The sequence below is a fragment of the Rhizobium sp. SYY.PMSO genome (assembly GCF_046840415.1).
Taxonomy (GTDB): domain Bacteria; phylum Pseudomonadota; class Alphaproteobacteria; order Rhizobiales; family Rhizobiaceae; genus Rhizobium.
In genome coordinates, this window is the sequence record NZ_CP177349.1 from 1865567 (window position 1) to 2088672 (window position 223106).

The window sequence follows — 223106 nt, forward strand, 5'->3', positions numbered from 1 at the left end:
CCTCAAGGTCGGTGTTGTAGCGCCCGGGAGCATCCTTGGTTGCCCACTTTTCCGCCGGCTCGGGATAAGTGGCCTCGATGGCGTTGTAGGTTGCAGACAGCGAAGGAAACGGCTGGAAATCCTGCTCCTCGGTGACGATGATATCGTCATCCGAGAAGGAGTAGACCGCAGCGCCCGGCGTGCCTATGAGCATCTTGAAGATGCCGCCGACCTCGGCCATGCGGCCGTTGCAGCCCTTCAGCAGTTCGGAAACGGCATCGAGCGGCTCCTGATCGCACTGAACGTCATAGCCGGCGCGGAAGGCCGGCTCGCTGCTGCCGTCGTCGAGCTTGACGGATGCATCGCAGGCATTGGCCGCAGCGATCCAGTTCGTTGCCGGCAGGCAGAAAGCGCCGATGTTCTGGCCGCCATAGACCCATTCCGCCCCGTAATAGACGCCGCGGGCGAGATTGTAGATCATGACCGCCGGGTTGGTGCTGGGCTGCCAGGTGGACGGATCGCTCCAGCGCTGCACCCCATTGCCGCCGACCGAAGAATCCTTGCGGATGTCGTACAGCGGCAGCGGATGCGGCTCGAAGAGGCCGGAGGGCACGCCGGAGAAGAGATCGGTATTGTAGCGCGAGGTGAGGATGACGACCTGGCAGCCGCGGCCGATCATGGTCGGCTTCCACGGCCGTTCGGCGTGGCTGCCGAATTTGGCGGTCAGGAACGGATCGGGGCTCGTTTGCGTGCCGTCGAGAAACTTGATCCAGAGGTAGTCCTTGCCATTGGCGCGATATTGCAGCACCGGGAAGCCGCGGCCGTCGGGATGCGGCTCTTCCCATAGCACGCCGACCTTCTGGTCGTCGATCCAGACGCTGGTCAGGCCGCGTTCACCGGCACGATTTGGCAGGCTGCCGATCTCGATGACGTCAGTGAAATAGGCATTCGGCGTCTTGCCGTCGTCTCCCCAGGTGCCGGCATATTTGCGCTTGCCGGCGGTCGCGTAGCTGCCGATGATGAAGGACATGGGGTGATCGTCCCCCATACTGATCTCGAGCTTGGTTCCGGCCGGCTGCGGCTGATCCTTCTTCGCCAGTGCCTTCTCCACCAGCGACAGGCCGATATTGATGGCAACGGTCAGCACCAGTTTGCCGATGGCGCCGATCGAGCTGAAGAAGCCCGCAATCGAGGTGATCGCCAGGCTGATCGGTTCGGCATGCGCCGCATCCGCCATCAGCCAGAAGCCAAGGACGTTCAGAAGCAGAATGAGATATTTCATGGATCGGACGACCTCGATTGGCGCATGGGAAAGGGCCGTCGCAGGCAAAGCCGCGCCGACTTATCACCGGTCAGAGATAAATTTGATGTCGAGAGACTGGCTAGCCGACCTTGAAGGCCCGCTTGGCGTCGAGAAGGTCGACGGTGCCGAGCCCGGTCTCGCGCAGCACGAAGATGCGTTCGCCGTTGACGACGCCGAGCGCGTAGCCGAAGGGACCTTCATGCGGGACGGCGGCGATATCGCCGATGCCGGCTTCGCTCGGATGGATCTCGGGCAACATGCTGGCGACGAGATCGGCGAGATTGTCGAATCCCGCCGCCTTCATCGTCTTCAGCGCGCCGGCGGCGGTCGAATATTCGCCGCGAAACTGGGCGGCGCAATCGACGCCGGTGATCGCCAGCACCAGATTGCCGGCAAGGCCCGGGCCGCAATCATGGCTGCCCCAGGCAAAGGGCGTGCGCTTCAGCCGATCGATTTCGGCGACGAAGCGGGCGCGCCAGTTCTTGACCCTGACGAGATCGCTGTTCATTTCTGCCCCCAGGGGATCTGCCAATTGGCGACGGTGCTGGAATAGAGGCCGAATTCATCGCCGCTGCGGCGCTTCTGGCCTTCATAGGAGGACTTGGCCGGGTTGGTGCGCTCCAGCATGGCGATGGCGGCGGAGATGGCGGATATTTCGATATCCCCATCCTGCCCAACCGCCGGCGTCTTCACCGGCGCGCCATCGGCAATGCCGAGAAAGGCGATTTCCGGCGCCGCGCTCGGCAGGCGCGTGCCGGTATCGAACGACATGTCGTGGATCTCGATCGGCGCCAGCCGCAGGTCGTAGCCGCGCACGAGCTGCTGCACGGCGGCCGCGATCTGGCCGATGGTGATGGTCACGGTCTGGATCGTCAGATCCGCCGTGCGCGGGATCTGGCTTACCTGCAGATTGAGGCCGCCATAATAGGTCCGCGCCTCCGGCAGACCGGTGACGCCGGAGGTGACGGTGATGTTGATGTCGTCATCGCCGGTCCACAGACCGATCGAGGCCGGCGCGCCGCTGGCGAGATCCTTGCCGGTGATCCAGACGAAACGACGGGGCACGAGCCCCTTGTCGCGCGCGCCGGTCAGCGCCGCGAAGAAGGCGGAGGTGATGTTCTTCATCGTCTATTTCTTCTGGATGATCTTGAAGGTGGCGCCCGTGGTGATCGGGCCGCTCGCGGTGCCGGGATTGTGGCTACCCGGCATGACCAGGCATTTGCAGGCCGGCAGCAGCAGGGTCACACTAAGACCGGCGGCAAAGCCCGCCGGCAGATGCGGGAAGACGCCGAAGACAGGCGTGATCCCCTGCCCGCTGGCATCAACCGTTTCCGAGATTTCGAGAAAGGCGTAGCGGCCGCCATAGCCGACCTGCATCTTGTCGCCGACGGTCAGCCGATAACCAGCCGGCAGGCCCTTGAGGCTGAGCGAGGCATTGTCGGCCCCGAGCGCTGCGACACTGACCGCAGCACTTCCGAGCTTCGTCCCGTCGGGATCGGCCTGCGGATATTTCGACAGCGGATCATAAAGAAAAAGCGCCTCCTGGGCGCCGTGTAGCTTGCGGATGCGGGCGGCGATCTGTTTCGCCTCCGCATTGTACATGTCGGCCAGCGTCACCGTGCCGGTCCAGAGCGGCGGCGCCAGCTCCGCCTGCCAGACCCGGCCATCGCCGGAGCCGGAAAGCTCGTCATTGCGCTGAATATCCCAGACGATGCTGGAGATCTTCAGAAGGTCGGCAAAGGCCGGCAGGCTGTAGGGATAGGAAACGGCCATCAGCGCCTCCGGGGATTGCGGTTGATCTGCGCGACGCGGTCGGGAAGCTGCTGATTGAAATCATTCAGCCCCTGCCGCGTCGAACTCTGCGCTTCCGATTGCGCGACATTCTTCACATAGGCCTTGAGATTGCCGTCCTCATCGACGGAAACGCCGACCGTGACATGCACGCCCGGAGCGGAGCCGGAGGCATCGTTCTGATTGTCGGCCCGGAGGCGACGGACGGGAACGGCAGCTTCCGGCTGCGCCCGCAGCAATTGCGGGCCGCCCTCGCCGACCACGCCGCCATCGGCATAGCCGCGCCGCCCAAGCCGCATCGCCTCGACGACACCGACGCCGCCCGCCCGGGCGATATCCCTCTGGCTCCAGACGACCTCGCCGGCATGAACGATGCCGGCAGGTTCATGCTTGCCGCCGGGGCCGGTATAGCCGCCATCGGCCCAGAGGCCAGGAATGCCACTCGCAACGGCTGCCGCCGCCTGCGGCGATCGCGCGAGAATGCCGAGATCCAGCCCGCCGCCGCCGCCGAAGAGGCCGCCAAAGATTCCGCCTCCAGCACTGTTGACCTTGAACAGGCTGTTGAGCACATCGTTCAGCAACCTGTCGGAAATCTTGGTGAGCACGGAAATCGCCGCCTTCCCCAGGGATTTCCAAAGGCCCTCGCCATTGCGCAAGCCGCTGACCAGCGTCGAGGCGAAATCGTCGGCAAGCTCGCGGGCATATTTCAGCTGTTCATTGTAGCGAATGATATTGGCCGAGGCCGAATTCATATCGACCGGAAGGCCATATTGCTTCTGTGTCGAGGCGACCGTCTGATCGATGGTCGAGCGGCCCATTTGATCCTGCTGGAACTGGATATCGCCCGCAAGTTTCTGCAGCGCCTGCGCGTCAGCAACGCGCCGATAGGCATCAGCCTGCTCGTTGGCCGCCTTGGTCAATTGCGGCATTTGCGCCAATTGCACGGCACCGCTTTTCTGAAGCTCGTCCTGGCTTTGCTTCAACGTGACAACCTTCGAGTTCACATTGTCCGTCGCGGCAGCGGATTGAGTGGAAGCCTGTGTTCCGAGTTTGGTTTGTTCGCTGTTGTCCTTGGAGGATTTCGTAAGAGCGTCCGTGGCTTGTTGAACGCCCTGAAGCTCATTTTTTTGACTATTTCGAACACCAGTATTGTTGGCGATTGGCTGCTTCGATGTCATTTCAATCGCAAGTGGGCTGACACGAGAGAAAGCAGAGATATTTGGAAGGAGCATATTCGCGCTGGTGCCACCTTGGGCGAAAACGGCTTGTTTTGCTGGATCGACGGCGACGCTTTGAGGTCTATTAGACAGTTCATGTTGCGCTTTTAAACCATTCGCGACAGTCAAGTCCTGCGTAATAGATCCGAGAACGCCTTTGAAATTCTTGGAAAACTCAGCAAGTTCAGGATAGTCAGGCATTTGTGCCGCCGTCTTTGACAAAACTTTATCAAAGTTCAGCGCATCTGCTATTTGGGCAGTCCCCGCTTTAAGCTTATCTTTGAAGTCCACATAGCTGTTTCCCAGCTCAAAAAGCTGACTGTCAGCCCTGCCTGCAGAAACAGAAAGTGATGCATCGAACCCACTCGCAACACTTTCGAACTTGCCGAGAGTTTGACTAAATGTGCGTTCCGCGCCCTCGCGAAATCGAATAGTTTCTTTGAGGGAGTCCTCTCTTGCGATCCTCTCAGCCGCAAAATCCGCGACTGCCGGATTGCTTTTTTGCCCCGGCAAAGATTGCATATCCTTGGCAAGTTGAGCGTCAGCTCTGATCTGCGCCGCAGACTTGTCACGCATTACCGCCGGGCTGAAGGACTCTATCCAATTCCCTACCCACTCGCCAAGTTCACCTACATAAGGGATTTTCTCATTAGCTATACCTTTCACTGCGAAGCTCGTAGCGCTCAAAAGGATATCCGCTATGCCTTTACCTGTATCGTTGGCGAAATCAGCCCGATGTGCGAGAAAATAATCATAATCCTTGTCCCCCGTAGATTGTACGTTTGCCGAAGCGGCGACTGCGCCGTGGGTATCCGCCATAGAAGCATGCGACGAGAGCGCGCCATTATTGGGCTGCGCTTCAAGGACCACCAGCCCTCCCCTCAACTTATCCGCAGCGAGACCGTAACTGGTTCCAAACTTTAGTACATTTGCGGCCGCCTTATCGACGATTCCACCAGTCGTCTTCGCCTCGCCATTCATGGTCTTGAACGCGCGTGACGTTGCGCCAGAGCTATTTGTCACACGCCCCATCGCTGCAGCAAAACCATCTAAGTCACCAGTCGCCTTCCGCACATTCGAGCTATCAACAGAAATACCAAGAGTTGCAACATCAGCCACTAGCGTACCTTTCGAATAGATGGCAGAAATCACCCAGCGCATTCGGGGGATTTCATGAAGTTGTTTTCAAATGTTGTGATCACGTCGTTTCTGTTGGCGCTGCTGAGCAGTTGCGGCGCCTTCGACCCGCCGATCGTGACGGCTTGTGAGGAAAATCTGAAGCCGGCACTCGTGGTACCGTCAAGCTATGAGCGTAACAGGTTCATCCCCGGTGAGAGGCCCGCCACGAGAGCCGAACTCGACGAGAAATTACGGCATCCCGATCTGAAAAAATTCTACCTGAAGGAGTTTGATACGGGAGCGCTGAAGCCAGTAATTTATACCGGAATCCTGAACTTCAGCGCATTGAACAGGAATGCTGATCGCGTCACGACAACGGTTACTTGCCGATACTTCTCCACCGACGGCAGCACGTCCCAAATGGCGATTTGGTCGGTCGTCCCGTCGCCAGTGGATGAGTCCGCATTTTCCCAGATAATACGAGACATCGGCAACGATCCGCCGCCGACACCGGAAGAAGAGTTGAGAAACTCAACTCCGATCGCGCCTTATGCTGGTTGGATTCGCGATACGCTTAGACGGCTCTTAGGATGAACATCAATATCAGAGCCTGTTTTGATCAACCTATGGAGGCAATATGCATCGACTATTTTCGCAACTTTTGTATGTGTAGTGACATGACTATGGGGCTAAAACTACTTCTGACTGCATTCTTCGCGTGCACAATCATCACCCAAGCCTTGGCTAACGACGAGCACAAGCGTCTTCAGCTGGCCGGTAAAGTCATCGATGGTGTGAACGTGAGTTTCATGATTGCTTATCAATGCCGCGATGCGCTTGGCACGACATACTACAACGCAATTCGGACGTATGCCGAGAAGGCGCTCCAGCAGATCGGCGCGTCACCGGAAAAGGCGGCACAACAAGTAGACAGACTTGAAAAGTTTATCGAGAGTGAAAAGAAGCTCGGTCGGAAGGAGGATATCGAGACATGCGTGTGGAATATCTCAACCGTAAACCACGACCTGCAGACCGCACAAAAGAACTATATCGATTTTACGCACCCTGAAAATCCATAGATCTGCGGCTGAGCACATGAATTAAGGTGACAGAATTAAGGTGACAGTGCACTCTATAGATTCCAGATCTGATCAACACAACCAATGGCCCGTCTCGCTCGTATCGTCATCCCCGATACCCCACATCATGTTACCCAACGCGGCAACGGGCGGGCGCAAACCTTCTTTTGCGATGATGACTATGCGCTCTATCGCGATCTCCTAGCCCATCATTGTCGTGCCGCTGGCGTAGAGGTCTGGGGCGGGGTGTTGATGCCCAACCATGTTCACCTCATCCTCGTTCCGGCGGATGCTGACGGTATTCGCCGCGCACTATCTCGCGTTCATCGCACCTATGCCGGCCATATCCATGCAAGGCTGCGCCGGACCGGCCATTTCTGGCAAGGCCGCTTCGGTTGTGTCGCCATGGATGAAGAACATCTGGCGGCAGCGCTCCGCTAAGTCGCCCTTAATCCGGTTCGCGCTCGCCTTGTCGAACGGGCTGCCGATTGGCGATGGTCGAGTGTCGCGGCCCAACTTCGACTGATTGAGGATGACGGCGTCACGACCACAACACCGGTGCGCGCTCGCTTTCCCGATTTCGCCGCCCTCCTCACTGCCACAGAAGAAGAGACGGCGTTTGCCACGCTTCGCCGCGCCGAAAGCATCGGCCGCCCCATCGGCAATACCGACTTTTTCGACCGGCTCGAAGACCTCACCGACGCCACCCTTAAACCGGCTCGTCGCGGCCGCAAAGCCAAGGCCGTCATCGGGGAAAATTAGTGCACTGTCACCGTAATTCGAGAGAGCCCGCCGCGCCTCTCGCTTCGTTGCCCATCGCCCTTAGTGCGCGACCCGTCACGCCGGACACTTTTTCCGCCTGACCCACGGCAACAACATAATCTCTCACATCGTTACTTGCCGTTTTGATTTCGCTGCTATCAACTTTAATGCTTAGAGTTGCGATATCTGCCACTGGACCACCTTTTGATTTCATGCGAGAGAATGCCGCGAAGCTACTCGTGGGAGTTTTAATGAAGCTGATTTCCAGCGTGATTGCAGTGCTTGCCGCGTTGCTGTTGCTCTACAGCTTTGGCATCTTTGATCCGCCGATCGTGACCGCTTGCGAGGCCCGTCTCAAAGGGTATCTCGCGGCACCTTCCACCTATGAGCGCAACAGATTCTTTCTTAGTGAGAGGCCAGCCACCACAGCTGACTTGGAAGACAGGTTCAAAGGCTTCCCTGACGTACAGCGCGCTTATCAGAAGGAGTTTGACAAAGGCTCGGTGAAGCCCGTTCTCTATACCGCAACTATAAATTTTAATGTGCTAGACACACAAGCTGAGAAGGTTACTAGAGCTATTACCTGTCAATATTTTTCCACCGATGGCAGCATTTCTAAAATATCAGTGGGAAGAGTTTTCATCTTTGCAACCGATGCCGCAACGGATTCTCAGATTTTCCGGGATTTCAGCGATGACCCGCCTCTAACTACGGAAGAGTTGCGAAAAAAATTTAAGCCAATTGCTCCCTATACTGGATGGGTTCGCGACACATTCAGGCGGCTTTTGAATTGAGTACGGATTTTTCGAAGAAAAGATCAGAGGTTGCGTGGCGGTGCGAACGAAACGAGACAAAGGTAATTTCCGACCGTCGTTGTAAGCTGGGGCTCAAAATGAGAAAGATTCTCAGTTTCGGAAGCGCGGTGTTGCTATCGTTGACAGTTGCAGGTCCCGCATTCGCGGAACCAACGCCCGTTGCTGTATGCGAAACGACCGTGAAAGATCGGTTGGGTGTAAATTCAGGTTATGTCCGGGTCGGTTTTAGTCAGTTAATCCAACAGCTTGGACGACCGGAATTTGAGAAGTATGTTGACAAGGCTACGTCATTTTCAAACAAGGACTTATCAAACAAGTACCATGCCATGCTGATCGAAGCTTTTGACACCGGAAGAATAATTCCACGGCGGTATATTGTATTCCTCAACTACACGGTTCCAGACGTAAACGGGGTAGCTGCGGCTGCAACGGCAAAATGCGAATACGTCATAAACAAAGGCCGCGAGGACGAGCTAAAAGCCTCCTTCCTAGACGAACTTTCAATAGCGAAATTCCAGCCAATCGATTGATAGTAACCAACGCGGCAACGGGCGGGCGCAAACCTTCTTTTGCGATGATGACTATGCGCTCTATCGCGATCTCCTAGCCCATCATTGTCGTGCCGCTGGCGTAGAGGTCTGGGGCTGGGTGTTGATGCCCAACCATGTTCACCTCATCCTCGTTCCGGCGGATGCTGACGGTATTCGCCGCGCACTATCTCGCGTTCATCGCACCTATGCCGGCTATATCCATGCAAGGCTGCGCCGGACCGGCCATTTCTGGCAAGGCCGCTTCGGTTGTGTCGCCATGGATGAAGAACATCTGGCGGCGGCGCTCCGCTACGTCGCCCTCAATCCAGTGCGCGCGCGGCTTGTCGAGCGGGCTGTCGATTGGCGATGGTCGAGTGTCGCGGCCCAACTTGGACTGATTGAGGATGACGGCGTCACGACCACAACACAGGTTCGCGCTCGCTTTCCCGATTTCGCCGCCCTCCTCACTGCCACAGAAGAAGAGAGGGCGTTTGCCACGCTTCGCCGCGCCGAAAGCATCGGCCGCCCCATCGGCAATACCGACTTTTTCGACCGGTTCGAAGACCTCACCGACGCCACCCTCAAACCGGCTCGTCGCGGCCGCAAAGCCAAGGCCGTCATCGGCGAGAATTAGTGCACTGTCACCGTAATTCCAGAGAGATTGTCAACCTCAACAATCGCTTGGGAAACGCTAGAAATAGCAACCACAAGACTTAACGTAGCAACGTCCGTCATAGGCTTTCCTTTTGTTTGAATTGTACGCTATCGTCTTATGGTTGATTCAACCGTGGGTATTTTATGCGCGTGTTTTTATTTATAGCGGCATTCATGGTCGCGAGTAGTGTCTATGCGGAGGACGCTGACCGAACAGCAGCAAGCAAAGCAGCTGAGGAGGTTGGTACGCAGGGCATAATTTACTTGGGTGTTGCGTATATTTGCCAAGACGCCATCGGCGCCTCTTTTTATGATCTTGCGCGGGAAAGAACAGTACAAGCATTTTCCTCTCTAGGCCCGATGGATAGTCCTCAAGCTATTCGCAATTCACGAGATAGAGCGGCGAATATTGTCGACGAACAAATGAAGACTTTTCGTCGTGAGCAGAAGAAGCTTCCCGCAAAAGCGGCAGAGCGTTGCCTCCAAGAGTTGCAAGCGGCCCAAAGACAGTTAGATCTGTCAATATCAAAATTCCGAATAGCCGCTCGTCGTTAAGTGACAGTTTGCGACCGGTTCGGTAATCAATATCGCAACATCTGCCACTGGTATCCCTTTCAAAACCATGCGAAATACAACCCTGCGCTTTGAATGGGGGATTTCGTGGAAAGATTGTGGAGATTGGCTGGCGCGGCTTTTTTGCTATCGTTGTTGAGTAGCTGTGATCTTTTCGACGCGAAGATCGTCACAGTGTGTGAAAGTGTTCTCAAGGATAGGCTTCGGTCACCGTCCGAATACAAGCGGATCGAAATCACGCGGTCAGAGGAAGCCATTGGCCGCGCAGAATACAAAGACCTCTTCGGCAGCACAGGTTCTCCTACGCTTCAGGCAGTAACGATGGACGATTTTGACAGCGGCTTGGTAAAGCCCATGCGGTATATTCTTCGGATAAGTTACGACGCGCCAAACGCCTACGGCACAGCAATTCGTGGCGTGTCCAGATGCGAATACGCAAGCCCATTTGGGAGTGATTCGACGGCTAATGAGTTCAGCGTTCGCATCGATGGCGATACCGACATGGAATGGCGGAGAAAGCTGCGGTAATGGCGACCTGCCCCTCAGAAAACCGCACCAAAAGTTGCAGCCATGGAAGCTGATGTATCTTTCGACCCGACGCATTGAATATCTGTAGATGGGCGGTGGGCCGAAGGATAACGATCGCCTGACTACCCCGCCTCCCGCGCCCTGATCGCCTCCGTCTCCTCCTCCACCGCCTGGCAATAGCGCCCGTCCATCGCCTTCAGCACGGCGATGTCCTCGCGGCGCAGGAGATTGCCGGTCAGGTGCACCCAGGCCAGCACTTCCTGATGAGAGAGCGGCGCCGGGCCGGAAAAGCCGGGGGCCTGCGCCGAGCGCAGGTCCCAGAACCAGTCCCAGAGCGCATGGCCGGCCTCCGGCACCTCGGCCTCCGGACTTAAAAGCTCGAAGGCCTCGTTGCGTTCGCGCCGGGTCTCGCCGTTTGTATCGCGCACGCAATCATAGCGTGCGACGACCCCTACGGCTTCTGAAAGCCCTTCGGCAAGCTCTTCATAAAATTTGCGCGGTCCTCCGAGGCGCCGGCCACCTGATCGTAGATCCAGCCAGCGTCCTCGACGACTTCGCGGGCCTTCTCGAAAGAGAGCACCGGCTGCTCGCCCTTCCACTGCTGCTCGCCCCAGCTCCAGGAGGCGATGGCGGCGGCCGCCTTGTCGAGATATTCGGCTTCGACCTTGCTGGTCGTCAGCTTCTTCTTGCGGCTGGCGAGGAAGCGGTCGCTATGCTGGCGAACGATCTTCTTCACCTCGTTGCTCTCGGCCGAGCGGATCATGAAGGAGATGCCGAGCGGCTCCTCGGTGGCCGGATGCAGGAGCTGCAGCTCGAAGAGATCTTCGGAATTGACGAGACTGGAGATATCCAAGGAAACACCTTATCGGTTGGGACATGTGAAAGCGGCCGCGCGCCGCAGGAGAGCGACGCGCGCAAGATCGGTAAGATAGCGCTTACGGCGTGGTGACGGGATCGACACGGACCGGCAGCTGGTTGAGGCCGATCTTGAATTTCTCCAGATCGAAATCGTCGGAGCCGCCGCCGGGGTAGAGCGGGCCGGAAACGACGCCGCGCGAATAGAACACCGTGTTGGTCTTGCCCTGCGGCGCGTCGTTGCGCTCGACCTTGATCGCCATGTTGTTGATATTCAGCGGATCGCCGAAAGTGCGCAGGATGTCCTGGCCGGGATCGTCGGCGATGGAGGCGACTTCGAGCTCCGGATCGCCGGCGTTGGAAACGCCCTTCTGCTTCTGCTGCACCGGCTCATCCAGCGTATTGTAGTTGTTGATGGTGGATTCCGAGCCGAAATCGCCGACCTTGCCGACTTTGCCGACCTGCACCCAGGTCAGCGCGGCATAGGCGGTCGCCGTCAGGTCGGTATTCTGGGGCGTCTCGCATACGTAGACTTTCGAGCCCTTCTTCGTGCTTTTGTTCGCCATGGATCATGTCTCCGGTTCAAAGGCGGTGTAGGGAATGGTGACCGGTATCTGCACCCGGTCATCCTCTTGGATCGGGCCTGCGGCCCACGGCTCGCCACTGATCGTGATCTTCACGCCAGAGGCGAACAGCGTCTTGTTGTTGAAATGGTCGATGATCTGGCCGGCGGCATCGAGCGGCTTGATCAGCCCGCCGCCGGCCTTCCAATAGACGGAAACCTGCAGAAGCCCGAGCTTCTGCTGCGGATCGTCGCCGAGTGTCACCTGCCGGGGGCGGTTGGGCAGGTAGCTGACGGCCAGATAGTTATCCGGTTTATCTTGCCCCGCCGGCGGAAAGGCAATGCCCGGCTGCGCCACCGGCAGCGGCGGCTGGAATTGGAGTGCTGCCAGATGGTCCAGCAGCGCGGCCAGAATGAGAGCGTCCGTCGCCGTCGCCATGCGTCACCTTGTCTAGATTGTTGGGATTTCGGGAGATCAGTCCGCCGTGTCGCGCGCGGCGCGCTCGACGATTTCAGGCCATTGGCGCGCCGCGAGCCGCACCATGCCCTGCCCCGCCTGCCCATCCTTGCCATACTCGACTGCGGCGGCGTGCGGCGCGGTGAACCCCATATGGAGCAGACCGCCCAGCGGCGCGCCGAGCCCGGCCAGATTGACCGGCTGGCCCTCATCTGCGTCCTCCGTATCCCCGCTTTGCAGCGGCGAAGCGGAAACCTGGAAGGAATTGACAAGTTCGCCCGATACCGCTGGCGTTGCCTCGACGATCGCCTCAGCCAGCCGTTGCGCCGAGAGGTTCACCACCTCTTCCATCCGCTTCTTGGTCCGCTCGGCCCAAGCCGCGATATCGGCGGAGAAATTCGAGGAAGCCATTTGATTGCCCCTTTGATTAGCTTATGCGTCCTCGGCAGCGTCGCCCGGTGAGGAGCCACGCCGCTCGAAATTCAAAAGTGTGAGATGGCCGTAACGGGCACGAACCGCAGGTCTGGCGGTTCGCGATTCGGCCTTCGTCCCGCCGCTCCTCTCAATGCCCGGCAATGGTGAAAGCCGATTGAGCAGCAGGATGACACGCGACAGTAGCCAAAGCGTCAGGATCGTCTTGAACCGTACCAGCGCCGTCATCGCCGCACCAGCAGCTGCCAGAAGACGACAGTCCCACCCGGCGACAACGGCTGGATATCCACAATCGCGTGTTCGACACCGCCGATCAGCATCTTGTCGGCGAGCGTCGGCGTGATCGAAAGCCCCTCGGTCGAAAGATAGACCATGCGATCGCCGCGCTGCATCAGCGTCTCGACGACATGCGCCTGGCTCTGATCGAGGTCGACGAGGAAACAAGCAAAGTCCTCGCTCGTCTGCACCGGATCATAGGCCGGCCCCGTATTCGTGATGCGCCGCAGACTGGCCTTTTGCCCGAATTTGGCGATCAGCCGCTCGGCGGTCGCGCGCGTCCCGTCATAATCGAAGGCAGCCATCACACCACCAGAATGCCCGGAAGCGCCGGGCGTAGAAGAGGATAGAGAAGCCCATCGAGCATGGTCAGCACCGGCCTTGCGGCGGCGATCATGTCGTGGCTGGTGTCGGCAACGGCATATTCCGTCTCCAGCGGTCCCACCTTCTCCCGTTTCACCGTGCGGGCTGCAACGATCACCGGCATCAGGCTGCCCGGCTCGGAAAGCTCGAGCGCCGCCGCCTCATAGGCCGCGTAGATCACAACCAGCGGCAGGGCATCGTCGGCGATCGTCTCGCCGTCGACCGTCATCGCCTCGCTGCGGGGCCATGACAGGGACTGATCGTAACCGCCGGTGCGCCGCCCGGTGAATCTGGGCTCGTAGAGGCTGTCGACAGCCTGCGACCCGCGCACCAGCGCCGCCTGACGGTCATCGTCGCCGCCGTCCAGCCATGAGATATTGGCGCGATCGGCAAAATAGGCATCGGCGGCAGCAAGCGTGCCGTAGAAGGATGCGGACATGAAAGCTCCGTGTCGATCATTGGAAGAACAAACGCCCTCTCTCCGCGCAAACGGAGAGAGGGAAATTACGCTCAGGACGCCGGAGCGATCTCATCGCCGTAGGCCATCGCCGCCGGCAGACGCACCTCGGTGCCGCCGGTACGGGCGATGATGCCGGTCTCGAAGCTCATGATCGATTTCTGGCGCGGCTGCAGCACGCGGCGCGGCATCGGCAGATGGAAGCGCAGCACTTCCGGGTCGCGACGATAGACGACCATGCGGCCGCCGCCTTCCTGCGATGCCGTCGCAAGCTCGCGCAGCGGCTGGATATCGAGCGGCTGGCCGGTTTCGGCCGTGTAGACGTTGCCGCGCCGCAGGAATTCCAGCACGGTGATGTAACCATCGCCATCGGCGAGCCGCTTGGTGGCGATCAGACGGAAGGCTTCCGGCGGCAGGCGCAGGCTGTCGATCCATTCGACTTCGCCGGTCCGCTGCCGCACGCCGCCGATAAGATCGTTGACGTCGCGCAGGATCTGATCGGCCGTCTTGGCGGACCAGTGAGTCGTGCCGCCCGTACCATCGGCGGCGACATCGGCGCGCGACACCTTCGGATCGTTGACGAAACCGGTCCAGCCCTTCTCCGTCGAGCCGGTCATGGCGACGGAATTGAGCAGGCGCTCGATCTTATCGGCGGCGAAAATGGCGTTGGAGGCGTTGAGATCGAGATTGTAGAGCGCCGCCTGGTTGACCTCCTCGAGGTTCCACTCCCAGCCGGAGCCGATCATCGCGAAGTCATGACTGGCGCTGTCCCGGGTCGACTGGTTGAACGGCATATCCGTGCCGGCGGCCGAGAGGAACTTCGCCTCGCCTGCGCTGTCGACAGTGAAGAAGGTCGTTCCAGAGGCCCATTCATTGCCTTCGGTGACGACTGGAACATGCAGGCCGTAGTTGAAGGTCGGGTAGCGGCGCTGGTAGATGCGGGTCTCGATATTGCGACCCTGGGCAATGACGAAGGAATAGGCCGCCTGGGCGTCGGTAAACTGCTGTCGAACGAACTGGTTCATAAATTAAGCGCTCCTGTGCTTGAGCGAGATTTCGACGATGTCGCCGTTGCCGCCGCTCGTATCGAAGAAACAATCGGGAATGGGACCGACGATGCCGGCACCGGCCGCGTTGACGTAGGCATCCGCCGTCGGATTGTAGTAGACGGCATCGCCATCCGAGACGGCGCCGCCGGCCCGCACGTAGATCTGACCCGAGGTCAGGAATGCACCCGCGACAAACTGCGCATAGCCACCGGCCGGCGCGACATCGGGAAGTACGTTCGGCGTCAGCACGGCAATGCCGATGAACTTGCCGCCGGCGGCAAAGGGCGCCACGCCATGATCGGCAAGGCCGCGCTGGGCAGGCTGTCCGAACTTGATGCCGGCGGCGTTTTCAACCGTGCGGCTGATCTTGTTGACCTTTTCCTCAGAAGCGATCTGCCCGTGCAGGCCCTTCCGAGGAGCGTTTCCATAGGTGGTCTGATAAGTCGCCATTGAAGCGTCTCCTTTTCGTTGACCTGATTTAAGTGGGATTGGCGGCCAGATGCGCGCTCTCGAGGTCGCGGACCATGGCGGCGTAGGCGGCAAAAGCGGACGATGCGGATGGCTGCGTCGAACTGATGCCGTCTCTAACGGCATCAGCGAAAAGATCCGGCTTCTTGCGCAGCCCTTCGGCCAGCATGTCGAAACGCGCATCGACATAAGCGTCCGATCGGCCCTGCACGGCCCCCTCACCCGCCTTGGCGATGACGACGGCCTTGCGGATCGCCGCGTCGGAAAGGCCGGATGTCTTGATGTCTCCGGCAATCGCCCTGGCAAGGTCGATCAGTTCGGCACGCGCCTCGGCGCGGCGTTCGATCTCCGCCTCGTCGAGAAGAGCCGCCTTTAGCGCATCGAGTTCGGCATCCCGGATGGCAATGGCCTTCTCATGAGCCGCCTCCGCGTCGGCAAGGCGCTGCCGCAATGTCGTGATGATCTCTCCAGTCTGATCGGAAACTTCGATCTCCATGCCATCGATCATGATCGTCTTCGTGGGCATCATTCCTTCCTTGTTTTGGTGATGATCGGAAAGAGGGCGTGGGGCTGCGAGAGGAGAGCAGCCCCACGGTGCGGCTGCATCGCCGATGCGGACTTTCGAGCCCGCCCGGCCACGGCGCACAATGGCGATATGGTTGATGCGAATGTTTCGCTGAATGGCGTCATAAGCCTCGCCGGCGGGGGTCATGCCTGCCGTGAAGTCGACATCGCAGACGTAGCCGGCCGACAGCTCCTGCTTGCCGCTTTCGATATCCTGAATGGCGGCCTCGTCACTGACCATCAGGGGCACGCGGATAAAGATGCCTTCCCCGGTGATCTCGTCACCGGTCTGGCCGACCGAATATTTCTTCCAGTTCTCCGACGTGACCATTTCCGGCGGGTGCTCATTTGTCACCGGCCGGTGCGAGGCGCTTTTGAGCGTGTCCTCGGAAAAGACCTCGCCCCCGGGCCGATAGATCCGTACTGTCGGCATCTCGGGCCGGCCGATCTCGGCGCCGGCATAGGTTTGAATGCCCGTACGGGCGATGCGGGCATCGGCAACAAGATAGCCGTCGCCGGTCCGGCGCGTTCCCGCGACGGTTACAATGTCTGTGAAGTTCATCTTGAGATTTCTCCTGTCGGAGCCACTTGGTTCGTCTTGAAAGACGCCGCGCAGAAAGAAGCGGCCTTGTCAGCGGCTACACGGGCATAGCATCGGGTCGTTCGGCGGCGTCGGGATCTGCTTGGCCGGATGTCTTTGTCGCCGCCTCCAATCCCGGCAGCGATCCATCTTCGATAAAGGCATTGACCAACGCCTCCGAAAGCGCCGGCCGTGAGATGATCTCCTCTCCGGAGCCGGAGCCGAACAGGGCCCGCGCCGCCTCCGCCTTCATCTTGAAGATATCGGCCTTCTCTTTCTCGCTCATCTGCTCCAGCGGCGCCCAGGCCGAGTAGATCGCCGGATCGCGGGCACCCGTGGCAGACCGGATAAGGCATTCGTCGAGCCGCGACATCGCCGGCGTATAGTCGAGCTCCTGGATAGCCTGGATGCGGTCGTGATAGTTCTTCATGTCGGCAGCACCGGTCGCATTCAAACCGGCTGGCGATTGGCCAAGCAAACGGGTAACGGGAATGTCGGCAGCACCGGCAACGATTTGCATGAAAGCCATCAGAATATCCGTCAGGCCGGAAAGTGGCGCGCTCTTGCTGTCGTATTCCTCCTCGGCATCGAGGATCAGCGTCCCGTTGACCCCCTTGATGGTGTTGGCGAGCGCATAACGGCGCAGCACGGCATCCTCATAAGACTGGTTGCCGATATTGGCGGAAAACTGGGGGACCTTGATGATATCGATCTTCGCCTCGAAGACGAGGCTGGCGATATTGGCGGCCGTGCTGTCGGCACTCTTGATCGCGTCGAATGCAGCCGTAAGCACGCTTTCGCCCCAGCATTGATTGCCCGCCCCGGCGAACTCTTCATTGGGTGTCATCGCACCCCTCAAGATGACAAGCCGCGACGGATGGATCGTCACCTGCGCGCCATTGGCGCCCGTCAACGTGTAGAACTTCGCCTTGCCATACCATTCCGAAGCTGGATCGCTGTCGATGTCGCCGGCCGCCAGCTGGCGGCGCGTCAGCACCGTGAGATGCTTGAGCCCGCCCTTTCCGACCAGCTCTGCCTCGAGCGGCAATGCCGGATCAGCATCCGCAGTCCCGATGAACAGGGCAGCACCACCGAAAAGGCGAGCCTTGGTGGATGCTTCCAACACTTTGCTGCGCAGATTGAGACGGCGCTCCTCGGCCTCGATCAAGCCGATCTGATCGCTCGCAGCCTGCCAGCTCCGCCATTTGCGGCAACTATCCAGCGCCGGAATATCGACGATCTTGCGCGGCAGCCAGGAGCCGCGATAGGCGGCGACGATCTGCTCGTCCGTCAGGATCGGCTGCGTGTAGAAGACGGATGCCGCCTTGTCGCGTTCGGTGCCCATGCGGGATGCAAGGCTCATCAATCCGTCGCGAACCATCGAGAATACCTGCCCCATGGATTGTCCCTTACTGTCGATGTGATGAAAGCGCCCGCGCCAGGCGGGCCTAGAAGTTCCTGAAGCTGAAAGAGGAGCTCAACGCGAGCTCGTTCAAAGCATCGGCGAAAGCATCGACCTGATCGTCGAACTGCCCATTCGGAAAAGCGCAGATCTCATCGAGAAACGCCTCGTTCCAGTCCCCGCGCAAAAGCTTGACGTTTCCGGCTTCCGCCTGAGCCGATGCCGGCTTGGCGCGTGTCGCCTTGTCACCGGTCGGCGATATGGCTTTCACCGGAAAGCCCGCGAGCAGCTTGATCTTCGTTTCGGCATCTGCCTTACCGGCGGCCCCCGGGTCTTGCGGCATCCGGATCGTCACGGTCGGACCGTCCTGCGATGCCATGTTCTTCAAGTTGCGTTCCACGTCGGCGGGCGACCAGCGTCCGCGGGCGATGGTCTCGACATAGAAAACATCATCGGCCCAGGCCATTCGCAAGCCGACAGTCCAGTCCGGCTTGCGGCCGGGGCGAGCCTTCGAAGCGGCGAAATCCCAGGCTCGGCACCGTTTTGCGCCCGAAGGCACCGCCTCGGCGATTTCGAAGTCGCCGCGTTGAAACAGGCCGCCAGAACGCGGTGCGGGCCGCTGCTGAAACTGACCGGCCACCGCGTAGGAACCGAGCGGTATCTTGTCCCGCTCGACCACCGCGCGCGGAAACCGCTGCGGGAAGAGCAGTTCGCCCTCCTCGGTTCGCGGATCGACAAATCCGATCGAAGTTTCACACCGGCGCTCCGGCTCGAATTCCATCGGCAGCATCAGATGCTCGTATCCGAGCCCGAGCGCCAGAATCGTGCCGGACACATCCGCCTCGTGAAGTCGTTGCATCACGACGACGATTGCCGAGCGCTGGGGATCATTGAGGCGTGTCGGTACGGATTCGCGAAATGTGCGAACCGTCGAAAGGCGCTCCGCCTCCGATTCAGCCCCATCGACCGAATGCGGGTCGTCGATGATGACGCGATCGCCGCGGCCGCCGGTCAATCTTGAAAACGGCACCCCCTGACGCGAGCCCGTGCGGGTATTGGCGAAAGCCATCTCGCCGGTTCTCGTCAGCTTGACCCGATCGCCCCAAAGCGCCTGATACCATTCGGACGCAACGAGATCGCGCATGCGCCTGTTGTCGCGCTTGGCATAATGTTCCGAATAGGATGCGCCGAGATAGCGCATCTGCGGCTTGTCCTTCGGCCCCCACTCCCATGCCGGCCAGAAGACCCCGCAAAGGAGCGACTTCATCGTCCCCGGCGGCACATTGATGAGCAGACGCGTGATATCACCCGAGGTCACTGCCTCCAGATGCCGGCAGATGGCATCGATATGCCAGCCATGGACATAGTCGACGGCAGGCTCGATGACATGCCAGGCCTCTCGCACGAATCCGGTCAGCGACTGGCAGGCGGCACGAATTCGCTCTGCATCCGCAGCGATCCGACCGGCGCGCTCAGCCTGCTCGCGCTCAGCTATCCGCCTCGCCTTCTCCTCCCGGATCGCCGCCATTATTATCGCCGGATCCGGCAAGCGGACCGAAGAGGGATTCGAGTATGGCAAGCTGCTCATCCGTGGCGTTCGTTAAGTCGATGGTGAGGCCCCGGCCTCCCTTGGTGCCGCCCCCCGGGCGCTCGCTCGGCTTCTGGTGAACATAGGAAGCTGCGATCTTCGCCATTTCATCGCGACGCTTTTGATCCGCCTCGTCGTCACGCATCACTTTCAACATGTAATCGAGCGGCGTATCGTCGGCGGGAACGGCCTTGCGTCGCCGCGCACGCGGCTTGCGTTGCGCGACTGGCTTGTCGGCATTGGACATGCTTGAGATTTCCGATGGATTTTTTGAAGAAAAACAAGCGCTTCAAAACATCGCTTGCGGTCGGCAGCGCGTCGCTGCAACTGTTCTCATCATGCCAAAATGAATACCCCATTTCGGCGTGGTTGGCGACACCCTTGATGAGCCAGCCTCCCGCAAGAAATGACGGCTTTGACGCAAGGCGAAAATAACATTTTGAAATTACTTGGGAATATCGCAACGTTCAGTCCGACGAACTGAAGGAGAATACCTGCAGTTCACCCCAATCTGCATTCAGGAAATGCCCGCGATGCACGATCGAAATCAGCCGAAGGACGAACTCCAGCAAGTTCGTACCATACTTTTGCAGGACTGGGACCCAATCGGTATTGAGAGCGTGCTTGAAGCGCACGAAGATTCTGACAGCTATGCGCGGGACATCCTGGCCGCTCTCTCGCAGGCGGAAACAACCGTGAATAAGATCGCCGCTCATCTCCTGCGGATCGCCACGGATGACATGAAACTACCGGTCTCACCGGCCCTTGTTGATCGCAGCGCGCACGCAGCCGAGCGGCTTATGAAGATTCCTGAGAGACGAAAGCACGGCAAGCTATCGAGTCGAGACCCGGGCCACGAGGAGAGTCGCGATTGGATAGGCCGATTCATCGCCGCGAATCTTCCACTTTTGCCCGTTCCCGACATTCCTGAAATCCGCTTGCACAAAGCAGGTCCGCAAAGCGGCTTGCGGCGTCTCGCCGCGCGCGATCCGCAATTCGGCTCGCCCTATTGGGCGCATTATTGGGGTGGCGGGCTGGTGCTGGCGCGCTATCTTCTCGACAGGCCGGAAAGTGTCGCCGGGCGTCGCGTGCTCGATCTGGGCGCCGGATCCGGGATAGTAAGCATCGCGGCGGCAAAGTCGGCTGCCGCGGAAGTGTGGGCCGCAGATGTCGATCCCTATGCCATGGTGGCTATCGAGCTGAATGGCGCCGCCAATCACGTATCGATTCAGCCTGTCGCCGCCGACTTGACGAAAGGCGAGCCGCCCGACGTCGATGTCGTTTGCGTCGGGGATCTTTTCTACGAAGCCGCACTTGCCGAAAGCGTTACCGCATTTCTCGATCGCTGCCTGGAGCAGGCTATGACGGTGCTGATCGGCGATCCATGGCGTGCCCATCTGCCGACATCACGGCTGCGGCTTCTGGCGGAATATACCGTGACGGACTTCGGGGAGGACGTTGGAAGCACCCGGCGAAGCGGCGTTTTCGCGCTTGAGACCAAAAGTCCCCGATAGGTGATAATTGTCGAAATGAATGCAACGGCAATGCGGGCTCAGACCGCGATTGCCGCTTTTGTTTAGGCCTTCATCTTGGCGCGTCGGCGATTTCCGCGCTCCAGCCGCTTGGCCAGTTCGGCAAGCTCGGGACTTGCCGCATCGAAGACGGGCCTTGCGTCGTCCGGCAGCCAGTGCGTTTCGTGCCTGGGTGCCGGCGGCTTCACCCGCTCGACACCGCTCGGCGCATTCGGCATCATCGTCGAAATGCGCGACCAGTCAGGTTCCTGCAGGATCGGCGAGGACGCGAGCAACACTCCGGCAAGGGCCTGAAATTCGTTCTGGATTCGGCGTTCCGCCGTGCGGCGCACCCGCCCCGTTCGGGAGCAGAAATCCCGGAAGGACCCCGCTACATAGGGCGCGGCGAGGCAGACGGACCATCGCGAAAGCAGAATGCGCCGTTCCTCATCCTTGACATGAACACGCAACCATTCCTGCAGAACCTCCTCCGCCCGACTGATCGCCGCAGCACTCGGACGATAGCGTACGCGGATTTCAGCGCGATCCAGCGGCTCGGGCAAAACCTCTGGCCAAAGGGTGCGCATTCTGTCGGGGTGAACGCCGCGCACATCAAGATGCACCATCGTATCGGCAGCCTCGATGAAGCGCGCACGCACGATGAGGTTGAGGTCTGCGACTTCCGCAGCACGATGGGACAGATCGTCAAACTGCGAGGCGGATCGGTGCATCAAGACGTTTCTCCAATTCATGATAGATCAGCGTGCGCAATGTCGCCCGCACAGGCCAAGGCCGTCTCGCCACCGCATCGGTGCGCAGCGCGGCCAGCGCGATATCGTCGAAGGCGCCGAGCAGATCGCCCGGTCGGTGCAGCGCCCAATCCTGACGCTGCAGCAAGACATCGGACACCGCACCGATCGTATCCGACCAGAGCTCGTCACGATTGCCTCCGGTCTGCCGGATGCAACGCAACACGAAGATCAGGTGCCCGTCGCCATAGCGCCCACGGATTTCCTGCATCGTTCCACGCGCATGGCTTTGCGCGGGCGCGCGCCGACGATGAACCGGAACCAGCTTGATGCCGAGACCATCGAGAAGAAGATCCAGCCTACCTTTGGTCATAGCCACGCAACTCCTTTCGCCATTGAGTTTTGCAATTGTCGGGTTGCCTTATGCCAGGCTCTCCCGGGTTGCGGTCACGCTCGCCTGTTTCGGCTTGAAGAAGGCCTCCGCTTTGCTGATCGCCTCAACCCTTGCTCCATCGCGCAGCATCGGCGTGTTGAGATAGGCGACCATCGCCTCGCCCGCAGCGGCCTTTGCCGCATCTTGCGTGGCGAAGATGATCGGTTCGCCACGGCTATCCCTGAGGATTTCGTTGGTTGCTCGATGCACCTTGCGAATCCAGCCGTGATGACCGCCGGCTACGGCGTCGGTTCCGATTTGAAATTTGTTCATGGCAGCCTCCTCCGGCCGAAAGCCGGATCTGTTCCTTGAGTTTCCATTGGTGTTTCAACGAGGACGCCGACAATCGTCAGCGCATTCCCATGCGGCGCTTCCGCTTCGCTGCATCAGCGATATCGTCTTCGGATATCCGGAAGTGGAGTTGATCTCCCTCCGGCGCGCCGTAGCTCTCATCATCGTGTCGGGACTGCGATTCGTAGAAGATCGCCCGTACCGCGATCAGCATGGTGCCGAGAAAGAGTGCCGAACCTGCACAAGCCAGAAAGCCCTGAAGCAATTCACTCATGGCCGTTTCTCCTGCGGGCGGGGGTTTCATCCCGCAGGCCGCTATCAGCCATCGCCACAGGCTGGACGAACGCATTGCAGTCCTCGCAATGCCGTTCGATAATTTCGGCAATCGACAGGATACGCCGGCAACCGGGACAGCCCCAGAAGCGGTCGAAATACCCCACGCGAAACGACCCCTTCCCGCCTCTTCCAACTATTGTCATGCCGTCTTCTCCCAAATACATCCGTTCAAACCGCCTGTACGAGCCTGCCGAATTGCAGCGCAGGCATCTTGATAAACACAAATTATGTTGATAATAATGCCAATGTCAACATTATTTATGTCATAAATTTTGCAAGGGTCGGACGATGCAGAAATCCATGGGCGAACGACTGAAGGCGGCGCGCGAAGCCGCAAATTATCCATCGGCCACGAAGGCCGCAGAGGCGCTTGGCGTAAGCCTGTCCACCTATCGCGCGCACGAAAACGGACAGAATGAGTTCAGCGCCGAGATCGCCAATCGCTACGCCAAGAAATTCGGCACGACGGCTGGCTATCTCCTGACAGGAGAAGGGCCGCGCGCTACGACGCGCGTGGCACCGACCATTGTCACATCCTTCGATCCCGACGAACAGGACCAGGATGGATTTGCCGAAAGCGGCGAGGAACACAGCTATAGCCGCGAGCACTGGACGCCGCAGGTGGCGGGCGCGACGCCGGAGGTGGACGTCAAGCTGGGAGCCGGAAGCGGTATCATAGGCGAAGTCATCAACCTTCCCGTCGGCTCCGGCAATGTTGCTGGCCATAAAATCGTCGCGGAATGGCTGATTCCCGCAGGCTATTTGCGGAACGAGGCAAAGGCCTCGCCAAACCACACCATCATCATGGAAGTGGTCGGCGATTCCATGCAGCCGACCTACATGCCGGGCGACCGTGTCATCGTCGACCTCTCCCAAAACCAGATGACGACGGATACCGTCTACGCCATCAGTGACGGCTATTCCGAACCGCAGATCAAGCGGCTTCAGCGCGTGCCTTTCACGCAGCCAAGCCAGGTCAAGATCATTTCGGACAATCCCGCGCTGGAAACATTTACCGTTGAACTCGAGCGGCTGACGATCATCGGCCGCATCTGCGGGCATATTGCCCGCAAGTAAACGGAGCTTTATCGCCTTCGAACATCATTGGTGTTAAAAGAACATAAATGATGTTGACACGCCTCATGTCGACTGGCAATGTCCTTTTCAGGAGCCGTCGGCACTGAAAGGAATGAGCCCGCGCAAGGCATGAAAACTTGCACGAAGTCAGCGAAACCGGACAGACCGCCGATATGCATATTCAACCTGGAAGGGCGCCGAAGGGAAATGCTGTTCATGCCTGGAACGTCGAATATGATTATGCCGGCTTCCGCGGACATATCCAAAATCCCGAGTCTGGAGGCTGCGAAAACATCCTCCGCATCGATCGCCGGCGCGAGAGGATAAGGATGCAGGTCAATAATGCCTTCTCCTGCGAATACTTGTTCGACGAGCTCAGCATTCGTCTCTGCGACCGCTGGGAAACCGGGCTGCTGCTATATGGACGTGCTGAATTGACATCGGCGGGAGACGACTATGCCGATGAGTTCTACGTCTCGGCAATCCGCCTGGATGGGGGAGCAAGATTGGCAAGGCCCAGCCTTTTGAACGGCATCGGCAATTTCGAGACTGAACTATTTCGGCGGATAGCAGCCGTCATCGAGGACGACAAGACGCACATCGGCCGTCACGCCGCCGAACTCTTCGCCAGCGAACTGGAAGAGTGCAGGCAGGTCGATCACGATCAAGCTCGCAAGATCAGGCAGGAACGGACTCTGTAGCGGCTGATGTGATACATTCTCAATCCGGGGATGCATGACCATCGCACTCCCACCGGGGATGGAGGCCGTAGTTTGCATGAACGTCTCACAAAGCGAGTTTGAAGAGATTCGCCGGCTCGAGGAGAAACTGCATCTTCCTGAAATCCGGCGATCCTCAGAAGCCACGGAAAACCTCCTCGCGGAAGGATTTGTCGAATTCGGCAGTTCCGGGACGATCTACGCCGACAGGAATGAGCTCATCATACGTCTGGCAGCGGAAAGGACGGAAGCGCCCTCGCCGCCGATTGCAGCCCGCGATTATGCCTTTCGGCCAATTTCACCTGACGCTGTCCTCGTTACATATCGAAGCATTCGCCCGGCAACAGGGGATAGGGCCGCACGGCATGTCCTGCGAAGCTCGATCTGGCAGCGCATCGATGGCCGATGGCAGATGATATTTCATCAAGGCACGCCGACAGCGGCCGATAGCTGACGAACAGAATGGGCCACCGCGGCACGCTCCTTCCATCAGGAGGGCTGGGCCGGTGAAATCGACACTCATCTCAAGCAGGTCCCGCACGCGGGACAAAGCTCACGCACGATAGATTTCACGCAACAATAAATTTCAAAGCAGAGGCATGACAATAGTTGAATTGCAAATATTCATGTCTTGCAGCAGATATATAGGAGCAATTCGACCGTCATTTCGACGTCTATCCACCCCGTAATCGTTGAAATGCTAAAAGACCACAAGCGTTACATGTCTAGAACAATATAGAAGGCGCGATGAAATTTTCCCTTAGAACTTTTGGAGAAATCGCTCTTCTGGATAGTGCCGAACGCCAAATAGCATTCCCGAAGAAGGCATTGCTGATACTTGCTTATCTGCTTGCCAGCGATAACAAATCCATCAGCAGGGCAAGCATGGCACGCTTTCTTTGGGGTGAAGGCGACATAGCAAACTCATTGGCAAACCTGCGCAAACTCGTTTCACGCATCAAGGGCAGACAGTCGGACCTGAAAGCCGAATTCCTGACCTTTGACGATACGGATATTCATCTCGCCTGCGGATCGGTCAGCAGCGATATCATTCCGATGCGAACTGATACGCCCGGAACTCCGGCAGAGAACCTTGCGGTCTTCGCCCGGAGCCTGCACTCGAAATTTCTGAAGAAAGCCAACTGCCGAAGCAGAGCCTTCCTCGACTGGCGGGAGAGCGAAAGGCGGCGGCATCTGGAAGCGCTGAAGGCAGCGCTCGATGCCTTGGTGAATTCGCCCGCAGCCGAAGGCGCTGCCGCGAACATCAAGGAGGCCGCACTCCTTCTTTTCGAAGCCGAACCGCAGGACGAGAAAACGCATCGCATATTGCTGAAGGCATTTGACATCGAAGGCAACCTCGAACAGCTCAAAGCCATGTTCGCACGACGCAGAGACCTTGCGCCGTCGTGGCCGGCAACTTTGCCGGCGGCACCGAACTCGCAAAAGCCTCTCAGCTCGGCACGATCCCCGTATGGCATCGGCGCTGCGGCGCAGAGCGATACCGCCATGCGGCCCGTAATACGCATACCGCGCCTTGCCCTGCTGCCCCCCGGCAACGACAGCGAGGACATCACCGCGATCATGGTTGCATCCGCACTGATCGAAGACATCACCCTCGGCTTTTGCGCCTTGCACAGCCTGCGGGTCATCGCCCCCTATTCCGCCATTCAGATCAGCCGCCAAGGCGAAAATCAGCTCGCACTTTTCGAGCGCTACGACATCAACTACGTGCTGGAAACCCAATTGAGCGGGTCGAATAACGATCTCTCGCTCTTTACGCAGCTCATCTCGCTGCCGGGCAACGAGGTTGTCTGGGCAGAGCGCTTCAATTTCGGCAAGCTGGATATGGTTCGCAACAAGCGCGATATTTCGCGCCAGATCGTGCTTGCCGCCGCGGCCGAGGTCGAACGTCATGAGATGACGCGCGCATATTTCGAACATAACCCCGCCGCCTACCATCGATATCTGGTTGGGCAGCAATATCTCCATCGCCTGACCTTGCCGAACATGCGTCGCGCCCGCACGGAGTTGAAAGCCGCCCTGCGCCAAAGCGCCGATTTCGCCCCTGCACTCAGCTCTGTCGCCCGCACCTATTCCAAGGAATGGCTGCTGACGGCCCGCGGTGACGACGAACTGCTGAAATCCGCGGAGGATTTTGCCATGCGTGCCATCACGATTCGCAACGACTTGTCGGACGGTTATCGTGAACTCGGCGTCGTCAGGCTCTTTCGGGGATCGATCGACGAAAGCGTGGAGGCGCTGGAAATGGCAGAATCCCTCAGCCCGCATCATGCGGATGTCATTGCCGACCACGCGGATACGCTGGTACATTTCTCCCAGCCGCGCCTGGCCCTTGAAAAAATCCAGCATGCCATGGAGCTCAATCCCATAAACCCGGATTCATATTTGTGGACGGCAGCCGGCGCAAACTACGCTCTCGGCCAATTCCAGACCGCGCTGGACCATATCGGCCAGATGGCCGATCCCAGTCTCGCAGACAGGCTCGCGGCCGCCAGTTGGGCCATGCTCGGCCATCGGAACGAGGCACGCCTCCTGGTGCGCCGTGTTCGCGAAACCAATCCCGATTTCGATGTCGACAGATGGTTGTCGCTCATTCCGAGCAAGGAGGAATGGCACAGGGATCTCTATCGGGAAGGATTGAAAAAGGCGGGGTTCTGAAGATCGCGGCAACCGCCATACAGTCCGGAAGGCTTATAGCTGTACCTGTGCTGAAAGCAGAACGCCCCGAAATCACCGACAAGGAAGGCCGCATTCATCCATCATATAGGCGGCGATACCGGCACTATCAGCAAGCTCACAACAGCCGCCTTCGAAAACGCTAACCACAGTTCGGGCATGGAGGCAGCGATCATTGATGCCCTGCCTACCGCTGCCTTGGAAAATGAAGAGATCGCCGACTATAAGCTTAAGCCCGATCGGCGAGGGTCGTGGCATCGGGAAGATGCTGATCGAGAAAGAAATGGTGGGCCCGGAGGAACAGGAAATTCCGCCTTATCGCATTGTTATCGCTCGTCTTTCTCGCTTTCCCAAGTGCGTCGTACCAACAGTGATACCAACACTTTTTTTGGGACGCAATGGGATTTCTGTGGACTATTTGTCCTCAAGCATCCGCAAGGCGTTGTTAAGCGCCACCGCGTTTCCCGGGCGCGGATTGGTGAACATTACGATGATAGCCCCTCCCGATCAGGATCGCTTCCGCGGTGTGAACGCACGGAGGATTTTGGCGTCCTTGTAGCTGTCGCCAACTAGGCGGGCGGAAATATGGACCATTACGGCGGCACGTTTCCACTCTGCCTGCTGGATGGCCTTATGGTGCTTAGCACTTAGAAGGGGGTCGTCCAAAGTAGCGACAATAACCTCCCCAGTGGTCACGCGTTCTAAGCGGACGACGAAGCTGTAATCGTCTTCGGATACCACTCCTACTACCAGGAACTGATCCTTGATGATCACATCCTTCGAGCTTGAGCGTTGTGACCGCGTGATCTCGCGGATGAGATTCTGCTGAAGAGTCACGCCCTGGATTGTCACCTCGTCAGCCTTGGAACTGTTCCGCAGGATCTCGTCCACGGCTTCTCGGTTCAGTTCCCCAACGCGTTTCGCGGCCTCAGATTCTTTATAGGCCTGCTCAAGCAGGTCGGTCTTGCGCTTGTTATCCTGCACCAAGTCCTTAATTACCTGAAGCGTATCGCGGCGCTCAGTGCTTGCGATTTCCTGACGCTTTGTTTCCGCCTCGATGCGGGCGGTTTCCTCTTTGAACGCAGTCTCGATACGTGTTTTCTCTACGTCGTTGTTCAGGTAGTTCGCGACTTGCGGACTGCCGAAAAATAGCAGCGCCACGACGATGACCGCCGTCAAAACTTGTTTGCCGCTCATTTTGTCAACACACTTCCCTAGAACGCCCTTCAGTTGTTCCGCTGCTTCGGCGTTGAGTTCGGAACTTCCTTCTTCAACCTTGAAGACAAGTTCGAGGTCATCTTTCTCCTGATCGGTAAGCCTATTGGTGCGAGCATCGTCTTTGATGAGCAGTGCGGCGGTTCGATAGAAGGCGGCTTGATATTCGACCATTCCGCGCATCATTGAGGCGGTGACGGTCTGATGGAAAATCTCACCTTTGTAGTTTAGGTGGACTTTCGCCCACTTGGCGTCGCCGAAATCCAACTCCACTTCATCGGCGTCAATTTTGTCATTTAGGATATCGCTCAGCACGCGCCATGCATCATCTTCACTCGTAATGCTTACAACTGTTGCCATTGACCCCACCCAAAGAACTGAGTCGAGGAATAACATGGAACAACAAACCGTTAAACAGCGCCGATGTTGTGGCGCTGTCCAATAGGAGTCAAATTAGATCATCGAAAAAGGTATCTTCAACCAAAGACGGCGCTGTTTGTATGTCGCAAGAGTTCCCATACAGAACGGCCTGAAAGAGTGCGACTCGGTCAGCCTTGTCTAGCAAGTTCAATCTTCGAGCTACGCTTGTCGCGGCCATGAATTTTTTGAAGAAGGCAGCATCTGCAGTTACGATAAAGTTCAAGTCGCCTTTTTTGAAAGACTTGAATGTGTCAGACGCCTCAAGGCTACTCTCCGCGTTAGTTACCCGACTCCCATCAACTTCGAAATCCGCGCATTCGCAGGTGGCAAAGAGGGCAGCGAGATTGCCTCGTGGCGCGAGGATAAGAACAGTGTCGGTAGGCGCCGGGCTGCATGTCACTCTGCTTCCCACCATTTCCAGATGGGTAATCATCGGAGACAGGTCTTCTAGTTTCACTTCCCTTTCCTGGGCGGGCGCTGCCCGCATCTGTTGGTGTGATCTGATTCTACCTCACCGTGAGAGGCATATTCAACTATTCGTGGACTATCGTTCATCCAACTGATGGTTGGATTCTAGGTCGTCAGTCGATGTGGTTCCGGTCATAGGACTCGAACCCGGCGCAGAGCCAGGACTCGAACGCAGAGGAAAAGACGAATCAGATCAAGCACTTGATTCAATTCAGGGAATCGCCAGTTTGTTGGTACGACGGCGAACGGTCGAATCTGGTGCCAACAACCGTACCAACAAATCGAAGCGTTGGACCGTCCAAGGGCGTCCCAGCAAATCCAAAAAGCCCAGAAACGTTGGGGTGTGTGAGACACCGTGGGACGGTATGAGACGTGTATGGACGGAAATGGTGGGCCCGGAGGGACTCGAACCCACAACCAAGCGGTTATGAGCCGTTTCTCCCATCGATTGATTGCGAACGGTAATGATCGGCGATGGAGAAATATCCCATATTTTTCAGCAATATATTCATATCGCTTGATTGATAACGACCGATATGGAATGGTAATAGCCGCGAAAAATGTTGCCCAGCTGTTGCCCAGAGGACGAATATGGCAAAGAAGCCGAAGATGCTCACAGATACATGGTTACGATCAGTTCCCAAGGCCTCGCCAGGTCAAAGAATGGATATTTCCGACCCGGCTACGAAAGGTCTGTCGCTGCGTATCAATGACAAGGGCGACGTTACATTCGTCTACGTCGGCCGGTTCCCGGGCAATAATTCGACGGCTCGTCGCACACTTGGTACCTACGACGAAAATGCTCATGAAATTGAGAGCAGGCTCAAACACGAGGGCAAGGAGCTTCCGCGCGTCGGCGCTGTCATGTCTCTCGCTCGCGCCCGTGAACTGGCGACCGAATGGTCGGCCATGCTGGCTATGGGAATCGATCCCAAAGACCGCGAAGAAGAGATTGCCACCGAACGGAAGCGCCGTCGGCAGAACACCTTTGCCGCAGTGGTCGAGGACTATCTTAAAGATATCCCAACCCGCAAACGCAATCGGCACGTCGAGCAGGACGAGCGCGAAATCCGCCGGGAACTGCTTGAGCGCAAGAACAAGGATGGAGACGTCTGGAAAAACCCATGGGCATCGAAGCCCATTGCCGAGGTGATCGACGCCGATATAGGGGAATTGGTCGCAGCCATTCGTGACGGAAAGAACCGCGACAAGGCTGCACCGGGTCAGGCTTACAATGTGCTCGGACACATCAAGGCGATCTTCTCCTGGGCGATGTGGCCGGAGCGTCGGCAAGGTTACGGTCTGACGGTCAATCCCATCGCACACCTGCAGCCGAAGTTTTTCAAACTCAGTAAGACCGCCAGCACTCGGACACTCACCGATGACCAGATCCGCGCCTATTGGGCTGCGGCAGAGGAGACACCCTACCCGCTCGGGCCATTCTATAAACTGCTGCTGCTGACGGGCCAGCGAAAGAACGAAGTTGCTGGCGCCCGCCGACCAGAGATTTCCGACAACCGCCAGCTCTGGACCGTGCCGCCGGAACGCTTCAAATCCGGGCAAGGGCACATCGTTCCCCTCTCCAACGACGCCATGTCACTGATCAGGGACATTCCCAAATTTGTGGGAGAGAATTCGGGAGATTGCCTTTTCAGCACAACCAATGGAAAAAAACCGATCAATGGCTTCAGCCGCGCCAAGAGTGCGCTCGACGAGTCCATGTTGAAGAAGCTTCGGGAAGCGAATCCTAATGCCGTCCTCCCCGATTGGGTTTTTCACGACATCCGCCGCACCGTCCGAACTCGGCTGTCGGGCTTGCGCATAAATTCCGAGATAGCGGAAATGGTGATCGGCCATGGCAAAACCGGAATCGAGCGGGTCTACAACCATCATGAATACGAGTCGGAGATGCGCGAGGCGCTGGAAAGATGGGCGGCCGCTCTCCGCCGGATCGTCGCTCCCGAACCTCCTGAAAATATCCTCACCCTCGAGCGAAAAAGCGCTTGATGAATCACGAATCACAGGGCTTATGGAGCTTAACGCTCGATAAGCGTTTATTTTGAATCTTTAGCAACGGAGATGCCTAGCGAAGTTTTCCTCAGCATAACCAAGCAACGCCGTACGTCCCCGAAAAAGAAAAGTAGGTTTCCGCGCGATGCAATGGTCTGAACCTTCACGACGATAGTTCGTGATTTGGACGATTGTATTCTGCTGAACTTCAACGGGCGTTGCGAAACAAGATGAGGCAAAACTATGCGTCTACTGTCGCCGCAAGATCTTGAGTCGAAAGGCATCGACTTTTCCAGCTCCCAGCTCAGGGAACTCATTTCCCTTGGCAAATTCCCTAAGCCGGTGAAGATCGGTCTCAGGCGCAATGCTTGGGTAGAATCCGAGGTCGATGCCTGGATCCAGCAGCTCATCGCTGAACGTGACGGAGTTGCCGCATGACCGGCGCCGATCACGAGCACAACGAATCCGTCACCCTCGCCGCTCAGTGGCTTGCCGATCAGCGCGAGGCGCCGGCTCGTGCTGTGCCTGAGCTGCGGCAGCGGTTCGGCCTTTCCGCGGTTGAGGCCTGTGAGGCGATCGCCACGGCAAACAGGTTCCGGATTTACCGGAGGGCGCACGGATGAGCGAGGACAGTTTCCCCGCGGCAACCGTGCACGATCTGGCCAAGGAGCGTGACCGCCGCCGCGAGAAGCGGGCATTTGGCGAGCTCGCAGCAGCCATTCAAAACGTCCGACACACTTTCCGGTGCAATCCTGATTGCCCGCTCTTCCTTGTGGACAAACCAATCAACGCGCCTCCATGCCCAAATTGCAGGAGGCCAGCATGAGCCGGCGCGATTTTTCCAAGCTCCAGCGTGACCGGAATATGGCGCGACGTGGCTCTGAACCCGCGGACGGCGGTCTGCCGATCCTGGGCAGTCCGCCTCGGAAACGCCTATCGAAAGAAGAGCTTCGCCGGCAGACGAAGGACATGTTTGCGACGGTCACCCAAATTACGAGGGTTTTCGAGTGCAAGCCTTGCCGATTTCAGTTCCGCGCCCGGCAAGCCGTCGATCCGGTTGAGCCAATGCTCTGCAGACGATGCGGGAGGGAAGTGTGAGCCGATCAAGCTATTTCGCCATCGACCGCCGGACCTGGAAAGCCGCGTGCAGCCTCGGAATGAACGAAGCTGTCTGCTATCTCGTTATCGCCGCCGGCACCGGCGCGGATCAAAGAACCTCGAGCTGGTCAGCAACCGCCGTCGAGAAGTATACCGGCATCCATCACCGGCGGGCGGCAGCGGCAATCACCTCGCTTCTAAAAGCGGAGCTTCTCACCGTGGAGAAGCGCGGAAAGTTGCGCAAGTATTTCCTTCGCCCGGCCGGCGAAGTGCCGTCGATCATCACCAAAGTGATTGCATCGACGAAGCGGCCGAAGGCGGCTTGCGAGGAGCTCCTCGACAAGTTGGCCAACCCTGAATGGATTTGGTTGCCAAATTCGATCGTGGAAGGCGCTGGGGACGAGACACCGCCGGTAAAACTCCTAAGGCAGGCACAGGATATGGATGCTCTGTGGTTGTTCATCGAGCTTTATTTCCACCATGATCTCGCCGGCTCGGGTGGCATCGAATGGCGAAATGGAATTGGAATACGGCAGCCCTTCACAAGGAAGGAGATCGGCCAATACGGCATCTACAAGATCCTGACCTTCCATCCTGATCCTGATGCATCTGCTCAAACCTTCAAATCTGTCCCATATTGGTTCGAAGGCTTTTGGGATTCCTGGCGCCTCCTCGTGAACGCCGGACTGGTAGAATTCGTTGCTCATCTCGTCGAGAGCGACGATCCAACCGCCGAGATAATTCATCCCCTGCCCCTGGACTCCGGAGAGCCCGGGGAGATGGAAATCACGATCGCCGCCATTGAGGCCGGCAGGCGGATGGCGCCGTTTTTCGATGATGTGGCCACCATGCTTGTACCTGTCTCGAAACTGCGCCCAAAAGCTCAAGTCGTCGGCATCGCGCGCATGAAATATCGGCCGCGTACCGCCCGCACTGCTGAATGGCTGTCGAATGCCGACGAGTGGAAGAAAACCGCGATGGCGTTCGAAGAACTCGCCCGCACCGCCGCCGGAGATTCCGGTATCAAAGTAGTATCAAGGTAGGATCAAGGGGGATTCAATGAGGGATCAACGATACCTATTCCCCCGTACTATCATGCGCTCAGTCGCCGCGCCGGCTTGCTCGCCTTCGGCGGCGAAACACCCTTTTTTGAAACCCGGTCTCTTAGCGATGGAGGTGGCATGAAAGAGGCCGCGCCCGGAGAGAGAACGGATCACTGAGATGCAGGTGATGATCGAGGGACAGTCACGCTTCCAGCCTTTCGGCTTATCCTGTTGGGGTTTTGGAGATCTCAACACGGGAGTTGGAAGCATGACTGCGTCCTATGAATACCATATCGGCGTCGACTACCACAAATCCTACAGCCACCTCGTGGTGCAGGATTCGGGCGGCAAGACGCTGCGCTCTGGCCGGGTGAAGAACGATCGTCAGTCGCTGGGTGGCTTTCTGGAACGCTACCGCGAGAACTCGCATGCGGTTGTCGAGGCGACGCGTAACTGGATGGTGATATACGACTGGCTCGACGACATTTGTGATGATGTCGTTCTCGCCCACCCGCTGAAGGTCAAGGCCATTGCCGACGCCAAGATCAAGACGGACAAGATCGACGCGACGGTGCTGGCGCATTTGCTGCGGGCCGACCTCGTGCCGGAAGCCTGGGCACCGAGCGAGAAATCGCGCGAGCTTCGCGTCGCCCTTCGCGAGCGGATGTTTTACGTGCGGCTGCGCACGATGGTGAAGAACCGCATCGTCACGGTGTTCGATCGCTATCCCGAACAGACGGCACAGCTGAAGATGCTTGGTGATCTGTTCGGCAAGGCCGGCCGCGCCCAACTGGCGCAGGTGAACGTCTCAGAAATCGATCGCATCCAGATTGATCGTGGTCTCGCCTTCATCGACGACATCGATGGGCGGATCAAACAGTCGGAAGCAACGATCCGGGCGATGACCAAAGCCAATGTCAATGTGAAGTTGTTGAAGACGATCCCCGGCATCGGCGAGTTCTTCGCCCGACTGATTGATGCCGAGATCGACGACATTAAGCGGTTCCGCAACCCGAAGAAACTTGCTGCCTATGCTGGTCTGGTGCCGTCGACCTATTCCTCCGGCGGTAAGACTTTCCACGGCAAGATCATCAAACAGGGCAACAAGTGGCTGCGCTGGGCCTTCGTCGAGGCGGTCGCCCCTGCCATCGCTACCGATCCACAGCTGCGCGGCCAATACGAACACCTGAAGATTAGAGGTACCAACAAAGCGCGGGTTGCCGTCGCGCGCAAGCTTTTGACGATCGCCTTCCAGGTCCTGCGTGACCAGCGCGCTTACGAGCCACGCGGCACCAGCACCGCGGAAGGCGCGTCGACGATATCCCGGTTGTCCTGATGGGTGTTTAGCGAGCCCGGTAGGACTGGGCTGCGCTCCTAATGGAGAATGGGAAACCGGGAGCCGAACGCCACTCTGTGACCGAAGCCACGAATGGGCATCAGGTTACGAATTGGAGAATGGTTCAAGACCGAAGGACAAATCCGTCCTGCGGAGGGAAGAGATTTAGCCGATCGGCGAAAATGTCGATCAAACCGCAACCGAACCCAAGGAAAAGCCGCCAACTGAAGGTGTTTTGCCCCTTGCGTTCTTTCATTGGAGAAGACCCATGACCCGATTTGAAGAATGCTTCCCGCCCGACATAGTTCGAGCCGTTTATGCCAGGTTGAAGCGAGAGGAAGACGCTCACCAGCAGACGCCAGAGAGCCAGTCACAGCCCAATGTCATCTCTCTGGCCGCATATCGATTGATGCGTGAAAGAGAGCAGAAGGTCATGTTGTGACCACGCGCGAGAGGCGCCCAACATTTCCGCGGCGCCTCTGCCTGGCCCTTGAGGGCCGGTCTCATGACCAAGCGGTTACCAACCGCATACCTGTGCTTTTCCCATCAGCTTGACTTTGCTGCATATTGTGATCCGACCGGCAGTTTTCGATGCGGCTATAACGCCATGCGGGCAACGGCTGGGCAACAATTGACCCCGTTTCAGTTCCGTTATTCGCATGTTGATCGAAACGGAACCTTCGAAAACCGACACAGGAGCACGAGCAATGCCGGATAAAGTGACGATCCACCGCGTGAATGGCGAAAGCGCAACGATGTACGCAATCGATGCCCGCCAGGCCGTGCGAGACCATCCGAAGGAGTGGAGCTACACGCCCTTCAGCGACGAGCAGCAGAAGGCCGCTCAGCAGGACTCGAGCATCGTACCGCGTCCGATAGTGCCATCGGAACACCGTGGTCCGTTCAACTGAGCGACCACCTGCCCCGCCCCCTTCATTTCCATCGCAACGAGATCGGAGGGGGTGGGGGAAAAATCCGGGCGCCAAGTTTCCGTTCCTCCCTCACACACGCCTCGCCCTTCTGAAACACCAGGCGGAAATTTTTCATCACAGGAGACATTTTATGCCCAATCCCCGACTTCCAATCACCGGCCCAGGCACGCGCCAGTTCGGCGGCCGGCATCAGGTCGTTATGCAGCGCACCGCCGATAATTCGACGGTATGGATGGATCTTGTCGACGCGGAACGCGCGGTTGATGACCATCCCAGCGAATGGGGGTTTCATGGCGCGGACGCAGACGCTTCGACCGTCGATGCTTATACGCCGAAGGTGCGGGTAAGCTGACCATGGCGGCACGTCACGATGCAGATCCGAAAGCCCTGTTGGCAGCCCGGCGGCGCGAGGCGGCGAAGCCAGGTCGGCAGAAGACGAGCGGTCGCGGATCTGGCGTCACCCCGAAAGTGAGGCGTGCAATTGAAGCGATCGTCTATGGGGTCGATGGCGCCGACATCAGCACGATGAAGGAGGCGGCGGCTGCGGCCGGTCTGTCTGACAAGGCGCTTCGCGATGCGTTCAAAAAGCCGTCGGTACTGGCGTATTATCGGGATTCGGTTGGGACGCGACAGGAGATGTTGAAGGCGCGATCCGTTGACACAATCGAAGGCATCATGGTCGACAAGAAGCTGATGGACACGCCTGCAGGTGCAAAGGTGCGGCTCGACGCCGCAAAGAGCGTCCTGCACGAGCCAGCTTCATCGCAGACGAATATTCAGGTGAACGTCGATGGCCGGCATGTCACGCCCGGCTATGTGATCGATTTAAGCCACCGCGAAGAATGGCTCGAAGAGCGGAGACGGCTGGCCCAGGCTGATGGCACCATTCCCGTTGAAGAGGTTCTTCATGATCCCCCGCAGCCGATGCGCGAAATTCCTGAGGAGTATTGATTATGCCCCGCCTTCCTTCCGTGAGCGATAATCACACGATCCTGCAGGCTGACTTGCGCGGCGCACCGCCCGATGTGATCGCGAATCCGTTCATGCAGCTTGGCAGCTTGCTCGGCGACATTGGCCAACGCGTCCATCGCACCGAGTTGGACGATGCAGAAAGACAGGGGCAGAACGCTGTCTACTATGATCAGGACGGCAACCTTCAGGCAACCTTCCGCGACGGCACCACAGATACTGTTCGCGCCTACAATCACGCTGTTCAGGTAGGCTATACCGCGAAACTGATGGGCGACATCCGGTTGCAGGGACAGCAACAAGCCGACGCGGCTAACGGCAATCCCGCGGTCTTTAACCCCGGCTGGCAGACCTACAGTAAGATGCTCCTGAAAAACGTGCCGGAGCGTCTGCAAGGCTCGATCGCAGCTTTGCTCCAACAGGAGGGCGCTCGCTATAGCTTGGGCGTCTCAGAGGTCAAGCGGCGCCGGGATATCGCTGTATCGGAGAATGACGCAAAGGCGGGGGTCGAGAGCCTGAGCAACGATACCGCTGTTCTCGCTCGTGGCGGCGGCACGAACACGCCGGATTACCAGGCGAAGATTGGACAACTCCGGTCGCTCTACCAGAACATGGTGGCGAACCCCGACTTCACCATGTCGCAAAAGCAGGCCGATATCGAGTTGGGTCATATCGAATCCCGAAACATGGCAGAGGCCATGGCCGGGACGGTAATGCAAACCTTCAAGAACAAGGGCGCGGCGGCGGCGCAGCAGCAGGCCAACAGCATCTTGACGGATACGAGCCTCAATCTCTCGCCGGCCGAACGCCGTCAATATAATGGCATCATGAACGAGACGATCAATGGTATGCGCGCCCAGCAGAAGGTGGATCTGATCCCCTTCCAACAGCGGGCGAAGACGATGAAGGACTCGCTTGCCATCGGCAATGGTATCGACGATCCGGCTATCGATGATGTCGTGAACAGCCTTTCCCGCGGCGGCGACCCGTACGGCGCCCTGGAATTGCGAGACGCCCGTCGTCGAGCCATCGGGGCACGCGATGAGCGCAGTTCCACTCCAGCGCAACGTCTGCAGATGGCTGAAGCGCTGACTACCCACCGAAATATCCTTTCCGCCATGCGCAATGTCGAGAGTGGCGGCGATGGAACTCAGGTCTCAAGAGCCGGCGCGCTTGGCTCGATGCAGGTCATGCCGGAAACTGGTGCTGAGATCGCCCGATCGCTCGGCGACAAGAACTTTCCCTTCAGCGGTTCGGACGCTGAGAAGAAGGCATATTTGCAGCGGGACGATGTGAGCGAGCGGTATGGCGAGGCTTACTATACGCAGATGCTGCAGCGCTATGGCGGCGATCAGCAGGCGGCGCTCATCGCCTATAATGGCGGCCCGGCCCGCGCCGATTCCTGGCTTTCCAATGGTCGCGACGATTCGGTGATCCCGAAGGAAACAGCCGACTATTACAAGAAGGTGCTGGGGCAGGCTGGGGCGTCGACCGGACGCACCATGGGACAGGCCGGCCCGTCAGCCGCGCGCGCATTCCTCTTGAGCGTCACGAACAAGAGCGAGGAATCGATCGACAATATGCAGGAGGGGTTTGGCAATAAAATTGCTGCCCTCTTGCAGGCTGCACCCGCAGGAATGCGTGAAAAGCTAGGCATATTTTCTGGTGCTCGAACGCCAGAGCGGCAGGCGGAAATCATTGCCGAAAATGCTGCGAGGTATGGCCTTGATCCGGTCGCATGGCAGCGTGACGTGAACTCCATAGGGCCAATCGCTGCAGGTCAAAAGTGGGCTGCACAGTTCAAACAGTCAGGCATGTCGGCAAGCATCGCCAAGCCTGGTGCTTCGAACCATCAGAAGGGCACTGCTGCTGACCTATCCTATAATGGCCAGAGCCTGAAGAATGCGCCGCCCGAAGTGGTGAACTGGCTGCATCAGAACGCCAGTCGCTTTGGCCTCAAGTTCCCGCTGGCGAATGAAAACTGGCATATCGAGGACTCGTCCACGCGCGGCGGCGGCCCGGTGTCCGCAGCAAGCAATCCGGCGTATGGCAGCAGCTTCCTCGTCGATCCGGCTATCGTGAAATATTACCAAGATGGAGTGACGGCCGATACGAAGGCGGCATGGCCGGACATCAAGCACCATCTTGAGCAAGGCTATTCTCCGGACCCGCAGGAATTCTCGATCTTCACACGTCAGCTCGCCATTGTGAACGATCCGGTGTTCAAACAGGAAGTTTCTGATTTCATGCAGGGAGAAATCGGCGGTCGAGCTGTTGCTGATCTTCCACCACAGCAGCGCGCGGCTGCGATATCGGCTCTCCAGGCGGATGCTGTCGCCGGTTCGTCGATCGCACAACAGAACATTCTCGATACCGCCACGCGGTATAATCAGCAGATCGCCGAAGGACTTAAGAACGATCCGATCGGCTTGGCAGCACAACGCGGCTGGGCACCCGCAGTCCCGGCCCTCGATTTCAGCGCCGGAACCGATGCAATTGGTGCGGCAATGGCTGCCCGTCAGAAAGCCGTCGATCTTCTCCGCGCCCGCGGCGAGGTCGGCAATATATCGGCACTCCGGCCGGATGATACCACGATGCTTTCGAACTTCATCCAGACTGCGAAGCCTTCCGATCAGGCGGCATTGCTCGGGACGCTATCGCGCTCGTTGTCGCCCGACACATACAAGGCGACAATGGCCGATCTGGCGACGAAAGCGGACACGAACGCTTTGGCGACGGCCGGCGCGCTCTATGCCGAAAATCCAGAGGTGGCGCAAAGCGTCATTCGCGGCCGGGCGCTCCTGCAGGCGAATCCGAACTTTGGGCCAAAAAAGTCGGATGCCAATAACGAGAGCATCGATCAGATCCTGCCGCCGACTTCCTTCGGTGCCGGGCTTGAGGGCGGCCGGCAGCAACTGCTTGAAGCGGCCAAGGCTCGATATGCAGACCTGTCGAACTTCGCGGGCGACACTTCCGGCGAATTGAACAGCACGCGCATGACGCAGGCTATCAACGATGTGACCGGCGGCACGCTGACGATGAATGGTGATACTGTGATCGCGCCCCGACGCGGCATGACGCAAGACCAGTTTGACTTCATGATGAAGAACCTTCCAGCCGACAAGGTTGCGGACGCCATGACCGCCGATGGCACAGCGATTACCGCCAATAATATCTGGCGAGAGGGACGCTTGAAGTCGATCGCTGACGGTCAGTATTTGGTGGCATTCGGGATTCGCGGCAGCGTCCCATTGTATGCTCAGTCCGCGCCGGTACAGGGCGACTCCCGCTTGAGCCGCGTATCCGCCGGCCCGTTCATCCTCGATCTCAGGAAGGATAGTCCGCCAGTCAGGCCAGCAGATAATGGTTCAATCAATGGTGGCGGTGGATGGTGAGCTGCGATGGCCGATGACGTTGTTCTTTCCCCGAAACGTTACCCGCACCTTGCCGGCATTCGTTGGAATGGCGATCGGTGGATCGATGATCGTCCAGCGCCCACCTACGAGCTGACGCAGCCGCCATTCGAACGTGCGGCTTATCGCCTGCCAGATCCTGGCGGCTTCACAGGGTGGCGAACGCCGCCACGGAAGCCGGCGCCGAAGAAAAAGACACGTCGGCGGTATCCGCGCGACTGATATTTCGTCAAAAATCCCGCACATCTCAGATTGTTTTCGACCCTGCATACCCTGTGCTTTGCGAGCCGATTTTCGCCCTGCTACGTCCTGACACATGTCAATTTGAACAGGAGAAAGCGACATGTCCACAAAGAAGGCGCCGGTTTCATCCGCACAGTTGATCGAACAGAAGCAGGAGGCCGAGGCGCAGCTTGATACCCTTCGACAACAGCAGGTCGATGCACTTGAAGAAGGTCGCGATTTCCCGCACAGCAGCGAATTCGTTACGCTGAATGAACGGATGGCCGCTCTCGACAAGGCGATTGCCAGGGCGGAGGCACGCGAGGATCAGGAGCGTCAGCGGCAGGCGCTTATCGACGTGCGGGAAAGGGCCGAGACACTCGCATCGCAGATCAAGGAAGCCGAGACGAAACGGCTGGACACGCTTGCAGCCATGCAGGCCACTTTTAACAAAACCCTCGATCTCAGGCGGCAGCTCATCGCGCAGGGCGACCAGATCTACGCTCTTCTTTGCGAAATCGTTCCGTTCATTGCAGCCCAACCGGCGGCTATCCGGCGGCTGGGAAATTACCCCTATCCGAAGACGGTCGGTTCTTCGCTTCACACCTCCGGTCCATATCTCGACCGCTTGGATAAATATCTGGACGCCGCCATCGTTATCGAGCGCCGGGGCGACCTGCCGCGAGAGAACTGGCGTGAGATGGAAGATAATACCGCTTCTCGCGGCATCTGGCTCGGCACGCTGCCGGAGCTGCAGCACATCGTCGATGCGATTCCAGAAGATGGCATCATCGAGGGTGCCGGCGATGCCGAGTAGCCCTCTGTCCATCAAGAAGCCGCGCGACCGCCGTTTGTCGACGCAGCAAGTCTGCGAACGCTTCGGGGTTACACGTTTTACCTTGCGGCGCTGGCACGAAAACGAGGAGGTCGGTTTCCCCAAGCCGATCTTCATCAACCGCCGGCACTATTACAGCGAGGCCGAAATCTTCCGGTGGGAGCTGCGGCAGCAAGGCATAGATCTCGATATGCCGCAGTCGGCCGCTGGCTATGAAGTCGTGTCGGGTCCCATCAGCGATTACGGCGATCTCGTTCAGGCGCTCCGCAAGCAGCGTGAGCGGCTGAAACTAAGCGTCATGGAAGTGGATGCCATCACTGGCATGCAAGAAGGCTATACGAACAAGCTTGAAAACTGGGGCCGTCCCTATGGCCGTGGCGCCGGCCCCGAGATCTTGCCACTTTGGATCGGTGGATTGCGTGTCGCACTGGTGTTGGTCGAACTCCCGCGCCGCCACCGAAATTTACGAGCGTGAGCTTGCGGAGCTGAACCCAATTATTGCATGTGCATCGCGAAAGGTATTTAATCCGCTTGAGAGTGGACCATTGCAGTGGCCCACTCCCCCGCGCGGTTGCAGGTATCCTGCATACCCGTACCAAGGCCGAGGTGCGACGATGAAGTGTTCGTGAGACACAGTCGTTGCCTCGGCCTTTTGCTATCAGAACTGAAAACTGAGCAAAATCAACGAGGAATTTTACACAAAATTAAGGGTTGGCAATTGACTTCGAATCGCATTTTTGACTGTCACCAGCCCTTCAAAAAAGAATCGCTGTTAGATCAAAGCTCTGCGGTGACAAAGCGGTTTTCACTACGTTCACAAGAAAATAAATAAAAATTACCTTGCTCATGTCAGCGCTTCCGAAAACAATGATTCGTGGTGGAGGAAAGCCCGAAGGCACTGAGAAAGCTGTGCTTGCAGCAACTTCACGGCCCGCTGATTATCCCGGCCATGGCACCGATCACATCATCTTCTCGCAAGACGAGCTATGCGCCGGCAACGCCCACAACGGCGTTTCCTATCAATTTCCCATTGGCTGACAACACCGATCTGAAGGTTGTCGTCAACGGCGTGACTCGGACGGATTTCACCGTAGCAGCGACTTATCTCGATGGCCTATCCTATGATGCCATCGTGAACATGAACACGGCGGTCACCGGGTCCGTTGTCATCTATGGCCAGCGCATTCCTCGTCGTACGAACCAGTTTCAGGATGGGCGCCCGCTCAACTTGACAGGCGAGCCGATTGCCAACGCCGATCTGGTCAATCGCCTGGGGCAAGATCGGAATATCCTCGACGCGGCTATTGAGCGGCTGAAGCAGTCCAGGGTCGTCTAAGAAAACTCTAATCGTCTCGCATGGAAAAGCCGGAGATTTCTCTCCGGCTTCGCAATCAACTCAAGGAGACGGCATTTTCGTAGCTCGGTCGAGGTGACAAATCCTCGTAAGGTAGCCGCACGGCTTCGTCGCGGATTGGGACGTCAACTATTTCATCGATATATTCCAAATCGAGGATATCTGCGTCTTTACGGAGATCCGCAAACTTCTTCTGCCATCTCTCGATTAACTTCATGTCTTCTTCGACACTGCTGATCTTGGTCATTATATCCTCCTCATGCCGTTTTTCGTGTGCAAGAAACCACGTAACTGGAGCTGACGCGCGTAGTCGATAGCCATACCGTGATAGTTCCGAATGGTCGTGCTCAGGGCCTCATCGGCACCAAAATCATCGATTAGCAGCTTGATGTCATCGTGCATGAGCTCGTCCATCGAAATACCTCGACCATGGCTATGCCATTTAGTGGCATCGCCCAAGGTCTTTGCAATTGACTTAGCGCGCTGCTTTTTCAATGCAAGTGTGACCGGTTTGCCCGCGGATTGAGTCGTTGTCCAGTTCTTAAATTTGTATTTCGGGAGCCATTCTTCAATAAGCGCCTGACCATGCTCAATCGCTTGCTCGATGTGAAAAAGCTTCGCTGGATCGAACCTCTTGATTAGATAGGCTAATTCCGCGCGATTTGCATTTGGTCCCTTTGCCTTAGATCTGTTGATACGGTCTACCAGCTCTTCGAATTTTGCAAGGTATCCAGCCCCCGGCAGCATGCTTTCGCCGTTGTCGTCGGCATACTGAGGATCGATTGGACCAAGAATTGAATAATAATCCATGAAGATTTTATCGCCCGACAAAGCGAGCACCGTCCCCGCTGAATAGGCGAAATTTGGGATGATGAAAAAGACTTCTTGGTAATGACGCCGCATCACATCGACCATTCGCTTCACGGTCTCGATGAAGCCGCCGCCCGTTTCCAAGACCACGACCAAGGTGGCTTTCTCATCCGCAGGGCTCACCCCAGCTTTGAGGTTTTCGACCGCGATCCGGAACTGCTCATCAAGCGGCGCATGCATACCCGATTTGATAAAAACTACGTCAGCGTTGAAATGCTTTGCAATTTCGTCATTCATCCCTCGGAGAACAACGTCTCCGAGCTGCGACATGTTGACAGCTTCCATATTCCCCTCACACTAGCATCGCACTTTCGGCGATTTATCTTGCGCGGGCCTGTTATTCCTCCAGCCCGTGTACAACCTTGCCACACGTCCGTCATGTGTCAAGTTACAACTTTTGGGCGCCTGTATGGCCTTGAAATGTATCGACCTTCTCGACCAATCAGCATGTTATACGTTTATCTTTGGATCATCATCGAGCGCATATTCCATGTCAAAATCAGACGCCTTATTCGTTACCGATGCCCAATGCGCCGAGCGCATCGGGATCAGCACAGAAGAATTCAAGGCCATCGTGCCCGAGTTGACACGCCAGGGCTTTCCTGTCCCAGATCCTCTATTCGGCAAGCGCCGCTACTGGCCTGCCGTCAGGGTCTTCCTCGATCGGCGCTACGGTATGGGGAAAGACGACAGCATGCTGCGCGCCCCGCCTGGCCTTGATGAGGAAGAGCCGTGGAAGAAGAAAAAGAAATAGCTGGTCACTGCACCTGCTGCGGCCAAAGTGTCTTCGTGCTGCCGGAGAGGAACTTCATCATTCGGTGCGCCATATCTTCGTAGATCGGAAAGCGCCTGGTTGTTTCCTCGTCGAAGCCGGCGGGATCGTCCTGATGGTTCGCAATGTAAAATTCCCGGCCCTCACCCTCTGACAGGCCGTTCAAGGCTCCGCACGCCTTGACGATCAGCTCAAGTTCGCTGGGCGGGTCGTCAACTGGTAGGCGCTTGGCTTCCGCCATCACATGCCGAAGTGCAAGAGCGAGAAAGTATTCCGCCGCATCGGCTCGATATGTGGCGCGTTCAAGTTCCGTGAGATCTTGCATTACTCACCTCTGTCTTCGTCGGCGTAGCTCAAACGCTGGCGATTGCGATCTTGGAACCACTCGCGCGGCGTTCGAACGCGCTTCTGATCCATCTTCATGTAGGGTTCGGCAGCAGTATTCAGCTCTGAGAGGATCTTTTGCGAAGCTTCGATCGCTAGCGTTCTTCTCTGGGCGGAAGATTGCCCGGGGTGTTTCAGCCCTTCGAACATATCGCCTTCGCTCGTCGCACGATAAACATCACCTTGGAATTCCCAGAGCATAGCCACAACATCTTTTCCAAAAAGAAACCTGCTCCGGATCGCCGCATCAACGGCATGTGGTCGAGCTTCATCAAACTTCTTGGTCTTCAACACTGTGATCGCCGCAGATCGGGCTGTAGTTAAAATGGCAAGCCGTTTGTCAAAAAGCTCCAGCACAACCTTTTGATGAGCTGTGCGCCATTGAAGGAAACCAATGATGCCCACTGCAACGGCGATCGCTGGGGTCAAAAGCGCCTGCAAAATCTGAATCCAAACGGGAACAGCGGTCATTTCGGCCATACCAGAAAGACGTTCAGAACAGTCAGGACAAGGACCAGGGCCGTCATTCCGGTGATCCACCTCGTCATATCTCGAACTTGTTTGGTGAAGGCGAGCATGATCTGGTTTTGGGCATCCGCTTCTCGTCGTGCAATCTCTTCGCGATAGAAGGAGAGGCCCTCTTGCGTTGACTTTGCGATCCTGTCGTATCGTTGCTTTAAGACGTCTGCAGAGAGCTTCGACAGCTCCTCGTAACTATCTGCCATTATGGCTCTCCCCTTTCATCGCTCTCCTCTCACCATACCTCGTGACCTTTCTTTTGCAGCGTTGGGAATGGCTTCCGGACAAAGGACGAGTTCAAACCCGCCCGCCGATCGAGGAACGCCACTATCGCCGGCCCATATCGGCGGTTGTTGAACAGCGGATCTTTCAAGGGGAAGCTGGATCGTTCAAGCGTTGGAATGGAATCCTCGAAGTCCGCGGCCGACATCCCAACCCGCGGCGCGATCTCCGCGTCCGTGAGAAACAGGCAGTCCTTTCTTGCCGTCATTGTTGCGCTTTCCTGTTGAACGCCGCGACAAGGTCGTTGTACTCCGCGATCGCGTCTGCGGACTCACTTCGCAGGCACGACAGATAGCTGTTGAGCTTCGATCTGTAGTCTTCGACTTGGCGTTTGCAGTTATCGAATTCGTAGCTGTCCGAAAACGGATAACTTGTTGAAGCGCAATCTGGCATCGTAGGCCGCTCAAGCTGACGATCTTGGAGCATGGGCCTGAATTCGGAACACATCAAATCTAACGCGTGACATTCTGTCCACGCCAAAAGGAAGATACTTGTTGCTGTCGCTAATCTGATCATGGGTGAGCCTCGACGCGTGAGACACACTGTCAGATTGCGTGGAGTTCAGTCAATATCCCGCTTCGATTGCTTTAATCGCGCGGCTTTGCGGCAGCAAGCAATACCTCTCGAACCCAATCGCTTAGGGAAGCCGTTCCGGCTTTCCCAGCGGCCCTGGCAAGCTGCGCTGTCTCTTCCTCGGTCAGCATCACCACAAGGCGCTTGTCGCGTTTCAGGTGCGTTGGGACTGGCGGCCTACCCATAAAGATAATCTCCTTCGATGTTCGGAAAATATACCGATCTCATTTATGGTGCAATAACTATTACAATATCTATTGACAAAAGATTAAGCGTGGCAATAATTATGCACATAGAAACAGAGGAGAAATGCCATGCCGAACAAACCCGTTCCGGCCGCCGCCGAAGGCGTGCCTTCACTCATCGATGTTGTCGATCAACTCGGCCATACCAGAGGGATGCTCGATGTAATCAATTTCGCTCTGGACTCAATGGCAAGCGAGCCCGATGGCGAGATCAATGCGCTTCAAGAGGGCGTGTCGGAAGCGCGCGCGAGGCTGACACACGCTTGCGCGATGCTCGACGCCCATCGGGAGGCCGCACGATGAGCGCTGATCCCCTTCTCGACCTGATCAACGCCTACCACGCTGGTGTGAAGGCATACGACGATCACCCTACGACCGGTGACGATGCCCTGTGGCAGGAGATGGTCGGCTGCACGCTCGACAAGCTGGACGCGTGGACGGAGCCGACAACGACGTGGGAAAGCGCGATGGCCGCTCTTCGGCTCGCTGATACGGAGCTGATGATGTTCCAGACATCGCCTCTCGCCAAGACGATGCTCACGGTCGCTCTGGCCTATCTGGAAAAGCTTCCGGCTCCCGTGCAGGAGCTTGAGAACCTGAACGACTGCATCGAGGCACATCGTGCAGCGCTGGCAGCATTCGCAGCTGTCGCCGATCCTGCCGATGCTCCGGAGGAAGAGACGCAGGCGGCGGATGATGCCGAGACGGCTGCATTCAATGAGTTGCTCAAGTTTCCATGTCAGACCAAAGAGGCAAAAGCTCGCAAGACGGAATACGTCGTCGAGCGCCTTGGCCGGAACCGCTTCAGCCTGGAATTGGACATTGACCAGTTCGAAACGCGGCTTCAATCGCCTATCTAATGCTGCCCAAAATGTTGCCCAAAAATGCACAAGGGCTTAGCCAGATAAGGAAGAATCCGCGCTAAGCCCTTGATTTAACTGGTGGGCCCGGAGGGACTCGAACCCCCAACCAAGCGGTTATGAGCCGCCGGCTCTAACCATTGAGCTACAGGCCCGGCACGAGAAAAGACGTCGCGCTTGCGACTCCGGAGCAATGGTTCTCCGAAGTCGATTTGGCTCTAACCCAATTTCTCTTTTCCGACAAGGGACTGCCGTAATACCTTCACAATCAATCCGCAAAAGCGAATCCCGAGGGAATATCAACCAAGGAACGAACCATGCTACTGACGAAAACCAGAGATTTTACTCTTGCCGCTCTTGTCAGCGCCAATTTCTTCGTGCCCGCGGCTGCGGCATTTGCCGAAGATGCCAAGCCCCGCGAGGCTGTCATCACCGTCACCGGCGAAGGACATGCCGCCGTTGCGCCGGATATGGCTGTGGTGAAGCTGTCGGTCGTGCAGCAGGCGAAAGCCGCGCAGGATGCGCTCGATCAGAACAACAAGGCCATGGGTGCGGTGCTGGCGACGCTGAAAGAAAGCGGGATTGCCGAGCGCGACCTGCAGACCTCGGGCTTCTCGATCCAGCCGCAATATACCTATCCGAACGACAAGGACGGCCACGCCCAGCCGCCGGTCCTGAACGGCTATCAGGTGACGAACGGCCTCACCGTTCGCGTGCGGGATCTCTCCAAGCTTGGCGGGCTGCTCGACCAGGCAGTCAAGCTCGGCATCAACCAGGGTGGCGATATTCAGTTCACCAATGACAAGCCGGATGCGGTTCTCGAAGAAGCCCGCAAGAATGCGGTCGCCGATGCCGCCGCAAAGGCCAAGACCTTGACGGACGCGGCCGGCGTCAAGCTCGGCCGCCTCATTGCGATCCATGAGGGTCGCGTCGCAGCCCCGCCGCAGCCCTACATGCGTGCCATGGCCGCTGCGGCGCCAATGGACAAGGCCGTCCCCGTCGCCACCGGCGAGAACGAGTACAACGCATCGGTCAGCATCACCTACGCAATCCAGCAGTAGCCAAAACAAAACCGCCCTTCGCTCAGAGCCATCAAGGTCGAGCAAAGGGCGGTTTCGCGGCCCCCGCCAAAAAAGGCGAAAAGGTCGGAGAATGAAAGCGGACGCTACATGCGCCCGCAATGCTTGTCAGCGGCCAAGCAGCGGGCAACCGCGAACATTGGCAAACATCATCGTATCCGGACCGCGACGGCCGAAACCATCGACGATGACACGCCGCGGCGTCACATCCACGACACGGGCACGGCGCAAGCCATAGCTGCGAGCGACATCGACGGCCTGACGCGGATCGCAGCCACGGCGATCAAAGCGCGGCGGCGGCCGATCGTAATCCGGCGGTGGCGGCCGATGCCGGCCCGGACCGACATAAATATCCATACCCTGCGCAAAGGCAAAATCCGCGGCACCCGACAACGCGGTCACGGCAACGCAAGCGGCGACCCCCAACCTTGCCAGCATTTGTTTCATCGTGTTCTCCATGAAGCGAAGAGGCTTCCCCATATCCGCAAATTTACCGAGCGAACGCCCAAGCAATAGCGCCGCGATACTGAACGAGCTCAGAATCAGCCATTCATTCACTATTCAGCTACAATGAACGCGAAAATCACACCAGATGGCCGATAATAGCACAGATAAAAAATAAAGCCGCCTCGCTTTCGGAGGCGGCTTCGAATCCATCGAATAAATGTGGAAAACCCGATCGGTGCGATTAGCGGCGAATCAGCGGGCAACCCGGCACATTGGCGAAGAATACCCGATCCGGACCGCGGCGGCCGAAGCCTTCGACCACGACGCGGCGCGGCGTGATGTTGTCGACGCGAGCGCGGCGCAAGCCCATGCCGCGTGCCTTCTGAACGGCGAGGCCCGGCGAGCAAGTGCGACCGCGCGCGTGGTCGTAGCGAACCTGGTGAATGCCCGGATGGAAATCATTGGCCGATGCAGTAACGGCCGTTGCAGAAATGGCACCGAGCGCGATGATAGCTGCAATGCCTGCCTTGGCGAAAAGATTGGTCATGGTGTTTCTCCTTCAAATCCTTGCTGTGGATCGTTGCAATCCCGTTATCGGGCGATGCCTTGCCTTTGGGATTGGGGCCACGTTAGGTCAGCCAAGCTGAACCGAACGCGAATTGTCCGTTCAGATTGTATTCATGAGGGTTAACAACCAGTTGACGCAGGACTAACTCTTCGTTCAGGCGGAAAAATGCAGCACGATTTCGCGCCGATGCGGCCGGTCGCGATGCTCGAAAAGATAGATTCCCTGCCAGGTGCCCAGCGCCAGCCGGCCACGCATCACGGGAATACCGATCGAAACCTGCGTCAGCGCGGACTTTATATGCGCCGGCATATCGTCCGGCCCCTCCATCGTGTGTACGATCCACCCCATCGACGGGTCGGAAGATGGCGGCACAAGACGGCTGAAGAAAGCTTTGAGATCGGTCTTCACATCGGGATCGGCATTTTCCTGAATCAGGAGGGAACAGGAGGTATGGCGGACAAATACCGTCAGGAGGCCGTCATCGCCGCCCGCCACCTTCCGGACGAATTCCGCAGCCTCATCGGTGAACTCATAAAGCCCCTGGCCGTGAGTGGACAAAGTGACAACGGTTTGCGGCATGGCATCCCCCGATATGGCGACAGCGATCCGCATCAGGTCGGGCGCAGCGGCCGGAATGTCAAGCCCGACCGCCGCCGCAGCCTATACCTCGACGGCAATGTTGAAACCGCCGTAGATCATGCGCTTGCCATCGAAGGGCATATTTTCCATCTGGTCCTTCAAGCGCGGATCGGCCATGACCTTCGCCAGGATCGCATCGCGGCTCTGCTTCGATTCATAGGTGATCCACGAAAATATCACGACCTCGTTTTCCGTCGCCTGTACTGCGCGCGGGAAGGATGTGCGTTCGCCGTAAGGCACATCGTCGCCGATGGCTTCTACATAGGTCAGCGCACCATGCTCCCGCCAGACCGCTCCGGCCATGCGCGCCAAATCCTTGTAAGCTTCGATCTTGTCTTTCGGCACGGCGACAATGAAACCGTCGACATAGGACATTTTTTCCTCCTTTGTTCTATGCTCGCCTTCAAAGGACGGCCGACGACGGCGCGATCCGACATGGGCCGCGTATATTTTTCCGCTTTCCGGCCGCCGGGCTGCAAGTATGAAGGGTTCGTCAAGCGGTCCATCCAGAGGAATGCGCAATGGACATAGAATACAGGCACGATCCGGACCTTGAAAACGAGGCCCTCAATGCCCTCTGGACGACGGCATGGGGTCGCTCCAGGCCGCGTGATTTCCAGCCGATCCTCTCCAGAAATCTCGCCCATGTCGGCGCATTTGCGGGCTCTGCGTTGATTGGCTTCGTCAATGTCGCCTGGGATGGCGGCATTCACGCCTTCATTCTCGATACATGCGTCGATCCGGCCTTTCGTGGCAGAGGCATCGCGAGCAACCTGATCGAACGGGCGAAAATGCTGGCGCGCGACCGCGGCGCGGAATGGCTGCATGTCGATTTCGAGCCGCACCTGACCGGTTTCTATCGAAAGCTCGGCTTCGCACCGACCGAGGCCGGCCTGATCCGGCTGCGCGATTGATACGCGGCTACGCCCGGGCCGCCGACCGGATTTGCGAGAGCAGCCAGTTGCGAAACAGGGCTGCGGCCGGATTTTGCAAAGCATTTGGCGGATAGAGAAGATTGTAGCCGACGGCAGCCGGCTGCACCTCTACAAAGCATCGCACCAACGTTTTCTCGGCAAGGTCGCGTGCAACCAGCGAACTGCGAACGAGAGCGAACCCGCGCCCTTGCCGGCAGGCGTCAAGCATGTCGGTGAAGGACTCGAATAAAGGAGCCTCCTCCACCGCTCGCGCGATATCGAAGACTGCATCTGCCGCTGCGTCGTTACTGCCGACAATCTGCTCGTACCAGCGTTGCCAATCCAATATGGTGTGCCGCATGCCGGCATATCGCAGGAGCGGAGCGGCTCTTATCGCCTCGCGGGGCGGCAATTGCCTGGATAGTGCCGGCGAACTGACGACAAACTCCTCGTCCGTCAGCAACTCCTCATGGGTAAGCCCTGCAGCGGCACGGCCGAGCCAGATGGCGAGATCGACGCCACCGGGCTGGAAATCCGGGCGCTGATAGCCAACGGCCACCTTCACCTCGATCTCCGGATGCCGCCTGCAGAAATCCGGCAGCTGCGCCGCCAGCCATTGGCTGGAAAACTCCGGCGACATGGAAACCGTCACGCTGCGGATCGAAACATTTGCACGCGCCTGATAGAGCGCCGCCTCCAGATCGGAGATCGTGCCGGCGATTGCGGAATGCAGGCGGGCACCCAACGGCGTCAGTCTGGCGCCATTTCGGCCCCGATCGAACAATCGTCCCCCGATCCATCCTTCCAGTTGCGCAAGCTGATGACTGACAGCCGTCTGCGTCTGCCCGATCTGCTCCGCAGCGCGCCCGAAACCGCCAGTCTGCGCAATGGCGCAGAATGTCTGCAGCACAGACAACGGTGGAAGAGGCCTTTTTCCCATGAAAATACTGCATGTTTCCGCGTAAGAGGCTTCATTATACATGGCATCGATTAAAGCGCATTCCTTCATTTGTCGAAAAATTTTGAAAGCCGCGACAGATGAAGATCTTTCATGGTCTCCGCGTAAAGCGCTGGATCGCGCGCCTGGTTCCGAAAAACGATGCAGAACGGCAGGCGCAAAATAGCCGTAAACGGGATATCTTGCCTGTGGCAAACAAACATTTGCTGCGGGACGTTGGCCTAAGCGTGATCGAGGAAACGCGTCGGCAGGATGGAAGGCGCTAGCCTTTGAGCGTCTTGACCTTGGTCAGGTCCGGAAAGAGCCGCATCCAGAGCAGCACCACGACGATGGTGCCGACGCCGCCGACGATGCCGGTCAGGACCGGCCCAAGCGCACTGGCAAGCATGCCCGACTCGAACTCGCCAAGCTGATTGGATGTGCCGATGAACAGCGAATTCACCGCATTGACGCGACCGCGCATGGCATCCGGCGTCAGGAGTTGCACGAGCGAGCTACGCACGACGACGCTCACCGTATCGGAAGCACCGACGACGAAGAGCGCGGCAACCGAAAGAATTATGTTGCTCGACACTGCAAACACGATCGTGGCAACGCCGAAAACAAGCACTGCAAACAGCATCTTCTTGCCGACATCGGTCTGCAGCGGCCGTCGCGCCAGCCAGATCGACATGATCAGCGCCCCGACCGCCGGCGCACCGCGCAACAGGCCGAGCCCCCAGGGACCCGCATGCAGGATATCGCGCGCAAACATCGGCAGCAGCGCCGTCGCGCCGCCAAGCAAAACGGCAAAGAGATCGAGAGAGATCGTACCCAGCATGACAGGCCGGCTCCGGATGAAGGAAACCCCGGCGAAGACGGAGCTCAGGGTCATCGGCTCGCGCGATGGCGACTGCAGCCGCTCGAGCCGGATCGAAATGACGTTGAAGCTCGCGATGACGTAAAGCACGGCGGAAGCCGCAAACGGCACGACCGGGCTGACGCCATAAAGCAGGCCGCCGAGCGATGGACCGATGATGAAGGCGGTCTGCATCATGGAAGTCGAGGTGGCGATGGCAACCTGCAGCAGTGACGACGGCACGATATTGGGCAGCAGCGCCGCCATCGTCGGACGCTCGAAGGCCGTCGCGGCCCCCATGACGGCAACAGCGGCCAGAATGCCCGCCGGCCCTATCCAATGCTGCCAGACGGCCACAGCCAACACCACGGCGGTCAGCGCCTCGATCAATTGGCAGGCAAGGCCGATGCGGCGCCGATCGAACCGATCGGCGACATGACCGACGACGAAAGTCAGGATGACCATGGGAAGAAACTGGCAGAAGCCGACGAGGCCGAGGTAGAAGGCGCTGTGGGTCTGGTCGTAGATCATCCAGCCCATGGCGACCGTCACCGCCTGAAAACCTATCGAGGAAAAGACACGCGACGCAACGAACGAACGATAGCCGGGGTGACCGAGCACGCCGGGCCGGTCAAGGTTTTGCAGGGTATCCATGAGCCTTCTTCGTCCGCCGGCATGGACGCTGGCAGACCTGTTTTCTCAACCGTCGGAAATTCTACTGCCCCCCTGCTCTGCCTGAACGCACGTCTTGTCAATCTCGTTTCTGCTGCGGTTGCAAATTCATCGCAGGTGACAGATCAAATCGCGGTGAAGAAACATCGAGGAGACCTCGTCTGGCCTCGATCGACCAGATGGCCGCCAGATCGGCGGCAATCGCACCGATCAGCCGCGGAACGTCGTCGCCTGCCGAGTCATGCATCGCTTCCGCGACGATCAGTACCGAGCGCGTATCGTCGCGCACGGCGGAAAGGCCGCTCTGCCGGTTGGTCCAGCGCCGGGCATGTGCTTGCCCGGCCGTATCGGCGAAGATCACTTCTCCCGCCTCAGGGTGCTCCATCTCCCCGGCGAAGGTCAGGTAGGATTCGCTGCCATCGGCATGCCGCACCTCGAGATCGCCCGACACTTTCGATAGATCGAAAACGGCGACAGGAATGGCGAAGGCGATCGAGGCCGCATTGCAGAGGTCGACGAGCGGATGCAGCCGCGGCAGCGTCCCTTCCTGACGAAAGCGGCGAAGCAGCGCTTCGGACGCACAGCGATATTGCGTCGGCTTCAATCCCATCCTAGAGAAGCCGCGCCGCCATGCCTGGATTTCCGGCATCTCGCTTTCCGGACCCTGCGCCAGCCGTTCCGCAGCGGCCGCATGATATCTGGCGATGGGATTGATGGCATCGGCGGTCGCGGTGATCCCTTCGGCCAACAGCGTGCCGGCGACCAGTTCGGGGAACCCGGCCCACATCTCGTTCGAATGGCGGAAAAACATGATGCCTCCTTCTGCTGCTCCTGCTTCCCCAGCAGAAAACCGCATCCTCACCTCCCGGTCTTGAACAAAATTGCAGACGCCTCACCCCATGGCCGCTGCATAGGCACCGGGCGAGATGCCGAAATTGCGCACGAAGAGGCGAGTCATGTGGCTTTGATCGGCAAAGCCGCTGGCAAAGGCAGCCTCGGCCAAGGATGTACCAGCCGCGATCAGCCGCCGAGCCTCGTGAATACGGCGCTGCATGAGGTAAGCATGGGGCGTTAGTCCCGTCGCCTTGGCGAAAGCCCGCAGAAAGCGGTAGTGGCTCAACCCGCAGAGCTCGGCAAGGTCGGCAAGCGTCAAGGGAGCGGCGGGATCGTCATCGATGCGATCCCGCGCCCGGCTGACGACCGCGGGACTGGCATTGTCACTCGATCTGCCTCCGCCCTGGCGCATCACGCCGGCAACGAGCGACAAGAGCAGCCCGTCCCGCAAAAGAACATTCTGGGCAGCCGCCTCGATCAGAAGCGGGAACAGGGTTTTGAAACGCGTGGCCATCTCGCTGTTGCGGATGACGGGCGATGGAAACTCCATCGCGCCAAACCTGCCCTCGCCGATGTCGCGCAACAACTCGCCGATGAGCCGGGGTTCGAAATAAAGCATGGACCATGCCCGGCTCTCGCCGACAGGCGTGCCGTCATGCACCTCGTTCGGGTTGACGCTGATGATATCGCCCGCTTCGGCCCGCACCATCCCGCGCCCGCTAAGCGATGCCTGTGCGCCGGCTTCGATGATGCCGATGCCGAATTGATCATGCGTATGCTTGGAAAAACTGTGGCCCGTTTCGGCTCTCACAACCTCGATGCCGGCCGTGTTGGATCGGAATATCGTGAACTGGCCGGACCTCATCCGCCCCCCTTTGGCAGCCAACTCTGCCGTCCCAAACGACGCGATGACAACCGATCATCGCCTGTGACAGGCAGTTTTGCGCATCTCCGATCGGGACACAAGCTCAGACGTCGGCCGGGGTCTTTATGTCCGCCGCCGTCGCCAGCGGCGCCTGCGCATTGCCGGCGACAGCAGCCGGCAGCGGCGTGCCGCGCCTGCGCTCCCGCGCCAGCGTCAACAGGCCGGAAAAGATGATAAGCACGATGCCGAATGCCATCGGCATGTCGATACTGTCGTTGAACAGCAGGTAGCCGAAGGCGATGGCCCAGAGCATCTGGCTATATTGCGGCGGCGCGACCAGATTGGCCGGCGCCATATGCGCGGCATTCAACAGCAGGACGTTGCCGAAAGCGCCAAGCAGGCCATAGCTCGCCAGGAAAATCCATTGCGTCGGCGTGGGCATCGTGACTTCGGAGAGCATGAGGAAGCCGCTGACGATCATCGTCCCGAAGAGGCCGGCCCCGTAGAGCGAGATGCGTTTTTCCTTCGAGCCGAGCGCACGATTGATGACGATGGAGATCGCGCCCGCAAGACCGCCGATAGCTGCGCAGAGATGCCCGATAGACAGCTCGCGAAAGCCGGGGCGCAGGACGATCAATACGCCGACGAAACCGAGGATGACGGCGGTCCAGCGCTGCCAGCGCACGTCCTCTTTGAGAAAAATGACGGAAAGAATCGTCACGAAGGACGGCAGCAGGAAGAGCAGCGCGAAAGCCTCCGCCATCGGCAGCTTGGTAAAGGCGATGACCGAGCAGATGGCGCCCGTCGCGCCGCAGATGAAGCGCAACAGCCAGAAGGGACGGCTCGACGTCCTCACCATATCGAGCCAGCCGTCCTCCCGCCGCTTCAGGAAAGGCACGGCGGCAAAACCGAACAGCGCGCCGATAAAGGCCACCTGATAGGATGGAACGACGCCATGCAGGATCTTGATCGAGGCATCGCTGAAGGCGAAAACGACATAGGCCGCGAATGCCACAAGGACACCGCGCAAGGTGGAGCGGCTCGCGGCCACGGAGCTGGAATCGGCTGTAATCGAAGACATCGGAAACGTCACGAAACGATGGGAGGACACTGAATCAGGTAGATACAGCCAATTGTATGATGAAATGAGCCGGATTTCGATTGGGGTCTGTAATAAACTATTGTTTCAGGTGGATGCGCCAAAGGAGCCGCATCAATTTCCAACAAAACCTAGCTTATCGAGCTGATCTGGCGAAAGGAGCCCCCTGTCCGTGTAAGAAAAAGCTATAACCTTGAGGGCATCGCTATCCACTTCGCAAGTGAATGCCACCCTCCGCCAACCATTGGGAGTTTGCACTATAGCACCGTCACCGAATAGGCTGATATCAGAAAGCATCGCCTGCGACAGAGCTGAATTGGCGTAAACGTATCCAACTGCGCGAAAATCGCGACCAAACTGCATTTTCTCTTCAGAATTGCAGAGGTATTTTACTCGCTGGCGCCGTGGCAGCTTCTTCCAGGCGTCGTAGTCACTCTTCGAGAGACGAGTCATCTCAGCACCCGAATAAAGCTTCTTGGCCTGAACGGCCCGTTTAGGCACAATTGATTTAAGCGACTGCGGTTCAGTGACCAATGCCGTGCCACTTGCCGGATCTCCTTGACTACTCGAAGCGGACTGGCTCTGAGAGCTTTGCTGCGCCGGAGATGGCTTTACCGCCGGAACGACGATCTGCGGCGGATCCTTTGCCTTCTGGGCAGGAGATTGCTGCTGCGGATCGGTTGAGGGCGCCTGTGCGGCCTGTTGCGCCTGCGGATCGTTCGGATCGGTCGATGGGGCCTGTGGCTGCTGCACCTGCGAGTCCGAAGGCTCGTTGGTCGCCAGCACATCGGGGGCCGTGGAAGAAGCTTTCTCGGCCGAATCGCTAGCCGGCGGCTGAACCGCATTGGCTTGCTGGTCCTTGGCGTCAGCTTGCTGTTGGGCTTCCTGCGCCTGTTGCGCCGCCTCCGCTTGGGCCTGAGCTTGGGCTTGCGCAGCAGCCTCCGCTGCAGCCTGAGCCTCCTGCTCCTGCTCGGCCTTCGCATCGCCCGGCGTCGGCGGCGTATCGTCTTTCGGCTGCTCCGAAGTTTCGGGCTGCTGCGTGGTGTTCGGGTCCTTCTGATCGCCCTTCATATCCGGAAGGGGCGTCTCCGTCGCAGAAGGTTGCTGTTCGGCCTTCTCGACAGGCTTATCGGCGCCGGGATCGTCAGGTTTTTCGGGCTTGTCGGCCTTTGCCTCATCAGGTTTGGCCGGGGGCTTTTCCGAGGGTTGCTTGCCCTGAGGGTCGGATTGCTTCGGCGGCTGCTCGTCCGATTTCTTTCCCTGAGGCTGCTGCGGTCGCTCCTGTTTGGCGTCGGCCGTCTGCTGTTGCGGCTTCTCATCAGGCTTTGGCGTCGGCTTCGGAGGCTGATCGGGCTTCTCGTTCGCCTTGGTCGCAAGCTCCTGTTTTTCCTCCTGCTGCGGCACCAGCTCGACGTTGACGCTCTGCTCCGGCTTTGCCTGCGGCGGCGCTGGCAGCAGCGGCAGCAGGAAAATGGCGACAAACAGGACGTGCAGGAGGATCGACAGGACAAAGCCCGGCCGCATCTCCTTATCCCGTTTTGCCTCGGCCTGTTCCATCGTTCAGCGGATGGCTCGTGCGGAGAAAGCGATCAAGAGGAAATTGCGCATCGATTCATTCGATCCTTACCGGCAAATAGACAAGAAGACTCTCAGGTCCGCAGACATATGGTATCCGACAACACTCCCCGAAAGAGGTATTTGTCGAAATCGAACTTGTCAGGCATCCATGCGATCCGCAATGGCGCAAAAACAAACCTGCGTGATCGCACGGCGCGGGAACCTGCAAATCCACCGCTAGAAGAACTCGTCCAGCAACCGATAATAAGCCATTTTTTCCGCCTGTGGCTCAAAATCGCCATAGGCCTCCAGAAATAGGCCAACGAAGCCGTCCCCAAAGTTGCGTTCGATGCTGCCGCAGGCAAGCGCGATATCCTGATGGCGATCGGCGACGCCGAGGCGGCCGCAATCGATGCAGCCGCTGAAACTTGCACCGTCGGCCATGAAATTGGGAAGGCAGGCATCGCCATGAGTGACGACAAGATCTTCCGTCTTTGGTCTTGTCTCCTCTAGCTCCCGGAAAATATCCTGCGCCGACCGTCCCAACCGGGTTTCATCGAAATCATCCTCATCGACGCGGCCGCCAAGCATCCGCGCCTTGGCCTCGCCAATTCTGGCCTCCAACCGATGATCGAAGGGGCATGTCGCAATGTCGATGGTGTGCAAGCACCGCAAGGCATGGGCCAGCAGGCGCACCCGCTCGATCGGCGGCACTTGGTCTGCGCTAACGAAATCAGCACCGGCAAGCGCACTCATCAGCAGCCATTCCCGCTCGCCATCCGTCTCGTGAGCGATGACTTGCGGGCAGGCAAACCCTTGTGACGCCAGCCAACGCAGCCGGGCGACCTCGCCGGCCAGTTCACCCAAGGGATCGGCAGGCTCGGTCTTGAGATAGACCGGAGCCCGTCCCTCCGCTTCCAGCCGGAAGACATGCGCCGAGGAACGGCCGAGCGCATCCTGCCGCCACGCGTATCCCGCGAGGAGGTCGCGCAGTCGTTCCGGCAGGGATATTTCCAAAAACTCCGCCTTGCTTGCCATGACGCGAACCTTGAGCCGATACTCTCAATGAAAAGCCCGGCTCGCTTTCGCGAACCGGGCTCGATGTCGTAACAGCGCCAATAGCGGCTTAGCTGTCGAGGAAGCTGCGGAGCTTGCGGCTGCGGCTCGGGTGCTTGAGCTTGCGCAGCGCCTTGGCTTCGATCTGGCGGATACGTTCGCGCGTAACCGAGAACTGCTGGCCCACTTCTTCGAGCGTGTGGTCGGTGTTCATGCCGATACCGAAGCGCATGCGCAGCACGCGTTCTTCGCGCGGCGTCAGCGAGGCCAGAACGCGGGTCGTCGTTTCGCGCAGGTTCGCCTGGATGGCGGCGTCGATAGGCAGAAGCGCGTTCTTGTCCTCGATGAAATCGCCGAGGTGCGAATCCTCTTCGTCGCCGACAGGCGTTTCGAGCGAGATCGGCTCCTTGGCGATCTTCAGCACCTTGCGCACCTTCTCGAGCGGCATGGCGAGCTTTTCGGCCAGTTCTTCCGGCGTCGGCTCGCGGCCGATTTCGTGCAGCATCTGGCGCGAGGTACGAACAATCTTGTTGATCGTTTCGATCATGTGCACCGGGATACGGATCGTGCGCGCCTGGTCGGCGATCGAGCGGGTGATCGCCTGGCGAATCCACCAGGTAGCATAGGTCGAGAACTTGTAGCCACGGCGATATTCGAACTTGTCGACCGCCTTCATCAGGCCGATATTGCCTTCCTGAATGAGGTCGAGGAACTGCAGGCCGCGGTTGGTGTACTTCTTGGCGATGGAGATGACGAGGCGCAGGTTGGCTTCGACCATTTCCTTCTTGGCGATGCGCGCTTCGCGCTCGCCCTTCTGCACCATATGAACGATGCGACGGAATTCCGAGATGGAAATGCCGGTTTCGGTCGCAAGGTTCTGGATTTCCTGGCGGATGTCGCGGATCGTCGTGTTTTCGCTCTTGGCGAATTCCTTCCAGCCGCGAGCGGCCAGATTGCCGATCGACTTCATCCAGTTCGGATCGAGCTCAGCGCCCTGATACTGTTCGAGGAAGCTGTCGCGCTTGACGCCATAGGATTCGGCAAGACGCAGCAGGCGGCCTTCGTTCTGAACGAGGCGCTTGTTGATGTCGTAGAGCTGCTCGACCAGAGCGTCGATGCGGTTCTGGTTCAGCGACAGAGACTTGACCGACTTGACCAGTTCATCCTTGAGTTCCTTGTAGCGGCGCTCCTGCGCCGAAGACAGCGTGCCGGAAGCAGACAGGCGCTGCTCGACCTGCTGGTCCTGCAGCTTGCGCAGCTTCTTGTAGGTTTCGGCAATGTTGTCGAGCGTCAGCATGACCTGCGGACGAAGCTCGGCTTCCATCGCGGCGAGAGAGAGGTTGGATTCGTCCTCGTCCTCTTCCTCCTCCTCGATCGGCAAGCCCTCGCCCCCGACATTGGTGATGTCGTCGTCGCCGGAAGGAGCGCGGCCACGGCGGGCCTTTTCCTTCTCTTCGGCAGCCTTGCGGTCGGCCTCGATCTTCTCGGGGCTCTGGAACTGCGGCGCAGCCTTGGCCTCGGGGCCGGAATAGGTGGTTTCGAGATCGATGATCTCGCGCAGCAGCGTGGTGCCCTCGTTGAGTTCGTCGCGCCAGATAATGAGCGCCTGGAACGTCAACGGGCTCTCACAGAGGCCGCCGATCATGGTTTCGCGGCCAGCCTCGATGCGCTTGGCAATCGCGATTTCGCCTTCGCGCGACAGGAGTTCGACGGAACCCATCTCGCGCAGATACATGCGTACCGGGTCGTCCGTGCGGTCTGTCGGCTCTTTCTTCTTCGCGGTGGCAAGCGCGGAGCCGCTGGTCGGGGCCAGTTCGCCGCCTTCGCTCTCTTCGTCGCCGCCGGCATCGTCGTCGTCGCTGGCCGCAGCGCCGGCCTCTTCGACATCCTCGTCCTCGATGACGTTGATGCCCATGTCCGAAAGCATGGCCATCGTGTCTTCGATCTGCTCGGAGGTCACTTCTTCGGACGGAAGCACAGCGTTAAGCTCGTCCATCGTCACATAGCCGCGCTTCTTCGCGGCCTTGATCATCTTCTTGACCGCGTCATCGGAAAGATCGAGAAGCGGGCCATCCGAGGTGCCGTCGCGTTCGACTTCAGCTTCTTCGTTCTCTTTGACCTTGGTTGCCATCTCTATATCGTCGCTTTCCCTGACGCTGCAAACTTATACGCGGTGAAACATTCACTCTGGCTGGCGCGCCCTGCACCAGCCGCGACTCACCGACGAACACCTAACGGAATGACCTTTAATGCCCGATTAACCACGATCACCGCTACCGGATTGCAAAGCTGGATTGCGTTTGGATTTCCGGCCATGGTATTAGGTGATCCGCTCGATCCAGTTTACCGTTCTTTCCGAAGTCAAACGGTGATTCCCAGAATTTTGGTTCTCGTCAAGCTTTTCCAGCAAAAAAGCCCGTTAAATACGCGAAAAAGCCTTATCCACAGGCTCCGCGCGCCGCAATCAATTGCTTCCCGTATTTAGGAAGTCCCCGCGCGATGACAAGAGCATCCTAAATAAAGCCTCACATTTCCGGCACCGGCAGGTATTGCCGGCACCGCAAGTGTGTCCAAACGGCATCAATTCCAGTCCATTACGACCTTGCCGGAATTGCCGGAACGCATGGCTTCGAAGCCATCGCGAAAATCATCTATGCCGATGCGATGGGTAATGACGGACGATACATCGAGACCGCCCTGCACAAAGGCAATCATCTTGTACCAGGTCTCGAACATCTCGCGGCCATAGATGCCTTTCAGGTTCAGCATCTTGAAGATGACCTTGTTCCAGTCGATCTCGAAACCGGCCGGCGCAATGCCGAGAATGGCGATCTTGCCGCCATTGTTCATCTTGTCGATCATGTCGCGGAAGGCCGGTGCCGCACCCGACATTTCCAGCCCGACGTCGAAACCCTCGGTCATGCCGATGGATTTCATCACGTCGGCGAGGTTCTCCTTGGAAGCGTCGACGACATGATCGATGCCGACCTTACGGGCAAGCGCCAGCCGGGTCGGATTGATATCGGTGATGACGACCTTGCGCGCGCCGGAGCGCTTGGCGACCATCGCCCCCATGATGCCGATCGGCCCTGCGCCGGTAACGAGCACATCCTCGCCGACCAGATCGAAAGAGAGCGCGGTATGGACCGCATTGCCGAACGGGTCGAAGATCGCGGCGACCTCATCGGGAATATCGTCGGGAATCGGCACCACGTTGGATTCGGGAATGCAGACGAATTCACCGAAGGAGCCGGGGCGGTTGACGCCCACGCCGAGCGTGTTGCGGCAGAGATGGCCCCTGCCCGCCCGGCAGTTGCGACATTTGCCGCAAACGATATGCCCCTCGCCGGAGACGCGCTCGCCGACGTGATACTTCGTTACCGCCGAGCCGATTTCGGCGATCTCGCCGCAGAATTCATGACCGACGACCATCGGCACGGGAATTGTCTTCTGCGCCCATTGGTCCCAGTTCCATATATGGACATCGGTGCCGCAGATTGCCGACTTCCTGACCCGTATCAGAACATCGTTCGGCCCGATCTCGGGAACCGGGACATGCTCCATCCACAACCCGACTTCGGGCTTGGATTTGACTAGCGCTTTCATCATGTTCGACATGATCGGCTCTCTCCAACCAATTCAAATGATTCCGAGTTCTCTTCCGGCTTCCGCGAAGGCTGCGATCGCTTTTTCGACGTCGGCCTTCGAATGGGCGGCCGACATCTGCGTGCGGATGCGTGCCTGCCCCTTGGGAACGACCGGGAAGGAAAAGCCGATGACGTAGACGCCCTTCTTCAGCATCAGCGCCGCCATGTCCTGCGCCAGATTCGCATCGCCGAGCATGACCGGAATGATCGGGTGATCGGCGCCGGCGAGCGTGAAGCCGAGCTTCGTCATCTCGCTGCGGAAAAGCTCGGCATTGCCCTTGAGCCTGGCCCGCAGGTCTGCACCGTTCTCGATCAGATCGAAGACCTTCAGCGATGCGGCGGCGATGACGGGCGCCAGCGTATTGGAAAAGAGATAGGGGCGCGAACGCTGCCGCAGCCACTCGACGATCTCGCCTTTGGCTGACGTATAGCCCCCCGAAGCACCGCCGAGCGCCTTGCCGAGCGTACCGGTGATGATGTCGATCCGGCCTTCGACGCCGCAATGCTCCGGCGAGCCCCGGCCATGCTTGCCGACGAAACCGACCGCATGGCTGTCGTCGACCATGACCATGGCACCGTATTTTTCCGCCAGATCGCAGACCCCGCCGAGATTGGCGATAATGCCGTCCATGGAGAACACGCCGTCGGTCGCGATCAGCTTGAAGCGGCTGCCCTCGGCCTTTTTCAGCTCTTCTTCAAGTGCTGCCATGTCGTTGTTGGCATAGCGGAAGCGCTTCGCCTTGGAGAGCCGCACGCCATCGATGATCGAGGCATGATTGAGCGCGTCCGAGATGATGGCGTCCTCTTCCGACAGCAGCGTCTCGAACAGACCGCCATTGGCATCGAAGCAAGAGGAATAGAGGATCGTATCCTGCATGCCGAGAAAGGCGGAAATCCGCGCCTCCAGCTGCTTGTGCTCCTCCTGCGTGCCGCAAATGAAGCGAACCGAAGCCATGCCGTAGCCATAGCGATCGAGCGCTCTCTTTCCCGCCTCGGCAAGCTCCTCGTTGTCGGCGAGCCCCAGATAATTGTTGGCGCAGAAGTTGAGGACGCGCGCACCGCCGGCAACGGCGATTTCGCCGGCCTGCTTCGAGGTGATGATGCGCTCGGACTTGTAAAGGCCGGCTTCTTTCAGGCCGGCGAGCTCGTTGCGCAGGTGCGATAGGAATTCAGAGGTCATTGTCGCATTCCGTTACTGGTCATGGCGGAAACAGGCCGAGTGATAACATAGCATTAGCACAGCTGCCGCATTCGCCAGCGGCAAAAATACATGGGGCTATGACGCGGGCGCGATATGCCCTCCCATAACGAAAAATCCGTCCTCGTGATGGGGATGAAGAGCCCGCCATAATGATCCGCACCCGTCCCTATTGCAAAAATTACTTGACTGAGTCCATTATTTCTCCGAAGAGGCAACCGCGACCCTGAGTGAAGGAAGGGGATATCATGAGCATATTCGATAGATTTTCGCTGAAAGGACGCGTGGCTCTCGTGACCGGCGGCGGACGCGGACTTGGGTTCGAGATAGCCCAAGCCCTTGCCGATGCCGGCGCTCATGTCATCGTCAACGGACGAACGGCCGCCACTTTGGAAGCGGCCGTCGAGGCGATCCAAAAGCGAAACGGCTTGGCCGAAGCCGCCGCCTTCGACGTTACCGACCGCGAGGCGCAGCGCGTGACGATGGCTGATATCGAAGCGAAACACGGTCGGCTCGACATATTGATCAACAATGTCGGCGCACGCGACAGGCGCGCCCTCGCCGACTTTGACGACGAAGCGATTCTCGCTTTGCTGAACACGGATCTGGCCGCCTCGATCATGCTCTCCCGCGATGCCGCCCGATTGATGAAGCGACACAATCACGGGCGGCTGATCTCCATTACGTCGATCAGCGGCCATGTCGTCATGCCCGGAGACTGTGTCTATCCCGCCGCCAAGCAGGGGTTGACGGGCCTGATGCGCGGCATGGCGGTGGAGTTCGGCCCTTACGGCATTACCAGCAACGCAATCGCTCCCGGCTGGTTCGCAACGGAAACGAATGCCGCCATGGCCGCGAATGAAGAGCTTCTCCCCTTCGTACGCCAGCGCATTCCGGTCCAGCGCTGGGGACGGCCGGACGAGATCGCCGGTGCCGCGCTGTTTCTCGCCAGCGACGCGGCCTCCTTCGTCAACGGTCATGTGCTGACCGTCGACGGCGGCATGACCGTACGCATGTAGGATTGCGGTCGCCGCGCGCGGCAGCGATCGCAGCCTGTCACCGCCCGGAGAATTCCGCGATGACGGCCAGGAACGCCTCGCCGTAGCGCTCGAGCTTCGATTGCCCAACGCCGGATATCCCAAGAAGATCCTTGCGGCTCTTCGGCCGTTCCGTCGCGAAGGCGATAAGCGTCGTATCCGGAAAGACGACATAGGGCGGCACGCCCAACTCCCGGGCAATCCGCGTCCGCTCGGCCCGCAGTGCATCGAACAGAGCCTGCGCATCGCCGGCAAGGCCATGGGCCTGCTTCTCCGGTCGCCCCGCCTTTTTGCCGCGGCGACCCGTCTCGGGCCGATCCTTGCGGAAGAAGACCTGCCGCTCGCGCTTGAAGACCGGCCGCGCCTGCTCCTCAAGCTTCATGGCGCCGAAAGCGGTATGATCGACGCTCAAGAAGCCGTTCGCCAGCAATTGCCGGAAGATCGATTGCCATGTGCGGGCGGGAATATCCTTGCCCGCGCCGAAGACGGGCATGTCGACATGTCCGAAGCGCTCGGTCTTCTCGTTGACTGTCCCCATCAGCACATCGATGACATGGCCGGTGCCGAAGCGTTCGCCGGTGCGATAGACCGCGGCGAGCGCCTTGATCGCCGCTTCCGTGCCGTCCCACGTCTCGACAGGCTTGAGGCAGGTGTCGCAGTTGCCGCAGGCGCCGCCATGGGCCTCGCCGAAGTGCGCCAGAATGGACTGGCGCCGGCATCCCGCCGTTTCGCAGATCGCGAGCAACGAATTGAGTTTCGCCCGTTCGACGCGCTTGATTTCCTCGGACGCACCGCCTTCGTCAATCATTCGCCGCCGCTGGATGACGTCGGCCATGCCGTAGGCCATCCAGACGTTCGACGGCAGGCCATCGCGCCCGGCGCGGCCCGTTTCTTGATAATAGGCCTCCACCGATCCCGGCAGGTCGAGATGGGCGACATAGCGCACATTCGGCTTGTCGATCCCCATGCCGAAAGCGACGGTCGCGACGAGACACAGGTCCTCTTCCTTGAGGAACGCATCCTGATTGGCGTCGCGAAGCGATCGATCCATGCCGGCATGATAGGGAAGCGCACGAATGCCCTGCCCGTTCAGCCACTCGGCCGTGTCTTCGACCTTGGCGCGGGAAAGGCAGTAGACGATGCCGCTGTCGCCGCGATGGCCATCGAGAAAGCGCAGCAATTGCTGGCGCGGCTGGTCGCGCTCGACGATCTCGTAGGCGATGTTCGGCCGGTCGAAGCTGGTGGTGAAGACCGCCGCATCGTCCAGAGCCAGCCGCTCGATGATGTCGTCGCGAGTATGCGGGTCGGCCGTCGCCGTCAGCGCGATGCGCGGCACGCCGGGAAAAAGCCCGGCAAGCTTGCCCAGATCGCGATATTCCGGCCGGAAGTCATGACCCCATTGAGAAACGCAATGCGCCTCATCGATCGCGAAAAGCGCGATCCTTGCCCGACCGAGCATCTGGCAGAAGCCCTCCGTCGCGATGCGTTCGGGCGTGACGTAGAGCAGATCGAGCGTGCCTGCGGAAATGGCGCGATAGACATCGCTCGCCTCCTCGCGCGACAAGGACGAATTCAACGCAGCCGCCCGAATGCCGAGCTGCTTCATCGCCTCCACCTGATCCCGCATCAAGGCGATGAGCGGCGAGACGACGATGCCGACACCGTCTCGGCAAAGGGCGGGGATCTGGAAGCACAACGATTTTCCGGCACCCGTCGGAAACAGCACCACGGCATCGCCGCCGGCGACGACATGCTCGACCACCTGCTGCTGCTTGCCGCGAAAGGCGGAATAGCCATAGACACGCTTCAGGACATCCAGCGGCGCCGGCGCACTGCTACGCTCGCCGAACAATGCGTCGTCTGCGGAAAACCGCGGCTCTTGTCTTTCAGGCTGAGGCATTTATTCCCTATTTTCCAGCGGCACCTTTGACGCGACCCGACAGGACGCCGAAGCCATCGATGATCGCCTCCTGATTTTCCAGTCGCAACGCCTCGAGCTGCACTTCCTGCAAAGCCCGAATCAACGGCTCGATCGCTTCACCGTCACCCTCTTCGGTCGCTTCGGCAATAGCGCCTTCCAGTTCGATCTTGTGCCAGCGCAGCGCTTTCGAGCGCTTATGAAGCGCAAGTGCCTGACGATAGCCCTCGCGCGCATCCTCCATGGCGGCAGCCTCGGTCGCCGTCCAAAGGCGGGCATTGCGAACCTGCTGCTCGAGATTCTTCAGCAGGCTGCCGAAACCTTGCTCTTCCAATTCCTCCATCAAACGTTCGCGAACGAGCTGGGGACCGACCAGAGTCGCGGCAATCCCGAGAACGGCCGACCAAAGACGCTGCAGTTCGCGGCTATCATAGTCGATCGCGGCGATCTCGTCATATTCGTCCTGCAGCAGCGCCGGATGGTTGACGATGGTCAACGCGAGCACGCTTTCGCGCAGGCTCGGAATATCCTGATGCCCGACGATCATGGCCGAACGCGCAAGACGTTCGGATGCCGTCGTCGGCATGGGAGGAGCGCCCCGCGCTTGTCCGCCGCGACCGGGAAAGGAACGGCCGTTGCCGTCACGGGAAAAGCCGCGTGACTTCTGACCGCCGCCCCGCTGGAATTGCGGCTGGAAGAGCCCGTTCAGCCGCTCGCGCATGTTCTGCTGATAGTGACGACGCACGTCCTCGTCACCGATGACGGAGACGATCCGCCTGAGGCGCGCCTCCAGCTCCGCCCGCGCCTCCGGTGTTTCGAACGTGCCGCTGCCGGCCTCCCTTGCCCAGATCAGGTCGGCGAGAGGCTTTGCCTGCGCCAGCACCTTGTCAAATGGCGCGCGTCCGTCCTGCCGCACAAGATCGTCCGGGTCCTTGCCATCGGGCAACAGGGCAAAGCGCACGGTACGGTTCGGCTTTATATGCGGCAGGGCGAGGTCGGCGGCACGATTGGCGGCGCGGATGCCGGCTCCATCGCCGTCGAAGCACAGGACAGGCTCCGGCGTCATCTTCCAGAGAAGATCGAGCTGGTTCTCGGTCAGGGCCGTTCCCAACGGTGCAACCGCATTCTCGACGCCGGCCTGATGCAGGGCGATGACATCCATATAGCCTTCGACCGCAATGATGGTGCCGGCGCCATCGGCTCCCTGGGCAGCACGCCGCGCGCGGGTGAAATTGTAGAGCACGTTGCCCTTGTGGAAGAGCTCGGTCTCATTGGAGTTCAGATATTTCGCCGGCGCATCGGGCGACATGGCACGTCCGCCGAAGGCGATCACCTTTTCCCGGGAAGACAGGATCGGAAACATGATGCGGTCGCGAAAGCGGTCGTAGGAGACCGGCACGTTCTCATGCACCACGAGGCCGCACGCCTCCATCTGCTCCTTCAGTACGCCCTTGCCGGCGAGATGCTCTTTCAGGGCATTGCGGCTGTCGGGTGAATATCCCAGGCGGAAGGTCTCGATGGTGCGACCGCTGAGACCGCGATCGCGCAGGTAAGCCCGCGCCCTCGCACCGTTGGCGGTCTGCAACTGATCCTGAAAGAACTGTGTCGCCATTTCCATGACATCGAGCAGCGACGTGCGCTCCTTCTCGCGTCTGGCCTCCATCGGGTCGGCAACGGGCATCGGAACGCCGGCCATATCGGCGATCTGCTGCACCGCCTCCGGAAAGCTCAGCCCCTCCAGCTCGGTGAGGAAGCGGAAATGGTCGCCAGTGACGCCGCAGCCGAAGCAGTGGTAGCGGCCCTTGCGATCCTCGCAGTGAAAGCTCGGCGACTTCTCCCCATGGAACGGGCAGCAGGCCCAGTAATCCCCGCGCGGCACATTGGTCTTGCGCCTGTCCCAGGTCACACGGCGGCCGATCACGTCCGAAATCAAAACGCGGTCGCGAATCTCGTCGAGAAACGTATTGGAAAATCGCATGGCTACCTCTGGCTCATCCCATATAAACAGGAATGTAAGGCTTTGCCACGACGCGCTGCCCACGTCCCCCGGTATTCACAGCCCTCTGCAGGAGGCGGCTTCCGCACCCCTTCGATCACAACTCCGTGAACTTTTATCCGGATTCGCTCCCGTCCACGCCCCGCTCAAAAGCTGCATTCAACTTGCCAGGGATCGCCCGAATGCTCTTCCCGCTTAAGGAAAACAAGACCGGCGGTATCCATGGAGTAACTGTTTGGTGTAAGAAAATCCGCGAGAAAGCAATGACTTGCACAGCCTGCGGTCGATGGCGGCAACTCAAAACCGCGCCTCCCGCAATCAAAAGCTGCAAAGCGGTTGTTCCGTGGCGACACTCTCCGGCGGCGTATTTGCGGCATGGTTCGTAAGCCAAACATTATTTTTTTGTAATTTGATTGTTGATGTGCGCCGCAATAGCGTTCTTCTCACAGGGCGAGACAAGCCGGCGAAGAAACTGCTTCGCGACGCGACATGCCGAGACGCCCCGGACGAACGGGAAGCCATCAGGTACAGGGCTTTCAGTTTAGGAGAGGAAATGCGTATTCTTATCGTACCGCTAGCCGCCGCGGCCATATTTGCTACAGCTACTTACAGCTCGGCCACGACGAACAGCAGTGTTGACGACAAGAATGTGCTCTATGCCGGCGCCGGATATCAGCTGCCGGTAAATATGAAAATCCCTGCTCTCACGGCAGGCGTAAAGGTTCAAATGTCGAGACTGCCGTTGCAGGCATTGGCGCTGCCGCGGGAAGTCAAGGTTTTTAGATAGGTTCACCAGATACTCAGGTGGGGCACCATCCCTACCCCCGGCGCCGCCCCACCTGAGTGCCTTTGCAATAGACGTTTGATTTTTGGGCCCCACCCTGCGTCATCAAACGCCTGCAAAGCGCAAGAAGGCAGGAGCTCCCCCAGCTCCTGCCTTCTCTAATTTCAGCGACATCTTCCGTTTCATGGCAGCACGGCAACGCATATGGGCTGCGGATCATTCTGGGCCGGCATCGCGAGTATCTTGACGCCGCGACCGCGATGGATATCCTTTATTATCTACCTATATGCGGTCCTGATAATTATTCTCTTCAGACAATTTGACACTTTGCTCGGTTCATCGGAGACGGCTGCATGTCTTTATCCGCGAAGGAACTTGCTCAAGACCCGGAATTTTTCAAAGAAATCCTAAGCTATACTAGAGAAATAATATCCACTTATGATGAAAATCAGGGTGTGTGTTCCATTTTTGCTTCGCATCAGCGCTGGCTGATGGCGCTCGCCGGTTTCGCCTTGTATTGCGGCGGCATCGATGGAGAGCCGCCCGGCATTCATGCCAATCGCTTTGCCAACTATATCGTCGACCGGGGCATTGCCAGCCACAACACCGCCCTCAGCTTCCTTCAGGACATGCAGACGCTTGGCTTGCTGCGCTACGTGCCGGTTGGCGCAGATCGACGGGCGCGGCCGATGGAGCCGACCGAAGAAGCCGTCAAGCAGCTGGCGAAATGGCTGAGCATCCATCTCTGCATGCTCGACCGCCTCGACGGCGGAAAACGCAACGCTCTTTTTGCCAGACGGCCGGAGCTCATCAGCGTCCTGCAGCCGGCGATTTCCGTCGGCATCATCCAGAGCGACGCCCTGCGCCATCCGGGGGAGACATTCGATCTCTTCACCTGGGCAAATTCCGGCGGCGTCATTATGGACTATCTGATCTCCCGCGCCGGCAAGATCGACCCGGCAACGCAACAGGCAATCGTCGGGCGCATCGCGTTCACCGATATCTGCCGCCGCTTCCTCATTTCCAGAACGCACGCAAAACGGCTCATGAACCGGGCAGTAAAAATGGAAAGCGTCGGATGGACCGGCTCTTCGGGACGAAGTCAGCTCTGGCTTTCCAGCGGCTTCATCCAGGAGTATCGCAACTATCAGGCGGAAAAATTCGCCATCATCGACGCCGCCTGGGAAAACACCCGCGGCCTACGGCACACCCGCAGGCCGCGGGCAAAGCAAGCCTTTACTTCAGCAGTTCCTTCAAGATAGCCGAAGCCTTGGCGAAATCCATCTGACCGGCATAGCGCTCACGCAGGGCAGCCACGCATTTGCCCATGTCCTTCAGCCCCTGCGCGCCGAGCTCGGCAACGACCGCAACGCAGATCTCGCGCACCTTTTCTTCGGAAAGCTGCTCGGGCATGAAACCCTGGATGACGGCGATTTCCTCGCGCTCCTTGTCCGCCAGCTCGGGACGACCGCCGTCGATATAGATCTTCACCGATTCCTCGCGCTGCTTGATCATCTTGGCGAGCAGTTGCAGGATTTCATCCTCACTCGCCTGCTCCTTGCCGAGACCGCGATTGGCGATGTCCTTGTCCTTGATGCCGGCAAGGATGAGACGGACGGTCGAAAGCCTCGCCGTATCCTTGGCCTTCATGGCGTCCTTCTGGGCGTTGGAAAGGGTTTCGCGGATCATGTCTTAAACTCCTTGAAGCAGGCCGGAGGCGATCGCCCGGCCACCTATGTCATGTTGCTGTCTCTTAGACCAACTGTGACGATCAATGCAATTGCACCCGGAAGCCCGAATTCCTTGGCTGGAAAGCAAAAGCGCGCATTGACCGGCTCGCCTTGTTTAGCTATGTCCATCACCTGCACATAAGATCGATAGGAAGATCTCAAGCCGCGACAAGCGTCGCTGGCTGTACCTTGCTACAAACATGGCGAAAGCCGACGGTCTCTTCAAGGCCGCGCTCGACGCCGGAAACGGGATGACTATGACCGCCACAGCCCCATGGACCACTGAAAAGCCGACCGCCCTCCTCGTTCTCGCCGATGGCACCGTGATCGAAGGCAAGGGCATCGGCGCAACCGGCAAGGTCCAGGCCGAAGTCTGCTTCAACACGGCGCTGACGGGTTATGAGGAGATCCTGACCGACCCCTCCTATCTCGGCCAGATCGTCACCTTCACCTTCCCCCACATCGGCAACGTCGGCACCAACGACGAAGATATCGAAGACCTGACGCCCGCCGCCCGCCACGGCGCCGTCGGCATCATCTTCAAGGCCGACATCACCGATCCGTCGAACTACCGCGCCGCCCGGCATCTCGACCAGTGGCTGAAGGCGCGCGGCATCATCGGCCTCTGCGGCATCGACACCCGCGCCCTGACTGCCTGGATCCGCGAGAACGGCATGCCCAACGGCGTGATCGCACACGATCCGAGCGGCGTCTTCGACGTCGCGCAGCTGAAGGCCGACGCCAAGGCCTGGAGCGGCCTCGAAGGTCTCGACCTCGCCAAGGTCGCCTCCTCCGGCCAGTCCTCGCAATGGTCGCAGACGCCGTGGGTCTGGAATGAAGGCTATGGCGAACTGAGCACCGCGGACGCCAAATATCACATCGTCTGCCTGGACTACGGCGTCAAGCGCAACATCCTGCGCCTGTTTGCCGGCCTCGATTGCAAGGTTACGGTTCTTCCGGCAACGGCTTCGACGGACGAAGTCCTCGGCCTCAACCCGGACGGCATTTTCCTCTCCAACGGCCCCGGCGATCCCGCCGCGACGGGTGAATATGCCGTTCCCGTCATCAAGGACCTGCTGAAGACGGAAATCCCGCTCTTCGGCATCTGCCTTGGTCACCAGATGCTCGGCCTGGCCGTAGGCGCCAGGACCGCGAAGATGCATCAGGGCCATCACGGCGCCAACCATCCGGTCAAGGACCACACGACGGGCAAGGTCGAGATCGTCTCGATGAACCATGGCTTCGCGGTCGACTCGAGCTCGCTGCCGGAAGGCATTGAGGAGACTCACGTTTCGCTGTTCGACGGCAGCAATTGCGGCCTGCGCGTCGCCGGCAAGCCCGTCTTTTCGGTGCAGCATCATCCGGAAGCCTCGCCCGGCCCGCAGGACAGCCACTACCTGTTCCGCCGCTTCATCAATCTGGTGCGGGAAAAGAAAGGCGAGCCGGCTCTTGCGGAGCGCGCCTGATCGCACCGGCTGCCGAATGACATGAAAAAGGCCACGGATTGACGAGCAATCCGTGGCCTTTCTCTTGCGCTTCGACTTGGGAGGTCTCTTTCGTCACATCGGCTTGCGCTTGCGCGGTCTCACGCTTGCAAGCGGCGCTGCTTCACCACGTCCAGCTCGCTCGTCATGATCTCCTGCAGGAACTCGAAATCGGACTGCCCGAAGGCGACGAGTCCGAATCTCAGCCTGTAGCCCCAATTCTTGTCCTGGGTGAAATCCAGCCAGCCCAGCAGCGGGCGCAGCGGTTGCTCGGGCGTATCCAGCCAATCGACATCGCGGCGATAGGCGTTCCCGCACTCCATCCGCGCCCGATAAAGTTCACCCTCGCGCACATGGCCGATCGCCGTGAAGCTCTGGAAACCGTCCTTGCCGCCCATCGTTACGGATGGGGAATAATAGACGATGCCATCACCCGGCTTGATACGCTTCAGCGGCCCCGGCTTGCCGTGGCAAACCTGCATGAAACCATGCTTGCGCCCGAGGCGAACATGTTCCGCGGAAGCAACTGCGAGCCAGTAGGATTTCTCAACGCGACCTGATTGCCTGCGAGACGCGTTGGCATGCGGCAGGAGGCGCACCGCCGCACCCTGGCTGCCCTGTTCTTCCCGCGGGAAAAGCGGGGCATCGTTCGGATTGCTTGCCTTGAATATCATGGTCGTCTCCCGTCTTTGGTATGCCACCAAATATAGACGACCATACTGTCAATTTTTGTCAGCAGTCTCGCGCCGCGCAGCTGATGGCCGCCATCAGGCCGCCGCTATTTCAGAGCGCACCAGAATATAGAACCGCGCGCAAAGCATCGCCGCCGCGGAAGCAAGGCCGAGCAGGAAGCCGAACCATATTCCGATCCCGCCGAAGCCGAGCGGGAATGCCAGCAGCCACGCCAGAAAGAAACCGATAGGCCAATAGGCGACGAGCGCCAGGATCATCGGCACGCGCGCATCCTTTAGCCCGCGCAGCAGGCCGCTGGCAATCGACTGCAGCCCGTCGACCAGCTGGAACAGACCGGCGACGACGATCAGCGGCGCCGCATAGGCAAGTACCTTCGACGCATCGGCGGACGTGACGTCGAGGAACCAGCTTCCCAGCCAGGTCGGCATGGTCGCGAACAGGATGCTGCCGAAAAGCGAGATGCAGCTCGAAACCACGAGCACCACGATCGACGCCCGCCTCAGGCCGAGGTGGTCGCCCTGCCCATGCGCGACGCCCACCCGAACGGTCGCCGCCTGGCTGAGGCCGAGCGGGATCATGAAGGCGATCGATGCCCACTGCAGGGCGATACCATGAGCTGCGAGCTCGATCGTGCCGATCTGCCCCATCAGCAGCGACGCCGCCGTGAACAGGCTGACTTCGGCAAGAACCGTGACGCTGATCGGCAGGCCAAGCCGGATGACGTCCCACAGGGCATGCCAGTCGGGTCGCCAGAACCGGACGAAAATCTCGTAGCGGCGCGTTTCCTCATGAGCGTGGACATAACCGACGATGAAAAGGAATCCGGCCGTCTGCACGGCAACCGAAACGATAGCCGCACCGTGCAAGCCCATGGCCGGCATGCCCAGATGGCCGAGCACCAGGATGTAGGCAAGCACGGCATTCATCGCCAGCATGGCGATCGTCACCTTGAGGATGATGCCGGCACGGCCGATGGCACTCACCAGTGCGCGGATGACATTATAGAGCAACCCCGGCAGCACGGCGAAGTGGCCGATGTCGATATAGCCGCTGGCAAGCCTGGCAACCTCGGGCTTTTGCCCGGCCGCAAGCAGGATCTGCTCGGAATAGAAGAAGGCCGGTTGCGCCACCAGCCAATAGGCGGTGACGACCCAAAGCCCCATGCGCAAGGCGCGGCGCACGGAGGTCACGTCGCCTTTGCCGTAGGCCTGCGCCACCAGCGGCACGACGGCAATGGAGAAGCCCGAACCGAAAATCAGGATCGTGAACAGAAACTGCGCGGAAAGAACCATCGCCGCCAGCTGCTCTGCGCCAAGCCGGCCGACGATCATCACGTCCGTGGTGTTGATCCCGAGCTGCGCCAATTGCGCGCCGATCAGCGGGATGCCCAGCGCAAGAGTCGCGCGGACATGAGCAGACCACGAATTATCATTGTCGTGCGCGGACGGGCGCGCAGTTACCGGCATATCCATGACGAAGACTCGATCTTTAGAAACGCGCGAACCACTCTACCCAAGGGAGCGCGAGCCTGCCGCATTAACGCAACTTAGCTCAAAAAGCCAGCAGACAAGCCCATAGTGCTAAAGAATTCATCAGAACTTCAAAATATCTGATGAATTTTTAGGCCGCTTCGCCGGCTTGCGACCCGCCGACCACGTTCGGCTCGCTCTTGCGGACCTTTGTCAGAAGCACCACAAGCCCGACCGCCACCAGGATTGCGCCCATGATGAACGGTGCGCCGGCAAAAACCACGGGCGCGGTCGGCGCGGTATAATATTGGAACAGATACGGGAACAGCACCGGCCCGATGATGGCGGTAATGCTCGTCAGGCTGCCGAGCGCCCCCTGCAGCTCGCCCTGCGCTGAAGGCGGCACCTTGCTCGCGGCGATCGAACGCAAGGGCGCATCGGCGACGTTTTCGATGACAGTCAGAACGACGACGACATAGACCATCCATCCCTGCCATGCGAATGCATAGCCCATGAGGCCGAGGCAGGAAAACAACATTCCGAGCAGCGCGGTTTTCCATTCGCCGAGCACCGGCACCAGCCGCGGCAGGACCAGCCCCATGACGATGGCGGCTCCGATGCCGTAAGCGCCAAGGGAGAAACCGATCTGCCCTTCGCTCCAGTCGTAACGATAGGAGGTTACGAAGGACCAGACGGCCGGATAGACGCCATGCGCCAGCCAGTTCAGGAACATGACCACACAGACCCAGCCGATACCCTGATAGCGCCGCATCTGCCTCAAAGCTCCGAACGGATTGGCACGCGCGATCTCGAAGGGACGGCGATGCTTCGCATCCAGCGTTTCCGGCAACAGGAAATAGGCGCCGACGAAATTCAGGAATGCCAGGGCTGCCGCGCCATAGAAGGGCACGCGCGGCCCGAATTCGCCGAGAAAACCGCCGATGACGGGGCCAAGCACGAAGCCGACGCCGAAGGCCATGCCGATCAGGCCGAAATTCTTCGCGCGGTTCTCGTCGTTGCTGATGTCGGCAATATAGGCCGAACAGGTCGAGAAACTCGCACCGCTGATACCGGCGAGGATACGCCCGACGAACAGCATCCAATAGGAACCGGCAATCGCACAGATGAAATTGTCGATCGCAAATGTCAGCACCGAAGCGAGCAGGAGCGGACGACGGCCGAAACGGTCGCTCAGATTGCCGATAAATGGCGAAAACAGGAACTGCATGGCGGCATAGGCAAGCAGCAGCCAGCCGCCTTCCGTCGCCGCCGCGCTGACCGAGGCGCCCGTCAGCTCTTCCAGATATTTCGGCATCACCGGCATGATGATCGCGATGCCGATGACGTCGAGAAAGAGGATGAGGAAGACGAGGAGCAGGCCTCGACGGGCGAATTTCTGATCGATCATGGAGATGCCTTCTGGCGGCCCCGCCTCCATGAAAGAGACAGAACGTGAACGAAAAACCGGAGCGTTCCCCATACATAAAGATTTTGGCGGAAACAATCCGTGAACGCTTCAATCTTATTGATTCATTGAGCGGTTTCTTTGATCCTCGACGCGAAAGCGACTATCTGCCGCGACCGCGTCTCTGCTCGCGATTGAGAAAGTCCACGAAGGCCCGAAGCGGCGTCGGCATGTGCCTGCGGCTGGCATAATAGAGAAAGGGGCCTGAAAAGGCCGTGTCCCATTCCTCGAGGATCGGCACCAATTCTCCGCTGGCAAGGTGAGGTGCGAGAAACTCCCGAAAAGTTCGGATAATACCGAAGCCGGCGACCGCGGCGGCACGCTCGATCTCGATCGAATTCGTGGCGATGACCATCGGCGGTGCGATGACGACGGTCTCCCCCTCCCGTTCGAACTCCCAGGGCATCACCGAGCCGCCGAGGAAGCGATGGCGGATGCAGCGATGATCGAGGATGTCGCGGGGGTGGCGCGGCACCCCGCTTGCCGCCAGATAGCCGGGCGCGGCAGCCGTCACGTAACATTGTTGCCGCGGCCCGATCGGTATGGCGATCATGTCCTTTTCCAGCCGCTCGTCATAGCGGATACCGGCATCGTAGCCGGCCGCCACCACATCGATGAAACTGTCTTCGGCGACGATTTCGACTGAAATTGCCGGATGCTCCTTCAAGAATCGATTGATGATATCGGGCATGACGACCATGGCAGCGATGATCGGCACGTTCAGACGCAAGGTCCCGCTGACACTGTCGCGAAAGCTGTTGATATCGTCGAGCGCCAGCGTAATCTCGCTCATTGCCGGTGCCAGGCGCTCCATCAGTCGCTCGCCCGCTTCGGTCGGCGTCACGCTGCGGGTCGTGCGGTTGAGAAGCCGCACGCCAAGCCGCTCCTCCAGCCGCCGCACCGCTTCGCTCAATGACGAGGCGGAAACTCTGCGCTTGCGCGCCGCCTCGCGAAAACTGCGCTCACGGGCAACGGCGGTGAAGGCAACGAGATCTGCCAGCGGCAAGTCATCCATTGTACGAAATTCCAAACAACCCGTTTCGATTTATGTCGATTATCGCACAGAGCTTCGTGGAGTAAAACATCATTCGAAGAAGCGTCCGGAGGCCCGCCTCCGGCCAGGGAGAACGACGATGGAAAAACATCAATTGGGAAAGACGGGGCCGCAGGTGTCGGCTCTCGGCCTCGGCTGCATGGGAATGTCGGGCATGTATGGCCCATCGGATCGCGCCGAGAGCATCGCCACCATCCATGCCGCGTTCGATGCCGGCATCAGCCTGCTCGATACGGGCGATTTTTACGGCATGGGCCACAACGAGATGCTGATCGGCGAGGCCCTCAAAGGCTTGAAGCGGGACGACTTCCTGCTCAGCGTCAAGTTCGGCGCACTGCGCGATCCCGCCGGCGCGTGGCTCGGCTACGATGCCCGGCCCGCGGCAATCAGGAATTTCGTCGCTTATTCGCTGCAGCGTCTCGGCGTCGATCATATCGATATCTACCGCCCTGCCCGGCTCGACCCGAATGTGCCGATCGAAGACCAGATCGGCGCGATGTCGGATCTCGTCAAGGCAGGCTACATCGGGCACATCGGCCTGTCCGAGGTCGGCGCGGACACCATCCGCCGCGCGGCCGCCGTTCATCCGATCGTCGACTTGCAGATCGAATACTCGCTGATCTCGCGCGGTATCGAGGAGAAGATCCTGCCGACCTGCCGCGAACTCGGCATCGGCATCACGGCCTATGGCGTTCTCTCGCGCGGCCTCATCAGCGGCCATTGGCAGAAGGATAGCGGCCAGAAAGGCGATTTCCGCACCGTCAGCCCGCGCTTTCAGGCAGGAAACGTCGAAAAAAATCTGGAGCTGGTGGAAGCCTTGCGCCAGATCGCCGAGGCAAAGGGCGCAAGCATCGCCCAGATCGCCATCGCCTGGGTCGCCGCCCAGGGCAAGGAGATCGTCCCGGTGATCGGCGCCCGCCGCCGCGACCGCCTCGCGGAAGCCTTGGGCGCGCTCTCCGTCGACCTGTCGCAAGCCGATATGACCGCGATCGAACGTGCGATCCCGAAGGACGCCGCTGCCGGCGGTCGCTATCCGGAATCGCAGCTGGCGCATCTGGACAGCGAAAAGTAACGAAGCAGAAAGTTTGCCCGCCCGACGGTACACCGAGGGCGGGCAAACGGAATCAAACCGGATTGTTCAGCGTATCGCAATCGCTGAGCTTGCCGGAATCGAAGCCCTGCTTGAACCACTTCACGCGCTGTGCCGAGGTGCCGTGGTTGAAGCTGTCGGGAACGACATAGCCCTGGGTGCGCTTCTGTAGCGTATCGTCCCCGATCTGCTGAGCGGCATTCAGCGCTTCCTCCAGATCGCCGGACTGCAATATGCCCTTCTGCTGCGTGAACTTGCCCCAGATGCCGGCAAAGCAATCGGCCTGCAGCTCTATGCGCACCGACATCTTGTTGGCATCCACTTCGCTCATGTTGCGACGGGCCTGATTGAACTTCGGCAGGATGCCGAGGAGATCCTGAACATGGTGGCCGACTTCATGCGCGATGACATAGGCCTGCGCAAAATCGCCGGCCGCGCCGAACTGATCCTTCATCTGCTGGAAGAAGGCCATGTCGAGATAGATCTTCTGGTCGCTCGGGCAATAGAAGGGTCCGGTAGCCGCAGAAGCCTGGCCGCAAGCAGATGGGAAGCTGCCCGAGAACAGCACCAGCTTCGGATCCGTATAGGTTTGCCCCATCGACTTGAAGATGCCCGTCCAGGTGTCTTCCGTATCGGCAAGAACGGTCGCGACGAACTGCTTCATCTCGTCATTGGCCGGCTGACCGCCGCCACTGCCGGCAGACGTGCTCTGCTGATATCCGGAACCGCCGTCGCCCAGCATGCCGGTCTGCTGCAAGAGGCCGATGACGTCGACGCCCATGGCTCTCAGGATCAGAAAGATCACGATGAGCACGATAATCGTGCGGAAGCTCAAACCGCCGCCGCCGATCCCGCCGCCGGGGAATCGGAAGCCGCCGCCGCCCCCGCCGCCCATGGGCGATGAGCCGCGTTCGTCCTCGATATTGTCGGATTGCCGACGCCCCTTCCAATCCATGGCGCACCTCCTGACGATGCCTAAAAATCAAAGTCCCTTGAGGCATTTATATATCCAGGAAGAAGCACAAAGCCAGTTCGCTATCGACAGAAGATCAAGTTAAACGGCGACGGCGCCATATTTTTTTGGACATCGGCCATAACAGCGCGATGGCTAAGCCTGCCGCAACCAGAAGCGGAGCGATCTCATCGCCATCGAAAGCCACCTCGTTCATGATGCGGCCCGGAAGGAACGTAAATACTCCAGCGCCGACGATACCGCCGAAGTAGAGGCTCCTGACGATACGCTTGTGCGCTTCGATGTTATGTCTGCGGGCATTCACCACCGCTCCCCAGCAGCCGGAAAGAACGAATATCGAAAGCAGGTGGATCGGGCTGAAACCGTAGAACATTTTGATCTGGTGAATGAAGAAGCTCGACAGCGCCGTGATCGCCATCAGCACCAGCCACACCTTGCCCAGCAGGCGGTGCCTGGGTGTGCCCTTGGGATTTACGAGAAGGCAGGCCCCGAGCACGGCGGCGGGAATGACCGCCGCGACGTGAATCTGGATCGCGATCGGGGCGTGAAGAAGCGGCTCGAAAGTCATGACCTGTATCCGGTTGAGTTTATCGAGCCTTTCCGTGATACTATTGTTCTCTCAATCGAAATTGCACGAAAGAGCGGGAATTTTCGTGGATCACACATTTCTGCAATCCACGCTTCGCGAGTTGCAAGTCTTTCGGCGATCGCCGCGCTTTTGGGCGACCTTTGCTACGGTTGTGCTGATCTTTGCCGTAACCGGTCCCTATGGCACCCTTACACGATTGATGCCCGGTGAGCGGCTCGGCTACTGGCTCGTCCTTCATGCCGTGGCATGGTCCATAGCGATCGTCTTTTCCGTGGCCGCCGAAATCCTTCTGCGGCATGCGCTGCCGAACATGTTTGCCAGGATGATGACGGGCTCGATCGTCGCCGCGCTGCCCATGGGCTTCGGCATAGCGCTCGTCGACCTCATCTTCTTCGGCACGATCCCCACCCTGACGGGCAGCCTGCTGCAATCGCTTTCCTCGGTGCCGCTCTGCATTCTCTTTTGCATCCTGACCTATCTGACCATGCACCGGCAGATCGCAACGGCGGCCGAAGGCCCTGGCAGCGCGAACATGGCACCGCCCACCCCAGGCATGGCCGAAATCAGCGCCGCGCCTCGGCAAGCGCCGATCTTGTCGCGCCTGAAGCCGGAGAACCGCGGAAAGCTGATGAGACTGACTGTCCGCGACCACTATACCGAGGTCGTGACCAGCCGCGGGCGCGAGCTCATTCTGCTGCGCTTCGGCGATGCGCTGACGGAAATCGGCAATACCGAAGGCATCCGCCTGCATCGATCCCATTGGGTCGCGGCGGACCACGTCGCCGGCCTGAAACGCGACAATGGCAAGCTTTTCGTCATCGCGCGTGACGGCGCGCAAATGCCCGTGAGCCGCTCCTATGCCGAGGCTGTCCGGCGTCGTTTCGGCTAATGGCGGCAAAGCCTGCAGAATTCATGTCGATTCCACCATTTATGGGGTTCCGTTTGCAAATACATTTGCCTATAAGCCGCTTCTAGCCTGAAAATATTGCCCACAGCGCCCCGGCCGGTGACCTCCCACCCTGGCCGGTTTTTCGCGCAACGAAAAAAACGGATGAGAGCCCATGCCGAAGCGCCAAGATATCAAATCGATCCTCATTATCGGTGCAGGACCGATTGTTATCGGACAGGCTTGCGAATTCGACTATTCGGGCACGCAGGCCTGCAAGGCACTGAAGGAGGAAGGCTACCGCGTCATCCTCGTCAACTCCAATCCGGCAACGATCATGACCGATCCGGGTCTGGCGGATGCGACCTATGTCGAGCCGATCACGCCTGAGGTGGTCGCCAAGATCATCGCCAAGGAGCGCCCGGATGCGCTGCTGCCGACCATGGGCGGCCAGACCGCGCTCAACACCGCCCTCTCGCTGAAACGCATGGGCGTGCTCGACCGCTACAATGTCGAAATGATCGGCGCGAAGCCCGCCGCCATCGACATGGCCGAAGACCGCGCCCTCTTCCGCGAAGCCATGGCACGCATCGGCCTCGAAACGCCGCGCTCCATGCTGGCAAACGCCACCGACATCAAGGATGCCGACCGCAAGACGCATGAGGCCGAGCGCAGCAAGCTCAAGGCGCAGCTGACCGGCGCGGAGCTCGACAAGGCGCTCGACGAGCTTGAAAACCAGTGGAACCTCGGCGAGAGCGACCGCAAGCAGCGTTACATGAGCCATGCGATGGCGATTGCCGCCCAGGCGATCGATCATGTCGGCCTGCCCGCCATCATTCGCCCGTCCTTTACCCTCGGCGGCACCGGCGGCGGCATCGCCTACAACCGCTCGGAATTCTTCGAAATCGTCGGCGGCGGCCTCGATGCCTCGCCGACGACCGAAGTGCTGGTCGAAGAATCGGTGCTCGGCTGGAAGGAATTCGAGATGGAGGTCGTCCGCGACAAGGCGGACAACTGCATCATCATCTGCTCCATCGAAAACATCGATCCGATGGGCGTTCATACGGGTGACTCGATCACCGTCGCTCCGGCACTGACGCTGACGGACAAAGAATACCAGATCATGCGCAACGCCTCGATCGCCGTCCTGCGCGAGATCGGCGTCGAAACCGGCGGCTCGAACGTACAGTTCGCGGTCAACCCGAAGGATGGCCGTCTGGTCGTCATCGAGATGAATCCGCGCGTGTCGCGGTCCTCGGCGCTGGCCTCGAAGGCCACCGGCTTCCCGATCGCCAAGATCGCGGCCAAGCTGGCCGTCGGCTATACGCTGGACGAGCTCGAAAACGACATCACCGGCGGCGCGACGCCTGCCTCCTTCGAACCGTCGATCGACTATGTCGTCACCAAGATCCCGCGCTTCGCCTTCGAGAAATTCCCCGGTGCCTCCCCGGTTCTGACCACGGCCATGAAGTCGGTCGGCGAGGTCATGGCGATCGGCCGCACCTTTGCCGAGTCGCTGCAGAAGGCACTGCGCGGTCTTGAAACCGGCCTGACGGGCCTCGACGAGATCGAGATTCCCGGCACGGAGGAAGGCGAAGGCAGCCGCAACGCCATTCGCGCCGCCATCGGCACGCCGACGCCGGACCGTCTGCGCATGGTCGCCCAGGCTTTGCGCTCGGGGCTCAGCATAGAAGAGGTGCATGAAGGCTGCAAGATCGATCCCTGGTTCCTCGAGCAGCTCAAGAACATCGTCGATATGGAAGCCCGCATCCGCGAGCACGGCCTGCCCGGCGACGCCGCCAATCTGCGCATGCTCAAGGCCATGGGCTTCTCCGACGCACGCCTTGCAACCCTCGCCGGCAAGCGCCCGAAGGAAGTGGCCGAGCTCCGCAATTCGCTGAATGTCCGCCCGGTCTTCAAGCGCATCGATACCTGCGCGGCCGAATTCGCCTCGCCGACCGCCTATATGTATTCGACCTACGAGATGCCGTTCGTGGGTGCCGCCCGGTCCGAAGCCCAGGTCTCCGACCGCAAGAAGGTCGTCATTCTCGGTGGCGGCCCGAACCGCATCGGCCAGGGCATCGAATTCGATTATTGCTGCTGCCATGCCGCCTTCGCCCTGAAGGACGCGGGCTACGAAGCGATCATGATCAACTGCAACCCGGAGACGGTTTCGACTGACTACGACACCTCCGACCGCCTCTATTTCGAGCCGCTGACGGCGGAAGATGTCATCGAAATCCTGCGCGCAGAGCAGGAAAAGGGCGAGGTCGTCGGCGTCATCGTGCAGTTCGGCGGCCAGACCCCGCTGAAGCTCGCGGAAGCCCTCGAAAAGAACGGCATCCCGATCCTCGGCACGGCCCCGGATGCCATCGACCTTGCCGAAGACCGCGATCGTTTCCAGAAGCTTTTGATGAAGCTCGACCTCAACCAGCCGAACAACGGCATCGCCTACTCGGTCGAGCAGGCGCGTCTCGTTGCCGGCGAGATCGGCTTCCCGCTGGTTGTGCGCCCGTCCTACGTTCTCGGCGGCCGCGCCATGCAGATCATCCATTCGGAAGGCCAGCTTCAGGGCTACCTGCTCGATACCGTGCCCGAACTGGTGCCGGAAGACATCAAGCAGCGCTATCCGAACGACAAGACCGGCCAGATCAACACGCTGCTCGGCAAGAACCCGCTTCTGTTCGACAGCTATCTCACCAATGCCATCGAAGTCGACGTGGATTGCCTGTCCGACGGCACCGACGTCTATGTCGCCGGCATCATGGAGCATATCGAGGAAGCCGGCATCCATTCCGGCGACTCGGCCTGCTCGCTGCCGCCGCGCACCCTCTCCCCGGCCATGATCGATGAGCTGGAGCGTCAGGCAAAGGCGATGGCCAAGGCGTTGAACGTCGGCGGCCTGATGAACGTTCAGTTCGCCATCCAGGACGGCAATGTCTACGTGCTCGAAGTCAATCCGCGCGCCTCGCGCACGGTGCCTTTCGTCGCCAAGACCATCGGCGCGCCGATCGCCAAGATCGCTGCCCGCGTCATGGCCGGCGAGAAGCTGGATGCCACCTTCGCCGCCTATGGCGAAAAGCCCGATCCGCGCAGATTGAAGCACATCGCGGTCAAGGAAGCCGTCTTCCCCTTCGCGCGCTTCCCCGGCGTCGACATCCTGCTCGGGCCGGAAATGCGTTCGACCGGCGAAGTCATCGGCCTCGATACGGATTTCGCGCTGGCCTTCGCCAAGTCGCAGCTCGGCGCCGGCGTCGAATTGCCGCGCGACGGAACGGTCTTCGTTTCGGTCCGCGACGACGACAAGCCGCGCGTCCTGCCGGCCATCCGCATGCTGACGGAACAGGGCTTCAAGGTGCTCGCAACCGGCGGAACCCAGCGCTTCCTCGCCGAAAACGGCATCGAGGCGACGAAGATCAACAAGGTACTGGAAGGCCGTCCGCATATCGAGGACGCCATCCGCAACCGTCAGGTCCAGCTCGTCATCAACACGACCGACAGCAACAAGGCGATCTCGGATTCGAAGTCGCTGCGCCGCGCGACGCTGATGCAGAAGGTGCCCTATTACACCACCATGGCTGGCGCCGAAGCCGCCGCCATGGCGATCAAGGCGCTGAAGGCCGGCAACCTCGAGGTCCAGCCGTTGCAGAGCTATTTCTGACGAACGGAACGAGCCGGGACGAATGTGAGAAACGGTAGTCGCCTCACATTTATCCCGGCGCCGCAAGAGCGATGCAACGCTTCCGAAAGATGCCTCTTCGCTTGTCACGGCGAACAGTGGCGGGCATGCGCGAACTGGCAGCGGCATTCCTTAAAGCATCGAATTTTCTGGAAATCGGCTGTCGCAATCTGCTATAGATGAAAAAGTTACGGCTCTACTGGTTCCGAAGCACCGCTTCGGAACCTGTTTTCTTTTGTGTGTGCGGAAGAGCAGCGCAGGGAGTGAAGGACAAGGCAAATGGTTGAAAAGGTACCGATGACACAGAACGGGTTCGTCAAGCTGCAGGAAGAACTGCGCTGGCGTCAGCAGGAAGAGCGCCCGCGAATCATCGAGGCAATTGCGGAAGCACGCGCCCATGGCGATCTTTCCGAAAATGCCGAGTACCACGCCGCCAAGGAAGCACAGAGCCACAATGAAGGCCGCATCAGCGAGCTTGAAGATCTGACAGCGCGTGCGGAAGTCATCGACCTCACCAAGATGTCCGGTTCGAAGATCAAGTTCGGCGCGAAGGTGAAGCTCGTCGATGAAGACACCGAGGAAGAGAAGGTCTATCAGATCGTCGGCGATCAGGAAGCCGATGTGAAGGCAGGCCGCATCTCCATCTCCTCCCCGATCGCGCGTGCGCTGATCGGCAAGGAAGTCGGCGATTCCATCGAGGTCAATGCTCCCGGCGGCGCCAAGGCCTACGAAATCCTCTCCGTCTCCTGGGGCTGATCGCCCGTGCGCGATCGTGATTCAGCGCATGCAAGCGATCTCAGCGAGATCGAAATCATAGCAACGAATTTCAAACGCCGGCTTTCCGGCGTCACATCGACGATCGTGCAATTGATCCCCAAGCAGGTCGAGCTCGGCTATCATATCGCCACGCTCGGCCCCGGCCTGCCGGAAGACCTTCCCAAACTCGGCTGGCTGAGACTGTTCGGCCTCTGGGCAAGGCCGCGCCGCTGCCGCGTACGCGTCTGGCATGCCCGCCGCAACAACGAAATGCTTGCGGGCCTGCTGCTGCGTTCGGTTCTGCGCATGCCCCTCAAGCTGGTCTTCACCTCGGCGGCCCAGCGCCGCCACACCGGCTACACGCGCTGGCTCATCCGCCGGATGGACGCCGTGATTGCCACGAGCACTCGCTCCGGCAGCTTTCTCGAGGTGCCGCACACCGTCATCCAGCATGGCGTCGATCTCAACCGCTTTCATCCGCCGGAAAGGCCCGACGACCGCATGGCCGCGACCGGCCTGCCCGGCTCCTATCTGGTCGGCTGCTTCGGCCGCGTCCGGCATCAGAAGGGCACCGATCTATTCGTCAAGGCGATGATCGAGCTTCTGCCGCAATACCCGGACTGGACGGCCGTGGTCTGCGGCCGTGTCACCGCCGAGCATCGCAGCTTCGGCGATGAGCTGGAGAAGATGGTGGCCGCCGCCGGCCTTGCCGACCGCATCCGGTTCATGGGCGAGGTCGAAGACATCAAGCCCTGGTATCGCCGCGCCACCCTTTACGTCGCCCCTTCCCGCAACGAAGGCTTCGGCCTGACGCCGCTGGAGGCCATGGCCTCCCGCACGGCAGTCGTCGCCTCGGATGCCGGCGCCTATGCCGAGATGATCGTTCCGGGCGAAACCGGCGCCGTGGTGCCCGCCGGCGACGGCGAAGCCCTGACCAAGGCGATCGCCCGCTATCTGGCCGATCCCGAGGAAACGCTGCGCCAGGGTGAGAATGCCGTGCGTCATGTTCGCAGCGAATTCGCCCTGGAAAAGGAGGCGACCGCCATCGGCGACGTTTACAAGCGCTTGCTCGTCGCCAATAAATAAGCGACCGATCAGCCGCCGAGATCGATGCGGTTACGCTCGATGAAGTCGATCATCGAGCGGTCGTCCACCATGTCTTCCTCGATGCTTTTGACGACCGACAGAACCTTGTCCCGATATTTCGTCGCGCTGCTATCGTAGGCCCATCCCCGCGCGAGCTTTTCCATCAGCTCCTGCCGGGATTTCGTATAGTAGTGGTTGAGCTGCAGGAAGCGGTTCGAATAGAAGTCGGGGGATTTCCGCGCACGCCGCGTAAACCGCTTGCCGGCATCGTTCGCCGTCAGATCGCCGTGAGCCCGCGTCTGGAACTGATGCACGCTGACCTCGGTGACTTCGCAAGGATCGACGATACATTTGAAATTGCTGACATTTTCCTTTGTCGTCATCGGATCGGCGCCACGCATCGTATAGTTCAGCGTCAAAGGCCCATCCGGCGGCGTCTCATGGCCGCTGGTCGCAAACATATGCCAGGGCAGTGAGACATTCGGGAAATCCCCGACGGCTTCAAGCGCCTGCTCGACGGTCGCCGCCTCCTTCGGCAGCAGGAATTCGTCGACGTCGATGAACGCCATCCAGCGGTAATCGCCGCCGAAATTCAGGATGGCATGCGCGAAAGTGATGACCTGCCCGTTCAGCATCGCCGATGTCGCCGCATCGCGCATGCGCCCGGCCCAGGGAATGATCGTCAGCGCTTCCTCGTTGAGCAGGCTTCGAAGAAATGAGCATGTCTCGTCCGTGGAACCGTTATCATAGATATAGAAGTGGCGAATGCCGACCGCGCGGTGGAAACGCACCCACTCCTCGATGTAGCGAGCCTCGTTTTTGACGCAGGCGGCAATGGCGATGCCATGGCGCCCTGGCCGCGGCTCGGGCGGATCGATGGCCAGTTTCTTGGCGTCGGACGCTTTCGGCTTCAGCCAGCGCATGAGCTTCATTCCTGCAACCTTATTTCCAATCTGTGCGCGAGCCCTGCTGCCGTCCGGCGGCCGTCACGCCTTCGCCTTCACCGCGAACCTGTCGTCATAACCGAAATCATATTTCAATAGTGCCGAGACCGGGGAGTAATTGACGAAGGAGATGCCGCGCTCGGCGGCGATCTCACGCGCGAGCACAAGATGTTCGATGATGCGGCCTTCGGCCCGCGCAATGCCGGAAAAAGCGGTGTCGCTGCCTGTCTCGTAGAAACGCGGCTCGTCCGCATTGGAAATATCGATTCCCAGGAAGCCGACTTCATGCCGCGCGCAATAGAAGGCAAATTGCAGGGCCGATACGGCAACCGACCCCCCCAGGAAAACGCCGCGATCCGGCGAGAGCGAAAAACCGGCCGATCCCTCGGCATCCAGCCGCACATATTGCAGCTTCCTGAGATCGTCGGGAGAACGGCGGCGGGCGCCGTAGGGCTTGCGGATGTCGTCGATCAGAATGATCGTCTTGTCGGCCAGCCAGTTCTTGTCGATCTCGCAAAGCGCACGCAGCACCGAGACGGAAAACAGGCAGAGCGAGCCGGGCATGATCTTGCTGCGTATCATGTCGATATGCCGCCAGACGAAGCGCTCGTCCTCAATGGCGATGGCCAGCGGCTCGTCGATCTGGCTGCCGATCAGTCCGATGGCGCCGTTCAGGAGAATGGCGCTTCCAGGTTCCAGGCCACTCAGGTCGCAATCGCGAATCGATGGCCCCGAGCCGACGATGTAGATCCGGTCGCCGGTGCGCTCCCGCAGCCGGTCCATCCCCGCCAGGGTTGAGACCTTGGCCCCGCGATAATGCACCTCACTGATATTCTGGCTGCGAACGATGCTGAGCCCGGGAAACCAGTCCTGTACATGAGCCAGCGAACCGCCGAGGAAAAGGCGCACGCCGGATTTGATCAGCGACCTGTGCCAGGGGCGATCCGCCATCCGCCTAGAGCTCCACCAGCCCGAGCTTCTTGACCTGACGGATGGTCAACATCGTGCGCACGGTATCGACATGCTCGTTCGCGGTTAGAACTTCGATGACGAAATCCTGGAAGCGGGTGAGATTTTCCGCAACGCAATGCAGCAGGAAATCGCTGTCGCCCGAGACCATCCAGGCCTGCCGCACCAAGGGCCACGCCGAGGTCGCGCTGGCGAAAGCCTTGAGATTGGCCTCCGACTGATGCTTGAGGCCGACCATGCAGAACGCCACGAGATCGAAGCCCAGCTTGGGGCTGTTCAGCATGGCGTGATAGCCTTCGATGACGCCGGCCTCCTCCAGCTTGCGCACGCGGCGCAGACATGGCGGCGCCGAGATGCCCACCCGGTCCGCAAGTTCGACGTTGGTCATGCGTCCGTCTCGCTGGAGTTCCCGCAGAATCTTGATATCGATGGCATCGAGCTCAGCGCGAAGCACTTTTATTGCCTTTCTTTAATTCCCCCTCGCCAGCTTCTATATAAGGCACGAAAATACGCAAGAAAGTTTCTCGAGCGTAATCGATTCTTACACAAAGCAGATTTGCTCTGTTGGTAATGCAAGGCTGCCCTTGAATAAATGCATAAGGCAATCATAAATGAAGCGGCAGATCGCGAAATCGCCTGCTTTGCGCGTTTGAAGCCGCGGTTTCCCAATCGCCGAAATTGAAAGGACTGACTATGCCTGCCCGCCACACGAAGGTGCTCATCATCGGCTCTGGCCCAGCCGGCTATACCGCCGCGGTCTATGCTGCCCGCGCGATGCTGCAGCCGGTTCTGATCGCCGGTCTGGAACAGGGCGGCCAGCTGATGATCACGACGGATGTCGAGAACTATCCGGGCTTTGCCGATCCGATCCAGGGCCCTTGGCTGATGGAGCAGATGCTGCTGCAGGCCCAGCATGTCGGTGCCGAAATCGTCAACGATCTCGTAACCGAGGTCGACACCAGCCAGCGCCCCTTCGTTGCCCGCACGGATAGCGGCCAGGTCTGGACCGCCGATACCCTCATCATCGCCACCGGCGCCAAGGCGAAGTGGCTCGGCATCGAGAGCGAGCAGCATTTCCAGGGCTTCGGCGTCTCCGCCTGCGCCACCTGCGACGGCTTCTTCTATCGCAACAAGGACGTGATCGTGGTCGGCGGCGGCAACAGCGCCGTCGAGGAAGCGCTCTATCTTTCCAACATCGCCAAGTCGGTGACGGTCGTGCATCGCCGTGATTCCTTCCGCGCCGAAAAGATCCTGCAGGAACGCCTGTTCGCCAAGGCAAACGTCAAGGTGCTCTGGAATTCCGAAGTCGCCGAGATCACCGGCACGCCGGCCAAGCCGCCGATGCCGCCGTCCGTGACGGGGGCTCGCCTGCGCGACGTGCGCACCGGCGCAGTCACCGAAACGGCAATCGACGGCGTATTCGTCGCGATCGGCCATGCGCCGGCGACCGAACTCTTCAAGGGCAAGCTGAAACTCAAGGACAATGGTTATCTCTGGACCGCTCCCGATTCGACCGCGACCAGCGTCGATGGCATCTATGCCGCCGGCGACGTGACCGACGATACGTTCCGGCAGGCGATCACGGCAGCGGGGATGGGCTGCATGGCGGCGCTTGAGGCGGAACGCTACTTGACCGGGCACATGCCCGTCGCCGTGGCTGCGGAGTGATGCAGCCGATGAGGGGAAACGGCATGCCATTGGATTGGGACAAGCTGCGTATTTTTCACGCAGCTGCCGAAGCGGGTTCGTTTACGCATGCGGCCGACAAGCTGCATCTGTCCCAATCCGCCATCAGCCGACAGGTCAGCGCACTTGAGCAGGATGTCGGCATCAAACTTTTTCACCGCCATGCGCGCGGTCTTATCCTGACGGAACAGGGAGAGTTGCTCTACCGCACCGCCCATGACGTTCTGCTGAAGCTCGAAACGGTCAAGATGCAATTGACCGAGACGACCGACAAGCCGAGCGGCAAGCTGCGGGTGACGACGACGGTCGGCCTCGGCCAGGGCTGGCTGACCGACAAGATCCAGGAATTCCTGCAGCTTTATCCCGATATGCAGATTCAGCTCATCCTCGACAACGAGGAGCTGGACGTGAACATGCGTCATGCGGACTGCGCCATCCGTCTGCGCCAGCCGCAGCAGTCGGATCTCATTCAGCGCAAGCTCTTCACGGTGCATATGCACGTCTATGCGGCCCCCTCCTACATCAACCGCTACGGCGAGCCGCAGTCGGTGGAGGATCTGGACAATCACCGCATCATCAGCTTCGGCGAACCGGCACCGAACTACCTGCTCGATGTGAACTGGCTGGAAATCGCCGGCCGGTCATCCGACAACAAGCGCATCCCGCACCTGCAGATCAACAGCCAGACATCGATCAAGCGCGCCTGCCTGCTCGGCATCGGCATAGCCGTGCTGCCGGACTATATCGTCGGGCGCGACCCCGGCCTCATTCAGCTCGCGATCAATGCCGACGTTCCATCCTTCGACACTTATTTCTGCTATCCAGACGAGATGAAAAACGCAGCCAAGCTGAAAGTTTTTCGCGATTTTATCGTGACGAAGGCTCGCAACTGGAATTTCTAGCAAAGGTAAGTCACTGATAACGAACATTTTTTCGGACTAATATATCAGCTGCGCGTATGATGCATAGCTGATATGCGCAAAACAGAGTTGAAGCCTGCACATTTAACTACCATATCGCACATAGCTGATGCACACGGTGGCTTTTCCTCCCAGTTCCACCGCATTGGCTGTTCCCCTCTGGAGGTTTTTGACCTTCATACCTATAGGGCCCTGGTTTACTCCGGAGGCCCTTTTTTTTGCCTTTTCGATCCCGGCGTCGCGAACGCATAACTGCCATGCACAAAAAAGCATTGCGCACTGCACAAATTAGCAGCATAACGCACACAGCTGATGCACATGGTGGCTTTTCCTCCCAGTTCCACCGCATTGGCTGTTCCCCTCTGGAGGTTTTGACCTTCACACCTATAAGGGCCCTGGTTTATTCCGGTGGCCCTCTTTTTTTGCCCAATTTCTAAGCACTCACCTTGGCCGTCTTGCGAAAATAATCTTTTGCCTCGCTCTTGATATATCGAAATCCGTCGATACATGAATCGGGATTATTCGATATTGATGTGAACGCCATGGACAAGAACGAGATACTGAAGGCTCTGGCCCATCCGGCCAGGCTGGAAATCCTCAACCACCTGAAGGATCCCCAGGCCCATTTTCCGACACAGGAGCACCCGCTCGAACTCGGCGTCTGCGCCAGCCAGTTCGAACGCTGCGGCCTGTCGCAATCGACCGTCTCGGCCCATCTCGGCACGCTGCACCGCGCCGGCCTGGTGACGACGCGGCGGCTCGGCCAATGGATTTTCTACAAGCGCAACGAGGAAACGATCGCCGAATTCCTCGCGGCCATGCAAAAGGAACTCTGAACATGCCGCTCGCGCTTCTCGTCCTCGCACTCAGCTCCTTCGCCATCGGCACGACCGAATTCGTCATCATGGGGCTGCTGCCTGAAGTCGCCGCCGATCTCGGCGTCACCATTCCCCAAGCGGGCTGGCTGGTGACGGGCTATGCGCTGGCCGTTGCGATCGGCGCACCGATCATGGCTGTCTCGACCGCCCATTTGCGCCGCCGCTCGGCATTGATCATGCTGATGGGCTTCTTCATTCTCGGCAATCTTCTCTGTGCCGTCGCTCCAAACTATTGGGTGTTGATGATCGCCCGCATCGTTACCGCGCTCTGCCATGGCGCCTTCTTCGGCATCGGCTCTGTCGTCGCGGCAAGCCTGGTGCCGGAGGATCGCAAGGCGCGCGCCGTCGCCCTGATGTTCACCGGCCTGACGCTCGCCAATGTGCTCGGCGTTCCCCTGGGCACGGCATTCGGACAGGCTTTCGGCTGGCGCGCGCCATTCTGGATCGTCACGCTTCTCGGCGCCGCCTCTATCGCCGGTCTCGCCGCGGTACTGCCCAAGAGCGAAGAGACGCGCCAGGGCAGTCTTGGCCGCGAGATTGCGGCCCTGCGTGGCCTCAGCCTGTGGCTGGCCCTGCTGACGACCGTCTTCTTCTCCGCCGCCATGTTTGCGCTTTTCACCTATATCGCCCCCATGCTGCGCGACGTAACCGGTGTCTCGCCTGCAACCGTGACCTGGACGCTGCTGTCGATCGGAGTCGGCCTGACGATCGGCAATCTGATCGGCGGCAAGCTGGCGGACTGGCGCCTCGGCACGACGCTTGCCGGTGTCTTCCTGGCGATCGCGGCAACATCGGCGATCTTCAGCGTCACCATTCACTCCTTTATCGGTGCGGAAATCACGCTCTTCCTCTGGGCGACCGCGGCTTTCGCGGCCGTGCCTGCTCTGCAAATCAACGTCGTTGCCTTCGGCAAGGACGCCCCCAACCTCGTCTCGACCATCAACATCGGCGCCTTCAACACCGGCAATGCGCTCGGCGCCTGGGTCGGCGGCGTGGTCATCGACGAGGGCTTCTCCCTGGCTCAGGTGCCGCTCGCCGGCGCGGCCATGGCGATCCTGGGCTTCCTGACCGTCTTGCTGACCTTCTCCACCATGCGCCCGAAGGGCGAGGCACTCGCCTCTTCCTGACCCTCCCCCTTTTCTCCACCTTCTCCCCAACGAAAGGACGATCCATGACCAAATTGTTCGAACCGACGAAGCTTGGCGACATCTCGATTGCCAACCGCATCGTCATGGCCCCGCTGACGCGTAACCGCTCGCCCAATGCCGTGCCGAACGATCTGAACGTCAAATATTACGCCCAGCGCGCAACCGCCGGCCTGATCATCACCGAAGCCACCGCCATCACCCACCAGGGTCAGGGCTATGCCGACGTGCCCGGTCTTTACACCAGGGAAGCGCTCGACGGCTGGAAGAAGGTAACGGATGCCGTCCACGCCAATGGCGGCAAGATCGTCGTCCAGATGTGGCATGTGGGCCGTATCTCGCACACAAGCCTGCAGCCGAACGGTGGCAAGCCGGTGTCCTCGACCTCCCGCCGCGCTGAAAATTCCAAGACCTATCTCGTCAACAGCGATGGCAGCGGCAGCTTTGCCGACGTCTCCGAACCGCGTGCGCTCGAAACCTCGGAAATCCCGGGCATCATCGAGGACTATCGCAAGGCTGCCCGCGCCGCGATCGATGCCGGTTTCGATGGCGTCGAGATCCATGCCGCCAACGGCTATCTGATCGACCAGTTCCTGCGCGGCAACGTCAACGACCGCACCGACCAGTACGGCGGCTCGATCGAAAATCGCGCCCGCTTCCTGTTCGAAGTGGTCGATGCAGTCACCAGCGAAGTCGGCGCCGGCCGCACGGCAATCCGCATTTCGCCGGTAACGCCATCGGGCGATGCCAGCGACCCGGCTCCGCAGCCGCTCTTCACCTATGTCGTCGAAGGTCTGGCGAAATACGGCCTCGCCTATATCCACGTCATCGAAGGCCAGACCGGCGGCAAGCGCGATTTCCTGCCCTTCGATTATGACGCCCTGCACGCAGCCTATAAGGCCGCGGGCGGCAAGGCCGGCTGGATGGTCAACAACGCCTATACCCGCGAGATGGCGATCGAAGCCGTCGAGAGCGGCAAGGCGGACGTCGTTGCCTTCGGCAAGCCCTTCATCTCCAACCCGGATCTGGTCCGCCGCCTGAAGGAGAACGCACCGCTTGCTCCGTTCGATCAGGCAACGCTCTATGGCGGCGGCCCCAAGGGTTACGCCGACTATCCGACGCTCGACGAAGCCGCCTGAGCCGGCCTTCCCCACCCGATTTTGATATCGGCAAGACACCCTCGCAACCTGAGTTGCGAGGGTTTTCCATATCGGCGCTCGATTGGCAACGTCGCGTAGCAAAGGCGGCTTCAAGCGGCCTGCATGCAGCCGATCGACATGAGGCTTGCCCGAATGGCCTCATCGATCGGCGTATGCGGCTCTTCGCCGAGCACGGCCAGCAGCCTGTCGTTTCGCATCTGCAGCGGCACGTCCCAGAGATAGCTCATTTCGCGCAGCTCACGCATGAAGGGAACGAAGGGAGCCGCCAGCGGCACGATCCACCAGGGAAAAGCCTTCACCTTCACCTTATGTCCGAGCACGCGCTGTACGGCATCGACCATCTGCCTGCCATCGCCATCCCAATAGCCGCGCATATGATAGACGGCGAAGGTGGGCAGCTCGTCGCCTTTCTCTATCAGCCGGATCATCGTCTCTGCAACGTCGGGCAGGTAAGCCCATTGATGACCGATGCCGCGCTTGCCCGGATAGGTCATCGTGCCGATCGGCTTGCCCGGCGTCACCATGGCCTGCGAGAACCAGCTGTTGGCGCGGGCTCCGCCGAAGAAGTCGCCGGCGCGAACGATGATGACGGGCGCATCCCCCTGCTCTGCGGCCGCCCTCAGGCGCCGCTCCATCTGCACGCGGATCGCCCCCTTGCGGGTTTTCGGCCGCTGCGCACTGTCCTCCGTGACATTCGGGAAGACATCGGGGCCGAAATTGTAGACCGTACCCGGCAGCACGATCCTTGCGCCGACCGCCTTGGCAGCGGCAATGGTATTGTCCAGCATCGGCAGCACGACCTGCCCCCAATTGCGGTAGCCGGGCGGATTGACGGCGTGCACGATGACATCGGCCTCCTCCGCGGCCTTGAGGACATCCGCCGCCTGCATGGCATCGCCCTGAATCCAGTCGAACTCCGGCCGGCGGCGGGCAGCCTCCGCCGCATTGCGATTCAGCGCGCGAATGCGCCAGCCACGAAGCGCAAGCCCGTCGGCGACGGCACCGCCAATACCGCCGGTCGCGCCGAGTATCAGGGCGGTCTTCACATGATCTGTCTCGTTGCTCATGGTCATCTCCATCGGTTTCGATGGGGGTGACTATGCTCCGCGCATATAATAGACGAAATTGCGGAAAAATCTGCAGATGGTATACATAAATGTATGGCATCAACCGAACCGAGCTGGGATTTCTATCGTACCTTTCTTACCGTGCTAGAGCACGGCTCGCTCTCGGCCGCCGCCCGGGAGCTGGGCCTGACGCAGCCGACGGTCGGCCGTCATATCGACGCCTTGGAACAGTCCGTCGGTGCCGAACTGTTTACGCGGTCGCAACAGGGCCTGTTGCCGACCGATGCCGCACTTGTCCTGAAACCCTATGCGGAAACGCTGGCCAGCACGGCGGCCGCCCTGTTGCGCGCGGCCTCCGGCTCTCGCGACAAAGTCAGCGGCACGGTCCGCATCAGCGCCAGCGAGGTGATCGGAACGGAAGTGCTGCCGTCGATCCTCGCGACGCTACAGGCACGATATCCCGACCTCGTCGTGGAGCTTTCTCCCTCCGACACTGTGGAAGACCTGCTGCAGCGGGAGGCCGATATCGCCGTACGCATGGTCGCGCCTGCGCAGGAGGCTCTGCTCGCCCGGCATATCGGGACCATCAAACTTGGCCTCTACGCACACCGCAGCTATGTCGAGCGGCACGGCAAACCCGAAACGATCGAAGACCTGCGCCTCCGGCACAAGATGATCGGCTTCGATCGCCAGACGGCCTACATACGCACGATGCTGAAGCGCTATCCGATGCTCGACGGCGTCTCTTTCAGCTTTCGATCCGACCACAGCACGGCGCTGCACAACGCGCTGCGAGCCGGCATAGGCATAGGCTTCTATCAGACGCCGCTCGCAAGACGGGATGCAAGTCTCGTGCGCGTGCTGCCGGAGATCGAATTGTCGATAGAGACCTGGATCGTGATGCACGAGAACCTGAAGACATCCCCGCGTTGCCGCGTGACCTTCGATGCGCTCGTCGCCGGATTGCTGGACTATATCAAGGGGAACGACACGGAGGAGCGATCATGACCCCAGCAACGGCGGTGGAACTGGTGCCATACGACCCGGCCTGGCCAGAGGATTTCAAACGCATCCGCGAGAAACTGGAACGATTGCTGGCACCCTGTGTCGTGACGATCGAGCATATCGGCAGCACGTCCATTCCCGGTCTTGCCGCAAAGCCGCTCGTCGATATCGACATCATCCTGCGCAGTTCCACCGATATTCCGCGCGCAACGCGGATTCTTCTGGAGCAAGGCTACGAGCCGCGCGGCAACCGCTACGACGACGAGGTCTGGGCATTCATGCGGCGCGACGGCAAACCGCCGGAACGCGTCTATCTTTGCCCACCAGGCAACCAGACACACGAGCGCCGATTGATCTTTCGCGATCATCTTCGAGCGCATCCAGCCGATGCCGCAGCCTATGCGAGGCTGAAGCTGGAACTCGCTGAAATCCATCGGCATGACGGCGACCGATATACCGCCGAGAAACGTCACTTCATCGACGCGATAATCCAGAAGGCGATCAGCCTGCGGTCGGCTTAGGCGCCGGGAGCCGTGTCCACCGGCGGGAAATGCACCTGGCCGTCGATAACTTCCGTTTCCGGCCGGTCGCCGCCATCGGCATATTCCTCATGCCATTTGCCGCTCTCGTCCTGCCAGCTGATTTCGGCCGAGTCGCCCCCGACCTGCTGCTCGGCCGCCACGATCCTGGCGGCTTCCACCGCCTCGGAATGCGTTGGAAACGCTTCCGAATAAACATCATGGAAACGATAAGCCCATCCACCGTCATGCGGCACGATTTCGTAAACGACCTTGACCATTCATACCCTCCTTCTCATCTGCCAAGACCTTCGGATCCGGACGTTACCGGCAGGGCCGCGTGCATCTGAGACGGTTTCGAGTATGCCGCGACGTTTGTGGGTTGGGCAGACACCTATTCATACAGTATTCCATTATTCGACACAGACTGCAAATCGCACTCTCCTGCTGCGAGCTTGATGTGCGAAATCATTGATTTAGAGTGCAACCGTGAATCGGCGCAAAGGTGGGGACGTGATTACAGCAAACTGGCTCAGACAGGAAAAAGCCCTCCTGGTGGCATTGGCGATTGCCGTCATCGCCTATGTTGGCGAGCATTCGGTGCTGGAGATGGGACAGACGGCATCGATGCTGGCGGCAGCGGCATTGATCGCAACGATTGTGCTGGCGTCCATGCGGGTCGCCCACCACGCCGAAACTCTGGCCGTCAAAGTCGGCGATCCCTACGGCACGATGATCCTGACGCTGTCGGCCGTCGCCGTCGAAGTCATCATCCTTGCCATCATGATGAGCGGCGAAAGCTCGCCGACGCTGGTGCGCGACACGATCTATGCCGCCGTCATGCTCGATATCAACGGCATCCTCGGGCTTGCCGCCCTTCTGGGCGGCCTGAAGCATGGCGAGCAGCCCTATAACGACGATTCCAGCAAGACCTACGGCGTGATGATCCTGACGGCCATGGGCATTTCGATGATCGTGCCCGAGTTCATTCCCGATGTGAAATGGCATTATTATTCCGCCTTCACCATCGTCGCGATGATCGCGCTCTATGCGCTGTTCCTGCGCATGCAGGTGGGCAAGCACAGCTATTTTTTCAGCTACAGCTATCCGCGCAACGAAAAGAAAGCCGCCGCCGAAGAGCACCATGACGAAGAATCCACCACCGCCTCCATCGTCACCATCCTGATCGGCGTCGTGCTGATCGGGGCGCTGGCGGAGTTCATGTCGGCCTTCATGGATACGGGCCTCAAAGGCACGGGCGCTCCGCCCGCCATCGCCGCAATCGTCGTCGCCGCCATCTCGGCGGCGCCGGAAATCCTGACCGCGTTGCGCGCAGCGCTCAGGAACCGCATGCAGGCGACGGTCAATATCGCCATGGGTGCGTCGCTGTCGACCGTCATCCTGACGGTGCCGGTCATGGAGGGTATCGCGCTCTACACCGGCCAGCCCTTCATCATGGCCATGTCGCCGGTGCAGACAGTCATGGTGATGATCACGCTGATCGCCGCCGCCATCAACCTCAACGACGGCGAAACCAATGCGATCGAGGGCATGACCCATTTCATTCTTTTCGCCACCTTCATCATGCTGACCGCGCTCGGACTTTGATTCCGATTTCAATGACTTAGGCCGGCAGGCGGATTCGAGTTGGGAAGCGCTTGAATCAGTTCATGAACTCAAGGCGATAGCCCAAATGCAAAAAGCCCGCCATCGCTGGCGGGCTTTCGTTTGATCCATTCGCGAACGCTTACTTGCAGGCTGCACAAAAGCGCTGGATGCGGCGGCAAGCTTCCTCGAGCAGTTCTTCCGAAGTCGCGTAGGAGATGCGGAAGTTCGGGCCGAGGCCGAAGGCCGAACCGTGAACGACCGCCACACCTTCCGATTCCAGCAGCTCGGATACGAAATCCTCGTCCGTCTCGATGACCTTGCCGGTCGGTGCCGTCTTGCCGATCAGACCGGCGCAGGACGGGTAGACGTAGAATGCGCCTTCCGGAACCGGGCACGAAATGCCCTTGGCCTGGTTCAGCATCGACACGACGAGATCGCGGCGGCCTTCGAAGATTTTCTTGTTGCGCGGAATGAAATCCTGCGGACCGTTCAGCGCTTCGACGGCGGCCCACTGGGCAATCGAGGTCGCACCCGAGGTCTGCTGGCCCTGGATCATGTCCATCGCCTTGATGAGCTGCAGCGGGCCGGCGGCATAGCCGATACGCCAGCCGGTCATGGCATAGGCCTTCGACACGCCATTCATCGTCAGCGTGCGGTCGTAGAGGCTCGGCTCCACTTCGACCGGCGTGGCGAATTTGAACTCGCCATAGGTCAGGTGTTCGTACATGTCGTCCGTCAGGATCCAGACATGCGGATGCTTGACCAGCACATCCGTCAGCGCCTTCAGCTCGTCATGCGAATAGGCAGCGCCCGACGGGTTGGACGGCGAGTTGAACATGAACCACTTGGTCTTCGGCGTGATCGCCTTTTCGAGGTCGGCAGGCTGAAGCTTGAAGTTGTTGGCCTGCGTCGTCGCGACGAAAACCGGAGTGCCGCCGCACAGCGCCACCATTTCCGGGTAGGAAACCCAGTAAGGCGTCGGGATGATGACTTCATCGCCGGGGTTCAGCGTCGCCATGAAGGCGTTGAACAGGATCTGCTTGCCGCCCGTGCCGACGATGGTCTGCTCGGGAGCGTATTCCAGATTGTTCTCGCGCTTGAACTTGGCGGCGATTGCCTTGCGCAGTTCCGGAATACCGGAAACCGGCGTGTACTTCGTCTCGCCGCGATTGATCGCGTCGATGGCGGCCGTCTTGATATTATCGGGCGTGTCGAAATCCGGTTCACCGGCACCGAGGCCGATCACGTCGCGTCCTTTTGCTTTCAGCTCGCGCGCTTTCTGGGAAACGGCGATGGTGGCAGAAGGCTTTACACGGGAAAGAGCGTCGGCAAGAAAGGCCATGGTGATCGGTCCTGTTCGGTTGAAATTGGCAGAAAGCCTGCGGACCAGTTTTCTGCGCTAAGCTCTATGTCGAATATAGGCCGACGTTTCAAGCACAAAGGCGTCACAGTGGCTTTATTTCATGGCTTTCCGGGCCGTCCATCTGCGCCCCGCTCACGCGCCAGGAGAGCTGCAAAGGCGCTCCCCCGAACCCGCCAGGATCGGTCACAATGCGATACAGCCAACCCGCCCGGACTTGAATCGATACGTGAGGCAGTTGATTCAAATTCTGAACGGAGCCGAAATTTCCGATTGGAAACAAAGACTTCCCGATCATCCAATCGCCAACGAAGGAACTCCGAAGCCGGACTGTAGAAGAAAGCCTGCCCTGCGGCCGGCTCAAGGGCGCCGAATGGAGGCCTGCACCGCACGGACGAGAACACAAAGGCGTTATCGGCACCTTGAATGCCAGCTCGCCGGCCCCACCTTGCGGGAAGCGAGGGACGGCAAGGAGTTCGCACGGATGCGTCGTGACAGAACGGCATTTTCGATCGCCTTGACGGCCTGCGTCCTGCTGTCGGCGACAATTGCGCCTGCCGCCGAGCCGGCGCAGACCATCAAGACGCAAAAGGTGGCCGTCAAGGTCGAGACGCTCGCCACGGGGCTCGATCATCCCTGGGCGGCGGAGGTGCTGCCGGACGGCGCCTATCTCGTTACCGAACGCCCGGGTCGCATGCGGCTCGTCCGCGATGGCAAGGTCTCCGCGCCAATCGCCGGCGTGCCGAAGGTCTATGCGCGCGGCCAGGGCGGCCTGCTGGATGTGGCACTCGATCCGAACTTCTCCGGCAATCGAACCCTCTATTTCACCGCTTCCATGGCAGGCGACGGAGGAAGCGGCACAGCCGTCTTCCGCGCCAAATTGTCTGCGGACGAAAAGCAGTTGACCGGGGTGAAGCGCATTTTCCTCATGAACACGCTGTCTCGCGGCAATATCCAGTATGGCTCGCGCATTGCCATCGCGCGGGACGGCAGCCTGTTCGTCAGTCTCGGCGACCGCGGCCAGCAGGATCGCGCCCAGAATTTCCATGACGATGCCGGCTCCATCATCCATATCGGCGCCGATGGCAGCATTCCTGCCAACAATCCTTTCAAGGACGGCAAGCGCGCCCTGCCCGAAATCTGGTCAAAGGGTCATCGCAATCCGCAAGGCATCACCTTCGATAGCGCCACGAACAAGCTCTATACCGCCGAGCACGGCGCCCGGGGCGGCGACGAAATCAACGCACCCGAGGCCGGCAGGAATTACGGCTGGCCAGTCATCTCCTACGGCGTCAATTATTCCGGCACGAAGATCGGCATCGGCACGGCGAAGGTCGGCATGGAGCAACCCCTTTTCTATTGGGACCCTTCGATCGCGCCCGGCGCCATCGCCGTCTATCGCGGCCGGATGTTCCCCGAATGGAACGGCGATCTGCTGGTCACTGCGCTGAAGTTTCAGTTGCTGTCCCGGCTGGATCGTGACGAGAACGGCAGGATCGTCGAGCGCGAGCGCATGTTTGCGGATAAATTCGGCCGTCTGCGTGACATCACGGTGGCGCCAGACGGCGCGCTGCTGATTACGACCGACGAAGCCGACGGGGCGCTGTTGCGGATTTCGCGCGCGGCAAACTAGGCCGCAAACGGACCGAATGCCGCGCCTTTCGCCCTTGCCCGACGCAAAGGCAGCTGCTAACCGTCGCCCCGTTCCTCCCCCTCCCGCAGGATGCAGATGTCTCGCATACAGGCGAATTTGTTGTTGCTGGTTGCCGCCGCGATCTGGGGTGGCGGCTTCGTCGCGCAGTCGACTGCCATGAAGGCGATCGGGCCCTTCTGGTTCATCGGCCTGCGATTTGCCGTAGCCACCATAGTCGTGCTGCCCTTCGTGTGGATGGAAAGCAGGAAGGCCGCCAAGCCGCTGACGCGCAGCGACCGGTTCTCCTTTCTGCTGATCGGCATCGCTCTTTTCGGAGGAGCGGCAACCCAGCAGCTCGGGCTCCTGACGACGACGGTGACGAATTCCAGCTTCATAACCGGCCTCTACGTGGTGTTCGTTCCGCTGATTGGCGTCATTTTCCTGCGCCGCTCGCCGCACTGGATCATCTGGCCTGCCGCGCTGATGGCGCTGTGCGGCATCTACCTGCTATCGGGCGGCTCCTTCCTGCGTCTGACGGTCGGCGATTTCCTGACCGTGGTCTGCGCATTGTTCTGGGCGGCGCAAATTGTCCTTGCCGGTTCCGCCGTCAAGGAAACCGGCCGGCCCCTCGGCATTTCCGTAACGCAATTCGCCGTCTGCGCCGTGCTTGCTCTGGCGATCGCCGCCGCCATCGAGCCGATCAGCATCGCAGCCATTCGTGCCGTGCTCGGTGAAATCCTCTATGTCGGGATCTTTTCGTCCGGCCTGGCCTTCGCGTTGCAGATCATCGGCCAGCGTTATACTACTGCCCCGCAAGCCGCGATCTTCCTTGCTTCGGAAGCATTGTTCGGCGCTTCGCTCGGCGCTTTGTTGCTCGGCGAGACCATGAGCCGGCTCGGCTACATCGGTTGCGCGCTGATGTTTGCCGCGATGCTCGCCGTCGAACTGGTTCCGCAATTGGCTCGCCGCCGCAGCGCAGCCGCGTGAAAAAGCCCGCAAATGCGCGTTTTTAGCGGCGCGACGCACGATATGATGAAATTTTTCCGAACAAGCGAAAACGGGCGTCCGAGCCATCCGATTTGGGAAAATTTCGCCGAAACTATATCGCGAGCGATGCAAAAACCTTAAAAACATGTTTCGAAGTGGGAAAATTTGCGAATCGCCATAACACAGCCGCGTTACGGTATTGTGCCCCATCCGACACGTTAAAAAACTTTTGCTTGCCAATTTCCCATAAACACAGCACTCTCAATGGTGTTCGGGCATTTTTAGAGCATGGGAAGTCCTAATAGAATTGCGAGCCGGAAACGCTAATATTCCGGTCAGCCTGGTCGAGAAGCGGGTGGCAAACATCGCATTGAGACCATGCCGAGTTACGGGGACCTTTTCCTTCAAATTTCGAGAACTGCCTGCAAGCGCCCGCAAGGGCAACACAAGTAATGCTGCCCGTGTGGATGGTGGGCAGAGAGAAAAGGACCTGAGGCATGGCCGAGACTGGCACTGTAAAGTTTTTCAATACCGATAAGGGCTTCGGTTTCATCAAACCGGATAAGGGTGGAGCTGACATCTTCGTACATATTTCCGCGGTTCAGGCTTCTGGCCTGGCAGGACTGTCGGAAAACCAGAAAGTAAGCTTCGACACGGAACCGGATCGCCGCGGCAAGGGACCGAAGGCCGTCAATCTGCAGATTGCCGGCTGAGACGCCTGACGGCTATCAAATTCGAGTTGAGGCCCGGCAGCGATGCCGGGTTTTGTCATTCAGTCTGCATTCACTTTGCCGCGCCTAATCTGCATTTCATGAAAGAGCGGAAGGACCGTTGTCCCGCTTCCGTTAGAGGATAGGCTAATGACCATACTCGGCAAAACGCTCGTCATGTCCGCCATGGCCGCGGCATTGACGCTGACTTCCATGACCGCCGCTTCCGCAGACGAATACTGGCGCCATCGCAACCGCGATGGCTGGGCGCTGGGCGCTGCCGGTCTCGCAACCGGCCTGATCGTCGGTTCGGCCGTTGCCAGCCAGCCCCGTTATTACGAGCCGGCGCCCGTCTATGTCGATCCCGGCTACGACGCGCCTCCCCCGCCCTATTATTACCGTCCGCCGCCGCGCCGCGTCTATGTCGAACGGGATGTCAGCTACTATGCGCCGCCGCCGGTATCCGGCCTGCGCCCCTGGTCATCCGCATGGATGCGCTATTGCTACGACCGCTACAGAAGCTTTGACGGCCGCTCCGGCACCTTTGTCGGCTATGACGGCATGCGCCATTTCTGCACGGCCGACTGATTTCCAGAGCGGTTCCGCGTTTCACGGAATCGTCGAACGGCTCTATCTCTTTGTTTACGCGCGATTCCCGGCGGAAAACCGCTGTGCACTTTCCCGGAATTACTCCAGGACACGAGGAACCGAAGCGCCGCTTTCGAGCGGCGCTTTCTTTGTAATCATAATCCGCGCAGGAAAGGGTTTGTGCGACGCTCGTCGCCGATCCGGCTGCCCGGTCCATGACCGCAGATGAAGCCGACCTCGTCACCGAGCGGAAAAACCTTGTCGCGGATCGAGTCCAGCAGTTGCTGATGATTGCCGCCGGGCAGATCCGTTCTCCCGATGGAGCCGTTGAACAGCACGTCGCCGAGATGGGCGAAACCCTGCTTGCGGTTGAAATAGACGACATTGCCCGGCGCATGTCCGGGGCAATGGAAAACCTCGAACTCGTGCTCGCCGAATGAGACCTTGTCGCCCTCCTTCAGGAACCGATCCGGCACGACATTGCGCACGCCGCTGATGTTGAACATCTTGGCCTTGGCTTCGATATCCTCGAGCAGGAAGCGATCGTCCTCATGCGGGCCGATCACCTCTATGCCGAGCGCTTCGCGAACCTCGTCGGCACCGCCGGCATGATCGATATGGCCATGGGTCAGCCAGACGGCCTTCAGGGTGATGCCGTTCTCGCGCACGGTCTGCAGGATCACATCGACATCGCCGCCCGGATCGACCACGACACCCTCCTTCGTCTCCGGATCGAACAGGATGGTGCAATTCTGTTCGAAAGGGGTCACCGGAATGATACCGGCCTGCAGCATGCCCATGGAGCGCCTCGTGTGTTTGATATTCGTGCTGCCGGTATAGCCGCAAACGATGGGCAAAACAGCCCCTGCCGGCTTCAAACCAGCGCGCATGCCAATGGCAAGCTCTGCCGGCACCTCTAAAAACGCAGACGGTTCAGAAGCTTACCCACCACGCAGCCGAACCGGCAATGTCATGCGGCGATGTCCGCCGGAACACTGAAGCACCCGAAACGTTGAGGTTACGTCTTTAAAGGCCAGAAGGAGAGAACCAATGTCCTTGAAAAGAAACTTGCTGCTGGCTGGCGTCATCGTCGCCGGCAGCGCGGGCCTGGCCCAGGCTGAGCAGATTGAAATGTCCGCGACCACCGCCACCGACATCGAGGTTCGCTCGGGCCCCGGCGCGGAATTTCCGACGGTCGGCGTCGCGACGCGGGGCTCGCAGGCAACGCTGGATGGCTGCATAGAAGGCAGCCGCTGGTGTCGTGTCGACGTCAACGGCATGCGGGGCTGGGTCTACGCGCAATATCTCAGCGTCGAGCAGAACGGCGCGCCGGTCGTGGTTCAGGACCATCGCGACGACCTTGGCGTCCCCACGATCACCTACCAGCAAACCGATCCCGTTGAGACAGGCAGCGTCCAGCCCGGCCCGGACGATCAGTTGCTCGGCCCTGTCGCTCAGGACGGCGGCAACGTAGTCGCGGTTACGCCACCGGAAGAAATCCGAACCTATATCGATGACAATCCGGTCGATGCGGTGCAGTTGAATGGCGATGTGGTGGTCGGCGCCCAGGTTCCGCAAAGCGTCGAAGTGCACCGCATTCCGAACTATCAATACAGCTACGTCGAAGTGAACCAGCAGCCGGTGCTAATCGATCCGGGGACGCGCCGTATCGTCTACGTCTACCGCTGATTCGCCAAGGCAGGCTGAATAAAATGGCGGAATTGGCATGCGGTCTGCCGGCCGCATGCCCGCATGGCGGATTTCCCCCGGAATTATCGCTGAATCCTCCCGTCGGAGTTGCCCTTCTATTTTCAGCGATCCATGCATGATGTAATCCTGAGACCACAGAGGATTATCGCCGCTCCCAGGCAGCAATCCGGGGCGCGACGAGAGGGGATCCGGAGGCGTCTTCCGGAGCAATGGGAGAAGGGTGGTCATGGAAAGTTTAGGGCCTATCATCACGCAACTGATAGCCGGTGCGATCGGCGGAAATGCCGCCAGCGCCGTTTTGAAGCAGGAGGGGATAAACCTCGTCGCAAGAACGATCGCTGGTGCGATCGGCGGTCTCGGCGGCGGCTTCATCCTCAATCTGATCGGCAGCGAGGCTCTCACCGGCCTCGTCGCGCAAGGCATATCCTCGCTGATCGCGGGCGGCGTGCTGTCCGCAATCGTCGGCGCAGTTCTCGGCCGCAAGTCGTAAGTTTTTGGTCCCCGCAAGCTGGGCGCGGCAACACGCTCAGCTTGCGGGGCTTCGATGTGTTATCTTGCCTGGCAAACGCGATCATCGGGTCGATCTGCCGTGTTGTCGCATATCGCCCTCCTTCAAATGAGAGAGGATGAGGGTGGTGATGTCTTGCCGTTCGCGCGGCCGTTAAGCCAACGCTACCAAGGCACATTCCTCCTTCCGGAGGGCTTCTCGATTCGCACCCACCTTGCCCGGCGGATTGATGATTGTTCCTGTCACGTCCCATCCATGAGGTGCAGCAGAGGAGAATGCAGGATATGCTGGCGTTTTGCAGGGCTGCACTTAAATCCTGCAATGCCATTGGAGCGGTTCGCCATTGTGCGAACGTGATCGGCAGCGTAAAAATGCGTCAATAAAGCTGACGTATTTTTGCATAAGTTTCCCGGATGCTCCAAAACAGGAAAGGAAATGCCAGGGTGCCACGACAGACGAGCCAGAATGCGGCGAAGACGGAGCTGCTGGAAACGCCGCTGCAGAACGCGGGGAGCATTGATTTCGAGGTCATCGAGCTGCTTTTCTTCGCCTACCGCGATTTCGTTTCGGACCCGGACCAGATTCTCGTCAAGAGCGGCTTCGGACGCGCTCACCATCGCGTCGTCCACTTCGTTAACCGCGAACCCGGCATGACGGTTGCGAACCTTCTGGAAACATTGCAGATCACCAAACAGAGTTTGGCGCGAGTTCTCAAACAATTGATCGATTCGGGTTATATTCGGCAGGTCGCAGGTCCGGAGGACCGGCGGCAGCGCAAGCTTTACCCGACGCGGGCCGGACGCGATCTGGCGCTGGCACTGGCAGAGCCGCAATCGCGCCGCATTGAACGGGCATTCGAAGGCGCTTCGGAAGCGACGCGCGAAAGCGTGAAACGCTTCCTGAGGGGAATGCAGACCGAGAAGTGACGGCAGCTCAGGCCGAGGCGCCGGTGCGGAATGCGTCGCAATCTATGGGCAGGACAGGATCGAGACGGACCGAATGACGACAAAAACAGCAATCTCGGACGATGCAGCACATCTTCTGGTCGTGGATGACGATACGCGTATCCGCGCCCTCCTCAACCGCTATCTGATGGAAAAGGGATTCCGGGTGACTGCGGCCGCGGACGGCGCCGAGGCCCGCCGCAAGCTGGAAGGGCTCGACTTCGACCTCATCATCATGGACGTGATGATGCCCGGCGAATCCGGCATTTCGCTGACAGCAAGCCTGCGTGCGATCAAGAATATTCCGGTCATCATGCTGACCGCGCTTGCAGAGGCCGATTCCCGCATAGCCGGCCTCGAGGCCGGCGCGGACGATTATCTGCCGAAGCCCTTCGACCCGCGCGAGCTGGTGCTGCGCATCAACAACATCCTGCGGCGCAACGCGCCCGCCGATTCCCCGAAGATCGAACTCGTCATGTTCGGACCCTACACGTTTTCGCTCACCCGCAAGGAGCTGAAGAAGGCGGCGGAACTCATTCGCCTCACGGATCGCGAACAGGAAATCATGCTGCTCTTCGCCAAGCGCGCCGGCGAGACGATCCCGCGTCACGAGCTCATCGGCAACGATGCCGAAGTGGGCGAGCGCACGATCGACGTGCAGATCAACCGGCTGCGCCGCAAGATTGAAGACGATCCGGCAAACCCTATCTGGCTACAGACGGTGCGCGGCATCGGCTACCGCCTTAGCATAGACTGAGATCGGCTCCGCGGGATCAGGTGATGGTGACATTCGATTCGATCAGGCGCGATCAGGACCACACGCCCTCCAACGGGCTGCGGTGGCTGACGCGCTGGCTGCGCCGCTATGTTCTGCCGACCGGCCTCTATGCCCGCTCGCTGCTGATCTTCATCCTGCCGATGATCATCCTGCAGGCGGTCGTCACTATCGTTTTCATGGAGCGCCATTGGCAGATGGTGACGCAGCGGCTGTCGATGGCGACCACGCGCGACATCGCCGCCATCATCACCATCATCCAGACCTATCCGCAGGACGCCGATTATTCCGCGATCACCCAGATCGCGCGGCAGAAGCTCGACCTCGCCATTTCGATCGAGCCCGGCGGAGAGCTGCCGCCGCCGCGCGAAAAGCCGTTCTTTTCGATCCTCGACGGCATTCTGAGCGATGAGATCCGCGATCAGATCAACCTGCCTTTCTGGATCGATACCGTCGGCAATTCCAGTCTGGTGGAAATCCGCGTCAAGCTGCCCGACAAGGTCCTGCGCGTCTTTGCCAAACGCAGCCAGACCTATGCCTCCAATACCCATATCTTCATTCTGTGGATGGTCGGCACCTCTCTGGTGCTGATCGGGATTGCCGTGCTGTTCCTGCGCGGCCAGATCCGCCCCATCCTCGCCCTGGCCCAGGCCGCGGAAAGTTTCGGCAAGGGACAGAGGCTGGAGAATTACTCTCCGCGCGGGGCCGACGAAGTGCGCCGCGCCGGCCTGGCTTTCATCCTCATGCGGGAGCGTATCGAACGGCAGATCGAGCAGCGCACGGCGATGCTGTCCGGCGTCAGCCACGACCTGCGCACCGTCCTCACCCGCTTCAAGCTCCAGCTCGCCCTTGTCGGCGACAATCCCGATCTTGCCGGCCTCAGCGAAGACGTCGAGGATATGCAGAGCATGCTCGAAGGCTACATGGCCTTTGCGCGCGGCGAGGCCGAGGAAGATGTCGGCCCGTTCAAGCTCAGCGATATCTTCGAGAAGATCCAGCAGGACTTTGCCCTGCATGGCAAATCCATGAGCTTCTCGATCGAGGGCGACGACGAAATCTCGGTGCGCCCGAATGCCTTCACCCGCCTTGTGACCAACCTCGCCACCAATGCCCGCCGCTATGCCAGCACCCTGCGCATCGAAGCCAGGCACAGCGCCAAATGGTTGACCATCGTCTTCGACGACGATGGACCGGGCATTCCCGTCGGCGCGCGCGAGGACGTCTTCAAACCGTTCTTCCGTCTGGACGAGGCCCGCAACCTAGACAAATCAGGCACCGGTCTCGGCCTTGCCATTGCCCGCGACATCGCCCGCAGCCACGGCGGCAATGTCACGCTTGGCGACAGCCCGCAGGGCGGCCTGCGGGCCACTATCCGCATTCCTGCCTGAGGGAGGTCCATATGCCGATCGACATCGATGGCATGCACTGGCTGAACACGCCGCCGATGTGGGAGGTCAACCAGGGTCGGCTGTTCGTGCGGTCCGGCGACAAGACCGATTTCTGGCAGCAAACCTACTACGGCTTCCACCGCGATAACGGCCATTTTCTCGGGGCGCCCCGTCGTGGCGATTTCACCGCCGAAGTGACCTTCGCCGGGAAATATAGCGACCTTTACGATCAGGCCGGCCTGATGGTTCGGCATGACAGCAGGCACTGGATGAAATGCGGGATTGAATATACCGACGGCGCCAGGCATTTCAGCGTCGTCGTCACAAATGGCAATTCCGACTGGTCGGCTTTCCGGCTGGAGCAGGAATTCGACACTATGTCCGCGCGCGTCACACGCAATGGGGATGCGCTCTTCATCCAGTATCGCACCGACCGTGTGGACGAATGGCGCATGGCGCGACTCGCCTGGTTCGATCCTGCGCTGGGGGAAGTGTCTGTCGGCCCCGCCTTCTGCTCGCCGCAACGCGAAGGCTTCGAAGCGGAGTTCCTCGACTTCAGCCTCACCGACCCGGTCTCAAGAGACATTCACTGAGCCCGCACCCTTGCGGCTGCGAAAGGGATATCACATCATCTTCTTGCCGTTCGGCACCGGCTGGCTCACCGCGGCAAGAACGATCGCACCCGCCTCATCCTCGAAACCGAGGGTCAGCACTTCGGAACGCACCGGCCCGATCTGTCTCGGCGGAAAATTGACGACGGCAAGCACCTGTCGGCCGACGAGGGTTTCCGGCGTATAATGCACGGTGATCTGTGCGGAGGAACGCTTGATGCCGATCTCCGGCCCGAAATCGATCCGCAGCTTGTAGGCAGGCTTGCGCGCCTCCGGAAAGGTTTCCGCCTCGATGATCGTTCCGACGCGGATATCCACCCGCTCGAAATCGCCATAGCTGATTTCTTCGGTCATTTCCTGCCCTTATCGGCCCTCAACCGGCCAGTTCCTGCGCCCGTTTGCGCGCCGCTTCGAGAGCGGCATCGAACAGAGGCTGCATGCCGTCCTCCGCCATCAGGACGCCCAGCGCCGCAGCAGTCGTGCCGCCGGGAGACGTCACATTCTGACGCAGACGCGAAGCGTCGTCGGGAGACTGATGCAGCAATTCACCAGCCCCCGCGACGGTTTCCCGTGCGAGCCGCATGGCGAGGTCCGCCTGCAGGCCGAGCTTACGGCCCGCCTCCGCCATGCATTCGACGAGATAGAAAACATAGGCGGGTCCGCTGCCCGAAACCGCAGTCACCGCATCGATGTCGGCTTCACCGGGCACCCATTCGACCGGGCCGGACACCTTCAACAGGTTCTGAACCAGCTGCCGCTGGCGTTCGCTCGTTCTCGCATTTGCAAAAGCGCCCGTCACGCCGCGTCCGACCATGGCGGGCGTATTGGGCATGGCGCGCACCATCGCCAAATCTCCCAGATGCTTTTCAAGCGAGGAGAGCGTCTTGCCGGCAGCGATGGAGACGACGACCGTCCCCTCGCCGACCACCGACTTGAACGCCGGCAGAACCGCGTCGAGGACCTGCGGCTTGACGGCGATGAAAAGCACGCCGGCCTTCACCCCGGCCGGGGCTTCGGTGACATGGCTTGCGCCCGCATCCGCGATCATCTTCCGCATGGGCTCGGCCGGGTTGGGGTCGGCGACAATGACCGACGATCCCGGCACGCCGTTTTTCAGCCATCCCGTCAGCAATGCCCCACCCATATTGCCCGCGCCGATCAACACGATAGGCCCGGAGGATGCGAATGCATTTGTGGATTGCTCACCGGTCATCTTACGCTTCGCCCACTGTTTCGAAAAGCACCGCTTCCATGGCCCGGTTTGCGTCAAGCCCCGACCACACGACGAACTGGAAGGCCTGATAATAGGCTTCGCAGGTATCGAGCGCGTTGGAAAGCAGCACCTCCACCTGACGGTTGGTAGGTTCGGCCCCGCCGGACAGCAGCAGGGATTGCCGGAAAATGACGACATCTTCCTGGCGCCACAGATCGAAATGGCCCATCAGCACCTGCCCGTTGATACAGGACAGCAGCTTGATCACTTCGTTGGCGCGCGGATCCGGAACCTTGACATCGAAGGCGCAGGCTATGTGCAGCGCCTCGAACTCTTCCATCCAGGAGAAGGAGACGTGGTAGTCGGTCCATCGCCCTTCGACGGTCATGGCGATTTCATCCTCGCCGGACCGTTCGAACGACCAGTCGTTATTGGCGGCGACGAATTCGATCATATCGACCGGATTCGATTGTCGTTCGACTTCCATTTCCATAAGGCTCATGCAGCACCTTCTTGACCGGATCGGTTGCAGTTTTCCCGTGGTTCGACACTGAAAGAACGCAAACAAGTTTACTCCGGAAACATCCTCGGGATGATGTTGAACGGCTGCCAGACTAACGCTTCCACCATGCCCGGGGCTTACCAAGTCCGTTTCGAATCATCATTTAAAATCAGTGTATAATGGCATGCCCGGCATGCCAGCCCCTGAGCGGCGATTTTGGAGACGGCGCTGTGGAAAGCTCTTCTGACGCCTATTCAGGAGGGAGTCATAACCGACTCTGGCGATTGGCTTTTTTGCCTATGTCCACAGGTGGAAAAGCAGGTGGAAATTTTCAGAGGAAAAAGGTGCGGCAAGCGGGCGCCGCACCGGTTCGCAGGCAAAGGCCGCGCCTATTCGCCTTTGGCGGCGAGCTTGGCTTCGAGCGCCTCGATTCTCGCAAGCAGCGCGTCGTTTTCGTCGCGCGCCTTGATCGCCATCTCGCGAACGGCCTCGAATTCCTCGCGCTTGACGATATCCATGCTGTTCAGCCAACGCTCGGCATGGGCATTGAAAGCAGTCTCTATCTCGCGACGCACACCCTGGGCGGCACCGGCGGCATCGGTCATCAGCTTGGCGAATTCATCCAAGATTCGGTTCGGTCCAGTGCTCATAGCAATCTCCTTGCGGCCGTCGGCCCTCAACGGTCAGGCAGCGATATGGGCCAGATAGTGCTGAGGTAGGATTTCCAAGGGGCCGATGCAAGCAAATTGAGATAGGGCGGGACAACGCGACCCGGGAGAAGACAGGCGGCAACAAACGACTTGACCGTTTCGATGGCGAACGCCATGTTCCGCGCACATTTGGATATAGCATGCTCCCATCCCGAAAATGCGCGACACGTTCGGGACTCATGCTGCAACGGGCCTGACGATCTTGCTGACATCCGCCAATCTAGCCTCCATCCTGCCGTTTCCGGATATCGATCCGATCGCCGTTTCCCTGGGGCCGCTTTCGATCCATTGGTACGGGCTTGCCTATGTGGCGGGCATTCTGCTCGGCTGGTTCTATGCCAGGCGGCTGGTCGACAACGGCAGGCTCTGGCTGAACGACACCGCTCCGATGACGCGCCAGCATCTGGACGACTTCATCCTCTGGGTCGCCTTCGGCATCGTTCTGGGCGGCCGCATCGGCTACATCCTGTTCTACGATCTCGATCCGGTGCTCGCCAATCCGATCCGCGCCATCCAGGTCTGGAATGGCGGCATGTCTTTCCATGGCGGATTAATAGGCACGACCATCGCCATGTTTTTGTTCGCACGGCGCAACCGGATCCCTGTCTGGAGCCTGTTCGACATCGTCGCCGCCGTCGCTCCGATCGGCCTCTTTTTCGGCCGCATCGCCAACTTCATCAACGGCGAGCTCTGGGGCCGGGTGAGCGACGTTCCCTGGGCGATGGTCTTCTGCAGCCCGCATGTGATTGCCGCCCATAACGGCGTATGCCCCGCGGGTCCCGATCCCCGGCATCCAAGCCAGCTTTATGAGGCCGGCATCGAAGGCATCATTCTCTTCCTCGTTCTCTTTGCCCTCACCCGCTGGGCGCTGGCGCTGAAGAAACCAGGCACCGTCAGCGGTATTTTTGTCATCGGCTATGCTTTCTCGCGTATTTTTGTCGAATTCTTCCGGCAGCCTGATGAACAGCTGGGCTATCTCCTTGGCACGAACTGGCTGACGATGGGCATGGTGCTGTCGCTTCCGATGGTTGCCATCGGCCTTTGGGCGGTTATCCGCGCCCGTCAGGCGGCGGCCAGACAGACGGCTTGAGGTGGGGTTCAATATCGCGCGGTCGTTCCAACAGACGCTCCCAGTTTGTCTGGACCGCGCATTAGCGAAAGCAACGAATGACGACGGCGCTCGGGGAAAAAATCAAGGCCATCATCCGCACAAACGGGCCGTTGAGCATCACGGATTATTTTTCGCTATGCCTCGCCGATCCGGTGCACGGTTATTACAAGACGCGTGAGCCCTTCGGCCAGTCCGGCGATTTCGTCACGGCGCCCGAAGTCAGCCAGCTTTTCGGCGAGATGATCGGCGTCTTCATGGTGCACGCCTGGCAGCGGCATGAAACGCCGGCCGATGTGCGCCTCGTCGAAATCGGCCCCGGCCGCGGCACGATGATGTCGGACATGCTGCGCGTCATCGGCAGGCTGGCCCCGCCGCTCTATGATGCCATGACGGTGCATCTGGTCGAAACCAGTGAGCGCCTGCAGGGTTTCCAGCGCCACACCCTCGAAGCGCATGGTGCGAAAATCTCCTGGCATACGGATTTCGGCGAGGTGCCGGCCGGCTTCACCCTGCTTGCCGCCAACGAACTCTTCGACGCCATTCCCATCCGCCAGTTCGTTCGTACAGCCAATGGCTTCCGCGAGCGTGCGGTCGGCCTCGACGTCGATGACGAGCTGACCTTTACGACAGGCGTCGCCACCCTTGATCCCACACTTCTGCCGGAGGGCGGACTTCCACCCATAGGCACGATTTTCGAGATCGCCCCCGCCCGCCAAGCCGTCATGACGACGATCTGCGACAGGCTGGCAGCCCATGGCGGCACGGCGCTTGCGATCGATTACGGCCACATGGCGACCAGCTTCGGCGACACGCTGCAGGCCGTGCGCATGCACGAATACGATCCGCCGCTGCAACATCCCGGCGAGGCGGACCTTACCAGCCACGTCGATTTCCAGGATCTGGCGCAAACCGCGCTGGCCTCCGGCACGCATATCAACGGCTGCTGTCACCAGGGCGACTTCTTGATCGGGCTCGGCCTGCTGGAGCGCGCGGCGGCGCTCGGCCGGGATCAGGACGCGGCGACCCAGGAGAATATTCGCGTTGCCGCGGAACGGCTTGCGGGCGCCGGCGAAGGCAAGATGGGAGAGCTCTTCAAGGTGCTGGCCGTATCGAGCCCGGCGATCGACCTCCTGCCCTTTCGTCCTGTCGGCTGAAGCCTGACCGCCGGTCCTGCGGATTGACAGCGCGCGTTGGGCTGGGCCAACATCCCGGCAGGATCGAACTGCTTCGCCGCGGCTGCGTTATGTCAAGCACGACAGAGCAGCCAGGAAATCAAGGGACACTCTCGTTGCCGACACCACTTGCAAGCACGCTGCTGAGCGCCGCCGAGGCCGCCGGCATTCGCCATGGCTATTTCACCCGCGCCGGCGGCGTTTCGGAGGGCCTTTATCGCGGGCTGAACGTCGGCCTCGGCTCGAACGACGATCGTGAACATGTGCAGGAAAACCGCCGTCGCGTCGCCGGTTGGTTCGGCTTGCCCGTCGAACAGCTCGCGACCGTGCATCAGATACACTCGCCCGATGTCGTGACCATCGGCGCCGATTACGACGGCAGCCGGCCCCAGGCGGACGCGATGGTAACGGCGACGCCGGGCCTCGCGCTTGGCGTGCTCGCCGCCGATTGCGGCCCCATCCTCTTCGCCGATGCGGAAAACCGCGTCATCGGCGCCGCCCACGCCGGCTGGAAAGGTGCGCTGACCGGCGTGCTGGAAAACACGATCGAAGCGATGGTGGCACTCGGCGCCAGACGGGAGGCCATCATCGCCTGCCTCGGCCCCTCGATCAGTCAGGCGAGCTATGAAGTCGGCCCCGAGTTCGTCGAGCGCTTTCTCGCTCACGATCCGGATTATGCGAGATATTTCTCCCCGTCGGCGCAAGCCGGCCACGCCATGTTCGATCTGCCGGCCTTGACGGTCGATCGCCTGCGCAAGGCGGGCGTGACGGCCGAAAGCCTGAACCTCTGCACCTATCCCGATCCGGAGCGTTTCTTCTCCTACCGCCGCACGACGCATGCGAAGGAGCCGGATTACGGACGGCAGATTTCCGCCATCGCCATCGGGGAGGCAGCTTGATATGGCCCTGCATTTCGAACGCAGCGAATTCGATGCCCGGCTGGCCCGACTGCTGGCGCGGATGCAGGAGGAAAAGCTCGATGCCATGCTGCTCTTCGCGCAGGAGAGCATGTACTGGCTGACCGGCTACGATACGTTCGGCTATTGCTTCTTCCAGACGCTGGTCGTCAAGGCCGACGGTTCCCTGACGCTTCTGACGCGCTCGGCCGACCTTCGCCAGGCGCAGCTTACTTCGGTCATCACCGACATCCGTATCTGGGTCGATCGCGTCAACGCCGATCCGACTCTCGATCTCAAGGATCTCTTGTCCGATCTCGACCTTCTCGGCACCCGTATCGGCGTCGAATACGACACGCATGGCATGACGGGCCGCGTCGCCCGGTTGCTCGATCGTCAGCTTGCGAGCTTCGGCCAGATCGTCGATGCCTCCTACGTCATAAGCCGCCTGCGGCTGACCAAGAGCGCCGCCGAAATCGTCCATATCGAGCGCGCCGCCGCCCTTGCCGACGATGCCCTGGATGCCGCGCTGTCTCTGGTCAAGCCCGGCGCGGACGAGGCCGATATCCTCGCGGCCATGCAGGGCGCCGTCTTTTCCGGCGGCGGCGACTATCCCGCCAACGAGTTCATTCTCGGCTCCGGGGCCGAAGCGCTGCTCTGCCGCTACAAATCCGGCCGCCGCAAACTCGATGCCAGCGATCAGCTGACGCTCGAATGGGCCGGCGTCGACGCTCACTATCACGCCGCCATGATGGGCACGGTCGTCATCGGCAGCCCCAGCCATCGCCACCGCGAACTCTACAGCGCCTGCCTGGAAACCCTTCAGGCGGTCGAGACGATTTTGATGCCCGGGCACACTTTCGGCGACGTCTTCGACATGCACGCCAGGATCATGGACGAGCGCGGCCTTGCCCGGCACCGGCTGAATGCCTGCGGCTACTCGCTCGGCGCCCGCTTCTCGCCCTCCTGGATGGAGCACGAGATGTTCCATATGGGCAATCCGCAGGAGATTCAGGAGAACATGTCGCTCTTCGTGCACATGATCATCATGGATTCCGACAGCGGCACCGCCATGACCCTCGGACAAACCTATCTGACGACGTCGCAGGCGCCGAAGGCCCTCTCCCGCCATCCTCTCGAATTTCTTAACCGTTAGGGGCGTAAGATAGCGATCCTGGATGGTGAGACCGTCGGGAGAAAGGATCGCGTCGATGGGACTGGTCAGGATAACGTTGACTGTCGCGGGCTTTTGCCTCGCGCTCTCTGCCTGCAATACCACGGACGCCCTGACTCCGCCCGAGGCCATCGGCGATGCCGGTTCGAGCCCCGTTACCCAAGGCGATGTCGAACGCATGGCAGCCGCTCCCCAGCGCCGCCAGGTCTATCAGGACACGCAGGAAAGCTACGGCTATCGGCAGCAAACCTCCCAGCAGGCATATCAGCCGCAAAGCTATGGCGGCGGCGGCACGCTCGAAGAGCAGGCATCGGCGCTGAGGTCGAACGGCACCAACCCCTACGCTTCCCGCCCGCTCGACGGAGCGCGCACCGCCTCCATCGCTCCGACCGACAGCCAGTTTTCAGAAGCAGACGAGCAGCGCGAGGCCGACCGGCGCCTGTCGGACGATCCGCAACCGCAGCAACAGCAAGCCGGCGATGAGCGGCAACCGGAACAGCAGCAGGCCTCGCTGCCGCCCCCAGCCGCAGCCGGCGGCAACAGCATCCGCTTCCTGCCGATCATCGGCGCTCCCGTCGACGCCGTGACGCCGCTGTCGCGCCAGCTCGGCGCCGACGCCCGCTCGCTCGGCCTGACCATCAAGAGTTCGAGCGATTCCAGTGCCGCCTATATCCTCAAGGGCTATCTCTCCGCTTTCGAGGACGGTCCGCAGATCTCCGTGACCTATGTCTGGGACGTGCTTGACGGGGCCGGCAACCGCGTGCATCGCATCCAGGGCTCGGAAAGCGCGCCGCTGAAGCGTGGTGATCCGTGGTCGGCCGTTCCGCCTTCCGTCATGCAGAAAATTGCCACCAAAACCATGTCGGAATTCAATTCCTGGCGCGAAACCAACGGTGGATAGCCACAAGCTTTTCAGAAATATGAAAGCGAACGTGCGTCTACCCCTTGCATTCGAGAGCGAGGCGGTTAAAAGCGCGGCTATCAGGTTGGTAACAGGCGGGCCACAATGAAGGTTTTCGCAGGCAATTCGAACCGGCATCTCGCCGAAGCGATCTGCAATTATCTCAACGTTCCCTTGGGCAAGGCCAGTGTCAGGCGCTTCGCGGACCAGGAAATCTTCGTTGAAATCCAGGAAAACGTGCGCGGCGAGGACGTCTTCGTCGTCCAGCCGACTGCGTTCCCGGCCAATGATCATCTCATGGAACTGTTGATCATGATCGATGCCATGCGGCGCTCTTCGGCGCGGCGCATCACGGCGGTCCTTCCATATTTCGGCTACGCCCGCCAAGATCGCCGCGCCTCTGGGCGCACGCCGATCTCGGCGAAGCTGGTGGCCAACCTCATCACCGAGGCTGGCGCCGACCGCGTTTTGACGCTCGATCTCCATGCCGGCCAGATCCAAGGCTTCTTCGATATCCCCACTGACAATCTCTATGCGCTGCCGATCCTGACGCGCGATATCAAGGCGAATTACGATATCGGCAATGTCATGGTCGTCTCCCCCGATGTCGGCGGTGTCGTGCGCGCCCGCGCGCTCGCCAAACGCCTCGACTGTCTGCTGGCGATCGTGGACAAACGCCGTGATCGCCCGGGTGAATCCGAAGTGATGAACATCATCGGCGAAGTGGCCGGCAAGGATTGCATCCTGATCGACGATATCGTCGATTCCGGCGGCACGCTCTGCAATGCCGCGGATGCCCTCCTCGCACGAGGCGCAGCAAGCGTTACCGCCTATATCACGCATGGCGTGCTTTCCGGCGGTGCCGTGACCCGCGTTGCGAATTCGAAGCTGAAGGAACTGGTGATTACCGATTCCATCCAGCCGACGACGGCGGTGCAATCCGCACCCAATATCCGCGTCATCACGACGGCAAGCCTTATCGGCGAAGCCATCAACCGCACCAGCCAGGAAGAATCGGTCTCCAGCCTGTTCGACTAAGGCCGAACGGCGTCAGGCGACCTTTGCTCCGGCAGGATGCGCGCGCTTCCATGCCAGCAAACCGATTCCGATCAGCCCCGAGATGACGACGGCGACGCCCGCTCCCATGATCGAAGGGCCTATGCCGAACCATGCAAACAGGCTTGGCGACATCAGGTAGGCTACGAGCAGGCCGGTGAAGATCGCACACATCAGCAGACGGTAGACCTGCGCCAGACGATGCGGCTCGCTGCGCGTCTGCATCAGATGCAGCATCGCGAGATTTTCGAAGGGACCGTTGATTGCCGCAAAGCATGCCACGATCATCAGCCATATCCGGTCATGCATCAGCGGCAGCAGGAAAACCCCCGATCCGAAAATGAGTTTCGCCGCGATAATCCACACGACCGGCCGGCGCGGCTTGACGCTGCTGAGGATCAGATTGGTCGTCAGGTTGCCGACGCCATAGGCCGTCATCATCAGGCTGTAGTCGGTCAGCGGATCGGCACTGGTTTCGCGCAGGTGCAGGATCATCCCGAGCAGGATTCCCATCGCCCAGGCGATGTTTCCCATCAGATTGGTAAACATGCCGTAGAGGATCGCCGCGTGCCCCCGCGCCGCGCGCCAGCCACCAAGAACGCCATCCAGGACGGCGGCCATTCCTGAAAAATCACGCCGTCGCGGCGCTGCGGGAAGCTTTGCCACCGCCAGCCAGACGGCGAGCGCCGAAAGCAGGAAAGTCGCCGCCGTGACGGTAAAGAATTGCGACTTCGGCAGAAACCCGTTCACAAGCGCGATCAGGCTCGGTCCGAGAATGCGCGCCATGCGGCGGGTCGCATCGAACAGGCCGTTGGTGGCGTGCCGGACCTCGGGGTCGACGGCGATCGCCGGCAGCGTTGCCTGCAGCGATGGGTCGAATGCGGATGTGAGCAATGCGATGCATCCGGCAAGCGTCATCAGCAGGGGCAGGCTCATCAGATGCAGGAGGCCGGCAAGCGACAGCATCAGCAGCAGCGCCGCGCGTACGAGATCGGCCGCGATCATGGTGACGCTGTGCCGCCAGCGATCGGTGACGATGCCGCCGAAAAGGCTGCCGAACAGCAACGCCCCGGATTGCAGCGCGGAGACATATCCCGCATCGCTGCCGATGAAATCCGCCGCAATCCAGACGACTGCGACCATGTAGAATTCGGAGCCTGTAGCCGCCAGCACCTGGCCGGCCCATAGCAGAGAGATCGAGCGCTGGCCCAGCGGCTTCAGGACAAACATGGTCGCATTCTGGCTTCGGAGCGGCTTACTTCATGACCTGGCCGTTGACCGAAACATGACCGTCGTCGGAAAGATCGATATCCCAGCGCGAACGTCCATCGGCATCCGTCTTGGCAAAGCCCTTGGCCATCATCAAGCCGAAGGAGAGCTGAGAGAGATCGGTCTTCGTCTTGGCAGCTTCCTGGATGGCTGCGATCGTCTTGTCGAGATCGCGGGCAAGAACCGTCATCTTCATGGAGACACGATCCTTTTCGTTCAGCCAGCCGCGCATGCTGCCGGACGCTTCGACATCGTAGAGCCCCGAGGCGGCGCTGATCCTGGGGAAATTGATGGTCACAGTGCCGTCGGGGAACATGGCCTGCTGCAGTTTCGCGTCTACGACCGTGTTGCTGTCCGGCTTCTTGAAGTCGGTCTCCTTCAGGACATCCATCATGGCGGAGAAGTTCAGGTTCGGCACCTGCACCTGGATATCGGCCGTGTCGGGAATGAAGGCGATATAGTCCTGCGGCACCAGTCCCGTGGCCAGAGTGAGCTTTTCGGCATTCAGTCCGAAATCGGCATTCATGGCGTTGGTGGGGCCTGCGACCTTGAAGGAATAGCCCATCTTCTGCAGACCGCCATTGCCGAACGGCGTCGTCACCGCGATATCCTTGACGGCGATGGACTCGTCGAACGAACCGACGATCGGCATGGCGCCCATCAACAGGGCCTTCAGCGCCTTGCTGTTTTCATCCGAAAGGGTCTTCTCATCCTTGTGTTCGGAGACGAACTGCAGCAGCGAATTCATCGCCTTCAGGGGCAGCTTCGTTGCGCCCATGTTGAAATCGATCGCACCAACCTTGATTTCGGCAAGCGTGGCATCGTCGGACGAGATCTTGTCGTACAGCGACTGCAAGCTGCCGTTCATCTTGACGTCGAGCCTGCCGGGCTCGCCGCTGTCGGCTGATGACAGCGTGTAGCCGATGCCGTCGGCGGTGATGTCGTTCTTCTGAACGCCATTGTTTTCGTCGGTCGTCTTGGTGGCGATGGTGATCCCCTGCCCCTTCATATCCATCGAACGCAGATAATGAAGCGCGGGATCGAAAACACCTTTGGCGGTCGAGGAAGCCAGAGCGTAGCGGAACTCAGTGGCAGGCCCCTCGCCCGGCTTGGAATTTGCCGTGATATCGAACGCATTGTTGCCCTCGATATCCCAGAGGCCGCTATCGAGCGGCGTCGCCAGCATCGTCAACGGCTTGAGCCCGCTGATGGCGAACTCGGTGACATTCATCTTGTCGAGCAGCTTCTGCAGGTCGTAGGTGACCTCGTAATGCCCGCTGGCCGGCTTGACCGAGATTGCACCGCTCTTGGCGATATCGTCAGGCAGAAAATAGGTCAGGTTGCCGTACAGATCCTTGGCACCCTGCTCGCTGACGTCTGCCGCCTGCGCACTGCCGACCACGCCGGCAGCAACGACAGCTGCTGCAGCAACCGCTTTGAAACGCATAATTCACCCCCAAATATAATGGAAAAGAAATGTGGAAATTCGGAAAAGCCGAACCGGCCTCTCGAATGGAACTTTATCCTCGCCCTGATACATGGGCTTGCCCCCGAAACTCAAGGCTTCTTCATCACTTGTCCGTTGACCGTCACCGTCCGGTCTTCATCCATCGTGATGTCCCAGCGCAGGCGACCGTCGGGATCGGTCTTGGCAAAACCCTTGGCAGCCAGCAGGCCAAAGGAAACGTTGTTCAATCGCGGCTCCGACTTGGCGGCCTCCTGAATGGCGGCGACCGTCTTGTCGAAATCGCGCGCCAGGATCGTTGCCTGCAGCGAAAGGCCGGAATGCGGCTTCGTCGAGCCCTTCAGCTCGCCGGAAACCTCCACATCGTAAACGCCCGAGACGGCGCTGATCTTCGGGAATTCCAGCGTTCCGTAACCGCTCGGAAACATCGTCCGCTTCAAAGCCTCGCCGGAAACCGGCGTTGCCCGCGCGGCAATCGAATCGAGCGCGGTGTCGATGAGGCCGGCGAAATTGATGTTGGGCACGCCAAGCTGCACGTCCAGCGCCGACGGCAGGAAGGCCGAATAGGCAGCCGGAACGAGATCGGCATCGGGCGTGAACTGCTCCGCCCGCAGCTCCAGATTGACGTTGGACGCCTTGGTCAGCCCATCCATCTTGAAGCTGTAATCGATGCGCTTGATACCGACCTTCCCCTTGTCCGTGCCCAAAGAGGCATTGTTCAGGGTCACTGTCTTGCCGAGCGACCCGAAAACCGGCAGCGCACGATGCACCAGCTGCTCGAACTTCTCGCTGCCGCTTTGCGAAAGCTGCTTGGCCTTGACGTGCTGAACGAAGAAACGAATGAGCTCCCGCAGTTCCTTCACCGGCAAGCTGGTCGCCGTCACATTCGTATCGACGCTGTCGGCGCGGAAGGTGATGGGCGAAGCATCCGGCCGCACGGTAACTTGCTCGCTCAGGCCTTGCAGCGTACCCTGCAACTGCAGATCGACCTTGCCCGCCTCGCTGCTGTCGGTGATCCTATGGGCAAAAGAGGCGCTGTCGATCGTTGCATCGATCTTCCGCCCGCTCTTCGGGCCGCTGCCGGCGCTGGAGAATTTCACGCCGCTGCTCTTGATGCCCATCGACCGCATCATTTCGATAGCCGGATCGAAAATGCCGTCGAAAGAACTGGAGGCGATCGAATAGCCAATATCGGAGGTGGGCGAATGCACGGCGATATCGAGGCTGTTGTCGCCCGTCAGATGCCACTTTTCCTGCTCCACCGGCTGCGCGAAGAGAGTGAGCGGCTTGAAGCCCGTCACCGAAAACCCGCTGGAATTGATCTTGTCGAAAAACTTGGCGAGATCGTAGGTGATCTCATACTGGTCGCCCGTCGGCTTGACGGTCACGAAATCGCTGTGGGCTAGATCGTGCGAAAGCGAATGGGTCAGAATATCGTGGAGTTCCCTGGCGCCTTGCTCAGTGATGTCAGCTGCCTGCGACGCGCCGGCAAGACCCATGGAAAAAACCGCGGCGGCGATAATCCTGGAGCGCATGCCCGATCTCTCCTTCTGACGCTGATCGATTGGAGTCGACTGTTGATGGGCCGAGGATATATGTCAAGCTGTTGATAGACATGGCATCGCAGGCTTGTTCGCTGTAGTTGCATTGTCATCACAACGCGTCTGATTCCGTGGGTGCTTGCACCTTGGGCCGCTTTGTACTATACGCCACGCGTCCGCGTAGACACCCTTGGAGGCAACGCGGATGAGGCAGGGCACGCCCTCCTCCAGTTCAGCCGTCGCGACGGATGGTCGACCGGATGAACTCTCCAAATAACCTCGAAAGGAATAGCCATGAGCCACGAAAGCTACGAGCTCAAGGCCGAGGCGCGCGAACGGGTTGGTAAGGGGTCCGCCCGTGAACTTCGCCGCAACGGTTTGATCCCTGCTGTCATCTATGGTGACAAGCAGGCCCCCATTTCCATCGCTATCAACACCAATGAGGTGACGAAGCGCATCCACGCCGGCGGCTTCCTCACGACGATCGCAACGATCGACGTCGGCGGCAAGAAGATCAAGGTTCTGCCGAAGGACTACCAGCTCGACCCGGTCCGTGACTTCACGGTCCACGTCGACTTCCTGCGCGTTTCCGGCAACACCGCAGTCACCGTCGAAATTCCGGTGCACTTCGAGAACCATGAAAAGTCCCCGGGCCTCAAGGCTGGCGGCGTGCTGAACATCGTTCGTCACGAAGTCGAAGTTCATTGCCCGGCCGATGCCATCCCGGAATTCTTCACCGTCGACCTGACCGGCCTGAAGAGCGGCGACAGCGTTCACATCTCGGCCGTCAAGCTGCCGAAGAACGTCACTCCGGTCATCGCCGACCGTGACTTCACGATCGCAACGATCGTTGCTCCGGCAGCCGGCCTTTCAGAAGAAGCAGAAGGCGGCGAAGAAGCCAGCGCCTGATCGGTTTCTTCCGCATGAAGCATTCGAACCCGCCTCCCTTCGGGGACGGCGGGTTTTTTCACGTCATGCGAGAAATATTAGAGAAAGTAAAAATAAAAACCACTTCGAATCTATACTTTGATTGATTTCCATTAACCCCAGAATTTCAGCAACATTTAACAGATTCATGAAAACCTGCGCGAAAGAGTTGTAGGAAACGGCGCCCCCATATCCGTTAGCCTGTGACTGGGGAGCTGACAGGATAATGAGCCATTCGGTCGAAAACAGGTTTTTCGCGATCGTCTGCGGTGCGCTGCTGGTTTTCGTAGCGCCGCTCTTCATCCTTTTCCTTTTCCTGTCGTCCGAACGCGCCGAAAAGGAAATCAAGGATCACATAACCGTTCTGCTCGTCGCCAATGCACAGGCACTGGCGAAACCCTTATGGGATCTGGACGAGGACAGCGTCACCCAGATCAGCGCGACGACGGTTGCCGAGGGCGCGGTCGTCAGGGTCAATGTCCGTGACCTTTCCGGTCAGCTGGACGTCACGCAATCGACCATCCCGAGATCCTACAAGGGCAGTCTGGAGTCCATTTCCCGGCCGATCGTCTACAATGGCGTGGACGGCGCCAAAACGCTTGGCAACATTACGGTCTACTATCCCCAGCTCGGTCTCTTCGACGGCCTGAAGAACGAGGAGATCGTCTTCATCTCCATCTTCATCTTTGCCGTGCTGACGGTCTTCGGCGCGGCGTTGATCGGCAACCGCATCTTCGTGATCCAGCCGTTGATGCGGCTGACGCATGCCATCGAAGCCACGCGGCGGCTGGGCTCGCGCCACCATGTCGACTGGCAGTCGAACGACGAAATGGGACGGCTTGCCAGCAGCTTCAACGATATGCAGAGCAAGCTCCAGCGCGAGGAAAACGAACTGAAGCTTGCACATCGCCGGGCGACCGATACCTACAATCTGACGCCCGCCATGCTTTTTTCCCTCGATAAGGACGATTGCATCGCCGCCGTCAGCGATTATTGGCTTGCCGCCACGGGCTATGATCGCTCCGAGGTGATCGGCCGGGAGTTCGCAAGCCTCGTCCTGCCGGAGTCGCGAGCCTGCTATGTCGAGCGCAAGACCGGCAATCGCGGCAGCGCCGCGCGTCTCGCCGTGACCGTGAAATTCCTTTGCAAGGACGGACGCGTCATGGACATCCTGATCCTCGAGACGACCGCGATCCAGGACGGTCCGTCGCTTTCGGTAATGACCGACGTCACCGAACTCAAGCAGTCCGAAGACCGCAACTTGCGCCAGGCAATCACCGATCACCTGACAGGGCTCCTCAACCGCCAGGGCTTCGAGACGGCACTGGACGCCAAGATCAACGAAGCCGATCTGCGCAGACGCGAGCTTGCCTGCCTCTTCATCGATCTCGACCGCTTCAAGTGGATCAACGACAATATGGGACATGCCGCCGGCGACGCCGCCCTGCGCGAGCTGGTATCCCGGTTGCAGAAGTGCCTGAAGTCGGGCGACATCGCTGCGCGCCTCGGCGGCGACGAATTCGCGATCCTGCTGTTGGCGGAAGACGCAGAGGCGAGGGCCATGGACATGGCTGCCCGTATCGCCGAGCTCTTCGAAACGCCGTTCGAGGGCGATGCCCGTCTCAGCGCCAGCATCGGCATCGCCGTCTATCCTCGGCATGCCGCCAACGCGGCTGAACTGCTGCTGAAATCCGATATCGCCATGTATGCCAGGAAGCGCGATGGCAAGAACGGCGCCCGGATCTTTGATAACGGCATGCTGGACGACTCCCGCCGCCGTGCCGAATTGGAGAACCACATCGAAACGGGCCTCAGCGAGGACTGGTTCGAGGCCCATCTGCAACCCGTCGTGAATATGGATGACCGCTCGATCGCCGGCTTCGAGGCGCTCATGCGCCTGCATCATCCGCAGAAGGGCGTCCTTCCCCCCGCCCGCATCATCGACGTCGCGGAAGAGACGGGCTCCATCGTGCGCATCGGCAACCGTATCATGGAAAAGGCGATCGCCAGCTTCGCGCGCATGTCGCGTCTCGACGGCATGCAGGACACGTATCTCGCCATCAATTTCTCGCCGCTGCAATTCGAGCCGGATCTGCCGATGCGCATCGCGGCCGTGCTTTCGCACCACGATATTTCTCCACGGCGCATCGTGGTCGAAATCACCGAAGCCGTGCTGATGGACGACAATCCGGAAACGCGCATGGTCATCAACGAGATCTGCCGCTATGGTTGCCGCATCGCGCTCGACGATTTCGGCACCGGCTATTCGTCGCTGAGCTACATCAACCGCTTCCCGGTCGACATCATCAAGATCGATCAGTCCTTCATCCGCGCGATCAACGATACCGCCTCCGACGTCAGTGCCAAGAGCCGCATGCTGGTCGAAAGCATCACCACTTTGTCGCACAAGATGAGCTGCACGGTCATAGCGGAAGGCGTGGAGACCGAAGAGGAATGCGCCACCCTGCGCACCATGGGCATCGACTATGGCCAAGGCTACCTGTTCTATCGACCGCTGCATCCGGACAATCTGCTGCAGACGCTGACCGGCCTGCAGCAGGACCACCCCTCCCCCATAGCGCAGGCGTCATAGCGAATGAGGACCCGCATGCGAAAGCCGTTGCTCGCAATCGCAACCAGCCTGTTTTCGCTCTTTCTTCTCTCTCCGGCCCTTGCCGATACCGTCCACTTCACCACCGAGGAATATCCGCCCTTCAATTATCGCGACGGCAAGACGGCCGTCGGAGCAATCACCGACCAGATACGCAAGGTGATGGCCGACATCGGGGTCGACTATACGATCACCATCATGCCCTGGGCCCGGGCCTATACCCAGGCATTGACGGAACCCATGACCTGCGTCTTCGCCACGGCGCACGACGAGCGACGCGATGCGCTGTTCAAATGGGTGCAGCCGCTGCTCATCGATCGCAGCATTCTCATCAAACATAGCGACTCGATGGTTGCCGCCTCGACCATCGACGACGCCAGGAAATACCTCGTCGGCACCTGGCGGGAGGATTATACCGAAACGATATTGCGCCGGAACGATTTCCCCCGCATCGATGTGGGCAGCGACTTCAGGGCGACACTCAAAAAGCTGATGAGCGATCGCATCGATTTGATGCCGATCTCGGAATTCTATTTCGACAGGCTGAAGAAGGACGGTAATCCCGTGGAGAAAGTGACCGTGCTTTCCCAGCAACCCATGGGCATCGCCTGCCAGAAAGATTTCCCCGCCGGCCTTCTGAACAAGATGCAGACGGCGCTCGATGCGCTCATCGCCGACGGAACGCAAAAGCAGATTTTCCTGAAGTACGGCCTGCACCTTGGCGACTGAGCGCCTCCCGCCTTGACTTTGCCGCCAAATCCCTGTCGTGAAGGGCATCGGTATTTTCCAAGGGGTGAAGCGCATGCTTCTCATCGCGGGCCTCGGCAATCCGGGCGCCAAATATCAGGGCAACCGCCACAATATCGGCTTCATGGCCGTGGATGCGATCCATCGCCGCCACAACTTTTCGCCATGGGCGAAGAAGTTCAAGGCGGAGATTGCCGAAGGCGAGCTCGGCGGCCGGAAGGTGCTGCTCATCAAGCCGCAGACTTTCATGAATCTCTCGGGCGAAGCCATCGGCGAGGCCATGCGCTTCTATAAGCTCCAGCCGTCCGACCTGGTGGTGATCTACGACGAACTCGACCTGCCGGCCGGCAAGGCGCGGCTGAAGACCGGCGGCGGTCACGGCGGCCATAACGGCATCAAGTCTATCGACGCCCATTGCGGCAAGGAATATCGCCGCCTGCGCCTCGGCATCGGTCATCCCGGCGCCAAGGAGCTCGTGCACAATCACGTTCTCGGCGATTTCGCCAAGGTGGACCGGAGCTGGCTCGAACCATTGTTCGACGCGCTCGCCGACAACGCCGACATGCTGGTGCGCGGCGAGGATTCGCAATTGATGAACAAGATCGCGCTCGCGCTGGGCGGCAAGGCGGAAGAAGACGCACCGAAGCCTGAAAAAAAGGCCCCGGCCAAATCGCATATCCATCAGGCGCGCAATCACAGCCAGCCGAAGATCCCGGAAACCGGGCCAATGGCGGAGATGCTGAAGAGGATGTTCGGCAAGAAGGACAATTGACATGACGCAAGCAGCAGCCGGAAGCACCGCCGACATGGTACTCCGTCCGGTCGAAAATGCGGATCTGGCGACGCTGCTTGCTCTTTACCGGCATCTGAATGCCGAAGACCCCTTGCTGGAACCTCAGCTTGCGGAAAGCCGCCTTGCGGAAATCCTCGCCCATCCCGGCATGACGATCTTTGCCGCCTTCGCCGGCCCGCAGGCCATTTCTTCCGCCACCCTGGTCGTCATTCCCAACCTCACCCGCGGTGGCGCGCCCTACGCCTTGATCGAGAATGTCGTGACACATGCCGATTACCGCCTACGCGGCCTTGCCGGCATGGTCATGCGAAAGGCTGTCGCGGCCGCCTGGGAAAAGAACTGCTACAAGGTCATGCTGCTGACCAGCTCGAAGGACCCGGCAACGCTGCGTTTCTATGCCGATTGCGAGTTCACGCAGGACAAGACAGGCTTCCAGATCCGCCGCCCCGCGACAGCCTGACCGATGGCGACCGTTCCTATTCTTCCGGCTCGGTCGTGAACATCAGCGGGAAGCCGGCGCTCTTGGCAAGATCGACGGCCTCCTGGGCCTTCGTCTCGGCGATATCCCGCGCGCAAACCATCACCACGCAGGTTCCAAGCTTGTGCGCGGTCATCATGACACGGTAGCCGGCTTCCTCGCTCATGCGGAAAACGGCCTTCAGCACCATGATGACGAATTCCCGTGGCGTGTAATCGTCGTTCACGAGAATGATTTTGTAGAGCTTCGGCCTTTCGACCTTCGGCTTCGTTTTAGGCTTTGGTTTCAGGACAACATCATTGTCACTCATCGGCATCACCGTTGACGACAGGAAAAGGGCTTTTGGCTGATGACAAGATTATAGTGCAGCGCACCACATCCTTCAAGGATGGCGATGGCGGGCGAATAACGCGGCGGGGCCCTCTCCCGGCCGTTCGTTTCGGCAGAAAAGCGGCTCTTTGCTTGCGCAACACTTGACCCGCAACGGCCCTTCCCCCATAGGCACAGCAAAGATTTTCAAGATATGGACAAGGTGCCATGGGTTTCAAATGCGGTATCGTCGGACTGCCGAATGTCGGCAAGTCCACTCTGTTCAATGCGCTGACCAAGACGGCGGCGGCGCAGGCGGCGAACTATCCGTTCTGCACGATCGAGCCGAACACGGGCGAAGTCGCGGTTCCCGATCCGCGCATGCGCAAGCTTGCCGACATCGCCAAGTCGAAGGAACTGATCCCGACGCGCATCTCCTTCGTCGATATCGCCGGTCTCGTGCGCGGCGCGTCGAAGGGTGAAGGCCTGGGCAACCAGTTCCTTGCCAATATTCGCGAGGTCGATGCCATCGTGCATGTGCTGCGCTGCTTCGAAGACAGCGACATCACCCATGTCGAGGGCCGCATCAACCCGGTCGCCGATGCCGAGACGATCGAGACCGAGCTGATGCTCGCCGATCTTGAAAGCCTCGAGCGCCGCACGGAGCAGACGCGCAAGCGCGCCACCGGCAAGGAAAAGGAATCCATGGCGATGCTGCCGATCATGGAAGCCTCGCTGAAGCTGCTTCAGGATGGCAAGCCGGTCCGCACGCTGCTGTCGAAGCTGGATGCCGAGGAAATCCGCATCCTTAAGAGCCTGAACCTTTTGACCTCGCACCCCGTGCTCTATGTCTGCAATGTCGCCGAGGGCGATGCCGCCACCGGCAACGAGCACACGGCAGCCGTCGCCGCCATGGCCAAGGAGCAGAATTCGGAGGTCGTCATCATCTCCGCCGCCATCGAGGCGGAAGTGGCGCAGCTGCCCGATGAGGAGGCAAAGGAATTCCTCTCCGCGCTCGGCCTCGACGAAGCCGGCCTCGACCGTCTGATCCGCGCCGGCTACAAGCTCCTGCACCTCATCACCTACTTCACCGTAGGTCCGAAGGAAACGCGCGCCTGGACGATCGAACAGGGCACGAAGGCGCCGCAGGCCGCCGGCGTCATCCATTCGGATTTCGAGCGCGGCTTCATCCGCGCCAATACCATCGCCTATGACGACTACATCGCCTACAACGGCGAGACCGGCGCCAAGGAAGCCGGCAAGGCCCGCGACGAAGGCAAGGAATATGTCGTCCAGGACGGCGACGTCATCCATTTCCGCTTCAACACCTGATCGCCTTTCGGCTGCCGGCGCGTAGTGCAGTTCCAGGAAAAGTGCATGGCGGTTTTCCATCCGGAATTGCGTAAAACAAAAGGATAGAGCGTTTTTCGCCGTTCGGGGAAAAGCGGAAAAGCTCTATCTGAGCGCCGGCAATCTCGCCTGCATCCCCACAGGCAACCGCCGCACGATGATGCGGCGCAGATCGACCCAGCCGATGCCGATGACCAGCACCACCAGCCCGACAATCATCAAAACAAGGAAGCCGACCTTGTCGAGCCCGGCATTGTTGTGCCGAAGAATGGCCGCGGTCGCGAGCCCGAGCGACACGAGCCCGGCGGTCACGAAAGCGCGGCGATCGATCACAAGCCCGATCAGCATCATGACCAGCACCGCCGCCCAAACCGTCACCGCCTGCATATAACCGCCGAAAAGGGCGTCGGTGAGGTTGGTGAAGACGGTGCCGCCGCTGGCAAGCTCCAGGCGCAGGGCCAGCAGGACGGTCGAATACAGCAGCGCCGGCGCGGTTGCCAGATGCAGCCAGAATGCCACGTCGGAACGGCGCGTGACCCTGCTCGGGTCGCTGAGGTCGAAGCGCATCGCCAGTGCGAAACTGCCGAGCGCAGTCACCAGCAAAATCATGAGCGTCTGGATCGGATAGTCCACCGGCACATTCGAAGACCCCGTCACCGTGCCTGCGACATAGAAGACCGCGGCAAGGAACAGCCCGAACAGGGAAAACAGAAAAAGCGCCAGCGCCAACGGCACACGATAGCGCCAATAGAACAAGGCCAGCAACGGCGGGAACGGCACCGCGACCACAACCGCGGCGATGGTGAAATTATCGACCAGTGCCGGCGTCGAGCCGACATAACTTATCGCCGTATGGAAAAGCCAGAACACGAGCGCAACGGTCAAAACGACGGCCGGAAGCGCCAGCCTTTGGCGGCGCACCAGAATTTCGGCCAGGACGACGATTGCCAGCAGCGATACGTAGCGGTTCGCCAGCCCCCATAACCCGATGAGCAGAACGACGATACCGATGGTGATGAGTACGTCGTGGAAGCCGCGTACGAAACGCGGCGCCTCCGTATCTTCCAGCGGGTTGGAATCATCAGGCGAAGGAGGCTCTGAGAAACCCAGCCCCGCCGATAGCGCACCGATGTTCTTCGCCGTCAGGTAGGGCAGCAACCGCTCGGCCTGTCCTGAGGAGATAATCCCCTCGCCGACCGCTTCTTCCAGTGCGACTTTGAGTTCGCTCATTCCCGCTCTCGTTTCATCTCGCCACTGCCTAGCCTCACCATATTGCCGCGCCACAATCAAGGGCTGCCGGACCTCGCCATGCAATCGCCTCCCGCCGCGATCCGCGCCGATGAAAATACTTGCACCACCACCACGGCCCATGCGATTGCCCATGGGCAAGATGTGGAGGACGACAGAGGATATGACGAAACTCGTCTATGAAGACTTCCAACCGGGGCGCGAATTTCCGCTCGGCCCCAAACATGTGACGGCGGCGGAAATCATCGAGTTTGCCAGCGAATTCGATCCGCAGCCGATGCATCTGGACGAGGAAGCGGGCCACGCCAGCATCCTCGGCGGCCTCGCCGCTTCCGGCTGGCACACCTCGTCTATGTTCATGCGCATGATGTGCGATTCCTACCTCCTTGCCACCGATGCGCAAGGCGCTCCCGGCATCGACTTCATGGAGTGGAAGAGGCCCGTTCTGGCCGGGGATACCCTGTCCGGCCGATCCATCGTGATCGAGGCCCGCCCCATGCGCTCCCGTCCGGGCATCGGCATCGTCAAGTTCCGCCATGAAATCGAGAACCAGCGCGGCGAGCTCGTTTGCCTCGGGGAAAACGCCACGATGATCCGGTTGCGCGCCGGCGCGGAGGTATCGGCATGAAGATGAGCGAACTCTATGCCATCGGCGAGCGCGTCGAGATCGGCAGCCACACTTTCACGCCGGAAAACATCATCCATTTCGCATCGCGCTTCGATCCTCAGGTCTTCCACATGGATGCGGAAGCGGCCAAGCAATCGCTGTTCGGCGGGCTCTGCGCCTCGGGCTGGCACAGCTGCTCGATGTGGATGCGCAGTTTCGTGGACTACTGGAAGTCCGAGACGGCGCGGCTGATCGCCGAGGGCAAGACACCGCCCAACCTCGGCCCCTCGCCGGGTTTCAGGAACCTGCAATGGCTGCGGCCGGTCTTTGCCGGCGACACCATCACCTATGGCGTCGCCATTCTCGGCAGCCGTCCGCTGGCCTCGCGCCCCGGCCGGACGCTCTATACGCTCGCCTGCGACGGAACGAACCAGCACGGCGCGCCGGCCTTGCGCTTCGAAAGCACCGTGCTGGCCTTTGAATAGCGACCCGGGGAGCCGTCCCCGACGGCTCCGCCGACCTTCTGAAATCGATCAGTGACCGGCAAATTCCACGAGCGTATGAACCGGTACGTCAAGCTCTTCGAGCTTCTTGCGGCCGCCGAGGTCCGGCAGGTCGATGACGAAGCATGCCGCCACGACTTCGGCGCCGATCTGGCGCAGAAGCTTCGTCGCACCGACGGCGGTGCCGCCTGTTGCGATCAGATCGTCCACGAGGATAACCCTTTCACCGGGATTGACGGCATCGCGATGCATTTCCATCTCGTCGACGCCGTATTCCAGGCTATAGGCGATGCGAACGATATCGTGCGGGAGTTTGCCCTTCTTGCGGATCGGCACGAAACCTGACGACAGTTGATGCGCCACCGCTCCCCCCAGAATGAAGCCGCGCGCTTCCATTCCCGCGACCTTGTCGATCTTGGTGCCGGCATAAGGCTGCACCAGCGCATCGATGGCGCGACGAAACGCCCTGGCGTCGCCCAGCATCGTCGTGATGTCGCGGAAGATGATCCCGGGCTTGGGATAGTCCGGAATGGAACGGATGCTGGCGGCGAGCTCCGAAGCGATAGTGTTCATGAAATCTGTACTCTCAGGCTATGATGGGGCCGGCCGCACCCTACCAAGACCAGGGCGCTATACCAACAAAAAAGGCGGCCTCGAAAGGCCGCCTTTTCGCTTAATCGTTGCACTGCTCAGTGAGCGCCGGCCTTGGCATAAACGGAACGCTTGGTGAGATAGATCAGGATAGAGAAGATCAGCAGGAACACCATGACCATGAAGCCGAGGTGCTTGCGATCCTCCAGATGCGGTTCGGAGGTCCACATCAGGAACGCGGCCACGTCGCGCGCATATTGATCGACAGTCTGCGGCGAGCCGTCGTCATAGGTCACCTGGCCGTCGGAGAGCGGTTTCGGCATCGCAAAGGTCGCAGCCGCATCAAAATAAGGATTGTAATGCGAGTTCTGCGGCACCGTGAAGCCGGCCGGCGGGTCTTCGTAGCCGGTCAGCAGCGAGTAGATGTAATCCGGACCGCCTTCCTGATACTGCGTGAAGATATCGAAGATGAACTGCGGGAAGCCGCGCTCGATTTCGCGCGCCTTGGCAAGCAGCGACATGTCCGGCGGCACCGCCCCGTTATTCGAGGCTGCCGCGGCTTCGTCGTTCGGGAACGGCGAGTTGAAATGATCCGACGGAAGCGCCTTGCGGGTGAACATCTCACCCTGGGGGTTCGGTCCGTCCTGCACTTCGTAATTGGCGGCAAAAGCCTTTACCTGGGCTTCCGTATAGCCGAGGTCTTCCAGCGTGCGATACGCCACCAGCTTCATCGAGTGGCAGGCGGAACAGACTTCCGTATAGACCTTGAGGCCGCGCTGCAGCTGAGCCTTGTCATAATAGCCGAACGGGCCGGAGAAGGACCAATGCTGCTCGCGCGGCTCCTTCAGCGGATAGTGCGGCGTTTCGCTCTCTGCGGCAGGCTTCGTTTCCGCGGCAATGACGGCGACAGTCGAGAGACCGCCGATGAGCGCAAGCGACAGAAGGCCGACAACAAGTTTTTTCATCGTTTTCTTCCTCTATCGCCGGTTATGCTTGAACCGGAGCGGCAGCTTTACCGCCCTGTTTTTCAAGAACCGCTTCCGTAATCGAATTTGGAATGCGCCTCGGTGTCTCGACGATGCCGAGCACCGGCATGATGACGAGGAAGAACAGGAAGTAGAACAGCGTCGCGAACTGCGCAGCCGTGGTGTAGATGCCTTCCGCGGGCTGCGAGCCCAGCCAGCCGAGCAGGACGGCGTCGGCAACGAACAGCCAGAAGAACAGCTTGTACCACGGGCGATAAACCGCCGAACGGACCTTCGACGTATCGAGCCACGGCAGGAAGAACAGCACGATGATCGCGCCGAACATCGTCAGAACGCCGCCAAGCTTGGAATCGATCGGCCCGATGTTGAAGGTGATCGAGCGCAGCATCGCGTAAAACGGCAGGAAGTACCATTCCGGAACGATGTGGGCCGGCGTCTTCAGCGGATTGGCCGCGATGTAGTTGTCGGCGTGGCCGAGGAAGTTCGGCAGGTAGAAGACGAAATAGGCGAATACCAGCAGGAAAATGGAAACGCCGAGCGCATCCTTCAGCGTCGCATAGGGCGTGAAGGCCACGGTATCCGTCTTCAGCTTGACCTCGACGCCCGTCGGGTTCGTCTGGCCGGTCACATGCAGCGCCCAGATGTGCAGGATAACGACACCCGCGATCATGAACGGCAGCAGGTAGTGCAGCGAGAAGAAACGGTTGAGCGTCGGATCGTCGACGGCGAAACCGCCGAGCAGGAAGGTCTGTATCCAGTCGCCGACCCATGGGAAGGCCGAGAAGAAGCCGGTGATGACGGTCGCACCCCAGAAGGACATCTGGCCCCAGGGCAGAACGTAGCCCATGAAGGCGGTCGCCATCATCAGGAGGTAGATGATCACGCCGAGGATCCAGAGGATTTCGCGCGGGGCCTTGTACGAGCCGTAGTAAAGCCCGCGGGCGATATGCAGATAAACGGCGACGAAGAAGAAAGACGCGCCGTTGGCATGCATGTAGCGCAGCAGCCAGCCGTGATTGACGTCGCGAACGATCTTTTCGACCGAATTGAAGGCGATCGCCGTATTGGCCGCATAATGCATGGCCAGCACGACACCGGTCAGGATCTGCAGAACCAGCATGACCGCCAGCATGGCGCCGAACGTATAGGCATAGTTCAGGTTGCGAGGAACCGGATATGCAATGAAACTATCATAGACCATACGCGGCAGCGGAAGCCGCGCGTCGACCCATTTTTCGAGCCCCGTCGATGGCTCGTAAGACGAATGACCACTCATGATTCAGCTCCCCCTCAACCGACCTTGATCTTCTTTTCCGACGTGAACGCATATTGCGGTATGAAGAGGTTCTGCGGCGCAGGCCCATGGCGAATGCGACCGGCAGTGTCATAGACCGAACCGTGGCAGGGACAGAACCACCCGCCATATTCCCCCGCCTGACCGAGCGGTATGCAGCCCAGATGCGTGCAGACGCCGATCATCACGAGCCAGTTTTCCTTGCCGTCGCCTGCAGAGCGGGCGAGATCGGTTGCCTGCGTATCAGCCGGAAGATTGGCATTGCGGGCGATCGGATCCTTCAGATCCGAGAGCTGCGTGCCCTTGGCATCGTCGATTTCCTTTTGCGTGCGATTCCGGATGAAGACCGGCTTGCCGCGCCATTTCACCGTCAGCGACATGCCAGGTTCAAGGCTGGAGATATCGACCTCGATGGAAGCAAGGGCAAGCGTCGATGCATCGGGCCGCATCTGGTCGATAAAAGGCCACGCGACAGCAACTGCGCCCACCGCGCCGGCCATACCTGTCGTCAAATAAAGGAAATCGCGACGAGTCGGCTCGCCGGTGGACTCACTTGTCGTACTATGCTCGCTCAAGGCTGCACATCCTCTTCCGCAAAACCACGGCAGAAACCGCGGTACCCCCTCACTAACGGCGAATCATCGCGATCATAATTCCGCCATAGATTCCTCCGTAACCCGCTGCGTTCTAAGCTTGATCGCAAATTATGTCCAGTCTTGGCAAGGGGACAGGGCACAATGTCGCGGCAAAACTGCGCTATTCCGTCGCAAGGCCGGAGCTTCGGCTCCCTCGCTTCGGGTGCGAAAAGTTAAACGCATGAAAAAGCACGGGATTCGCATAGTATTTTTTTGCGCCGCAAAGCAAAATAAACAGTGATTTCAATGCTGCATTGCAGAAAATATTGCAATTGCCGCAATTTCACCGTGTCGCAGGCGCGAACCTTTACCTCTTAAAACCGAATGGATTTTCTCTGGGATTTATGGACGATTGCGGTCGTTGCCTTGCGCGGCAGAAACACCGAAAAAGGAAGCACGAGAACTTCTCATGAGACACACCGTTTATTGCGTTCTATGCGTTCTCGCCACGCTGGCGCTGGGTATCCTTGCCGCGCGCTACGTCGCCGATTCCTGGCTGCTGGCCTTTTTCGAAAGCCTGCAAACCCACATAAGCCTGTTTGCGATCATCCTTGCGGTGGCCGCGTTCGTCTTCAAACGCCACTGGTATGCGCTGTTCCTGACAGCTGCCGGGATCGTGCTCCTCGTTCACTCGATCCTCATGCTTCAGGAATATGCCTCGACCTCTCTCGTCGCCTCGGCCGAGGCAAGCGGCGGCCATATCAAGCTCCTGTCCTTCAACATCGAAGACAGCAATTTCGAAAACGGGGCGCGCATCGCCGATCTCATCGTCGCTTCGAAAGCCGATGTGGTCGAAATTTTCGAGGCAGGGCCGATTTTCTCCGAGATGGATCGCATTGCCAAGGTCTATCCCTATCGCATCGGATGCGGCGTGATGACCACCGATTGCGATTCGCTGCTGCTGTCGAAAAGGCCGTTTCAGACGCAGGTCATGCGCAGCCTCGGCAGCCTATGGGACAATCGCTTCATTCTTGCCACCATCGACATCGATGGCCAGCCCGTCAGCTTCGCCTCCGCCCATTTGAGCAAGCCTTATTTCGATGCGTTTCACCAGATCGAACTCGGCCTTCTCGCCCCCATTCTCAACGACGTCAAGGAGCCGCTGATCCTTGCCGGGGACTTCAATGCCTCGGTCATCGCTCCGGACATGCGCGACTTTCTGGCCGCAACCGGCCTGCGCCATGCCTTTCCGGAACCGGCGACCTGGCCGATCGCGGCAGGAGCCTACGGCATCAGCATCGATCACGTCTTCGCCCGGGCGCCGGTCCGGCTGATATCCGTGAAGCAGATCCGCGATGCGATGGGCTCGAACCATTTCGGCTTGATGACGGAGTTCAGCGTGCCGCGGCCCTCATGATCCCGCGGGTTTTCCGCTTGCCCGGAAGCAAGGTCAGTCGGCATCCGCCGCGATGAAGCCGCCGGACTGGCGGGCCCAGAGTTCGGAGTAAAGGCCGCCACGCGCGATCAACGCGTCATGCGTCCCCTCCTCGATGATCCTGCCCTTGTCGATGACGATCAGCCGGTCGAGCTTGGCGATTGTCGAGAGCCGGTGCGCGATCGCCAGAACGGTCTTGCCCCTCATCAGCGTATCGAGGTTGGACTGCAGCGCCGCCTCGGCCTCCGAGTCCAGCGCCGAGGTCGCCTCGTCCAGGACGAGAATCGGCGCATCCTTCAACATCACGCGCGCGATCGCGATGCGCTGCCGCTGGCCGCCCGAAAGCTTGACGCCGCGCTCGCCGACATGGGCCGCATAGGCGGTGCGCCCCTTCTGATCTTCCAGGGTCGCGATGAAACCGTCGGCTTCCGCCTGCCTTGCGGCCTCCACCATTTGCTCGTCGCTCGCTTCGGGGCGACCGAAGAGAATGTTGTCGCGGATGGATCGATTGAGAAGCGCGGTGTCCTGCGTCACCATGCCGATGGCGCCGCGCAGCGACTCTTGCCGCACGGCGGCGATATCCTGTCCGTCGATCAGGATGCGGCCGCCCTCGACATCGAAGAAGCGCAGCAGCAGGTTGACGAGCGTCGTCTTGCCCGCGCCGGACCGCCCGACGATGCCGACCTTCTCGCCGGCAGCTACCCGGAGGGAGAAATCGTCGATGATGCCGCCGCCGCGCCCATAATGAAACGTCACGTTCTCGAAACGAACTTCCGGGCCGCTGATCACCAAATTCCCGGCATCGGGCCGGTCGACCAGGCTGACCGGCTCGGAGATCATCTCCGCCGAATTCTGGATGGTGCCGAGATTGCGCATGATGGCGTTGAACTGCGCCATCATGCGGCCGAACAGCATGTTCAGTCGAAGTACCATGCTGAGCGTGAAGGCGACGCCGCCGGTCGAAATCTCGCCGGACAGCCAGAGATGCACGGCCAGCGCCCCGATGCTTGTGATCATGACGCCCGACAGCAGCGCCAGCGACGAGCGTACGCCGGTCAGTAGCCGCGTAAACGGCATGACGGCTGCCTGGAAGCGGTCGAAGCCGCTGCGGATATAATGATCGTTCTGCTCTTCGCGGCCGAAGAGCTTCAACGTCTGGATATTGGCATAGGCATCGACCATGCGTCCGTTCAGCATCGAGGATGCTTCCGCCGCATTGCGCGCGTGCCGCCGGATACGCGGCACGAAGTAGCGGGCGAGCATCGCAAAGACGCAGATCCAGACCGCGATCACCGCCGCCAATCGCCAATCCAGACCGCCCACCAGCGTGATGGTCGAGGCCGCGTAGATGATAATGAACCAGACCACCTGCAGCAGCGACACGACGAGGTCGCCCGTTGCCTGCCCGGCCGACCAGACCTTGGTCACGACGCGCCCGGAAAAATCGTTCTGGAAGAACTCGACGGACTGTCTTGCCACATGCCGGTATGCCTGCCAGCGCACGAGGTTGAGGAAGCCGGGGACGACCACCTGCTCCTCGACCAGCGCGCCCAGACTGACGACGACGAAGCGTACGACAAGCACGACGAAGACCATGCCGAGAAGCGTCCCGCCATGGCCGGCGAGCAGCCCGCTCCACCCCTCGCCGGGCTTCACCTTGTCGAGGATATCCACCAGATGGCCGACGAACCAGAACAGGCCGGCCTCGAGCATCGCCACGGCGCCGCCGAGCGCGGCCATCGCCAGGAAGGGTCCCTTGGCCTGGCCGACATAATACCAGATGAAGGCGCCGAGAGACCTCGGCGGCCGCAGATCGCCGTTGCGGTAATAGGGATCGATCCAGGTCTCGAACAGACGGAATACGGAACGGATGAACATGCCAGCGATATAGGCAATTTCGCAGGCCGCGCAAAGGAAATGGCCGCACTGAAAAGGTTATATTTTTGTTAGGTTCAACCCCGAGCCCCTGGCTTGCCGGCGGCAGAGACGAAAAGAGCGGCTTTCGCCGTCCCTTCCTTCATTTTCATTCCGCTGCCGCCTCGGCCTCTTCATGGTCGGCGAGGAAGCCGCCGGACTGGCGGCTCCAGAGCTCGGCATAAATGCCGCCGTTCTGGGCCAGTTCCTGATGCGTGCCCATTTCGACGATCCGGCCCTTGTCGAGAACGACAAGGCGGTCCATCTCGGTCAGCGTCGACAGGCGGTGCGCGATGGCGATCACCGTCTTGCCGTGCATCAGCGCGAACAGGTTTTCCTGGATCGCCGCTTCCACTTCGGAATCGAGCGCCGAAGTCGCCTCGTCGAGCACCAGGATCGGCGCGTCCTTCAGGAAGACGCGGGCGATCGCGATGCGCTGCCGCTGACCGCCTGACAGCTTGACGCCCCGCTCGCCGACCTGTGCGTCCAGTCCCGCGCGGCCCTGCATGTCGACCAGCCCTTCGATGAACTCCCAGGCATTGGCACGCTTGGCCGCCTGGATCACATCGTCGTCGGTCGCGTCCGGACGGCCGTAGGCGATATTGTCGCGGATCGAGCGATGCAGCAGCGACGTGTCCTGCGTCACCACGCCGATCATCGAGCGAAGGCTGTCCTGCGTCACGCCTGCGATATCATGGCCATCGATGGTGATACGGCCGCCCTCCAGGTCGTAGAAGCGCAGCAGCAGGTTCATCAGCGTCGTCTTGCCGGCGCCCGAGCGGCCGACCAGGCCGACCTTTTCGCCCGCCCGGATATCGAGGGTCAGGTCCTCCATCACGCCCTTGGCCTTGCCATAGTGGAAGCGAATATGGTCGAACCGGATCGCCCCCTGCCTGGCGACGATCGGGGACGCCGCCGGCTTGTCGACGATGTCATGCGGCTTCGTCATCATTTCCATGCCGTCATAGACGGTGCCGATGTTTTCGAAGAGCGCCGAAACCTCCCACATCACCCACTGCGACATGCCGTTGACCCGCATGGCAAGGCCGATGGCAATGGCGATGGAGCCGACCGAGATCGAACCGTTGAGCCAGAACCAGATCGACAGAGCCGAGACGATGAACAACGCCGCGCAGTTGTTGAAATAGACCGAGGCGTGAAACAGCGTCACCTTGCGCATTTGCTTGTGCACGGTGTCGAGAAAGTCCTCCATGCCGGCCCTGGCATAGGTTTCCTCACGGCCCGCATGCGAGAACAGCTTCACCGTGGCGATGTTGGTGTAGCTGTCGACCACGCGGCCCGTCATCATCGAGCGTGCATCGGCCTGCTGCGCGGCGATCTTGCGCAGCACCGGCACGAAATAGGCCACGATGCCGACATAGACGCCGAGCCACAGCAGGATCGGCAGCAGCAGCCGCCAGTCGGCCGCCCCGATGACGAGGATCATCGAGAGGAAATAGGTCAGAACGTAGACGAAGACGTCGAGGATCTTCATCACGGTTTCGCGCACGGCAAGCGAGGTCTGCATTACCTTCGTGGCGACGCGGCCCGCGAACTCGTTGGCGAAGAAGGTCATGCTGTGGCGCAGCAGGAAGCGGTGCATCTGCCAGCGCGCGATCATCGGATAGTTGCCGAGCAGCACCTGATGCATGATGAAACTGTCGAGGATTGCCGCAAGCGGCAGGCCGACGAGCACCATCGCGCCCATCCAGAACAGCTTGTGCCATTCCGTCTGCAGGAAGGTCGCCTTGTCCGCCTTGGTCAGCCAGTCGACGATATCGCCGAGAAACTGGAAGAGCGCCACCTCGCCGATCGCGATCAGCATGGTAAGAATGCTCATGGCGACCAGCCACGGCGCGGCCGGCCTGGAATAGTGCCAGCAGAAGGCAAAGAGCCCCCGCGGCGGAACGTCCGGCGCCTCGCTCGGAAATGGATTCAGTCGGCGTTCAAACCAGCCAAACATCGAAATGCTCCAAATGCTCGACCCTTTGCCACCCGCTGCGCCTGAAGGTCGCAGACTCATATGGTGGCCGGGCGATAAAACAACGAGGCCATGCCGGCCGCGTAATGACTTAAAGAAGGGGGGTATTTGCGAATACGCGCCTGAGAGCGCTCGTCACATCCGTGGGTTCACGGCTTGGAGGCGCATCATTACAAACAAGATATCCATGTGAGCCTCCTTCTTTCGCAAGTTGTAGAGCGCTTGCCTTTTAGCGCGCCTTTTGTCGTTTGAAAAGCAAAATATGCCGCAAAACGAAGCTGAATCCTTCAATTCTGCTGATGAAGACATAACAGAAACCGTGGATCTGTGAAAACCCGGAGACAAATCAGGGCGATTTCGCTAGGTGCAATGCATGACCACGCTTCGCATCGCACTTTACCAGCCCGACATTCCCGGCAACACCGGCACGATCCTGCGGCTGGCCGCCTGCCTCGGCCTTGGCGTCGATATTATCGAGCCCGCCGGCTTCGACATTTCCGACCGCAACCTGAAGCGCGCCGGCATGGACTATCTTGCCGCCGTTACCCTGACAAGGCATGTCAACTGGGAGCGCTTCGAGGCGTGGCGGCAGGAAAGCCGGCGGCGGCTGGTGCTGGCTTCGACGAAAGCGGCGCAGCGCTACACGGACTTCGATTTCCACAGCGACGACATTCTTCTTTTCGGCCGCGAGAGCGCCGGCGTGCCCGAGCATGTGCACGAGAGGGCCGAAGGCCGCATTCTGATCCCCATGGTGGAGGGCCAGCGCTCCATCAATGTCGCCATGTCGGCAGCCATGATATGCGGAGAAGCGCTGCGGCGGACGCAATGGTCGCTTCCGCCGGCGCAAGGCCCGAATGTCGCACCCGGATAGGCGTTGGCACGCCGGAAAAAGTGTGAGAAACTTCGCCTCGGAATGAATGCTCTAACGCAGGCAACCTTGGCGAGGTGACCCATGTTCCAGACGGCATTCACACTTTCCCTTACGCAGTTCGCGCGCGCTTTGAGCCTTCCCGAGCGGCTCCAGCGTTCCCCTGCGCGCAATCTCGCTCTCGAAGGTCTTCGCCAACGGAACCTCGCCCTCGATGCGCTGTTCTACGACGTCAAGGCGATCACGCCCGAGGAGGCTTTCTACATCAGTGACTCGCTGGCGGCGGAAGGCGCGATCCTGCTCGTTCCGCCCAGCGGGCGCGGCTCGCTGACCCTTTGCGAGACGATCGATGAACTCCTGCTGCGGGGCGGCGGCGATGCCCGCGCCCTTGCCGTTGCCGGCATCGGCGGTTCCGCGCTCGGCGCCGCCGCCTTCGCCCGAAATGTCGCCGATGCGGTCGATGCGCCCGCTGCGGTCGTCGTCTCAGGCTACGGTATCGCCGATGCCATCACCGAAGCCTTCGGCGGATTGTTTCTCTTCGGCCATCTGAAGGGCCTGCGGCCGATGCTGGAAACGCTGGACGATCTCGCCGGCCGTCCCAAGGTCGGGGCGCATCGCGAGGAAACCGCCGCCCGCACCAGTCTCGACACCAGAACCGTGCAGGCGCTTCTTGCCGATCCTCGTTTCTCCTTCCGCCTGCTGACGGGGCATTCCAAGGGCAACCTCGTGCTTTCGGCCGCATTGCATAACCTGTGGAGGCAGAACGAAGAGCGGGGTGCGGAACTGGCGCGAAAAACCAGGATCGTGACGATCGGCACGCGGATCGCCATGCCGCCCGCATTCACCGATGTCGTCGATGTCATGGGAGAATGGGACTGGTTCGGCGAGATCAATTCGCGACCGTTCATTCACGCCGATCGCCGCATTCCGCACGCATGGCATCACACCAACACCGATTTGCGCGGCCATCTGCCGGTGACGGCCACGCTCAGGGAAATCCTCAAGGCTTCACCAGTCATAGAGGAGGTGGCGGGCGAGCGTCGGGCCGGGAAGCGCAATGCCGCCTCCGGGCCGACGATGCCGGAAACGGAGGTTTCACCGCCTGCGATTCCAGGCGGAAGGCAAACGGCGACGATCGAGACGGTCAGAAAGGCATTCTCCACCGATGGCCTGCCTGGCGTTCAGCCGCCAGCCTCCGGCCCGCCGAATGATCCGCGATTACCCAAACCGCATTGAACCGGCGTTCGATAAAACGCCGTTTACGGGCACGCAGGAATACGCTTCGGCTTCATCGGTGCAGGCTGCTGCTTCGTTCGGTTCAATCCGCCGACGGCAAGCGTCGCATGGTGAATTCGATGCGATCGCCATCGACCTGACGCCAGCTTTCGACTTCGGTCCAGTATGCGGCTTTCGGGAATTCATCGAACCACTCACGCGCCTTTGCACGCGCTTCGGGACGGCTGAGACAAAAGGTCTCGCGAACGAATTCGCTTTTTCCGCCGGCGGGATGTTCCTGCCGGTAGCGGATTATTCTGTTTCTCAACCCATCCAGGGGCGGCGGTCCGGGTATCTTCATGATAAAACCTCGCCTTCGGGAGGGAACATAATACCGCATCGGCAAATTTGCGAGTCGATTTTCCTGTGCCGCCGCCGCACTGGCTGCGCCGCAATGTTGCTGATATTCAAAATCACGATACATAGGGTGCGAATCGCGGGCCGTCGGCTGCTCGCACTGTCGGAGAGCATGCATGGAACGACCCAATCTTCCCAAGGGATTACCCGAGGATATTGAAGCGAAAAAAGAAGCGGCGCGCAGCTGGTTCGAGGGCCTGCGCGACACGATCTGCGCCGAGTTCGAGCAGTTGGAGACCGAGCTGACCGGCCCGCTTTCCGATCAGGAGCCCGGCCGCTTCGTCGCCAAGGACTGGCAGCGGGACAAGGGTCAGGGCGGCGGCGGCCGCATGTCCATGATGGAAGGCCGCGTCTTCGAAAAGGTCGGCGTCCATACATCGACGGTCCATGGTGAGTTTTCCCCCGACTTCCGCAGCCAGATTCCCGGCGCCGAGGAAGATCCGCGTTTCTGGGCTTCCGGTCTGTCGCTGATTGCTCATCCCGTCAATCCGAACGTGCCGGCCGTGCATATGAATACACGCATGGTCGTCACCACCAGCCACTGGTTCGGCGGCGGCGCCGACCTGACACCGATGCTCGACCGACGCCGCAACCAGGAAGATCCCGACACCGTACTCTTCCACCGCGCCATGCAGATCGTCTGCGATCGCCATACCGTCGGCGACTATCCGAGATACAAGAACTGGTGCGACGAATATTTCTTTCTGAAGCACCGCAACGAGCCGCGCGGCATCGGCGGCATATTTTTCGATTGGCTGCATTCGACGGAAGAAGCCGGCGGCTGGAGCGCGGATTTCGCCTTCACCCGCGACGTCGGCCGGGCCTTTGCGATGGTCTACCCGCGGCTCGTGCGCTCCAATTTCAACGAAACATGGACGGAAGAGGATCGCGACGAGCAATTAATTCGTCGCGGACGCTATGTGGAGTTCAATTTGCTGTACGATAGAGGTACAATATTCGGGCTGAAGACTGGCGGCAATGTCGAGTCGATCCTGTCGTCCCTGCCGCCGGTAGTGCGTTGGCCCTGATGCGGGGCTCAGCGGCGGCCCTGCGATAACGGCATGCGAAAAACCAGCGACCTGAAGCGCAGCAAGCGACCTTAAAGATCGCGATACGCTTCGGGCGTTCACCACAAAATGATCGGCCAGGGCCCTGAAATCGGCGGGAGGAGTGCCTAAGTGACCTAATGCTCGTTCCAATCGGAGGAGGTTGTAATGGCAGCAGAGAAACAAGTCACGGAAGCTTCGAAAGAACAGAAACTTTCGCGCACAGTCGATAGTCCCGAGTTCATTACCCGACTGGCCGAGGATATGCGGATTCGCAGTGGGTCCGATCTGCCGCTTTCCTGCTTTATCGAGCAGGTCAGAATGCAATTGGCAGGCAAATCGCCGAACGATATCGCCCGCTTCGAGGCCGATCGCTCGGCCCGGCAGACCCCCATTACCCGATATCAGTCATCGGACTGCTTCAAATCCTGGGCTATGCCGGATTGAGGTCCGGAAGATCGCCGCCGGCAAGCGAGAGACTTGCCGGACGGCAGAAACCTTTTTTCGTGCGCCGCGTTTAGCCTTCGCACCCTTCGGCATGAAGGGAGGCGAACCTATGCAGAGATGAGGAGGAAGATATGCGACTGTTCGAATGTGGTACGCTCGTGCCCGGCTGCGCCTGGCATACCCGCGCCAAGGACGATGCCGAAGTGGTCCGTCGCGCCGTCGAGCATATGCGTGAAGCGCATGGCGAAACGATCATCCGGGAAAACATGGTCGACAATATCAAGGCCCGAATCCGCGACGAGGCTCACGCCGCCTGATTGGAGCGGATCGGTCAATCGGACCTTGAGGTCAAGCCCTGCATATCAGACATCGGCCAACTCCTTCAGTCGGGCGAGGAGGCTCGCCCGGTTCAGCGAAAAATTCCCGTCGAGCCATTCCTGTTCCAGCCTGGCCATAAGCTCGCCGACGCGCGGCCCGGCGCTGATACCGGCCGCGAGCGCATCCGCGCCGCTGATCGGGAAAGCCGGTTTTTTCCACTTTGCCACGCGCTCCAGCAGCTTTCCCAGCCGCGCAACGCGCGCCATTTCCTCGAAATCGCTTTCCGCCTTGGTTCGGGCAGTCACCAGCGCCAGCTTCAGACGGACGGCAACGCCCGATGGATCGTGACGGTAAAGGAGCCGGTCGAAGGCCGCTTCCGAGATATCGTCCTTGACGACGGGCGTATTGGCCCAGGCCAGAAGATAGGCGCCCTCGGCTTTCGAAAGGCGCAGCCGCTGCGCGAGCTTGGCAAGCCTTGCCGCATCCGGCGGGACGATGGCGGCGAGCCGCAGCAGGGGCTCAGGTGGCCAGCCGAGCACGTTCTCGGTTGCGACAAGCCCTGGAATGGCGTCGATACCCCACTTCTCGGTTTCCGGCAGCACCTCGGTCAATATGCCGATCTGGCGCATCCACAGCAGCGCCCTGCCCGGATCGGGCGCCGCCAGCAGCTTCTTCATTTCCGACCAGACGCGCTCGGCCGAAAGGGTGGCGATCTTCGATTTTGCGGCGGCACAGGCGCGCAGCCCGTCCGCATCGGGCCGGCCGCTGCCGTAATAGGCAAAGAAGCGGAAGAAACGCAGGATCCGCAGGTGATCTTCGGCAATCCGAACCGCCGCATCGCCGATGAACCGAATGTTGCGGCGCTCCAGATCGGCAAGCCCGCCGACAAGATCCACGACCTTGCCGTCGGCGGAGGCATAAAGTGCATTGATGGTCAGGTCGCGCCGTTCGGCATCCGCGTGCCAGTCCTGGCTGAAGGCGACACGGGCGCGGCGTCCGTCCGTTTCAACGTCGCGCCGCAAGGTGGTGATTTCGAACGGCGTTCCGTCGACGACCAGGGTGACGGTGCCGTGCGCGATGCCTGTCGGCACTGCCTTGATCCCCGCCGCCTCCGCTCTTTCGACGACAGCCTCCGGCAAAAGCGTGGTGGCTATGTCGACATCGGCGACCGGCAGGCCCATCAGGCTGTTGCGCACCGCCCCGCCGACCACACGCCCCTCGCCGCCATCGGCATCGAGTAATGACAGCACCCGCCGCAGCGCCTTGTCGCGAAACCACGCCTCATCGGCAACGGACGTCATGTATAGAGCCTTTCGTAAAGCGTGCGGACGATGCCCGCCGTGATGCCCCAGATCATGCGCTGGCCATAGGGCATGCGATAGAAATGACGCTCTGTCCCCTGCCAGAGCATCGTATCCGTGACATGGTGGCTTGGGTCCATCAGAAACGAGAGCGGCACCTCGAAGGCATCCTCCACCTCGGTCGGATTGAGGTCGAGATGAAAGCCCGGCTTCACCACGGCGAGTATGGGCGTGATGCGAAAGCCGGTGGCCGCCAGATAATGCGGCAGCCGGGCTACGGGCTCGATGAAGATATCCGCCAGCCCGATCTCCTCGCCCGCCTCGCGCACGGCCGCCATCTCCGGCGACGCGTCTTCCGGATCGATGGCGCCGCCCGGAAAGGCGATCTGGCCGGAATGCTTGCGCAGGGTCGAGGTTCTGAGCGTGAAGATGACCTTGGCATCGTCTCCGTTTTCGACGACGGGCACGAGGACAGCGGCATCCTTCAGCTTCAGGTCCGCGACCTGCGATATGGTCTCGGGGTTGAGGCGGTGATCGCCGTGATCGCGCCAGGCGAGATCGATCGGGCCGCCGCTCTGATGAAGCGCGCGTCGCCGAAACTCGTCAGCGGAGTAAAGGGGGAATTCGCTCATCGAGTCAGGGCATCCAGTTCTGCTACCGGCATGATCGGAAAGATCGAGCCGCCGGAGCGTACGCAGAACATGTCACGGCCGGCAATTTCAATCGGCTCGCCAAGTTCGACGAGATCGTACATGACGGCGCGCGTCACCAATGCTTCCAGCCGGCCGCGGACATGTAGATAGGGCTTCAGCTCGTCGTTCTCGCCTCGGATGACGAAACGGATCGGATGCTCCCTGCCCGCCTCCACGACATCGCCGACATTCGTGCGGAAGGTCAGCAACCGCTTGCCGTCACGCTCCGTCACACTCATCTCGACTGCCACGAACGGCGCATCGGCAACGCGGATTCCCACCTTCTCCGCAGGCGTGACGAGATAGGTCTTTCCGTCCTCATCCTTGCGCAGGACTGTGGAAAACAGCCGCACCAGCGGCGCGCGGCCGATCGGCGTGCCAAGATAGAACCAGGTGCCGTCGGCACGGATTTCCATGTCGATATCGCCGCAGAACGGCGGATTCCAACGGTCGACGGGCGGCAAACCCTTCTTTCGGCCGCCGCTATCGCCGGCTGCGCGCGAAATCAGCGCCGCGAGGCTCGCTGCATCGCCAGTTGCCTTGATTTCCTCGGTTGCCATTCTTCTGTCCCGGTTGGCCGTTAGTGACGAATACGACAGTTTCTCACGAGATAGTCATTTGAAACGCGCTTGTCAGCCGTCTTCGTGGCGATAAGTTGTATTGATTATGAGGCAAATGTGTAACGTCTGCGAATCGCGCGTACCGTTTTTCTGCCATTGGAGACGCAAATGGGCATGATCAAATCGACCGAAACGACCCTCGACGAGCAGGCCATCATCGCATCCGCCGAAAAGGCGCTGGGCGATATCGCCGCCGTTCGCCAGGAGGTGTCGAAGGTCATTTTCGGCCAGGAAAGCGTCGTGGAGAACACATTGCTCGCCGTGCTCGCCGGCGGCCATGCGCTGCTGGTCGGCGTGCCGGGCCTTGCCAAGACCAAGCTTGTGACGACGCTCGGCGCCGTCCTCGGCCTCGCTTCCAGCCGCGTGCAGTTCACGCCCGACCTGATGCCTTCGGATATTCTCGGCTCCGAAGTGATGGACCAGGATGAAGGCGGCCGCCGTTCCTTCCGTTTCGTCAAGGGACCGGTCTTCGCGCAATTGCTGATGGCCGACGAAATCAATCGCGCCTCGCCGCGCACGCAGTCGGCGCTGCTGCAGTCGATGCAGGAATATCACGTCACCATCGCCGGCCAGCGTTACGATCTGCCCGCTCCGTTCCACGTTCTCGCCACGCAGAACCCGCTGGAGCAGGAAGGCACCTATCCGCTGCCGGAAGCCCAGCTCGACCGCTTCCTGCTGCAGGTCGATGTCGACTATCCCGAGCTTGCCGACGAGCGCCGCATCCTGCTCGAAACGACGGGTCTCGGCGAAGCCACGCCGCAGGCCGTCATCAACGCCGATCGATTGCTGGAAATCCAGCAGCTGATCCGCCAGATGCCCGTCGGCGACGGCGTGGTCGACGCCATCCTGTCGCTGGTGCGCTCCGCCCGCCCGGGCCAGGGCAATGCCGCCACCGACAAGCACGTCGCCTGGGGCCCCGGCCCGCGCGCCGGTCAGGCCATGATGCTGTGCGCCCGCGCCCGCGCACTCTATGAAGGCCGCCTTGCGCCGTCGATCGACGACGTGCTCGCTCTTGCCGAGCCCGTGCTCGAGCACCGCATGGCGCTGACCTTTGCGGCCCGCGCCGAGGGCATGTCCGTGCGCGATGTCATTGCAGGTCTGGTCAAGCAGTCAAGATCGTGACCCGGATGTCTAGGAGAGTATAACGCGTGGCATCCATCGGACAGACCGTCAGACCGACTTCAGGCAACGATGCCCTCTCCCGAGCCCGCAGTCGTGCCGCACTCGTGCCGGATTGCCTTGTCGAAGCCAAGCGCATCGCCAACACCGTCATCGCCGGCTGGCACGGCCGGCGCAAACGCGGCATCGGCGAGAATTTCTGGCAGTTCCGCCCCTATACCGAAGGCGAGAGCCTGTCGCGCATCGACTGGCGACGCTCCGCCCGCGACGATCACACCTATATCCGCGATCACGAATGGGAAGCCGCCCACACGATCTGGCTCTGGGCCGACCTGTCGCCCTCGATGATGTACAAGTCGACCTATGGTCATGCTTCCAAGGAGGGCCGCGCGCTCGTCCTCATGCTGGCGCTTGCCGAAATTCTCTCCCGTTCCGGCGAGCGCATCGGCTGCCCCGGCATCATGGAGCCGGTCTCAACCCGCAATGCCGCAGAGCGTCTGGCCGCCGCCCTGATGCACACGCCGCTCGAAGGCGGCCTGCCGCAGACGGCGATGATCCGCGGCTGGAGCGATATCGTTCTGATCGGCGATTTTCTCGACGATGCCGACAGCGTCATGGGCCGGATCGGGCCGCTGGCGCGCCGGGGATTGCGCGGCCATGTGATCGAGGTCGCCGACCCCGCCGAAGAGCTCTTTCCCTATAGCGGGCGTACCGAATTCAGCGATCCCGAAACGGGCTCGAAGCTGATTGCCGGCCGCGCGGAAAACCTGCGCGAGGACTATCAGCGCGCCTACCTCGCCCGCCGCGAGAACCTCGGCCAGTCGCTGCGCCATCTCGGCTGGACCTTCGTCAGTCATCGCACCGACCGGCTGGCCTCCGAGGCGCTGGTCGCCGTGCATATGTACCTTTCCGGCATGCCCGCCAGGGTCGCCTCCGGAGGGCAGCCATGAGCGGTCTCTCCTTCGCATTCGCTTCGCCGGCCATCCTCGCAGCCCTGATCCTGCTCCCTGCGATCTGGTGGCTGCTGCGCCTCACGCCGCCGCAGCCACGGGCGGAAGTCTTTCCGCCGCTGCGCATTCTGGCGACCATCCTCAAGCGTGAGGAAACGCCGGCGCGCAGCCCATGGTGGCTGACGTTGCTGCGCATGCTGCTCGCCGCTCTGGTCATTCTCGCCATCGCCAATCCCATGTTCAATCCGCGCAGCAATACGCTGTCGAGCAGCGGCCCGCTGGTGCTGATGATCGACAATGGCTGGGCGACCGTGTCGGACTGGGAACGCCGCGTGCGCACCGCCGACGCGCTGATCGACGATGCCGACGCGAAAGGCATTCCCGTTTCGATCGCCTTCACTGCCGAGCAGGGTAACGATGCGACGCCGGGTGCTGCCGCATCGGCGCGCGACAAGCTGCATGCGATGAATCCTCGGTCGCTGGTACCGGATCGCCAGCGCGCCGCCGACGCCGTGAAAGCGGCGCTCAATGGCCGCAAGCCCGGCACCGTCGCCTTCCTCTCCGACGGCATCGAAAGCAAGGAGAAGGACGATATCGTCAGCCGGCTCGCCGCCCTGCAGCCGAGCGAACTGCGGCTGATCGAAGGCGATGGCCAGAATATCGTGGCCATTACCGGCGCGGCCAATACCGCCAACAACATGACCGTCACCGCCACACGGCTGAACGGCACCGGCCCGATGCGCCTCGGGTTGACCGCGCAGGACAATCAGGGCCGGCCCATCGCCGCCGGTTCGCTTGATTTCACCGGCGGCCAGACCGTCGCCACCGGCTCCATCGCCGCGCCGTTCGAAATGCGCAACGATTTCGCCCGCGTCAGCATCGACCGCCAGGCGAGCGCGGGCTCCGTCTATCTGCTGGACGATGGGTTTCGCCGCCGCCGCGTGGCGCTCCTCTCCGGTCAGGCCGCCGACGAATTCCAGCCGATCCTGTCACCGCTTTATTATATCCAGCGCGCGCTCCAGCCCTATGCCGACCTGACCCAGCCCAACAGCGCCGATCTGGCCAAATCGATCCCCGAACTGCTCGCGGGCAACCCCTCGGTCATCATCATGGCCGATGTCGGCCGTCTGCCGCAGGAAGCCTATGCGCCGCTGCAGCAATGGATCCAGAACGGGGGCACCCTCGTCCGCTTCGCCGGCCCGCGCCTTGCCGCAGCCCCTGCCGACGATCCCCTCGCTCCCGTGACGCTGCGGCAGGGAGAGCGCACCTTTGGCGGCGCGCTTTCCTGGGCCGAGCCGCAGCCGCTTGCCGATTTCCCGTCGTTCGGCCCGTTTGCCGGCATGCCGAAACCGAAGGACGTGCTGATCAAGCGGCAGGTCCTGGCCGAACCGACACCGGATCTGGCCGAGCGCACCTGGGCAAGCCTTGCCGACGGCACGCCGCTCGTCACCGAGAAGCAGATGCAGGCCGGACGCATCGTCCTCTTCCATGTCAGCGCCGAACCGCAATGGTCAAACCTGCCGATTTCAGGCGATTTCGTCGAAATGCTGCGTCGCATCGTCCAGCTGTCGCGCGCCGCCGGTGTCGCCTCGGCGGAAGGCGCAGCCGCCAAGGCCGGCGAGGCGATGCCTCCCTACCGGCTTCTGAGCGCCAGGGGCGTCCTGACCAGCGAGATCGGCAGCGCCCGCCCGCTGGAGCCGAACAACAAGGCCGCTCCGGTCGCAAACTTCGACAACCCACCCGGCCTCTATGGTTCCGAGGAAGGCTTTACCGCGCTCAATACCCTGCCGCAGGGAACCAAACTCAATCCGCTTGATACATCGGGCGCGGGCTCCGTCACGCGGGAAGGCCTCATCGGCGGGGAAGCATGGTCGGCAAAGCCGATCCTCTTCATGCTCGCCTTCCTCGTTCTGCTGGCTGACAGCCTGATCGTGCTCTTCATGAATGGTGCCTTCCCCCGGCTGGGCAGATCGGCAAAAACCATGGCGGGCGGTGCAGCGGTGCTGTTGCTGGCCTTGTCGGTTGCGGTCTTCCTGCATCCCGCAAGCGCGCTGGCCGACGATTCGAAGCCCGGCGACGACACCATCTTTTCACGGCTGGACAAGACGCATCTGGCCTATGTCGTGACAGGCGAGTCGGACGTCGATCGCATTTCCGAGCGCGGGCTTGCCGGCCTTTCCGATTACCTCACCTATCGCACCACGCTGGAACCGGGCGCACCGGTAGGCCTTGATCCTGCCAAGGACGAGCTGGCTTTTTATCCGCTTATCTACTGGCCGGTCTCGGCGACGGCGCCGATGCCGTCCAACGACGCCATCAACCGCATCGATGCCTATATGCGCAATGGCGGCACGGTGCTCTTCGATACCCGCGACGCCATAGACACGATGGGCGACACCTCGACGCCGAGCCCGAACGGCCAGCGGCTACAGCAGATCCTCGCCAATCTCGACATCCCCCCACTGGAGCCGGTGCCGGCCGGGCATGTGCTGACCAAATCCTTCTACCTGCTGTCGAGCTTCCCCGGCCGCTATGCCGACAGCCCGCTCTGGGTGGAGGCACGGCAGGATACGCGCCGCGACGCAAATGCCGTCGCCACCTCCGACGGCGTGACGCCGATCATGATCACGGGCAACGATTTCGCCGGTGCCTGGGCCGTCGATGACAACGGCTCCCCGTTGCTGCCGACCGTGCCCCCGGATGAGACCCAGCGGGAATATGCCTACCGAACGGGCGTCAACATCATGATGTACATGCTGACCGGAAACTATAAATCCGACCAGGTCCACGTTCCGGATATCCTGCAGCGCCTGGGGCAATAATATGAATATCGGTTTTGCCCCTTTCCTCCCCTGGCCCATTCTAGCCGCTCTGGCGGTGCTGACGCTCGCCATCGCGGCGCTTGCGATCTACAGACGCCTGCGCGGCGGCTGGATCCGGGCCCTGGCAGGCGTCGCACTGCTGGCCGCGCTTGCCAATCCGGTGCTGATGCAGGAGGATCGCGACCAGCTGACGACCATCGTTCCCGTCATCGTAGACCGCAGCCTCAGCCAGCAGACGCCGGAACGGGCGAAGATGACGGATGCCGCGCTGGCGATGCTGAAGGATCGGCTGGCGCAGTTCCCGCGCATAGAACCCCGCATCGTCGAGGTGCGCGATCCGGCGGAATCGGCGTCGCCGTCGACGCGGCTTTTCTCCGCCCTCTCCTCGGCGGTCGCGGATGTGCCGCCAGCCCGCATCGGCGCCGCGATCCTCCTGACGGACGGCCAGATTCACGATATCCCCGGCGTCAACCAGCAACTTGGCTTCGATGCGCCCATTCACGGGCTGATCACCGGCAAGCCGGACGAGTTCGACCGCCGCATCGAAATCGTGCGCGCGCCTCGCTTCGGTATCGTCAATGACGAACAGCAGCTGGTGTTTCGTGTCGTCGATGATGGCAAGAGCCCGGGCGGCACCGCCGCCGTGACGATCAGGATGAACGGCGACGAGATCGCCACGCTGCAGGCAACGCCCGGCCAGGACACGCCCTTCAGCTTCAAGGTGCCCCGCGCCGGCAACAACGTGCTCGAATTCGCCGTGGCCACAGTGCCCGGCGAAGTCACCGACATCAACAACCGCACGGTCCAGCTGATCGAAGGCATCCGCCAGAACATGCGTGTTCTGCTCGTCTCCGGCGAGCCGCATGCCGGCGAGCGCGCATGGCGCAATCTCCTGAAGTCGGACGCATCCGTCGATCTCGTGCACTTCACCATTCTGCGCCCGCCGGACAAGCAGGACGGAACGCCGATCAACGAGCTTTCGCTGATCGCCTTCCCGACGCGCGAGCTTTTCGTCGACAAGATCAGCTCTTTCGACCTGATTATTTTCGATCGCTACCAGGACCGTCAGAATGTCCTGCCGACGATCTATTATGATTACATGGCGCAATATGTCGAAAACGGCGGCGCGCTGCTCGTGGCGGCCGGTCCCGAGCATGCGGGCGGCAGCTCGATCGCGCTGACGCCGCTCGCCTCGGTGCTGCCGGCCGAGCCGACGGGCCAGATGATCGAGAAAGCCTTCTATCCGCGCCTGTCGGATCAGGGCCGGAAGCATCCCGTGACGCGCGGCCTGGATGGTTCGGACACCGAGCCGCCGCATTGGGGCCGCTGGTTCCGCAGCGTCGATGTCGAGAAGCCGCAGGGCCAGACGGTGATGGTCGGCGCCGACAACAGCCCGCTTCTGGTGCTGAACCGCGTCGGCCAGGGCCGCGTCGCCATGCTGCTCTCCGATGAAGGCTGGCTCTGGGCGCGCGGCTTCGAAGGCGGTGGCCCGCATGTGTCGCTCTATCGCCGCATCGCCCACTGGCTGCTGAAGGAACCGGCGCTGGAAGAAGAAGCGCTGACGGCAAACGCCGCCGGGCGCACGCTGCAGGTGACGCGCCAGACCATCGGCGACGATCCCGGCCCGGCAACGATCAAGCTGCCGTCCGGCAAGACGGAGACGTTGCCGCTGAAGCAGACGCAGCCGGGTCTCTATCAGGCCGAAAAGCATATGGACGAGATCGGGCTCTATCAGATCGCCAACGGCAATCTGTCGACCCTGGTCCATATCGGCGCCATCGACGCCCCGGAGTTCAAGGCGATGATCTCGACCACCGAGACGCTGAAGCCGCTGGCGCAGAAGACCAAGGGTCTCGTCACCCGCGTTGCCGCTGCAAATGGCGGCGTCACGGTTCCGCAGGTCCTGCCGGTGCGCGGCGCCGTGCGCGTCGCAGACGGCCAGCGCCTGACTATCCGCATGACCGACGAAACCGTCTTGAAGGGGATCAACACTCTGCCCCTGTTTGCGGGTTTCGCCGGTCTCGCTGTCCTCCTCTTTGCCTTCTCCGCCACATGGTGGCGTGAAGGACGGTAGTTATCATGACGCAACTCCATGTGACCGGAAGTCCCTCGGAAAGCGAACTCGCGGCCATCAGCGAGGGATTGACGGCCTTCAACGCCAACGATGTCGGCCCCTCCGGCCGCCAGCCCCTGGCGGTTCTGATCCGCGACGATACCGGCAAGATCATTGGCGGCATGTCCGGCTATACAGCCTGGGGGTGGCTGTTCACGCAGTGGCTCTTCGTGCCCGAGACCCTCCGGGGACAGGGCATGGCCGGAAAGCTGCTGGAAGCAGCCGAGGCGGAGGCAAGTGCGCGAGGCTGCCTCGGGGCGTGGATCGATACCTTCAATCCGCAGGCGCTGAAGGCTTATCAACGGCAGGGCTATGCCATCTTCGGCGAACTGCCCGACTTTCCCGCCGGCCGCAGCCGCTTCTTCCTGCAGAAGAAGCTATCGCCCCGCTGATATCAGGCAGGGCGATAGCTTCGCGGGAACAAAAAACTCAGACGGCAATCCTGGTGAGTTGCACGGCATCGACCGGATCGTCGTCTTCAGCGTCTTCGACGGCCGAAACGGAATCGTCGCGCCAGGCGATAGGGCCATGCAGCCGCGCATGCGTGTCGGCTGCAATCGGCACGACCAGCACCCGGTTGGCATCGACGGGACCCGGAAACGTCAGCGCGTTATAGGCGACCTTCTCGAACCCGAGCGGACCGTAATAAGGCGGATCGCCGACAAGGATCACGGCTTCCGATCCCTTGCGCTTGGCCGCCTCGACGGCAATCCGCACAAGCTCGCGGCCAATGCCCTTGCTCTTGTGCGAGGGGCGCACGGCAAGCGGGCCGAGCAGATGTCCCTTGACCGATCCGGCCATTACGGGGGTCATGCGCACGGAGGCGATGGTCTCGCCGTCGTCGGCGCAGACGAAGGACAGCGCCCGATCATGCGGCCCCTGCTCGCGAATGCGGGCAGCGGCGCGCGTAAACCGGCCCGGGCCGAACGCTTCTTCGTTGATGAGTTCGATGACAGCGTCGTGCGACGCATCCTCAGTGAGGTAGACCAGATCGTGCTTGTACATTAGACCAAGGAAACCAGATAGACGGACGATAGTGTTCTCGAAAGCGCTCGTGGAGCGTTCAAGGTCATCGGCGTCGTCGCAGGCTTCTGGTGACTTTCATGACAAGGGGTCCTTAAAGTGTGAAAAGCCGGATAGCAGGAAATATTCGGTGCGTCCAATGCAAAATGCATGCTGACGTCCCTCCATGCAAGATCGGTCCCGCACCGCGGCTTTTCCGCTGCATGGCATGGATGCGGCGAGCCGCCTCCCGGACCTGCGACGCACTGTTCATCATTTGCCGTCTCGAAATCCGGCGCGCATGCCGTATGTTCCTTGCAAGTTTTCGGCAATTTCCCGAAAGGATTGAACGATGGGCATGCTGGTGGACGGCGTCTGGCACGACGTCTGGTACGATACCAAGGAGACGAAGGGCCATTTCAAGCGCGCCGCGTCGCAGTTCCGCAACTGGGTGACGGCGGATGGCAGTCCCGGCCCAACGGGCACGGGCGGCTTCAAGGCCGAGGCAGGACGTTATCACCTCTACGTCTCCCTCGCCTGCCCCTGGGCGCACAGAACCCTGATCTTCCGCAAGCTGAAGAAGCTCGAAGATTTGATTTCGGTCTCGATCGTCGATCCGCTGATGCTGGAAAACGGCTGGGAATTCAAAGGGAAAGACGGCGGAACGGTCGATCATCTCTTTGGCGCGGGCAAGCTGTGGGAGGTCTACCTCAAGGCCGACCCGCACTATTCCGGCCGCGTGACCGTTCCCGTTCTCTGGGACAAGCAGATGGGCACGATCGTCAACAACGAATCAGCCGAGATCATCCGCATGTTCAACAGCGCCTTCGATGGCCTGACCGGCTCCACGGCGGATTTCTATCCGGCCGACCTGCGCGCCGATATCGATGCCCTGAACGAGCGCATCTACGACACGGTCAACAACGGCGTCTACAAGGCCGGCTTCGCGACAACGCAGGAAGCCTATCAGAAAAATGCGCTCCGCCTGTTCGAAACACTCGACATGCTCGACCAGCGGCTGGCGACGAAGCGCTACCTGCTCGGCGACCGGCTGACGGAGGCGGACTGGCGGCTGTTCACGACGCTTGTCCGCTTCGACGCCGTCTATGTCGGCCATTTCAAATGCAATATTCGCCGTATTGCCGATTATGCCAACCTTTCGGCCTATCTGCGCGATCTCTACCAGGTGGCCGGAGTTGCCGAGACGGTCAACATCGCGCACATCAAGAACCACTATTATCGCAGCCACAAGACGATCAACCCGACCGGTATCGTGCCGATCGGGCCGGCGCTGGACTTCGACCGCCCGCATGGCCGCGGGCAACTGGCGAAAGCCGCCTGACGTGAAGGCCGCCGTCTACCAATAACTGGAGGGAGCCTCCGCCCCTTCCAGTTCCCTGAGCCTGCGATAGGTGGCCTTTGTCGTGCCCGGCGGCAGCGAATCGAGTGCAAAGAAGCCGCTTTCGACGATTTCGCGATCCGGTTTGCGCGGCGCGGTCTGCGTGACGTTGACCCGGTAGAAAACGACGTGGTCGCGTTTGCTGGTGTGGTTGTTGAAATAGACGTGGAAGAGCTGCGGCCTGCCCGAGATTGCAAGATTGCCCTCCTCGCGCAATTCCTTGGCCAGCGCCTGCTCCACCGTCTCGTGGCGCTCGACGCCGCCGCCGGGCATGTGCCATCCGGCGATATAGGAATGCCGGACCAGGAAAATCCGCCCGTCGCCATCGAAGCAGGCGGCGCGCACGCCGAGCGTCATGCTGCGGGTCAGCACAAAATAGATATGCAGCGCGCGACCGAACAGCCGTACCGCTAAGCCCTGCCCCTCGTCCCGTCTATTCTCGCCGCTCATGCCCGAACCCCGGCGCATCGATCGGCAATCAGATCAGGGATGTATTTGTTTTGGCAATGGAGTGGGCTATGTCTCATTCCATGTTCAAGCTCGCGCATATTTCCGATGTTCATCTTGGTCCGCTGCCACGCCTTTCGGTCAGAGAACTTGCCTCCAAACGCATTACCGGATTTGTGAACTGGCACCGGAACCGGCGCAAGCATCTTTTTGGCGACACGCTCGATCTCCTTCTTGACGACATCAAGGCGAAACAGGCCGACCATCTGGCCATAACCGGCGATCTCGTCAATCTTGCGAGCGGCATGGAGATTCAGACGGCGGCCGCATGGCTGAAGACCGTCGGCGATCCTCTCGATACCTCCGTCGTTCCCGGCAACCACGATGCCTATGTGCCCGGCGCATACGAAAAAGCCATGCGTGCCTGGTATCCTTACGTCAAAGGCGATCGCGCCTCTGCCGAATGGGAGGACGACAAGCATATCTTCCCTTACCTGCGTATCCGCGGACAGGTCGCGTTGATCGGCTGTTCGACAGCCGTCGCCACACCACCCTTTGCCGCCAGCGGCTTCTATTCCGCCCGTCAGGCGCGTGAGACGGTGAACATGCTGCGCGCCGCCGAGGATGCCGGGCTCTTTCGCGTCGTCATGATCCATCATCCGCCGATCCGCGGCGCGACCAGCTTCTACAAGCGCATGATCGGCATTCGCCGCTTTGCGGCCGTCATTTCGACGGGTGGCGCCGAACTCGTGCTGCATGGCCATACGCATCTCAACACCCTGCACTGGCTGCGCGGCCAGATGGGGCCGGTGCCCGTCGTCGGAATAGCCTCCGCATCGCAGGGGGTCGGAGGACTGAAGCCCCGCGCCGCCTACAACCTCTTCAGCATTGCCGGCCGGCCGGGCGCATGGGAGCTGAAAGCGGAGCGCTACAGCCTCGATGACAAGGGTAGCGGCGTGGACCCGGAAGGCTTCGATATTCTGGCGACGTGACCGGCGTTTTCAGGCGCCGGACGGCATCGTTTCCATAGCGTTTTCCCAGATACGGAGCTACAATCGAACCATCGATATCCTGATGGTCAGGCTGGAACTTGGCGGCGCGATGAAGGGCACAGCAAATGGTGGCCTGCGCTCCCGGGCCGCTGTCCGAACCCATCGCGCGTGGCGGCGGCAGCGGCTTTGCCTGTCGCGCGCAGGCGCCATCGCCAGGCGCCGATATCGCCTTTTGAAATGTCCAGGCCGGCTCTTGGCGGATCGCCGCCCGAATGGATAGGGTTCAGTCCGCGCGCGTTTTTTGAAGACTTGCGAAACGGCACAGAAATGGTTCATACCAATACAGGACGATCATTCTGCTCTCATCGTCTTTCCTGCGGGAAAGACCGTCATTTGCAGCGGAACATCGACTGTGTGACAACCTCCAACGCATTCCTGGAACGATCATGCCCACGCCGGTAGCTGCCATGGATATCAGACGCGATCTGGTTGGCCTTCTTCCGAAGCTGCGCCGCTTCGCGGTGACGCTGACCGGCGATCTGGCCGAGGCCGACGAGCTGGTGCAAAGCGTCTGCCAGAAAGGCATCGCCAAATACCATCTGTGGAACAGCGGCGGCAAGCTGGAGAGCTGGCTCTACACCATGGCCCGGCACCAATGGGTCGATGAGGCGCGGCGCCACAAGCTGCGCCCCGCCACGAAGGGCAGCGCTCTGGAACAGGGCGAGCCGGCGCCCGGCATCCATTTAAATCCGGTAGAAGCGGGCGAAGCGCATCGCCTCGTCACATCTTTGCCCGAAGGTCTTGCCAGTGTCTTCGTGCTGGTCGATGTCGAAGGGCACAGCTACAAGCAGACGGCCGATATTCTCGGCATTCCGCTATCGGCAGTGATGTCGCGGCTCTCCAGCGCGCGTCTTTACCTTGCCTCTCAGGGTCACAGTCGCTCGCCTCGAAGGTTTTAAGAATTGCAGGACATGAAGAAGATGCCGCTCGAAGTCCGCTTGTCCGCCTTCATGGATGGCGAGATGAGCCGCGAGGAAAAGGAAGAGCTGGAAAGGCTCATTGCTTCCGATCCGGATGCACGGCGCATTTTCGACGAACTGAAACATGGTTCCGATGTCGGCCGCAAGGCTTTCGACGAGGTTCTGAAGGAGCCGGTGCCGCTGGCGCTGGTTCGCTCCATCAAAAGCGCCCAGCCTCCGAAGACGCGCGATCCCTCCCCCCGCCCCGCCCGGCAATCTCTGAAACTGGCGCCGACGGGCAGGCAATCGCTGGCCGCAGCCCTCATCCTGTTCGCGCTCGGTGGCGGGATCGGCTACTTCGTCGGCATGCAGCCATCGGCCGTGCCTGCCGCCGCACCCGTCAGCCCGGCGCAGGCCGCGGCACGCAACTGGCTGGATGACATAGCCTCCTACCATCGCATCTATTCGCGTCAGCCGCGCCATATGGTCGAACTGCAGGCGAGCGAATTGGACGAGATTGCCAAATGGCTGACCAGCACTGTCGGCGTCAAATTCAATTTTCCGGATCTTGCCGCCGATGGCCTTGTCTTTCAGGGTGCCCGCATGTTCATCGCCGGCGGCAAGCCCGTCGGACAGCTGATCTACAAGAACCTCGACGGCGATGTCGTCGCCATCTGTTTCACCAAATCCGACGGCACCGGCGACGAAGACGGCGATTTCAATGAAACCATCAAGGACGATATCAGCATCGTCTCCTGGCATCGCAACGACGCGACCTACGCCGTCGTCGCCCCCTCCTCGGATGCGATGCTCGACCAGATCGCCAACAGGGTATCCTCGGAAATCTGACGACGCGTCTGCGCGTTTTGCAGCTTGCAGCTGCGAGCCCGTCGAGGGATAATGGTCCGCGACAACTGCATAAGTACGCTATTTTTGCTGGAGTTCCGACATGTCCGACGTTCTGCTGACCCTTCCCGAAATCGACAGGCGCATTGCGGTGATAAGAGAAAATCTTCGTGAGCTGATCGAACAGGCCGCAGCCTTCTCGGGCGCAGCCGACGAAGAGCGGAATTCGGAGCGCATCGCCGAACAGGAAGAAGAACTCGAGCGCCTGACGAAACAACGCGACGCGCTCTCCCGGCAGAAATCGTGAACGAAGAAACGACGGAAGCCGTCTGGATGATGCCTCCCCGATTGCCGGGCGCTGGGCTTCTTCGCATGGATCACGGAAATGGCTGACGACGCCCTGATCCGATTTGTGACCCGGCAAGACTACGAGCAGTGGCTGATCCTGTGGGAGGGCTACAACAGCAAGGGCGATGCACGTTTACGACAAGATGGCAGAGCGCTCCGGATTCGTCGTGTATCGCAAGTCACTCTGAGGTGACACCACTCCCCGCAATCCGCCACCGGTCGAACAAAAAATTCCCCCGGCATAACCGGGGGATCTCAGTCAAAGCTACGGATGGCTTCAGACCTGCTTCGCCCTGATATCGAGCACGCGGTTTGCAGCCGATACGATTGCCTCAAGGGACGCGGCAACGATATTGGTGTTGATGCCGGCGCCGAAGAGCTTGCCGTCCGGATAGGAAATCTCGACATAGGAGATCGCCGAGGCATTCGAGCCATGCTGGAGCGAGTGCTCGGAATAATCCTCGACCGACATCGGAATGCCCACATAGATCGAGAGCGCGTTGATGAAACCGTCGATGGGTCCGTTGCCGCGCCCTTCGATGCGCTTCACCTCGCCGTTGTCGGTGATCTCCGCGGCGACGATGCGCTGTCCCTTATGCTCGGGATCGGCAAACGTGTGATGGTCGACGAAACGAATCCGAGCATCCGGCTGCGTCACATAGCGCTCGATGAAATGCTCGTAGATGCGCCTGGACGGCAATTCCTTGCCTTCCTCGTCGGTGATACGCTGGATCTCCTCGCGATATTCCACCTGGAGGTTGCGCGGCAGGTTCAGCCCATAGTCCTGCTGCATGATGTAGGCGATGCCGCCCTTGCCGGACTGCGAGTTGATACGGATGATCGCCTCATAGGTGCGGCCGACATCCTGCGGGTCGATCGGCAGATAGGGCACTTCCCAGACCGGATCGTTGGCGACCTTGGCCGCCTTCATGCCCTTGTTGATCGCATCCTGATGCGAGCCGGAGAAGGCCGTGTAGACCAGTTCGCCGACGTAAGGGTGACGCTCGCCGATCGCCATCTGGTTGGAATATTCGAAGACTTCCTTCATGCGCTCGATATTCGAGCAGTCCAGCTCGGGATCGACCCCTTGCGTGAACATGTTCAGCGCCATGGTGACGACATCGACGTTGCCGGTGCGCTCGCCATTGCCGAACAGCGTGCCCTCGACGCGGTCCGCGCCCGCCATCAGGGCCAGTTCGGCGGCGGCGATGCCGGTGCCGCGGTCATTGTGCGGGTGCAACGAGATGATCAGGTTTTCACGATTGTCGAGGTTGCGGCACATCCATTCGATCTGGTCGGCATAGATGTTCGGCGTCGCCATTTCGACCGTCGAGGGCAGGTTGATGATCAGCTTGTTGTCCGGCGTCGGCTTCACGACGTCGATCACGGCGTTGCAGATCTCCAAAGCCACATCCAGCTCGGTTCCGGTGAAGCTTTCCGGCGAATATTCGAAGCGATAACCGCCGCCGGCCTTGGCCGCCATGTCGGTAATCATCTTGGCCGCATCGACGGCAATCTGCTTGATGCCCTGCACGTCCTTGGCAAACACCACGCGGCGCTGCAATTCGCTGGTGGAATTGTAGAAGTGCACGATCGGCTTGTTGGCGCCTTCCAGCGCCTCGAAGGTGCGGGTGATCAATTCCGGGCGGCACTGCACGAGAACCTGCAGCGACACGTCGTCAGGCACGTTGCCATGCTCGATGCACCAGCGGGCAAAGTCGAAATCGGTCTGCGAAGCGGAGGGAAAGCCGATCTCGATTTCCTTGAAGCCCATATCCAGCAGCAGCTGGAACATGCGCGCCTTGCGGTCATGGCCCATCGGGTCGACGAGCGCCTGGTTGCCGTCACGCAAGTCGACCGAACACCAGATCGGCGCCTTGGTGATGGCCTTGGACGGCCAGGTCCGGTCGGGAATGTTGATTTGCGGATAGGCGCGGTATTTTACCGTCGCTTCGGGCATGCCTTTGGGGGAATGGCTGTTCGCGTCCATGATCTCGTCTCTTCCTTTCCCGTCATTTCGTCCCGCGTCTTAACCGATCGGATGCGGCTTGGCGATGAGAAATGCGGACCCTTTACGGGTATGCTGTCGATTTTAGGGTAAGTCGCGAGGAGCGATGGCCAGCGGGCTTTTCGGCCGCCGGGCGCTCCTCAACGGACCCGGCAACCGCGCGTAAGGCCGAGAAGGAGAAGCGAAGTGAGGGCGCGCGTATTGTCACGCAAGGCAACGCGCCCGCGAGCAATCTGTTCGGAAATCTTTGCGCCAGTCAACTTCATGGCCGCGCTTATAGCCGCCGGATCGAAAAGAAGCAACCCCCTGCTCACGTCTTCAGCATCCGCACGCCACGCGACAGCGCCAGCATCAATCCGCCGGCGATCAGGCCCCAGAAGGCGCCGGAAATGCCGCCGAAGGAAACACCCGATGCCGTCACGAGAAAAGTGATGGCGGCAGCTTCGCGCGATTCCGGTTGCTGGAAGGCGTTCAGAGCGGAGTTCGACAGCGCGCCGACCAGCGCTAGACCGGCGACAGCCTCGATGAGAATCGGCGGCGCGAGCGCCACGAAAGCCGTCACGGCGCTGGCGAGCAATCCGAAGATCACGTAACCGATGCCGGCGATGATCGCCGCCCAATAGCGCCGCCCGGGATCGGCATGCGCATCGTGCCCGGCGCACATGGCGGCAGTGATGGCCGCGAGATTGACGGCATGACCGCCGAAGGGAACGGCAAGCAGCGAAAACACGCCGGTCACGGCAAACAGCGGACCCGGCTTCGGATCGTAGTCATGCACCTTCAGCACCGCGATGCCGGGAATGTTCTGCGACGCCATCGTCACGATGAACAGCGGCAGCGCGATGGAAACGATGCCGGCCAGCGTGAAGACCGGCTTCACGAATTCGACCGTCGGCAACAGCGAGTGCTCGAGCGAGGCAAGCGCGCCGTCCGGTATCTTCACGCCGAATGCGAGGACCAGGGCAAAGGCCGCAAGTGCCGCCGGCACCGCCCAGAGCCGCTTGAAGGCACCGACGACGATCCAGGCGAGGATGATCGGCAAGCCGAAAGCCGGATTGAAGCCGATGGCCTTCACCGGCGCGAAGCAAAGGCCGAGCAGGACGCCTGCCAGCATGGCATTGGCAAGCGGCGCCGGTATGGCGGCAACGGCCCGGCCGAACGGCCGGAACAGCCCGGCAACGACGATCAATACGCCACAGATGAGGAATGCGCCGACCGCCGCCGGAAAGCCACCCTCGATCGCCCCTGCACTCGCGAGCAGCGCCGCTCCCGGCGTCGACCAGGCGATGCTGATGGGCAGCCTCGTCACAACGCTGAGGATGATGGCGCATAGCCCCATGGCGACGGAGAGCGCCATCAGGCCGGATGCCGCTTGCGCATCCGTCGCACCCACGGCCTGCAGGCCATGGAAGACGACGGCAAACGAGCTGGCAAAACCCACGAACGCCGTGAGACATCCCATGAACAGGCTTTGAACGAAAAAATCTTTGAGCATGACGATGGAAACTCGAACGAAGGGTGATTGAACGCGCATGGAGCATTACAAGCGCCGGGCGTGCAAGTGCACTTTCGGGGCAAAGTGTCGGCAACGATCGCCAAGTTGAATCGCCGCGAATATCGGAAGCGACGCAAATCGCGCACAAACATGCATATTGATTTTCTTGTTTGTACACGATAATGCAAGTTTATGAGTACTTCACTTCCATTATCGCGCCGCGATGTCATCGAGGAACGGCTTGCAGAGGGGCGGCAGATCGTTGCCGCGTCGCTCGCGGCAGAGTTCAACGTTTCAGAAGATGCCGTGCGCCGGGATCTGCGCGCCCTTGCCGCCGAAGGCAAATGCCGGCGCGTCTATGGCGGCGCGCTGCCCCTTCTCACGCCGTCGCAACCCATATCCGCGCGGATCGGGCGGGACTCCGGCCGCAAGAGGGTATTGGCACAGGCAGCCGTCGCGACGATCGAGGCGGGCGAATTCCTCTTTCTCGACGCCGGCAGCACGAACCTCGAAATGGTCGAGTTGTTGCCGAAAAACCTGGGCGTGACGATCGCGACGAACTCCATCGACATAGCAGGCGCGGTCATGAAGCGCGGCGATATCCCGCTCGTCCTGATCGGCGGCGCGGTCAATCCCGTCGTCGGCGGCAGCGTCGATGCTTCCGCGGTCGCAGCCATCGAAGCCATGAACATCGACCGCTGTTTCCTGGGTGTCTGCGCCATTTCGGCAAGAAGCGGCATCAGCGTGTACGAACATGCGGATGCGATCTTCAAGCGGATGCTCCTCAAAAGAAGCGCGGCGCGCATCGGATTGATCACGTCGGAGAAGTTTCACGAACGCGCGCCGCACCGCATCGGCGGCGCGGCCGATATCGATTGGCTTATCGTCGAGGACGACCTGCCAGCCGATGACCGGAAAGCCGCCGTCGATGCCGGCTTCTCGCTCATGACGGCAGGCGACGTGGCCTCTTCCTCCTAATCTCGAAGACAAGGAATGACCATGCAATCCACCGATCGGCCGGAAACCCGGCTGGCAACCCGACTTGCGTTTCTGGTTGCGGGTTTTGCGCTTGCCTGCTGGGCGCCGCTCGTCCCCTTCGCCAAAGCCCGGCTCGGGGTGGATGATGGCGTCCTCGGCATGTTGCTGCTCTGCCTTGGCTCGGGCTCGGTGGCGGCGATGATTGCGACCGGCATGCTGAGCGCGCGATACGGCAGCAAACCGATCATCATCGCGGGCGGCTTTGGGCTCGCGCTCATTCTGCCGACGCTGGCCGTGGCCAGCGCTCCCCTCACCCTCGGCATCGCGCTGGCAGCCTTCGGCGCCTGCCTGGGATCGCTCGACGTGGCCATGAACATTCACGCCGTCGAAGTCGAGAAAGGCGCGGCCAAACCTCTGATGTCCGGCTTCCACGCGCTGTTCAGCATAGGCGGCTTCATCGGTTCTCTGGTGGTCACTCTTCTTCTCTCCGTCAAGGCCGGTCCCCTCGCCGCCACGCTCTTGTGTTCAGCGCTGATGGTCGTCGCAACGCTGGTTGCATGGCCACGCCTGCTTCGCACCGTCCCATCGGCGGATGCGCCGCTCTTCGTCATGCCGCGCGGCTTCGTCATGCTGCTTGCGGCTCTTGCGGCGATCACCTTCCTCGTCGAAGGCGCAATCCTCGACTGGAGCGCCCTGCTGCTCACGACAGAGGGACGGCTCGACGCAAGCCACGGCGGGCTCGGCTACATGCTGTTCGCAATCGCGATGACGGCGGGCCGTCTGGGCGGCGATGCCGTCACCGCAAGATTCGGAGACAGGGCCATCCTGCTATGGGGCGGCATCGTCGCAGTGGCGGGCTTTGCCGTTCTTCTGCTCAGCCCCTTCGCAATCCTTGCCATGGCAGGCTTCCTGTTCATCGGGTTCGGTGCCTCGAACATCGTCCCGGTCCTGTTCCGCAAGGGCGGCGCACAGAAAGACATGCCGGCCGGCCTGGCCGTCGCGGCGATCACCATGACAGGATATGCCGGTGTCCTGGCCGGACCCGCAGGCGTCGGTTTCGCCGCGGATCGTCTTAGCCTGCCCGGCGCCTTCTGGCTGCTCGCCCTATTGCTCTGCGTCGCACCGCTTTGCGCCGGCATCGTTACCCGCAACCAGGAACAGGGAGAGGCCGATGCGGATCGCTCATACAGCTCTGTGGACGTCTGATATCGATGCCGCCGCGCATTTCTGGAAGCGCTATTTCGGCGCGACCGTTGGTGAAGAGTATCGAAGCCGCCGCCGCCCGGGCTTCGTCTCCCGCTTCATCCACCTGCCCGAGAGCGGCGACCAGATCGAGCTGATGACCGGCCCCTGGCTTCCGCCCGAAACACCCGACGAGCGCATCGGCTGGGATCATATAGCGATATCGCTCGGCAGCCGGGAGGCCGTCGCTGCCCTGGCCGAGCGATGCAAGGCGGATGGCTGCCTGAAGTCTGCTCCCCGCATCACAGGCGACGGCTTCTACGAGGCTGTCATCGTCATGCCGGACGGGACGCCGGTCGAAATCACCACATAGGCCGCCGTCCAAACCGAAGGCGACCCGTCGCTGCATGTCTTCCAACTTCGCTGCTTCCGGAAACGTTGCAAACTCCCGAGCGGCGAACGCCGGCGGCGGATCCTTCCGTCGCCGGCACATTTCCTCCGGAGAGAAACGATCCGTATTCCCCAAACAGCAAAGCGCCCCGACTGCCTTCCGGCAAGCGAGGCGCTCAAATCAATCAGGCAAATCCGCCAGCTCAGATGTCCGCCTGCGAGGTCACGATGCGCGAAACCAGGCCATAGGCCTTGGCCTCCTCGGCGGAAAGCCAGTAATCGCGGTCTGTGTCCTTGGCGATCTTTTCGATCGGCTGGCCGGTGGCTTCCGAGAAGATCCTGTTCAGGCGCTCGTTCATCTTGATGATCTCGCGTGCCTGGATTTCGATGTCGGAGGCCATGCCGCGCGTGCCGCCGGACGGTTGGTGCAGCAGGAAGCGCGTGTTCGGCAGGCAAATGCGGCGCTCCTTCGGAGCGGCAACATAGATCAGCGCACCGGCGGAAGCGACCCAGCCCGTGCCGATCACCCAGACCTTCGGCTTGATGAACTTGATCATGTCGTGAATGGAGTCGCCGGACTCGACGTGACCGCCGGGCGAGTTCACGTAGATGCGGATATCGTCATCGCTGGCGGCGGCGAGCGCCACGAGCTGAGAGCACACCTTCTGCGCCAGCTCCTGCGTGATGCCGCCATAAATGAAGATCGAACGCGACTTGAAAAGATTCGCCTCCGCGTCCTTGCCCAAGGGCTGCTCGGTCTTCTTGTCTTCCTGTTCGTCTTCGTCGTTCATTCAACTCTCCAGCATGATGCGTCGTTCACCGCACATAGTGCGACTCAATGCGTAAAACAATGCCGGAAAAAGACAAGGCGGGAATAGCGCCGGGGAACATGGTGTTATGGTTGCGGATTACCGAAATGTAACTTGAATGGCTTTGAAAAGCCGAGATTGCATCCTACGTCAGATCAGCGCGGCACGGCTCGCGCCCCGAATTTACAGCAACAGATAGCCAAGGAGGCCATCATGTCGCCTGAAGAACGTCAATTGCTCGCCTCTCTCTTCGATCGCGTCCGCGGTGCGTCCAGCACCCAGCGCGACGCCGATGCGGAGAACTTCATCAATCAGGCAATCCGCGACCAGCCCTACGCGCCATATTTCCTGGCGCAGGCCGTCATCATGCAGGAACAGGGCATGAAGGCCGCGGCCGATCGCATCCAGCAGCTGGAAGCGCGCATCCATGAACTGGAGCAGCAGGGCGCCGACAATCATCAGCAGGGGCAGAGCGGCGGCTTCCTCGGTGGCATCGGCTCGCTCTTCGGCGGCGGTCAGCAACAGCAGCGCGCAGCCGCCCCGCAGGGCGGCTATCCGCAGCAGCAGGGGCGCCTGTATGACGATTATGCCCGCAATGCGCCGCAGTCCGGCCCCTGGTCCGGCCAACCGCAGCCGTCAGGTCCGTGGAGCCAGCAGGCAGCCGCCCCTTCGGCCGGCGGCAGCTTCCTGCGCGGTGCGCTTGGAACCGCAGCCGGCGTCGCCGGTGGCGTGATGCTGGCGGAATCGCTTTCCAGCCTCTTCAGCCCCCATCTCGGCGGCACGGGCGGCGGCCTCTTCGGCGGTACGGGCAGCGGCCTTTTCGGCGGAGCGGCGAATGCGGCCGAACAGCCGGTGCAGGAGACGATCATCAACAACAACTATTTCGGCAATGACGACAATAGCGATCAGAACGATCAGAGCGCGGCCGATTATGCCCAGGACGCTGCTCAAGACGCTCAGGATGATGATTATGACGACTCATCCTATGACAATGGCGACGACAGCTCTTTCGTCTAGGCCTGAATCGCAGCCCACTCGATAGAAAAGCCGCCATCCTCGGATGGCGGCTTTTTTCATTCAGCCTCGACCGCGATAGGGTTGCACGCCCTGATCCGGTAGCCACACGCCCTCCGGCGGCTTGCCGGTCTGCCAGAAGACATCGATCGGAATGCCGCCGCGCGGATACCAGTAGGCGCCGATGCGCAGCCATTTCGGCTGCAGCAGATCCACCAGGCGCTTGGCGATATAGATCGAGCAATCCTCGTGGAATGCGCCGTGGTTGCGGAAGGAGTGCAGGAAAAGCTTCAGCGACTTCGATTCCACCAGCCATTCGTTCGGTATGTAGTCGATTACGATATGGGCGAAATCCGGCTGCCCCGTCATCGGGCACAGCGAGGTGAATTCCGGCGCCGTGAAGCGAACCACGTAATCGGTGCCGGCATGGCCGGACGGCACTTTTTCCAGAATGGCCGCTTCGGGATTTGCAGCCGTTTCCGTGTGGCTGCCGAGCATCGACAGGCCGGACACATCGGTTTGAGGCATCTCAGGTCTCCTTGATCACTTTGACGCGGATGCCATGGGCCTTCTCGCCCTCCGGCTCCACATGAATGGTTATTTCCGAGCCCGCATGGATCGCCCGTATGGCGTCTTCAAGGCGGTCGCAGATCCGATGCGCTTCCCGCACCGGCATGGCGGCCGGCACCACCATATGAAAATCGACGAAGGTCACGGCTCCGGCCCTGCGCGTCTTCAGATCGTGAACGCCGAGAGACCCCTCGGCATTCTTGGCAATCGCATCCTTGATGACGGCCTCCTCCTCGGGCAGCACGGCCTTGTCCATCAGTCCGTCGATGGAGGCGGAGATGACCTTCCAGCCCTGATAGAGAATGTTGATGGCGACGAGAATGGCAAGCAGGGGATCGAAGATCGGATAGCCGGTGCCAAGCGCCAGCAGCAGGCCGATGAGCACGCCGATCGACGTATAGACATCGGACATGATGTGCTGACCGTCCGCCATCAATGCCGGCGAGCGGTACGTCCGGCCGGCGCGGATCAGGGTCAGCGCCCATATGCCGTTGATGACGCCGGCGACGAAGTTGATCGCCAGACCGATCACCGGCGCCTGCATCGGCTGAGGATTGCCAAGATGCCCTACGGCCTCCTGCACGATCATCAGCGCCGCGACGACGATCATCACGCCCTCGGTGACGGCGGATAGATATTCCGCCTTGTGGTGGCCGAAGGGATGATCGTGGTCGGCCGGTTTCTGTGCGTATCGGATGACGAAAAAAGCTATGAAGGCGGCAACGACGTTGACGAAGGATTCAAGCCCGTCGGACAGGAGCGCCACGGAGCCCGTCAGCCACCAGGCCAGCATCTTCAATCCCATGACGACGAGCGACAGCGGAATGCCCCAAAGGGCGAGCCGCGTGATCGTATCGTTTCCCTGAGCGCTCATGCTCTTCCCCACTTTCCCTGCGTCTGCTCATGCGAATGAATTGCAAAAAAGACGCCGTTGAAATGCAAAACCGCCCGCGCGAAATTCGCGCAGGCGGTTCATTGACTTCCATATGGAACACCATGACTCCTTTGTCAAAGGAAGGAGCCGGTCGATGCACCACAATTCGCCTTCGTGCGGTGAAATGAAAAAGCAACCGCCCATCCTGGCACGCAACGAAGGTTATTCCACGCGCCGGCGCTCCGCGACAATTGGAAGCCGGCGATGGACTGGCCTGTGCAAAAACCTGCTGGTAATTTCCTCGACGATCCGCCACTAAGCTGCGCTTCAGTCCGATATGCGAGAGTGGGCCGCGTCGACCCGCCGCTTCATCCCGCCGCTTCATAAAGCCATGATTGACCATGTCCATTCTTGACGATCCCATTGCTGCCAACGCTACGCCCTCGCTCACCGAAGCCCCGTCCGGTGCTCCGGATCATCTCGTTGCCGCAGGCGCGTTCTCCGAAGAGGAGCGCAACGCGGTCTACCGTGCCATCGAGACCCGCCGCGACGTACGCGACCAGTTCCGGCCCGATCCCCTGCCCGACGCCCTCGTCAGGCGACTGCTCGAGGCAGCTCATGCCGCGCCGTCGGTCGGGTTCATGCAGCCGTGGAATTTCCTCCTGATCCGCCAGCAGGAAACGCGCGAACGTGTGTGGCAGGCATTTCATCAGGCCAACGAGGAAGCCTGCCGCATGTTCGAGGGCGATCGCCGCGCGCATTATCAGCGGCTGAAGCTCGAGGGCATCCGCAAGGCGCCGCTCAGCATCTGCATTACCTGCGATACCAAGCGCGGCGGCCCGGTGGTGCTCGGCCGCACGCATAACCCGGCCACGGATGTCTATTCGACCGTCTGCGCCGTTCAGAACCTCTGGCTCGCCGCACGGGCCGAGGGCGTCGGCGTCGGCTGGGTCAGCATTTTCCACGAAGAGGCCATCAAGGCGATCCTCGGCATACCCGAGCACGTCAAGATCGTTGCCTGGCTTTGCGTCGGCTATGTCGACGAACTCTACGACATGCCGGAGCTTGCCGTGAAGGGATGGCGCGAGCGCCTGCCGCTCGACAAGCTTGTTTTCGAGGAAGGCTGGCAGGACTGCGAGGACATGTAAGAGCTGCGCTCCTGGCCCTCGGCTCATCGAGCAATCCCCGGGACATTGGAATCTCGATCGAGGCCCCGCCGACGGTCATGGACTTCAGCGGCTTACTGGCTCTTTCAGAACACAAAACACCCCCATACACCCTGTCGAGTGTATGGGGTGTCACAAATATCAAGACTATGATCGCTCGTCTCAGGCGGCCTTCGTCTTCACCCGCCGCGCCAGATGCGCCACGACATTCTCGATCATCCGCATGCCGGCATCGCCGCCGAGCGTCATGATCGATTCCGGGTGGAACTGCACCGCCGCGATCGGCTCCTTCACATGCTCGATGCCCATGATCGTGCCGTCTTCGCTTTCGGCCGTAATCATGAATTCACGCGGCAGGCTCGACGGATCGGCAAAGATCGAATGATAGCGGCCAACCGTGACCTCGCGGCCAAGGCCTGAGAAGACCAGACCAGGCTCCAGCACGCGGATGCGCGAGGGCTTGCCGTGCATCGGGATCGCCAGATGGCGTAGCTCGCCGCCATAGGCCTCGGCAAGCGCCTGAAGACCCAGGCAGACACCGAAGATCGGCAGGTTGCGCGCCCTCGCCTTCCTGATCGTCGCCTTGCAATCGAAGTCCTTCGGATTGCCGGGACCGGGCGAAAGCACGACCAGATCCGGATCGAGCCGGTCGAAGACCTCTTCCGGCACCGGCGTACGCACGGTCGAAACCGACGCGCCCGTCTGGCGGAAATAGTTGGCAAGCGTGTGGACGAAGCTATCCTCGTGGTCGACGAGCAGGATCTTCACGCCCTTGCCGACGGAAGCGACGTCGCGTTGCTGTTTGCCGGAATTGCCGGTCTTGGCATCACGGATGGCGGAAAGCATGGCGGAGGCCTTCAATTCGGTTTCGGCTTCTTCTTCCTCGGGAATGGAATCGTTGAGCAGCGTCGCGCCGGCACGCACCTCGGCAATGCCGTCCTTGATGCGAACCGTGCGCAGCGTCAGGCCGGTGTTCATGTCGCCGTTGAAGCCGACCATGCCGATCGCACCACCATACCATGCGCGCGGGCTCTTTTCGTGGCTCTCGATGAAGCGCATGGCCCAAAGCTTCGGCGCGCCGGTGACGGTAACGGCCCAGGCGTGGCTGAGGAAGCCGTCAAAGGCATCCATGTCATCGCGCAGGCGGCCCTCGATATGGTCGACCGTGTGGATCAGGCGCGAATACATCTCGATCTGCCGGCGGCCGATAACCTTGACCGAACCGGGCTCGCAGACGCGGCTCTTGTCGTTGCGGTCGACGTCGGAGCACATGGTCAGCTCGGATTCGTCCTTCTTGGAGTTCAGGAGCTTCAGGATCTGCTCGCTGTCGGCAATCGGGTCGTCGCCGCGCTTGATCGTGCCGGAAATCGGGCAGGTTTCGATGCGGCGGCCGGATACGCGCACGAACATTTCCGGCGATGCGCCGATCAGATATTCCTGATTTCCGAGATTGATGAAGAAGGAATAGGGCGACGGATTGATCGCCTTCAGGCGCTTGGAAATGTCTGACGGTTTGCTGTCGCAGCGTTCCATGAACTTCTGGCCGGGCACGACTTCGAAGAGATCGCCCTTGCGGAAGCTCTCCTTCGCCTTGACCACCAGCTCGGCATATTCGCCGGGGCGATGATCGCTCTTCGGCGGAATGGCATCGGTGTGGCGGAAGGGCTCGGGCGCAATCTCGCCGGACCTGCCCTCCGTCGATACGCCATCCCTTGAGAAGTCGTAACGATCGATCCAGGCCTTGGCTGAATAGTTATCCACCACCAGAATCTCGTCCGGCAGGTAGAGCACCATGTCGCGCTGATCGCCGGGACGTTCGAGCTTCAGGTTGATGGCGTCGAACTGGAAGGCGAGATCGTAACCGAAGGCGCCGTAAAAGCCGATGCTGGCATCGGCCTGCGAATAGAAGAGCTCGGTGACGGCGCGCAGCACGGTGAAGACCGTCGGCATCTTCGAGCGCTCTTCCTCGGTAAAGACACGATCCGGCGTCTTGACCGTCAGATCGAGCCGGCGCGGCGTCGAAGCGCCGAGCACGACCTCGGAAACAGTCTTCAGCTTTTCAACGATAAAGCCGAGAATGACCTCGCCGCGCTCGTTATAGGCCTCGATCCAGACATTGCGTCCATTACAGGACAGGCCAAGCGGCGGGTCGACAATGGCGGTATCCCAACGCGTATAGCGGCCGGGATATTCGTAGTTGGAGGAGAAGACGGCACCACGGCGCTCGTCGAGCTTGTCGATGTAGGACGATACGGCGTCCGCATAGGGCGTCGGCCGGCGCTGCCGGGTGACGGTGATGCCGCCCTTGGTCTCGTAGATTTCCGCACCATCGTCCCGAAGGATCGTTACCATTGTTCCTCACTCCGTTGTCGGGCCCGGATGACAGGCGGCCAATATAACAAAAAAGCCGCCTCGAAATCTCGGGCGGCTCACTCGTCGTCTTTGAACACGATTGGTCGAGGCCGCCTCAGCGTGCCCACCACCAAACTGCAATGTTGTTCAAAGCCATGTTCATGGCGGAATTGTTAGCGTGAGATGCTGCGATGCGCAAGCCGCAATCTCGGCAATGGGCAGAAACGATTTTTCGCCCCTGCCCGTTGCCCTCGCCTACTCCTGCACTCTGGTTGCCTCGAAAAACTCCTCCGGCCCATCCACTTCGACCAGCCGTTTCCGGTCGATCAGCCAGAAGCGATTGCCGACCGAGCGGACGAAGCTGCGATCGTGCGAAACCAGCAGGCAGCTCGCCTCGTTTGCCGTCAGCTCGCCCTCCAATGCCTCCTGGCCATCGATATCCAGATGGTTGGTCGGTTCGTCCAGCAGGTAGAAGTTGGGATTGGTCAGCCGCAGCACCAGCATGGCAAGCCGCGCCTTCTGCCCGCCGGACAGGCGGCCGATCTCCTTCCCCTGCATGTCGATGCCGATCCCGACACCGACCAGCAGCGTACGCGCACGCTGCTCGCCCAGCTCGAACAGGCGCGTGACCATACCGAGCGGTGTGTCGTTCTCAGCAAGATTGGACAGGCCCTGATCGCTATAGCCGAGCACGAGAGACGGCGTCGGCCTGATCGCACCGCCGACCGCCTGATCGGCGATGGCCTTGCGGATCATCTCGACGAAGCGCGTCTTGCCCGCCCCATTCTGACCGAGCAGCACGATACGATCCCCCTGGCAAATCCATTGCTGGCCCGTCTTGAACAGCAATGTACCGTCAGGCGTCGTCACCGATGCATCCTCCAGCGTCAGAAGCACCTTGGCGTGGATGCCGCGATTGGCGAGCTTGATCGAGCCGGAAGAGCGCCCGCGGTAGCCCGGCCTTGCGCTGTCCTCCAGCTTCTCGGCCCGAGCCTTCAGCTGCTTCGTCTTCACGGTCAGTAGGTCGCTGCCGGAGTTGACGCCGAGATTGTAGAGCTTGGCCGCCTGCTTGCGCAGCTGCTGCGCCGTCTTCATCTCCTTCTGGTAACGCCGCTCATCGGAGGCATCGACCTCATCCACCGCCGCCCTCGCCCGGCTATATGGCAAGCCATAGGTTTGCGACTGGTCCTGACGCAGGAACAGGGTCCGGTTGCAGACCGCATCGAGGAAGGCGCGGTCGTGGCTGGCGATGATGACGGACACGTCGCGGGGCAAGGCGTTCAGCCAATCCTCCAGCAGCGCGATCTTGGCGAGATCGAGATGGTTGGTCGGCTCGTCGAGCAGCAGCACGTCGGGCTCCGTCACCCAGACGCGGGCGAGCATGGCAAGCCGCTGCCAGCCGCCGCTGAGCCGGGCAAGCGCCCTCTCCCGCATCGACATGGGGACATCGAGTGAATCCAGGGTGACATCGACGCGCCAGCCTTCGCTCTCGGCCTGTTCGTTCGACAAAGCGTGCAGCACGGCATCATGGAAAGAAACATCGAGCAGCTTCGCCGGCACGTCCTGCTCGACATAGCCGACGCGCAAGCCCCGGGAGCGGGTGATATCGCCCGTCGTCGGCTCCTGCCCGCCGGCGATGCAGTTGAGCAGCGTGGTCTTTCCGCGGCCGTTCGCGGCCACGATGCCAAGGCGATCACCGGCATCGAGGGTGAAATTGAGATTGGAAAACAACGGCGCACTCATGGTGACGCCCAGGTTGCGGAGGTTGATCAGAGTCATGGTCTCTTCCGGTCTCGACCGAGCATTCCCGAAGCATCGCCAGCGGTTGCATTGCCGCGCTACGCCGATGTCGATGGCCACAACGGGGCCAATGCTCGAAAACATGTCATGACGCGGCCGCGAAAAAGCGCGAGCTACGTCTCCCAAAAGGGCAGACCAGAAGAAGTGAGTGAGTAAGGCAGCCTCTGATCAGCCCTGCAAACGCATCTGCAGGGCACGAGTCGGACCGAACTGGCGAATATGCCAGACTATCTTGGTCATGCGGTCCTCCTCTCTTTTCTCTCTCACGGGTTTAAAGACTGCCTCCGTCGAATACCATCGAACCTTGCGATTCACAATTGCATGAACGATCCGACGCCACGCAGGAGGGCAAAAAAAGGGCGATGCCGAAGCACCGCCCAAGTTTGCTGCGTCGATGTAACGGCTCAGAACCTTTGCGTCAGCGTCAGCTTGAAGGTCCGGCCGGGCTCAGAATAGTAGGCCGAAGGCTGGCTGAGGCTCGTGGACGCGACGTTGAGCGAGTCGTAATAGGTCTTGTTGAAGATGTTGTAGACGCCTGCCCGCAACGTCAGACCCTTTACCTGCTCCGGCTCCCACCAGCCCGTCAGGTCGAAGATGCCATAGCCGGGGGTGCGGAAACTGTCGCCTTCCTTCTTCGGCTCGCTGGTGGCGGTGATGAAGGTCAGGTCCGTACCCCAGACTTCGGTCGCATAGCCGACGGTGAAGGCGGCCTTGGCCGGAGCTACGGAATCGATCCATTCGCCGGTATCGGAGTCCTTGCCGTTGACGTAGGCGAGCGAGCCCTTGACGTGGATGCCGTTGTCGAACTTCTTGTGCGCGTTCACTTCGACGCCGAACATGCGAACATTGGCGCGGTTGAAGTATTCGGTGATGCCGAGCGGATAAGTGCCGGTCGGATCGTTATATGACTCGGAGTCGATGAAGTTCTTGTACTTGTTGTAGAACGCGCCGACATGGCCGCCGAAATCGTCATCGCCGAGATTGGTGCCGATTTCGATGCCGTTGCTCGTTTCCGGTTTCAGGTCCGGGTTGCCGTAGCTGACATAGCCGCCGGGTACGCCGTAGTTCACGTAAAGCTCGCTGACGTTGGGCGCACGGAAGGCCATCGCCCACTGGGCATAGAGCTCGACATTGTCCTGCGGCTGGTAAGACGCGCGCAGCTTCGGCGAGAAGCGGCTGTCGGACTGGCCGGAGGGCAGACCTTCATAATTGGCGCTGTCGCGATAGGCTGTCGTGTTCTTCGGCGAATAGTCATACCAGTCGAAGCGCAGGCCGGGCGTCAGAGAAAAGTTGCTGGAACCGAACTCGATCTTGTCGTCGATGAAGGCACCGACACGCTTGCTGTCGACGTCGGGCATATCGGACTGGTTGGTGTGCAGGAACGAGCACGAGAAAGCCCAGCGCGGATTATCGCAGCTGTCCCTGCCGGCCGAATATTGATGGACCTTGCCGAAAGCGACATCGAGACCGAATGTAACCTTGTGATGCAGGTTTCCGGTATCGAAGGACTTCGCCGCATTGCCGTTGAAGCCGATGCTGCGGTCTTCCATCTCGTTGCGGCGTGACCAATCACCGATGACAGAGGTGTAGCGATAGCCCTCGGCTCCGTTTTCACGCAGCAGGTTCTGCCAATAGAAGACGGCATTGGCCGTATCGACCAGAGAGTCGGCGCTTTCGGCATCGTACTTGTAGTCGAGCGAGAGGCGGTTACGTTCGATATCGTCGGTCGTATCGTAGTTTCCGGGCCGGAAGTTTCCGGTCGGGCTCTGCGAGTGCATCGCATCGATGGTCTTGTCTTTGTTGAAGTGCTCCGCCGTAATGCCGAAGGTGCCGATGTCGGTATATTGGCGAATCTTGAAGAGGCCGCTTCTCTGATTGTAGTCGGCCGGGTCCGCCTTGGTGCGCTTGGTCGAATAGCCGCCGACGTCGCCGTTGTTCTCAAGCTCATGGCCATGCGTATAGCCGCCCTGGAAGAGAACGGCCGTGTTGTCGATGCGCTTGGCGACGGCGGCCGCGCCGCCGATGCTGCGGTCATCGCCATTATAGCCGAACTTGAAGACGCCGCCCCAAGTGGAGCCGGGCTGGATCAAATCTTCCGGCTCCAGCGTGCGCAGCACGAAGGCGCCGCCGAGGGCGCCCGATCCTGCGCGGCTGGAATCGGCGCCGCGAACGACATCGACGCTGGAAAGCGCGTTGAAATCGAAGCTGTTGATACCGCCATCGGCGTCGCGCGAAGCATCGAGAAGATAGGGAATTTCGATACCGTCGACCGTGGTCAGCACGCGGTCATCGCCGAGGCCGCGAATGTTGACGCCGCCGCTGGCGCGGTTGAAGCCGACGCCGACTTCGGTGCTGCGGCCGAGATCCTCGATGCGCGTGATCTGGTTGTCGTCGATCTGCTTTGCCGTCGTCTCGCTGGCGGTCGGGGAATCGGCAAGGACGTCCTTGTTCGCCTTGCTCTTGCCCTTCACCACGATCGGCTTGAGGTTGGTGGCGCGATCGCCCTTGGCAGCCTCGCCAGCCACGTCTTCGTTTTGAGTTGCTGTTTGTGCAAGAGATGTCGTCGCCAGCCCGAGGGCCAGAAACGCAGTGCATGCCAAAAGAGCCGAGCGTGAGCGCCGGACAACCATAACCATTCCTTTCGAACTGCTTCACCGGGCTGGCTGGTTGCTGCGTCGAATGCAGGCAAGGGGCTGGCTAGGTTAGTTTTGTTAACGGGGCGGAAATATTCCGCCTTCTTTCTGCCGCATAAAAAACATGACTATTATTGTCAATATATCTCGCTCCGGAAATCATGAATAAAATTATCATCTTTTAAGACAAGACGCGAACGTTGCTGAATTGCAACGAAATGACGGCCTCAAGCGTTCTATCCACATCATCATTAGAATTGGCTGAATTACTTGATGCTGTTTAGAATCGTTTCACTTGCCTCTACCGCCCTCGTGCTCATGGCTGCCTCTCTTCCGCAGACCGGCCCTATACCGGAGCAAAAGCCGGACCAGGAACAGGCTCGGCCAAACGACGAACCACCGATCCCGGCGGAGAAGCCCGCATCGTCCTCGCAAAAGCCAGCCGTTCCCACGGAGAAGCCGGAAATCCAGCCGGAGGAACAGACGACCGGCCAGACGCCGGGTCCCCCTCTCCCGACGCTGAGCATCGCCCCCGAGTCGGACGAGGAGCACCAGACCTGCCTGAAGGAACTGACGGCGCTGGGAGCGACCTTCAAGGAGATTCCCCGCATCGACGACGGCCACGGCTGCGGTATCGACAAGCCGATTGCGCTAGCCTCGCCGCTGCCGAACATAGATCTCAAGCCTGAAGGGAAAATGCGTTGCGAGGCCGCGCTTGCCCTGGCTCACTGGATGAAGGAAAGCGTAATTCCATCCGCCGCAGCGTTGGACAACGGCAAGGTCGTCACGATCAACCAGGCATCGACCTATGTCTGCCGCCTGCGCAACAACGCCACCACCGGCAAGATCTCCGAGCACGCCCGAGGCAACGCCATCGATGTGGCGAGCTTCACGTTCGAAAACGGCAAGACCATCGCCATCGAGCCGCGCCGCGAAGATCCGACGCTGACGGGAGCGTTCCAGCGCGCCGCCAGCGCTTCCGCATGCCTCTACTTCACGACCGTTCTGGACCCGGAAAGCGACGCCGCGCACGAAACGCATTTCCACCTCGACGTCATCGAAAGGAATGGCGGCTTTCGCTATTGCCATTAGAGTGTTTGCCTTCACGCACTCCCAAAGGGAGTCATCCTCGAGTGCCCGAGGGCGAAGCGATCAGGCTCCGATGCCCGCATTCGAGAACCACAGATCCCGATAGATCGCCACGGCCGTCTCGTCAGGGTCGCGGTCGCGCGTGAGCCAGACCGAGCGGATGGAGCGGGCAGCGCCCACGGTCGGAATCCGGCTGCATTGTATCGGATCGGAGGCGCCGATGCAGGGGATGAAAAACGCAGGCATCAGGGCGCGCGCATCGAACCCCTGATCTGTGCGCGTTATCAGGACGGCAAGCCCGATCTTGTCATTCGCCTGCCATGGCACGATGATCCGGCCTCCCGGCTTCAACGCTTGCAGCCATGATATCGGCGGCGCCACGACGCCGGCACTCACATAGAGCAGATCGGCCTGCGGAAGTTCCAGCGAAGTCGCATCCCCGCAGATAACGGAAATGCCATCAAACGCGGCCAGATTGTCGCGCGTACGGCTGGCCAATGCTTCATCGATCTCGATGGCATGGACATGACCGCCCGGCGTCACCAGCGTCGACAGGATGGCGGTATAGTAACCCGTTCCAGTTCCGATCTGGACGACCGTTTCGCCGGGCCGGGGAGCGACGGCTCCCAGAAAGGCGGCATGGAGAAACGGCTCGCCGTTGTTGATGCCCTTTGATTTGTCCAGCGAGACGAGCACGTTCTGATAGAGAAAAGCCGGGTCGGCAGCCGGGGTTTCGAGGTAGCGCCCGTTAACGACGATCTGCCAGGGACCCGGCCCGATGAACGCTTCTCGCCTTACGAGCCTGAACGCCCGTTCCAGCCTTTCATCCGCCGAATTGCTGGCAGCCGCCATCATTCTCGCATGGAAGGCGCGTATGTCATCCAGACTGGCGCGGCTATGCGTCATCCCCGATCTGCCTTCATCCCGGCATATGCCGATGACCACTCTCCGCCGATTGTGTTTCGGATTTCCGCAGCGTCAATAGCCAAGTGTCGCATCCGCGTCAGGCAATGACACTTGGCGGCCATGCGCCCGGTCCCGCGGAGGCGTCCGCCTGACGACGGACGACGGAGCTGGTTGAATCGGATTCTGAACTTAAAACAGTCCCTCGATGTAGCCCTGATCATTGAGGAAAATCCTCTCGGCAGCCGGCGATTTCGGCAGGCCGGGCATGGTCATGATCTCGCCGGTGATGACGACGACGAAGCCGGCGCCGGCCGAAAGCCGCACCTCGCGAACCGGCACGACATGCCCTTCCGGCGCGCCGCGAACGTTCGGATCGGTCGAAAAGGAATATTGGGTCTTCGCCATGCAGACAGGCAAATGTCCGTATCCCTGATCTTCCCAGGACCGCAGCTGATCGCGCACGGCCTTGTCGGCCGTGACCTCGCCGGCATGGTAGATTTTCGATGCGACGATTTCGATCTTTTCCAGCAGCGGAAGATTGTCGGGATAGAGCGGCTGGAATTTCGCCTGGCCGGATTCGGCAAGCTCGACCACCTTATGCGCGAGATCGACGATACCAGCCGAGCCCTCGGCCCAATGCCGGCAGAGGATGGCCTCCGCGCCGAGGCGCGCGACATAATCCTTCAGTGCCGCGATCTCCGCTTCCGTATCCGAGACGAAATGATTGATGGCGACCACCACGGGCACGCCGAACTTGCGGACATTGGCCACATGCCGGCCGAGATTGGCGCAGCCCTTGACGAGCGCCTCGACGTTCTCCTTGCCGAGATCGTCCTTCTTCACGCCGCCGTTCATTTTCAATGCGCGCACGGTCGCGACGATGACGGCGGCATCCGGCGACAGCCCTGCCTTTCGGCATTTGATATCGAAGAATTTCTCCGCACCGAGATCGGCGCCAAATCCGGCTTCCGTCACCACGTAGTCGGCAAGCTTCAGCGCCGTGCGCGTGGCGATCACCGAATTGCAGCCATGGGCGATGTTGGCAAAGGGACCGCCATGCACGAGCGCCGGATTGTTTTCCAGCGTCTGCACCAGATTCGGCTGCATCGCGTCCTTCAGCAGCACCGTCATGGCGCCATCCGCCTTCAGATCGCGGGCATAGACGGGCGTACGATCGCGGCGATAGCCGACGATGATGTTGCCGAGACGCTTTTCCAGATCCTTGAGATCCGATGCGAGACAAAGGATCGCCATGACCTCCGAGGCGACGGTGATATCGAAGCCGCTTTCGCGCGGAAAGCCGTTCGCCACCCCGCCGAGCGAGCCGACGATATCGCGCAATGCCCGGTCGTTCATGTCCATCGCCCGGCGCCAGGTGATGCGGCGGATGTCGATATTCTGCTCGTTGCCCCAATAGATGTGGTTGTCGATCAGCGCGGCGAGCAGATTGTGGGCGGAGGTGATCGCGTGAAAATCGCCGGTGAAATGCAGGTTGATGTCTTCCATCGGGATGACCTGCGCATAGCCGCCGCCGGCCGCCCCGCCCTTCACGCCGAAACACGGGCCGAGCGATGCCTCGCGCACGCAGACCACCGCTTTCTTGCCGATACGGTTCAGGCCGTCGCCGAGGCCGACCGTCGTGGTCGTCTTGCCCTCGCCTGCCGGCGTCGGATTGATCGCCGTGACGAGAATCAGCCTGCCGTCCTTCTTGCCGGCCTGCGCCGCAATGAATCCGGCGCTGATCTTCGCCTTGTCGTAACCGTAGGGTGCCAGGTCTTCCGCCGGAATGCCGAGCTTGGCGCCGATCTCGATGATCGGCAGTTTCCTTGCCGCGCGAGCGATTTCGATATCGGATGCCACCGTCGCCATAAGACTTGCCCCCAAATCACGGTCATTTGCCTGCCGGGATAAACCAATATGTTTCCAGTGTGAATAGCGGCTGCACCCAGCCTGTCCCGAAACACCCAGCCTTGTCGCCAGACACGGCCATGCCTATCTTCAGGAACCAAATCCAAAGCCGGAAAGAAGGAAGCCACATGAAGTCCCTGGAACTGCTGGTCGAGCGCATCATCCTCTCCAGTCGCTGGCTTCTGGTTATCTTCTATCTCGGTCTTGCCGCGTCTCTCGCCGTCTATGCCGTTTCATTCGTCTACAAGTTCTACAAGGTGACGATCAACGTCTTCCAGTATGACGAAGCCGACATGATCCTCGCCATTCTCGGCCTCATCGACGCTGCGCTGGTGGCAAGCCTGATCGTCATGGTGATGATTTCGGGCTACGAGAATTTCGTCAGCCGCTTCGACGAGGCCGAAGGCGAGGTTTCCTTCCTCGGCAAGCTCGATTCAGGCAGCCTCAAGATCAAGGTCGCCTCGTCTATCGTCGCCATCTCCTCGATCCACCTGCTGCAGATCTTCCTGAACGCCACGCAATACGACAACGCCAAGCTGATGTGGTTTACGATCATCCACCTGGCCTTCGTCATTTCGGCGCTGCTGCTCGGCTTCCTGGAAAAGATCATGGCGAAAGCCAAGGCCAAGAGCGGCTGACGCTAAACGAGCGCCTACTTGCCGGCCATGGCCGACGCGCTGCTCATCGGCGACGGTGCCGGCGGCGGCGAGGCGCAACCGGAGATCGATTGCCCGTCCGTGCAATTGCGTGCGGAAACAAGCGCATCGGCATCGGAGAGTTCCGTCGTCAGCTTCAGATTCAGCGCATCCATCTGCGAAATCAGGTGAATCCCGCTCGGCTCGGTTCCGAGCATTACATCGACGAGCCCCCTGTCGATTCCCATCTTGTCGAGGAAACCGGTCAGCCGCGCCTTCTGCGCCTTGTCCAGCTTGGTCGTGTCGTATTTGCCGACGAACTTCCGCCCGATCTCCTTCCGCGACAGAACCTTGCGCCTGCCGTTCACCATTTCATATTCGGTGCGGTACTGGACACGCACCTCGCTGTAGGTGGTGGTGATCTGGTGAACGCCCATCAATGCAAACGGGCTTGAAACACGCTGAATGCCGCCCGCGAAAAACAGCGGGCAGGCCGAGAAGCAGATGGCCCCGGAAGAATAGGCCTGTCCCTTGATCGAGCCATCCTCGGCGAGCGCCGCCTGGCAGATCGGCTCGGAATAGGAGCATGCCCGCGAGCGCGTGCGGCCAACGGCAATCGAGAGCTTCTGCTTGCGGATGGTGCGGGCCATTTCCATCGCCGCCTTGACGTCTCCCCCCGGGGAACTGACGACGATCGGCAGTTGCCGGTTGCCGAGCCGCTTCAAAAATCTCTGCAGCTTCTTCGGCGTGTCGGCCATGATCTGCCCTTCGGCGGAAATCCAGTCCGGACAAGCGTTGTCGGCGCGGCACTGGCCCATGTCGCCGTGAACGAGCAGGAAGCGCATCGGCGTGCCGCCGGCGACGGCAGACGCCTCGGCAATGGCGGGCGCGACAAGCAGAAGCGGAACGGCCGTCATGAACCACGACACCGTTTGACACCACCGCATCGCGCGCTGCGGGAAAAAGCGAAAATTCATGAGGTATACGCCTGGAAGCGATTGCTTTGGCATGACCGATAGCAACCGCTTTGGGCCTTCGCAAGGCATGCCTTCGCGGTGACGCATCATTTGCGGAAACTGTTGGGCGCCATATCGGAAATCATACGCCGGAGAGCGCCCCGGATAATTGCCAAGTAGAAGACGCGCCGATAGCAATGCCTCCCCTTGCCGCGACGGCGCATGACATGCAGAAAGACCACATCGAGGCGATATATACCACAAATATCTCCTGCATCCGCATATTTCCGCCAAGACCAGCAGTGCCAACTCCATGGTTTCGCAAGAATAGAAGCGAGGAAAATACGGTTTTTACGCCTAATGCCCATTTTAGGCGGGGATTTATTAGGTCCACAATTATAAATATTAAAATATATGAAAATGAAATTATTTCTGGTCCTGTGTTATTTTTGCGTCTAGCATTCACTCATAAATCGGGTATTTGATAACAATAACACGCTGTGGGCGCTTCACTCATATGTCCTATATCATCACTGCCGAGAGACAATTGTTGCTGTCTGCCGAGTTAGCTGCTGCTCGGACACACGCGGCGTTCGTCCAGGCGCTGGGGCGGACTGGAACGGCATTTGGCTTCAGCCACATGGCTTGCATGAACGTCCCGGTTCCGGATGACACGATGATGACGCCGCTGCTGATCGAAGGCACGCTGCCGTCGCAGTTCGTGCGTGAATTCGATCGCCATCAGCTGGTGCGCCGCTGTCCGATGCTGCTGCGCGCGCGCGATTCGGTAATGCCACGCTGCTGGCATTTGCTGGAGAACGACGCCGAGCAGGATGTCGATCTTCCGCACGAGCTTCATACGCTGCTGATCAACTACAATTGCCCGATGAGCGTCATCATCCCGGCGAACTCTCCCGACGGTCAGCGCCTGCTCTTCTGGTTCATGGGCAATCGCAACAGCCTCAGCCAGAGCGAGCTCAACGAGCTCACCCTCATCATGCTGCAGGCGCTCGATTCCTATAATTGCCTCAAGCGCAGCGATGGCGCGGCGCCGCATTCGCTTTCAGCCCGCGAGCTCGAAGTGGTTCGCTGGACCGCCCAGGGCAAGACCTCGGTCGAAATCGGCCAGATTCTCTCCCTCTCCGACCATACGGTCAACGCCTACATGATGAATGCGATCAAGAAGCTCGATTGCGTCAACCGCACGCAGCTCGTCGCAAAGGCCATCCGCCTCAAGCTGATCAGCTGATCCTTTCGAGCCTCCGGCCGCAACGATCCCCGCACGAACGCTCTCGGGCAAAAAAAGCACGCGTTGCGCTCGCCTAACGCCGGGTGGCGGCCGGTTTCGTAGTCAGCGGCCGCCGAGAACCGTGCGGATTTCGACGAGATTGGAACGAACGCGCAGCAGATGGAATCCCATCGTCGCCAGATGGCTCGGCATGAAGGAGCTGTCCTCCGGCCCGTTGGAAATGATGGTCGGCTGGATGCGCAACGCCGCCTGCAACATTCCGAGCGTATCGTTCCAGAGCCTGCCGACATTGCGCTCGGCGATGACCTGCTGGAAGTCCGCGCCGGCCGCACTCATGATGCCGTAATTGGCATAGAGCTGGCCATAAGCGAACCAGAAGCGATCGTCCGCGCGCATGTCGAACCATCCGTAGCTGTATTTCTGAGACCGGTCCGCCAATATATTGGCCGTGTTGCCAAGGTCGCTGGCCACATGGTCGACGAATTGCAGCAGATTATCGGCACGCCCGTCGAAAACCGCCTTGCAGCTGCCGAGATCGGTATTGAAATTGCGCAGATTGGTGATCGCCGAGCGATAGTAGCTCGGCGTCGGCGTCTTCGGCCCGAAAGGATGCAGCCCGAAATACCAGCTGGACTCGTCGAACTGCAGGTTTCCGCGCGCCTTCTGCAGGTCGCCGTTGATACCGGACGTGCCGCGCACGCGGCCGATCGTATCGACCAATTCCGCCGAAGTGCGGCGAACCACCAGGTTTATGCCTCGCTGGAAGGAAGCCTTGTTGTCGAGAAACGGCGTGTCGTCCCATGAAATGCCGAAGAACCCGAGCTTGTAGAGCAGCATCGAGGAAATCCAGGCATTCTGGTTGACGTTGAAATCGGTCAGATCGGCAGCGACGTCGACGATAGCCGAGGTCTGGCAGCTATTCGGCGCCGCAGCGGCCTGCTGCCCGCTCGACGCCGCCGGCAATTCCTGTCCGGCGGAAAACTTGCGCTCGGAAAACTTGTAGACATCCGGATATGCCGGATTGAAGCCGGTCCAGATCTGCGTCTGCCAGATAAAATAGATATAAAGCAGCGCCAGCAGCGTGACGAAGGCGACGATCGGCAGCTTGAACAGCCAGTTGCCCTGGCGATACCAGCCGCGCGCCGCGAGAAACGGCCAGCTGATCCCGACGAAAACCAGGCCCAGCCATCGCGCGATGGCGGCCCAGATCCGCTTCAAGAATGCCGTGATCGAGTCAAGCATGGACACGTCTCCTAAACCGCACCGCGCATCCTGCCACACGCAAAGGACGCACCACACCGAACCTGCGCGACGACCCTGCGGAAAATCCGGACGGACTCTCGTGCCATAAGGCCTTATCGCCATTCGCGTTCCAGCAAATATGTGTTCTTGAGAAAAACAACAACCATCCGGCTCGAATTTTCGACGCCAAAGGGCGATCAACCCTCTGGTTGTGCTTCATCCGCAGCCTCTTCCGGGCCGGCGGATACCGGCAGCAGATGCGGCTCCAGCCGCCTCGTGAAGACGGCATCGACATGGGCCTTGCGTACCGCCAGATCATGGCCGGCCAGCACGTTTGCGTCGAATGCCTCGATCAAACTTTCGACCGTTGCCGTTCGCCCGGCCGTGCCCGACGCGGGATCGGCTTCCGTGCCCAGCGCCTTGAGCAGGGCGATCCGCTGTTCGATATCGACGGTCAGCTTGGCCGCCATGGCGCTGACGGCGGCAATCTGGCCGTTCAGGACAGCCGCCAACCTCTCGTAGATGTCGATGAGACGCTGCCGCACCATTCGCGCCGATTGCAGATCCTTCTCCTGTCGCCGGATGGTGTCCAGCTCGGCGAGAAGATCGCGATAGCCCGCCTCAGCCTCGGTCTGCAGATCGGCATGACGGGAGGATGGGCGGTTGCGCCGATGATATGTCAGCTTCTCTGCCTGGTCCCCGGCCCGGCGCTGCACCTGCTCGATATCGAAATCGAGCTTCCGCCTACGCTCGATCACGCCTTCGAGATGGAGTTCGCAATCGCGAAAGCACCGTACGAATTCGGGCCTCGCCTGCTTGAAAAGGAGATCGAGCTCGGCCGAGATATGCAGGACCGCGTCGAGATCCGCGATGATCGTCTCCGGTCTCATCGGACCGCGCGCCAGCTTTCGGCTCAACAGGCCCGCATTTTCCAGGCCTGCCTTCTCATCGAACAGCCGCCGATGCTGCAAATCCGCCTGCTCCGTCGCGTGATCCAGCGCCTTGACCAGCGACAGGGCAAGCGATTTCCAGCGGTCCAGCAGCTCGACCGCCTCGCGGACCAATGTTTCCTCGACAGGGAAATTGATGGCTGCGATACGCTCGCCCCTGTCGTGACCGGCCAGCGTCGCCACGGCCGAGTTCGCGCCGCTGATGGCGTCATCCAGCGTCGTACGCGCCTTGTCGAGCATGCCATCGAAGGTATGAGGCCTGACCATCAAAGCATTCCTTCCCTACCCCTGCGGCGAGACTAGCCGCTTCCGCCGGTGAAGGAAATGCTCGAAACGCCTATCGGGCGGCCGCGGGGTTCTTCAGGTAGGCGATCAGATTGTCGAGATCTTTATCGCTCTTCAGGCCGGGAAACGTCATCCTGATGCCCTTGACCAGGAATTGCGGCGCCGGCAGATATTTTCGCAGCAGCGTTTCATCCCAGACTTTGCCATCCGCCCCGAACGCCTTCATCGCCGGTGAGTAAGCGTAATCCGGCTTGCTTGCGACCGGCCGCCCGACAATCCCCATCAAAGAGGGGCCGACGCGGTTGTCGGGCGCGGTTGCCGTGTGGCAGGCGCCGCATTTTCTGAAAACGACCGCACCGGCGACCGGGTCGCCATCTGCAAGCGCGGCGGACGCCGAAACGAGCACGATGCTCGCCGATGCCAGACAAAGCAGTTTCATCGTTCCTCCCGATCGAATTCAGCCTGTGTTGCGGCATCCATATGCCGAAAGCAGCCGGCACCGCTCATCGGACGGCAAACGGCGCCTCCTCACTCGCAGCTGATCGCCTCTTCCCAATGGCGGCGGCACAGCGAGACATATTTGTCGCTGCCGCCAATCTCGATCTGCGCTCCCTCGCGCACAACGTCGCCGGCAGCATCCAGCCGAACGACCATCGTCGCCTTGCGCCCGCAATGGCAGATCGTCCGCACCTCGCGCAATTCGTCCGCAATGGTCAGCAGCTCCTGCGATCCCGGAAACAGATGCCCGTGGAAATCCGTGCGCAGCCCGTAGGTCATGACGGGCAGGCCAAGGCGATCGACAATATGGGCAAGCTGCCAGACCTGCTCGCGCGTCAGAAATTGCGCCTCGTCGACGAAGACGCATGCCAGCGGCTCGTCCGCATGCATTTCATCGACCATCGCATAGAGATCGTCGCTGGTTTCGAAGGGTATGGCATCCATCGTCAGGCCGATGCGGGAGGCGATCATGCCGCGCCCGGCGCGATCGTCGAGAGCCGCGATGAAGGCTGCGGTGCGCATGCCGCGTTCCTGATAGTTGTAGGCAGCCTGCAACAGCATGGTCGACTTGCCGGCATTCATCGTCGAATAATGGAAGTAAAGCTTGGCCATGACATTCTCCTTGAATGTTTCATGGGAGCTGCGCGACGATAAGAAAAGATATTCCGAGCGAAAACCACAGGATTCAGGTGCGCCCGGCTTGGCCGCGAAAGCCCTGGCAATGTTCGGATGGAAAGTGGCGGGCGTCGCAATCAGCCCCCTCAAACCGCCGCAAATACACTGTGGTCGCTTGAAAATGTCAGATATTGATGGTTGCTTGGGAACGCTAGATTGGGAGTCACGCAATGATAAAAAAGACCCTTACCGCATTCGCTTTCGCCTCAACTCTCTCTGCATTGACACTGGGCGCCGCCACGGCATCCGCCGCGGAGCCGGCAAGCTGTAGTACCGTGCATTTCGCCGATGTCGGCTGGACCGACATCACCTCCACGACGGCAACCGCCTCCGTCCTCCTGAAGGCGCTCGGTTACGACACCGACATCAAGGTGCTGGCCGTGCCGGTGACCTATCAATCCCTCAAGAACAAGGACATCGACGTCTTCCTCGGCAACTGGATGCCCTCGATGGCCGAGAACATCAAGCCGTTCGCCGCGGACAAGTCTGTCGAAACCGTACGTCCCAACCTCGAAGGCGCCAAGTACACGCTGGCGACCAACGAAAAGGGCGCCGAACTCGGCATCAAGGACTTCAAGGACATCGCCGCCCACAAGGCCGATCTCGACGGCAAGATCTACGGCATCGAGCCGGGCAACGACGGCAACCGCCTGATCATCGACATGGTCGACAAGAACACCTTCGGCCTCAAGGGCTTCGAGGTGGTCGAATCCTCCGAGCAGGGCATGCTCGCGCAGGTTTCGCGTGCCGACAAGGAAGGCAAGCCGATCATCTTCCTCGGCTGGGCGCCGCATCCGATGAACAGCACCTACAAGATGACCTATCTTTCCGGCGGCGACGACGTCTTCGGACCGAACTACGGCGGCGCGACCGTCTACACCAACGTCCGGGCGGGCTACCTGCAGGAATGCCCGAACGTCGGCGCCTTCATCAAGAATCTCGTCTTCACCCTGCCGATGGAAAATGAAATCATGGGCAAGATCCTGAATGACGGCAAGGACCCGGAAGTGGCCGCCACGGAATGGCTGAAGGCCAACCCGGCGGCCGTGACGCCTTGGCTGGCCGGTGTCACCACCAAGGATGGCGGCGACGCCATGGCAGCGGTCAAGGCCAAGCTCGGCTTGTAACATGGTGGATGAGGGGCGGCTGAACCGCCCCTTTTTCTTCCCTGGATAGACTGCTTCCTTTCGCGTCCCGTCACCGCCCGGACAACGGCTTGCGTGGCGTGACAGACCGTTATTCTTCGGCGGCACCTCCGGAACGATAAGACACCATCGGAACAGCCGCCCCCAATCGTGGGCAAAGACGTGAACTGGTTAACCGATTATCGCATCCCCATCGGGCCGTGGGCCAAAGCCGTCGTCGATTGGCTGACGACCAATGTCACTTGGTTTTTCGACGGCCTCTCCTTCGTGGTCGCGCATGTGATCAACGCGTTGCTGTTCCTTCTGCAGGCTCCGCATCCACTGATCGTCGTCGTGGTGTTCACCGCCATCGCCTACTGGATGCGCCGGAGCGTCGGGGTGACGGCCCTCACCTTCATCGGGCTGCTCATCACCATCAACCAGGGCTACTGGAAGGAAACGACCGAAACGCTGGCACTGGTGCTGGCCTCCACCTTCGTCAGCATGCTCGTTGGTGTGCCGCTCGGCATCGCCTCCGCCCGACGTCCCTGGCTCTTCGCCTTCCTGCGGCCGATCCTCGACCTGATGCAGACCATTCCGACTTTCGTCTACCTGGTGCCGGCCATGATCCTGCTCGGTCTCGGCATGGTGCCGGGCCTGGTCGCGACCGTCGTCTTCGCCATCCCCGCGCCGATCCGCATGACGCGTCTCGGCATCATTTCGACCCCGCCCGCGCTTGTCGAAGCGGCTGAATCCTTCGGTGCGACGCCGCGCCAGGTTCTGCGCAAGGTCGAGCTGCCCTTTGCCATGCCGCAGATCATGGCCGGCCTCACGCAGACCATCATGCTGTCGCTCTCCATGGTGTCCATCGCCGCCCTCGTCGGCGCTCCCGGTCTCGGCGTTCCGGTTCTGCGTGCGCTGAACAGCGTCAACGTTGCCAAGAGCTTCGATTCCGGTGCCTGCATCGTCATCCTGGCGATCATTCTCGACCGTATGTTCCGTGCCCCCGGCGAAGGAGACCGCTCATGACCGTCGCTGTCGGCTTCAAGAATGTCAGCATCATCTTCGGCGATCGCCCCGATGCCGCGCTGAAACTTATCGACTCGGGCAAGTCTCGCGACGACATCGGCAAGGAAACGGGCATGGTGCTCGGCGTCGCCAATGCCTCGCTGGAAATCGAGGAAGGCGAGATCCTCGTGCTGATGGGGCTTTCCGGATCGGGAAAATCGACGCTGCTGCGGGCCGTCAACGGCCTAGCACCGGTCGTGCGCGGCGATGTGGTCGTCAACAGCAAGAACGGCCCCGTCAACCCCTACTCCTGCAGTCCGAAGGCTTTGCGCGACCTGCGCATGCACACCGTCTCCATGGTGTTCCAGCAGTTCGCATTGCTGCCCTGGCGAACCGTGGCCGACAATGTGGGCTTCGGGCTCGAGCTTGCCGGCATTCCGGAAGCCGAGCGCAAGAAGCGCGTCGATGAGCAGCTTCAGCTCGTCAATCTCACGCAGTGGGCCAATCGCAAGGTCAACGAGTTGTCGGGCGGCATGCAGCAGCGCGTCGGTCTGGCGCGCGCCTTTGCGACCGGCGCACCGATCCTGCTCATGGACGAGCCGTTCTCCGCGCTCGATCCATTGATCCGCACGCGCCTGCAGGACGAGCTCCTCGAATTCCAGCGCCGCCTGAAGCGCACCATCCTGTTCGTCAGCCATGACCTGGACGAGGCATTCCGCATCGGAAACCGCATCGCCATCATGGAGAGCGGCCACATCATCCAGTGCGGGACACCGCAGGAAATCGTCAAGAATCCAGCCGACCAGTACGTGGCCGATTTCGTGCAGCACATGAATCCGATCAGCATGCTCACGGCGCGCGATGTCATGCAACAGGGCGTCGGGCATTCGGCCAATACCGGTTCCGTCACCGCCACTGCAACGGCGACAACGCCGCTTGTCGATATCCTCGACGCCCTCACCCGCCAGCCGGGCAACATCGGCGTTGTTGACAACGGCACAATTATCGGAACCATCTCGGCGCAAGACGTGGTGGCCGGCCTGACCAGTCACCGGCGAAAGGAGTAGCCGTTCCTGGCTGCTCCTCAATTCATGGAGCAGTTAATGAACGATAAACCATCGGTGATCAGGGAAACGGACGAGGATGCGCGCAAGCAGGCGCGCGGCCTCATGCACGATGCCGCCCACGCGGCGCTGGCCGTCATCGATCCCGAAACCGGCTTTCCCTCCGTCAGTCGCGTCCTGATCGCCATCGATGCCGACGGCGCTCCCGTCATTCTCGTCTCCGGCCTTTCATCGCATACCAAGTCCCTGATTAAGGATCCCCGCGCGTCGGCGCTCTTCGGCGAACCCGGCAAGGGCGATCCCCTGGCCCATCCCCGCCTGACCGTGCGTTGCAGCGCGGAGCGCATCGACCGGCAAGGCGAAGCGCATGAGCGGATTCGCGGGCTTTTCCTCGACCGCCACCCGAAATCCAAGCTCTATATCGACTTTCCGGATTTCTGTTTCTTTCGCCTCGTTCCGCTCGATGCCAGCCTGAACGGCGGCTTCGGAAGGGCTTACATCCTGTCCGCCGCGGACCTGATGATTCTTTAAGTCGAAAATAAATTGAGGTGCCGCAGGGCGCGCAACAGTGCGAGAATTAGTAGCCTTGCAGCCTGATGGGTAGCGACCATTATTGGTAAGTTGTAATCGGCTTTTGACCGAAATTGGGATATACAGGAGCCAGAAACGACGATAATCGACCTATTTTGGGCTAATCGAGGGTCTCCGGGCGGTGATGGGCGCCTCTCATATCATTGCGCGCTCATCATACATACATACCTAAAATAGCATACTCGATACCTTAAATTTAGGTATATACAATCTTCGGCGCGTGTTGGTATTGTTGGAAATCGGTTTGGTGCCGGTTTAGAAATAGCACAATTTCTGATGTACGCTCCGCATTGGGAAGTTTAAAAAATGAAGACAAGAAATTTGGCCGAACACTCTAATGTTGCGGCAGCATTACTATCAGCAATGGCAAACCCTAAGCGTCTTTTGATCCTTTGCAGTCTCGTTAAGGGCGAAGTTCCGGTCGGCGTTCTTGCCAATCAGGTGGGATTGAGCCAGTCGGCACTTTCGCAGCATCTTTCGAAGCTTCGCGCTCAGAAGCTGGTCAAGACACGTCGCGATGCTCAAACGATTTACTACTCCAGCACATCGGAATCCGTTATCCGGGTTCTCGAGACGCTGGAAGACATTTATTGTGAGCCGGAAAAAAGTAGATCGGCTGCTTAAGAGCCTTCAATAGCTCTGGGTCAGCGGACGAACGATCCGTGGGGGACACCCTGAAGATCGACTTGCTTTCATGACCAGGTGTTTTAGCATTTTTAGCTGGCAAGCCCCGTCGGGCTTGTCAGCTTTTTCGTATCCGAACGAGCGCAGGGCCGGCCTCCGGGCAGCCTGCCGCCATCGAAGCGGGCGCGCGGGTGCGCCGCAGATTTCACCCGTCATCCAAAGCCCCGCCCCGTTCCCCAGCACTATCTTTGCCTTGACGCGAAAGGGCCTGCTGATAATTTGACCAGGCAGTAAAATATAATCGCGCCGCGACCGGGAAATGGCCCCCGAATGACCATTGGAGAACAGCATGTCTGACCGTTTGAATGCCACCCCCAACGATTTGCGCGCCTTCTGGATGCCGTTTACGGCCAACCGCCAGTTCAAGAAGGAACCGCGCCTCTTCGTCGGCGCCAAGGATATGTACTACACCACCCATGACGGTCGGCAGGTGCTGGACGGAACCGCCGGCCTGTGGTGTGTAAACGCCGGACACTGCCGGCCAAAGATCACCGAGGCCATTGCCCAGCAGGCTGGCGAGCTCGACTATGCTCCGGCCTTCCAGCTCGGCCATCCCAAGGCTTTCGAACTGGCGAACCGCCTGGTGGACATCGCCCCGGATGGCCTGGATCATGTCCTCTATACCAACTCCGGTTCGGAATCGGTCGAGACGGCCCTGAAGATCGCCCTCGCCTATCACCGCGTGAAGGGCAACGGCTCGCGCTTCCGCCTCATCGGCCGTGAGCGCGGCTATCACGGCGTCAATTTCGGCGGCATCTCCGTCGGCGGCATCGTCACCAACCGCAAGATGTTCGGCACGCTGCTGACCGGCGTCGACCATATGCCGCACACGCATGTTCCCGGCAAGAACGCCTTCACGCGCGGCGAGCCCGAGCATGGCGGCGATATCGCCAGCGAGCTGGAGCGCATCGTCACGCTGCATGACGCCTCGACCATCGCAGCCGTCATCGTCGAGCCGCGGTTGCCGGCTCCACCGGCGTCCTCATTCCGCCGAAGGGCTATCTGCAGAAGCTGCGCGAAATCTGCACCAAGCACGGCATCCTGCTGATTTTCGACGAAGTCATCACTGGCTTCGGTCGCCTCGGCACCCCGTTTGCGGCTCAGTATTACGACGTGAAGCCCGACATGATCACCACCGCCAAGGGCCTGACCAACGGCGTCATCCCGATGGGCGCCGTCTTCGTGACCTCGGAGATCCATGACGCCTTCATGCAGGGACCCGAGCACATGATCGAGTTCTTCCACGGCTACACCTATTCCGGCAACCCGATCGCCTCCGCGGCCGCGCTTGCGACGCTCGACACCTACAAGGAAGAGGGCCTGCTCACCCGCGCGGCCGAGCTTTCCGACTACTGGGCCGATGCCCTGCATTCCCTCAAGGACTGCCCGAACGTCATCGACATCAGAAACACCGGCCTGATCGGCGCCATCGAGCTCGATCCCATCGCCGGCGAACCCACCAAGCGCGCCTTCACCGCCTTCCTGAAGGCCTACGAAAAGGGCCTGCTGATCCGCACCACCGGCGACATCATCGCCCTCTCGCCGCCGCTCATCATCGAGAAGCATCACATCGACGAGCTGTTCGGCAAGCTTCGCGAGATCTTGCAGAATAATATCTGAGGCATAAGCTCGAACACATCTCCGCCCCTCACGCCTCCTCTTGTAATAGCAAGAGAGCCGGCGTGAGGGGCGATCCATATGCGAGGGACACACATGACCACCAAACTCGAACGCTATATCGACCAGGGCGTCGGCCGGGAGCCTGCGGACATCGTGCTGAAAAACGGCCGGTTCTTCGATCTGGTGACGGGAGAGCTGGTCGCTTCCGATATCGCCATTTGCGGCGACCGCATCGTCGGCACCTGCGGCGACTATAAAGGGCGTCAGGAGATCGATATTGCCGGCCGCATCGTCGTGCCGGGTTTCATCGACACCCATCTCCACATCGAATCCTCGCTGGTGACGCCGCTCGAATTCGACCGCTGCGTCCTGCCCTACGGCGTCACGACGGTCATCTGCGATCCGCATGAGATCGCCAACGTGCTCGGCACCGAAGGCATCCGCTATTTCCTGGATTGCTCGCTGGAAACGATCATGGATATTCGCGTCCAGCTTTCCTCCTGCGTACCGGCCACGCATCTTGAAACCTCGGGCGCCGATCTGCCGATCGAAACGCTTCTGCCCTTCCGCAACCATCCCCAGGTGATCGGCCTTGCCGAATTCATGAATTTCCCCGGCGTGGTCCACAAGGATCCCGTCTGCATGGCCAAGCTCGAAGCCTTCCAGGGCGGCCATATCGACGGCCACGCCCCTCTGCTGCGCGGCAACGATCTCAACGGATATCTCGCCGCCGGCATCCGCACGGAACATGAATCGACGACCGCCGAAGAAGCGCTGGAAAAGATCCGCAAGGGCATGCATGTGCTGGTGCGTGAAGGCTCCGTCTCCAAGGACCTGCATGCGCTGATGCCGATCATCACCGAGCGCCTGTCGCCCTATCTCGCGCTCTGTACCGACGATCGCAACCCGCTCGACATCGCCGAACAGGGCCATCTCGATTATATGATCCGCACGGCAATCGCCCATGGCATCGAACCGCTGGCAATCTATCGCGCGGCTTCCATTTCAGCCGCCCGCGCCTTCGGCCTGCGGGATCGAGGTCTGGTGGCGCCCGGCTGGCGTGCGGATCTCGTCGTCGTCGACAGCCTTGAGAGCTGCAAGGCCGAGATCGTCTTCTCCGGCGGCAGAAAGGTGACGGCCGAGCTCTTCGCCACCCGCAAGTCCGTCGCCCCGGTCGGCCTCGACAGCGTCAAGGCCCGCCCGATCAATGCCGCCGATTTCGGCGTGCCACTTAACGAAGGCGAAAGCTCCGTGATCGGCGTGATGCCCGGCAAGATCATCACCGAGCATCGCCGTTATCGGCTGCCCGCCAAGGGCAATCAGACCGATATCGACCTCGGCAACGATGTCATCAAGGTCGCCGTCATCGAGCGGCACGGCAAGAACGGCAACCACGCCAACGGCTTCGTCCAGGGGTTTGGGCTGAAGAAGGGCGCGATCGCCTCGACCGTCGGCCATGACAGCCACAATATCTGCGTCGTCGGCGTCAACGAGGATGACATGGCGCTCGCCGCCAACCGCCTCAGCGATATCAACGGCGGCTTCGTCGTCGTCGAGGATGGCGTCGTGACAGGCGAAATCGCCCTGCCCGTCGCCGGCCTGATGAGCCTGGAGCCATACGAAAGCGTGCGCGACACGCTGCACGATCTGCGCCAGGCGGCCTATGCCCTCGGCGCGACGCTGGAAGAGCCTTTCCTCCAGCTCGCCTTCCTGCCCCTGCCCGTCATCCCGCATCTGAAGATATCGGACAGAGGTCTTGTCGATGTCGACAAATTCATGCTGATCGGCTGATCAGGCGAGCTTGCCGCAATAGACATCGAGTGCCGAGAGCGCCACCGTCGATCCGGCATCGGCGGTGGTGAAGCCCGGCATGGCGATCGTCTTGCCCAGCCTGATCCCCTTCGGCAATGCGACCTTCACCGGCTTGCGGGAGAGATTGAACACGAACAGAAGCGTCTCATCGCCCTTGGAGCGCGTGAAGGCCAGAACATCCTCCTCGGTATCGAGGAAGGTCATGTCGCCGTCGCGCAAGGCGGCATGCTCTGCTCGGAAGGCCAGCGTCTGCCGATAGTGGTGCAGCACGGAATGCTGGTCCGCCTCCTGCTTGTCGACCGCCAGCGCCGCATGCTGATAGGGAACCGGCAGCCAGGATTTCTCGGCGGTGGTAAAGCCCGCATGGGCGCGGTTGGCCTCCCAGGGCATCGGCGTGCGGCATCCGTCACGCCCCTTGAATGCCGGCCAGAAGCGAATTCCGTAGGGATCGCGCAGATCCTCGAAGGCCAGCTCCGCCTCGGGCAGACCGAGCTCTTCCCCCTGATACAGGCAGATCGAGCCGCGCAGGACGGACAGCAGCGAAATCGCCAGCTTTGCGACGCGCGGCTGCTCTTCCTCCGTCTCTGCAAAGCGGCTGACATGGCGCTGGACGTCATGGTTGGAGAAGGCCCAGCAGACCCAGCCATCGACGACATTGTCCTGGAAATCGCTGACGCAGCGGCGGAAATGCGCCGGCGTGAAATCCGGCCCCAGCAGGTCGAACGTATAGCACATATGCAGCTTGTCGCCGCCGCTGGTATAGGCCGCGACGGTTTGCAACGAGCGCGCGCCATCGCCCACTTCGCCGACGGTCGTGCGATCCTCATATTGATCGAGCAGCGCCCGGAACCGCTTCAGGAAGCCGATATTCTCCGGCTGTGTCTTGTCGTAGAGATGGTTCTGCATCCCGTAAGGGTTGCTCTCGGGTGCATCGAGCCCGCCCGTTGCCACGAGTGCCGGCGGATTGTCGCGCAATTCCCTGTCGCAGAAGTAGTAATTTACCGTATCCAGGCGGAAACCGTCCACACCGCGGTCGAGCCAGAACTTGACGGCAGCCAGCACCGCGTCCTGCACCTCCGGATTGTGGAAGTTCAGGTCCGGCTGCGAGGTCAGGAAGTTGTGCTGGTAATATTGCCGGCGCACGCCGTCCCATTCCCAGCCCGGTCCGCCGAAGATCGACAGCCAGTTGTTCGGCGCCGTTCCATCCGGCTTCGGGTCGGCCCAGACGTACCAGTCCGCCTTGGGATTGTCGCGGCTCGTGCGGCTCTCCACGAACCAGGGATGCCGGTCGGACGTGTGCGAGATGACCTGGTCGATGATGACCTTGAGTCCCAGCTCGTGTGCCGCCGCCATCATCTCGTCGAAATCGGCCAGCGTGCCGAAAATCGGATCGACATCGCAGTAATCGGCGACGTCATAGCCCATGTCGGCCATCGGCGAGGTGAAGAACGGCGCCAGCCAGATCGCGTCGACCCCGAGTGCGGCAATGTGAGGCAGGCGCCGGGTAATGCCCTTGATGTCGCCGAGCCCGTTGGCATCCGTATCCTGAAACGACCGCGGATAGACCTGATAGATCACTGCCCCGCGCCACCAATCGGCTCCCGCCGCCTTATTCGTCGATTTCATCAAACCGCCTCGATACCGCACACGCCCCTCAGTTTGCACACTCGGACGCAGGCGGCAAGCCGCAATCGGCAGAAGCAAGAACGCTACTATCAGGACGCGTAAATTCGCAGTATCAATTTTAGAGAATACCAATGTGAAAACTCACGCACGAAGCACGCCTTGCTCTTTTAGGCTTGAAAGCGACGTCGCTTTGGATAGTTTCCGGCATTGACCTGCACGTACAGGTCACCTGCGGGAATAAAAATACCCCTGTAAATTCAGGGACAATAACTCCAGAAAGGTGGGAAAAGGCATGACTCGTTTCACCAGAAAATTTCTTGCGACGGCTCTCGTCAGCACGGTATTGAGCTTCTCGGCGCACGCCGCGACCCTCAATATCCACAACGGCGGCGACCCGACGTCGCTCGACCCACAAAAAATTTCCGGCGATTGGGAAAACCGAATCGACGGCGATATTTTCGAAGGGCTGGTGACTGAGGACCCCAAGGACAATCCCATCCCCGGCCAGGCTGCGAGCTGGACCGTTTCTCCCGACCAGAAGGTGTACACCTTCAAGCTGCGCGACGGCATCAAGTGGTCCGACGGGCAGCCGGTAACGGCTGAAGACTTCGTCTTCGCCTTCCAGCGCCTGATGGACCCGAAGACGGCCGCCCAGTACGCCTACCTGCAATACACGATCAAGAACGCGGAAAAGATCAACAAGGGCGAAATCAAGGATCTGAGCCAGCTCGGCGTCAAGGCTATCGACGACAAGACGCTGGAAATCACGCTTGAGAATCCGACGCCCTATTTCCTCAACGCCTTGATGCATTATACGGCCTATCCGCTGCCGAAGCATGTCGTGGAGGCCAAGGGCGACCAGTGGGTCAAGATCGGCAACATCGTTACCAACGGCCCTTACAAGCCCGTCGAATGGGTGCCCGGCTCGCATGTCTCCAACGTCAAGAACGATCAGTACTACGACGCCAAGGACGTGAAGATCGACAAGGTGAACTTCTACACGCTCGAAGATCAGGCCGCTGCATTGAAGCGCTACCGCGCCGGCGAGTTCGATATTCTCACCTCGTTTCCGGCCGACCAGTATGACTGGATCCAGAAGAACCTCCCCGGACAGGCGCATGTGGTGCCCTTCCTTGGCACCTACTATTACGTGCTGAACGCCACCAAGCCACCCTTCAACGACAAGCGCGTCCGCCAGGCTCTGTCCATGGCCGTCAACCGCGAGGTGATCGGCCCGAAGATCCTCGGAACCGGCGAACTGCCGATGTATTCCTGGGTGCCGCCGGGCACGGCCAACTATGGCGAGCCCGCCTACGTCAGCTGGAAGGACGAGCCCTACAAACAGAAGGTGGAAGAAGCAAAGAAGCTGCTGAAGGAAGCAGGCTTCGGCCCAGACCATCCGCTCAAGGCGCAGCTCCGCTACAACACCAACGACAACCACAAGCGCATCGCCGTCGCGATTGCCGCCATGTGGAAGCCGCTCGGCGTCGATATCGAGCTCTACAACACCGAAACCAAGGTGCATTACGATGAAATGCAGCGCGGCGAGGTGCAGATCGGCCGCGCCGGCTGGCTTGCCGACTACAACGACCCGATCAACTTCCTGAACCTGCTCTCCACCGGCGTCGAGATGAACTACGGCCGCTGGAGCAACCCGGATTATGACGCGCTGATCAAACAGGGCAACGAGGAAACCGACCTCAAGAAGCGCGCCGAAATCTACAAGAAGGCCGAGCAGCTGGCTCTCGACGACAGCGCGGCGATCCCGATCTACTACTACGTTTCCCAGAACATCGTCGCCCCGAAGGTCCAGGGCTTCGTGGATAATATCCAGGACATCCACCGCACTCGCTGGCTGTCGATCAAAGAATAATTGGGAACAGGCTCTCTCCCGGACACAACCGGGAGAGAGCCGTCAAAAACCATGTTTGGCTATGCTCTCCGTCGTTTGCTGTCGACAATCCCCGTCCTGTGGATTGCCGTGACAGTGTGTTTTTTCATTCTGCGCCTCGCTCCCGGCGGCCCCTTCGATGGCGAAAGGCCATTGCCGCCGGAAGTCAAAGCCAACCTTGCGGCCCACTACAACCTGGACAAGCCTCTGGTTGAGCAATACCTGATCTATGTCGGCGACGTCATGAAGGGCGATCTTGGCCCCTCCTTCGCCAATCAGGATTTCACCGTCACCCAGCAGATCATGTCGGGCTTTCCCTATACGCTCACCATCGGCGGCGCCGCCTTCGTGCTCGCAACCGTGGTCGGCGTGCTGATAGGCTGTCTTGGGGCACTCTATCAGAACCGCGCGGCCGATTACTGGCTGGGCGGCGGGCTTCTCGTCGGCCTCGTCATGCCGAGCTTCCTGATCGCGCCCATCCTTCAGCTCGTCTTCGGCAACACGCTCGGCTGGCTGCCCGTCGGCGGCTGGGGCGACGGCTCGGTACGGTTCCTGATCCTGCCCATCGTCGTTCTGACGCTGCCGCATGCGGCACGCATCTCGCGCCTCATGCGCGGCTCGATGATCGAGGTGATGAGCCAGAACTTCATTCGCACCGCCAAGGCCAAGGGCATCGGCCCGCGGCTCACCGTGATGCGGCATGCGCTGAAGCCGGCCATGATGCCTGTCGTCTCCTATCTCGGACCGGCGGCGAGCTATCTGCTCACCGGTTCGCTTGTCGTCGAGAGCATCTTCGGCTTGCCCGGCGTCGGCCGCTACTTCGTCGGCGCAGCGCTGAACCGCGACTACGGCATGGTGCTCGGCACGGTCATTTTCTACATGGTGCTGATCGTGGTCCTCAATCTCCTGGTCGACATCGCCTATGCCTGGCTCGACCCGAAAGTGAGAATGCGATGATCCTCAATTCCGCCAAGAGAGAATTGCTGGAAGCGGAATTGCTTTCGGCAGAGGGGCTTGCGCCCAAGGGGCGCTCCCTCACCGGCGATGCGATGCGTCGCCTGCTGCGCAACAAGGCGGCGGCACTGTCGCTGATCGTGCTGGCAGCGCTGGTTCTGGTCGCCATTTTCGGCCCGTATTTCCTGCCTTTCAACTATGAAGATCCGGACTGGAACTCGTTCCGAGGCGCTCCGGACTTCGCCGCCGGCCACTATTTCGGCACAGACGGCAACGGCCGCGACCTGCTGGCACGCACGCTCTACGGCACGCGCGTTTCGCTGACCGTCGCGCTGGTGGCAACCCTCGTTTCGGTCGTCATCGGCGTGCTTTACGGCGCCGTGTCAGGCTATTTCGGCGGTCGCGTCGATGCGATCATGATGCGCTTCGTCGATATCATGTACGCACTGCCCTACGTGCTCTTCGTCATCCTGCTGATGGTGATCTTCGGCCGCAACGTCTACCTGCTGTTTGCGGCGATCGGCGCACTCGAATGGCTGACCATGGCCCGTATCGTGCGCGGCCAGACCCTGTCGATCAAGCAGCGGGAATTCATCGAAGCCGCCCGCGCCTCCGGGCAACGGTCGTTCAAGATCATCCTCAAGCACATCGTGCCGAACCTCGTCGGTCCGGTGGTCATCTACGCCACGCTCACCATCCCGGAAATCATCGCGACCGAAAGCTTCCTCTCCTATCTCGGCTTCGGCGTTCAGGAGCCGCTGACATCGCTCGGCACGCTGATCGCAGAAGGCTCGGCGGGCATGGAGACGACGCCCTGGCTGCTGTTCTTTCCCGCCGGGTTCCTGATCGCGCTGCTGATGAGCCTGCTCTTCATCGGCGACGGTCTGCGCGACGCTTTCGATCCGAAGGATCGCTGACATGACAGACACGCTTCTCGAACTCAAAGACTACTCCATCACCTTCCGCACGCCGGAAGGCGAAGTGGCGGCGGTCTCGAAGATGAACCTCAAGATCGGCCGCGGCGAACGCGTCGCCATCGTCGGCGAATCCGGTTCCGGCAAGAGCCAGACCTTCCTCGGCCTGATGGGCCTTCTCGCCAAGAACGGCCGCACCAGCGGCCAGGCGCTGCTCGACGGCAAGGATCTGCTGACGCTGAAACCGCGCGAGCTCGACCATGTGCGCGGCAAGGACATGGCCATGGTCTTTCAGGACCCGATGACGGCGCTCAATCCGTCGTTGCGCATCTCGCGGCAATTGACCGAGCAGCTGGAGGTCCATGGCGGGTTGACGGCGCGTGCGGCGTCGGCCGCGGCGCTGGATATGCTGAAGCGGGTCGGCATTCCCGACCCGACGCGCCGCTTCAACCTTTATCCGCACGAACTTTCGGGCGGCATGCGCCAGCGCATCGTCATCGCCATGGCGCTGCTCACCAAACCGAAGCTCCTGATTGCCGACGAGCCGACGACAGCGCTCGACGTGACGATCCAGGCGCAGATCCTCGATCTCTTCAACGAGTTGACGGCGGAAATGCACACGGCGCTTGTGATGATTACCCATGACCTCGGCGTCGTCGCCGGCCTCGCCGACCGCGTCGCCGTCATGTATGCGGGCCGTATCGTCGAAGAGGCGCCGGTCGAGGAGCTGTACGAAAATCCGGCTCACCCTTACACGGCAGCGCTTCACGCCTCGATCCCTCGGCCTGATCAGGATGTCGACGATCTCACCGTCATCCCCGGGCGGCCGCCGAATCTGATGCATCTGCCGCGCGGCTGTGCCTTCTCGCCGCGTTGCGCCCATGTGCAGGACGACTGTCTGGATGCGGCGCCGCCGCTCGCCCAGCTTACGCCACGCCGTTGCGCGGCCTGCTTCCATCCCCTCACGGCTGATCAGGAACGGAGCCTCGTCCATGGCTGAACAAACGCTTCTGAAAGTCGAGCATCTGACGACCGAATTCGAAATACCGTCGAAATCCCTCTTCAGGCCGCCGATGGTGCTGACGGCGGTCAACGACGTCAGCTTCGAGCTGAAGGCCGGCCGCACGCTCGGCATCGTCGGCGAATCCGGTTGCGGCAAGTCGACGCTCGGCCGCTCCATCCTGCGGCTGATCAAGGCGCAGAAGGGCCGCATCCTCTGGCAGGGCGGCAACCTGCTCGACCTCACCGAAGAGGAAATGCGCGCCGCCCGCCGCGACATGCAGATCATCTTCCAGGACCCGAGCGCCTCGCTCGATCCGCGCATGACCGTCGGCGACATCATCGCCGAGCCGCTCACCGTCTTCGAGCCGAAACTGAGCCGCGCTCAACGGCAGGATCGCGTTCGTGAAATCATGGCGGCGGTAGGCCTTGTCCCCGAGATGATCAACCGCTATCCGCACGAGTTTTCAGGCGGACAGGCGCAGCGCATCGGCATCGCCCGCGCCGTCATCACCCGGCCGAAGCTGATTATCTGCGACGAGCCGGTCTCGGCCCTCGACGTCTCGATCCAGGGCCAGGTCATCACGCTCCTGCGCCGCCTGCGCAAGGAGTTCGGCCTCACCCTGATCTTCATCAGCCACGATCTCTCGGTCGTGCGCCTGATATCGGACGACGTGCTGGTGCTCTATCTCGGCAAGGTGGTGGAGGCGGGCGAAGCCGCAACGGTCTTCGACCATCCGGCCCATCCCTATACGCAGGCGCTATTCTCCGCCGCCCCGATCCCCGACCCGAAGCTGGCGCGCGGGCGCGAGCGCATCCGCCTGCAGGGCGATCCGCCCTCGCCGCTCAACCCGCCACCGGGCTGCGTCTTCTCGCCCCGCTGCTGGAAGGCGACGGATGTCTGCCGCACGAAGATGCCGCCGACCGAGCATGTGCGCCCCGGCCAGACAGCAGCCTGCTATTATATGGACCGGCCGTAGGCTTCAAAGTGGACGGCGGCCGCCGCCGTCCGCCTTGCCCCCGCCACCGCTTGCGCGTATGCAGCACCAGGGCAAAATGCAGGAGGCAATCTTGGGCGGGCGTTTTCTTTCGATCGGCGAATGCATGGTGGAATTGTCGCAAGCCGATGACGGGCACCTGCGCAAGGGCTTTGCCGGCGATACCTTCAACACCGCCTGGTATGCCCGCGCCTGCCTGCCCGCGGACTGGTCTATCGACTATTTCACCGCTCTCGGCGATGACGCCATGTCCGATGAAATGAGCGCCTTCATGGACGCTGCCGGCATCGGCACGGCCAGCATACGCCGGCTTCGCGGCAAGACGCCCGGCCTCTACATGATCAACCTGAAGGACGGCGAGCGTTCCTTCAGCTATTGGCGCGACAGTTCCGCAGCCCGCCTGCTCGCGGCCGACGGCGACGCCTTGCGCACGGCGATCGAGGCGTCGGACGTGCTCTACTTCTCAGGCATCACGCTGGCGATCCTGCCGCGCGAAGACGCCTTCACCCTGCTGGCAGAGCTGCGCCGCGCCAAGGCGATAGGCAAGCTGGTCGCCTTCGACCCCAATCTGCGTCCCCGCCTCTGGTCCAGCCTGGACGCCATGCACACCATGATCGCGGAAGGCGCTCGCGCTGCAACGCTCGTCATGCCGAGCTTCGACGACGAGGCCATGCATTTCGGCGACGACTCGATTGCCGCCACCATACGCCGCTACCGGCAGTACGGAGCCAGTATGGTCGTCGTGAAGAACGGCGCCGATGGCGCGACCATCGGCGACGGCGCGCACGAGACGCTCGTCCCGGCGATCAAGGTCGGCAAGGTCATCGATACCACCAGCGCCGGCGACAGCTTCAACGGCGCATTTCTGGCATATTACCTCCAGCATCAGGACGCGGTTGCAGCCGCCGGCTTCGCCGCCAAGATCGCGGCGAAAGTCATTCAGGAATACGGCGCGCTCGTCTCTCCCGAGAAGCTGAAATCGATCAGGTAAACGCTGTAATATTTCCATCATCGACACCCCCCACAATAGGGTGGGCGCGGGAATCATGTTTGAAACACCGCAATCGCTGGCACCGTCATCATGAGGATGCGGTGCGGATGGACTGTTTTGGGCATGTTGCAACGCTTGTCAGACATCGATCACACCACCTGGGCGCAGGCGGCGACACCAGTCGCGATACCTGAGCGGCTGCTTATCGTCAGCGATGCATGGCATCCGCAGGTCAATGGCGTCGTCCGCTCGATCGAGAACACCAATCGCGAGCTGGCGCGCATGGGCGTCGAGGTGTCGATGATCACGCCGGACGGCTTTCGCAACATTCCCTGCCCGACCTATCCGGAGATCCGGCTTTCGATCGCCAGCTATCGCAAGGTCGCCTCCCGAATAGAGGCGATCCGGCCGACCTATGTGCATATTGCCACGGAAGGTCCCCTCGGGCTGACGGCCCGGCGCTGGTGCCTGCGAAACGCCATGCCCTTTTCCACGAGCTACCACACGCGCTTTCCCGAATATGTCGCCGCCCGCCTGCCGATACCGGAGAGCTGGCTCTACGCCTTCGTCAAATGGTTTCACAATGCCGGCTACGGCTGCATGGTGGCGACGCCGAGCCTCGCCAGCGAACTCAAGCTGCGCGGCATGCGAAATCTTCTGCCCTGGAGCCGTGGGATCGACTCCCGCCTCTTTCGCCCGCAGCCGCAGGAAGACAATCCTTTCGGCCTGCCTCGCCCGATCTTCATGACTGTCGGCCGCGTGGCGCTGGAGAAAAACCTGCCCGCCTTTCTCGGTCTCGACCTGCCGGGATCGAAGGTGGTGGTCGGCGACGGTCCCGCCCGGGCGGAACTGGAAAAACTTTATCCGGATGTGCATTTTCTGGGAGCGAAATTCGGCGAAGAGCTGGCGCATGCCTATTCTCAGGCGGATGTTTTCGTCTTTCCTTCGAAAACCGACACCTTCGGCAACGCCATTCTCGAAGCGCTGGCGAGCGGCGTGCCGGTCGCCGCCTACCCCGTCACCGGCCCTGCGGATATTCTAGGCGGAGACAGGGCGGCCGGCGTGGTGAACGCGGATCTCGCAACGGCCTGCCTCGCCGCGCTCTCCTGTTCGCGAGAGGCGGCCCGCTCGCTGGCGCTGGACTACTCCTGGGAAGCAGCGACGTCGCAGTTCATCGGCAATGTCCGCATCGCCAACCGCCGAGGCCGGGCGACCAAGGACTGAATCTCCGTTGCGCATCGCCTCGATATTGAATTCCCCGACATCCTGCGCCAGATAGGGAATAGCGCCCCCTGCGTGGCAACCAGCGCGATTATCCGGCCCCGGGCGCCTTAAGCGATTCCGGGAAAGTGCGCGGCGGTTTTCCGTTCGGAATTGCGTGAAGACAACAGGATAGAGCGCTTTCGCGGATCGAGGAAAAGCCGAAGCGCTCCAGCCTGCACGCCCGGCATCGCAGGCACACCAGCGGCATGAGAGCGCAAGAGTGCGCCCTCAGGGCAGCCTCTGCGAAAAGCGAAGAAAGCCATAGCTCCATCGCCATTTTGGCTGTACAATTATTTATCGCACGATTTACATAAAGCCCTCAAGGAGTGCTTGAGATGACGGACGACCCGTTAAAGCTGGATAATTTCATCTGCTTCGCCCTCTACTCGGCGAACCACGCGATGAACCGGCTGTACAAACCCATGCTGGATGCGCTCCATCTCACCTATCCGCAATATCTCGTCATGGTGACGCTCTGGGAAGAGGACGGCCAGACCGTCGGCGGCATCGGTGAAAAGCTGTTCCTGGAATCGAGCACGCTGACGCCGCTTTTGAAACGGTTGGAAGCGGCCGGCTTCATTCATCGCATCCGCAGCAAGGAAGACGAGCGCCAGGTGCTGATCCAGCTGACCGGCGAAGGCAAGGCGCTGAAAAAGAAGGCAGCCGCCATTCCCCCTTGCGTTCTCGATGCAACGGAGCGCTCTGCCGAGGAGCTTACGAGGCTGAAGGCGGAAATTACGACGCTGCGCGAAGCGCTGGGCAAGAACGCGGCCTGACTGCCAGCGCCCTCGCCTGACGATGAGGGCGCTTAAACGGATTATCGCTTCTTCTTGTTTTCGTAAGGATTTTCCGACGAGCGGAAATGGATGCGGATCGGCACGCCGGGCATGGCGAAATCCTCCCGCAGGCCGTTGATCAAATAGCGCACATAGGACTCCGGCAGCGCGTCCGAGCGCGTGCAGGAGATCATGAACGCCGGCGGGCGAGCCTTGACCTGCGTCATGTATTTCAGCTTGATGCGACGGCCCGACACCGCCGGTGGCGGATGCTGGACCTGCTGCGTTTCAAGCCAGCGATTGAGCCGCGCGGTGGAGACACGCTTGTTCCAGACCTTGTCGGTATCGACGATTGCCTGCATCAGGCGGTCGAGCCCCTCGCCGGTCTGGCCGGCAATCGGTATGGCGCGAATACCGCGCGCCTGCGGCAGCAGCCGATCGGTCTTTTCCCGCAGATCGGCAAGCACGGCCTGACGATCCTCGATCATGTCCCACTTGTTGAAAGCAAGCACGGCGCCGCGGCCTTCGCGGATGACGAGATCGACGATCTGAAGGTCCTGCTTCTCGAAGGGAATGGTCGCATCGAAGACGATGACCACGATTTCGGCAAAACGGATGGCGCGCAGCGCATCGGCGACGGAGAGCTTCTCCAGCTTCTCGGTCACTCTGGCCTTGCGGCGCATGCCGGCGGTGTCGAACATCTTCACGGTACGGCCGCGCCAGCTCCAGTCGACGGAGATGGAGTCGCGCGTGATGCCGGCCTCGGGGCCGGTCAGCAGCCGGTCCTCACCGAGGAAACGATTGATCAGCGTGGATTTGCCGGCATTCGGGCGGCCGACGATGGCGACGCGCAGCGGCTTGGTGTCGTCATAGGCAGGCTCTTCGTCGATCTCCTCGCCATCCTCGCCGACACCAGGGCGCGGAATGCGGACATTCGTTTCAGCCTCGTCGTCCGTCTCCGGAAAGGCGCGCTCATGGCCGATGGCCTCGACGATGGCATCGCGCAGATCCATCATGCCCTGACCGTGCTCGGCCGAGATCGGGCAAGGTTCGCCAAGACCCAGCGTATAGGCATCGTAGAAACCGCTGTCGGAGCCCCGCGCCTCCGATTTATTGGCGACGAGCACGACAGGCCGGCCATGCTTGCGCAGCATTTCGGCCAGGGTTTTGTCGACGTGGGTCAGCCCCATCTTGGCATCGACGACGAACAGCGTCAGATCGGCCTCGTCGATCGCCGCTTCCGTCTGGGCGCGCATGCGGCCCTGAAGCGATTCATCCTGGGCCTCCTCAAGGCCGGCCGTATCGACGATGCGGAAACGCAGGTCGATCAGCTTGGCATCGCCGGGACGACGGTCACGCGTGACGCCCGGCGTATCGTCGACCAGCGCCAGCTTCTTGCCAACCAGACGGTTGAAAAGCGTGGACTTGCCGACATTCGGGCGACCGACGATCGCGACCGTGAAACTCATCGAGCGATCCTTCAGCCTTTTGCAACCGGAGCTTTGCCGGAAGCTGTAATGAGATCGAGCAGCATCTGCGCGCGGTTGGCGACATTGCGCGGGCTTTGCGGATCGTCGACGATCGCCTGGAACCATTGCCGGGCCTTGGCGAAATCGCCGGCCTTGTAGGCGGCAAGGCCAAGAACGTCACGCGCGGAATGGCGGAAGCCGTCGGCAGGAACGGCGAGTTCCTGCGCCTCGGCGGCAACCTGATCGTAGGTGCCGGTATCGACAAGCAGGTAGGCGGCCCGCAAACGAGCCGCATCGCGCACGACGACCGGAATATCCGTCTGCTTGCCGATTGCGGAGAAGGTGGCGATGGCGCCGGCCTTGTCGCCCTTCTGCGCCTGCAGCGTGGCGGCACGCAGGCGTGCCAGCAGCGGATAGGAACCGGGGCCGTTCTTCTCGATGGCGGCGAATGCGGCAAGCGCCTCGTCCGTCTTGTTCTGATCGGCCAGCGTCAGGGCGGCAATGAACTGGTCGCCGCCGCTGCCGGCCTGATTGCCGGCCCAATAGCGGTAGCCGCTATAGGCCGCGGTGCCGAGAACAATGAGCACAGCCCCGCCGATGATGAGCCTGCCGAAACGGCGCCACACGAACCGCAACTGGTCCGAACGCAGTTCCTCGTTCACCTCGCGGATGAAGCTATCGTCATTGAATGCCATTCTCGTCTCCGGCCCAGGCCAAATTGTAAACAGAAAGCGTAGGGGTTAGTGGGGCCTTCTACTCCATTTTGCGGCCGTTGTAAGGGGGAACGGCAGAAATCGTCACATAACGAGCGGCGAAACCCCGATAATCCACGCATGAAGCTTCCAAATGATCAAAGCCCAGACGACGATGCCGATGATGACCGCATAGAGATCGTACTTCGCCGAGACGAACGGGCGCCGGGTGATTTCGCCGGCACGCTCGCGCCGCTTCAGCGAAATGCGCACAATCACACCCCAGGCGAGGAAGGCGGCAAAAAGCAGGATGGCGGCGCCGTCGCCATTGGACAGAAGATGCGCCAAAGCCCAGATCTTCACCGACAGCACCATCGGATGCTTCGTCCTGACCGCAATATGCCCCGCCGGCAGCAGCGAGGCGACGAGACAGATCATCGCAAACAGCATCAGCAGGATGGTGATATGGCTCATCCAGAACGGCGGCGTCCAGATCGGCGTCATGTCCCGCGCCTGGCCGAACCCGTAGATCAGCACGACCAGCGCGACGATGCTGGCGATGGAATAGCCGATCCTCCAGCCATTCTCGCCGAGGCTTGCGATCAACGAGGCGCGCAAACCGGGCGCGAAGACGCGGATCAGATGGATGCCGAGAAAAAGAACAATGCCTAGAATGAGCAATGCCATGGATGAAATCCTCTATGGTCTTGGAGTCACATCCTTATCGACTGCGATAAAAAATTGCCAGCTTCACCGCAGCTTCGCCGCATTTGCACGGAAAGGAAGAAACCATCCAGAGCATGCCGCCCATATCGCCGGTCGATTTTGGCAAGCCGTGCTCGATCCAATCAATCTCGGTGCCCATGTTTCGTTTTGTCTCCTGCCTCTCCGCCGCGCTTTCCCTTGCCCTGCCCGCCATCGCTCAGGCCGATGAAAAACCGAAGCAGCTGGTCATGATTTCCTTCGACGGCGCACATGACAACGCGCTCTGGACCAGGAGCCGCGAGATCGCCTCGCGCAACGGCGCGCATTTCACCTATTTTCTCTCCTGCACCTTCCTGATGAACAAGGCGCAGGCCAAGGCCTATCAGGGCCCGAAACAGCGCGTCGGAAAATCGAATGTCGGCTTTGCCAAGAGCGAGGACGACGTCCGCACCCGCATCGCCAACATCTGGGGCGCCCATCTGGAAGGTCACGATATTTCCAGCCATGCCTGCGGCCATTTCGACGGCAAGGGCTGGAGCGCTGGCGATTGGAAGCAGGAATTCACGAATGCGCGCGTCGCCCTTCGCGACGCCTGGAAAAATGTCGGCCTTGCGGACAAGGAGCCGCAGGGCTGGGAAGATTTCGCTACGCATGACGTCAAGGGTTTCCGCGCGCCTTACCTCTCCACCAGCGACGGCCTCCTGCCTGCGGAAAAGGAGATGGGCTTCCAGTACGATGCAAGCCTCGTCACCAAAGGCCCCGCCCTGCCGCAGGTGGTCGACGGCATCTATCGTTTCGGCCTGCCGCTGATCCCCGAAGGGCCGGAGCATCGCCCCGTCATCGGCATGGACTACAATCTCTACGTCCGCCACTCCAAGGGGGTCGAAGACAAGGCGAACGCCAAGACTTACGAAGACCGTGCCTTCGAAGCCTTCGAGGCCGCCTTCGACAAGCAATATGACGGTGAGCGCATCCCGCTTCAGCTCGGCTTCCATTTCGTCGAAATGAACGACGGCGCTTACTGGCGCGCCCTCGACCGCTTCGTCAGCGACGTCTGCCACAAGCAGGATGTCGCCTGCGTCAGCTATTCCGAAGCCATTCCCATGATCTCATCCCGCGGCAAGCCCCAGCAGGGGTAAGGAGCGGCCGCGCAAAGCCCTGGCCGGGTCCGGCGGATCGATTACGGCGACCAACGCCCTGAGCCAGAGTGAGGGGCCGGCGGTGCGGCTGGGCGCCTCTCCCTCTTGCCAGCCCATTGAAAAAGGCCCCGTTTCCGGGGCCTCGCTTCATCAGCCGTCGACGTGAACGATGGAAGTATCCCGCTCGAGATAATGCTGATCGATCTTCGGCAGCGGCTCGTCGTCGATAGCCGCCTCGAAGGCCTTCAGGCGCTTGTGGATCGACAGGAGCTCGATGATCGTCGTCCAGGAGCTGACGAGATACTGGAAGGAGTTGCTGACCTGACCGAACGCCGTGGCGATCTGCTGCCAGATGCCGAGCGTGATCTTGTGAGCGACGAAGGTCGGCACCAGCACGAAGTAAAGGAAGATCGCATCGAGCTGGCCGTATGAATAGCGCGCGACGTTGAAATACGCATAGTGGAAATACATGCGGAAATAGTTGCGCCGCACGTTGGAAAAGAGCTCCTTGACGGTGGGCGGTTGCGCGCGATCGTCGCGATCCTCGCCGTAGACAAGCTCCTTGCGGTAGGCCGCCTCGACACGCTGGTTGCGGAAATTCAATCCCGGCAGCTTGATCCCGAAGAGCGCCAGCAGGAAGGTGCCGAACACCGACCAGATCAGGGCCAGCCAAACAAGCGAATACGGGATTGCGCCGATGATCGGCAGATCGGTCACATATTTCGACAGTTCCAACAGGATCGGCAGGAAGACGATGAGCGTCATGACGGAGCCGATGAGGCTGACGCCGAGTCCTTCGAGGTTGGTGGCGAAGCGCATGGTGTCTTCCTGAACACGCTGCGATGCACCCTCGATGTGGCGAAGCTTTTCCCATTTCGACATGTAGAAATTGTTCATCGCCCAGCGCCAGCGGAAGAGATAATGACTCAGGAAAAACGATGAGACGACGCTCACCGCCACACCCACCATGCCGAGTTGCGTGAACGCCCACAGCAATGCATAGAAATCGCCATCCGCGACACCGGGCTTTCCGCCAAGCGCATTTTGCAGAAGGTCGAAGAAAGGCCGGCGCCATACGTTTACCGCCACATCGATCTGAACGCCGAAGTAGGTGATGAAGACGATGAAAGCAGACCCCCACACCGACCAGACGACCCATGGGTTGCTCTTCGAAACCACATGCCAAAAGCCGCAAAAGACGGCCGCGCAGAGGATGAAGTAAATATAAAACAGGAAATTACTGGGAGCAGCAAAAAACGCCGCCCCGACCGGTTGCTGCTCTTCCGGCAGCGGCGGAAAGCCCATGGACGCGACGGCATGTGCACCGACAAAATACCACAAAAAGACGCAGAAGAGCGCCCAGACGACCGCTGAGGAAAAAAACGATCTCGGATTCGGGAAAAAAGAATGGAACACGACGGTTAGGCTTCCTGTTGGTTCGAACGACCACAAATGACGTCGATTTGCGGCGAACCTAGGACAGTTCGCCTGTAGCGGCAACCGGCAGTGACCTATTCTTACGTAGATGTAATCGCTTATCCCAAGATCGTGATGCAGTTGTTCAGCGGCGGATTTTCATCCAATGGATGAACTCCTCCCCCATATGGACGCATCTCCCTCCCATTTTCGAATCTCTCAAACGCCCTCTTGCAGAAAACTATCTTACGATATATATCTTACGACATTACGAACGATATAAACCTTCACACTTCACAAGGAGAAACGATATGAGAGGTTTCAAAGATCGCATGTTCGACGATGGCTTTGACATGGTCGAGGCATATATCCTACGACAGGGTCGGGGCCGTGAATCGCGCGGCGAGCACAGGAGAGACTTCATGAGAGGCTTCAAGGGCGGCATGTTCGGCGGCGGGTTTCGCACCGGCCGCAAGTTCGATGCGGCCGACCTGCAGCTCATCATCCTCGCCCTGCTCTCCGAGCAGCCGCGCCACGGCTACGAACTGATCAAGACTTTCGAGGAGCGCTCCGGCGGCTTCTATGTGCCGAGCCCGGGCGTCATCTATCCCGCGCTGACCTATCTCGAAGAGACCGGCCAGGCCGAAGTCGAGGTCAGCGGCACGAAGAAGCTCTACCGCATCACCGAAAGCGGCCAGAAGCGCGTCGATGACAATAGCGAACTGGTGGAAGCGACCTTTGCCAAGCTGGCCGCAATCGGCGAAAAAATGGCGCGTGTCCGCGAAGTCTTCGACGGCGGCGAGGATGATGGCCGCGACAGCCCGTTCGATCGCCATGGCGCTGGCGACGTCCATCGCGCACGCCATCTCCTGCGTTCCGCGCTTCGCTCGAAATTCCCGTGGAGCAAAGCCGAAGGCGCGCGCATCGCGGCAATCCTCGAGCGCGCCGCTGCCGATATCATTCGCGGCGAAGCGAAGGCCGGGGACGAGACGAAGACGGACGGCTGAGCCGCGCTCAGGCGTCCGGCAAGGTCAGGATGACTGGCCCGTTACGGGTGGCGATGATGGTGTGTTCGTACTGGACCGTAGGCGCCTGCGGATCGGCATAGAGCGTCCATGCATCGTCGCCGCCCTCCGCCCAGGTTGCACCGAGCGAGAGAAACGGCTCGACGGTAAAAACCAGGCCGTCCTCCATGATCCGGTTTTCGGAAGGGTCTGCCCAGGTGGAAACCTCGGCGGGCTCTTCGTGCAGCGAGCGGCCGATGCCGTGGCTCGCCAGATTGGCGATCAGCGTATAGCGGTTCTTCTGCGCAAAGGCGCCGACGGCCTGCCCGATCTTCGCAAGCGGCGCGCCGCTGCGGACCTGATTGAGGCCGACCCAGAGCGCCCGCTTGCCGTCCCGGCACAGGCGCTCGATCTTCGGCTTGACCGGCGGCACGGTAAAGGACGCGCCGGTATCGGAAAAGAAGCCGTCCTTCTCCGCCGAAACGTCGAGATTGACGAGGTCTCCCGCCTTGATGACGCGTGGCCCGGGAATGCCATGGGCCACTTCCTCGTTGACGCTGATGCAGGTTGCGCCGGGAAACTTGTAGACCAGCTCCGGCGCCGATTGCGCGCCGGCATCTTCCAGCACCTTGCGGCCGATCGCGTCCAGCTCCAGCGTGGTGATGCCGGGCTCAAGCGCGGCCGCCATGGCCTGCAATGCATTGGCGCAGATACGGCCAATGTCTTTCAGCTTTGTCAGTTCTTCTTCGGTCGAGACGATCATTTACGGTTCCGGCACAATCGCGCTCCGCACAACGGTTCTGCGAGAGGCGTAAGCTCGCTTTCGCCTCTTCGCCCGGCCCAGTCAATGGCCTTTCTGGCGCTTTTTGCCAGATAGCGCGACTTTCGAGCTCCGAAAGGGCTCAGGAACGCGGATCGTCCGATAGCAGCGCCCAGCGCTCGTGATCGCACCAGACGCCACCGATCTTCAGGTATTTTGGCGAGAATCCTTCCTTGCGGAAACCCAGCCTTCTCACGAGCGCGATCGATGGGAGGTTGCCCGGCTGGATATTCGCCTCCAGCCGATGAAGCCCGACAGCATCGAAGGCATGCGCCACGGCCAGGCGAACCGCCTCCGTCATGAAGCCCTGGCCGGCAAAACCCGCCATGCCGTGATAGCCGAGAAAGGCGCTGCGGAAGCCGCCCCACACCATCTGGCTGATATTGACGACACCCACAATGCCGCCGGAGCCAGGGTCGCGCGCCACCAGCCCGACGTTCGGCCCCGTGACGGTCTGGCCGAACCATGCGTCGAAGCCATCCCGGTCGAGGAAGGGATAGGCCCAGGGTGCATGATGGGCGCGGCTGGCGACATTGGCGGCGATCAGCTCTTCCGCATCCCCCTGCCCGACCGGCGAGATGATCACTTGCGGCATGGCTCGCTCCTCCTTTTCACGCAGCGAGCCTTAGCAAATCGAATCCGAAATCAAAAGCTTCGCTGAAAGAACGGAAGCATTCCGCGAACCCCGGATCTTTCGTTTATCTTGCTGCGGCGACGGCGTCTGCGTTCAGGCGATCGAGCTGATGGCGGATGTGCGCCGCTTCGGCGGGAGAGCGGGCAAGTGCAATTGCCCTGTCGAAGGCGACACGCGCCTCCTGCGGACGATCCAGTTGCATCAGCAGGCCACCCTTTACGCCGTGAAAGTAGAAATATCCGTCGAGCTGCTGCTGCAGCGGCTCAATCAGCGCCAGCGCCGCCTCCGGCCCTTGCCGCTTGGACACGGCGACGGCGCGATTGAGCGTGACGACCGGAGACGGCGTCAGCCTCTCCAGCATCTGGTAGAGCAGATCGATTTCTTCCCAGTCCGTATCGGCGGCGCGTTTCGCCCTGGAATGCAGCGCCGCGATCGCCGCCTGCACCTGATAGGGGCCGGGCCGGCGATGGCGGATGGCCTTGTCGAGCAATGCCAGCGCCTCATCGATCAATGTCCGGTCCCAGAGCGAGCGATCCTGCTCCTCCAGCAGAATGATCTGCCCATCCGCATCGAAACGCGCCGCTTTGCGCGATTGCTGCAAGAGCATCAGCGCCAGCAGCGCCATGGTCTCCGGCTCGGAGGGAAATATCCGCAACAGCAGCCGGCCGAGCCGGATCGCCTCGTCTGCGAAGGCAGCAGCCTCGCGATGCGCTCCGCCGGCCGAATAGCCTTCATTGTAGATCAGGTAGACCATGGCGCTGACAAGCGCCAGCCGCTCGGCGCGCTCGACGGCGCCCGGCGTCTCGAAAGGCACGCCGGCGGCGGCCACGCGCGCTTTTGCCCGGGTAATGCGCTGCTCCATCGCGCTGTCGCTGACCAGGAACGCACGGGCGATCTGCCGCACCGAAAGGCCGGAAACGATGCGCAACGCGAGCGCGATCTGCTGCGTCGCCGGCAGATCGGGATGGCAGCAGATGAACAACAGCCTCAGAATATCGTCGCGATAGCCGGAACCGTCGAGCCGCTCGGCAAGATCGCTCTCGGCATCGCCGGTATCGGAGATCGTCTCCTCGTCGGGCAGGCTCTGCAATCTCGCCTGCTTGCGTGCCGTATCGATGCCGCTGTTGCGGCCGACGAAGATCAGCCAGGCGATGGCATCGCGCGGCGGCCCCTTGTCGGGCCAGGTCTTCAACGCCCTGAGGCAAGCCTCCTGAAAGGCCTCCTCGGCGGTATCCAGATTGCGGAAATAGCGCAGCAGCGCACCCAAAACCTGCGGCCGGGCATTGGTAAGCGCGATATCGATCCAGGCAAGGTCCGTCATGTCGCCACCGTCCCCGGCCGGAAGACGTAAAGCGGACGGATCTCGTAGGAGCCGACGCCGGGATTGGCCTCGGCAAGCTCTTTCGAAAAATCGATGGCCTCGTCCAGGGTCTCGAAATCGACGACATAGAAGCCCAGCAACTGCTCCTTTGTTTCGGCAAAGGGACCGTCGATGACCAGCGGCTCGTTCTTTCCCTTGCGCAGGGTCGTTGCCGCCGTCGTCGGCATCAGACGCGCGACAGGCCCGAGCTTGCCGGCCTCCCTCAGCGGCTCCTGAACGGCAATCAGCCGGGCCATGGTGGCCTCCTCCTGCTCCTTGGACCAGGCGAATACCGTATCTTCGTCGTTGTAGCATAGGATCGCATAGAGCATGAGGACCTCCTTCTCCTGTAAAGACGAAGGAATATCACCTGCTCCGACAGGCTACGTCAAAAATATCGCAACAGGCGATGCAGCCACCAAAGCCAAGCGGCGCTGTCCGCGCGAAAATCGCAAAGGTTGTCCGGTCAGCCGGGCAAGGATCCCAATCGGGCCGCTTCCCTGCCGACAGGCTTTGCAGAGGCATCAGATATCCCGGCAGCCTTTGTCCTGCCCTTCCATAGCGGCAGCCCGACGGATTGCGACACGGCGGGATCGGCGGTGAACACCGGATATCCGCGTTCGATCAGCCGTTCGAGAACCTCGCGGTCCTTGCGGACATGCAGCCGGGCGAGGTTTTCCGTGTTGTAGACATGCCCGCCGGAGTCGGGGTTGATGCCGGTGATGATCACCTCGGTCGCACCGTTGTAGAGCGCGAGGAGAACGGCGTTGATGCCGTTGGAGCATTTATCGTCTGCTCCGAGTTCGCTGCATTTTACGCCGCCGACCCGGTCCAGCAGCGCCATGCGCCTGTAGCGATCGACGATCTCAAGCTTGTCGTAGCCATAATCGAAGGCCTTCAACCCGTCTTCCAGCCGTTGCAGCTCTTTCCGCCATAGCAAGACGTAAAGCATCTTCGTGCGCTCACCGTTGAGAACGCGACGCACCTCGACGGCGTTTGTATTCGTCCCCTCGATCTGATTGAACTGCAGGAGCGTCACGTCGGGCGCCTCTATTCCCCAGCCCTTTGTCACCATCTGCGAACCGTTAATGGTGATGACGCGGAAGCTATCATCGAAATCCGCCGGCTTGTTCGATACAGGCGCCGAGCCGACGACGAGGACAGGCCCGTGAAACCGCTCGGCCAGGATCGGCGGTTTCGGTCTGGTCAGATGATATTTGATCTGCCGATAGTAATGTTTCTTCAGTTCAGAAAATTGAGCAGCCATTATTCGCTTTATCGTCTCTTGGAAGGCGTCCGTCCCTTCAGGGACTGATCCTGCGAAGCGAGGTGGAACATCCTCTCCCGAACCAGGAATGACGCAAGTATCGCCGCCCTCCCTTATATGAGCAAAATAAAGAAATCTTACACGACATAACCTGTGGTGAGCTTAGCTTCCCGACGATCACCCTTGCCGTGTGCTCAAGGTGCGCGCCACCGCGTTCTTCCATCCCTTCAGTTTCGCGCTTCGCACCTTGGCGTCCATATCGGGTTCGAATCGCCGGTCGCGAGCCCAGGCCTTGGCAAAACCGGCCTGATCCGGCCAGACGCCGGCGCGGCTGCCGGCGAGCCATGCGGCGCCAAGGGCTGTCGTCTCCAGGATCGTCGGCCGGTCGACGGGCGCATCCAGCAGATCGGCAAGCCGCTGCATCGTCCAGTCGGAGGCGACCATGCCGCCGTCGACGCGCAGCACCGTGTCCTGGCCACTGCCGTTGCGCCAATCCTTGTGCATGGCATCCAGCAGGTCGCGCGACTGGTAGCAGACGGCCTCCAGCGCCGCCCGGACGATTTCCTCAGGCCCTGTATTGCGTGTGAGACCGAAGATCGCGCCGCGGGCATCCGGGTCCCAATAGGGCGCGCCGAGGCCAGTGAAGGCCGGTACAAGATAAACCTCCTGCAGCGGATCCGCCCTGACGGCCAGTTCTCCGGAATCGGAGGCGCGTTTGATCGCCTTCAGCCCGTCGCGCAGCCATTGCACCGCCGCCCCCGCGATGAAGATCGAGCCTTCGAGCGCATAGGTCGTCTTGCCGTCCAGCCGGTAGGCAATGGTCGTCAGCAGGCGGTTCTTCGAGCGCACCATGTCCGCGCCGGTGTTGAGCAGCGCGAAGCAGCCGGTGCCATAGGTGGATTTCATCATACCGCGCTCGAAACAGGCCTGGCCGATCGTCGCCGCCTGCTGGTCGCCGGCAACGCCGAGGATCGGGATTTCCGCGCCGAACAGCGAAGCGTCCGTCAGGCCGAAGTCGGCGGCGCAATCCTTCACCTCGGGCAGCATCGCCGCCGGAACGCGCAGAATGTCCAGCAGCTGTTCGTCCCATTCGTTGGCACCGATATTGTACATCAGCGTCCGCGACGCGTTGGTGGCGTCGGTAGCGAAGCCCTTGCCCCCCGTCAGCCGCCAGATCAGGAAGGTATCGATGGTGCCGAAGCAGAGCTCGCCCTTGGCGGCGCGAGAGCGTGCGCCCTTCACATTGGTCAGCAGCCAGGACAGCTTGGTGCCGGAGAAATAGGGATCGAGCAGCAGCCCTGTACGGCTGGTGAACTGCTTCTCCAGACTCTGGCGCTTCAGCTTCTCGCAATAGCCTGCCGTGCGGCGATCCTGCCAGACGATGGCGTTGTGGATCGGCTTGCCGGTCTTGCGATCCCAGACAACCACGGTTTCACGCTGGTTGGTGATGCCGAGCGCGGCAATATCCCTGGCGGCGATGCCGGCAGCCTCGATGGCCTTGCGGACGGTCGAGAGGACGGACGACCAGATTTCCTCCGGATCGTGCTCCACCCAGCCCGGTTTGGGATAGTGCTGGGTGAATTCCGTTTGCCCGACGCCGGCAACCTTCATCCTGCCGTCGAAAACGATAGCCCGCGTCGACGTCGTCCCCTGATCGATCGCCAAGACATAGCCGCTCATGCATTCCTCCCGCCTGCTGCATTCCGAAACAACAGATACGCGAGCAAAACGAATGTGAAAAGAAAGCAAAACGAAATTTTTCGCGGGAAGACACGCTTTCCTGTTTACGGCGCCGCGGGGGTCAGGCTGCCGCGAAAGGAACCGGCGGCAATGCGATTGCCATATCCGCAGGTTTGGGACTAGGCTCGGACCGCTTTTGCATTGCAGCAGGAAGCTTCGCTGTCCAGGGAGAAGAGAAGATCATGGCAAGAACAGTTGTCGTCACCGGTTCCACGAGCGGTATCGGCCTCGCCATCGCGGCCGCCTTTGCCGCCAAGGGTGACAATATCGTCATCAACGGCTTCGGAAAGCCGGAGGAAATCGACGCGATCAGAAACAAGCTCGAAGCTTCCGGCGGCGGCAAGGTCATCTATCATCCGGCCGACATGACGAAACCCGCCGAGATCGCCGACCTGATCGCGACCGCCAACTCCACCTTCGGCAGCGTCGATGTCCTCGTCAACAATGCCGGCATCCAGCATGTCGAGAAGATCGAGGATTTCCCGATCGAGAAGTGGGACCAGATCATCGCGATCAACCTTTCCAGCTCCTTTCACACGATCCGCGCCGCCATCCCGCTGATGAAGGCAAAGAAGCATGGGCGCATCATCAACATCGCCTCGGCGCACGGCCTGGTCGCCTCCCCCTTCAAATCTGCCTATGTCGCTGCAAAACATGGTATACTGGGCCTGACAAAGACGGCAGCGCTCGAGCTTGCCGAATTCGGCGTGACGGTTAACGCCATTTGCCCCGGCTACGTCCTGACCCCGCTTGTCGAAAAGCAGATCCCGGACACGGCCAAGGCACGCGGCATGACCGAGGAGCAGGTCAAGAACGAGGTCATCCTCAAGGCCCAGCCCACGCATGAATTCGTCAAGGCCGAGGAGATCGGCGCCCTGACGCTCTACCTCGCCAGCGACGAGGCGCGTCAGGTAACGGGCACACACGTCTCGATTGACGGTGGCTGGACCGCAGCATAACCATAGACGGTTAGGGCCGGATTCGTATACCGGCCCCGACCAACGGAGAATAAACGGGAACGACATGAGCGACAGCATCCGCTTCATCCTCAACGGCGAGGATATCACGCTATCGAGCCTGCGCCCCACCGAGACGCTGCTGGACTTCCTGCGTCTCAGGCGGCGCCTGACGGGCACGAAGGAAGGATGCGCGGAAGGCGATTGCGGCGCCTGCACCGTCCTGGTGGGCCGCTTGATCGATGGCGGGCTTCACTACGAGTCCGTCAATGCCTGCATCCGATTCGTCGGCTCGCTGCACGCAACCCACGTCGTCACCGTCGAGCATCTCGCCGCCCAGAACGGCACTCTCCATCCGGTGCAGCAGGCCATGGTCGATTGTCACGGCTCGCAATGCGGTTTCTGCACGCCGGGCTTCATAATGTCGCTCTATGGCCTCTGGCTCTCGACGGAAAAACCGAGCCGGGCGCAGATCGAAAAGTCGCTTCAGGGCAATCTCTGTCGATGCACGGGCTACGAGCCGATCGTCAAGGCCGCCGAGCAAGTGAGCCAGAAGCGGCCGAGCGCCCTCTTCGATCCGCTCGAAAGGACGAGAGCGGATATCATTGCGCGGCTCTGGGCGATGCAGGGCGGCGATACCATCACCATAACCGAAGGCGAGGATCGCCTGATCGTGCCGGGTTCCGTCTCCGCCTTGGCGCAGGTGCTCGCCGATGAGCCGAAGGCGACCGTCGTCGCCGGCTCGACCGATGTCGGCCTGTGGGTCACGAAGCAGATGCGCCGGCTCAATCCGGTCGTCTTCATCAACCATCTGACCGATCTGCAGAAGATATCGGCGGAAGATACCGGGCTGAGCATCGGCGCCGGCGTCACCTACAGCCGCGCCTTTGCCGTGATCGCCGAAAAGATCCCGGCATTTGCCAACCTCATCAACCGCATCGGCGGCGAGCAGGTGCGCAACATGGGCACGATCGGCGGCAACATCGCCAACGGCTCGCCGATCGGCGATAGCCCGCCGCCGCTGATCGCGCTCGGCGCCACGGTCAGGCTTCGCTCGACGGCAGGCACGCGCAGCCTGCCGCTGGAAGATTTCTTCATCGATTACGGCAAGCAGGATCGTCATCCCGGCGAGTTCGTGGAAGGCATCTTCGTGCCCTATCCGGCCGACGATGCCCATTTCGCCGTCTACAAGATTTCCAAGCGCCGCGACGAGGATATCTCGGCGGCCTGCGGCGCTTTCCATCTGTCGCTGGATTCAGCCGGCAATGTTCAGGATATCCGCATCGCCTTCGGCGGCATGGCCGGTACGCCGAAGCGTGCCCGCGCCGTGGAGGCCGAGCTGATCGGCAAGCCCTGGACGGAGGCAGCCGTCACCGCCGCACGCGATGCCTTCGATAGCGACTACGCACCGCTGACCGACTGGCGCGCCACGGCCGAATACCGCCAGCTGACCGCCAAGAACCTGCTGATCCGCTTCTACCTGGAAACGGCCGGAGCGCCGCAGGAACTGAAGCGCTTCGAGGTGCTGGCATGACGATAAATTTCACCTTCGTTCAGCCGCACTCCTTGAGCAACGCTCGTATCCTTTCGACGTCATGGGGCCTGTCCCCTTCTCCCCGGCGGGGAGAAGGTGCCCAAAGGGCGGATGAGGGGGTGGCGCGACAAACACCAGGCTATCCCTCATTGAGAGTAAGCATGGCATCGCTTTGCGATGCCTCCCCCTCATCCGGCCTGACGGCCACCTTCTCCCCATTGGGGAGAAGGAAAACCGTGGAGGCCTGAGCCATGGACAAATCCACCTTCGAAGAGCGCAAGGTCGTCATCAATGGCTCGATGCATGGCTCGCTGCGCCATGATTCAGCGCATAAGCATGTGACCGGAGCCGCCGATTACATCGATGATATTCCCGAGCCTGCCGGGCTGCTGCACGGCGCGCTCGGCCTTTCCGACCGTGCCCATGCCGAGATCGCCAGTATCGATCTTTCGGCTGTAAGGGCCTACCCCGGCGTCGTCTGGGTGTTCACCGGCGCCGATGTTCCCGGCGTCAACGATACCAGCTCCAACGGCATGCATGACGAACCGCTGCTGGCCGAAACCAAGGTCGAGTTTCACGGCCAGCCGATCTTTGCCGTGATCGCCGAAACCCGCGATGCCGCCCGCCGCGCCGCGCGCCTCGCCAAGATCGATTATCGCGACCTGCCGCATTGGAGCGATATCGACGGCGCGCTCGCCAATGGTGCGCCGCTCGTCTACGAGCCGATGACTTTGAAGCGCGGCGAACCTGAAACCGAGATGGCCAATGCCAAACATCGCATCAAGGCGCAGATGCGCATCGGCGGCCAGGAGCATTTCTATCTCGAGAGCCATATCGCCATGGCGATCCCCGGCGAGGACGACGAAGTCGCGGTCTGGTCGTCGACGCAGCATCCGAGCGAAATCCAGCACATCGTCGGCCACGTTCTCGGCATTCCGTCCAATGCCGTGACAGTCAATGTGCGCCGCATGGGCGGCGGCTTCGGCGGCAAGGAAACACAGGGCAACCAGTTTGCCGCACTGGCCGCCGTTGCGGCCAAGAAGCTCGGCCGCGCCGTGAAATTCCGGCCCGACCGCGACGAGGACATGAGCGCCACGGGCAAGCGCCACGACTTCCTGGTGGATTACGAGGTCGGTTTCGACGATGAAGGCCGCATCCACGCCGTCGACGCCACCTATGCCGCCCGCTGCGGCTTCTCCTCCGATCTGTCCGGCCCTGTCACCGACCGCGCGCTGTTCCACGCGGATTCCAGCTATTTCTACCCGCATGTTCATCTGGTTTCGAAGCCTCTGAAGACGCATACCGTCTCCAACACCGCCTTTCGCGGCTTCGGCGGCCCGCAAGGGATGGTCGGCGGCGAACGCATGATCGAGGAAATCGCCTATGCGCTCGGCAAGGACCCGCTCGAAATCCGTCGCGCCAATTTCTACGGCCAGCCGGGCTCCGGCCGGACGCTGACGCCCTATCACCAGGAAGTCACCGACAACATCATCAACCGCATCGTCGACGAGCTGGAACAAACCTCCGACTATCAGGCGCGGCGCAAGGCCATTATCGAGTTCAACCGCTCCAGCCGCTTCATCCGCAAGGGGATCGCGCTGACGCCGGTGAAGTTCGGCATTTCCTTCACCATGACCGCCTTCAACCAGGCGGGCGCGCTGGTGCATGTCTATCAGGACGGCTCGATCCACCTCAATCATGGCGGCACCGAAATGGGCCAGGGCCTCTATACGAAGGTGGCGCAGGTTCTGGCCGACAGTTTCCAGGTCGATATCGACCGCGTGAAGATCACCGCCACGACGACCGGCAAGGTGCCGAACACATCGGCGACGGCGGCCTCCTCCGGCTCAGACCTGAACGGCATGGCGGCTTTCGATGCCGGCCGGCAGATCAAGGAGCGG

General features: G+C 60.5%; 228 protein-coding genes, 1 tRNA gene and 2 pseudogenes (2 of these 231 running past the window's edge). 119 read left to right on the forward strand and 112 right to left on the reverse strand.

What is annotated here, in order from left to right; translation table 11 throughout:
• From ACJJVH_RS08980 to ACJJVH_RS09000, 5 genes are all read right to left on the reverse strand, one after another.
• On the reverse strand, positions 1 to 1261 hold the 5' end (the start) of the coding sequence (locus ACJJVH_RS08980) for a hypothetical protein (protein ID WP_412065114.1). It extends 5810 nt beyond the left edge of the window; 1261 of the gene's 7071 nt are visible here — the first part of the coding sequence; its start codon is at positions 1259 to 1261; the stop codon falls past the left edge of the window.
• A 100-nt stretch (positions 1262 to 1361) separates the two neighbouring features.
• On the reverse strand, positions 1362 to 1790 hold the full coding sequence (locus tag ACJJVH_RS08985) for a DUF6950 family protein (RefSeq protein WP_015340427.1): 429 nt from the start codon (positions 1788 to 1790) through the stop codon (positions 1362 to 1364).
• On the reverse strand, positions 1787 to 2407 hold the full coding sequence (locus ACJJVH_RS08990) for a hypothetical protein (RefSeq protein WP_113369662.1): 621 nt from the start codon (positions 2405 to 2407) through the stop codon (positions 1787 to 1789). Before ACJJVH_RS08990 ends, ACJJVH_RS08985 begins: the two co-directional genes overlap by 4 nt.
• Positions 2408 to 2410: 3 nt before the next feature.
• Entirely contained in the window at positions 2411 to 3055 is a 645-nt protein-coding gene (locus ACJJVH_RS08995; protein WP_113369661.1) for a hypothetical protein, read from the reverse strand.
• Entirely contained in the window at positions 3055 to 5451 is a 2397-nt protein-coding gene (locus tag ACJJVH_RS09000; protein WP_412065115.1) for a hypothetical protein, read from the reverse strand. The genes ACJJVH_RS08995 and ACJJVH_RS09000 overlap by 1 nt, the downstream gene beginning before the upstream one ends.
• Positions 5452 to 5463: 12 nt before the next feature.
• On the opposite strand from ACJJVH_RS09000, the gene ACJJVH_RS09005 reads away from it, so the two are divergent.
• The 4 genes from ACJJVH_RS09005 to ACJJVH_RS09020 all read left to right on the forward strand — a co-directional run bounded on the left by ACJJVH_RS09005 (position 5464) and on the right by ACJJVH_RS09020 (position 7250).
• Positions 5464 to 6003, forward strand: coding sequence for a hypothetical protein (locus ACJJVH_RS09005; protein ID WP_113405577.1), 540 nt, complete (start codon positions 5464 to 5466; stop codon positions 6001 to 6003).
• Positions 6000 to 6488, forward strand: coding sequence for a hypothetical protein (locus ACJJVH_RS09010; protein ID WP_112804008.1), 489 nt, complete (start codon positions 6000 to 6002; stop codon positions 6486 to 6488). The genes ACJJVH_RS09005 and ACJJVH_RS09010 overlap by 4 nt, the downstream gene beginning before the upstream one ends.
• Before the next feature lie 84 nt (positions 6489 to 6572).
• The gene (locus ACJJVH_RS09015) at positions 6573 to 6929 is read left to right on the forward strand and encodes a transposase (protein WP_412065116.1); all 357 of its coding nucleotides are present in this window, start codon (positions 6573 to 6575) and stop codon (positions 6927 to 6929) included.
• A 117-nt stretch (positions 6930 to 7046) separates the two neighbouring features.
• Entirely contained in the window at positions 7047 to 7250 is a 204-nt protein-coding gene (locus ACJJVH_RS09020; protein WP_412065117.1) for a hypothetical protein, read from the forward strand.
• 7 nt (positions 7251 to 7257) lie between these two features.
• Here ACJJVH_RS09020 and ACJJVH_RS09025 read toward each other — a convergent pair whose 3' ends face one another.
• Positions 7258 to 7464: a hypothetical protein gene (locus ACJJVH_RS09025; RefSeq protein WP_412065118.1), complete on the reverse strand. Its 207-nt coding sequence runs from the start codon at positions 7462 to 7464 to the stop codon at positions 7258 to 7260.
• A 37-nt stretch (positions 7465 to 7501) separates the two neighbouring features.
• Here ACJJVH_RS09025 and ACJJVH_RS09030 point away from each other — a divergent pair, with 37 nt between their 5' ends.
• The 5 genes from ACJJVH_RS09030 (at position 7502) to ACJJVH_RS09050 (ending at position 10350) form a co-directional block, all read left to right on the forward strand.
• Positions 7502 to 8044: a hypothetical protein gene (locus tag ACJJVH_RS09030; RefSeq protein ID WP_412065119.1), complete on the forward strand. Its 543-nt coding sequence runs from the start codon at positions 7502 to 7504 to the stop codon at positions 8042 to 8044.
• Positions 8045 to 8142: 98 nt separating this feature from the next.
• On the forward strand, positions 8143 to 8595 hold the full coding sequence (locus tag ACJJVH_RS09035) for a hypothetical protein (RefSeq protein ID WP_162751273.1): 453 nt from the start codon (positions 8143 to 8145) through the stop codon (positions 8593 to 8595).
• Positions 8591 to 9229, forward strand: a complete 639-nt coding sequence (locus ACJJVH_RS09040) for a transposase (protein WP_412065152.1) — start codon at positions 8591 to 8593, stop codon at positions 9227 to 9229. Before ACJJVH_RS09035 ends, ACJJVH_RS09040 begins: the two co-directional genes overlap by 5 nt.
• Before the next feature lie 164 nt (positions 9230 to 9393).
• On the forward strand, positions 9394 to 9804 hold the full coding sequence (locus tag ACJJVH_RS09045; RefSeq protein ID WP_412065120.1) for a hypothetical protein: 411 nt from the start codon (positions 9394 to 9396) through the stop codon (positions 9802 to 9804).
• A 105-nt stretch (positions 9805 to 9909) separates the two neighbouring features.
• Positions 9910 to 10350: a hypothetical protein gene (locus tag ACJJVH_RS09050; RefSeq protein ID WP_162761082.1), complete on the forward strand. Its 441-nt coding sequence runs from the start codon at positions 9910 to 9912 to the stop codon at positions 10348 to 10350.
• Between the two features lie 122 nt (positions 10351 to 10472).
• On the opposite strand, the gene ACJJVH_RS09055 is transcribed toward ACJJVH_RS09050, so the two are convergent.
• The 14 genes from ACJJVH_RS09055 to ACJJVH_RS09120 form a co-directional block, all read right to left on the reverse strand.
• Positions 10473 to 10778: a hypothetical protein gene (locus ACJJVH_RS09055; RefSeq protein WP_113369658.1), complete on the reverse strand. Its 306-nt coding sequence runs from the start codon at positions 10776 to 10778 to the stop codon at positions 10473 to 10475.
• 23 nt (positions 10779 to 10801) lie between these two features.
• Positions 10802 to 11203, reverse strand: coding sequence for a hypothetical protein (locus ACJJVH_RS09060; RefSeq protein ID WP_015340441.1), 402 nt, complete (start codon positions 11201 to 11203; stop codon positions 10802 to 10804).
• Positions 11204 to 11285: 82 nt separating this feature from the next.
• A complete protein-coding gene (locus ACJJVH_RS09065; RefSeq protein WP_113369657.1) occupies positions 11286 to 11771 on the reverse strand; it encodes a hypothetical protein in 486 nt (161 codons plus the stop codon).
• A gap of 3 nt (positions 11772 to 11774) precedes the next feature.
• Positions 11775 to 12206: a phage tail terminator-like protein gene (locus ACJJVH_RS09070; protein WP_112803580.1), complete on the reverse strand. Its 432-nt coding sequence runs from the start codon at positions 12204 to 12206 to the stop codon at positions 11775 to 11777.
• Positions 12207 to 12242: 36 nt separating this feature from the next.
• Positions 12243 to 12635: an HK97 gp10 family phage protein gene (locus tag ACJJVH_RS09075; RefSeq protein ID WP_113422030.1), complete on the reverse strand. Its 393-nt coding sequence runs from the start codon at positions 12633 to 12635 to the stop codon at positions 12243 to 12245.
• 21 nt (positions 12636 to 12656) lie between these two features.
• Complete coding sequence (locus tag ACJJVH_RS09080; RefSeq protein WP_112803584.1) at positions 12657 to 12884, reverse strand: hypothetical protein; 228 nt, start codon at positions 12882 to 12884, stop codon at positions 12657 to 12659.
• Complete coding sequence (locus ACJJVH_RS09085) at positions 12881 to 13237, reverse strand: hypothetical protein (protein WP_412063737.1); 357 nt, start codon at positions 13235 to 13237, stop codon at positions 12881 to 12883. Before ACJJVH_RS09085 ends, ACJJVH_RS09080 begins: the two co-directional genes overlap by 4 nt.
• Positions 13237 to 13734: a DnaT-like ssDNA-binding protein gene (locus ACJJVH_RS09090; protein WP_412063738.1), complete on the reverse strand. Its 498-nt coding sequence runs from the start codon at positions 13732 to 13734 to the stop codon at positions 13237 to 13239. The genes ACJJVH_RS09085 and ACJJVH_RS09090 overlap by 1 nt, the downstream gene beginning before the upstream one ends.
• Positions 13735 to 13805: 71 nt before the next feature.
• Positions 13806 to 14777 carry a DUF2184 domain-containing protein gene (locus ACJJVH_RS09095; RefSeq protein ID WP_112803589.1) on the reverse strand — a complete coding sequence of 324 codons (972 nt, stop codon included), beginning with the start codon at positions 14775 to 14777 and terminating at the stop codon, positions 13806 to 13808.
• A gap of 3 nt (positions 14778 to 14780) precedes the next feature.
• Positions 14781 to 15251: a hypothetical protein gene (locus ACJJVH_RS09100; protein WP_412063739.1), complete on the reverse strand. Its 471-nt coding sequence runs from the start codon at positions 15249 to 15251 to the stop codon at positions 14781 to 14783.
• A 28-nt stretch (positions 15252 to 15279) separates the two neighbouring features.
• Positions 15280 to 16395, reverse strand: a complete 1116-nt coding sequence (locus tag ACJJVH_RS09105) for a DUF2213 domain-containing protein (protein ID WP_412063740.1) — start codon at positions 16393 to 16395, stop codon at positions 15280 to 15282.
• A 76-nt stretch (positions 16396 to 16471) separates the two neighbouring features.
• Entirely contained in the window at positions 16472 to 17812 is a 1341-nt protein-coding gene (locus tag ACJJVH_RS09110; protein ID WP_412063741.1) for a DUF1073 domain-containing protein, read from the reverse strand.
• Positions 17813 to 17861: 49 nt separating this feature from the next.
• Positions 17862 to 19343, reverse strand: coding sequence for a phage terminase large subunit (gene terL / locus ACJJVH_RS09115; RefSeq protein ID WP_412063742.1), 1482 nt, complete (start codon positions 19341 to 19343; stop codon positions 17862 to 17864).
• Positions 19303 to 19650 (reverse strand): hypothetical protein, encoded by a 348-nt coding sequence (locus ACJJVH_RS09120; RefSeq protein WP_112803597.1) that lies wholly within the window; start codon positions 19648 to 19650, stop codon positions 19303 to 19305. The genes terL and ACJJVH_RS09120 overlap by 41 nt, the downstream gene beginning before the upstream one ends.
• A gap of 553 nt (positions 19651 to 20203) precedes the next feature.
• Between ACJJVH_RS09120 and ACJJVH_RS09125 the strand changes: the two genes are divergently transcribed.
• A complete protein-coding gene (locus ACJJVH_RS09125; protein WP_412065153.1) occupies positions 20204 to 20917 on the forward strand; it encodes a class I SAM-dependent methyltransferase in 714 nt (237 codons plus the stop codon).
• Positions 20918 to 20979: 62 nt separating this feature from the next.
• Here the strand turns inward: ACJJVH_RS09125 and ACJJVH_RS09130 are convergent, their stop codons facing one another.
• From ACJJVH_RS09130 to ACJJVH_RS09150, 5 genes are all read right to left on the reverse strand, one after another.
• Complete coding sequence (locus tag ACJJVH_RS09130; RefSeq protein WP_113405585.1) at positions 20980 to 21645, reverse strand: DUF6362 family protein; 666 nt, start codon at positions 21643 to 21645, stop codon at positions 20980 to 20982.
• Positions 21620 to 22036: a hypothetical protein gene (locus tag ACJJVH_RS09135; RefSeq protein WP_113405586.1), complete on the reverse strand. Its 417-nt coding sequence runs from the start codon at positions 22034 to 22036 to the stop codon at positions 21620 to 21622. Before ACJJVH_RS09135 ends, ACJJVH_RS09130 begins: the two co-directional genes overlap by 26 nt.
• A 48-nt stretch (positions 22037 to 22084) precedes the next feature.
• Entirely contained in the window at positions 22085 to 22369 is a 285-nt protein-coding gene (locus ACJJVH_RS09140; RefSeq protein WP_112803603.1) for a hypothetical protein, read from the reverse strand.
• A gap of 76 nt (positions 22370 to 22445) precedes the next feature.
• Entirely contained in the window at positions 22446 to 22661 is a 216-nt protein-coding gene (locus ACJJVH_RS09145; protein WP_412063743.1) for a hypothetical protein, read from the reverse strand.
• Complete coding sequence (locus ACJJVH_RS09150; RefSeq protein WP_412063744.1) at positions 22654 to 22866, reverse strand: hypothetical protein; 213 nt, start codon at positions 22864 to 22866, stop codon at positions 22654 to 22656. The genes ACJJVH_RS09145 and ACJJVH_RS09150 overlap by 8 nt, the downstream gene beginning before the upstream one ends.
• 145 nt (positions 22867 to 23011) lie before the next feature.
• On the opposite strand from ACJJVH_RS09150, the gene ACJJVH_RS09155 reads away from it, so the two are divergent.
• The 4 genes from ACJJVH_RS09155 to ACJJVH_RS09170 all read left to right on the forward strand — a co-directional run bounded on the left by ACJJVH_RS09155 (position 23012) and on the right by ACJJVH_RS09170 (position 27198).
• On the forward strand, positions 23012 to 23800 hold the full coding sequence (locus ACJJVH_RS09155; protein WP_412063745.1) for an XRE family transcriptional regulator: 789 nt from the start codon (positions 23012 to 23014) through the stop codon (positions 23798 to 23800).
• A 137-nt stretch (positions 23801 to 23937) separates the two neighbouring features.
• On the forward strand, positions 23938 to 24501 hold the full coding sequence (locus ACJJVH_RS09160) for a hypothetical protein (RefSeq protein ID WP_412063746.1): 564 nt from the start codon (positions 23938 to 23940) through the stop codon (positions 24499 to 24501).
• Positions 24502 to 24577: 76 nt separating this feature from the next.
• Positions 24578 to 24973 (forward strand): DUF4440 domain-containing protein, encoded by a 396-nt coding sequence (locus ACJJVH_RS09165; RefSeq protein WP_113385817.1) that lies wholly within the window; start codon positions 24578 to 24580, stop codon positions 24971 to 24973.
• Positions 24974 to 25404: 431 nt separating this feature from the next.
• A complete protein-coding gene (locus ACJJVH_RS09170) occupies positions 25405 to 27198 on the forward strand; it encodes a hypothetical protein (protein ID WP_412063747.1) in 1794 nt (597 codons plus the stop codon).
• Between the two features lie 525 nt (positions 27199 to 27723).
• On the opposite strand, the gene ACJJVH_RS09175 is transcribed toward ACJJVH_RS09170, so the two are convergent.
• Together ACJJVH_RS09175 and ACJJVH_RS09180 are read right to left on the reverse strand one after the other, a co-directional pair.
• Entirely contained in the window at positions 27724 to 28791 is a 1068-nt protein-coding gene (locus tag ACJJVH_RS09175) for a hypothetical protein (protein ID WP_412063748.1), read from the reverse strand.
• 88 nt (positions 28792 to 28879) lie between these two features.
• The gene (locus ACJJVH_RS09180; protein WP_412063749.1) at positions 28880 to 29308 is read right to left on the reverse strand and encodes a hypothetical protein; all 429 of its coding nucleotides are present in this window, start codon (positions 29306 to 29308) and stop codon (positions 28880 to 28882) included.
• A 674-nt stretch (positions 29309 to 29982) separates the two neighbouring features.
• Here ACJJVH_RS09180 and ACJJVH_RS09185 point away from each other — a divergent pair.
• The 13 genes from ACJJVH_RS09185 to ACJJVH_RS09245 all read left to right on the forward strand — a co-directional run bounded on the left by ACJJVH_RS09185 (position 29983) and on the right by ACJJVH_RS09245 (position 42513).
• Positions 29983 to 31326, forward strand: a complete 1344-nt coding sequence (locus ACJJVH_RS09185) for a tyrosine-type recombinase/integrase (protein ID WP_412063750.1) — start codon at positions 29983 to 29985, stop codon at positions 31324 to 31326.
• Between the two features lie 246 nt (positions 31327 to 31572).
• Positions 31573 to 31767, forward strand: coding sequence for a helix-turn-helix transcriptional regulator (locus ACJJVH_RS09190; protein ID WP_412063751.1), 195 nt, complete (start codon positions 31573 to 31575; stop codon positions 31765 to 31767).
• Positions 31764 to 31952 carry a hypothetical protein gene (locus ACJJVH_RS09195; protein WP_412063752.1) on the forward strand — a complete coding sequence of 63 codons (189 nt, stop codon included), beginning with the start codon at positions 31764 to 31766 and terminating at the stop codon, positions 31950 to 31952. Before ACJJVH_RS09190 ends, ACJJVH_RS09195 begins: the two co-directional genes overlap by 4 nt.
• A 471-nt stretch (positions 31953 to 32423) precedes the next feature.
• Entirely contained in the window at positions 32424 to 33470 is a 1047-nt protein-coding gene (locus tag ACJJVH_RS09200) for a hypothetical protein (protein ID WP_412063753.1), read from the forward strand.
• Positions 33471 to 33738: 268 nt separating this feature from the next.
• Positions 33739 to 34806, forward strand: coding sequence for an IS110 family transposase (locus ACJJVH_RS09205; RefSeq protein ID WP_113393995.1), 1068 nt, complete (start codon positions 33739 to 33741; stop codon positions 34804 to 34806).
• Between the two features lie 268 nt (positions 34807 to 35074).
• Positions 35075 to 35248 carry a hypothetical protein gene (locus tag ACJJVH_RS09210; protein ID WP_412063754.1) on the forward strand — a complete coding sequence of 58 codons (174 nt, stop codon included), beginning with the start codon at positions 35075 to 35077 and terminating at the stop codon, positions 35246 to 35248.
• A gap of 265 nt (positions 35249 to 35513) precedes the next feature.
• Positions 35514 to 35717, forward strand: a complete 204-nt coding sequence (locus ACJJVH_RS09215; protein ID WP_412063755.1) for a hypothetical protein — start codon at positions 35514 to 35516, stop codon at positions 35715 to 35717.
• Between the two features lie 151 nt (positions 35718 to 35868).
• Positions 35869 to 36090: a hypothetical protein gene (locus ACJJVH_RS09220; RefSeq protein WP_412063756.1), complete on the forward strand. Its 222-nt coding sequence runs from the start codon at positions 35869 to 35871 to the stop codon at positions 36088 to 36090.
• Between the two features lie 2 nt (positions 36091 to 36092).
• A complete protein-coding gene (locus tag ACJJVH_RS09225) occupies positions 36093 to 36689 on the forward strand; it encodes a hypothetical protein (RefSeq protein WP_412063757.1) in 597 nt (198 codons plus the stop codon).
• 2 nt (positions 36690 to 36691) lie between these two features.
• Positions 36692 to 40102, forward strand: coding sequence for a transglycosylase SLT domain-containing protein (locus ACJJVH_RS09230; protein WP_412063758.1), 3411 nt, complete (start codon positions 36692 to 36694; stop codon positions 40100 to 40102).
• Positions 40103 to 40463: 361 nt separating this feature from the next.
• Positions 40464 to 41159, forward strand: coding sequence for a hypothetical protein (locus ACJJVH_RS09235; RefSeq protein WP_412063759.1), 696 nt, complete (start codon positions 40464 to 40466; stop codon positions 41157 to 41159).
• Positions 41125 to 41652, forward strand: coding sequence for a helix-turn-helix transcriptional regulator (locus ACJJVH_RS09240; RefSeq protein ID WP_412063760.1), 528 nt, complete (start codon positions 41125 to 41127; stop codon positions 41650 to 41652). Before ACJJVH_RS09235 ends, ACJJVH_RS09240 begins: the two co-directional genes overlap by 35 nt.
• 399 nt (positions 41653 to 42051) lie before the next feature.
• Positions 42052 to 42513, forward strand: a complete 462-nt coding sequence (locus ACJJVH_RS09245; protein ID WP_412063761.1) for a hypothetical protein — start codon at positions 42052 to 42054, stop codon at positions 42511 to 42513.
• Between the two features lie 55 nt (positions 42514 to 42568).
• Here the strand turns inward: ACJJVH_RS09245 and ACJJVH_RS09250 are convergent, their stop codons facing one another.
• Both ACJJVH_RS09250 and ACJJVH_RS09255 read right to left on the reverse strand, forming a co-directional pair.
• A complete protein-coding gene (locus ACJJVH_RS09250; RefSeq protein ID WP_412063762.1) occupies positions 42569 to 42778 on the reverse strand; it encodes a hypothetical protein in 210 nt (69 codons plus the stop codon).
• Positions 42778 to 43686, reverse strand: coding sequence for an SDH family Clp fold serine proteinase (locus ACJJVH_RS09255; RefSeq protein ID WP_412063763.1), 909 nt, complete (start codon positions 43684 to 43686; stop codon positions 42778 to 42780). Before ACJJVH_RS09255 ends, ACJJVH_RS09250 begins: the two co-directional genes overlap by 1 nt.
• Positions 43687 to 43891: 205 nt before the next feature.
• Between ACJJVH_RS09255 and ACJJVH_RS09260 the strand changes: the two genes are divergently transcribed.
• Positions 43892 to 44155, forward strand: a complete 264-nt coding sequence (locus ACJJVH_RS09260) for a winged helix-turn-helix domain-containing protein (RefSeq protein ID WP_412063764.1) — start codon at positions 43892 to 43894, stop codon at positions 44153 to 44155.
• 4 nt (positions 44156 to 44159) lie between these two features.
• Here ACJJVH_RS09260 and ACJJVH_RS09265 read toward each other — a convergent pair whose 3' ends face one another.
• The 4 genes from ACJJVH_RS09265 to ACJJVH_RS09280 are packed head-to-tail and all read right to left on the reverse strand — an operon-like array spanning position 44160 to position 45566.
• Complete coding sequence (locus ACJJVH_RS09265; protein WP_412063765.1) at positions 44160 to 44498, reverse strand: hypothetical protein; 339 nt, start codon at positions 44496 to 44498, stop codon at positions 44160 to 44162.
• Positions 44498 to 45028: a hypothetical protein gene (locus ACJJVH_RS09270; RefSeq protein WP_412063766.1), complete on the reverse strand. Its 531-nt coding sequence runs from the start codon at positions 45026 to 45028 to the stop codon at positions 44498 to 44500. Before ACJJVH_RS09270 ends, ACJJVH_RS09265 begins: the two co-directional genes overlap by 1 nt.
• Positions 45025 to 45282, reverse strand: a complete 258-nt coding sequence (locus tag ACJJVH_RS09275) for a hypothetical protein (protein WP_412063767.1) — start codon at positions 45280 to 45282, stop codon at positions 45025 to 45027. The genes ACJJVH_RS09270 and ACJJVH_RS09275 overlap by 4 nt, the downstream gene beginning before the upstream one ends.
• Before the next feature lie 29 nt (positions 45283 to 45311).
• Positions 45312 to 45566: a winged helix-turn-helix domain-containing protein gene (locus ACJJVH_RS09280; RefSeq protein ID WP_412063768.1), complete on the reverse strand. Its 255-nt coding sequence runs from the start codon at positions 45564 to 45566 to the stop codon at positions 45312 to 45314.
• A gap of 679 nt (positions 45567 to 46245) precedes the next feature.
• Here ACJJVH_RS09280 and ACJJVH_RS09285 point away from each other — a divergent pair.
• Both ACJJVH_RS09285 and ACJJVH_RS09290 read left to right on the forward strand, forming a co-directional pair.
• The gene (locus ACJJVH_RS09285) at positions 46246 to 46479 is read left to right on the forward strand and encodes a hypothetical protein (protein ID WP_412063769.1); all 234 of its coding nucleotides are present in this window, start codon (positions 46246 to 46248) and stop codon (positions 46477 to 46479) included.
• The gene (locus tag ACJJVH_RS09290) at positions 46476 to 47036 is read left to right on the forward strand and encodes a hypothetical protein (RefSeq protein WP_412063770.1); all 561 of its coding nucleotides are present in this window, start codon (positions 46476 to 46478) and stop codon (positions 47034 to 47036) included. The genes ACJJVH_RS09285 and ACJJVH_RS09290 overlap by 4 nt, the downstream gene beginning before the upstream one ends.
• A 79-nt stretch (positions 47037 to 47115) precedes the next feature.
• Here ACJJVH_RS09290 and ACJJVH_RS09295 read toward each other — a convergent pair.
• Positions 47116 to 47191 (reverse strand) — tRNA-Ile (locus ACJJVH_RS09295).
• A gap of 162 nt (positions 47192 to 47353) precedes the next feature.
• Here ACJJVH_RS09295 and ACJJVH_RS09300 point away from each other — a divergent pair.
• Positions 47354 to 48097, forward strand: a complete 744-nt coding sequence (locus ACJJVH_RS09300; RefSeq protein ID WP_412063771.1) for an SIMPL domain-containing protein — start codon at positions 47354 to 47356, stop codon at positions 48095 to 48097.
• A gap of 126 nt (positions 48098 to 48223) precedes the next feature.
• Here the strand turns inward: ACJJVH_RS09300 and ACJJVH_RS09305 are convergent, their stop codons facing one another.
• The 4 genes from ACJJVH_RS09305 to ACJJVH_RS09320 form a co-directional block, all read right to left on the reverse strand.
• Entirely contained in the window at positions 48224 to 48562 is a 339-nt protein-coding gene (locus ACJJVH_RS09305) for a hypothetical protein (protein ID WP_112803903.1), read from the reverse strand.
• Positions 48563 to 48803: 241 nt separating this feature from the next.
• Positions 48804 to 49109 carry a hypothetical protein gene (locus ACJJVH_RS09310; RefSeq protein ID WP_112803864.1) on the reverse strand — a complete coding sequence of 102 codons (306 nt, stop codon included), beginning with the start codon at positions 49107 to 49109 and terminating at the stop codon, positions 48804 to 48806.
• Between the two features lie 174 nt (positions 49110 to 49283).
• On the reverse strand, positions 49284 to 49709 hold the full coding sequence (locus tag ACJJVH_RS09315) for a secondary thiamine-phosphate synthase enzyme YjbQ (protein ID WP_112803902.1): 426 nt from the start codon (positions 49707 to 49709) through the stop codon (positions 49284 to 49286).
• Between the two features lie 81 nt (positions 49710 to 49790).
• Complete coding sequence (locus ACJJVH_RS09320; RefSeq protein WP_113385813.1) at positions 49791 to 50144, reverse strand: DUF1428 family protein; 354 nt, start codon at positions 50142 to 50144, stop codon at positions 49791 to 49793.
• 146 nt (positions 50145 to 50290) lie between these two features.
• On the opposite strand from ACJJVH_RS09320, the gene ACJJVH_RS09325 reads away from it, so the two are divergent.
• Positions 50291 to 50683, forward strand: coding sequence for a GNAT family N-acetyltransferase (locus ACJJVH_RS09325; protein WP_113369627.1), 393 nt, complete (start codon positions 50291 to 50293; stop codon positions 50681 to 50683).
• Positions 50684 to 50690: 7 nt separating this feature from the next.
• Here ACJJVH_RS09325 and ACJJVH_RS09330 read toward each other — a convergent pair whose 3' ends face one another.
• The 8 genes from ACJJVH_RS09330 to rpoD all read right to left on the reverse strand — a co-directional run bounded on the left by ACJJVH_RS09330 (position 50691) and on the right by rpoD (position 60693).
• Complete coding sequence (locus ACJJVH_RS09330) at positions 50691 to 51623, reverse strand: LysR substrate-binding domain-containing protein (RefSeq protein WP_412063772.1); 933 nt, start codon at positions 51621 to 51623, stop codon at positions 50691 to 50693.
• 280 nt (positions 51624 to 51903) lie between these two features.
• On the reverse strand, positions 51904 to 53133 hold the full coding sequence (locus ACJJVH_RS09335) for an MFS transporter (protein ID WP_112803899.1): 1230 nt from the start codon (positions 53131 to 53133) through the stop codon (positions 51904 to 51906).
• A gap of 97 nt (positions 53134 to 53230) precedes the next feature.
• Positions 53231 to 53962, reverse strand: a complete 732-nt coding sequence (locus tag ACJJVH_RS09340; RefSeq protein ID WP_112803862.1) for a phenylalanine--tRNA ligase beta subunit-related protein — start codon at positions 53960 to 53962, stop codon at positions 53231 to 53233.
• A gap of 81 nt (positions 53963 to 54043) precedes the next feature.
• Positions 54044 to 54850: an AraC family transcriptional regulator gene (locus ACJJVH_RS09345; protein WP_412063773.1), complete on the reverse strand. Its 807-nt coding sequence runs from the start codon at positions 54848 to 54850 to the stop codon at positions 54044 to 54046.
• Positions 54851 to 54953: 103 nt separating this feature from the next.
• Positions 54954 to 55931, reverse strand: coding sequence for a DMT family transporter (locus ACJJVH_RS09350; RefSeq protein ID WP_412063774.1), 978 nt, complete (start codon positions 55929 to 55931; stop codon positions 54954 to 54956).
• A gap of 132 nt (positions 55932 to 56063) precedes the next feature.
• The gene (locus ACJJVH_RS09355) at positions 56064 to 57506 is read right to left on the reverse strand and encodes a DUF930 domain-containing protein (RefSeq protein ID WP_412063775.1); all 1443 of its coding nucleotides are present in this window, start codon (positions 57504 to 57506) and stop codon (positions 56064 to 56066) included.
• A 237-nt stretch (positions 57507 to 57743) separates the two neighbouring features.
• Positions 57744 to 58544, reverse strand: a complete 801-nt coding sequence (locus ACJJVH_RS09360; RefSeq protein ID WP_412063776.1) for an APH(3')-II family aminoglycoside O-phosphotransferase — start codon at positions 58542 to 58544, stop codon at positions 57744 to 57746.
• 88 nt (positions 58545 to 58632) lie between these two features.
• A complete protein-coding gene (rpoD, locus tag ACJJVH_RS09365) occupies positions 58633 to 60693 on the reverse strand; it encodes an RNA polymerase sigma factor RpoD (protein ID WP_112803857.1) in 2061 nt (686 codons plus the stop codon).
• A 108-nt stretch (positions 60694 to 60801) separates the two neighbouring features.
• On the opposite strand from rpoD, the gene ACJJVH_RS09370 reads away from it, so the two are divergent.
• Complete coding sequence (locus ACJJVH_RS09370) at positions 60802 to 61047, forward strand: hypothetical protein (protein ID WP_162704085.1); 246 nt, start codon at positions 60802 to 60804, stop codon at positions 61045 to 61047.
• Between the two features lie 95 nt (positions 61048 to 61142).
• On the opposite strand, the gene tdh is transcribed toward ACJJVH_RS09370, so the two are convergent.
• Both tdh and ACJJVH_RS09380 read right to left on the reverse strand, forming a co-directional pair.
• Positions 61143 to 62180 (reverse strand): L-threonine 3-dehydrogenase, encoded by a 1038-nt coding sequence (gene tdh, locus ACJJVH_RS09375; RefSeq protein ID WP_112803856.1) that lies wholly within the window; start codon positions 62178 to 62180, stop codon positions 61143 to 61145.
• Positions 62181 to 62201: 21 nt separating this feature from the next.
• On the reverse strand, positions 62202 to 63389 hold the full coding sequence (locus ACJJVH_RS09380) for a glycine C-acetyltransferase (RefSeq protein WP_412063777.1): 1188 nt from the start codon (positions 63387 to 63389) through the stop codon (positions 62202 to 62204).
• Positions 63390 to 63655: 266 nt separating this feature from the next.
• Here ACJJVH_RS09380 and ACJJVH_RS09385 point away from each other — a divergent pair, with 266 nt between their 5' ends.
• On the forward strand, positions 63656 to 64426 hold the full coding sequence (locus ACJJVH_RS09385) for an SDR family oxidoreductase (protein ID WP_412063778.1): 771 nt from the start codon (positions 63656 to 63658) through the stop codon (positions 64424 to 64426).
• Positions 64427 to 64463: 37 nt separating this feature from the next.
• On the opposite strand, the gene recQ is transcribed toward ACJJVH_RS09385, so the two are convergent.
• Positions 64464 to 66344, reverse strand: a complete 1881-nt coding sequence (gene recQ / locus ACJJVH_RS09390; RefSeq protein WP_412063779.1) for a DNA helicase RecQ — start codon at positions 66342 to 66344, stop codon at positions 64464 to 64466.
• Between the two features lie 7 nt (positions 66345 to 66351).
• On the reverse strand, positions 66352 to 68340 hold the full coding sequence (dnaG, locus tag ACJJVH_RS09395; protein ID WP_412063780.1) for a DNA primase: 1989 nt from the start codon (positions 68338 to 68340) through the stop codon (positions 66352 to 66354).
• Positions 68341 to 68626: 286 nt separating this feature from the next.
• Here dnaG and ACJJVH_RS09400 point away from each other — a divergent pair, with 286 nt between their 5' ends.
• The gene (locus ACJJVH_RS09400) at positions 68627 to 69145 is read left to right on the forward strand and encodes a hypothetical protein (RefSeq protein ID WP_412063781.1); all 519 of its coding nucleotides are present in this window, start codon (positions 68627 to 68629) and stop codon (positions 69143 to 69145) included.
• 452 nt (positions 69146 to 69597) lie between these two features.
• On the forward strand, positions 69598 to 70404 hold the full coding sequence (locus tag ACJJVH_RS09405) for a hypothetical protein (protein WP_412063782.1): 807 nt from the start codon (positions 69598 to 69600) through the stop codon (positions 70402 to 70404).
• Here ACJJVH_RS09405 and ACJJVH_RS09410 read toward each other — a convergent pair.
• Positions 70379 to 70831, reverse strand: a complete 453-nt coding sequence (locus ACJJVH_RS09410; RefSeq protein WP_113356587.1) for a GatB/YqeY domain-containing protein — start codon at positions 70829 to 70831, stop codon at positions 70379 to 70381. The two genes, ACJJVH_RS09405 and ACJJVH_RS09410, sit on opposite strands and share 26 nt — an antisense overlap.
• Positions 70832 to 71129: 298 nt before the next feature.
• Here ACJJVH_RS09410 and carA point away from each other — a divergent pair, with 298 nt between their 5' ends.
• The gene (gene carA / locus ACJJVH_RS09415) at positions 71130 to 72338 is read left to right on the forward strand and encodes a glutamine-hydrolyzing carbamoyl-phosphate synthase small subunit (protein WP_412063783.1); all 1209 of its coding nucleotides are present in this window, start codon (positions 71130 to 71132) and stop codon (positions 72336 to 72338) included.
• 119 nt (positions 72339 to 72457) lie between these two features.
• Here the strand turns inward: carA and ACJJVH_RS09420 are convergent, their stop codons facing one another.
• From ACJJVH_RS09420 to ACJJVH_RS09435, 4 genes are all read right to left on the reverse strand, one after another.
• Positions 72458 to 73030 carry an EVE domain-containing protein gene (locus ACJJVH_RS09420; RefSeq protein ID WP_412063784.1) on the reverse strand — a complete coding sequence of 191 codons (573 nt, stop codon included), beginning with the start codon at positions 73028 to 73030 and terminating at the stop codon, positions 72458 to 72460.
• 93 nt (positions 73031 to 73123) lie between these two features.
• The gene (locus ACJJVH_RS09425) at positions 73124 to 74521 is read right to left on the reverse strand and encodes an MATE family efflux transporter (protein ID WP_412063785.1); all 1398 of its coding nucleotides are present in this window, start codon (positions 74519 to 74521) and stop codon (positions 73124 to 73126) included.
• A gap of 148 nt (positions 74522 to 74669) precedes the next feature.
• Entirely contained in the window at positions 74670 to 75926 is a 1257-nt protein-coding gene (locus ACJJVH_RS09430; protein WP_113369708.1) for a TCR/Tet family MFS transporter, read from the reverse strand.
• A gap of 160 nt (positions 75927 to 76086) precedes the next feature.
• Positions 76087 to 76998, reverse strand: a complete 912-nt coding sequence (locus ACJJVH_RS09435) for a LysR family transcriptional regulator (protein WP_112803847.1) — start codon at positions 76996 to 76998, stop codon at positions 76087 to 76089.
• Between the two features lie 118 nt (positions 76999 to 77116).
• On the opposite strand from ACJJVH_RS09435, the gene ACJJVH_RS09440 reads away from it, so the two are divergent.
• The gene (locus ACJJVH_RS09440; protein ID WP_412063786.1) at positions 77117 to 78109 is read left to right on the forward strand and encodes an aldo/keto reductase; all 993 of its coding nucleotides are present in this window, start codon (positions 77117 to 77119) and stop codon (positions 78107 to 78109) included.
• Positions 78110 to 78161: 52 nt separating this feature from the next.
• Here the strand turns inward: ACJJVH_RS09440 and ACJJVH_RS09445 are convergent, their stop codons facing one another.
• A complete protein-coding gene (locus ACJJVH_RS09445) occupies positions 78162 to 79082 on the reverse strand; it encodes a neutral zinc metallopeptidase (protein WP_112803845.1) in 921 nt (306 codons plus the stop codon).
• Between the two features lie 94 nt (positions 79083 to 79176).
• On the reverse strand, positions 79177 to 79668 hold the full coding sequence (locus ACJJVH_RS09450; protein WP_412063787.1) for a DUF2306 domain-containing protein: 492 nt from the start codon (positions 79666 to 79668) through the stop codon (positions 79177 to 79179).
• A gap of 85 nt (positions 79669 to 79753) precedes the next feature.
• Between ACJJVH_RS09450 and ACJJVH_RS09455 the strand changes: the two genes are divergently transcribed.
• From ACJJVH_RS09455 to ACJJVH_RS09470, 4 genes are all read left to right on the forward strand, one after another.
• Entirely contained in the window at positions 79754 to 80578 is an 825-nt protein-coding gene (locus tag ACJJVH_RS09455; RefSeq protein WP_412063788.1) for a LytTR family DNA-binding domain-containing protein, read from the forward strand.
• A 172-nt stretch (positions 80579 to 80750) separates the two neighbouring features.
• Positions 80751 to 84236 (forward strand): carbamoyl-phosphate synthase large subunit, encoded by a 3486-nt coding sequence (gene carB, locus ACJJVH_RS09460; protein WP_112803842.1) that lies wholly within the window; start codon positions 80751 to 80753, stop codon positions 84234 to 84236.
• A 297-nt stretch (positions 84237 to 84533) separates the two neighbouring features.
• On the forward strand, positions 84534 to 85010 hold the full coding sequence (gene greA / locus ACJJVH_RS09465) for a transcription elongation factor GreA (protein ID WP_112803841.1): 477 nt from the start codon (positions 84534 to 84536) through the stop codon (positions 85008 to 85010).
• 6 nt (positions 85011 to 85016) lie between these two features.
• The gene (locus ACJJVH_RS09470; protein ID WP_113502249.1) at positions 85017 to 86096 is read left to right on the forward strand and encodes a glycosyltransferase family 4 protein; all 1080 of its coding nucleotides are present in this window, start codon (positions 85017 to 85019) and stop codon (positions 86094 to 86096) included.
• Between the two features lie 8 nt (positions 86097 to 86104).
• On the opposite strand, the gene ACJJVH_RS09475 is transcribed toward ACJJVH_RS09470, so the two are convergent.
• From ACJJVH_RS09475 to ACJJVH_RS09485, 3 genes are all read right to left on the reverse strand, one after another.
• The gene (locus ACJJVH_RS09475) at positions 86105 to 87019 is read right to left on the reverse strand and encodes a glycosyltransferase family 92 protein (protein ID WP_112803895.1); all 915 of its coding nucleotides are present in this window, start codon (positions 87017 to 87019) and stop codon (positions 86105 to 86107) included.
• A 63-nt stretch (positions 87020 to 87082) separates the two neighbouring features.
• A complete protein-coding gene (locus ACJJVH_RS09480) occupies positions 87083 to 87991 on the reverse strand; it encodes a glycosyl transferase (protein ID WP_113356581.1) in 909 nt (302 codons plus the stop codon).
• Between the two features lie 4 nt (positions 87992 to 87995).
• Positions 87996 to 88463 (reverse strand): Lrp/AsnC family transcriptional regulator, encoded by a 468-nt coding sequence (locus ACJJVH_RS09485; protein ID WP_015340578.1) that lies wholly within the window; start codon positions 88461 to 88463, stop codon positions 87996 to 87998.
• 239 nt (positions 88464 to 88702) lie between these two features.
• On the opposite strand from ACJJVH_RS09485, the gene trxB reads away from it, so the two are divergent.
• From trxB to ACJJVH_RS09510, 5 genes are all read left to right on the forward strand, one after another.
• Positions 88703 to 89677 (forward strand): thioredoxin-disulfide reductase, encoded by a 975-nt coding sequence (gene trxB, locus ACJJVH_RS09490; RefSeq protein WP_112803838.1) that lies wholly within the window; start codon positions 88703 to 88705, stop codon positions 89675 to 89677.
• Between the two features lie 23 nt (positions 89678 to 89700).
• The gene (locus ACJJVH_RS09495; protein WP_112803894.1) at positions 89701 to 90597 is read left to right on the forward strand and encodes a LysR family transcriptional regulator VtlR; all 897 of its coding nucleotides are present in this window, start codon (positions 89701 to 89703) and stop codon (positions 90595 to 90597) included.
• A gap of 560 nt (positions 90598 to 91157) precedes the next feature.
• Positions 91158 to 91451 (forward strand): metalloregulator ArsR/SmtB family transcription factor, encoded by a 294-nt coding sequence (locus ACJJVH_RS09500; protein ID WP_112803837.1) that lies wholly within the window; start codon positions 91158 to 91160, stop codon positions 91449 to 91451.
• A gap of 2 nt (positions 91452 to 91453) precedes the next feature.
• Complete coding sequence (locus tag ACJJVH_RS09505; RefSeq protein ID WP_113405592.1) at positions 91454 to 92620, forward strand: MFS transporter; 1167 nt, start codon at positions 91454 to 91456, stop codon at positions 92618 to 92620.
• A gap of 44 nt (positions 92621 to 92664) precedes the next feature.
• Entirely contained in the window at positions 92665 to 93777 is a 1113-nt protein-coding gene (locus ACJJVH_RS09510) for an alkene reductase (RefSeq protein ID WP_113369609.1), read from the forward strand.
• A gap of 110 nt (positions 93778 to 93887) precedes the next feature.
• On the opposite strand, the gene ACJJVH_RS09515 is transcribed toward ACJJVH_RS09510, so the two are convergent.
• Positions 93888 to 94865: an NAD-dependent epimerase/dehydratase family protein gene (locus ACJJVH_RS09515; RefSeq protein WP_412063789.1), complete on the reverse strand. Its 978-nt coding sequence runs from the start codon at positions 94863 to 94865 to the stop codon at positions 93888 to 93890.
• 93 nt (positions 94866 to 94958) lie between these two features.
• Between ACJJVH_RS09515 and ACJJVH_RS09520 the strand changes: the two genes are divergently transcribed.
• Together ACJJVH_RS09520 and ACJJVH_RS09525 are read left to right on the forward strand one after the other, a co-directional pair.
• Positions 94959 to 95873 (forward strand): LysR family transcriptional regulator, encoded by a 915-nt coding sequence (locus tag ACJJVH_RS09520; RefSeq protein ID WP_412063790.1) that lies wholly within the window; start codon positions 94959 to 94961, stop codon positions 95871 to 95873.
• Positions 95870 to 96391 carry a GrpB family protein gene (locus ACJJVH_RS09525; RefSeq protein ID WP_113422041.1) on the forward strand — a complete coding sequence of 174 codons (522 nt, stop codon included), beginning with the start codon at positions 95870 to 95872 and terminating at the stop codon, positions 96389 to 96391. Before ACJJVH_RS09520 ends, ACJJVH_RS09525 begins: the two co-directional genes overlap by 4 nt.
• Here ACJJVH_RS09525 and ACJJVH_RS09530 read toward each other — a convergent pair.
• Positions 96388 to 96669: a DUF2188 domain-containing protein gene (locus ACJJVH_RS09530; RefSeq protein WP_112803832.1), complete on the reverse strand. Its 282-nt coding sequence runs from the start codon at positions 96667 to 96669 to the stop codon at positions 96388 to 96390. The two genes, ACJJVH_RS09525 and ACJJVH_RS09530, sit on opposite strands and share 4 nt — an antisense overlap.
• A 232-nt stretch (positions 96670 to 96901) precedes the next feature.
• On the opposite strand from ACJJVH_RS09530, the gene ACJJVH_RS09535 reads away from it, so the two are divergent.
• Complete coding sequence (locus ACJJVH_RS09535; protein ID WP_113385870.1) at positions 96902 to 97996, forward strand: calcium:proton antiporter; 1095 nt, start codon at positions 96902 to 96904, stop codon at positions 97994 to 97996.
• Between the two features lie 139 nt (positions 97997 to 98135).
• Here ACJJVH_RS09535 and ACJJVH_RS09540 read toward each other — a convergent pair whose 3' ends face one another.
• Complete coding sequence (locus ACJJVH_RS09540) at positions 98136 to 99338, reverse strand: pyridoxal phosphate-dependent aminotransferase (protein WP_112803831.1); 1203 nt, start codon at positions 99336 to 99338, stop codon at positions 98136 to 98138.
• A gap of 502 nt (positions 99339 to 99840) precedes the next feature.
• Between ACJJVH_RS09540 and ACJJVH_RS09545 the strand changes: the two genes are divergently transcribed.
• From ACJJVH_RS09545 to ACJJVH_RS09560, 4 genes are all read left to right on the forward strand, one after another.
• Entirely contained in the window at positions 99841 to 100989 is a 1149-nt protein-coding gene (locus tag ACJJVH_RS09545; RefSeq protein ID WP_412063791.1) for a PQQ-dependent sugar dehydrogenase, read from the forward strand.
• Between the two features lie 96 nt (positions 100990 to 101085).
• On the forward strand, positions 101086 to 101976 hold the full coding sequence (locus ACJJVH_RS09550; RefSeq protein WP_412063792.1) for a DMT family transporter: 891 nt from the start codon (positions 101086 to 101088) through the stop codon (positions 101974 to 101976).
• 497 nt (positions 101977 to 102473) lie between these two features.
• Complete coding sequence (locus ACJJVH_RS09555) at positions 102474 to 102689, forward strand: cold-shock protein (RefSeq protein WP_004116423.1); 216 nt, start codon at positions 102474 to 102476, stop codon at positions 102687 to 102689.
• A gap of 147 nt (positions 102690 to 102836) precedes the next feature.
• Positions 102837 to 103274, forward strand: coding sequence for a BA14K family protein (locus ACJJVH_RS09560; protein ID WP_412063793.1), 438 nt, complete (start codon positions 102837 to 102839; stop codon positions 103272 to 103274).
• A 155-nt stretch (positions 103275 to 103429) separates the two neighbouring features.
• Here the strand turns inward: ACJJVH_RS09560 and ACJJVH_RS09565 are convergent, their stop codons facing one another.
• Positions 103430 to 104074, reverse strand: a complete 645-nt coding sequence (locus ACJJVH_RS09565; RefSeq protein WP_412063794.1) for an MBL fold metallo-hydrolase — start codon at positions 104072 to 104074, stop codon at positions 103430 to 103432.
• Between the two features lie 250 nt (positions 104075 to 104324).
• Between ACJJVH_RS09565 and ACJJVH_RS09570 the strand changes: the two genes are divergently transcribed.
• The 6 genes from ACJJVH_RS09570 to ACJJVH_RS09595 all read left to right on the forward strand — a co-directional run bounded on the left by ACJJVH_RS09570 (position 104325) and on the right by ACJJVH_RS09595 (position 109192).
• Positions 104325 to 104963, forward strand: coding sequence for a DUF1236 domain-containing protein (locus ACJJVH_RS09570; RefSeq protein WP_412063795.1), 639 nt, complete (start codon positions 104325 to 104327; stop codon positions 104961 to 104963).
• A gap of 247 nt (positions 104964 to 105210) precedes the next feature.
• A complete protein-coding gene (locus ACJJVH_RS09575) occupies positions 105211 to 105474 on the forward strand; it encodes a hypothetical protein (RefSeq protein WP_112803827.1) in 264 nt (87 codons plus the stop codon).
• Positions 105475 to 105935: 461 nt separating this feature from the next.
• A complete protein-coding gene (locus tag ACJJVH_RS09580; RefSeq protein WP_112803889.1) occupies positions 105936 to 106418 on the forward strand; it encodes a MarR family transcriptional regulator in 483 nt (160 codons plus the stop codon).
• A gap of 73 nt (positions 106419 to 106491) precedes the next feature.
• Positions 106492 to 107193, forward strand: a complete 702-nt coding sequence (locus ACJJVH_RS09585) for a response regulator (RefSeq protein WP_112803826.1) — start codon at positions 106492 to 106494, stop codon at positions 107191 to 107193.
• Between the two features lie 23 nt (positions 107194 to 107216).
• Positions 107217 to 108599, forward strand: coding sequence for an ATP-binding protein (locus ACJJVH_RS09590; protein WP_112803825.1), 1383 nt, complete (start codon positions 107217 to 107219; stop codon positions 108597 to 108599).
• Positions 108600 to 108610: 11 nt separating this feature from the next.
• A complete protein-coding gene (locus ACJJVH_RS09595) occupies positions 108611 to 109192 on the forward strand; it encodes a DUF1349 domain-containing protein (RefSeq protein WP_412063796.1) in 582 nt (193 codons plus the stop codon).
• Between the two features lie 30 nt (positions 109193 to 109222).
• On the opposite strand, the gene ACJJVH_RS09600 is transcribed toward ACJJVH_RS09595, so the two are convergent.
• The 4 genes from ACJJVH_RS09600 to ACJJVH_RS09615 form a co-directional block, all read right to left on the reverse strand.
• Positions 109223 to 109564 (reverse strand): tRNA-binding protein, encoded by a 342-nt coding sequence (locus tag ACJJVH_RS09600; RefSeq protein ID WP_412063797.1) that lies wholly within the window; start codon positions 109562 to 109564, stop codon positions 109223 to 109225.
• A gap of 19 nt (positions 109565 to 109583) precedes the next feature.
• Positions 109584 to 110423, reverse strand: coding sequence for a pyrroline-5-carboxylate reductase (gene proC / locus ACJJVH_RS09605; RefSeq protein WP_113385785.1), 840 nt, complete (start codon positions 110421 to 110423; stop codon positions 109584 to 109586).
• 1 nt (position 110424) lies between these two features.
• Entirely contained in the window at positions 110425 to 110925 is a 501-nt protein-coding gene (locus ACJJVH_RS09610) for a YbjN domain-containing protein (protein ID WP_112803821.1), read from the reverse strand.
• A 389-nt stretch (positions 110926 to 111314) separates the two neighbouring features.
• Positions 111315 to 111575: an accessory factor UbiK family protein gene (locus ACJJVH_RS09615; protein ID WP_112803888.1), complete on the reverse strand. Its 261-nt coding sequence runs from the start codon at positions 111573 to 111575 to the stop codon at positions 111315 to 111317.
• A gap of 262 nt (positions 111576 to 111837) precedes the next feature.
• Between ACJJVH_RS09615 and lgt the strand changes: the two genes are divergently transcribed.
• The 6 genes from lgt (at position 111838) to ACJJVH_RS09645 (ending at position 117927) form a co-directional block, all read left to right on the forward strand.
• On the forward strand, positions 111838 to 112725 hold the full coding sequence (gene lgt, locus ACJJVH_RS09620) for a prolipoprotein diacylglyceryl transferase (RefSeq protein ID WP_112803887.1): 888 nt from the start codon (positions 111838 to 111840) through the stop codon (positions 112723 to 112725).
• Between the two features lie 77 nt (positions 112726 to 112802).
• Positions 112803 to 113900: a class I SAM-dependent methyltransferase gene (locus tag ACJJVH_RS09625; protein ID WP_412063798.1), complete on the forward strand. Its 1098-nt coding sequence runs from the start codon at positions 112803 to 112805 to the stop codon at positions 113898 to 113900.
• 89 nt (positions 113901 to 113989) lie between these two features.
• Complete coding sequence (gene pgeF / locus ACJJVH_RS09630) at positions 113990 to 114817, forward strand: peptidoglycan editing factor PgeF (RefSeq protein WP_412063799.1); 828 nt, start codon at positions 113990 to 113992, stop codon at positions 114815 to 114817.
• A gap of 1 nt (position 114818) precedes the next feature.
• Entirely contained in the window at positions 114819 to 115970 is a 1152-nt protein-coding gene (locus tag ACJJVH_RS09635; protein WP_412063800.1) for a M24 family metallopeptidase, read from the forward strand.
• Between the two features lie 55 nt (positions 115971 to 116025).
• A complete protein-coding gene (locus ACJJVH_RS09640) occupies positions 116026 to 116889 on the forward strand; it encodes a hypothetical protein (protein ID WP_113422049.1) in 864 nt (287 codons plus the stop codon).
• Between the two features lie 105 nt (positions 116890 to 116994).
• Positions 116995 to 117927 (forward strand): ribose-phosphate pyrophosphokinase, encoded by a 933-nt coding sequence (locus ACJJVH_RS09645; RefSeq protein ID WP_112803817.1) that lies wholly within the window; start codon positions 116995 to 116997, stop codon positions 117925 to 117927.
• Between the two features lie 12 nt (positions 117928 to 117939).
• Here ACJJVH_RS09645 and ACJJVH_RS09650 read toward each other — a convergent pair whose 3' ends face one another.
• The 3 genes from ACJJVH_RS09650 to ACJJVH_RS09660 all read right to left on the reverse strand — a co-directional run bounded on the left by ACJJVH_RS09650 (position 117940) and on the right by ACJJVH_RS09660 (position 122214).
• Positions 117940 to 119175, reverse strand: coding sequence for an MFS transporter (locus ACJJVH_RS09650; protein ID WP_412063801.1), 1236 nt, complete (start codon positions 119173 to 119175; stop codon positions 117940 to 117942).
• Between the two features lie 25 nt (positions 119176 to 119200).
• Positions 119201 to 120661: a hypothetical protein gene (locus tag ACJJVH_RS09655; RefSeq protein WP_412063802.1), complete on the reverse strand. Its 1461-nt coding sequence runs from the start codon at positions 120659 to 120661 to the stop codon at positions 119201 to 119203.
• Between the two features lie 110 nt (positions 120662 to 120771).
• Positions 120772 to 122214: a hypothetical protein gene (locus tag ACJJVH_RS09660; protein ID WP_412063803.1), complete on the reverse strand. Its 1443-nt coding sequence runs from the start codon at positions 122212 to 122214 to the stop codon at positions 120772 to 120774.
• A 300-nt stretch (positions 122215 to 122514) separates the two neighbouring features.
• On the opposite strand from ACJJVH_RS09660, the gene ACJJVH_RS09665 reads away from it, so the two are divergent.
• The 5 genes from ACJJVH_RS09665 to ACJJVH_RS09685 all read left to right on the forward strand — a co-directional run bounded on the left by ACJJVH_RS09665 (position 122515) and on the right by ACJJVH_RS09685 (position 127758).
• Complete coding sequence (locus tag ACJJVH_RS09665) at positions 122515 to 123129, forward strand: 50S ribosomal protein L25/general stress protein Ctc (protein WP_112803813.1); 615 nt, start codon at positions 122515 to 122517, stop codon at positions 123127 to 123129.
• A 244-nt stretch (positions 123130 to 123373) separates the two neighbouring features.
• The gene (locus ACJJVH_RS09670; RefSeq protein ID WP_412063804.1) at positions 123374 to 125740 is read left to right on the forward strand and encodes an EAL domain-containing protein; all 2367 of its coding nucleotides are present in this window, start codon (positions 123374 to 123376) and stop codon (positions 125738 to 125740) included.
• Between the two features lie 15 nt (positions 125741 to 125755).
• Positions 125756 to 126487 carry a substrate-binding periplasmic protein gene (locus tag ACJJVH_RS09675; protein ID WP_412063805.1) on the forward strand — a complete coding sequence of 244 codons (732 nt, stop codon included), beginning with the start codon at positions 125756 to 125758 and terminating at the stop codon, positions 126485 to 126487.
• A gap of 73 nt (positions 126488 to 126560) precedes the next feature.
• Positions 126561 to 127277 (forward strand): aminoacyl-tRNA hydrolase, encoded by a 717-nt coding sequence (gene pth / locus ACJJVH_RS09680; protein ID WP_412063806.1) that lies wholly within the window; start codon positions 126561 to 126563, stop codon positions 127275 to 127277.
• Between the two features lies 1 nt (position 127278).
• Positions 127279 to 127758 carry a GNAT family N-acetyltransferase gene (locus tag ACJJVH_RS09685; RefSeq protein WP_412063807.1) on the forward strand — a complete coding sequence of 160 codons (480 nt, stop codon included), beginning with the start codon at positions 127279 to 127281 and terminating at the stop codon, positions 127756 to 127758.
• A 16-nt stretch (positions 127759 to 127774) separates the two neighbouring features.
• On the opposite strand, the gene clpS is transcribed toward ACJJVH_RS09685, so the two are convergent.
• Positions 127775 to 128086 carry an ATP-dependent Clp protease adapter ClpS gene (clpS, locus tag ACJJVH_RS09690; protein WP_041677937.1) on the reverse strand — a complete coding sequence of 104 codons (312 nt, stop codon included), beginning with the start codon at positions 128084 to 128086 and terminating at the stop codon, positions 127775 to 127777.
• Positions 128087 to 128313: 227 nt separating this feature from the next.
• Here clpS and ychF point away from each other — a divergent pair, with 227 nt between their 5' ends.
• The gene (gene ychF, locus ACJJVH_RS09695) at positions 128314 to 129417 is read left to right on the forward strand and encodes a redox-regulated ATPase YchF (RefSeq protein ID WP_113385777.1); all 1104 of its coding nucleotides are present in this window, start codon (positions 128314 to 128316) and stop codon (positions 129415 to 129417) included.
• A 123-nt stretch (positions 129418 to 129540) separates the two neighbouring features.
• On the opposite strand, the gene ACJJVH_RS09700 is transcribed toward ychF, so the two are convergent.
• A complete protein-coding gene (locus ACJJVH_RS09700) occupies positions 129541 to 130665 on the reverse strand; it encodes a hypothetical protein (protein ID WP_412063808.1) in 1125 nt (374 codons plus the stop codon).
• Between the two features lie 181 nt (positions 130666 to 130846).
• On the opposite strand from ACJJVH_RS09700, the gene ACJJVH_RS09705 reads away from it, so the two are divergent.
• Positions 130847 to 131311: a MaoC family dehydratase gene (locus tag ACJJVH_RS09705; RefSeq protein WP_112803884.1), complete on the forward strand. Its 465-nt coding sequence runs from the start codon at positions 130847 to 130849 to the stop codon at positions 131309 to 131311.
• Entirely contained in the window at positions 131308 to 131775 is a 468-nt protein-coding gene (locus ACJJVH_RS09710; RefSeq protein WP_113356559.1) for a MaoC family dehydratase, read from the forward strand. The genes ACJJVH_RS09705 and ACJJVH_RS09710 overlap by 4 nt, the downstream gene beginning before the upstream one ends.
• Before the next feature lie 48 nt (positions 131776 to 131823).
• Here ACJJVH_RS09710 and ACJJVH_RS09715 read toward each other — a convergent pair whose 3' ends face one another.
• The 4 genes from ACJJVH_RS09715 to petA all read right to left on the reverse strand — a co-directional run bounded on the left by ACJJVH_RS09715 (position 131824) and on the right by petA (position 135239).
• The gene (locus ACJJVH_RS09715; protein WP_112803806.1) at positions 131824 to 132366 is read right to left on the reverse strand and encodes an adenine phosphoribosyltransferase; all 543 of its coding nucleotides are present in this window, start codon (positions 132364 to 132366) and stop codon (positions 131824 to 131826) included.
• Between the two features lie 116 nt (positions 132367 to 132482).
• Positions 132483 to 133349: a cytochrome c1 gene (locus tag ACJJVH_RS09720; RefSeq protein WP_113369596.1), complete on the reverse strand. Its 867-nt coding sequence runs from the start codon at positions 133347 to 133349 to the stop codon at positions 132483 to 132485.
• Between the two features lie 22 nt (positions 133350 to 133371).
• Complete coding sequence (locus ACJJVH_RS09725) at positions 133372 to 134646, reverse strand: cytochrome b N-terminal domain-containing protein (RefSeq protein WP_112803804.1); 1275 nt, start codon at positions 134644 to 134646, stop codon at positions 133372 to 133374.
• 14 nt (positions 134647 to 134660) lie between these two features.
• Positions 134661 to 135239 (reverse strand): ubiquinol-cytochrome c reductase iron-sulfur subunit, encoded by a 579-nt coding sequence (petA, locus tag ACJJVH_RS09730; protein ID WP_112803803.1) that lies wholly within the window; start codon positions 135237 to 135239, stop codon positions 134661 to 134663.
• Positions 135240 to 135708: 469 nt separating this feature from the next.
• Between petA and ACJJVH_RS09735 the strand changes: the two genes are divergently transcribed.
• On the forward strand, positions 135709 to 136656 hold the full coding sequence (locus tag ACJJVH_RS09735; RefSeq protein WP_112803802.1) for an endonuclease/exonuclease/phosphatase family protein: 948 nt from the start codon (positions 135709 to 135711) through the stop codon (positions 136654 to 136656).
• A gap of 33 nt (positions 136657 to 136689) precedes the next feature.
• Here the strand turns inward: ACJJVH_RS09735 and ACJJVH_RS09740 are convergent, their stop codons facing one another.
• Positions 136690 to 138552: an ABC transporter ATP-binding protein gene (locus tag ACJJVH_RS09740; RefSeq protein ID WP_412063809.1), complete on the reverse strand. Its 1863-nt coding sequence runs from the start codon at positions 138550 to 138552 to the stop codon at positions 136690 to 136692.
• A 145-nt stretch (positions 138553 to 138697) separates the two neighbouring features.
• Complete coding sequence (locus ACJJVH_RS09745) at positions 138698 to 140551, reverse strand: ABC transporter ATP-binding protein (protein WP_412063810.1); 1854 nt, start codon at positions 140549 to 140551, stop codon at positions 138698 to 138700.
• Between the two features lie 391 nt (positions 140552 to 140942).
• Here ACJJVH_RS09745 and ACJJVH_RS09750 point away from each other — a divergent pair, with 391 nt between their 5' ends.
• Positions 140943 to 141440, forward strand: a complete 498-nt coding sequence (locus ACJJVH_RS09750; protein WP_412063811.1) for a tRNA (cytidine(34)-2'-O)-methyltransferase — start codon at positions 140943 to 140945, stop codon at positions 141438 to 141440.
• An 81-nt stretch (positions 141441 to 141521) separates the two neighbouring features.
• Positions 141522 to 142673 (forward strand): hypothetical protein, encoded by a 1152-nt coding sequence (locus tag ACJJVH_RS09755; protein WP_412063812.1) that lies wholly within the window; start codon positions 141522 to 141524, stop codon positions 142671 to 142673.
• A gap of 82 nt (positions 142674 to 142755) precedes the next feature.
• Here ACJJVH_RS09755 and ACJJVH_RS09760 read toward each other — a convergent pair whose 3' ends face one another.
• On the reverse strand, positions 142756 to 143016 hold the full coding sequence (locus ACJJVH_RS09760; protein WP_412065154.1) for a hypothetical protein: 261 nt from the start codon (positions 143014 to 143016) through the stop codon (positions 142756 to 142758).
• A 169-nt stretch (positions 143017 to 143185) separates the two neighbouring features.
• Between ACJJVH_RS09760 and hemF the strand changes: the two genes are divergently transcribed.
• The 3 genes from hemF to ACJJVH_RS09775 all read left to right on the forward strand — a co-directional run bounded on the left by hemF (position 143186) and on the right by ACJJVH_RS09775 (position 144879).
• Entirely contained in the window at positions 143186 to 144097 is a 912-nt protein-coding gene (gene hemF / locus ACJJVH_RS09765) for an oxygen-dependent coproporphyrinogen oxidase (RefSeq protein ID WP_412063813.1), read from the forward strand.
• 186 nt (positions 144098 to 144283) lie between these two features.
• The gene (locus ACJJVH_RS09770) at positions 144284 to 144562 is read left to right on the forward strand and encodes a hypothetical protein (RefSeq protein WP_112803796.1); all 279 of its coding nucleotides are present in this window, start codon (positions 144284 to 144286) and stop codon (positions 144560 to 144562) included.
• Positions 144563 to 144693: 131 nt separating this feature from the next.
• A complete protein-coding gene (locus ACJJVH_RS09775; protein ID WP_112803795.1) occupies positions 144694 to 144879 on the forward strand; it encodes a DUF1059 domain-containing protein in 186 nt (61 codons plus the stop codon).
• A gap of 45 nt (positions 144880 to 144924) precedes the next feature.
• Here the strand turns inward: ACJJVH_RS09775 and ACJJVH_RS09780 are convergent, their stop codons facing one another.
• The 3 genes from ACJJVH_RS09780 to ACJJVH_RS09790 are packed head-to-tail and all read right to left on the reverse strand — an operon-like array spanning position 144925 to position 147433.
• A complete protein-coding gene (locus tag ACJJVH_RS09780) occupies positions 144925 to 146181 on the reverse strand; it encodes a CCA tRNA nucleotidyltransferase (protein ID WP_412063814.1) in 1257 nt (418 codons plus the stop codon).
• Complete coding sequence (locus ACJJVH_RS09785; protein WP_113356553.1) at positions 146178 to 146813, reverse strand: CoA pyrophosphatase; 636 nt, start codon at positions 146811 to 146813, stop codon at positions 146178 to 146180. The genes ACJJVH_RS09780 and ACJJVH_RS09785 overlap by 4 nt, the downstream gene beginning before the upstream one ends.
• A complete protein-coding gene (locus tag ACJJVH_RS09790) occupies positions 146810 to 147433 on the reverse strand; it encodes a DUF1285 domain-containing protein (RefSeq protein ID WP_112803792.1) in 624 nt (207 codons plus the stop codon). The genes ACJJVH_RS09785 and ACJJVH_RS09790 overlap by 4 nt, the downstream gene beginning before the upstream one ends.
• 168 nt (positions 147434 to 147601) lie before the next feature.
• On the opposite strand from ACJJVH_RS09790, the gene ACJJVH_RS09795 reads away from it, so the two are divergent.
• Genes ACJJVH_RS09795 through ACJJVH_RS09815 form a run of 5 tightly spaced genes read left to right on the forward strand, consistent with a single transcriptional unit; the run spans position 147602 to position 154889 of the window.
• Positions 147602 to 148615 (forward strand): AAA family ATPase, encoded by a 1014-nt coding sequence (locus ACJJVH_RS09795; protein WP_112803791.1) that lies wholly within the window; start codon positions 147602 to 147604, stop codon positions 148613 to 148615.
• Between the two features lie 26 nt (positions 148616 to 148641).
• The gene (locus ACJJVH_RS09800) at positions 148642 to 149562 is read left to right on the forward strand and encodes a DUF58 domain-containing protein (protein ID WP_112803790.1); all 921 of its coding nucleotides are present in this window, start codon (positions 148642 to 148644) and stop codon (positions 149560 to 149562) included.
• Positions 149559 to 152384, forward strand: coding sequence for a DUF4159 domain-containing protein (locus tag ACJJVH_RS09805; RefSeq protein WP_412063815.1), 2826 nt, complete (start codon positions 149559 to 149561; stop codon positions 152382 to 152384). The genes ACJJVH_RS09800 and ACJJVH_RS09805 overlap by 4 nt, the downstream gene beginning before the upstream one ends.
• Before the next feature lies 1 nt (position 152385).
• Entirely contained in the window at positions 152386 to 154458 is a 2073-nt protein-coding gene (locus ACJJVH_RS09810; protein ID WP_113422061.1) for a hypothetical protein, read from the forward strand.
• A gap of 5 nt (positions 154459 to 154463) precedes the next feature.
• Positions 154464 to 154889 (forward strand): GNAT family N-acetyltransferase, encoded by a 426-nt coding sequence (locus ACJJVH_RS09815; protein ID WP_112803787.1) that lies wholly within the window; start codon positions 154464 to 154466, stop codon positions 154887 to 154889.
• 37 nt (positions 154890 to 154926) lie between these two features.
• On the opposite strand, the gene ACJJVH_RS09820 is transcribed toward ACJJVH_RS09815, so the two are convergent.
• Positions 154927 to 155502, reverse strand: a complete 576-nt coding sequence (locus ACJJVH_RS09820) for a GNAT family N-acetyltransferase (RefSeq protein WP_112803786.1) — start codon at positions 155500 to 155502, stop codon at positions 154927 to 154929.
• Between the two features lie 349 nt (positions 155503 to 155851).
• Between ACJJVH_RS09820 and ACJJVH_RS09825 the strand changes: the two genes are divergently transcribed.
• Positions 155852 to 156841 carry a glutathione S-transferase family protein gene (locus ACJJVH_RS09825; protein ID WP_113369586.1) on the forward strand — a complete coding sequence of 330 codons (990 nt, stop codon included), beginning with the start codon at positions 155852 to 155854 and terminating at the stop codon, positions 156839 to 156841.
• A gap of 15 nt (positions 156842 to 156856) precedes the next feature.
• Here the strand turns inward: ACJJVH_RS09825 and ACJJVH_RS09830 are convergent, their stop codons facing one another.
• Positions 156857 to 157348, reverse strand: a complete 492-nt coding sequence (locus tag ACJJVH_RS09830) for an NUDIX domain-containing protein (RefSeq protein ID WP_113369585.1) — start codon at positions 157346 to 157348, stop codon at positions 156857 to 156859.
• 68 nt (positions 157349 to 157416) lie between these two features.
• On the opposite strand from ACJJVH_RS09830, the gene ACJJVH_RS09835 reads away from it, so the two are divergent.
• The 5 genes from ACJJVH_RS09835 (at position 157417) to ACJJVH_RS09855 (ending at position 160683) form a co-directional block, all read left to right on the forward strand.
• Positions 157417 to 158337, forward strand: a complete 921-nt coding sequence (locus ACJJVH_RS09835; protein WP_412063816.1) for a metallophosphoesterase family protein — start codon at positions 157417 to 157419, stop codon at positions 158335 to 158337.
• A gap of 446 nt (positions 158338 to 158783) precedes the next feature.
• Positions 158784 to 159296, forward strand: a complete 513-nt coding sequence (locus tag ACJJVH_RS09840; RefSeq protein ID WP_412063817.1) for an RNA polymerase sigma factor — start codon at positions 158784 to 158786, stop codon at positions 159294 to 159296.
• 21 nt (positions 159297 to 159317) lie between these two features.
• A complete protein-coding gene (locus ACJJVH_RS09845) occupies positions 159318 to 160145 on the forward strand; it encodes an anti-sigma factor (RefSeq protein ID WP_412065155.1) in 828 nt (275 codons plus the stop codon).
• A 100-nt stretch (positions 160146 to 160245) separates the two neighbouring features.
• Positions 160246 to 160449: a hypothetical protein gene (locus tag ACJJVH_RS09850; protein ID WP_112803781.1), complete on the forward strand. Its 204-nt coding sequence runs from the start codon at positions 160246 to 160248 to the stop codon at positions 160447 to 160449.
• 78 nt (positions 160450 to 160527) lie between these two features.
• Positions 160528 to 160683, forward strand: coding sequence for a hypothetical protein (locus ACJJVH_RS09855; RefSeq protein ID WP_412063818.1), 156 nt, complete (start codon positions 160528 to 160530; stop codon positions 160681 to 160683).
• An 84-nt stretch (positions 160684 to 160767) separates the two neighbouring features.
• On the opposite strand, the gene leuA is transcribed toward ACJJVH_RS09855, so the two are convergent.
• Both leuA and ACJJVH_RS09865 read right to left on the reverse strand, forming a co-directional pair.
• The gene (gene leuA / locus ACJJVH_RS09860; RefSeq protein ID WP_412063819.1) at positions 160768 to 162480 is read right to left on the reverse strand and encodes a 2-isopropylmalate synthase; all 1713 of its coding nucleotides are present in this window, start codon (positions 162478 to 162480) and stop codon (positions 160768 to 160770) included.
• A 328-nt stretch (positions 162481 to 162808) separates the two neighbouring features.
• Positions 162809 to 163993 carry a benzoate/H(+) symporter BenE family transporter gene (locus ACJJVH_RS09865; RefSeq protein ID WP_412063820.1) on the reverse strand — a complete coding sequence of 395 codons (1185 nt, stop codon included), beginning with the start codon at positions 163991 to 163993 and terminating at the stop codon, positions 162809 to 162811.
• 192 nt (positions 163994 to 164185) lie between these two features.
• On the opposite strand from ACJJVH_RS09865, the gene ACJJVH_RS09870 reads away from it, so the two are divergent.
• The 3 genes from ACJJVH_RS09870 to ACJJVH_RS09880 are packed head-to-tail and all read left to right on the forward strand — an operon-like array spanning position 164186 to position 166526.
• Positions 164186 to 164971 (forward strand): DeoR/GlpR family DNA-binding transcription regulator, encoded by a 786-nt coding sequence (locus ACJJVH_RS09870; RefSeq protein ID WP_112803777.1) that lies wholly within the window; start codon positions 164186 to 164188, stop codon positions 164969 to 164971.
• A gap of 21 nt (positions 164972 to 164992) precedes the next feature.
• On the forward strand, positions 164993 to 166177 hold the full coding sequence (locus tag ACJJVH_RS09875) for an MFS transporter (protein WP_412065156.1): 1185 nt from the start codon (positions 164993 to 164995) through the stop codon (positions 166175 to 166177).
• Entirely contained in the window at positions 166143 to 166526 is a 384-nt protein-coding gene (locus ACJJVH_RS09880; protein WP_112803776.1) for a VOC family protein, read from the forward strand. The genes ACJJVH_RS09875 and ACJJVH_RS09880 overlap by 35 nt, the downstream gene beginning before the upstream one ends.
• A gap of 220 nt (positions 166527 to 166746) precedes the next feature.
• On the opposite strand, the gene ACJJVH_RS09885 is transcribed toward ACJJVH_RS09880, so the two are convergent.
• Positions 166747 to 167334, reverse strand: coding sequence for an ATP-dependent Clp protease proteolytic subunit (locus ACJJVH_RS09885; protein WP_112803775.1), 588 nt, complete (start codon positions 167332 to 167334; stop codon positions 166747 to 166749).
• A 231-nt stretch (positions 167335 to 167565) separates the two neighbouring features.
• On the opposite strand from ACJJVH_RS09885, the gene ACJJVH_RS09890 reads away from it, so the two are divergent.
• Positions 167566 to 168369 (forward strand): DUF2076 domain-containing protein, encoded by an 804-nt coding sequence (locus tag ACJJVH_RS09890; protein ID WP_412063821.1) that lies wholly within the window; start codon positions 167566 to 167568, stop codon positions 168367 to 168369.
• A gap of 60 nt (positions 168370 to 168429) precedes the next feature.
• Here the strand turns inward: ACJJVH_RS09890 and queF are convergent, their stop codons facing one another.
• Both queF and ACJJVH_RS09900 read right to left on the reverse strand, forming a co-directional pair.
• Positions 168430 to 168894: a preQ(1) synthase gene (gene queF, locus ACJJVH_RS09895; protein WP_113369578.1), complete on the reverse strand. Its 465-nt coding sequence runs from the start codon at positions 168892 to 168894 to the stop codon at positions 168430 to 168432.
• A 1-nt stretch (position 168895) separates the two neighbouring features.
• Positions 168896 to 169810 (reverse strand): cation diffusion facilitator family transporter, encoded by a 915-nt coding sequence (locus ACJJVH_RS09900; protein WP_112803772.1) that lies wholly within the window; start codon positions 169808 to 169810, stop codon positions 168896 to 168898.
• 401 nt (positions 169811 to 170211) lie between these two features.
• On the opposite strand from ACJJVH_RS09900, the gene bluB reads away from it, so the two are divergent.
• A complete protein-coding gene (bluB, locus tag ACJJVH_RS09905; protein WP_412063822.1) occupies positions 170212 to 170958 on the forward strand; it encodes a 5,6-dimethylbenzimidazole synthase in 747 nt (248 codons plus the stop codon).
• 180 nt (positions 170959 to 171138) lie between these two features.
• On the opposite strand, the gene ACJJVH_RS09910 is transcribed toward bluB, so the two are convergent.
• The 3 genes from ACJJVH_RS09910 to ACJJVH_RS09920 all read right to left on the reverse strand — a co-directional run bounded on the left by ACJJVH_RS09910 (position 171139) and on the right by ACJJVH_RS09920 (position 177758).
• Positions 171139 to 173328 carry an anthranilate synthase gene (locus tag ACJJVH_RS09910; RefSeq protein ID WP_112803771.1) on the reverse strand — a complete coding sequence of 730 codons (2190 nt, stop codon included), beginning with the start codon at positions 173326 to 173328 and terminating at the stop codon, positions 171139 to 171141.
• Between the two features lie 255 nt (positions 173329 to 173583).
• The gene (locus tag ACJJVH_RS09915) at positions 173584 to 175107 is read right to left on the reverse strand and encodes an ABC-F family ATP-binding cassette domain-containing protein (RefSeq protein ID WP_412063823.1); all 1524 of its coding nucleotides are present in this window, start codon (positions 175105 to 175107) and stop codon (positions 173584 to 173586) included.
• Positions 175108 to 175532: 425 nt separating this feature from the next.
• On the reverse strand, positions 175533 to 177758 hold the full coding sequence (locus ACJJVH_RS09920) for a TonB-dependent hemoglobin/transferrin/lactoferrin family receptor (protein WP_112803770.1): 2226 nt from the start codon (positions 177756 to 177758) through the stop codon (positions 175533 to 175535).
• Between the two features lie 276 nt (positions 177759 to 178034).
• Here ACJJVH_RS09920 and ACJJVH_RS09925 point away from each other — a divergent pair, with 276 nt between their 5' ends.
• Positions 178035 to 178853 carry an extensin family protein gene (locus ACJJVH_RS09925; protein ID WP_412063824.1) on the forward strand — a complete coding sequence of 273 codons (819 nt, stop codon included), beginning with the start codon at positions 178035 to 178037 and terminating at the stop codon, positions 178851 to 178853.
• 60 nt (positions 178854 to 178913) lie between these two features.
• Here ACJJVH_RS09925 and ACJJVH_RS09930 read toward each other — a convergent pair whose 3' ends face one another.
• Both ACJJVH_RS09930 and ACJJVH_RS09935 read right to left on the reverse strand, forming a co-directional pair.
• Positions 178914 to 179756: a methyltransferase domain-containing protein gene (locus ACJJVH_RS09930; RefSeq protein ID WP_113422070.1), complete on the reverse strand. Its 843-nt coding sequence runs from the start codon at positions 179754 to 179756 to the stop codon at positions 178914 to 178916.
• A 189-nt stretch (positions 179757 to 179945) separates the two neighbouring features.
• Positions 179946 to 181625, reverse strand: a complete 1680-nt coding sequence (locus ACJJVH_RS09935) for a formate--tetrahydrofolate ligase (RefSeq protein WP_412063825.1) — start codon at positions 181623 to 181625, stop codon at positions 179946 to 179948.
• 167 nt (positions 181626 to 181792) lie between these two features.
• Here ACJJVH_RS09935 and ACJJVH_RS09940 point away from each other — a divergent pair, with 167 nt between their 5' ends.
• Positions 181793 to 182302 (forward strand): TIGR00645 family protein, encoded by a 510-nt coding sequence (locus ACJJVH_RS09940; RefSeq protein WP_113392738.1) that lies wholly within the window; start codon positions 181793 to 181795, stop codon positions 182300 to 182302.
• Positions 182303 to 182316: 14 nt separating this feature from the next.
• On the opposite strand, the gene ACJJVH_RS09945 is transcribed toward ACJJVH_RS09940, so the two are convergent.
• The gene (locus tag ACJJVH_RS09945; RefSeq protein ID WP_412063826.1) at positions 182317 to 183216 is read right to left on the reverse strand and encodes a hypothetical protein; all 900 of its coding nucleotides are present in this window, start codon (positions 183214 to 183216) and stop codon (positions 182317 to 182319) included.
• Positions 183217 to 183772: 556 nt separating this feature from the next.
• Here ACJJVH_RS09945 and ACJJVH_RS09950 point away from each other — a divergent pair.
• Positions 183773 to 184504: a LuxR C-terminal-related transcriptional regulator gene (locus ACJJVH_RS09950; RefSeq protein ID WP_412063827.1), complete on the forward strand. Its 732-nt coding sequence runs from the start codon at positions 183773 to 183775 to the stop codon at positions 184502 to 184504.
• A 102-nt stretch (positions 184505 to 184606) separates the two neighbouring features.
• Here the strand turns inward: ACJJVH_RS09950 and ACJJVH_RS09955 are convergent, their stop codons facing one another.
• The 4 genes from ACJJVH_RS09955 to ACJJVH_RS09970 form a co-directional block, all read right to left on the reverse strand.
• Complete coding sequence (locus ACJJVH_RS09955) at positions 184607 to 185746, reverse strand: DUF2333 family protein (RefSeq protein ID WP_112803763.1); 1140 nt, start codon at positions 185744 to 185746, stop codon at positions 184607 to 184609.
• 197 nt (positions 185747 to 185943) lie between these two features.
• A complete protein-coding gene (locus ACJJVH_RS09960; protein WP_412063828.1) occupies positions 185944 to 186963 on the reverse strand; it encodes a hypothetical protein in 1020 nt (339 codons plus the stop codon).
• A 70-nt stretch (positions 186964 to 187033) separates the two neighbouring features.
• Complete coding sequence (locus ACJJVH_RS09965) at positions 187034 to 187420, reverse strand: c-type cytochrome (protein WP_113356536.1); 387 nt, start codon at positions 187418 to 187420, stop codon at positions 187034 to 187036.
• Between the two features lie 89 nt (positions 187421 to 187509).
• Positions 187510 to 188091 (reverse strand): thymidine kinase, encoded by a 582-nt coding sequence (locus ACJJVH_RS09970; RefSeq protein WP_113392742.1) that lies wholly within the window; start codon positions 188089 to 188091, stop codon positions 187510 to 187512.
• A 233-nt stretch (positions 188092 to 188324) separates the two neighbouring features.
• Here ACJJVH_RS09970 and ACJJVH_RS09975 point away from each other — a divergent pair, with 233 nt between their 5' ends.
• The 7 genes and pseudogenes from ACJJVH_RS09975 (at position 188325) to ade (ending at position 196036) form a co-directional block, all read left to right on the forward strand.
• Positions 188325 to 189281, forward strand: coding sequence for a choline ABC transporter substrate-binding protein (locus tag ACJJVH_RS09975; RefSeq protein WP_412063829.1), 957 nt, complete (start codon positions 188325 to 188327; stop codon positions 189279 to 189281).
• A gap of 180 nt (positions 189282 to 189461) precedes the next feature.
• Entirely contained in the window at positions 189462 to 190307 is an 846-nt protein-coding gene (gene choW, locus ACJJVH_RS09980) for a choline ABC transporter permease subunit (protein ID WP_412063830.1), read from the forward strand.
• Positions 190304 to 191353 carry a choline ABC transporter ATP-binding protein gene (gene choV, locus ACJJVH_RS09985; protein ID WP_113356533.1) on the forward strand — a complete coding sequence of 350 codons (1050 nt, stop codon included), beginning with the start codon at positions 190304 to 190306 and terminating at the stop codon, positions 191351 to 191353. The genes choW and choV overlap by 4 nt, the downstream gene beginning before the upstream one ends.
• A 36-nt stretch (positions 191354 to 191389) precedes the next feature.
• A pseudogene (locus tag ACJJVH_RS09990) lies at positions 191390 to 191875 on the forward strand (HugZ family protein); the annotation flags it as partial.
• 372 nt (positions 191876 to 192247) lie between these two features.
• Positions 192248 to 192565, forward strand: coding sequence for an ArsR/SmtB family transcription factor (locus ACJJVH_RS09995; protein WP_004116664.1), 318 nt, complete (start codon positions 192248 to 192250; stop codon positions 192563 to 192565).
• A gap of 349 nt (positions 192566 to 192914) precedes the next feature.
• Positions 192915 to 194245, forward strand: a pseudogene (locus ACJJVH_RS10000) (aspartate aminotransferase family protein).
• 93 nt (positions 194246 to 194338) lie between these two features.
• Complete coding sequence (gene ade, locus ACJJVH_RS10005) at positions 194339 to 196036, forward strand: adenine deaminase (protein ID WP_412063831.1); 1698 nt, start codon at positions 194339 to 194341, stop codon at positions 196034 to 196036.
• On the opposite strand, the gene ACJJVH_RS10010 is transcribed toward ade, so the two are convergent.
• Positions 196037 to 197683, reverse strand: a complete 1647-nt coding sequence (locus tag ACJJVH_RS10010; RefSeq protein ID WP_412063832.1) for an alpha-glucosidase family protein — start codon at positions 197681 to 197683, stop codon at positions 196037 to 196039. It abuts the gene before it with no gap.
• 292 nt (positions 197684 to 197975) lie between these two features.
• Between ACJJVH_RS10010 and ACJJVH_RS10015 the strand changes: the two genes are divergently transcribed.
• From ACJJVH_RS10015 to ACJJVH_RS10050, 8 genes are all read left to right on the forward strand, one after another.
• Entirely contained in the window at positions 197976 to 199556 is a 1581-nt protein-coding gene (locus ACJJVH_RS10015; protein WP_113356529.1) for a peptide ABC transporter substrate-binding protein, read from the forward strand.
• Between the two features lie 51 nt (positions 199557 to 199607).
• Entirely contained in the window at positions 199608 to 200531 is a 924-nt protein-coding gene (locus tag ACJJVH_RS10020) for an ABC transporter permease subunit (protein ID WP_112803752.1), read from the forward strand.
• On the forward strand, positions 200528 to 201445 hold the full coding sequence (locus tag ACJJVH_RS10025) for an ABC transporter permease subunit (RefSeq protein ID WP_112803751.1): 918 nt from the start codon (positions 200528 to 200530) through the stop codon (positions 201443 to 201445). The genes ACJJVH_RS10020 and ACJJVH_RS10025 overlap by 4 nt, the downstream gene beginning before the upstream one ends.
• A gap of 1 nt (position 201446) precedes the next feature.
• The gene (locus ACJJVH_RS10030; protein WP_113392746.1) at positions 201447 to 202442 is read left to right on the forward strand and encodes an ABC transporter ATP-binding protein; all 996 of its coding nucleotides are present in this window, start codon (positions 201447 to 201449) and stop codon (positions 202440 to 202442) included.
• Complete coding sequence (locus ACJJVH_RS10035; protein ID WP_412063833.1) at positions 202435 to 203421, forward strand: ABC transporter ATP-binding protein; 987 nt, start codon at positions 202435 to 202437, stop codon at positions 203419 to 203421. Before ACJJVH_RS10030 ends, ACJJVH_RS10035 begins: the two co-directional genes overlap by 8 nt.
• A 91-nt stretch (positions 203422 to 203512) precedes the next feature.
• Positions 203513 to 204430 (forward strand): sugar kinase, encoded by a 918-nt coding sequence (locus tag ACJJVH_RS10040; protein WP_113385865.1) that lies wholly within the window; start codon positions 203513 to 203515, stop codon positions 204428 to 204430.
• A 123-nt stretch (positions 204431 to 204553) separates the two neighbouring features.
• Entirely contained in the window at positions 204554 to 205654 is a 1101-nt protein-coding gene (locus tag ACJJVH_RS10045) for a glycosyltransferase family 4 protein (RefSeq protein ID WP_112803748.1), read from the forward strand.
• A 374-nt stretch (positions 205655 to 206028) separates the two neighbouring features.
• Positions 206029 to 206469, forward strand: a complete 441-nt coding sequence (locus tag ACJJVH_RS10050) for a MarR family transcriptional regulator (protein ID WP_112803747.1) — start codon at positions 206029 to 206031, stop codon at positions 206467 to 206469.
• A 41-nt stretch (positions 206470 to 206510) separates the two neighbouring features.
• On the opposite strand, the gene der is transcribed toward ACJJVH_RS10050, so the two are convergent.
• The 4 genes from der to ACJJVH_RS10070 form a co-directional block, all read right to left on the reverse strand.
• A complete protein-coding gene (gene der / locus ACJJVH_RS10055) occupies positions 206511 to 207938 on the reverse strand; it encodes a ribosome biogenesis GTPase Der (RefSeq protein WP_112803746.1) in 1428 nt (475 codons plus the stop codon).
• Positions 207939 to 207949: 11 nt separating this feature from the next.
• Positions 207950 to 208633: a tetratricopeptide repeat protein gene (locus ACJJVH_RS10060; protein ID WP_112803745.1), complete on the reverse strand. Its 684-nt coding sequence runs from the start codon at positions 208631 to 208633 to the stop codon at positions 207950 to 207952.
• A 102-nt stretch (positions 208634 to 208735) separates the two neighbouring features.
• Complete coding sequence (locus tag ACJJVH_RS10065; RefSeq protein ID WP_113385743.1) at positions 208736 to 209317, reverse strand: NnrU family protein; 582 nt, start codon at positions 209315 to 209317, stop codon at positions 208736 to 208738.
• A 34-nt stretch (positions 209318 to 209351) separates the two neighbouring features.
• A complete protein-coding gene (locus tag ACJJVH_RS10070) occupies positions 209352 to 209495 on the reverse strand; it encodes a hypothetical protein (protein ID WP_162751274.1) in 144 nt (47 codons plus the stop codon).
• Here ACJJVH_RS10070 and ACJJVH_RS10075 point away from each other — a divergent pair.
• Positions 209494 to 210474 carry a polysaccharide deacetylase gene (locus tag ACJJVH_RS10075; protein ID WP_113385742.1) on the forward strand — a complete coding sequence of 327 codons (981 nt, stop codon included), beginning with the start codon at positions 209494 to 209496 and terminating at the stop codon, positions 210472 to 210474. The genes ACJJVH_RS10070 and ACJJVH_RS10075 overlap by 2 nt on opposite strands.
• A 150-nt stretch (positions 210475 to 210624) precedes the next feature.
• Here ACJJVH_RS10075 and sbmA read toward each other — a convergent pair whose 3' ends face one another.
• A complete protein-coding gene (gene sbmA / locus ACJJVH_RS10080) occupies positions 210625 to 211890 on the reverse strand; it encodes a peptide antibiotic transporter SbmA (RefSeq protein WP_112803743.1) in 1266 nt (421 codons plus the stop codon).
• A 422-nt stretch (positions 211891 to 212312) separates the two neighbouring features.
• Between sbmA and ACJJVH_RS10085 the strand changes: the two genes are divergently transcribed.
• Positions 212313 to 212897, forward strand: a complete 585-nt coding sequence (locus tag ACJJVH_RS10085) for a PadR family transcriptional regulator (RefSeq protein WP_112803875.1) — start codon at positions 212313 to 212315, stop codon at positions 212895 to 212897.
• Between the two features lie 7 nt (positions 212898 to 212904).
• Here the strand turns inward: ACJJVH_RS10085 and map are convergent, their stop codons facing one another.
• The 6 genes from map to glpK form a co-directional block, all read right to left on the reverse strand.
• Complete coding sequence (gene map / locus ACJJVH_RS10090) at positions 212905 to 213657, reverse strand: type I methionyl aminopeptidase (RefSeq protein ID WP_112803742.1); 753 nt, start codon at positions 213655 to 213657, stop codon at positions 212905 to 212907.
• 139 nt (positions 213658 to 213796) lie between these two features.
• A complete protein-coding gene (locus tag ACJJVH_RS10095; RefSeq protein ID WP_412063834.1) occupies positions 213797 to 214309 on the reverse strand; it encodes a GNAT family N-acetyltransferase in 513 nt (170 codons plus the stop codon).
• 103 nt (positions 214310 to 214412) lie between these two features.
• On the reverse strand, positions 214413 to 215669 hold the full coding sequence (locus ACJJVH_RS10100; protein WP_412063835.1) for an RNA polymerase sigma factor: 1257 nt from the start codon (positions 215667 to 215669) through the stop codon (positions 214413 to 214415).
• Positions 215666 to 216040, reverse strand: coding sequence for a YciI family protein (locus ACJJVH_RS10105; RefSeq protein ID WP_113356520.1), 375 nt, complete (start codon positions 216038 to 216040; stop codon positions 215666 to 215668). Before ACJJVH_RS10105 ends, ACJJVH_RS10100 begins: the two co-directional genes overlap by 4 nt.
• Before the next feature lie 134 nt (positions 216041 to 216174).
• Positions 216175 to 216975 (reverse strand): membrane-anchored protein, encoded by an 801-nt coding sequence (locus tag ACJJVH_RS10110; protein ID WP_113356519.1) that lies wholly within the window; start codon positions 216973 to 216975, stop codon positions 216175 to 216177.
• 177 nt (positions 216976 to 217152) lie between these two features.
• Positions 217153 to 218655 (reverse strand): glycerol kinase GlpK, encoded by a 1503-nt coding sequence (gene glpK / locus ACJJVH_RS10115; RefSeq protein ID WP_412063836.1) that lies wholly within the window; start codon positions 218653 to 218655, stop codon positions 217153 to 217155.
• A gap of 242 nt (positions 218656 to 218897) precedes the next feature.
• On the opposite strand from glpK, the gene ACJJVH_RS10120 reads away from it, so the two are divergent.
• The 3 genes from ACJJVH_RS10120 to xdhB form a co-directional block, all read left to right on the forward strand.
• Complete coding sequence (locus ACJJVH_RS10120; protein ID WP_412063837.1) at positions 218898 to 219674, forward strand: 3-hydroxybutyrate dehydrogenase; 777 nt, start codon at positions 218898 to 218900, stop codon at positions 219672 to 219674.
• Positions 219675 to 219738: 64 nt separating this feature from the next.
• Complete coding sequence (gene xdhA / locus ACJJVH_RS10125) at positions 219739 to 221205, forward strand: xanthine dehydrogenase small subunit (protein ID WP_113385737.1); 1467 nt, start codon at positions 219739 to 219741, stop codon at positions 221203 to 221205.
• A 251-nt stretch (positions 221206 to 221456) separates the two neighbouring features.
• Positions 221457 to 223106: the 5' portion of a xanthine dehydrogenase molybdopterin binding subunit gene (gene xdhB / locus ACJJVH_RS10130; protein ID WP_412063838.1), read on the forward strand. Its footprint extends 690 nt past the window's final position; only the first 1650 of its 2340 coding nucleotides appear in the window; it begins with the start codon at positions 221457 to 221459; its stop codon lies beyond the right edge, outside the window.

Excerpts from the sequence above, each read along its gene's own strand:
- ACJJVH_RS08985 (WP_015340427.1), bottom strand. The coding sequence starts at position 1,790 with ATGAACAGCGATCTCGTCAGGGTCAAGAACTGGCGCGCCCGCTTCGTC.
- ACJJVH_RS08990 (WP_113369662.1), bottom strand. The coding sequence starts at position 2,407 with ATGAAGAACATCACCTCCGCCTTCTTCGCGGCGCTGACCGGCGCGCGC.
- ACJJVH_RS08995 (WP_113369661.1), bottom strand. The coding sequence starts at position 3,055 with ATGGCCGTTTCCTATCCCTACAGCCTGCCGGCCTTTGCCGACCTTCTG.
- ACJJVH_RS09000 (WP_412065115.1), bottom strand. The coding sequence starts at position 5,451 with ATGCGCTGGGTGATTTCTGCCATCTATTCGAAAGGTACGCTAGTGGCT.
- ACJJVH_RS09005 (WP_113405577.1), top strand. The coding sequence starts at position 5,464 with ATGAAGTTGTTTTCAAATGTTGTGATCACGTCGTTTCTGTTGGCGCTG.
- ACJJVH_RS09010 (WP_112804008.1), top strand. The coding sequence starts at position 6,000 with ATGAACATCAATATCAGAGCCTGTTTTGATCAACCTATGGAGGCAATA.
- ACJJVH_RS09015 (WP_412065116.1), top strand. The coding sequence starts at position 6,573 with ATGGCCCGTCTCGCTCGTATCGTCATCCCCGATACCCCACATCATGTT.
- ACJJVH_RS09025 (WP_412065118.1), bottom strand. The coding sequence starts at position 7,464 with ATGAAATCAAAAGGTGGTCCAGTGGCAGATATCGCAACTCTAAGCATT.
- ACJJVH_RS09030 (WP_412065119.1), top strand. The coding sequence starts at position 7,502 with ATGAAGCTGATTTCCAGCGTGATTGCAGTGCTTGCCGCGTTGCTGTTG.
- ACJJVH_RS09035 (WP_162751273.1), top strand. The coding sequence starts at position 8,143 with ATGAGAAAGATTCTCAGTTTCGGAAGCGCGGTGTTGCTATCGTTGACA.
- ACJJVH_RS09045 (WP_412065120.1), top strand. The coding sequence starts at position 9,394 with ATGCGCGTGTTTTTATTTATAGCGGCATTCATGGTCGCGAGTAGTGTC.
- ACJJVH_RS09065 (WP_113369657.1), bottom strand. The coding sequence starts at position 11,771 with ATGGCGAACAAAAGCACGAAGAAGGGCTCGAAAGTCTACGTATGCGAG.
- ACJJVH_RS09070 (WP_112803580.1), bottom strand. The coding sequence starts at position 12,206 with ATGGCGACGGCGACGGACGCTCTCATTCTGGCCGCGCTGCTGGACCAT.
- ACJJVH_RS09075 (WP_113422030.1), bottom strand. The coding sequence starts at position 12,635 with ATGGCTTCCTCGAATTTCTCCGCCGATATCGCGGCTTGGGCCGAGCGG.
- ACJJVH_RS09080 (WP_112803584.1), bottom strand. The coding sequence starts at position 12,884 with ATGACGGCGCTGGTACGGTTCAAGACGATCCTGACGCTTTGGCTACTG.
- ACJJVH_RS09085 (WP_412063737.1), bottom strand. The coding sequence starts at position 13,237 with ATGGCTGCCTTCGATTATGACGGGACGCGCGCGACCGCCGAGCGGCTG.
- ACJJVH_RS09090 (WP_412063738.1), bottom strand. The coding sequence starts at position 13,734 with ATGTCCGCATCCTTCTACGGCACGCTTGCTGCCGCCGATGCCTATTTT.
- ACJJVH_RS09095 (WP_112803589.1), bottom strand. The coding sequence starts at position 14,777 with ATGAACCAGTTCGTTCGACAGCAGTTTACCGACGCCCAGGCGGCCTAT.
- ACJJVH_RS09100 (WP_412063739.1), bottom strand. The coding sequence starts at position 15,251 with ATGGCGACTTATCAGACCACCTATGGAAACGCTCCTCGGAAGGGCCTG.
- ACJJVH_RS09105 (WP_412063740.1), bottom strand. The coding sequence starts at position 16,395 with ATGAACTTCACAGACATTGTAACCGTCGCGGGAACGCGCCGGACCGGC.
- ACJJVH_RS09110 (WP_412063741.1), bottom strand. The coding sequence starts at position 17,812 with ATGGGGCAGGTATTCTCGATGGTTCGCGACGGATTGATGAGCCTTGCA.
- terL (WP_412063742.1), bottom strand. The coding sequence starts at position 19,343 with ATGGCGGCGATCCGGGAGGAGAAGGCGAGGCGGATAGCTGAGCGCGAG.
- ACJJVH_RS09120 (WP_112803597.1), bottom strand. The coding sequence starts at position 19,650 with ATGTCCAATGCCGACAAGCCAGTCGCGCAACGCAAGCCGCGTGCGCGG.
- ACJJVH_RS09125 (WP_412065153.1), top strand. The coding sequence starts at position 20,204 with ATGAAGATTCCTGAGAGACGAAAGCACGGCAAGCTATCGAGTCGAGAC.
- ACJJVH_RS09130 (WP_113405585.1), bottom strand. The coding sequence starts at position 21,645 with ATGCACCGATCCGCCTCGCAGTTTGACGATCTGTCCCATCGTGCTGCG.
- ACJJVH_RS09135 (WP_113405586.1), bottom strand. The coding sequence starts at position 22,036 with ATGACCAAAGGTAGGCTGGATCTTCTTCTCGATGGTCTCGGCATCAAG.
- ACJJVH_RS09140 (WP_112803603.1), bottom strand. The coding sequence starts at position 22,369 with ATGAACAAATTTCAAATCGGAACCGACGCCGTAGCCGGCGGTCATCAC.
- ACJJVH_RS09145 (WP_412063743.1), bottom strand. The coding sequence starts at position 22,661 with ATGAGTGAATTGCTTCAGGGCTTTCTGGCTTGTGCAGGTTCGGCACTC.
- ACJJVH_RS09150 (WP_412063744.1), bottom strand. The coding sequence starts at position 22,866 with ATGACAATAGTTGGAAGAGGCGGGAAGGGGTCGTTTCGCGTGGGGTAT.
- ACJJVH_RS09155 (WP_412063745.1), top strand. The coding sequence starts at position 23,012 with ATGCAGAAATCCATGGGCGAACGACTGAAGGCGGCGCGCGAAGCCGCA.
- ACJJVH_RS09165 (WP_113385817.1), top strand. The coding sequence starts at position 24,578 with ATGAACGTCTCACAAAGCGAGTTTGAAGAGATTCGCCGGCTCGAGGAG.
- ACJJVH_RS09170 (WP_412063747.1), top strand. The coding sequence starts at position 25,405 with ATGGCACGCTTTCTTTGGGGTGAAGGCGACATAGCAAACTCATTGGCA.
- ACJJVH_RS09175 (WP_412063748.1), bottom strand. The coding sequence starts at position 28,791 with ATGGCAACAGTTGTAAGCATTACGAGTGAAGATGATGCATGGCGCGTG.
- ACJJVH_RS09185 (WP_412063750.1), top strand. The coding sequence starts at position 29,983 with ATGGATATTTCCGACCCGGCTACGAAAGGTCTGTCGCTGCGTATCAAT.
- ACJJVH_RS09190 (WP_412063751.1), top strand. The coding sequence starts at position 31,573 with ATGCGTCTACTGTCGCCGCAAGATCTTGAGTCGAAAGGCATCGACTTT.
- ACJJVH_RS09195 (WP_412063752.1), top strand. The coding sequence starts at position 31,764 with ATGACCGGCGCCGATCACGAGCACAACGAATCCGTCACCCTCGCCGCT.
- ACJJVH_RS09205 (WP_113393995.1), top strand. The coding sequence starts at position 33,739 with ATGACTGCGTCCTATGAATACCATATCGGCGTCGACTACCACAAATCC.
- ACJJVH_RS09210 (WP_412063754.1), top strand. The coding sequence starts at position 35,075 with ATGACCCGATTTGAAGAATGCTTCCCGCCCGACATAGTTCGAGCCGTT.
- ACJJVH_RS09215 (WP_412063755.1), top strand. The coding sequence starts at position 35,514 with ATGCCGGATAAAGTGACGATCCACCGCGTGAATGGCGAAAGCGCAACG.
- ACJJVH_RS09220 (WP_412063756.1), top strand. The coding sequence starts at position 35,869 with ATGCCCAATCCCCGACTTCCAATCACCGGCCCAGGCACGCGCCAGTTC.
- ACJJVH_RS09225 (WP_412063757.1), top strand. The coding sequence starts at position 36,093 with ATGGCGGCACGTCACGATGCAGATCCGAAAGCCCTGTTGGCAGCCCGG.
- ACJJVH_RS09230 (WP_412063758.1), top strand. The coding sequence starts at position 36,692 with ATGCCCCGCCTTCCTTCCGTGAGCGATAATCACACGATCCTGCAGGCT.
- ACJJVH_RS09235 (WP_412063759.1), top strand. The coding sequence starts at position 40,464 with ATGTCCACAAAGAAGGCGCCGGTTTCATCCGCACAGTTGATCGAACAG.
- ACJJVH_RS09240 (WP_412063760.1), top strand. The coding sequence starts at position 41,125 with ATGGCATCATCGAGGGTGCCGGCGATGCCGAGTAGCCCTCTGTCCATC.
- ACJJVH_RS09250 (WP_412063762.1), bottom strand. The coding sequence starts at position 42,778 with ATGACCAAGATCAGCAGTGTCGAAGAAGACATGAAGTTAATCGAGAGA.
- ACJJVH_RS09255 (WP_412063763.1), bottom strand. The coding sequence starts at position 43,686 with ATGGAAGCTGTCAACATGTCGCAGCTCGGAGACGTTGTTCTCCGAGGG.
- ACJJVH_RS09260 (WP_412063764.1), top strand. The coding sequence starts at position 43,892 with ATGTCAAAATCAGACGCCTTATTCGTTACCGATGCCCAATGCGCCGAG.
- ACJJVH_RS09265 (WP_412063765.1), bottom strand. The coding sequence starts at position 44,498 with ATGCAAGATCTCACGGAACTTGAACGCGCCACATATCGAGCCGATGCG.
- ACJJVH_RS09270 (WP_412063766.1), bottom strand. The coding sequence starts at position 45,028 with ATGACCGCTGTTCCCGTTTGGATTCAGATTTTGCAGGCGCTTTTGACC.
- ACJJVH_RS09275 (WP_412063767.1), bottom strand. The coding sequence starts at position 45,282 with ATGGCAGATAGTTACGAGGAGCTGTCGAAGCTCTCTGCAGACGTCTTA.
- ACJJVH_RS09280 (WP_412063768.1), bottom strand. The coding sequence starts at position 45,566 with ATGACGGCAAGAAAGGACTGCCTGTTTCTCACGGACGCGGAGATCGCG.
- ACJJVH_RS09285 (WP_412063769.1), top strand. The coding sequence starts at position 46,246 with ATGCCGAACAAACCCGTTCCGGCCGCCGCCGAAGGCGTGCCTTCACTC.
- ACJJVH_RS09290 (WP_412063770.1), top strand. The coding sequence starts at position 46,476 with ATGAGCGCTGATCCCCTTCTCGACCTGATCAACGCCTACCACGCTGGT.
- ACJJVH_RS09300 (WP_412063771.1), top strand. The coding sequence starts at position 47,354 with ATGCTACTGACGAAAACCAGAGATTTTACTCTTGCCGCTCTTGTCAGC.
- ACJJVH_RS09305 (WP_112803903.1), bottom strand. The coding sequence starts at position 48,562 with ATGAAACAAATGCTGGCAAGGTTGGGGGTCGCCGCTTGCGTTGCCGTG.
- ACJJVH_RS09310 (WP_112803864.1), bottom strand. The coding sequence starts at position 49,109 with ATGACCAATCTTTTCGCCAAGGCAGGCATTGCAGCTATCATCGCGCTC.
- ACJJVH_RS09315 (WP_112803902.1), bottom strand. The coding sequence starts at position 49,709 with ATGCCGCAAACCGTTGTCACTTTGTCCACTCACGGCCAGGGGCTTTAT.
- ACJJVH_RS09320 (WP_113385813.1), bottom strand. The coding sequence starts at position 50,144 with ATGTCCTATGTCGACGGTTTCATTGTCGCCGTGCCGAAAGACAAGATC.
- ACJJVH_RS09325 (WP_113369627.1), top strand. The coding sequence starts at position 50,291 with ATGGACATAGAATACAGGCACGATCCGGACCTTGAAAACGAGGCCCTC.
- ACJJVH_RS09330 (WP_412063772.1), bottom strand. The coding sequence starts at position 51,623 with ATGGGAAAAAGGCCTCTTCCACCGTTGTCTGTGCTGCAGACATTCTGC.
- ACJJVH_RS09335 (WP_112803899.1), bottom strand. The coding sequence starts at position 53,133 with ATGGATACCCTGCAAAACCTTGACCGGCCCGGCGTGCTCGGTCACCCC.
- ACJJVH_RS09340 (WP_112803862.1), bottom strand. The coding sequence starts at position 53,962 with ATGTTTTTCCGCCATTCGAACGAGATGTGGGCCGGGTTCCCCGAACTG.
- ACJJVH_RS09345 (WP_412063773.1), bottom strand. The coding sequence starts at position 54,850 with ATGAGGTCCGGCCAGTTCACGATATTCCGATCCAACACGGCCGGCATC.
- ACJJVH_RS09350 (WP_412063774.1), bottom strand. The coding sequence starts at position 55,931 with ATGTCTTCGATTACAGCCGATTCCAGCTCCGTGGCCGCGAGCCGCTCC.
- ACJJVH_RS09355 (WP_412063775.1), bottom strand. The coding sequence starts at position 57,506 with ATGGAACAGGCCGAGGCAAAACGGGATAAGGAGATGCGGCCGGGCTTT.
- ACJJVH_RS09360 (WP_412063776.1), bottom strand. The coding sequence starts at position 58,544 with ATGGCAAGCAAGGCGGAGTTTTTGGAAATATCCCTGCCGGAACGACTG.
- rpoD (WP_112803857.1), bottom strand. The coding sequence starts at position 60,693 with ATGGCAACCAAGGTCAAAGAGAACGAAGAAGCTGAAGTCGAACGCGAC.
- ACJJVH_RS09370 (WP_162704085.1), top strand. The coding sequence starts at position 60,802 with ATGACCTTTAATGCCCGATTAACCACGATCACCGCTACCGGATTGCAA.
- tdh (WP_112803856.1), bottom strand. The coding sequence starts at position 62,180 with ATGTCGAACATGATGAAAGCGCTAGTCAAATCCAAGCCCGAAGTCGGG.
- ACJJVH_RS09380 (WP_412063777.1), bottom strand. The coding sequence starts at position 63,389 with ATGACCTCTGAATTCCTATCGCACCTGCGCAACGAGCTCGCCGGCCTG.
- ACJJVH_RS09385 (WP_412063778.1), top strand. The coding sequence starts at position 63,656 with ATGAGCATATTCGATAGATTTTCGCTGAAAGGACGCGTGGCTCTCGTG.
- recQ (WP_412063779.1), bottom strand. The coding sequence starts at position 66,344 with ATGCCTCAGCCTGAAAGACAAGAGCCGCGGTTTTCCGCAGACGACGCA.
- dnaG (WP_412063780.1), bottom strand. The coding sequence starts at position 68,340 with ATGCGATTTTCCAATACGTTTCTCGACGAGATTCGCGACCGCGTTTTG.
- ACJJVH_RS09410 (WP_113356587.1), bottom strand. The coding sequence starts at position 70,831 with ATGATCCGCGAAACCCTTTCCAACGCCCAGAAGGACGCCATGAAGGCC.
- carA (WP_412063783.1), top strand. The coding sequence starts at position 71,130 with ATGACCGCCACAGCCCCATGGACCACTGAAAAGCCGACCGCCCTCCTC.
- ACJJVH_RS09420 (WP_412063784.1), bottom strand. The coding sequence starts at position 73,030 with ATGATATTCAAGGCAAGCAATCCGAACGATGCCCCGCTTTTCCCGCGG.
- ACJJVH_RS09425 (WP_412063785.1), bottom strand. The coding sequence starts at position 74,521 with ATGGATATGCCGGTAACTGCGCGCCCGTCCGCGCACGACAATGATAAT.
- ACJJVH_RS09430 (WP_113369708.1), bottom strand. The coding sequence starts at position 75,926 with ATGATCGATCAGAAATTCGCCCGTCGAGGCCTGCTCCTCGTCTTCCTC.
- ACJJVH_RS09435 (WP_112803847.1), bottom strand. The coding sequence starts at position 76,998 with ATGGATGACTTGCCGCTGGCAGATCTCGTTGCCTTCACCGCCGTTGCC.
- ACJJVH_RS09440 (WP_412063786.1), top strand. The coding sequence starts at position 77,117 with ATGGAAAAACATCAATTGGGAAAGACGGGGCCGCAGGTGTCGGCTCTC.
- ACJJVH_RS09445 (WP_112803845.1), bottom strand. The coding sequence starts at position 79,082 with ATGGATTGGAAGGGGCGTCGGCAATCCGACAATATCGAGGACGAACGC.
- ACJJVH_RS09450 (WP_412063787.1), bottom strand. The coding sequence starts at position 79,668 with ATGACTTTCGAGCCGCTTCTTCACGCCCCGATCGCGATCCAGATTCAC.
- carB (WP_112803842.1), top strand. The coding sequence starts at position 80,751 with ATGCCGAAGCGCCAAGATATCAAATCGATCCTCATTATCGGTGCAGGA.
- greA (WP_112803841.1), top strand. The coding sequence starts at position 84,534 with ATGGTTGAAAAGGTACCGATGACACAGAACGGGTTCGTCAAGCTGCAG.
- ACJJVH_RS09475 (WP_112803895.1), bottom strand. The coding sequence starts at position 87,019 with ATGCGCTGGCTGAAGCCGAAAGCGTCCGACGCCAAGAAACTGGCCATC.
- ACJJVH_RS09480 (WP_113356581.1), bottom strand. The coding sequence starts at position 87,991 with ATGGCGGATCGCCCCTGGCACAGGTCGCTGATCAAATCCGGCGTGCGC.
- trxB (WP_112803838.1), top strand. The coding sequence starts at position 88,703 with ATGCCTGCCCGCCACACGAAGGTGCTCATCATCGGCTCTGGCCCAGCC.
- ACJJVH_RS09495 (WP_112803894.1), top strand. The coding sequence starts at position 89,701 with ATGCCATTGGATTGGGACAAGCTGCGTATTTTTCACGCAGCTGCCGAA.
- ACJJVH_RS09500 (WP_112803837.1), top strand. The coding sequence starts at position 91,158 with ATGGACAAGAACGAGATACTGAAGGCTCTGGCCCATCCGGCCAGGCTG.
- ACJJVH_RS09505 (WP_113405592.1), top strand. The coding sequence starts at position 91,454 with ATGCCGCTCGCGCTTCTCGTCCTCGCACTCAGCTCCTTCGCCATCGGC.
- ACJJVH_RS09510 (WP_113369609.1), top strand. The coding sequence starts at position 92,665 with ATGACCAAATTGTTCGAACCGACGAAGCTTGGCGACATCTCGATTGCC.
- ACJJVH_RS09515 (WP_412063789.1), bottom strand. The coding sequence starts at position 94,865 with ATGAGCAACGAGACAGATCATGTGAAGACCGCCCTGATACTCGGCGCG.
- ACJJVH_RS09520 (WP_412063790.1), top strand. The coding sequence starts at position 94,959 with ATGGCATCAACCGAACCGAGCTGGGATTTCTATCGTACCTTTCTTACC.
- ACJJVH_RS09525 (WP_113422041.1), top strand. The coding sequence starts at position 95,870 with ATGACCCCAGCAACGGCGGTGGAACTGGTGCCATACGACCCGGCCTGG.
- ACJJVH_RS09530 (WP_112803832.1), bottom strand. The coding sequence starts at position 96,669 with ATGGTCAAGGTCGTTTACGAAATCGTGCCGCATGACGGTGGATGGGCT.
- ACJJVH_RS09540 (WP_112803831.1), bottom strand. The coding sequence starts at position 99,338 with ATGGCCTTTCTTGCCGACGCTCTTTCCCGTGTAAAGCCTTCTGCCACC.
- ACJJVH_RS09545 (WP_412063791.1), top strand. The coding sequence starts at position 99,841 with ATGCGTCGTGACAGAACGGCATTTTCGATCGCCTTGACGGCCTGCGTC.
- ACJJVH_RS09550 (WP_412063792.1), top strand. The coding sequence starts at position 101,086 with ATGTCTCGCATACAGGCGAATTTGTTGTTGCTGGTTGCCGCCGCGATC.
- ACJJVH_RS09555 (WP_004116423.1), top strand. The coding sequence starts at position 102,474 with ATGGCCGAGACTGGCACTGTAAAGTTTTTCAATACCGATAAGGGCTTC.
- ACJJVH_RS09560 (WP_412063793.1), top strand. The coding sequence starts at position 102,837 with ATGACCATACTCGGCAAAACGCTCGTCATGTCCGCCATGGCCGCGGCA.
- ACJJVH_RS09565 (WP_412063794.1), bottom strand. The coding sequence starts at position 104,074 with ATGGGCATGCTGCAGGCCGGTATCATTCCGGTGACCCCTTTCGAACAG.
- ACJJVH_RS09570 (WP_412063795.1), top strand. The coding sequence starts at position 104,325 with ATGTCCTTGAAAAGAAACTTGCTGCTGGCTGGCGTCATCGTCGCCGGC.
- ACJJVH_RS09575 (WP_112803827.1), top strand. The coding sequence starts at position 105,211 with ATGGAAAGTTTAGGGCCTATCATCACGCAACTGATAGCCGGTGCGATC.
- ACJJVH_RS09585 (WP_112803826.1), top strand. The coding sequence starts at position 106,492 with ATGACGACAAAAACAGCAATCTCGGACGATGCAGCACATCTTCTGGTC.
- ACJJVH_RS09590 (WP_112803825.1), top strand. The coding sequence starts at position 107,217 with ATGGTGACATTCGATTCGATCAGGCGCGATCAGGACCACACGCCCTCC.
- ACJJVH_RS09595 (WP_412063796.1), top strand. The coding sequence starts at position 108,611 with ATGCCGATCGACATCGATGGCATGCACTGGCTGAACACGCCGCCGATG.
- ACJJVH_RS09600 (WP_412063797.1), bottom strand. The coding sequence starts at position 109,564 with ATGACCGAAGAAATCAGCTATGGCGATTTCGAGCGGGTGGATATCCGC.
- proC (WP_113385785.1), bottom strand. The coding sequence starts at position 110,423 with ATGACCGGTGAGCAATCCACAAATGCATTCGCATCCTCCGGGCCTATC.
- ACJJVH_RS09610 (WP_112803821.1), bottom strand. The coding sequence starts at position 110,925 with ATGAGCCTTATGGAAATGGAAGTCGAACGACAATCGAATCCGGTCGAT.
- ACJJVH_RS09615 (WP_112803888.1), bottom strand. The coding sequence starts at position 111,575 with ATGAGCACTGGACCGAACCGAATCTTGGATGAATTCGCCAAGCTGATG.
- ACJJVH_RS09625 (WP_412063798.1), top strand. The coding sequence starts at position 112,803 with ATGACGACGGCGCTCGGGGAAAAAATCAAGGCCATCATCCGCACAAAC.
- pgeF (WP_412063799.1), top strand. The coding sequence starts at position 113,990 with ATGTCAAGCACGACAGAGCAGCCAGGAAATCAAGGGACACTCTCGTTG.
- ACJJVH_RS09635 (WP_412063800.1), top strand. The coding sequence starts at position 114,819 with ATGGCCCTGCATTTCGAACGCAGCGAATTCGATGCCCGGCTGGCCCGA.
- ACJJVH_RS09640 (WP_113422049.1), top strand. The coding sequence starts at position 116,026 with ATGGGACTGGTCAGGATAACGTTGACTGTCGCGGGCTTTTGCCTCGCG.
- ACJJVH_RS09645 (WP_112803817.1), top strand. The coding sequence starts at position 116,995 with ATGAAGGTTTTCGCAGGCAATTCGAACCGGCATCTCGCCGAAGCGATC.
- ACJJVH_RS09650 (WP_412063801.1), bottom strand. The coding sequence starts at position 119,175 with ATGTTTGTCCTGAAGCCGCTGGGCCAGCGCTCGATCTCTCTGCTATGG.
- ACJJVH_RS09655 (WP_412063802.1), bottom strand. The coding sequence starts at position 120,661 with ATGCGTTTCAAAGCGGTTGCTGCAGCAGCTGTCGTTGCTGCCGGCGTG.
- ACJJVH_RS09660 (WP_412063803.1), bottom strand. The coding sequence starts at position 122,214 with ATGCGCTCCAGGATTATCGCCGCCGCGGTTTTTTCCATGGGTCTTGCC.
- ACJJVH_RS09665 (WP_112803813.1), top strand. The coding sequence starts at position 122,515 with ATGAGCCACGAAAGCTACGAGCTCAAGGCCGAGGCGCGCGAACGGGTT.
- ACJJVH_RS09670 (WP_412063804.1), top strand. The coding sequence starts at position 123,374 with ATGAGCCATTCGGTCGAAAACAGGTTTTTCGCGATCGTCTGCGGTGCG.
- ACJJVH_RS09675 (WP_412063805.1), top strand. The coding sequence starts at position 125,756 with ATGCGAAAGCCGTTGCTCGCAATCGCAACCAGCCTGTTTTCGCTCTTT.
- pth (WP_412063806.1), top strand. The coding sequence starts at position 126,561 with ATGCTTCTCATCGCGGGCCTCGGCAATCCGGGCGCCAAATATCAGGGC.
- ACJJVH_RS09685 (WP_412063807.1), top strand. The coding sequence starts at position 127,279 with ATGACGCAAGCAGCAGCCGGAAGCACCGCCGACATGGTACTCCGTCCG.
- clpS (WP_041677937.1), bottom strand. The coding sequence starts at position 128,086 with ATGAGTGACAATGATGTTGTCCTGAAACCAAAGCCTAAAACGAAGCCG.
- ychF (WP_113385777.1), top strand. The coding sequence starts at position 128,314 with ATGGGTTTCAAATGCGGTATCGTCGGACTGCCGAATGTCGGCAAGTCC.
- ACJJVH_RS09700 (WP_412063808.1), bottom strand. The coding sequence starts at position 130,665 with ATGAGCGAACTCAAAGTCGCACTGGAAGAAGCGGTCGGCGAGGGGATT.
- ACJJVH_RS09705 (WP_112803884.1), top strand. The coding sequence starts at position 130,847 with ATGACGAAACTCGTCTATGAAGACTTCCAACCGGGGCGCGAATTTCCG.
- ACJJVH_RS09710 (WP_113356559.1), top strand. The coding sequence starts at position 131,308 with ATGAAGATGAGCGAACTCTATGCCATCGGCGAGCGCGTCGAGATCGGC.
- ACJJVH_RS09715 (WP_112803806.1), bottom strand. The coding sequence starts at position 132,366 with ATGAACACTATCGCTTCGGAGCTCGCCGCCAGCATCCGTTCCATTCCG.
- ACJJVH_RS09720 (WP_113369596.1), bottom strand. The coding sequence starts at position 133,349 with ATGAAAAAACTTGTTGTCGGCCTTCTGTCGCTTGCGCTCATCGGCGGT.
- ACJJVH_RS09725 (WP_112803804.1), bottom strand. The coding sequence starts at position 134,646 with ATGAGTGGTCATTCGTCTTACGAGCCATCGACGGGGCTCGAAAAATGG.
- ACJJVH_RS09735 (WP_112803802.1), top strand. The coding sequence starts at position 135,709 with ATGAGACACACCGTTTATTGCGTTCTATGCGTTCTCGCCACGCTGGCG.
- ACJJVH_RS09740 (WP_412063809.1), bottom strand. The coding sequence starts at position 138,552 with ATGTTCATCCGTTCCGTATTCCGTCTGTTCGAGACCTGGATCGATCCC.
- ACJJVH_RS09745 (WP_412063810.1), bottom strand. The coding sequence starts at position 140,551 with ATGTTTGGCTGGTTTGAACGCCGACTGAATCCATTTCCGAGCGAGGCG.
- ACJJVH_RS09750 (WP_412063811.1), top strand. The coding sequence starts at position 140,943 with ATGACCACGCTTCGCATCGCACTTTACCAGCCCGACATTCCCGGCAAC.
- ACJJVH_RS09755 (WP_412063812.1), top strand. The coding sequence starts at position 141,522 with ATGTTCCAGACGGCATTCACACTTTCCCTTACGCAGTTCGCGCGCGCT.
- hemF (WP_412063813.1), top strand. The coding sequence starts at position 143,186 with ATGGAACGACCCAATCTTCCCAAGGGATTACCCGAGGATATTGAAGCG.
- ACJJVH_RS09770 (WP_112803796.1), top strand. The coding sequence starts at position 144,284 with ATGGCAGCAGAGAAACAAGTCACGGAAGCTTCGAAAGAACAGAAACTT.
- ACJJVH_RS09775 (WP_112803795.1), top strand. The coding sequence starts at position 144,694 with ATGCGACTGTTCGAATGTGGTACGCTCGTGCCCGGCTGCGCCTGGCAT.
- ACJJVH_RS09780 (WP_412063814.1), bottom strand. The coding sequence starts at position 146,181 with ATGACGTCCGTTGCCGATGAGGCGTGGTTTCGCGACAAGGCGCTGCGG.
- ACJJVH_RS09785 (WP_113356553.1), bottom strand. The coding sequence starts at position 146,813 with ATGAGCGAATTCCCCCTTTACTCCGCTGACGAGTTTCGGCGACGCGCG.
- ACJJVH_RS09790 (WP_112803792.1), bottom strand. The coding sequence starts at position 147,433 with ATGGCAACCGAGGAAATCAAGGCAACTGGCGATGCAGCGAGCCTCGCG.
- ACJJVH_RS09795 (WP_112803791.1), top strand. The coding sequence starts at position 147,602 with ATGGGCATGATCAAATCGACCGAAACGACCCTCGACGAGCAGGCCATC.
- ACJJVH_RS09805 (WP_412063815.1), top strand. The coding sequence starts at position 149,559 with ATGAGCGGTCTCTCCTTCGCATTCGCTTCGCCGGCCATCCTCGCAGCC.
- ACJJVH_RS09810 (WP_113422061.1), top strand. The coding sequence starts at position 152,386 with ATGAATATCGGTTTTGCCCCTTTCCTCCCCTGGCCCATTCTAGCCGCT.
- ACJJVH_RS09815 (WP_112803787.1), top strand. The coding sequence starts at position 154,464 with ATGACGCAACTCCATGTGACCGGAAGTCCCTCGGAAAGCGAACTCGCG.
- ACJJVH_RS09820 (WP_112803786.1), bottom strand. The coding sequence starts at position 155,502 with ATGTACAAGCACGATCTGGTCTACCTCACTGAGGATGCGTCGCACGAC.
- ACJJVH_RS09825 (WP_113369586.1), top strand. The coding sequence starts at position 155,852 with ATGGGCATGCTGGTGGACGGCGTCTGGCACGACGTCTGGTACGATACC.
- ACJJVH_RS09830 (WP_113369585.1), bottom strand. The coding sequence starts at position 157,348 with ATGAGCGGCGAGAATAGACGGGACGAGGGGCAGGGCTTAGCGGTACGG.
- ACJJVH_RS09835 (WP_412063816.1), top strand. The coding sequence starts at position 157,417 with ATGTCTCATTCCATGTTCAAGCTCGCGCATATTTCCGATGTTCATCTT.
- ACJJVH_RS09840 (WP_412063817.1), top strand. The coding sequence starts at position 158,784 with ATGCCCACGCCGGTAGCTGCCATGGATATCAGACGCGATCTGGTTGGC.
- ACJJVH_RS09845 (WP_412065155.1), top strand. The coding sequence starts at position 159,318 with ATGCCGCTCGAAGTCCGCTTGTCCGCCTTCATGGATGGCGAGATGAGC.
- ACJJVH_RS09850 (WP_112803781.1), top strand. The coding sequence starts at position 160,246 with ATGTCCGACGTTCTGCTGACCCTTCCCGAAATCGACAGGCGCATTGCG.
- ACJJVH_RS09855 (WP_412063818.1), top strand. The coding sequence starts at position 160,528 with ATGGCTGACGACGCCCTGATCCGATTTGTGACCCGGCAAGACTACGAG.
- leuA (WP_412063819.1), bottom strand. The coding sequence starts at position 162,480 with ATGGACGCGAACAGCCATTCCCCCAAAGGCATGCCCGAAGCGACGGTA.
- ACJJVH_RS09865 (WP_412063820.1), bottom strand. The coding sequence starts at position 163,993 with ATGCTCAAAGATTTTTTCGTTCAAAGCCTGTTCATGGGATGTCTCACG.
- ACJJVH_RS09870 (WP_112803777.1), top strand. The coding sequence starts at position 164,186 with ATGAGTACTTCACTTCCATTATCGCGCCGCGATGTCATCGAGGAACGG.
- ACJJVH_RS09875 (WP_412065156.1), top strand. The coding sequence starts at position 164,993 with ATGCAATCCACCGATCGGCCGGAAACCCGGCTGGCAACCCGACTTGCG.
- ACJJVH_RS09880 (WP_112803776.1), top strand. The coding sequence starts at position 166,143 with ATGCGGATCGCTCATACAGCTCTGTGGACGTCTGATATCGATGCCGCC.
- ACJJVH_RS09885 (WP_112803775.1), bottom strand. The coding sequence starts at position 167,334 with ATGAACGACGAAGACGAACAGGAAGACAAGAAGACCGAGCAGCCCTTG.
- ACJJVH_RS09890 (WP_412063821.1), top strand. The coding sequence starts at position 167,566 with ATGTCGCCTGAAGAACGTCAATTGCTCGCCTCTCTCTTCGATCGCGTC.
- queF (WP_113369578.1), bottom strand. The coding sequence starts at position 168,894 with ATGCCTCAAACCGATGTGTCCGGCCTGTCGATGCTCGGCAGCCACACG.
- ACJJVH_RS09900 (WP_112803772.1), bottom strand. The coding sequence starts at position 169,810 with ATGAGCGCTCAGGGAAACGATACGATCACGCGGCTCGCCCTTTGGGGC.
- bluB (WP_412063822.1), top strand. The coding sequence starts at position 170,212 with ATGTCCATTCTTGACGATCCCATTGCTGCCAACGCTACGCCCTCGCTC.
- ACJJVH_RS09910 (WP_112803771.1), bottom strand. The coding sequence starts at position 173,328 with ATGGTAACGATCCTTCGGGACGATGGTGCGGAAATCTACGAGACCAAG.
- ACJJVH_RS09915 (WP_412063823.1), bottom strand. The coding sequence starts at position 175,107 with ATGACTCTGATCAACCTCCGCAACCTGGGCGTCACCATGAGTGCGCCG.
- ACJJVH_RS09920 (WP_112803770.1), bottom strand. The coding sequence starts at position 177,758 with ATGGTTGTCCGGCGCTCACGCTCGGCTCTTTTGGCATGCACTGCGTTT.
- ACJJVH_RS09925 (WP_412063824.1), top strand. The coding sequence starts at position 178,035 with ATGCTGTTTAGAATCGTTTCACTTGCCTCTACCGCCCTCGTGCTCATG.
- ACJJVH_RS09930 (WP_113422070.1), bottom strand. The coding sequence starts at position 179,756 with ATGACGCATAGCCGCGCCAGTCTGGATGACATACGCGCCTTCCATGCG.
- ACJJVH_RS09935 (WP_412063825.1), bottom strand. The coding sequence starts at position 181,625 with ATGGCGACGGTGGCATCCGATATCGAAATCGCTCGCGCGGCAAGGAAA.
- ACJJVH_RS09940 (WP_113392738.1), top strand. The coding sequence starts at position 181,793 with ATGAAGTCCCTGGAACTGCTGGTCGAGCGCATCATCCTCTCCAGTCGC.
- ACJJVH_RS09945 (WP_412063826.1), bottom strand. The coding sequence starts at position 183,216 with ATGACGGCCGTTCCGCTTCTGCTTGTCGCGCCCGCCATTGCCGAGGCG.
- ACJJVH_RS09950 (WP_412063827.1), top strand. The coding sequence starts at position 183,773 with ATGTCCTATATCATCACTGCCGAGAGACAATTGTTGCTGTCTGCCGAG.
- ACJJVH_RS09955 (WP_112803763.1), bottom strand. The coding sequence starts at position 185,746 with ATGCTTGACTCGATCACGGCATTCTTGAAGCGGATCTGGGCCGCCATC.
- ACJJVH_RS09960 (WP_412063828.1), bottom strand. The coding sequence starts at position 186,963 with ATGGTCAGGCCTCATACCTTCGATGGCATGCTCGACAAGGCGCGTACG.
- ACJJVH_RS09965 (WP_113356536.1), bottom strand. The coding sequence starts at position 187,420 with ATGAAACTGCTTTGTCTGGCATCGGCGAGCATCGTGCTCGTTTCGGCG.
- ACJJVH_RS09970 (WP_113392742.1), bottom strand. The coding sequence starts at position 188,091 with ATGGCCAAGCTTTACTTCCATTATTCGACGATGAATGCCGGCAAGTCG.
- ACJJVH_RS09975 (WP_412063829.1), top strand. The coding sequence starts at position 188,325 with ATGATAAAAAAGACCCTTACCGCATTCGCTTTCGCCTCAACTCTCTCT.
- choV (WP_113356533.1), top strand. The coding sequence starts at position 190,304 with ATGACCGTCGCTGTCGGCTTCAAGAATGTCAGCATCATCTTCGGCGAT.
- ACJJVH_RS09995 (WP_004116664.1), top strand. The coding sequence starts at position 192,248 with ATGAAGACAAGAAATTTGGCCGAACACTCTAATGTTGCGGCAGCATTA.
- ade (WP_412063831.1), top strand. The coding sequence starts at position 194,339 with ATGACCACCAAACTCGAACGCTATATCGACCAGGGCGTCGGCCGGGAG.
- ACJJVH_RS10010 (WP_412063832.1), bottom strand. The coding sequence starts at position 197,683 with ATGAAATCGACGAATAAGGCGGCGGGAGCCGATTGGTGGCGCGGGGCA.
- ACJJVH_RS10015 (WP_113356529.1), top strand. The coding sequence starts at position 197,976 with ATGACTCGTTTCACCAGAAAATTTCTTGCGACGGCTCTCGTCAGCACG.
- ACJJVH_RS10020 (WP_112803752.1), top strand. The coding sequence starts at position 199,608 with ATGTTTGGCTATGCTCTCCGTCGTTTGCTGTCGACAATCCCCGTCCTG.
- ACJJVH_RS10025 (WP_112803751.1), top strand. The coding sequence starts at position 200,528 with ATGATCCTCAATTCCGCCAAGAGAGAATTGCTGGAAGCGGAATTGCTT.
- ACJJVH_RS10030 (WP_113392746.1), top strand. The coding sequence starts at position 201,447 with ATGACAGACACGCTTCTCGAACTCAAAGACTACTCCATCACCTTCCGC.
- ACJJVH_RS10035 (WP_412063833.1), top strand. The coding sequence starts at position 202,435 with ATGGCTGAACAAACGCTTCTGAAAGTCGAGCATCTGACGACCGAATTC.
- ACJJVH_RS10045 (WP_112803748.1), top strand. The coding sequence starts at position 204,554 with ATGTTGCAACGCTTGTCAGACATCGATCACACCACCTGGGCGCAGGCG.
- ACJJVH_RS10050 (WP_112803747.1), top strand. The coding sequence starts at position 206,029 with ATGACGGACGACCCGTTAAAGCTGGATAATTTCATCTGCTTCGCCCTC.
- der (WP_112803746.1), bottom strand. The coding sequence starts at position 207,938 with ATGAGTTTCACGGTCGCGATCGTCGGTCGCCCGAATGTCGGCAAGTCC.
- ACJJVH_RS10060 (WP_112803745.1), bottom strand. The coding sequence starts at position 208,633 with ATGGCATTCAATGACGATAGCTTCATCCGCGAGGTGAACGAGGAACTG.
- ACJJVH_RS10065 (WP_113385743.1), bottom strand. The coding sequence starts at position 209,317 with ATGGCATTGCTCATTCTAGGCATTGTTCTTTTTCTCGGCATCCATCTG.
- ACJJVH_RS10075 (WP_113385742.1), top strand. The coding sequence starts at position 209,494 with ATGTTTCGTTTTGTCTCCTGCCTCTCCGCCGCGCTTTCCCTTGCCCTG.
- ACJJVH_RS10070 (WP_162751274.1), bottom strand. The coding sequence starts at position 209,495 with ATGGGCACCGAGATTGATTGGATCGAGCACGGCTTGCCAAAATCGACC.
- ACJJVH_RS10085 (WP_112803875.1), top strand. The coding sequence starts at position 212,313 with ATGAGAGGCTTCAAGGGCGGCATGTTCGGCGGCGGGTTTCGCACCGGC.
- map (WP_112803742.1), bottom strand. The coding sequence starts at position 213,657 with ATGATCGTCTCGACCGAAGAAGAACTGACAAAGCTGAAAGACATTGGC.
- ACJJVH_RS10095 (WP_412063834.1), bottom strand. The coding sequence starts at position 214,309 with ATGCCGCAAGTGATCATCTCGCCGGTCGGGCAGGGGGATGCGGAAGAG.
- ACJJVH_RS10100 (WP_412063835.1), bottom strand. The coding sequence starts at position 215,669 with ATGACGGACCTTGCCTGGATCGATATCGCGCTTACCAATGCCCGGCCG.
- ACJJVH_RS10105 (WP_113356520.1), bottom strand. The coding sequence starts at position 216,040 with ATGCTCTATGCGATCCTATGCTACAACGACGAAGATACGGTATTCGCC.
- ACJJVH_RS10110 (WP_113356519.1), bottom strand. The coding sequence starts at position 216,975 with ATGGCTGCTCAATTTTCTGAACTGAAGAAACATTACTATCGGCAGATC.
- glpK (WP_412063836.1), bottom strand. The coding sequence starts at position 218,655 with ATGAGCGGCTATGTCTTGGCGATCGATCAGGGGACGACGTCGACGCGG.
- ACJJVH_RS10120 (WP_412063837.1), top strand. The coding sequence starts at position 218,898 with ATGGCAAGAACAGTTGTCGTCACCGGTTCCACGAGCGGTATCGGCCTC.
- xdhA (WP_113385737.1), top strand. The coding sequence starts at position 219,739 with ATGAGCGACAGCATCCGCTTCATCCTCAACGGCGAGGATATCACGCTA.